The sequence below is a fragment of the Pseudomonas sp. ABa2 genome, from assembly GCF_056676075.1.
The window spans coordinates 4,509,199-4,739,884 of sequence record NZ_CM155239.1 but is presented as its reverse complement, the minus strand read 5'-3'; the positions used below and the strand labels follow the sequence as shown (position 1 = coordinate 4,739,884).

Below are 230,686 nucleotides of genomic sequence, written 5' to 3'. Positions count from 1 at the left end.
CGGGCAGCCCGGCATCGCCGGTCAGTGCGCCGAGGATGTCGCCGGGGCGCAGTTTGTCCTTGCGCCCGGCGCCGATGCACAGCGTGTGCATCGGCGGCAGCAGCGGCTCGCCGCCGGCCTTGGCCGCGGGCAGCGGGTACCAGGCCAGCGCCTTGCCCTGCAGCGCCTCGATGGCCTGGGCGCGGCCGGCTTCGGCCGGGGCCACCAGGCTCAGCGCCAGGCCCTTCTCGCCGGCCCGGCCGCTGCGGCCGATGCGGTGGATATGGACCTCGGCATCGCGGCTCAGCTCGACGTTGATCACCAGCTCCAGGCCGGCGATGTCCAGGCCGCGGGCGGCCACGTCGGTGGCCACCAGCACGCTGAGGCTGCGATTGGCGAACAGTGCCAGGATCTGGTCGCGCTCGCGTTGCTCCAGATCACCGTGCAGGGCGGCGGCGGAGATCTTTTCCGCCTCCAGCTGCGCGGCCAGCTCGTCGCACTGCTGGCGGGTGGCGCAGAAGGCCACCGCCGGCTGCTTGCGAAAATGCCGCAGCAGGGTGCTCACCGCTTCCAGGCGCTGGCCCGGGGCGATCTCGTAGAAACGCTGCTCGATCTGCCCGTCGTCGTGCTGGGCCTCGACTTCGACCCGCTCCGGGCTGCGCAGAAAGCGCGCGGCGAGCTGCTCGATGCCGGCCGGGTAGGTGGCGGAGAACAGCAGGGTCTGCCGCCGCGCCGGGGTCTGCTCGATGATCTCGGCGATGCTGTCGATAAAGCCCATGTCGAGCATGCGGTCGGCCTCGTCGAGCACCAGGGTATTGAGGCCGTCGACCTTCAGCGTGCCCTTGCGCAGGTGCTCCTGCACCCGCCCCGGGGTGCCGACTATGACGTGGGCGCCGTGCTCCAGCGAGCCGATCTGCGGGCCGAAGGGCACGCCGCCACAGAGGGTCAGCACCTTGACGTTGTCGGCGGCGCGGGCCAGGCGGCGGATTTCCTTGGCCACCTGGTCGGCCAGCTCGCGCGTGGGGCACAGCACCAGCGCCTGGCAGCCGAAGTAGCGCGGGTTGAGCGGGTGCAGCAGGCCGAGGGCGAAGGCCGCGGTCTTGCCGCTGCCGGTCTTGGCCTGGGCGATCAGGTCGCGGCCCTTGAGGATGCTTGGCAGGCTGGCGGCCTGGATCGGCGTCATCTGCGCGTAGCCGATGGCGGCGAGGTTGGCCTGCATGGCGGCGGACAGGGGCAGGCTGGCGAAATCGGTGGCGGTCACGGCAAGGGGCTCGGGGCTGGCGAAACAGGCCGGCAGTGTAGCAGGCCGGCCTAGTCTTCCGCTGACACCTCGAGGCGCCGCGCGCGGCGGCCGTCGGCCGGGTCGAGCTGGAGGAAGATCGCCGCGCCCAGCATCGACAGCAGGCCGACGCACAGGTAGGTGGCCTGGAACGCCTGCAGCAACTGGCCCTCGCCGCCGAATTCGCGGCTGAAGCCGCCCAGCAGCGCCGCTGCCGCCGCCACCCCCAGGCCCATGGCCAGCTGCACCACCACCGACAGCAGGCTGTTGCCGCTGCTGGCGTCGCGGTTGTCCAGGTCGATCAGGGTGACGGTGTTCATCGCGGTGAACTGCAGCGAGTTGACCGCGCCGATCAGGCCCAGCTGGACGATCAGCTGCAGCAGCGCGGTGTCCGCATCGACCAGGGCCAGGCTGGCGATTAGCACGCCGAGCAGCAGGGTGTTGCCGGTGAGGATGCGGCGGTAGCCGAGGCGCTCGATCAGCGGCTTGGCCAGGGGCTTGACCGCCATCGCCGCCAGCGCCAGGGGGATCAGGCTCATGCCGGCCTGCGCCGGCGAGTAGCCCATCGCCAGTTGCAGCAGCAGCGGGGTGAGAAAGGGCAGGGCGCCGCTGCCGAGGCGGGCGAACAGGTTGCCGATGATGCCCACGGCGAAGCCGCGGGTACGGAACAGGCTGGGGGCGAACAGCGGCTGCTCGATGCGCCCGGCGCGCAGCCAGTAGGCGGCCAGGCAGGCCAGGCCGCCGAGCAGCAGGAGCATCACCCGCATGGTCGGCAGGTGCAGCTCGCCCAGGCCTTCCAGGGCCACGGTGATCAGCAGCATGGCGGCGCCGAACAGCACAAAGCCCGGGGTGTCGAAGCGGCTGCGGCTCGGCCCGCGCAGGTCCGGCATATGCCGCAGCGCCGCCCAGCAGCCGAGCAGGCCGACCGGCAGGTTGATCAGGAAGATCCAGTGCCAGCTGGCCACCTCCACCAGCCAGCCGCCCAGGCTCGGGCCGAGCAGCGGGCCGAGCAGGCCGGGCAGGGTGACGAAGCTCATGATCCGCACCAGTTCCGAGCGCGGGTAGGCGCGCAGCACCACCAGGCGCCCGACCGGCATCATCAGCGCGCCGCCGAGGCCCTGCACGATGCGCGCGGCGACCAGCATGGGCAGGGAGGTGGACAGGGCGCACAGCAGCGAACCGAGGCTGAACAGGGCGATGGCGCCGAAGAAGATGCGCCGCGTGCCGAAGCGGTCGGCGATCCAGCCCGAGGCGGGGATCAGCAGGGCCACGGTGAGCATGTAGGCGATCACCACCGACTGCATGCGCAGCGGGTCTTCGGCCAGGTCGGCGGCCATGGCCGGCAGCGCGGTATTGAGGATGGTGCCGTCCAGCGTCTGCATGAAGAAGGCGATGGCGACTATCCAGGGCAGCAGGCGGGCGGTGCGTGGGTCGAGCGGGGCGGGGTCGGTCATGGGCTCCTCGCAGGTGGCAGCCGGCACTGTAGAGCCTGGCGGCGCATTCGGCCAGGGCGCTGCTAGGCTTGTCGCTAAACAAGGCTTCCCGACTCGGGGTAAGGACGGCGGCATGCGCTGGGTTTCGTTATGGCTCGCTTTGGTCGCTCCCGCCCTGCTGGCGGCGCCCTGGTTTCCCTATCCGGTACAGGTCGACGGTCAGGCGCGCGAGTACCGGGCGCTGGCGAAAGCCGAGCGGCCGTGGCGCATCTGCGCCCTGTTGCCGCACGGCAAGGATCGCTACTGGTGGGGCGTGGCCTGGGGCCTGGACCAGGAGGCGCGGCGTCTCGGCGTGCAGCTGGGCATCTACGAGGCCGGCGGCTACGAGTACGGGCCGGTGCAGCTGGAGCAGTTCGAGCATTGCGTGGCGCTGGGCGCCGAGGCCTTCCTGCTGGCCAGCATCAATACCCTCGACCTGTGCCCAGCGGTGGCCGAGCAGCGCGCCGCCGGGCGGCCGGTGATCGACCTGGTCAATCGCCTCGACTGCACCGACCTCAGCGCGCGCTCGCGGGTGGATTTCGCCGACATGGCCGCGGCCACCCTGGCCTACGCGGTGCAGCACGGCGGCGGCCGGCCGCTGCGCATCGGCTGGCTACCGGGCCCGGCCGACGCCGGCTGGGTGCAGGATGCCGAACGCGGCCTGCAGGCCGCCCTGGTCGGCAGCGCGGCGACCCTAGTGCACGGCGGTTACGGCCCGGTGGACCGCAGCAGCCAGGCGCAGCTGGTGCGGGCGCTGCTCAAGGCCAACCCCGACCTCGACTACCTGATCGGCAACGCCGAGGCGGCGGCGTTCGCCGCGCAGCTGGTGCACAACCTCGGCGTGCGCGCCGAGGTGTTGGCCTTCTACGCCACCGAGCGGGTGCTGGAGCAGATCGGCGAGGGGCAGATGCTGGCGGCGCCGACCGATTCGCCGGTGATCCAGGCGCGCATCGCCCTCGACCTGGCGGTGCGCGGCCTGCAGGGCGAGGCGCTGCCGGCGCGGGTCGGCCCGCGCATCGAAATGCTCGACCGCGCGAGCCTGGCGCGTTTCGACATCGGCCGGCTGATGCCGCCCGAGGGCCACTGGATGATTCGCCAGGAGCTGCCGCAGTAGCAGCCGCTGGCGCGCCGTCAGGCCGCCGACACCGGCCGCTGCGGCTGGCCGCGTACCGGCGTGTCGCCGGCGACGAAGTACCTGGCGGTGCTGCGCGGCAGCGGCGCGCGGCCGCGAATCCGGTCGGCGATCTTCTCGGCGAGCATGATGGTGGTGGCGTTGAGGTTGCCGGTGATGATCTCCGGCATGATCGACGCGTCCACCACCCGCAGGCCCTGCACGCCGTGCACCCGGCCCTGGCCGTCGACCACCGCCATGGCGTCCTCGCCCATCTTGCACGAGCACGAGGGATGGAAGGCGGTCTCGGCATGTTCGCGGACGAAGGCGTCCAGTTCGGCGTCGCTCTGGCAGTCCGGGCCGGGGTTGATCTCGCGCCCGCGGAAGGCGTCCAGTGCCGGCTGGGCCATGATCTCGCGGGTGATGCGGATGGCGTCGCGGAACTCCTGCCAGTCCTGTTCGTGGCTCATGTAGTTGAACAGGATGCTCGGGTGCTGGCGCGGGTCCCTGGATTTGAGTTGCACGCGGCCGCGGCTGGGCGAGCGCATGGAGCCGACGTGGGCCTGGAAGCCGTGCTCCTTCACCGCGTTGCTGCCGTTGTAGTTGATCGCCACCGGCAGGAAGTGGAACTGGATGTTGGGCCAGGCGAATTCCGGACGGGTGCGGATGAAACCGCCGGCCTCGAACTGGTTGCTGGCGCCCAGGCCCTTGCCGCGCAGCAGCCAGTGGGCGCCGATGGCCGGCTGGTTCCACCACTTCAGCGCCGGGTAGATCGACACCGGCTCCTTGCAGGCGTATTGCAGGTACATCTCCAGGTGATCCTGCAGGTTCTGGCCGACGCCGGGCAGCTCGTGCACCAGGGGAATGTCCAGTTCGCGCAGCAGGGCGGCGGGGCCGACCCCGGAGCGCTGCAGGATCTGCGGCGAGGCGATGGCGCCGGAGCTCAGCAGCACTTCGCGGCGGGCGCGGACGATCACCGGGGTGTCGCCGTCGCCGTGCAGGTAGGCGACGCCGCTGGCGCGCTTGCCGTCGAACAGGATGCGGTCGGTCAGGGCGTGGGTGACGATGCGCAGGTTGGGCCGGCCGCGGGCCTGGTCGAGGTAGCCGCGGGCGGTGCTGGAACGGCGGCCCTGCGCGGTGACGGTGCGGTCCATGGGGCCGAAGCCTTCCTGCTGGTAGCCGTTGAGGTCGTCGGTGCGCGGGTAGCCGGCCTGCACGCCGGCCTCGACCATGGCGTGGAACAGCGGGTTGTTGCCGGCCTTCGGCGTGGTCACCGACACCGGGCCGTCGCCGCCGTGGTAGTCGTTGGCGCCGATGTCGCGGGTTTCCGCCTTGCGGAAATAGGGCAGGCAGTCCAGGTAGGTCCAGTCTTGCAGGCCCGGCAGCTTGGCCCAGTTGTCGAAGTCCAGGGCGTTGCCGCGGATGTAGCACATGCCGTTGATCAGCGAGGAGCCGCCCAGGCCCTTGCCGCGCCCGCACTCCATGCGCCGGTTGTTCATGAAGGGCTCCGGCTCGGTCTCGTAGGCCCAGTTGTAGCGCCGGCCCTGCAGCGGGAAGGCCAGGGCGGCGGGCATCTGGGTGCGAAAGTCGAGGCGGTAGTCGGGGCCGCCGGCTTCCAGCAGCAGCACGCTGACGTCTGCGTCCTCGCTCAGGCGGGTGGCCAGCACGTTACCGGCCGAGCCGGCGCCGATGATGATGTAGTCGAATTCTTGCGACATGGGCGTCACCTGTATGACGGGTCTGCGTAGCCCCTAGGGTGGGTTAGGCGCAAGACCGGGCTTGGTCTGCATCCGATTTCGGTGCGCCGTAACCCACCGGGTGGATCGGATTGGCGAACTGGTGGGTTACGCGGCGTTTGCGGCCTCTGGGCCTCAGGCTTCGAGGTGCGCGCCGCTAACCCACCCTAGGGGCGGCTATTCAAAACACCGAGGCGTAGCCGCCCAGTTCCACCTGCACCGACTTGATCCGGGTGTAGTGGCCGAGGGTGGTCAGGCCGTTCTCGCGGCCGACGCCGGACTGCTTGTAGCCGCCCACCGGCATCTCCGCCGGCGACTCGCCCCAGGTGTTGATCCAGCAGATGCCGGCTTCCAGCTGGTGGATGACCCGGTGCGCGCGATTGAGGTCGCGGGTCACCACGCCGGCGGCCAGGCCGTAGTCGGTGTCGTTGGCGCGGCGGATCGCTTCCTCTTCGCTGTCGTAGATGAGGATGCTCATCACCGGGCCGAAGATTTCCTCGCGCACTATGGTCATGGCATCCGTGCAGTCGGTGAACACGGTCGGCGCCACGTAAGCGCCCTTGGCGTAGTCGCCGTCGGTGACGCGCGCGCCGCCGATCAGCAGGCGCGCGCCCTCGGCGCGGCCCTTCTCGATGTAGCCGAGCACGCTGTCCATATGCGCCGCGCTGACCAGCGGGCCGAAGTTGGTGGCCTCATCCAGCGGGCTGCCCAGGCGGATGCGCTTGACCCGCTCGAGCACCTTGGCCTCGAAGCGCGCCTGCAGCATGCGAGGCACGAACACCCGGGTGCCGTTGGTGCAGACCTGGCCGGAGCTGTAGAAGTTGGCCATCACCGCGATGTCGGCGGCGCGGTCCAGATCGGCGTCCTCGAACACGATCAGCGGCGACTTGCCGCCCAGCTCCATGGTCACTTCCTTGAGGGTGGAGCTGGAGGCGCTGGCCATCACCTTCTTGCCGGTGCTGGTGCCGCCGGTGAAGGAAATCTTCTCGATGCCGGGGTGCTCGGTCAGCCACTGGCCGAGCTCGCGGCCGCTGCCGGTGAGCACGTTGAACACGCCGTCGGGCAGGCCGGCCTCGGTGTAGATCTCGGCCAGCTTCAGCGCGGTCAGCGAGGTGACTTCGCTGGGCTTGAAGATCATAGCGTTGCCGGCGGCCAGGGCCGGCGCGGATTTCCACAGGGCGATCTGGATCGGGTAGTTCCAGGCGCCGATGCCGGCGACCACGCCCAGCGGCTCGCGGCGGGTGTAGACGAAGGAGGATTCGCGCAGCGGGATCTGTTCGCCCTCGATGGCCGGGATCAGCCCGGCGTAGTACTCCAGCACGTCGGCGCCGGTGACGATGTCGACGTTGCGGGTTTCGGAAAGCGGCTTGCCGGTGTCCAGGGTCTCCAGCTCGGCCAGCTCGTCGTTGCGCGCGCGCAGGATGTCCACCGCCTTGCGCAGGATGCGCGAGCGCTGCATGGCAGTCATCGCCGCCCAGACCTTCTGCCCCTGCTTGGCGCTGGCCACCGCACGCTCGACATCGGCCTGGCTGGCGCGCTGCAGGGTGGCGAGCACCTCGCCGGTGGCCGGGTTGATGCTGTCGAAGGTCTGGCCACTGCTGGCGGCGACGTAACGGCCACCGATATAGAGCTGCTGCTGGTCGAAGCGGGGCATGGGCTGTCCTCTGGGCGCGAATGAATTGGCTAGAAAACAGCCTATTTTATTTAGATTGAACGATCAATCAATAAAAACGACAGTGCGCAGCTAATCGCGACATGCAGGCAGTCGGGTGCGCCATGCGCACCGCGCGATCTCGGGGGGATTCGATAAACCCTGCAGCCGCCTGGCTTCGCGGCATTGCAGCGGCGCTGATTCGAGTCGGCGACCGGCTTTGCAGACGGTGCGCGCAGCCTGGGCGGCCCCGCGACCGCTTAGCAGGCCTTGCCCAGTTGCAGATCGAGGTAGTCGTAGGCGATACGGCGCGCCTGCTCGGTGTCGAAGGCTTTGCCGGACAGCGCGCCGCGCAGCCACAGGCCGTCGATCAGGGCGGCGAGCCCGCGCGCGGCGGCGCGCGCCTCGTCGGCCGGCAGCACGCGGCGGAACTGGCCGCACAGGTTGGAATACAGGCGGTGGTCGTTGACCCGCTGCAGGCGGCGCAGCGCCGGCTGGTGCATGCTGCTGGCCCAGAACGCCAGCCAGGTCTTCATCGCCGGGCCGCTGACCTGGCTGTCGTCGAAGTTGCCGTCGATCATCGCCTTCAGGTGAGCGCGCGGACCGTCCTCGCGCAGCGCCCGGCGGCGTTCGCCCACCGCCTCGCTGAGCGCCTGCATCAGGTGACGCATGGTCGCTTCGAGCAGGCCGTTCTTGTCGTTGAAGTAGTGACTGATGATGCCGTTGGATACCCCGGCCAGGCGGGCGATATAGGCGATGCTGGCATCGGCCATGCCGACCTGGTCGACGGCCTCCAGGGTGGCGGCGATCAGTTGCGAACGACGGATGGGCTGCATGCCGACCTTGGGCATGGGTCTCTCCAGCGGGGGGAAGTAGGGCCGGAGTCTAGGCGGATTTTGATCGTTCGATCAATCAATGCGGGGTCCGGGCATGGCGCCGCTGTCCCTGCTGGCCAGGTTATTGGAACAGGATATTTGCCAGGAAGAGGGCCGTGCTCAGCGCGGTGCCGAGCAAGAGGTGGCGGGTGAACAAGGCCGTCACGCTGCGGCCATCCTGGCCGTGACTCAGCGCGGCCAGCACGCGCTCGTTGCAATGAATGGACACCAGCACGGCCGCCACGCAGACGCCGATGATGAGGAGCGTGCCGCCAAGGTTGCCCCACAGGTTCCAGGTCGCCGGTGCGAGCCAGGCGGGAAGGTAAGGTAACAGCAGCAGCTTGCAGCCCTCGGGGCTGCCGGCAATGACCTGTACCCGGCGTTCGAAGGTGTTGCGCGGCAGCCGTGGTGGTAATGGGCGCTGGTGCTTCATCGTGAAGACCGGGTGCAGTCCTGGGGCGCGCGATGATAACGCCGACGCCTGGCCGGTGTCGTGGCGCGCGCGGCGCCCCCCGAGGCCGCATCGCCAGCAACGACGAAGCGGGCCTGAGCCCGCTTCGTGTTCACGCCAGTCTGAGCCTTACTGCAACCAGCCCGCGACGCGCTCGGGGTTGGCGGCGATCCAGTCCTTGGCGGCCTGTTCCGGCTTGGCGCCGTCGCGGATGGCCAGCATCACCGCGCCGACTTCCTCGCCGCTCCAGGAGAACTTCTTGAGGAAGGCGGTGGCGTCGGCGGCCTTGGCCTCCAGGCCCGGGTTGACCACGGTGTCGACGTGCTCGTCGTCGCCGTAGACCTTCTTCGGGTCTTCGAGGAAGCGCAGTTTCCACTTGGCGAACATCCAGTGCGGAATCCAGCCGGTCACCACTATGGGCTTGCCCGCCTTCTCGGCACGGGTCAGGGCGGTGGCCATGGCCGGGCCGGAGCTGGGCATCAGCTTGATGCTGGTCAGTTCGTACTGCTTGATGGCGTCTTCGGTGCGGCGCATCACGCCTGCGCCGGCGTCGATGCCGGTGATCTTGCCGTCGAAGTCCTTGGCGTACTTCTCCAGGTCGGCGATGGTCTTGGCCTCGACGTAGTCGGGCACGATCAGGCCGATCTTGGCGCCCTGGTAGTTGGCGCCGAGCACCACCACCTTGTCCTTGAGCTTGGCGTAGTACTCGCCGTGGGTGGCCGGCAGCCAGGCCGAGAGGGTGGCGTCGAGGTCGCCGCGAGCCACGCCCTGCCACATGATGGCGGGTTCGACCGGCTTGAGTTCCACCGGGTAGCCGAGCTTGCTCTGCAGGATCTCGCCGGCGACATGGGTGGCGGCGACGCTGTCGTCCCAGCCGTTGACGTAGCCGATCTTCAGGGTGGGTTTGTCGGCGGCGAGGGCGCTGCCCAGGCCGAGCGCCAGGGCGGCGGCGCCGAGGCAGAGTTGCTTGAGTACGCGCATATCTTGGTGCTCCGTCAGTTGAGTGGCAGTTGCAAAGGTGTTGACTGGCTCGTTCTGATTGCGGGCCTGGCGCGCCGGCCGTCGCTGCTGGCCGCCGGTTCGCGGGCAAAGCCCTCCCCATCGCGGTCTGGCCGCGACCGCGCGTGCATCGATGAGGAGGTTTCCAGGCCCGGAGGATGCGCGTCCGGGCCCGAATACGGGGTGGCGTCAGAGGCCGACGTGTTTCTTCACCGCGGCCGCGCCGTCCTGGCCGTCGAAGGTGGTCACGCCGCTCAGCCACTGGTCGAGGATCGCCGGGTTGGCCTTGATCCAGGCCTTGGCGACGTCCTGCGGGTTTTCCTTCTCCAGCACCTTTTCCATCAGCTGGCTTTCGATCTCGACGCTGAACTGCAGGTTGTTCAGCAGTTTGCCGACGTTGGCGCAGCGCGCCTCGTAGTCCGGCGGCACCACGGTGTAGACCTTGGCCGCGCCGTAGTCGGGGCCGAACACCTCGTCGCCGCCGGCCAGGTAGGTGATGTCGAACTGGGTGTTCATCGGGTGCGGTGCCCAGCCGAGGAATACCACCGGCTCCTGCTTCTTGATCGCCCGCGACACCTGCACCAGCATGCCGGCCTCGCTGGACTCGACCATGCGGAAGCCGCCGAGGCCGAACTGGTCGCCCTTGATCATGCCGTCGATCAGCAGGTTGCCGTCGTTACCCGGCTCGATGCCGTAGATCTTGCCGCCGAGCTGGTCCTTGAACTTGGCGATGTCCTGGAAGCTTTTCAGCCCCGCCTCGGCGGCGTAGGTCGGCACCGCCAGGGTGTACTTGGCGCCTTCGAGGTTGGGTTTTTCCAGCACCTTGACTCCGCCGTCCTTGCGGAAGGGCTCGATCACCGCGTCCATCGACGGCGCCCAGTAGCCGAGGAACACGTCGACCTGGCCGTTCTTCACCCCGGTGAAGGCGATCGGCACCGAGGCCATGATCTTGCGCGGCTGGTAGCCCAGGCCTTCGACCAGGGTCATGGCCACGCCGGTGGTGGCGGCGATGTCGGCCCAGCCGATTTCGGCGAAACGCACCTGCTTGCAGCTTTCCGGCTCGGCGGCCCAGGCGCCCTGCGCCAGGGCGCAGGTCAGCAGGGCGAGGGCGGCGGTGGTCTTGATCGTGTTCATCTGCGGTTCCCTGTGAGGTGAAAAGACGTTTACTGGCGCTGCAGCTTGCCGCTGAACCAGGCAAAGATGCCGCCGCGGGCGGTCTGCTTGGTGCCGAAGCTCTCGGTGATGCGGTCGAGGATGATCGCCAGCAGCACCACGGCCATGCCGCTCTCGAAGCCTAGACCGATGTCGAGACGCTGGATGCTCGCCAGCACGTCGTTGCCCAGGCCACCGGCGCCGACCATGGAGGCGATGATCACCATCGACAGCGCCATCATGATGGTCTGGTTGACCCCGGCCATGATCGACGGCATGGCGTTGGGCAGTTGCACCTTGAACAGCAGCTGGCGGCCGTTGCAGCCGAACGACTGGCCGGCCTCGATGATTTCCTTGTTGACCTGGCGAATCCCCAGGCTGGTCAGGCGCACCGCCGGCGGCATGGCGAAGATCACCGTGGCGATGATCCCCGGCACGCGGCCGAGGCCGAACAGCATGGCCGCCGGGATCAGGTAGACGAACGCCGGCATGGTCTGCATGAAGTCGAGGATCGGCCGGATCACCAGCGCCACCCGCTCGCTCCTGGCCGCCCAGATGCCCAGCGGGATGCCCAGCAGCAGGCTGATCAGGGTGGCGGAGAAGGTCAGGCCGAGGGTCACCACGGTCTGTTCCCAGAAGCCGGTCATGACGATGAGGATGAACGACACCGCGGTGAAGGCGGCGAAGCGCGCGCCGATGCGCCACAGGCCGAGGCCGACGAAGATGGCGATGAGCAGCCAGGCCGGCGGCAGCATCAGCAGCTGCTCGATGCCTTCGGAGAAGCCGCTGACCAGGCTGCCGACGCTGTCGAAGGCGCCGCTGTAGTTGTCCAGCAGGTGCTGGACGACGTCGTTGACCCAGCTGCCCAGGTCGAGTTTCTTCTCACTCATGGGATTCCCCCTGCAGGCGGGTCAACAGCCGGCCCTTGCTGATGGCGCCGCAGTAATGGCCCTCGGCGTCGACCACCGGGATCGGCCCTTCGTTGTCCACCAGGCGGTCGATGACCTTGTCCAGCGGCATGTTTTCCGGCACCGGCACCACCTGCTTGAGGGCCGTGGTCTCCAGCGGCCGCGGCGTGTCGCCGTCGACCATCAGGGCGATCTTCTCCAGGCTGATGGAACCGCAGAAATTGCGTTGCTCGTCGACGATAAAGGCGTAGTGCTTGTCCAGCGCCTGCAGTTCCTTGCAGATCTTCGCCGCATCCGGCGCCTTGCCGTTGTAGACGTAGGTCGGCACGCTGTCGGCCTTGAGCTGGCCGGCGGTGAGGTAGCGGCTGGTGTCGACGGTGTCGAAGAAGTTGCGCACGTAATCGTTGGCCGGCTTGTCGATCAGCTCCTGCGGGGTGCCGACCTGGATCAGCTTGCCGCCCTCCATGATGCCGATGCGGCTACCGATGCGCATGGCTTCCTCGATGTCGTGGGAGACGAAGATGATGGTGCGTCGGTGGGTCTTCTGCAGCTCCAGCAGCACGTCCTGCATCTCGCGGCGCTTGAGCGGGTCGAGGGCGGAGAAGGCCTCGTCCATGATAATCATCGAGGGGTTCACCGCCAGCGCGCGGGCCAGGCCGACGCGCTGCTGCATGCCGCCGGACAGCTCGTGCGGGTACTTGTGGGCGAAGGTGTCGAGGCCGACCTGCTTGAGCACGTTCATGGCGCGCTGCTCGCGTTCCTTGCGGCTAACGCCGGCCACTTCCAGGCCGAACGCGGCGTTGTCCAGCACGCTGCGCGAGGGCATCAGGGCGAAGGACTGGAAGACCATGCTCATGTCGCGCCGACGCAGGTCGATCAGCTGCGACTGCGGCAGCTTGGCGACGTTCTGTCCGTCGATGTAGACGTCGCCGCCGCTGGGTTCGACCAGGCGGTTGATCAGGCGGATCAGGGTGGACTTGCCGGAGCCGGACAGGCCCATGAGGACGAAGATCTCGCCCTCCTCGACGCTGAACGAGACATCGCTGACGCCGATCACCGCGCCTTTCTCGGCGAGGATCTTCTCCTTGCTCCAACCTTCCTTGAGCAGCTCGATGGCTTCTTGTGGGTTGGGGCCGAAGACCTTGTACAGGTGCTCGACCACGATCTTTCCAGACTGCATGGGACGTTTCCCCTTCAATCGGCATCCTGTTCAGACTGGCACAAGCTGGCGCGCGCCGTCGGGGCGTTCGTCAGGTGCGTCAGACTTCCGATGCCTGTGTGGGTGTGTGCTGAATGTCGGGGGGTTGGCGAGCGAGTTGCGCCGGGATGCGGCAGGGGCGCTCGGGCACGCCGCAGCGCACGCAGGATGGACGCGGTGCGCCCTGTGCGTTGCCCGATCGTGCAGATGAGTGTCCCATGCCTTGCCGTGTTGCAAACCGCTTTCCAAACCCTCTGGCAGTGTTTCGAAACCCAGTCCCTTGGGGGTTCATACGCCGTCCTGGCGCATGCGTGCATCCGAAATTTCTTGTTGGTCCGGCGCCCGTCGGGAGGGCGCCGGCGCTGTCTGTTCTTCGGTCCAGAGGTGTGGGCTCTGGTCTGCCGCCCTGCTGGGCAGTGGCGGCAGCGACGTTATCGGCTGACTCAACGATATAGCCTTGGAGGCCCGGCAATTGTCGATTTGCGACTCTGACGTGTTGCGCCACGACATGCCGTCGTCCGCCGCCTGTTGTCGTGCATTCGCCGCCGGTTCGCTGCGCCTGTGGCCGTTGACTGCAAGCTGCAGCCTTGAAAAACCTTAACAGACTTTTTTAGCCCTTGGCCAAGGCTGCAGGCCGCGCCGGGCCTGATTCGCGGCCCGGCGAGAAGGCGTCAGGCGGCGTATCGCGGGGGCTGCGGCGCCATCGAAAAAAAAACGCCGCGAGGGCAATGGGCGAGGCGATCGGAGCGTTGCCTGGGCCAAGCGGCCTTGCCGCACGAGCGGCCAACGGCTGCTGCGCCGCGCTCGGCGCTCCGGACGCTTCAGTGCCCCGGCGACAGGCCGAAGAGGCCGCCGCTGGGCGTGCCGCGCTGGTGGGTCACGCCCGCGAGCCAGGCGGCGATGGTCTGCGGGTTGTTCTCGATCCAGGCCTTGGCTACCCGGCGGCGGTTGGTGTTGCCTTCCAGCACCGCGCTCATCAGCTGGTTCTCCGCGGCGATGGTGAAGGTCATGTTGCGCAGCAGTCGTGTCAGGTTCGGGCATTCGGCGCTGAAGCCGCCGCGCGCCACGGTATTGACCTGCGCCGCACCGAAGTCGGGGCCGAAATACTCGTCGCCGCCGGCCAGGTAGTGCATGCGCAGGCGCTCGTTCATCGGGTGCGGTTCCCAGCCGAGGAACACCGCCCATTTGCCCAGGCGCTGGGCGCGTTCGACGTGATTGAGCATGCCGCTCTCGCTGGACTCCACCAGGCTGAAGCCGCGCAGGCCGAAGCGGTCGTCGCGGATCATCGCCTTGACCATCTCGTTGCCCTCGTTGCCGGGCTCGATGCCGAAGATCTGCCCGCCGAGCTGCTCCTTGAACTTGTGGATATCGGCGAAATCCTGCAAGCCGGCCTCGTAACCGGGGGCCAGCACCGCCAGGGTGTAGCGCACGGCCGGCAGGTTGGTGTGCAGCAGCTCGATCCGGCCGCTGTCCAGGTGTACCTGGATCAGTTCGGCTTGTGCCGGCATCCAGTTGCCGAGGAACACGTCCATCCGGCCTTCGGCGAGGGCGCGGTAGGTCTCCGGCAGCGACAGGCGCTTGATCTGGGTGCGGTAGCCGAGTTCGCCGAGCACCAGGCGGGCCACCGCGGTGGTCATGGTGATGTCGGTCCAGCCGACGTCGGGCAGGCGCACCAGCTCGCAGCGAGCGGCCTCGGTGGCGTGCAGGCTGCTGGAGCCGAGCAGGGTGAGCGCGAGCAGCCAGTGTGCGAGTCTGTTCATGGATCGTCCTTGCCTGGTTGGGGAGCGGCTTGGCCTGGCGGGCGTGCACGCCAGTACAGCGCAAGCCGCGCCGCCGAGGAGGGCGCAATGCGACCTCGACATGCCGAAAACAGACCTGCCTCGCGCGTGCGTCGGCATCGGGCGCCCTGCTTCGCTCTCCCTCCTGCATCCATGCGGTCGGCGACGACGACGCGTTTGGACAAGCCCGAGTCGGTGTCAGGCGTGGTCGGGGCGCCGAAACCCCGATCATGGGCGCCGACTCAATCCAACGAGGTTGCCGCCGTGGCCATCAGCGTATTCGACCTGTTCAAGATCGGCATCGGGCCGTCCAGCTCGCACACCGTGGGGCCGATGCGCGCCGCCGCGCTGTTCGTCGAGGCGCTGCGCGAGCGCCAGCTGCTGGCGCGGGTGCGACGCATCGAAGTGCGCCTGTACGGCTCGCTGTCGGCCACCGGCGTCGGCCACGGCAGCGACCGTGCGGTGATCATGGGCCTGATGGGCGAGTGGCCGGATCGCATCGACCCGGCGCAAATTGCCCCGCGCATCGCCACGCTGCTCGAGCGCGGCGAGCTGCTGCTCGACGGCCGCCTGCCGATCGCCTTCGACTGGGGGCGCGACATGCGCCTGCTGGAGGAGAACCTGCCCTACCACCCCAACGCCATGACCCTGGTGGCCGAGGGCGAGGGCGGCGAGCTGCATGCCGACACCTACTACTCGGTGGGCGGCGGTTTCGTCGTCGATGCCGCGCAGGCCGCCACCGGCGCGCTGGACCAGGACCACACCGCGCTGCCCTACGATTTCTCCAGCGGCGCCGAGCTGCTGCGCCTGTGCCGCCAGCATGGCCTGCGCGTGTCGCAACTGATGCTAGCCAACGAAAAGGCCTGGCGCAGCGAGGCCGAGATCCGCGCCGGCCTGCTCGGGCTGTGGCAGGCCATGCAGGACTGCGTGGCCAACGGCCTGCGCGAGGAGGGCATCCTCCCCGGTGGGCTGAATGTGCGCCGACGCGCGGCCAAGCTGCACCGCAGCCTGCAGGAGCTGGGCAAGCCCAACGTGATCGGCAGCACCATGAGCGCCATGGAATGGGTCAACCTCTACGCCCTGGCGGTCAACGAGGAGAACGCCGCCGGCGGGCGCATGGTCACCGCGCCGACCAACGGCGCGGCGGGGATCATCCCGGCGGTGCTGCATTACTACATGCGCTTCAATCCGGATGCCAGCGACGCCGGCGTGGTCGACTTCCTGCTGGCCGCCGCCGCGGTGGGCATCCTGTGCAAGAAGAACGCCTCGATCTCCGGCGCCGAAGTCGGCTGCCAGGGCGAGGTGGGCTCGGCCTGCGCCATGGCCGCGGCGGGTTTGGCCGAAGTGCTCGGCGCCAGCCCCGAGCAGCTGGAGAACGCCGCCGAGATCGGCCTGGAGCACAACCTGGGGCTGACCTGCGACCCGGTCGGCGGGCTGGTGCAGGTGCCGTGCATCGAGCGCAACGCGATCGCCGCGGTGAAGGCGATCAACGCGGCGCAGATGGCTCTGCGCGGCGACGGCGAGCACCACATCTCGCTGGACCGGGTGATTCGCACCATGCGTGACACCGGCGCCGACATGCACGACAAGTACAAGGAAACCTCGCGTGGCGGCCTGGCGGTCAGCGCCATCGAATGCTGAACCGTGCTGGTGCGCCGGCCAGGGGTTGGCGAGTCGCGGTGCCGGCTTTTGGTGCGAACGGTAATTGCGGAAATGGCTGAAAAGTGACTTACTGGTCTCTGCTGTTACCGCCTGGCCGTTACACCGGCCAGGGCCTGGCGTAGCGCTCGCCACGCAGAGTGCTACCGAAATGCTCAAGGCCCCGTGCCAAGGGGCCTGCGAGCCTGTTCAGGAGGTTCGTCGACAGCCTGGAAAAGCCCGCCGGATGCGCCCTGCATCGACGGCGATATTTTTATTGAACGCTCAATCAATTTAGGCATGCTCTTTGCCTAAGCATGGATAGCTGACTGGTTCCTACGACCAGCGTCATAACAACAATGGAAGCTCGCTCAGTCGGGCTTCTCACCGTGCTTAGCGTGAGGGTTTCATCGATGTCGCAGTTCGCCCCGGGGGCCCAGCCCCAGAACCGTGTCGCCCAGTCCATCGGCTTCCTGCTGCTGGACAACTTCACCCTGATCTCCCTCGCCTCGGCAGTGGAACCCCTGCGCATGGCCAACCAGCTGTCCGGCAAGGAGCTGTACCGCTGGCACACCCTGACCCACGACGGCCAGCCGGTCAGCGCCAGCGACGGCCTGAAGATCACCCCGGACGCGGCGCTGGACAACGCGCCGGCGCTGGACGCGGTGATCGTCTGCGGCGGCATCGACATCCAGCACAGCGTCCGGCGCGAGCACATCTGCTGGCTGCAGAAGCAGGCGCGCCAGGGCCGCCAGCTCGGCGCGGTGTGCACCGGCAGCTGGGCGCTGGCCAAGGCCGGTCTGCTCGACGGCTACGACTGCAGCGTGCACTGGGAATGCCTGGCCTCGATGCAGGAAGCCTTCCCCCGCGCCGCCATCACCACCCGCCTGTTCTCCATCGACCGCAACCGCAATACCTCGTCCGGCGGCACCGCGCCGATGGACATGATGCTGCACCTGATCGGCCAGCAGCATGGCCGCGAACTGGCGGCCGGCATCTCCGAGATGTTCATCTACGAGCGCATCCGCAACGAGCAGGATCACCAGCGCGTGCCACTCAAGCACATGCTCGGCAGCAACCAGCCCAAGCTGCAGGAAATCGTCGCGCTGATGGAGGCCAACCTGGAGGAGCCCATCGACCTCGACGAGCTGGCCTGCTTCGTCGACATCTCGCGGCGCCAGCTCGAGCGCCTGTTCCAGAAGTACCTGCACTGCTCGCCGTCGCGCTATTACCTCAAGCTGCGCCTGATCCGTGCGCGCCAGTTGCTCAAGCAGACCAGCATGTCGATCATCGAGGTGGCCTCGGTGTGCGGCTTCGTCTCCACCCCGCACTTCTCCAAGTGCTACCGCGAGTACTTCGGCATTCCGCCGCGCGACGAGCGCGCCGGCCAGCAGGGCGCCAACCTGGTGATGCTGCTGCCGATCCCCGAGCAGCAGGGCAATTCCAGCGCCGGGCTGGCGCTCAACCGCGCCCAGGGCGAGTCGACCTTCGCCAGCGTGCGCCTGCTGTAAGGCGCCGCAGCAAGGTCAACGGGGCGCCAGTGGCGCCCCGTTTTATTTGGCGTCGCGGCTAAAGCCGCCTGCCCGGGTGTAGGGTGGGCTTTAGCCCACCACCCTGTGGCCTTCTGGCTTCACCGTCACCCTTGTGGATTTTGGTTGACCCCATCCATATGTGCCTTGGTGGGCTGAAGCCCACCCTACGGCGCACCCTCCGCGCGGAGGGTGCGACGCGGGATCGATCAAGCCGAAGCCGGCTTCGGCACCAGCGCCGGCAGCAGATGGCGGCTGATCGCCTCGCGCACGTTGGGCAGCAGGGTGGCGCTGCCGCCGAGCAGTTCCTCCACCAGGCGGCGCAGGGCCACGGCGCGTTCCGGGCTGAGGCCGCTGACGGCCAGCTCGCAGGCCTGCTCGGCGCTGGCGCCGGCGGGAATGCTCAGGCCCAGGGCCACCAGGCGTTCGCGGAAGTCTTCCTGGTCGATCAGGTCGGCATGCATCATGGTCGTGGCTCCTGGGCTTGGGGCGTCAACGTAGGACGCCTTCCTCGATAAGTAGTTTGAAGATAGCCTCGGCGCCGTCCTGCGGCGAGACATCCTTGAGCACCTGGCCGCCACCGCCGCTGGCCTTGGCGGTGGCCGCCTTCATCCGCTCGGCGCCGCTCTTGGCCTTGATCACCTTGAGCCGCTTCGGGCGCGGCTTGGCCGGCAGCAGGCTGGCTTCGGCCAGCAGCGGGTCGTCCACCACCGCGATTTCATGGGCTTCGATCAGGCCGCGCCGGGCCGGGCCGAAGGCGCTCTGCCGGGCCACCGGGGCGGCGTTGTCGACGCTGGCGACGCAGGGCAGGCGCACCTTGAGCCGGCGCCGCTGGCCGCGCGGCAGAGCCTGCAGCACCTGGGCCACGCCGTTCTCGACCTTTTCCACTTCGGCCAGGCCGACCAGCATCGGCCAGCCCAGGCGCTCGGCCAGGAGGAACGGCAGCATGCCCGAGCCCTCGCCGGTTTCCGCCTGGCTGCCGGTGAGTACCAGCTGCACGCGGCTGCCCTGCAGGTAATCCACCAGCAGCGGCAGGGCGTCGGCGCCGTCGGGCTGCTCGAGCACGTCGAGCTGCTCCAGGCCCATGCCCAGGTAGCCGCGCAGCGCCTCGGCCTGCGGGTCGCCGGCATGCAGCAGCTGCAGCTGCTGCCCGGCCAGGCGCAGGCCCAGTTCCACCGCGCGGGAATCCTGTTCGGCGCGGCGCGGGCGACCGGAGGTCGGGTGGGCGCCGAGCGAGACCAGGGCGACGATATTCAGATCAGTCATGTTGTCCCCGTAGCCCGGATGCAATCCGGGAAAGATGGTGGTGACCCCGGATGTCATCCGGGCTACGCCGCATCACGTTTGCCTTCCTGGCGCCAGGCGGCGACCCGCTCGAGCAGCGCCTTGAGAATCGCCGCCGAATCGCCGATCACCGACAGGTCGGCGCGCTTGATCATGTCGCAGCCGGGGTCCAGGTTCACCGCCACCACCTTGTCGCAGGCGCCGATGCCCTGCAGGTGCTGGATGGCCCCGGAGATGCCCACGGCCATATAGACCCGCGCGGTGACCCAGGTGCCGGTGGCGCCGACCTGGCGGTTGCGCGGCATAAAGCCGTCGTCCACCGCCACCCGCGAGGCACCTTCGGTGGCGCCGAGGGCGACGGCGGCCTGGTGGAACAGCTCCCAGTCCTTCACGCCGTTGCCGCCGGAGAGGATGAACTCGGCCTCGGCCATGGGGATCTGCGCCGGGTCCACGGCCACCGGGCCGAGGTCCTGCAGGCGCGTCAGGCTGTGTGCGACCGGCGCGGCCAGTTCCACCGGGCGCGCCTCGTGACGGGTCTCGCTGACCGGTTCGGCGCACTCGGCGGCGGCCAGGATCAGCCGCGGCAGGGCGCGTTGGATGTCCTGCTGGCCGGCGCCGGCGCGGCCGATGCACTGCTCGTTCGCCACCTGCCAGACGCGGGTGGCCGGGCGCTCGCCGAGCTTGGCGGCCAGGCGCCGGCCCAGTTCGCCGCCGCCCGTGCGGCTGTCCGGCAGCAGCCAGTGGCGCGGGGCGAACTGGCCGTCCACTGCGCTCAGCGCCAGCACCCGGGCTTCCGGGGCGTAACCGTCGAAGGTCTCGCCTGCGATGCGCAGCAGCCGGTCGACGCCGGCGCTGTCGAAGGCGCTTTCCTTGTCCTCGCCGAACAGCACGGCGAGCACCGCACCGCTATCGCCGGCCAGTTGCCGGGCCAGGCCGAGCAGGTCCTTGTCGTGGCTGGACAGGCGGCCGCCGACCATGTCCGGCACCACGGCGATGATATGGCTCGGCTGCTCGACCAGGTGCAGCGGCAGCTGCACCGCGGCGCTGGCCGCGCCGCGCTTCTGCCCGCCGCCCTGCTGGGCGCCGGAGCGGTCGATGCGCTTGATCCCGGCCGGGCCGATAAAGCCGGCGGCGATGGCATGGGGGTTCTTGCGCATCAGGCCGTTGGGGCCCATCCAGCTGGTCTGGTTCTGGCTCTGCATGGCCGCATGCAGCGGGTGCAGGCGGTTGCGCGCGATCCATTCGGCGCGCGGGTCGCGGCGGATGATGTCGCTCATGCCTGGGCCTCCTGGATGCACTGGGATTGTCGTTTCATCACTGCACCTCCGCCAGTTCACGCCTGGCTGCCGGCTTTTTTGCCGCCACCTCGGTGGGCTCGATCAGCACCTCGGCCACCAGTTCGGCGATGTCCTTGATTTCCGGACGCGGGGCGACCACGCCTTCGAGCATCGCGGTGCACTGCGGGCAGCCGACGGCCACCAGTTCGGCGCCGGTCTCCTTGATGTCGACCATGCGCATGTCGGGGATGCGCTGCTTGCCGGGGATGTCGGTGATCGGCGCGCCGCCACCGCCGCCGCAGCAGCGCGAGCGGAAGCCGGAGCGTTCCATTTCCCTGACCTCGATGCCGATGGCCTTGAGCACGGCGCGCGGCGCCTCGTACTCGCCGTTGTAGCGGCCGAGGTAGCAGGGGTCGTGATAGGTCACGCTGCTGGCCTTGCTCTGACCGAGGTTGAGCGAACCCTTGCGCACCAGCTCGTCGATAAAGGTGCTGTGGTGCAGCACCTGGTAATGGCCGCCGAGGGCGCCGTATTCGTTCTTCAGCACATGGAAGCTGTGTGGGTCGCAGCTGACGATGCGCTTGAAGCGGTACTTGCTCAGGGTGGCGATATTGCGTTTGGCCAGGCTCTGGAAGGTCGCCTCGTCGCCGAGGCGGCGGGCCACGTCGCCACTGTCGCGTTCCTCCAGGCCGAGCACGGCGAAGTCGACGTCGGCAGCCTTGAGCACCTTGACGAAGGCGCGCAGGGTGCGCTGATTGCGCATATCGAAGGCGCCGTCGCCGACCCAGAACAGCACGTCGGTCTCTTGCTTGTCGGCGAGCAGCGGCAGGTTGAGGTCGGCCGCCCAGTTCAGCCGGCCGCCGGGGGCGAAACCGCCGGGGTTGTCGGTGGCGATCAGGTTGTCCAGCACCTCGGCGCCCTTGTTCGGGGTTGCCCCCTTCTCGAGCGTGAGATGACGGCGCATATCGACGATGGCATCGACGTGCTCGATCATCATCGGGCATTCCTCGACGCAGGCGCGGCAGGTGGTGCAGGACCACAGGGTCTCGGCATCGACCAGCGCCTTGCCATTGAGGTCGACGATGGGTTGGTGCGGGCCGCCGCTGTGCTCGCCGAGCGGAATGCCGGGGTAGGGGCTGCCGGCGAACTGGGCGTCGTTGCCACCGGCCAGGCCGATGACCATGTCCTGGATGAGTTTCTTCGGGTTCAGCGGCTGGCCGGCGGCGAAGGCCGGGCAGGCCGCCTCGCACTTGCCGCACTGCACGCAGGCATCGAAGCCGAGCAGCTGGTTCCAGGTGAAATCGGTGGGTTTTTCCACCCCCAGCGGCGCCTTGGGGTCGTCCAGATCCAGCGCCTTGAGGCCGGTGGAGCGGCCGCCGCCGAAGCGTTCGGCGCGGCGGTGCCAGGCCAGGTGCAGGGCGCCGGCGAAGGCGTGCTTCATCGGCCCGCCCCAGGTCATGCCGAAGAACAGCTCGGACACGCCCCAGGCCACGCCGACGGCCAGCACGGCGGCCAGAATCCAGCCGCCGAAGTTCTCGGGCAGAATCCCGGCGACCGGCAGGGTGGCGATAAAGAAGCTCGCGGCGAACATCAGCAGGCTCTTCGGCAGGCGCATCCAGGGGCCCTTCGACAGCCGGCTCGGCGGGTTGCGCCGGCGCTTGGCGACGAACAGGGCGCCGACGAACATCAGCACCGTGGCCGCCAGCAGGGCGAAACCGAGGATGCGGTTATGCAGGCCGAAACCGTGCACGAGGATCGCCAGCACGGCGGCCAGGACGAAGCCGCCGGCGGTGGCGACGTGGGTCTTGGACATGTACTTGTCGCGCTCGACCACATGGTGCAGGTCCACCAGGTAGCGGCGCGGCATCTTCAGCAGGCCACCGATCCAGTCGACCTTGGCCGGTCGGCCGCGGCGCCACATGAAGAAGCGCTTGCCGGCACCGAGCACGGCCAGGCCGAGGGCGGCGAACAGCAGGATGGGCAGTAGGGTGTTCAACATCTCGTGGTCTCCTTCGCGGGACCGGAAAACAATGCGACCTGTAGGTTGGCGCTGAGCTGGCGAAGCCCAACGGGGAGCGCGTAGCGCTCCCCGTGTTCGGTCAATGCCGCAGGCCGGTTCTGCGAACCGGATGTTGGGCTTAGTTCCTCAGCGCCAACCTACGTCCGTCCAACCACCGAAGGCGGTGGCTTAAAAGTCCTTGCACAGCCGCAGCGCGTCGTAGATCGCCGCGTGGGTGTTGCGCTGGGCCACGCAGTCGCCGATGCGGAACAGCAGGTAGCCGTCGCCCGACTCGGCCAGGCAGGGCTGCGGCTTGATCGCGAACAGCGCCTCGACGTCGATCTGGCCCTTGTTGCGCGAGCCTTCCTTCAGCGCGTAGTACAGCGACTCGTCCGGACGCACGCCGTTCTCCACCACCACCTGGTCGACCACGCGCTCTTCCTTGGCGCCGGTGTATTCGTTCTCCAGCACCGCCACCAGCTTGTCGCCCTCGCGGTAGACCTTTTCCAGCATCATGTCGCCGGTCATGATCACTTCCTTGGGGTAGATGCTGCGGTAGTAGGTCGGGAAGCTGGTGCCGCCCATGGCCACGCCCGGCTTGATGTCGTCGGTGACGATCTCGACCTGCGAGCCCTTGTCGGCCATGAAGTCGGCCACCGACATGCCGGTGAATTCGCAGATGGTGTCGTAGACCAGCACGTTCTTGCCCGGGGCGACCTTGCCGTCGAGCACGTCCCAGCTGCTCACCACCAGGCCTTCGGCCGCGCCCCAGTGCTCGTTCTGCTCCAGGTACGGATGGCCGCCGTTGGCCAGCACGATGATGTCGGCGCGCATGTCCTGAATGGTCGCCACGTCGGCGGCGGTGCCCAGGCGCAGGTCGACGTTCAGGCGCGCCAGCTCCAGCTGGTACCAGCGGGTGATGCCGGCGATCTGGTCGCGCTGCGGCGCCTTGGAGGCCGTGGTGATCTGCCCGCCGAGGGCATCCTTCTTCTCGAACAGGGTGACGTCGTGGCCGCGCTCGGCGGCGACGCGCGCCGCTTCCATCCCGGCCGGGCCGCCACCGACCACCACCACCTTGCGCTTGGGTCCGGTGGATTTCTCGATGATGTGCGGCACGCCCATATATTCACGGGAAGTCGCGGCGTTCTGGATGCACAGCACGTCCAGACCCTGGTACTGGCGGTCGATGCAGTAGTTGGCGCCGACGCACTGCTTGATCTGGTCGACCTGGCCCATCTTGATCTTGGCGATCAGGTGCGGGTCGGCGATGTGCGCGCGGGTCATGCCGACCATGTCCACGTAGCCGCCTTCGAGGATACGGGTGGCCTGGTTCGGGTCCTTGATGTTCTGCGCGTGCAGCACCGGCACCTTGACCACTTCCTTGATCCCGGCCGCCAGGTGCAGGAAGGGCTCCGGCGGGTAGCTCATATTGGGGATGACGTTGGCCAGGGTGTTGTGGGTGTCGCAACCCGAACCCACCACGCCGATAAAGTCGATCATGCCGGTGGCGTCGTAGTAGGCGGCGATCTGCTTCATGTCCTCGTGGGACAGGCCGTCCGGGTGGAATTCGTCGCCGCAGATGCGCATGCCCACGCAGAAGTCCGGGCCCACCTCGGCGCGCACCGCCTTGAGCACCTCCAGGCCGAACTTCATGCGGCCCTCGAAGGTGCCGCCCCATTCGTCGGTGCGCTTGTTGACCCGCGGGCTCCAGAACTGGTCGATCATGTGCTGGTGCACGGCGGACAGCTCGACGCCGTCCAGGCCGCCTTCCTTGGCCCGGCGTGCGGCCTGGGCGTAGTTGCCGATCACCCGCCAGATCTCTTCCGGCTCGATGGTCTTGCAGGTGGCGCGGTGCACCGGCTCGCGGATGCCCGACGGCGACATCAGGGTCGGCCAGTTGAAGCCGTCCCAGCGCGAGCGGCGCCCCATGTGGGTAATCTGGATCATGATCTTGGCGCCGTGCTTGTGCATGGCGTCGGCCAGATTCTGGAAGTGCGGGATGATGCGGTCGGTGGACAGGTTGACCGAGCTCCACCACTCCTGCGGGCTGTCGATGGCCACCACCGAGGAACCGCCGCAGATGGCCAGGCCGATGCCGCCCTTGGCCTTCTCTTCGTAGTACTTGACGTAGCGCTCGGTGGTCATGCCGCCGTCGGTGGCGTAGACCTCGGCGTGCGCGGTGGACAGCACGCGGTTGCGGATGGTCAGCTTGCCGATCTGGATCGGCTGGAACATTGCTTCGAAGGCCATTACGGCATCCTCACGGTAAGCGCTCTAGCGGTGTGGGAGGCGCTCTAGCGACTCTCCCACGCATTTCTTATGGGTGACTCAGAGTGGCCGGGTGACGAACAGGCCGTCGTCGTGGCCTTCCTCGGCACCGCTGTATTCCTGCACGGTGACGGTGCGGATCGGGCTGCCCTTGGCGGCGAGGATCTGGTCGATGGCGCCGGAGAACCAGCCGGTGAACATGTAGTCGACCTTGCGCCCCACCTTGCCGTACACGTAGACGAAGGCCGAGTGCTTGAGCTTGACCTCGGCGTAGCCGGTTTCCAGGTCGAGCTTCTGCGTTTCGAACAGGCCCCAGCCGCGCTGCGACAGGCGCTTCATGTAGTGCTCGAACACCGCGGCGCCCTCGATGCCGTGGCACTCGGCTTCCTTCTCGCACCAGTGCCAGGCGGACTTGTAGCCGGCCTTGTAGAGGATCTCGGCGTACTTCTCGGCGCCGAGCACTTCCTCGATGCCCATGTGGTTGTTGACGAAGAAATGCCGCGGCATGTAGAGCATCGGCAGGGCGTCGGTGGTCCAGACGCCGGTTTCGTCGTCGACGGCGATGGGCATTTCGGGGGCGTGGGTGGCCATGTGTTCTAGCTCCAGAATTCGATTTGCAGTTGGCGCCGGCCTGTCTCGTAGGTTGGTGCTGAGCTTGCGAAGCCCAACACCCGGTTCGCAGAACCGCCAGCGGCGTTGTCGGTGAACTCGTGGCGCGCTGCGCACGCCTCGTTGGGCCTCGTTCCTCGGCGCCAACCTACGTGGCGCCGAGTAGCGGGATCATTCGCCCCAGACGTCCTTCAGCACGCGCACCCAGTTCTCGCCCATCACCTTGCGCACCACGCGCTCGGGCATGCCGCGCTTGAGCAGGGTCTCGGTGAGGTTGGGGAATTCGCCGACGGTGCGGATGCCCAGCGGGTTGACGATCTTGCCGAAGTTGGTCAGGCGGCGGGCGTAGCCCTTGTCGTGGGTCAGGTACTCGAAGAAGTCCTGGCCGTGGCCCTGGGTGAAGTCGGTGCCGATGCCGATGGCGTCTTCGCCGACCAGGTTCATCACGTACTCGATGGCCTCGGCGTAGTCGTCGATGGTCGAGTCGATGCCCTTGGCCAGGAAGGGGGCGAACATGGTCACGCCGACGAAGCCGCCGTGGTCGGCGATGAACTTCAGCTCTTCGTCGGACTTGTTGCGCGGGTGCTCTTTCAGGCCCGATGGCAGGCAGTGGGAGTAGCACACCGGCTTCTTCGACTCGAGGATGACTTCCTCGGAAGTCTTGGAGCCGACGTGGGACAGGTCGCACATGATGCCGACGCGGTTCATCTCGGCGACGATCTCGCGACCGAAGCCGGACAGGCCGCCGTCGCGCTCGTAGCAGCCGGTGCCGATCAGGTTCTGGGTGTTGTAGCACATCTGCACGATGCCCACGCCGAGCTGCTTGAACACCTCGACGTAGCCGATCTGGTCCTCGAACGCATGGGCGTTCTGGAAGCCGTAGAGGATGCCGGTCTTGCCCTGCTCCTTGGCCTTGCGGATATCGGCGGTGGTGCGCACCGGCATGACCAGGTCGCTGTTATCGCGAATCAGGTTGTTGCTGGCGACTATGTTGTTGACCGTGGCCTGGAACCCTTCCCACACGGACACGGTGCAGTTGGCGGCGGTCAGGCCGCCCTTGCGCATGTCCTCGAACAGTTCGCGGTTCCACTTGGCGATGATCAGACCGTCGATGACGATGCTGTCGGCGTGCAATTCGGCTGGGCTCATCAGGCTTGTCCCCTGGGCGTATGACCGATCCGGAGCGTCGGTGCTTTGGACAGAGCTTATCCCTGGGGGGCGGGGCGACCCGGTGCAAAAACGACTGGGGGTTTGCCGAAAGCGTCAAGCCGAGGTCGCGAACGGATAAGCCGTCGCTCCGCCCGTTACCGCTTGGCCGGATGCAATCCGGGGAATCCGCGGCGCCTGGCCCCGGATTGCATCCGGTCTACGTCGGGTCTAGCCGACCGGCCGCTCATGGCGATCCTGGCTGGGGCTGGCGGCGAAGTGCTGGCGGTAGCAGCGCGAGAAATACGACGCCGAGTCGAAGCCGCAGGCCAGGCCCACCTCCAGCACGCTGAGATCGCTCTGGCGCAGCAGCTGGCGCGCCTTGTCCAGGCGCAAACCGAGGTAGAAGGCCGAAGGCGTGGTGTGCAGGTGGTGGCGGAACAGCCGCTCCAGCTGGCGCACGCTGACCCCGACCTGCTCGGCCAGCTCCTCGCAGGGCAGCGGCTGCTCGCAGTGGCGCTCCATCTCGCCGATCACCCGCACCAGTTTCTTGTTGTGCAGGTCGTAGCGGCTGGCGATCTGCATGCGCTGGTGATCCTGGCGGGTGCGGATGCGCCCGAGCACGAACTGCTCGGAGACCTGCACCGCCAGCGGTTCGCCGTGATCGCGGCCGATCAGCCCGAGCATCAGGTCGAGGCTGCTGGTGCCGCCGGCGCTGGTGATGCGCCGGCCATCGATCTCGAACAGCTCCTGGGTCACCTGCAGCTGCGGGTAGCGCTCGCAGAAGGCGTCGATCGCCTCCCAGTGCAGGGTCAGGCGCTGCTGCTCGAACAGCCCGGCCTCGGCCAGCACGAAGCTGCCGGTGTCGATGGCGCCGAGCACCTTGACCTCGCGTTCGCGGCGTTGCAGCCAATGGGCCAGGCGTTTGTCGTAATACGCCAGGGGCTCGAAACCGGCGACCACGAACAGCGCCTGGACCTCTTCCGGCAGCTCCAGGCCGGCCTCGACGTTGAGCGACATGCCGTTGCTCGCCGCCACCGCCTCGCCGTCCAGGCTGAGCAGGCGCCAGCGGTACAGCTCGCCGCGAAAGCGGTTGGCCACGCGCAGCGGCTCGATGGCCGACATCAGGCCTATCATCGAGAAACCGGGTAGCAGCAGGAAGGCGAAGGTCTGGGTCATGGGCAATCCGCCAGTAGGGTGCCCTCCATTAAGAAGCCAGGCGCCAGCGCCGCGCAAGATAAGGTCGCCATAGGTCAAGCAATGGTCGGCTAAGTGGGAATTTTCCCGCGCAGCGGCGCGTAAGGTGGCTCCATCGGGACCAATCGATCCCGCAACACGGTGGGGGCCGACCGGCCTCTAGAAGAACGAAAGCAAACCGCTGTGACACGATGAGGAGCACCCAGATGAAAGGTCTTACCGCGCTGGCCGCATGCTGCACCCTGAGCTTGTTCAGTTCCTCCCTGCTGGCCGCCGAAGATGCCAGTTGTCAGAAGGCACGTATCGGTCTGGTCGGCTGGACCGACGTGGTCGCCACCACGGCCGTGGCCGCAACTCTGCTCGAAGGCCTGGGCTATCAAACCACCCAGACCCAGGCCTCGCAGCAGATCATCTTTTCCGGCATCGGCAAGAAACAGGTCGACTTCTTCCTTGGCTACTGGAAGCCGCTGATGGACGACAACATCAAGCCGTTCCAGGACAAGGGCGAGGTCAAGGTGCTCGCCGAGCCGGGCCTGAGCGACGGCATCTCCAGCCTGGCGGTGCCCACCTACCTGGCCGAGGCGGGCCTGAGAACCTATGCCGACATCGCCAAGTTCCGTGACCAGCTGGACGGCAAGATCTATGGCATCGACCCGGGCACCGGGGCCAACACCACCATCCAGAAGATGATCGACACCAACCAGTTCGGCCTCGGCGGCTTCAAGCTGGTGGAATCCAGCGAGGCGGCCATGCTCGCGGCGGTCAGTCGCGCGGTCAAGGCCAAGAAGCCGGTGGTGTTCTTCGGCTGGAAGCCGCACCCGATGAACATCAAGATGGACCTGACCTACCTCACCGGCAGCGAGGACGTGTTCGGCGCCGATGAAGGCCTGGCCACGGTATGGACCGTGGTCGCCCCGGACTATGCCCAGCGCTGCCCCAACGTCGACCGCCTGCTCCATAACCTGACCTTCAGCGCCGCCCAGGAAAGCGAGCTGATGGAGCCGATCATGGCCCGCGAGGATGCCAAGGCCGTGGCCCGTCGCTGGCTCAAGGACAATCCGCAGGACCTCGACCGCCTGCTGGCCGGGGTGACCACCTTCGACGGCCAGGACGGCGTGACGGCAGTACGGGCCGCCCTCGACTGAGACGCGCCGCGGCGCCGCCTCCCACTTCAACCATCACCTGCCGTGCGTGCGCCTCTGGCGGCGTACGGCACCCTTTCGCCTCGAATAAGGATGGAGATTCCATGAACTACGAAGTCATCGTCACCTGCGCGGTGACCGGCGCCGGCGACACCGTCGGCAAGCACCCGGCCATCCCGGTCACGCCCAAGGAAATCGCCGCCGCGGCCATCGAGGCAGCCAAGGCCGGCGCCACCGTTGCCCACTGCCATGTGCGCGACCCGCACACCGGCAAGCCGAGCCGCGACGTGGCGCTGTACCGCGAGGTGGTCGAGCGCATCCGCGAGAGCGACACCGACGTGATCATCAACCTCACCGCCGGCATGGGCGGCGACCTGGAAATCGGTCGCGGCGAGCAGCCGCTGGAGTTCGGCGCCGGCACCGACCTGGTCGGTCCGCTGGAGCGCCTGGCGCATGTCGAGGAACTGCTGCCGGAAATCTGCACCCTGGACTGCGGCACCCTGAATTTCGGCGACGGCGACTTCATCTATGTCTCCACCCCGGCGCAGCTGCGTGCCGGCGCCAAACGCATCACCGAGCTGGGCGTGAAGGCCGAGCTGGAAATCTTCGACACCGGCCACCTGTGGTTCGCCAAGCAGCTGCTCAAGGAGGGCCTGCTGGAAGACCCGCTGATCCAGCTGTGCCTGGGCATCCCCTGGGGCGCGCCGGCCGACACCACGACCATGAAGGCCATGGCCGACAACCTGCCGTCGGGCATCACCTGGGCCGGCTTCGGCATCGGCCGCATGCAGATGCCCATGGTCGCTCAGGCCATGCTGCTCGGCGGCAACGTGCGGGTCGGCCTGGAGGACAACATCTGGCTGGATCGCGGCGTGCACGCCAGCAACGGCCAGCTGGTCGAGCGTGCCATCGAGATCATCGAACGCCTCGGCGGCCGCGCCCTGACCCCGGCCGAAGGCCGCGAGAAGATGAAGCTCAAGCGCCGTTGACGATTTTCTCCCCTCTCCCATTGGGAGAGGGGCCGGGGGAGAGGGCCTGTGTGCATCCCCCGAAGCCCGGAGGCAATCCGGGAAAATTTCACCTGCCATGCCCCGGATTGCATCCGGGCTACCGGAGTTCACCATGACCTTCGTTACCGACATCAAGACTTTCGCCGCCCTCGGCACCGGCGTGATCGGCGCCGGCTGGATCGCCCGCGCCCTGGCTCACGGCCTCGACGTGATCGCCTGGGACCCGGCGCCCGGCGCCGAGGCCGCGCTGCGCACGCGCCTGGCCAATGCCTGGCCGGCGCTGCAGAAGCAGGGCCTGGCCCCCGGTGCCTCGCTGGAGCGCCTGCGCTTCGTGGACACCATCGAAGACTGCGTACGCGATGCCGATTTCATCCAGGAGAGCGCGCCCGAGCGCCTCGAGCTCAAGTGCGAGCTGCACGCCAAGATCAGCGCCGCGGCGCGCCCGGATGTGTTAATCGGCTCCAGCACCTCGGGCCTGCTGCCCAGCGAATTCTATGCAGACGCCAAGCATCCCGAGCGCTGCCTGGTCGGCCACCCGTTCAACCCGGTGTATCTGCTGCCGCTGGTGGAGGTGGTGGGCGGCGCGAAGACCGCCCCGGACGCGGTACAGGCTGCCATCGAGGTCTACCAATCGCTGGGCATGCGCCCGCTGCATGTGCGCAAGGAGGTGCCGGGCTTTATCGCCGACCGCCTGCTCGAGGCGCTGTGGCGCGAGGCGCTGCACCTGGTCAACGACGGCGTGGCGAGCACCGGCGAGATCGACGATGCGATCCGTTTCGGCGCCGGCCTGCGCTGGTCGTTCATGGGCAGCTTCCTGACCTATACCCTGGCCGGCGGCCCGGCCGGCATGCGCCACTTCATGGCCCAGTTCGGCCCGGCGCTGAAGCTGCCCTGGACCTATCTGCAGGCGCCGGAGCTGACCGAGGGGCTGATCGATGCGGTGGTCGAGGGCACTGCCGAGCAGCAGGGCGAACGCAGCCTGGATGCCCTGGAGCGCTACCGCGACGATTGCTTGCTGGCGGTGCTGGAGGCGATCCGCCAGACCAAGGCCAGGCATGGTTTCGAGTTCGCCGAGTAACCGCGTCTTTCCGGTGCGTGCGGCGCACCCTACGCGCGCTTAAGCCTGTGCGGGCGCGCCTTGTTTTGTTGGAGCGAGTCCATCCATGTCTGCCCAAGCGCTGAGTACCTACCGTAGCGCCATTCCCCCCGAGTGGGTGGATTACAACGGCCATCTGCGCGATGCCTTCTATCTGCTGATCTTCAGCTACGCCACCGACGCGCTCATGGACCACCTGGGCCTGGACGAGGCGGGGCGTGCCCGCAGCGGCCACACCCTGTACACCCTGGAGTGCCACCTCAACTACCTGGCCGAGGTCAAGCTCGGCGCCGAGGTAGAGGTGCGCACCCAGTTGCTGGCGCATGACGGCAAGCGCCTGCACATCCACCACGGCCTCTACTACCCGGAGGGCGAGGAACTGCTCGCCGCCAGCGAGCAGATGCTGATGAACATCGACACTGCCGGCGGCCGTTCGGCCGCGTTCGACGAGCAGGTGCGGCAACGGCTGCTGGCGTTGGCGCAGGCCCATCGGAGCCTGCCCATACCGCTGCATGTCGGCCGGGTCATAGCCTTGCCCCCGGCCAGGGCCTAGTGCCCGGCCGGCAGGCCAGGATGGCCTGGTGTGCGTCCCCCCATCCCTGACAACAATTTCGCGGGCCAGCATCCCGCAAGGAGACCGCCATGAATGCCGTAGACCCCTCGCTCCAGGCCGCACCCATCGCCGATTGGCGCACCTACCCGATCAGTGCCGATCTGGTCGGCCTCGACGCCACCCGCGACAGCCTGCAGGTCGCCTGGAGCGATGGCCGGGTCAGTCCCTTCCACTACCAGTGGCTGCGCGACAACTGCCCCTGCAGCCAGTGCGTCTACGGCGTGACCCGGGAACAGCTGCTGGAGATCGCCGACGTGGCGGAGGAGCTGGCTCCGCAGCGGACCCGCATCGACGAGCAGGGCCATCTGCTGATCGACTGGCTGGGCGGTCACCACAGCCGCTTCCACCCCGGCTGGCTGCGGGCTCACGCCTATGATTCGGCATCGCGCGAAGAGCGCCAGGCGCAGCGTCCGCAACCGCAGCTGTGGGGCGCCGAACTGGCCGAGCAGTTGCCGCGCTTCGACTACCAGGCGGTGCTCGAGGATGACGCCACCCTGTTGCGCTGGTTGCTGGCGGTGCGCGATCTGGGCCTGACCCAGCTGGTGGCGGTGCCGGCCAGCGAGGGCGTCCTGCTCCGGCTCGCCAAGCGCATTTCCTTCATTCGCGAGAGCAACTTCGGCGTGCTGTTCGACGTGCAGTCCAAGGCCGATGCCGACAGCAACGCCTACACCGCCTTCAACCTGCCGCTGCACACCGACCTGCCGACCCGCGAGCTGCAGCCGGGCCTGCAGTTCCTGCATTGCCTGGTCAACGACGCGACGGGCGGCGAGAGCGTGTTCGTCGACGGGTTCGCCATCGCCGAGGCGCTGCACCAGGAGGCGACCGAGCTGTTCGACATCCTGTGCACGACGCCGGTGGAGTTCCGCAACAAGAGCCGCACCAGCGATTACCGCTGCCTGGCACCGATCATCGCCCTGGATGCCGAGGGGCGGATCGGCGAGGTGCGCATGGCCAACTTCCTGCGCGGCCCGTTCGACGCGCCGGTCGAGCGCATGCCGGCGCTGTATCGTGCCTACCGGCGCTTCATCGCCCTGACCCGCGAGCCACGCTTTCGCCTGCAGCGCCGGCTCGAGGCCGGGCAGCTGTGGTGCTTCGACAATCGGCGGGTGATGCACGCGCGCAGCGAATTCGACCCGGCCAGCGGCGCGCGGCATTTTCAGGGCTGCTATGTCGACCGTGACGAGCTGCTGTCGCGGATCCGCGTGCTGCAGCGCTGATATACCCGAGATGCGCGGCGCTGCAGCGCGCCGCGCATGCCCGGCCTACTTCGGTTTGTAAGCGCAATACCCCGGCCGCGGGCCGACCTTGGGATGATGGCGGCAGGTGTCCGGGCGCTTGTCGTAGACGGTGCACAGGCGCGTCTTGCGATCGAGGAACAGGCAGTCGTTGTTGGACATGCGGGTCAGGGTGAAGATGCCCGACTTCTGGTTGAAGCGCTCGACCACCCCGTCCTTCTGCAGGCGCTTGGCGATGTTCTTCGGCGGCTCGCTGCGCTCGAACTCGTCCACCAGCTCCAGGCGGATCAGGTCGTTCAGGCGTACTTCCACGGGCAGGGTGCAGCAGCTGGACATGCAGCTGTGGCACATGTCGCTGCTGTATTTGGCCCAGGTTTCCAGGCGGTCGAGTTCGGCGGCGGCGATCAGGCGGGGCTTCATCATGGTCGGGTCATGGGCGGTCTGCGCCGCGCGGGTTGGGGGCGGCGATGATAGCGGGCGCGCCGCGTTTGTGAAGCACCGGCTGGCAGTTGGCTACTTTGCGTTGTGCCTGTGACCGCTGTGGCAGTCGTCTCCCTGGGTGTTGGCGAGCGTGCCTCCTATACTGGGCGCACCTCGGCCTGCCAGGGATGCGAGGCGACTTCCTTATCGGAGCGGGACACACTGCATGCAATGGATCTTCATGCTGGTCGGCTTGGTACTCGGCGCTGGGGTCAGCGAATCCGTCACCGGCGCCATTCTCGGCGGCCTGCTCGGCCTGAGTCTGGGCCAGGCGCTGCGCCTGCACGGGCTGGAGCAGCGCAACGGGCAACTGGCCGCCCAGCTCAAGGACTTCGCCGAACGCTTCGAGCGCGGCACCAGCGCCATCCACGAGCGCCTGCTCAGGGTGGAGCAGGGCGAGCGGGGCGAACCGCAGATGCCGCCACCGGCCGAGCAGGCCTCACCCGTCGCGGCCGAGCTCAAGCCCGAACCGCCGCTCGAGCCGGTTGTGGCCGAGGCCGCCACCACCGAGCAGGCGCCAGAGGCGGAGCTGGACTGGACGCTGGAGCCGGAAATCGAAGCGCCGCCGCCACAACCCGCCGAAGCGCCAGCGCCCGTAGCCGCGCAGGTCGCCCAGGAGCCGCCATCGGCGCCCCAGGCTGGCCCCTGGAAACCCCGCGAGCCGCGTGAGCCCAACCTGCTCGAACGTGGCTTCGCCGCCGCCAAGGCCTGGCTGCTGGGTGGCAACACCGTATTGCGGGTCGGTGTGGTGCTGCTGTTCCTCGGCCTGGCCTTCCTCCTGCGCTACGCCACCGAAGGCGTCGAGGTACCGGTCGAGCTGCGCTACATGGGCGTGGCGGCCAGCGCGCTGGCCCTGCTCGGCCTGGGCTGGTGGCTGCGCCTGCGCAATCCCGGCTACGCCCTGGTGCTGCAGGGCACCGGCATCGCCGTGCTGTACCTGACGGTATTCGCCGCCATGCGCCTGCATCCGCTGCTCGACTCCGGCATGGCGCTGGGGCTGCTGGTGGCGGTGACGTTGTGCTCGGCGATTCTCGCCGTGCGGCAGAATGCCCTCGGCCTGGCCGCCGCGGCGGCGCTGGGCGGTTTCGCCGCGCCTATCCTGACCTCCACCGGCAGCGGCAACCATGTCGCGCTGTTCTCCTATTTCGCTCTGCTCAATGCCGGCATCTTCGTCATCGCCTGGTTCAAGGCCTGGCGCCTGCTCAACCTGATCGGCTTCGTCGGCACCTTCGGCATCGGTTTCGCCTGGGGGCTGCGCTCCTACACGCCGGAGCTGTTGTGGAGCACCCAGCCGTTCCTGGTCCTGTTCTTTTTGATGTACTTGGCCATCGGCCTGCTGTTCGCCCGGCGCAAGCTGCGCGAGGCGAGCGACGCCCCCGAGGAGCGCGACGCGCTGCTGCACTGGTCGGCGCGACGCGGCGACTATGTCGACGCCACCGCGCTGTTCGGCCCGCCGCTGATCGGCTTCGGCCTGCAGTTGGCGCTGGTGCGCCATATCGAGTTCGCCGCCGCGTTCAGCGCCCTCGGCCTCGGTCTGTTCTACCTGCTGCTGGCGCACCTGCTCAAGGCGCGTGCCGGGCATCGCGCGCTGCTACTGGTGGAGACCTGCCTGGCACTCGGTGTGGTGTTCGCCAGCCTGGCCATTCCCCTGGGCCTGGACGCGCGCTGGACCTCCGCGGCCTGGGCGGTGGAGGGCGCCGGCATCTTCTGGCTGGGGCTGCGCCAGGGGCGGCCGCTGGCCCGCGCCTTCGCCCTGCTGCTGCAACTCGGCGCGGCGCTGGCCTTCCTCCATGGCCTGGATGCCGGTTACGGCCGCCTGCTGGACGGCTCGCCGCTGGGCGCTTTGATGCTGGCTGCGGCGTTGCTGTTCAGCTACTGGCAGCTGCGCCGGGCACCGCAGGCCGCCAGCCCTTGGGAAAACCGCCTGCTGCCCTGGCTGGGCGTTGTCGGGCTGGCCTCCGTCTACCTGATCGCGCCGCTGCTGCTGGCCGCGCCGGGTACGGCCATCGCCTGGGCGCTGGCGGGGCTGGCCACCCTGCTGGTGGGGCTGCGTATCGGTGCGCGCAGCTTCGTGTTCAGCGCCTTCGCCATTCAACTGCTGGGCGGTCTGCTGTTTGTCGGCCAGATGGCGCTGGATGCGGCCTTCGGTCGCGGCGGTTTCGCCGCCGGCTGGCTGGGTCTGCTGGCCGCCTCGCTGCTCGGCTTCGGCCTGATCGCCGGCATGCTGCTGGCGGCGCGCGATCCGCAGATACGCGCCAGCCGCCGGCTGCTGACCGGGCTGTCGCTGGTGCTGCTGGCGGGGCTGGCATTCGTCAACCTGGCGGTGCTGTTCGTCTTGCCCTGGGTCGCCGCCGCGGCGGTGTGGGGCGGTACGGGCCTGCTGATCCTCTGGCTGGCGCTGTACCTGCAGCAGCGCGTGGCCTTCTACTTCAGCCTGGCGTTGCAGCTGTTCGCCGGCCTGGCCTTTCTCGCCGCCGGGCCGCTGCTGCTGGCGGGGCTGAGCGGCGCGGGGCTGACGCCGCTGGCGCATACCGGCTTCTGGACGCCGGCGGTGCTCGGCCTGGCCGCGCAGGTCGGCGCCTGGCGCCTGCAGGCCCTGGCGCGGCGCGAGGGTGCCGGCGGCATGAACGGCGTCAGCCTGCTGCGCCTGGGCCAGCTGCTGCTGGTCTGGGGCGCGGCCTGGTGGGCCCTGGCGCTGGCCAGCGAGGTGCTGCGCTTCGCCGCCCCGGCGTTGCAGACGGCCCTGTTGCTCGGTGCCGCAACCCTCAGCGTGGCCCTCTGGGGGCTGGTCGCCGCGCGCAGCCAGTGGCGCGAGCTGGCGCTGCTGTGCAGCCTGCTGGCGCCGCTGGGCGGGTTGATCCTGCTGCACGCCTGGCACGGCTGGTATCACCCGGCGGCGAACTTCGCCTGGCTGGCCTGGTTGGCTCTGTTCGCCGTGCATTTCCTCGTCCTGCGCCGGCTCGGCGCCCTGTTGCCAAGCCGGGCGGCGAGCGCGGCGCACGTGCTCGGCTGCTGGCTGCTGCTCGGGGTGCTGGCGCTGGAGCTGCGCTACCTGCTGCTGAGCCTGTCCGAGCACTACAACGCCTGGCGCTGGCTGGGCTGGGCGCTGCTGCCCACCGCCTACCTGTGGGCGATGGCGCTGCCGCGCAGCTGGCCCTGGCCGCTGTCGGCGCATGCCCGCGACTACCGCCTGCTGGCCGCCGCACCGCTGGCGCTGCTGATGCTGGCCTGGTTCTGGCTGGCCAACGCGCTCAGCGCCGGCGACGCCGAGCCGCTGGCCTACCTGCCGCTGCTCAATCCGCTGGAGCTGGGGCTGCTGCTGGGCCTGGGCGCCCTGTTCGCCTGGGGCCGCTTCGCCCTGCCGCGTCTCGGCCTGGAGCCTGCGCGGGCGCTGCAGCTGACCCAGGGCGTGGCGGGGCTGTCGCTGTTCGCCCTGCTGACGGTGATGGTGATGCGTAGCGCCCACCACTGGGGCGGCGTGCCCTGGCACAGCGCGGCGCTGCTGGATTCGATGCTGGTGCAGGCCGGGCTGTCCATCGTCTGGACCCTGATCGCCCTGGCGCTGATGCTCTTCGGTCACCTGCGGGTACGCCGCGAACTGTGGCTGGTCGGCGCGGCGCTGATCGCCGTGGTGGTGGCCAAGCTGCTGTTCGTCGAGCTGGGCAACCGCGGCGGCCTGGAGCGCATCGTGTCCTTTATCGGCGTCGGCGTGCTGCTGCTGGTGGTGGGCTATTTCGCCCCCTTGCCGCCGCGCCAGGCCGAACCACCTTCCAGCAACGAGCAACCACCCTCGGCCCACAAGGAGCCCGCCGCCTGATGCGCATCCGTCCGTTTCTACTGCTGGCCCTGCTGCTGGGCGGCGCCGTACAGGCCGCCGAGCGCCCGCAGGACTTCCGCCAGACGCTGCCGCTGCAGCTGTCCGGCGAGGGCCCCTGGTATCGCCTCGAGCTGCCCATCGCCGCGCACCTGGCCGCGCGCCACGGCGACCTGCGCGACCTGCGGGTGTTCGACGCCGGCGGCCAGGCGCAGGCCTATGCGCTGATTCCCGGGCGCAGCGAGACCCTGGAGCACGAGCAGGAACACGGCGTGCGCTGGTTCCCCCTGCACGGCCGGGCCGATGCCGCGCAGGCGCCGGCGCTGCGGGTCGAGCGCAGCACCACGGGCACCCTGATCGAGCTGCGCGGCGAGTCCGCTGCCGAACCGGACCAGCAACTGCGCGGCTGGCTGCTCGACGCCAGCGCCATCGACGCCCCATTGGTGCGCCTGACCCTTGACTGGAGCGGCGGCGAGGAGGGCTTTCAGCGCTTCGCCATCGAGGCCAGCGACGACCTGCAGCACTGGCGCGACTGGGGCGAGGGGCAGCTGGCGCGGCTGAGTTTCGCCGCCGAGCGCATCGACCAGCGCCAGGTCGAGCTGCCGGGCCAGCGCGCTCGCTACCTGCGCCTGCTCTGGCGCAGCCCGCAGCAGGCGCCGCAGCTGGAGGCGGTGACCCTGCGCAGCCGCCGGCAGGACCATCAGCCGGCGCCGCTGGTGTGGTCCGAGCCGCTGCCGGCGCAGCGCGCTGGCGACGGTCAGTACCAGTGGCAGCTGCCGCTGGCCCTGCCGCTGGAGCGTCTGCGCCTGCCGCTGGAGCAGGCCAATACCCTGGCGCCGCTGCGCTTCGAGGCGCGCGCGAGCGAGCAGGGGCCCTGGCGCCCGCTGGTCAGCGGCCTGCTCTACCGCCTGCCGGAGAACGGCCGCGAGGTGCGTCACGAGGAGCTGGCGCTGCCGGGCTGGCCGGTGCAGCAGTTACGCCTGCACCTGGATGCCCGCGGCGGCGGCCTGGGCGAAGCGGCGCCACGTTTGCAGCTGGCGCTGCGCGCGACCCAGCTGGTGTTCCTCGCCCGCGGCGAGCCGCCGTACCGGCTGGCGCTGGGCCACGCCGGCGCGCAGTCGGCGGCGCTGCCGCTGGCCAGCCTGATCCCCGGCTACAAGCCCGAGCGTCTGGCCGGATTGGGACGTGCCGAGCTGGGCGAGCTGGCCAGCCAGGTGCAGCCGGCGAGCGGCGAGCCGCCACGCGACTGGCAGCGCTTCGGACTTTGGGCTGTACTGCTGCTGGGAGTTGGGTTGCTGGCAGCGATGGCCGCCAGCCTGCTGCGTCGTCCGCCAAACGCCTGAGAGTGCGTGCGGAGCGAACAAACCCCTGTTGCAGCAGGGGTTTTGCAGTATCTTAGGCGCCCTGCGCCGAACCAGGAGTTGAGGTCAGGAAGGCCCTTGCGTATTTCGATTCGCGTCATCGCCCCGTTGTCGTATGCCGTCGCCCCAACGCGCGGCGAGGCGTTCGTTTCCCCGCTGCAGCCGCTGTGGAGAAGGTGCTGATGCAGGCCTGCCTGGCCTCTGCCTGGAGCCTGTCGCCGCCGGTGCTGATGACCCTGCTGGTGTGCTTCGGGGTGATCCTGCTGGCGCACTGGGTGACCCGCCAGCGCGACTTTCCCGGACGCGACAGCTTTATCCTGCTGCACCTGGCCAGCCTCTGGTGGATGGCCGCCGCGGCGCTGGAAATGAGCTTTTTCGCCGCCGAATGCAAGATGTTCTGGGCCAGCATGGCCTGGCCGGGCATCGTCTCCACGCCGACCTTCTGGGCGGTGTTCCTCTGGCAGTACGTCAACAGCATGCGCACGCCGCTGGCGCGCAGCAGCATCCTCGGCCTCAGCCTGGTGCCGCTGCTGGTCTGGGCCCTGGCCCTGAGCAATCCCTGGCACGGCCTGTTCTACGGCGCCGGCAGCGCGCCGATCGACGCCAGTCCGGGGGCGCCGGTGCGCTATCAGCACGGGCCGCTGTTCTACGCCACGGCGGTCTACGTCTACCTGTTCATGGCCTTCTGCATGGGCGTGGTGACCCGCGCCGCGGCGCTCAGCCAGGGGCTGCACCGCCGTCACTACCTGGCGTTCGTGCTGGTCACCGCGGTGCCCTGGGTGGCCAACGTCGGCTACGTGGTGTTCGGCTGGACCCTGTTCGGCTTCGATCCCACGCCCTTCAGCTTCGCCTTCACCCTGGGGGCTTTCTCTTGGCTGATCGTCGGCGTGCGCCTGTTCGACCTGCTGCCGGTGGCCCGTCACCTGCTGCTCGAGGCGCTGCTCGACCCGGTGCTGGTGGTCGACCCGCGTGGGCGGGTGATCGAGGCCAATCCGGCGGCGCTCAAGCTGGCCGGCCTGCAGCAGGGCTGGCAGGGCCGTGAGCTGGGCGACTGGCCGGTGTTCGGCGCCGACCTGCAGCAGCTGCTCGATGAACAGGCCGGCGCCGACCCGAGCTTGCCGCTGACCCTGACCAGTGCGGCGCGCTACTACGAGGTGCGCGTGCGCGCCATCGAGCGCGCCACCCGCCACGGCCCGGTGCTGCTCGGCCATATGCTCTACGTGCGCGACGTCACCCAGCGCCAGCTCAGCGAACTCAAGCTGGCCGAGGCCCTGGCCCTTAGCGAGGAGCGCCTGCGCACCATCAGCAGCCTGCACGAGCAGTTGCGCGAGCAGGCCCTGTGCGATCCGCTCACCGGGCTGTACAACCGTCGCTACCTGGACGAGTTCTTCGCCCGCGAACTGTCCCGCGCCCAGCGCGAGCAGGTGCCGCTGGCCGTGGCGCTGATCGACCTCGACCACTTCAAGCGGCTCAACGACGAATGCGGCCACCTGGTCGGCGACGACGTGCTCAAGTCGGTGGCCCAGCACCTGCTGGACAACCTGCGCAGCACCGACGCGGTGTTCCGCATCGGCGGCGAGGAGTTTCTGCTGATTCTGCCGGGGCTGGATGCGGCGGCCGCGACCAGCCGGATGGAGTCGCTGCGCGCGCAACTGGCGCAGATCGGTCAACCGACGCGCATCGGCGCGCTGCCGGTGACCCTGTCCGCCGGCATCGCCCTGTGGCCGAACCATGGCGAAGGGCTCGATGGCCTGCTGCAGGCCGCCGACGTGGCGCTCTACACGGCCAAGCGCAACGGCCGCAACCGGGTACAGCTGGCCGCCACCGGCTGAGTGCAATCGCCGCCGGATAGGTGTTTTTCGCCGCAACAGTCGCTACATTTGCTGGGCAGTTCATACCAACAACAATAAGGACTCGCCATGAAACGCCTTCTAACCCCGCTGGCGGCCGCCTGCCTGCTGGCCAGTGCCACCCCGCTTTGTGCCGCACCCTACAGCGCTTTCCATGTGTTCGGCGACAGCCTCAGCGACGCCGGCTGGTTCGCCGACCCCGATGGCCCCGCGGGCGCCACCACCCGTTTCACCAACCGCGTCGGGCCGACTTATCAGGATGGCAGCGGCGAAATCTTCGGCCCAGTGGCGCCCATGCTGCTGGGCGATGCGCTCGGTCTCGGCGGCCTCGGCCCGGCCAACTCGGCCGAGGGCGGCAACAACTGGGCGGTCGGCGGTTACCGCACCGACGAGATTCTCGGCACCATCAGCGGCCCCGGCGGTTATCTGGCCTCCACCGGCGGGCGTGCCGACCCCAACGCGCTGTACTACCTGACCGGCGGCGGCAACGACTTCCTCCAGTTCCGCGTGGTCGACACCGCCAGCGCCCAGGCTGCCGCGGGGCGTCTGGTCGACAGCGTGGAAACGCTGCAGCAGGCCGGGGCGCGCTACATCATGGTCTGGTTGCTGCCGGACATCGGCCTGACGCCGAACTTCTTCGGCGGCGGCCTGCAGGATCTGGTGACCTCGCTCGGCGCCGACTTCAACGACGAGCTGGTGCTGCAGCTGGCCACGGTAGATGCCAACGTGATTCCGCTGAACATCCCGCTCAATCTCGCCGAGATCCTCAGCGATCCGGGGCGTTACGGCCTGGTCGCCGATCGCGACACGGTGATCGGCACCTGCTTCGACGGTTGCAGCAATCCCAACCCGATCTATGGCCTCAACGGCAGCAATCCCGATCCGACCAAGCTGCTGTTCAACGACAGCGTGCACCCGACCATCGCTGGCCAGCGGCTGATCGCCGACTACGCCTATTCGCTGCTCGCCGCGCCCTGGGAGCTGACCCTGCTGCCGGAGATGGCCCTGGGCACCCTGCGCGGTCATCAGGATCAGCTGCGCGCCCAGTGGTTGGCCGACTGGGAGGCCTGGCAAGGCGTCGGCCAGTGGCGCACCTTCGTCAACGGCGGCGGCCAGCGCTTGGATTACGACCTGCACGGCGGCGATGCCGATGGCAACGGCTACAGCCTCAACTTCGGCGCCAGCTACCGCCTCGACGAGGCCTGGCGCCTGGGGCTGGCGGCCGGGCTCTACCAGCAGAGCCTGGAGGCCGGCGCGGCGGATTCCGACTACGACCTGCGCAGCTACATCGGCACCGCGTTCGCCCAGTACCAGCACAACCGCTGGTGGGGCGATCTGGCCGCCAGCGCCGGTCACCTGGATTACCATGACCTCAAGCGCCAGTTCGCCATCGGGCCGTCTACCAACTCGGAGAAGGGCGATACCGACGGCCAACTCTGGGCCTTCAGCGGTCGTTTCGGCTACGACATCGCCCAGCCGGGCAGCCAGTGGCACCTGAGCCCCTTCGTCAGCGCCGACTACGTGCATATCGACGTGGACGGCTATGCCGAGGACGGCCAGCGCTCCACGGCACTGAGTTATGACGACCAGGAGCGCAAGTCCCGGCGCCTCGGCTTCGGCTTCCAGGGGCTGTACGACCTGACGCCGCAGACCCGCCTGTTCGGCGAGTTGGCCATGGAGCGCGAATACGAGGACGACGCCAGCGAGGTGCGCATGAGCCTCAACAGTCTGCCGGGGATCGACTTCGAGCTGCCCGGTTATCAGCCGGACGATCGCAGCCTGCGCGGTCACCTGGGCGTCAGCCACAGCCTGGGCAATGGCCTGTCGTTGCGCGGCAGCTACAGCTACCGGCATGCCGACGACGAAGTCCAGCACGGCCTGAACCTGGCGCTGTCGCTGGACCTCTAGTCGCTCCCGCCGCTGCCCGCGCGCGCCGGCGGCGCGCGCGGGCAGATGGCCAGCTGCACGTTCCGTCAGTTTCTCGGCTTTCGCCGCGGCCGCGGGGAGGCGGCCGCGCCGCGAACGGGTTAAACTGCGCGCGATTTTTTTCCTTTCCGGAGCCGTCCATGTCCCGCGTCACCCTGAGCCGCTACCTGATCGAGCAGACTCGCAGCCACAACACCCCGGCCGATCTGCGTTTCCTCATCGAAGTCGTGGCGCGTGCCTGCAAGGCGATCAGCCATCAGGTGTCCAAGGGCGCCCTCGGCGGCGTGTTGGGTAGCCTCGACAGCGAGAACGTGCAGGGCGAGGTGCAGAAGAAGCTCGACGTGCTGTCCAACGAGATCCTCCTGGAAGCCAACGAGTGGGGCGGCCACCTGGCCGGCATGGCCTCCGAGGAAATGGACAACGCCTACCAGATTCCCGGCAAGTACCCCAAGGGCGCCTACCTGCTGGTGTTCGACCCGCTGGACGGCTCCAGCAACATCGATGTCAACGTCTCGGTCGGCACCATCTTCTCGGTGCTGCGCTGCCCGGATCGCAACGGCGACACCGGCGACCTCGGCGAGGATGCCTTCCTCCAGCCTGGCACCCAGCAGGTGGCCGCCGGCTACGCCATCTACGGCCCGCAGACCATGCTGATGCTGACCCTGGGCGACGGCGTCAAGGGCTTCACCCTGGACCGCGAGCTGGGCTCCTTCGTGCTCACCCACGACAACATCCGGGTGCCGGAGGCGACCAAGGAGTTCGCCATCAACATGTCCAACCAGCGCCACTGGGAAGCCCCGGTGCAGCGTTACGTGTCCGAGCTGCTGGCCGGCGAGACCGGGCCGCTGGGCAAGAACTACAACATGCGCTGGATCGCCTCGATGGTGGCCGACGTGCACCGCATCCTCACCCGCGGCGGCGTGTTCATGTACCCGCGCGACGCCCGCGAGCCGGAAAAGCCCGGCAAGCTGCGCCTGATGTACGAGGCCAACCCGATGTCGATGATCATCGAGCAGGCCGGCGGCGCTGCCACCAACGGCACCCAGCGCATCCTCGACATCCAGCCGGAATCCCTGCACCAGCGCGTGGCGGTGTTCCTCGGCTCGAAGGAAGAAGTGCTGCGCGTCACCGCCTACCACCGCGGCTGATCCCGTGCAGCCCTGGCAGCCATTGCTCGACTGGTGGTTCGGCGCCGCCCCCGGCAGCGCCGGCGAGGTCGCGGCGGTGCGCCAGGGGCTGTGGTTCGGCAAGCGTGACAGCCAGGACGAAGAGGCCCGCGAGCGCTTCGCCGCGCTGGTCGAACAGGCCCTGGCCGGCGAGCTGCAGGGCTGGCAGGCCACGGCGCCGGGCTGGCTGGCCAGGCTGATCCTGCTCGACCAGCTGCCGCGGATGATCTTCCGCGACACCCCGCGCGCCTTCGCCGGTGACCCGCTGGCCCGGGCGCTGCTGCAGCAAGGGCTTGAACAGGGCCTGGATCGCCAGTTGACGCTTATCGAGCGGGTCTTCGCCTATATCGTCTTCGAACATGCCGAGGACCTGGCCCTGCAGGATCGCGCCGTCGAGCTGTTTCGCGGCTTGCACGAGCAGGCGGCTGCGGACGAGCGCAGCCTGTTCGCCGACTTTCTCGACTTCGCCGAGCGCCATCGGCGGGTAATCGCCCGCTTCGGCCGCTTCCCCCATCGCAACCTCATCCTCGGCCGCGTTTCGAGCGACGAAGAGCAGGCTTTCCTGCGGGAACCCGGCTCACGTTTCTGAACTCCAAGCGGGCACGTTGCGGCCTGCTATGCCAAGCTTGTCGCGTCCATTTCCTTCAGGAGTTTCATCCATGTCGATGCGTGTCGTCGCGCTGCTCGCCTGCTGCCTGCTGGCCGCCTGCAGCAAGGTCAACCAGGAAAACTACGCCAAGCTCAAGGCCGGCATGAGCAAGGACGAGGTGGAAAGCCTGCTCGGCGCTCCGGGCGAGTGCGCCGGTGCCCTGGGCATGTCCAGCTGCACCTGGGGCGACGACAAGAGCTTCATCAGCGTGCAGTACGCCGGCGACAAGGTGCTGATGTTCTCCGGCAAGGGCCTCAAGTAAAGGGAGTCAGCATGCGTTCGATCATGCTTGCCAGCGCGCTGCTCGCGCTCGTCGGTTGTGCCAACTCGGGCACCGGCCACATTCCTCCGGAGCCGCCGCAAACCATGCAGGTCGACCTGCAGCGCTACCAGGGCACCTGGTACGAGCTGGCGCGGCTGCCGATGTTCTTCCAGCGCAATTGCGTGCAGTCCGAGGCGCATTACCGCCTGCGTGACGACGGCCGTATCGAGGTGACCAACCGCTGCCGTGACGACGACGGCGAGTGGCAGGAGGTTCGGGGCGTTGCCGAAGCGCAGGTCGAGGGCCGTACCGACAAGCTCTGGGTGCGCTTCGACAACTGGGCCAGCAAGCTGCTGCCGATCCAGGGCGACTACTGGGTGCTGTACCGCGATGACGACTACCGCGTCGCGCTGGTCGGTCATCCCGAGCGCGACTACCTCTGGCTGCTGTCGCGCACCCCGCAAGTGGACGCCGCCACCCGCGACAAGCTGCTCGCCGTAGCGCGCGAGCAGGGTTACGACACCGCCGAGCTGATCTGGCGCCAGGCCGACTAGGGGCCTGCCGGGCTACTCCCAGTCCAGCCGCGCCAGCCTCCATTGGTCATCTTCGAGCCACCATTCCAGCTGCACCGCATAGTGCCGCGCGCTGTCGGGGATCAAACCCTCGGCGCCGCTCAGGCCGAGCTGGGCCTGGGTATGACCCTTGCTGACGATCGCGGCATCGATCCAGCTGTTCTTGCCCAGGGCGATCACCTGGATGTTCTTGTGGCGCAGGAACAGCAGGGTCATGGTGCGCTTGGCCCACTCGCGGTCCAGTTCCTGGCGGGCGAGGAAGTCGGGGTGCAGCTGCGCCATCACCGCGCCGGTGTCCTTGGCTTCGATATTGTCCTGCAACTGCTGCACGGCCGCTTCCAGCGCCGCCTGCGGGTCGTCCTTGCCGCCACAACCGCCCAGCAGCAGGGCGAAAAACAGCGCCAGGGGCCAGGTCGGAACGCGTATCGGCATGCTGAAACTCCTTTTTCATGGTTATGATGCCCGGCAGAGCGGAACACGGCAGTTGTAGCCCATCGAGCCAGGAGCCCCACCATGCAGACTTTGTATCCGGAGATCAAACCCTACGCCCGCCACGAGCTGGCGGTCGAGCCGCCTCATGTCCTCTACGTGGACGAGAGCGGGTCGGCGGACGGGTTGCCGGTGCTGTTCATCCATGGCGGGCCCGGCGCCGGTTGCGATGCTGCCAGCCGCCGCTACTTCGATCCCAACCACTACCGCATCGTCACCTTCGACCAGCGCGGCTGCGGCCGCTCGACGCCGCACGCGAGCCTGGAGGGCAACAGCACCCAGGCGCTGATCGGCGATATCGAACGTATCCGCGAGCACCTGGGGATAGACAAGTTCGTGCTGTTCGGCGGCTCCTGGGGCTCGACCCTGGCGCTGGCCTACGCCCAGGCGCATCCGCAGCGGGTGCACGGGCTGATCCTGCGCGGCATCTTCCTGTGCCGGCCGCAGGAGTTCCACTGGTTCTATCAGGAGGGCGCCAGCCGCCTGTTCCCCGACTACTGGGAGGACTACCTCGCGCCGATCCCGGCGGAGGAGCGCGGCGACCTGATGCAGGCCTTCTACAAGCGCCTCACCGGCGCCGACCAGATCGCCCAGATGCACGCGGCCAAGGCCTGGTCTACCTGGGAGGGGCGCACCGCTACCCTGCGCCCCAACCCGCAGGTGGTCGAGCGCTTCAGCGAGGCCCACCGCGCGCTGTCGATCGCCCGCATCGAGTGCCATTACTTCGTCAACCAGGCCTTCCTCGAGCCCGATCAGCTGCTGCGCGACATGCCGAAGATCGCCCACCTGCCGGGCATCATCGTGCACGGTCGCTACGACGCCATCTGCCCGCTGGACAACGCCTGGGCGCTGCACCAGGCCTGGCCCAACAGCGAGCTGCAGATCATCCGCGACGCCGGCCACTCGGCGGCCGAGCCGGGCATCACCGACGCCCTGGTGCGCGCCGCCGAGCAGATGGCCCGGCGCCTGCTCGACCTCGCCCCGGACGAAGCATGAAGGCGCTGATCCAGCGCGTCAGCGCCGCGCGGGTGGAAGTGGCGGGCGAGGTGGTCGGCGCCATCGACCGGGGCCTGCTGGCGCTGGTCGGCGTCGAGCCGCAGGACGATGCCGGCAGCGTCGCCAAGCTGTTGCACAAACTGCTCAACTACCGGGTGTTCGGCGACGAGGCCGGCAAGATGAACCTGTCGCTGACGGACGTGCAGGGCGGCCTGCTGCTGGTGTCGCAGTTCACCCTGGCCGCCGACACCAAGAGCGGCCTGCGCCCGAGTTTCTCCAGCGCCGCAGCGCCGGCTCAGGGCCAGGCCCTATTCGAGCTGCTGCTCGAACAGGCGCGGGCGCAGCATGCGCAGGTCGCCAGCGGCCGCTTCGGCGCCGCGATGCAGGTGCACCTGGTCAACGATGGGCCGGTGACCTTTCTCCTCGAGAGCTGAGCGGCTGCGGCCAGTGCAGCCACTCGGCGGCATACAGCGTCCAGAGGATGATCAGCGGCTGGAACGGCAGGCGCAGCCAGTAGTACCACTGCACGCTGGGCAGGCCGTCGACCTGCAGGCCATGCAGGGCGTTGTGCAGGTTGGCCGGAAACACGCAGACGAAGTACAGCGCCAGCAATCCCCCCGCCAGCCTGCGTGTGCGCGGCCAGAGCAGGCCGAGTGCGCCAGCGATCTCGCAGGCGCCGGTCAGCAGTACCAGCTCCAGGTGCCAGGGCAGGTAGGGCGGCATCATCGCCAGGTAGCGTGCCGGAGTCAGCCAGTGATCCACGCCGATCAGCAGCAGGGCCAATGCCAGGGCCAGGCGCATTCGCGTCGGCCAGCTTGTCGGTCCGGGGAGACCCAGGCGCACGGGCACCGCGGCGAGCAGGCTGAAAACCAGCAACAGGGCAACGAATAGCATGACGGTTCCTCCGGCGGAGCTGGTGCCCGTTGCCCGCTGCGGGCATGATGTGGGCGTTGTCAACATATTAGAGGAGATGTTGCTGGTGTCAACATGTGAGGAAGAGGGCGTTCGCGCCTATCACCATGGCGATTTGCGCTGCGCTCTGCTGGCGGCGGCCGGCGAGCTGCTGGACGAGGGTGGCGCGGCTGCGATCAGCTTGCGCGAGGTGGCGCGCCGGGCCGGGGTTTCGCATAACGCGCCCTATCGGCATTTTGCCGATCGCGATGCCTTGCTGGCGGCGCTGGCCGCCGAGGGGTTCGCCGAACTGAGTCGGCGCATGGCGCTGCTGCCGGCGTCGCGCCTGCAGGCATTGGGGCAGTGTTACGTGGCCTTCGCCCTGGAGCAGCCGGGGCGTTTCGCCCTCATGTTCGGCGGCGTGGCAGACAAACGGCGCTACCCGCAGTTGCAGCAGGCGGCGCAAGCCCTCTACCGCCAGCTCGGGGCCAGCGTGCAGGCCGTGGCGCCAGGCCAGGACCTGGCGACCGCCAGCCTGGCGGCCTGGAGCCTGGTGCACGGGCTGGCGCAACTGCTGCTGGACGACCAGCTCCCTGGACAGGACGCAGAGGCCGCCGCCCAGGCGGTGACCGGGTTGTTCGTCGCCGGATTGGGGGGCGCCTAGCCCGTCGCGGTCATTCGGGACGGGCGCGGGTTCAGAACAGCCGCGCCAGCAGCGCCGGTACCGCCGTCTCCACCCGCAGGATGCGCTCGCCGAGTTGCACCGGTTGCAGGCCCGCGGCCTGGCCCAGCAGCGCCACCTCGTAGGGGATCCAGCCGCCTTCCGGGCCTATGGCCAGGGTCACCGGGCCTGAAACCGCGCGCGGGCAGGGCGGATGGTCGCCGGGATGGCCGACTAGGCCGAGCGTGCCGGCGGCAAGCAGAGGCAGACGATCCTCGACGAAGGGCTTGAAGCGCTTTTCGATCAGCACCTCGGGCAGCAGGGTATCGCGCGCCTGCTCCAGGCCGAGGATCAGTTGCTCGCGGATGGCTTCGGGTTCGAGGAAGGGGGTCTGCCAGAAGCTCTTTTCCACCCGGTAGCTGTTGACCAGCACCAGGCGCGGCACGCCCATGGCGGCAATGGTCTGTAGCACGCGCTTGAGCATCTTCGGCCTGGGCAGGGCCAGCACCAGAGTCAGCGGCAGCTTGGCCGGCGGCGCCTGGGTGAGGGCAACCTGCAGTTCGGCGTGCTCATCGTCCAGGGCCAGCAGTCGGCCTTCGCCCATCTGCCCGCCGAGGCGGCCGACGCGCAGGCGGTCGCCAGCGGCGGCGCGGTGTACTTCGTGCAGGTGCTTGAGACGGCGGCCGGTGAGGCGGGCACGGTCGGCGCCGATGAAGTCGGCGTCCTCCAGCAGCAGCAGGTTCACGGCAGCGGTGCGGGCGGCTGGTCTTCGGGCTTGGCCTCGTCCTCGGCGTCGGCCTGGGCTTCGCTGCGCTGCTTGACCAGGCTGCCGGCCAGCACGCCGGCCTCGAACAGCAGCCACATCGGCACCGCTAGCAGAGTCTGCGAGAACACGTCCGGCGGGGTCAGCACCATGCCGACCACGAAGCAGCCGACTATCACATAGGGGCGGCTCTTGCGCAGGGTGGCGACGTCGACGATGCCGACCCAGATCACCAGGAAGGTGGCGATGGGAATCTCGAAGGCCACGCCGAAGGCGAAGAACAGGGTGAGCACGAAGTCCAGGTACTGGCCGATGTCGGTCATCATCGCCACCCCCTCCGGGGTCACGCTGGCGAAGAAGCCGAACATGATCGGGAACACCACGAAGTAGGCGAAGGCCATGCCGGCGTAGAACAGCAGGATGCTGGAAATCAGCAGCGGCACGGCGATGCGCTTCTCGTGGCTGTACAGCCCCGGCGCGATGAAGCCCCAGGCCTGATGCAGGATCACCGGCATGCCGAGAAACAGCGCGCACATCAGGGTCAGCTTGAACGGCGTGAGGAAGGGCGAGGCGACGCCGGTGGCGATCATGGTCGCGCCTTCCGGCAGGTAGGCGCGCAGCGGCGCGGCGACCAGGGCGTAGATGTCCTGGGCGAAGTAGAACAGTCCGGCGAAGATCAGCAGGATGATCACCACGCAGCGCAACAGGCGCGCGCGCAGCTCGGTCAGGTGCGAGACCAGGGGCATTTCCTGGTCGGCGTCCGGGTGTCGGCTCATGGCTGGCGTGGGGTGTCCTGGCTGGTGGGCGCCGGCTCGGCCTTGGCGGGCTCGCTGGCAGGCTTGGCGGCAGGGTCGAGGATCTCCTGCTTCATCGCCTTCATTTCCCGCTCCAGTTCGAGGATCTGCTCGTTATGCAGCTGGCGGCGGATTTCGTCGGCGCCGATCTCGCGTTCCACCTCCGCCTTGATCGCGCTGAAGCTGCGCTTGATCCGGCCGATCCACAGGCCGGCCGTGCGCACCGCGCCGGGCAGGCGCTCGGGGCCGAGCACCACCAGGGCGACCAGGGCCACCAGCAGCAGTTCGCTGAAACCGACGTCGAACATGGCTCAGTCTTTCTTCGCCGGCTCTTCGACCTTGCGCGCCTGGGCGTCGATGGTCTGCCCCTTGGGCTCTTCCACCGCCGGTTTCTCGGCTTCGCCGTTGTCCATCGACTTGCGGAACCCCTTGATCGCGTCGCCCAGGTCCGAGCCCAGGCTCTTCAGGCGCTTGGTGCCGAACAGCATGACCACGATGAGCAGGATGATCAGGAGTTGCCAGATGCTGATGCCACCGAATCCCATGATGCGTTCTCCGTTGTGAGAGGTTGTTCAGTTTTGCGGTCGCGCGGCTTTTTCCGCGTGGCCGGACAGGCCGAAGCGCCGCTCCAGTTCGTCCAGCACGGCCTGCGGGTGCTGGCCGAGGGCGGCGAGCACCACCAGGCTGTGGAACCACAGGTCGGCGGTTTCGTAGATCAGGTCGCTGCAGTCGCCGCTGGCGGCGGCGTCCTTGGCGGCGAGGATGGTTTCCACCGACTCCTCGCCGAGCTTCTCGAGAATCTTGTTCAGGCCCTTGTGATACAGGCTGGCGACGTAGGAGCTGTCGGGGGCGGCGCCCTTGCGCGCCTCCAGCACCTCGGCCAGGCGGCTCAGGGTGTCACTCATGGCGGTGTCCTGCGTGATAGATGGCGTGCGGGTCTTTGCGCACGGCGTCGACGATTTTCCAGCCGCCGTTGTCATAGACGCGGTAGAAGCAGCTCTCGCGCCCGGTGTGGCAGGCGATGCCGCCGAGCTGTTCGACCATCAGCACGATTACGTCGGCGTCGCAGTCCAGGCGCAGCTCGTGCAGCTTCTGCACGTGGCCGGATTCCTCGCCCTTGCGCCACAGCTTGCCGCGCGAACGTGACCAGTAGATGGCGCGCTGCTCACTCACGGTCAGGCTTAGGGATTCGCGGTTCATCCAGGCCATCATCAGGATGCGGCCGCTCTGGTGATCCTGGGCGATGGCCGGGACCAGGCCGTCTTCGTTCCAGTGGATTTCGTCGAGCCAATCGTTCATCGGGATTCCGTGTCTGCTGCGCCGGGCCGTGGCCCGTCAATACGCCAAGTGTGCCAGTGCGGCGGCCGACTGGCTATCGGCGCAGCACCAGATAGAGCCCGCCGCCGAGCATCAACCAGGCCGGCCAGGCCGCCAGCAGCGGCGCCAGGCCCTGCACCGCGCCGGCGCCGATCAGCGCCGCGCCGAGCAGGCGCAGCGGCCACTGCCCGTTGGTCGGTTGTGCTGCCTGCGGCGCCGGCTGTTGCAGGCGCTCCAGGGCGTCGCGGGCGATCTGCGACAGGTGCGGCACCTGCTCGGCCTGCTGCTGCAGGTTGCGCAGCAGATGCAGCGGACTGACCCGCTCGCGCATCCAGCGTTCGAGGAAGGGCTGCGCGGTGCTCCACAGGTCCAGGTCCGGGTACAGCTGGCGACCCAGGCCCTCGATATTCAGCAGGGTTTTCTGCAGCAGCACCAGCTGCGGTTGCACTTCCATGTTGAAGCGCCGCGCGGTCTGGAACAGGCGCAGCAGCAGCTGCCCGAAGGAAATTTCCTTCAGCGGCCTCTCGAAGATCGGCTCGCACACGGTGCGGATCGCCGCCTCGAATTCGTTGACCTTGGTATCGGCCGGCACCCAGCCGGAATCGATGTGCAGCTGCGCCACCTTACGGTAGTCGCGTTTGAAGAAGGCGATCAGGTTGCGCGCCAGGTAGTCCTGGTCCTCGTCGGTGAGGCTGCCGATGATGCCGCAGTCGATGGCGATGTACTGCGGACTCCAGGGCGTGCGGGTGCTGACGAAGATGTTGCCGGGGTGCATGTCGGCGTGGAAGAAGCTGTCGCGAAACACCTGGGTGAAGAAGATTTCCACGCCGCGCTCGGCCAAGAGCTTCATGTCGGTGCGCTGGTCGGCCAGGGTCGCCAGGTCGGTCACCGGGATGCCGTAGATACGCTCCATCACCAGCACCTGCGGGCGGCACAGGTCCCAGTACACCTGTGGCACGTAGAGCAGCGGCGAGCCGTCGAAGTTGCGCTTGAGCTGGCTGGCATTGGCCGCTTCGCGCAGCAGGTCGAGTTCGTCGTAGATGGTCTTCTCGTAGTCGCCGACCACCTCTACCGGGCGCAGGCGGCGGGCGTCGGCCGAGGCCTGCTCGGCGATGCGGGCGAGCAGGAACAGCCAGGCCAGATCCTGGCGGATCACCGGCCTTAAGCCCGGGCGGATCACCTTGACCACCACCTCTTCACCGCTTTTCAGCTGCGCGGCGTGCACCTGGGCCACCGAGGCGGAGGCCAGCGGCTGGCTGTCGAAGCGGGCGAACAGCTCGCCCACCGGCGCGCCGAGCTGGCCTTCGATCAGGGCGATGGCCTGGGCTTCGGGGAAGGGCGGCACCTGATCCTGCAGGCGCGCCAGCTCGTCGGCGATGTCCGGCGGCAGCAGGTCGCGGCGGGTGGAGAGCAGTTGGCCGAACTTGATAAAGATCGGCCCCAAATCTTCCAGAGCCAGGCGCAGGCGCGCGCCGCGCGACAGTTGCAGCGGCTTGCGCGGCAGCCAGCGCCAGGGCAGCAGCCAGCCCAGGGCGCGCAGCCACACCGGCAGCGGCAGTGCCAGCAGCAGCTCGTCCAGCTGGTAGCGGACGATCACGCGCTGGATGCGCAGCAGGCGGCGAACGGCGAGTAGTTTCATGCGTCGGGCTTAGGTCGTGAGGCGAGGCGCTCGATGCGCGCCTCGAGGCGGTCGAGGGCGAGCTTGAGCTGGTCCAGTTCGGCGAAGCGCACCTCGGCCTCGCGCTGGCCGACCAGGCTGCGCGATTCTTCGGCGAGGTAGTCGGCCAGGTCCTGCTTGAGGCTGGCGGCGCCATTCGCCGCGAGGTTCACCCGGCTGCGCAGATGGCCGGCGAGCAGGGGGCTGGCGACTGGGCCGAGCCAGCGCGACAGTTCGTATTCCCAGTCCAGCTCCAGGTCCTGGAGGATGCCGGCCAGCTCCAGCAGCACCGCGCTGTCGCCGTCCAGCGACACTTCCGGGCGGTGCAGCACGGCGGTCTTGTCGCGGCTCAGCGCCAGGCGCGCCAGGCTGGCGGCGGGGGCGGTGAGGCTGCAGTCGGCGGGCGCCTGCCACTGCCCGGCCAGCTGCAGGCCGTCGCCGCTGGGCAGGATGAACAGCTCCAGCGCCGGGCTCTGGCAGTGCACGGCGATCACCTTGCCGGCCAGCTTGTGCAGGCGCGGCAGGGCGGTGCCGTCCAGGCGCAGGACGCGATTGAGGCCCGCCTCGACGCCGGCCAGCAGCCCGCTCAGCAGCATCAGGGCTTGATGCCGCGGTGCAGGGCGACGATGCCGCCGGTCATGTTGTGGTAGGTGACGCGCTCGAAGCCGGCCTCGACCATCATCGCCTTGAGGGTCTCCTGATCCGGGTGCATGCGGATCGACTCGGCGAGGTAGCGGTAGCTGTCGGCGTCGTTGCTGATCAGCTTGCCGGCCAGCGGCATGAAACTGAACGAGTAGGTGTCGTAGGCCTTGGCCAGCAGCGGGTTGCCCGGCTTGGAGAACTCCAGCACCAGCAGGCGCCCGCCGGGCTTGAGCACGCGCAGCATGGAGCGCAGGGCGTCTTCCTTGTGTGTCACGTTGCGCAGGCCGAAGGCGATGCTGACCACGTCGAAGTGGTTGTCGGGAAACGGCAGCTTCTCGGCATCGGCCTGGACGAACACCACGTTGCCGGCCACGCCCTTGTCCAGCAGGCGGTCGCGGCCGACCTTGAGCATGGAGTCGTTGATGTCGGCCAGCACCACCTGGCCGCTCGGGCCGACCAGGCTGGAAAACTTGCGGGTCAGATCGCCGGTGCCGCCGGCGATATCCAGCACGCGGTTGCCCGCGCGCACGCCGGAAAGCTCGATGGTGAAGCGCTTCCACAGGCGATGCAGGCCGCCGGACAGCACGTCGTTCATCAGGTCGTACTTGGCCGCCACCGAGTGGAACACCTCGGCCACTTTTTCCGCCTTCTGGCTTTCCGGCACGTCCTGGAAACCGAAGTGGGTGGTGGGTTCCTGCTCCTGGGCCTTGCGTGGATCGCTCATATCGCTCTACCGGCTAAAGATCGCCGCTCATTCTAAAGGCGCCCGGCGCCTTTGTCTTGCCCGGGTGCCCGGCCGCGCGGCGGGCTGGTAGAGTGATGTGACCCCATGCCGCAGGCCACGGCCGCCGCGGCGCCCGGCAGTCAGTCGAAGGAGTTGCCATGTCCCGTATTCGCGTCGAACGTCCCCACCAGCTCGGCCGCGCCGCCGCGCGCGAGAAGGCCGAGCAACTGGCCGAGCGCCTGGCCCGCGAGTACGACGTGCGCTACCGCTGGAACGGCGACACCCTGGAGTTCAAGCGCAGCGGCGCCGACGGCAGCATCGAGGTGGGCGAGGATCGGGTGTGCGTCGAGCTCAAGCTGGGCCTGCTGCTGTCGGCCATGGGCGGCAGCATCAAGCGCGAGATCGAGCAGGTGCTGGACAAGTCGTTGGCGTAGGTTGGCGCTAAGCGCAGCGAAGCCCAACAGGGAGCGCGCAGTGCTCCGCCCGACGATCTCGGCGCCTGGCGCGCCGCCGCCCGGCTGCAATCCGGGGGCTCCACCATGGTGGAGCGGTGACGCGCGATCCACCCTGCCGCGCGCCTAGTATGCGATTTCTAATTTTTCTCCCTAGGGTGTACCCAAGCCTGCATTCCGTGGGCGTTTCCGCTAACTGTCAAAGCGCGTGAGGTGCACCATGTCGAAAGTTGCCGTGAAGAAGAAAGTCGAAGCCGTGGCCGAGGACAAAGCCGGTCTGCTCGATGACGTCAAGGGCTATGCCCGCAAGATCTATCTGGCGGGCCTGGGTGCCTACGCCAAGGCCGGTGCCGAGGGTGTCGAGTACTTCAAGGAACTGGTCAAGAGCGGCGAGAGCCTCGAGAGCAAGGGCAAGCAGCTGGTCGACGAACAGGTCGAAGCCGCCAACAGCCAGATCGAATCGGTAAAGAAAACCGTCAACTCCAACGTCACCAGCGTCAAGGGCAAGGTCGAAGTGCAGCTCGACAAGATCGAGAAGGCCTTCGACACCCGTGTCGCCGCCGCCCTGAACCGTATCGGCATTCCCTCCAAGCAGGATGTTGAGGCACTCTCTGCTAAGCTGGATGAGCTGAGCGCGTTGCTCGAGCACGTCGCGCGTACCAAATAAGGAGATCAGGATGGCTGTTAAGAAGAAAACCGAGAAACAGACCAGCTCCTGGATCGGCGAGGTCGAGAAATACTCGCGCCAGATCTGGTTGGCAGGCTTGGGCGCTTACTCCAAGGTCAGCAAGGACGGCACCAAGCTGTTCGATACCCTGGTCAAGGACGGCGAGAAGGCCGAGAAACTGGCCAAGAGCGAAGTCGACAAGCAGGTCGATGCGGTGAAAGCCGGCGTCGGCTCCAAGGTCGGTTCCGCCAAGTCCAAGGTCGATGAGGTCAAGGACAAGGCGATCGGCAAGTGGAGCGAGCTGGAAGAGGCTTTCGACAAACGTCTGAACAATGCCATCTCGCGGCTGGGCGTGCCCAGCCGCAACGAGGTCAAGGCATTGAACGACAAGGTCGACAGCCTGACCAAGCAGCTGGAGAAGATCGCTGGCGTGTCGGCCAAGTCGGTGGCCAAGCCGGCGGCGAAAGCGGCTGCCAAGCCGGCACCGAAAGCCGCGGCGAAACCGGCCGCCAAGCCGGTGGCCAAGGCTGCCGCCAAGCCGGCTGCAAAACCTGCGGCCAAACCGGCAGCGGCCAAGCCTGCGGCCGCCGCCAAGCCGGTCGCCAAGCCCGCTGCCAAACCGGCAGCCAAGGCCGCGGCGAAACCTGCTGCCAAGCCGGCGGCGAAACCGGCAGCGGCGAAGAAGCCGGCGGCGAAGAAGCCTGCCGCGCCCAAGGCCGCTGCAGCGAAACCGGCCGCTGCGGCCCCCGTCGCGGCTCCCGCGGCGACGCCTGCAGCTCCGGCACCGGCCCCGGCTGCCGTTGCGGCGACGCCTGCCAACCCGTCCTGAGTTTCTCGGGATCACAAGCGCCCGGCCTAGTGCCGGGCGTTTGCGTTTCTGCGCGGCTCAGGCGTCCAGGTAGCGCTGCGCCAGTTGCTCGGCGGCGAAGCGCGAAGGCGCAGCCAGGTGTGGCGCCACCAGCATCATCACCTGATAGACCACCAGGCGACTCTCGCCGTCGCTGCCGAGGATGCGCTGGTAGTCGAGGGAGAACAGCAGGGTCAGGGTGATCTGCTCCACCAACTGGCCGAGGGCGCGGGTGTCGCTGACCAGTTGTCCCTCGGCCATCAGTCGCGCCAGCAGGGCGGCCAGGGTGCGCTTGAGCGAGTTCAGCCAGTGGCGGATGCCGCGCGCCAGCTTGGGCAGGCGCCCGGCCAGGTTGGACAAATCCTGGAACAGGAAGCGGTACTGCGCCAGGCGCTCGACGATCAGGTGCAGGAACAGCCAGTAATCCTCGACGTCCAGCTGCGCCTCGGCGGGCGGGTCGAGCAGCGGCGCCATCTCGGCCTGGAAGCGCTCGAACAGCTCCAGCACCAGCGGCTCCTTGCCGTGGAAGTGGTAGTAGAGATTGCCCGGGCTGATGTCCAGCTCGTTGGCGATCTCCAGGGTGGAGACGTTGGGTTCGCCCTGCTGGTTGAACAGCTGCAGGGCGGTGTGCAGGATGCGCTCGCGGGTTTTCATCCGGTCTTCTTGTCGGTGGCGCGGAGGCGTTGACGATAACGCGGCCGGCGCGGCGCCGGCCAGCCCTTCAACGGATATGCACGTAGGTGCCGGGCGCGGCCTCCATCGGCGGATGCTTCTGGTCGCCCAGCGCCAGCAGGGTCTCGCGCTGCTCGCCGGAGCGTGCCTGAATCCATTCCAGCCACTGCGGCCACCAGCTGCCCTGTACGTGCTGGGCATCGTGATACCAGGCGCGCGGGTCCGAGGTCAGCTTGCCGTTCTCGTAGTAGTTGGCCTTGGGGTTGCCCGGCGGATTGAGGATGCTCTGGATATGCCCGCTGTTGGACAGGATGAAGCGGCGGTTGCCACCGAGCAGCAGGGCCGAGCGGTACACCGCGTCCCAGGGCGTGATGTGGTCGTTGATGCCGGCCACGCTGAAGCTGTCCACCGTGACCTTGGCCAGGTCCACCGGCGTGCCGCAGACCTCCAGGCCGCCGGCGCGGCTGAGCGGGTTGTGCTTGAAGAAGTCGATCAGGTCGCCGTGCAGCGCCGCCGGCAGGCGGGTGTTGTCGTTGTTCCAGTAGAGGATGTCGAAGGCCGGCGGCTGCTTGCCGAGCAGGTAGTTGTTGACCCAGTAGTTCCAGATCAGGTCGTTGGGGCGCATCCAGGCGAACACCTTGGCCATGTCGCGGCCGTCCAGCACGCCCTGCTGGTAGGAGCGGCGCTTGGCCGATTCCAGGGTCTGCTCGTCGGCGAACAGCATGGCCGGGCTGTCGATCTGGCTGTCCAGCAGGCTGACCATGTAGGTGGCGCTGGCCACCTTGCGCAGCTGCCGCTTGGCCTGCAGGTGGCCCTGCAGGGCGGCGATGGTCAGGCCGCCGGCGCAGGCGCCGAGCAGGTTGACCTCCTTGCTGCCGGTGATCGCGCGGCAGGCGTCGACGGCTTCCTCGACCGCCTGCACGTAGCTCGACAGGCCCCATTCGCGGTGCCGCGCGTCCGGGTTGCGCCAGCTGATCATGAAGGTCTGCAGGCCGTTCTTCAGCGCGTACTGGACGAAGCTCTTGTCGGTGGACAGATCGAAGATGTAGTACTTGTTGATCTGCGGCGGCACGATCAGCAGCGGCTTGGCGTACTGTTTCTCGCTCATCGGCCGATACTGGATCAGCTCCAGCAGCTCGTTGCGAAACACCACCGAGCCGGGGGTGCAGGCCAGGTTGCGGCCGACTTCGAAGGCGTGCTTGCTGACCTGGCTGGGCAGGCCGTCGTTGTGCAGCAGGTCGTCGAGCAGATGGCGCATGCCCTTGAACAGGCTGCTGCCGCCGCTGTTGAACAGCTCCTTGAGCGCCAGCGGGTTGAGCAGGCTGTTGGACGGCGCCAGGGCGTCGCTGAGGATCGCCGCGAGAAAGCGCGCGCGGGCGCGGTCGTCGGCCGACAGCTCGCTGTCGTCGATCCAGGCGCCCAGCTGCTTCTGCCAGGCCAGGTAGGCTTGCAGGCTGCGCCGGTAGAAGGGGTTGAGCTGCCAGGTGGGGTCGGCGAAGCGCGCGTCCTGCGGGTTGGTCTTGTGCAGCGTATCGCCGAGCAGCACGCGGCCGAGCTGGCCGCCGAAGGCGAGCAGGTGGCGGCTGCTGCGCACTGGATGCTTGAGCCCCTGCACGGCGAGCAGGCGCACGGTGGAGAGCAGGTCGCGGCCGCGCACACCAACCACGGCGCTCTGGGCGTTCATGAACGTGGCAGGCGTTGGCAGGGCGCCGCTATTGGGCTTGTCTCGCATGGGGCAACACTCCGTCGTCAATCCTGGTAGAGACTTTCAAGGTACGAGGCTGCGCAGCAAGCCTTGTACCAAGCGCGCCGGAAGGGCATTCCAGACAGCCGCGCGCATCAGGCGGAGGCGCCTCGGCGGCCTCCTTGTCGAGCAATCTGACAGCCTTGCACTACAGTTGTGCGCTCAATGCTGGCGTGCCGGGGCGGGCTGCGGGTGCATCACCGCGCGCTGCCGTTCCTCCTCGAGAAACTTCATGATGATCGGTGCCACCGCCTCGGCGCGGGTCACCAGGAACAGGTGGCCGTCGTCGATCACGTGCAGTTCGGCGTTGGGGATGCGCCAGGCCAGCAGGCGCATGTTGATCAGCGGGATCAGCGGGTCGTCGTCGCCGGCCATCACCAGGGTCGGCTGACGGATCTTGTGCAGCCAGTGGATGCTGGTCCAGCCGAGGCCGGCGAACAGCTGCCAGTAGTAGCCCATCTTGCCGCCGGAGCGCACCTTGCTGGCGTGCGCCATGGCCAGCTTGGGATCGCGGCGGAAGGCGCCGCCGTAGATGTCCGGGGCGATGCGCACGCCGTAGGACGGCTGCACGTAGCGCCGCGGGCTGGCCATGCGCCAGAGCACCTTGGGCTTGCCCGGCACCATCACCGCGCCGGCCGAGGTGGCGGCGAGGATCAGCTTCTTGCAGCGCTCCGGGTAGTCGTGGGCGAACTGCTGCGCCAGGGCGCCGCCCCAGGACACGCCGATGGCGTTGACCTGGCCGTAGTCGAGGTAGTCGAGCATGCGCGCCGCCAGCTTGGCCAGGCCGGGGAAGCGGTAGGGCGTGGCCGGGGTCGACGAGCCGCCGACGCCGGGCACGTCGAAGGCGATCACCTCCAGGTCCGGGTCGAGGGCCTGGACGAAGGGCATCACCAGCTCCAGGTTGGCGCCGATGCCGTTGAAGATCAGCAGCGGCACCAGCTGGCCGTTACCGGGGCGCACCGCGGTGCGGATGGTCTGACCATCGAGGTCGATGGTGCGAAATACGAAAGGTGACGGCATGCGCGCGAGCCCTATCAGTTGAAACGCTGGGGGCGACCGTCCCGGCCACTCCCAGATTCACCAGGGCGAGCCTGGTTCGCCGGCGTCGCGGCGAGCGGCACCTCCCAGTGCCGCAGGCAGTGTGGCGCAAACTGCGCCGAATCAGCGTTCGTGCACATAGGTGCCCGGGGCGGCTTCGCCGGCCGGATGTTTCTTGTTGCCCAGCGCGGTGGGCGCGTTCTTGGTCTTGCCCGAGCGCTCGGCCAGCCAGCTCTGCCAGTGCAACCACCAGGAGTCGGCGTGCTTGGTCGAGCCTTCCTGCCAGGCCTTGGGGTCGGCCGGCATCTCGCTGTTGGTCATGTAGCGCGCCTTGGGGTTGCCCGGCGGGTTGAGGATGCTCTGGATATGGCCGCTGTTGGACAGCACGAACTCGCACTTGCCGCCGAACAGGTGGGCCGACTTGTAGCAGGAGTCCCAGGGGGTGATGTGGTCGGTGGTGCCGGCGACGCAGAAGAAGTCGCAGGTGACCTGCTTGAGGTCGATCGGCGTGCCGCAGACCTCCAGCGCACCCGCACGGGTCAGCGGGTTGGTTTGGAACATGTCGATGAATTCGCCGTGCAGGGCGGCCGGCAGGCGTGTGGTGTCGTTGTTCCAGTAGAGGATGTCGAACACCGGCGGCTCGTTGCCGAGCAGGTAGTTGTTGACCCAGTAGTTCCAGATCAGGTCGTTGGGGCGCATCCAGGCGAACACCTTGGCCATGTCGCTGCCTTCCAGCACGCCGGCCTGGTAGGAGCGGCGCTTGGCCGCCTCCAGGGTCTTCTCGTCGGCGAACAGCGCCACCTGGGTGTCGAGCTGGGTGTCGAGCACGCTGACCAGCAGGGTCAGGGCATGCACCTTTTGCTCGCCGAGGGCGGCGTAGTGGCCGAGCAGGGAGGCGGTGGTCAGGCCGCCGGAGCAGGCGCCGAGCATGTTGACGTCCTTGCTGCCGGTGATGGCGCAGATGACCTCGATGGCTTCCTTGAGCGCCTGGATATAAGTGGACAGGCCCCACTCGCGCTGCGCCTTGGTCGGGTTGCGCCAGCTGACCACGAAGGTCTGCACCTGGCTGCGCAACAGGAAGCGCGCCAGGCTCTTGTCCGGCGACAGGTCGAACACGTAGAACTTGTTGATCTGCGGCGGCACCACCAGCAGCGGGCGCTCGTGCACGCTCTCGGTGATCGGCTTGTACTGGATCAGTTCCAGCACGTCGTTGCGAAACACCACGGCACCCTCGGTGGTGGCCAGGTTCTTGCCGACCTCGAAGGCCGCCATGTTCACCTGGCTGGGCATGCCGCCGTTGTTGACCATGTCCTTGGCCAGGTGCGACATGCCGTCGAGCAGGCTCTTGCCGCCGGTTTCGAAGAAGCGTTTGAGCGCGGCCGGGTTGGCCATGCTGTTGGACGGCGCCATGGCCTCGGTCATCAGGTTGATCACGAAGTGGCCGCGGCTGGCGTCCTGCTCGGACAGCGAGCTGTGCTCGATCCAGTCGTGCAGTTCCTTGCGCCAGGCCAGGTAGGTCTGCAGGTAGCGGCGGTACAGCGGGTTCTGGCTCCAGGCCGGGTCGGCGAAGCGGCGGTCGCCGTCCTCGGGCTTGAGCTCGGACTGGCCGAGCATGACGTTCTTCAGCTCCAGGCCGAAGTGGGCGACGTGCTTGGCGCTGTGGAAGGGTTGCTTGAGCGCTTGGGCCAGCACCATGCGGGCAGAGGTCAGGAGGTCCTTGCCGCGAATGCCGACCACCGGGTTGAGTCCCAGGGTGTTTTCCGAGGCCTGGCGTTTCAGGTCTTCGTTGTTCTTATCACTCATCTACGACGCTCCATTGTCCTGAGACGAATACCGGCGTGTTGGCGCGCGCGGCGACACAGGGCCTGGTACTGCTCGGGTTACCGGGGGCGGATCGAGTCCGCATCTTTCGTTGCACCTGGCGCAGCCAAATGCAGGGAACCTGCCAGTTCCTTGGTTACCCGAGTTTGTGAAGTTAAGCAAGCTGGTCGATGGCGCGGGAGTATGCCGCGATAGATTAGAAAACGCGCCCTAACTCCGCCGAACCTGAGCCGCGGGCGCAGGGCCGCACGCTCTGCGGCGAGGCTTTGCCCGAAGGCTCAGAGCATCAGACGGACGACCGATTCGTCGGGGTCGCGGGATTTGCCGGCGGCGCTGAGCTGGGCCAGGTAGTCGGCCCACAGCTGCTCCTGGCGGGTGGCCAGTTCGAACAGGTAGTCCCAGGTGAACAGGCCGCTGTCGTGGCCGTCGTCGAAGCACAGTTTCAGTGCATAGTTGCCGGCCGGCTCGATGCGCTCGAGCCCGACATTGAGCTTGCCGGTCTGCAGGATGGGTTTGCCATGGCCCTGCACCTCGGCCGAGGGCGAGTGCACGCGGAGGAACTCGGCGCTGAGCGAGTAGCTCTGCTCGCCGTAGCGCAGCTCCAGGGTCCTGGAGGCCTTGTGCAGTTTGATCGCGCTGGGGATGGGCATGCTGGATGTCCGTTGTCGGTAGCCCGGATGCCATCCGGGGGCTTTCAGGGGCCCCGGATTTCACCCGGGCTACGGGGCTTACAGAATATAGCGCGACAGGTCTTCGTCCTGCGCCAGCTCGCCGAGGTGGCCGTTGACGTAGGCCGCGTCGATGCGGATCGGCGTAGCGCTGTGCTGCGCGGCCAGGTCGCCGGCGCTGAAGGAGACTTCCTCGAGCAGGCGTTCGAGCAGGGTGTGCAGGCGCCGCGCGCCGATGTTCTCGGTCTTCTCGTTGACCTGCCAGGCGATCTCCGCCAGGCGCTGGATGCCGTCTTCGGCGAACTCGATGTCCAGGCCCTCGGTCTTCAGCAGCGCGGCGTACTGTTCGGTGAGCGAGGCGTGCGGCTCGCAGAGGATGCGCTGGAAGTCCTGCGGGCTGAGCGCCTTGAGCTCGACGCGGATCGGCAGACGACCCTGCAGCTCGGGCACCAGATCGCTGGGCTTGGCCAGGTGGAAGGCGCCCGAGGCGATGAACAGGATATGGTCGGTCTTGACCATGCCCAGCTTGGTGTTGACCGTGCAGCCCTCGATCAGCGGCAGCAGGTCGCGCTGCACGCCCTCGCGGGAGACGTCGGCGCCGCCGGTGTTGCCGCGCTTGGCCACCTTGTCGATCTCGTCGATGAAGACGATGCCATGCTGCTCCACCGCCTCCAGGGCGCGGGCCTTGAGTTCCTCCTCGTTGACCAGGCGCGCGGCTTCCTCGTCGCGCACCAGCTTCAGCGCATCGGCGACCTTGAGCTTGCGGCTCTTCTTCTTGCCCTTGCCGAGGCCGGCGAACAGGTTCTGCAGCTGGTTGGTCATTTCCTCCATGCCCGGCGGGGTCATGATCTCCACGCCCATGGGCGACTCGGCCACCTCGATGTCGATTTCCTTGTCGTCCAGCTGGCCTTCGCGTAGGCGCTTGCGGAACAGCTGGCGGGTGTTGGAATCCTCGCTGCGCACCGGTTCGTCGCCGAAACCCTGGCGCGCCGGCGGCAGCAGGGCGTCGAGGATGCGTTCCTCGGCGGCGTCCTCGGCGCGGTGGCGGACCTTGGTGATCTCCTGCTCGCGCAGCATTTTCACCGCGGCGTCGGCCAGGTCGCGGATGATCGACTCGACGTCGCGGCCGACGTAGCCGACCTCGGTGAACTTGGTCGCTTCCACCTTGAGGAAGGGCGCATTGGCCAGCTTGGCCAGGCGCCGGGCGATCTCGGTCTTGCCGACGCCGGTGGGGCCGATCATCAGGATGTTCTTCGGCGTCACTTCCTGGCGCAGCTCGGCCGGCAGCTGCATGCGCCGCCAGCGGTTGCGCAGGGCGATGGCCACGGCGCGCTTGGCGTCGTCCTGGCCGATGATGTGGCGGTTGAGTTCGTGGACGATCTCGCGGGGCGTCATGGACATGGAATCGGGCTCGCTATCGAATCGGGATGAACAACCGGACGCTATTCGGCGGCGTCCAGTTCCTCGAGGGTCTGGTGGTGGTTGGTGAACACGCAGATGTCGCCGGCGATGCCCAGCGCGGTCTCGGCCACCTCGCGGGCGCTCAGCTCGGTCTTCATCAGCAGGGCGCGTGCCGCGGCCTGGGCGAAGGCGCCGCCGGAACCCATGGCGATCAGGCCTTCCTCGGGTTCGACCACGTCGCCGTTGCCGGTGATGATCAAGGAGGCGTCCTTGTTGGCCACCGCCAGCATGGCCTCCAGGCGGCTCAGGCTGCGGTCGGTACGCCAGTCCTTGGCCAGTTCGACGGCGGCGCGCACCAGGTGGCCCTGGTGTTTTTCCAGCTGGCCCTCGAAGCGCTCGAACAGGGTGAAGGCGTCGGCGGTGGCGCCGGCGAAACCGGCCAGCACCTGGCCGTGGTAGAGGCGGCGGACCTTCTTGGCATTGCCCTTCATCACGGTGTTGCCGAGGGATACCTGGCCGTCGCCGGCCATCACGACCTTGCCGTGGCGGCGCACTGAAACGATGGTGGTCAAGGGGAGAGTCTCCACGCAGCGGGGCGAATTGCCCGGATGCAGACTCAGATGGGGGGGCCGCCGCGGCTTTTCAACCGACGGCGGACAAAAGGCGGATCAACGGACCTGGCGCTGCTGTAACAGCAGATTGCCGAAGCCGCTGGCGGCCAGGGTCTTCTGCGCGCCGGCCAGCTGTTCGCGGTTGGCGAAGGGGCCGACCAGCACGCGGTGCCAGGTTTCCTCGCGCACCTTGCCGGTTTCCACCCGCACGTTCTGGCCGAGCAGGATGATCTGCGCGCGCAGGCTGTCGGCATCGTCACGGCGGCGGAACGAGCCGGCCTGGAGGAAGAACTGGGTGGTCAGCGGCGCGGCGGCGATCACCGGCGGCGGGGGCGGCGGCACCTGGCCGTTGAGCGCGGCCTCGGCGCGGGCGGCGTCGATCTTCGCCGCTTCCTCCGGGGTCACCGGTTTCTGCGCCGGAGCCGGCGGCGGGGTCTCTTCCAGCGCCTGCGGCAGGATCACCTCGGACTCCGGCAGCAGGGTGTAGAAGTCGTACTTGGGCTTGCTCGGTTCGCTCGGCGCCGGCTTGGGGGCCGGTTTGGCGGTGCGCGGCGGCTCGCCCTTGTCGCGCTGGATCTCGTCGCGACCCGGCTCGAGGCTGAACAGGAACATGAAGAAACCGCCGACCAGCAGGCCGCAGGCCAGCCAGATCCAGCCCGGCACCGGCTTCTTCGCCGGCGCCTGGTAGCGGCTGGCGCCGCGCTTGGGGGCGGGTTTCTTGCGCGCGGCCATTTACATGCGCTCCAGGGTTTCCAGGCCGAGCAGCTCCAGGCCCTGCTTGAGCGTGCGGCCGGTCAGGGCGGTCAGGCGCAGGCGGCTGTGCTGGGTGGCTTGGTCCTCGGCGGTGAGGATCGGGCAGTTCTCGTAGAAGCTGGAGAACAGCCCGGCCAGGTCGTACAGGTAGCTGCACAGCATGTGCGGCGTGCCCTTGTCGGCGACGCTGGCGAGCAGCTCGCCGAACTGCGCCAGCTTGGCACCGAGCGCCTGTTCCTGCTCGGCGACCAGGGTGATCTGCCCGCCGATCTCCTCGATGCCCTTGCCCAGCTTGCGGAACACGCCGGCCACGCGGGTATAGGCATACAGCAGGTAGGGCGCGGTGTTGCCCTCGAAGCTCAGCATCAGCTCGAAGTTGAAGCTGTAGTCGCTGGTGCGGTGCTTGGACAGGTCGGCGTACTTCACCGAGGCGATGCCGACCACGCGGGCGATGCGGCGCAGCTCCTCTTCGGCCAGCTCCGGGTTCTTGCTCTTGACCAGTTCATAGGCGCGCTGCTCGGCCTCGTCGAGCAGCTCCACCAGCTTCACCGTGCCGCCGTCGCGGGTCTTGAACGGGCGGCCGTCCGGACCGTTCATGGTGCCGAAGCCCATGTGCTCCAGCTCCATGCTGGGCGGCACGAAACCGGCCAGGCGCGCGCAGGCGAAGACCATCTGGAAGTGCAGGGCCTGGCGCTGGTCGACGAAGTACAGCACGCGGTCGGCCTTGAGCACGCCGGCGCGGTAGCGGGTGGCGGCCAGGTCGGTGGTGGCGTACAGGTAGCCGCCGCCGGCCTTCTGCACGATCAGCGGGAGCGGGTTGCCCTCGGCGTTCTTGAACTCGTCCATGAACACGCACTGGGCGCCGTTGTCCTCGGTCAGCAGGCCCTTGGCCGCCAGATCGGCGACCACCTGCGGCAGGTCGTCGTTGTAGGCGCTCTCGCCCTTGACGTCGGCCATGCTCAGCTTGACGCCGAGGCGGTCGTAGATGGCCTGGCAGTGGCTCAGGGAGATGTCGTTGAAGCGGTGCCACAGGCGCAGGCACTCGGCGTCGCCGGCCTGCAGCTGGACCACCAGCTGGCGGGCGCGGTCGGCGAACTCGGGGGATTCGTCGAAGCGCTTCTTCGCCGCGCGGTAGAAGCCTTCCAGGTCGGCCAGCTCGCTTTCGGCGGCGGCCGGGTTTTCCTGCATGTAGGCCAGCAGCATGCCGAACTGGGTGCCCCAGTCGCCGACGTGATTCTGCCGGATCACGGTGTCGCCGAGAAACTCCAGCACCCGCGCCACGCCGTCGCCGATGATGGTCGAGCGCAGGTGGCCGACGTGCATCTCCTTGGCCAGGTTGGGCGCCGACAGGTCGACCACCACGCGCTGCGCCGGGCCGTTCTTGCGCACGCCGAGACGCTCATCGGTCAGTGCCGCCTCCAGGCGCTGGGCCAGGGCGTCGCTGTTCTGGAAGAAGTTGAGAAAACCCGGGCCGGCGATTTCCACCTTGGCGACGCCGGCGTCGGCCGGCAGGGCTGCGATCAGCTTCTCGGCCAGCTCGCGCGGCTTCATCCCGGCCGGCTTCGCCAGCATCATGGCGATATTGCTGGCGAAGTCGCCGTGGCTCTTGTCCTTGGTGTTCTCCACCTGGATGGCCGGGCTCAGGCCTTCGGGCAGCACGCCGTCGGCAGTGAGGCGGTCGAGGGCTTGCTGGATCAGGTGGCGAATGCTGTCTTTCATGGTCGGCTCGGGTCGCCCGGGGGCATTGGTCGAAAACTGCGCATTATAAAAGCAGCCGCAAGCGGCAGGCCATAACTTGTAGGCACCAAGGGTTGTCTGGTCGCGAATCGAGAAGCTGGAGCGCACGGTGCCCCCACGGCTGGGCGAATCGCTGGTGCGTTCAAAACAGATCGATCGGGTCGACGTCCAGCGACCAGCGCACCGCGCGGCCGCTGGGCATCTGCTCCAGCGCCTGCAGCCAGGGCGTGAGCAGGCGGTGCAAGGGGGCGCGGGCGTTGCCCTGCAGCAGCAGCTGGGCGCGGTAGCGGCCGGCGCGGCGTTCCATCGGTGCCGGCACCGGGCCGAGCAGTTCGATGCCGGAAAGGCCCAGTTCGTTCAGCAGCAGCTCGGCTTCGCTGCAGGCTTCGTCGAGAAAACCCTCGGCCTGCCCCGGTTTGTGCGCCTCGGCGCGCAGCAGCGCCAGGTGGCAGAAGGGCGGCAGGCCGGCGCCGCGGCGCTCGGCCAGGGCCTGTTCGGCGAAGGCGAAGTAGCCCTGCTCGGTCAGCTGCACCAGTAGCGGGTGGTCGGCCAGGTGGCTCTGGATGATCACCTTGCCCGGCTCCTCGGCACGTCCGGCGCGGCCGGCGACCTGGACGATCATCTGCGCCATGCGCTCGCTGGCGCGGAAATCGGCGGAGAACAGGCCGCCGTCGGCATCGAGGATCGACACCAGGGTCACCCGCGGGAAATGGTGACCCTTGGCGAGCATCTGGGTGCCGATCAGGATGCACGGCTCGCCCTTGTTGATGGTGGCCAGCAGCTTGGCCATGGCGTCCTTGCGCGCGGTGCTGTCGCGGTCGATGCGCAGCACCGGGTAGTCGGGAAACAGCAGCGCCAGGCGTTCCTCGGCACGCTCGGTGCCGGCGCCCACCGGGCGCAGGTCGACGTGCTGGCACTTGGGGCAGTTGCTCGGCCGGCGCTCGACGTGGCCGCAGTGGTGGCAGCGCAGCTCGCCGTGGCGCTGGTGCACGGTCATCCGCGCGTCACAGCGCGGGCATTCCGACAGCCAGCCGCAGTCGTGGCAGAGCAGGGTCGGGGCGAAGCCGCGGCGGTTGAGGAACACCAGCACCTGCTGGCCGGCGGCCAGGGTCTGGCCGATGGCCTGCTGCATCGGTCCGCTGATGCCGGAATCCAGCGGCCGGCTCTTCACGTCCAGGCGCAAAAAGCGCGGGGCGATGGCGCCGCCGGCGCGCTGGGTCAGCCTGAGCAGGGCGTAGCGGCCGCTGTGGGCGTTATGCAGGCTCTCCAGCGACGGGGTGGCCGAGCCCAGCACTATGGGGACGTTTTCCTGGCGCGCGCGCACCAGGGCCAGGTCGCGGGCGTGGTAGCGCAGGCCTTCCTGCTGTTTATAGGAGGCGTCGTGCTCCTCGTCGACGATGATCAGCCCCGGATTCTGCAGCGGGGTGAACAGCGCCGAGCGGGTGCCGATGACGATATCGGCCTCGCCGTCGCGCGCCGCCAGCCAGGCGTCGAGGCGCTCGCGGTCGCTCACCGCCGAGTGCAGCAGGGCGATGCGCGCGTTGAAGCGGCGGGCGAAGCGGTCCAGGGTCTGCGGCCCCAGGTTGATCTCGGGAATCAGCACCAGCGCCTGCTTGCCGGCCTCCAGGCACTGGCGGATCAGCTGCAGGTAGACCTCGGTCTTGCCGCTGCCGGTGATGCCGGCCAGCAGGTAGGCATTGAACTGGCCCCAGCCGGAGGCCACGGCATTTACCGCCGCGCGCTGCTCGGCATTCAGCGGCAGCTCCGGCTGCGCCAGCCAGTGCGCCGGCTTGGCGTGCGGCTGGGTGCGGCGCACCTCGACCCGCACCAGGCCTTTTTCATGCAGCAGCTGCAGGCTGTCGCGGTTGAGCTGCAGCTGGCTGAGCAGGCCGTGGGCGACGCCGTGCGGATGCTGCGCCAGCGCCTTGAGCGCCTCGCGCTGGCGCGGCGCGCGGGCCAGGCGCGGATCCTCGAGGCTGGCGCCGCTGTTGGCCAGCCAGTAGCGCTCCTGGCGCGTCTCCGCCGGCTCGCCCTGGCGCAGCAGCACCGGCAGCGCCCAGCTCAGGGTATCGCCGAGGCTGTGCTGGTAGTACTGCGCGGTCCACAGGCACAGCTTGAACAGCGCCGCCGGTAACGGCGGGCGGGCGTCGAGCAGTTGCAGGGCGGGCTTGAGCTTGTCCGCCGGCACTTCGCTCTGGCTGTCGACCTCCACCAGAATGCCGATCATCTCGCGCCGGCCGAACGGCACGCGCAGGCGCACGCCGGGCTGCAGCGCGCTGCGCGGCACGCCGGCGGGGGCGCGGTAGTCGAACAGGCGGCGCAGCGGCGAGGGCAGGGCGAGGCGCAGGATCAGGTCGGGCACACGAGCCTCCATGGACAGGCCGGCGATCTTAGCACGCGACGGTCGGCACCCCGCGCGGCTTGCATCGACTGGCAGCTCTGGTATGATCCGCGGCCTATTTCTGTGCGGTGCCTGACGTTGGGTCGGGTGGCGGCACAAACACCCCGAGGAAACCCCCATGAAAGCCGATATCCACCCGAATTACGTCGAGATCGACGCCACCTGCTCCTGCGGCAACGTGATCAAGACCCGCTCCACCCTGGGCAAGAACCTGAGCCTCGACGTTTGCTCCGAGTGCCACCCGTTCTACACCGGTAAGCAGAAAGTGCTGGACACCGGCGGCCGTATCGATCGCTTCAAGCAGCGCTTCGGCGTGTTCGGCGCTACCAAGTAAGCGACCGCGCGATTGCGTAACGGCCCATGGTCTTGTCCGTGAAGCTGAAAAAGGCGTCCCTGGTGGGCGCCTTTTTCGTTTCTGTCGCCTGGGCAGGGCTCGCCCAGGCCTTCTGCCCGTTGCAGGCGGATCTGCCGCAGCTGGCGGTCAAGCAGGTGGTGGACGGCGATACCCTGCGCCTGGTCGATGGTCGCAGCGTGCGCCTGATCGGCCTCAACGCGCCGGAACTGGGGCGCCAGGGGCGTAGCGACGAACCCTTCGCGGTGCAGGCTCAGCGCCGTCTGCAAGCGCTGGTGGCGGCCAACGACGGCCGTGTCGGCCTGCGTCCGGGGCGCGAGGGCAAGGATCGCTACGGCCGCACCCTGGCCCATCTCTATGACCGCCAAGGGCGCAATCTGGAGGCGCAGCTGCTGGCCGAGGGGCTCGGTTTCATGGTCGCGGTGACGCCCAACGTCGCCTTGGCGAGCTGCCAGCAGGCGGCCGAGCGTCAGGCGCGCCAGCAGCGCCTGGGGCTGTGGCGCAAGGAGCAGGTGCAGGCAGCCGGTCAGTTGCGCAGCGGCGGCTTCGCCCTGCTCGGCGGGCGCGTGAGCCAGGTGCAACGCAATCGCGGCGGCCTGTGGCTGGAGCTGGACGGCGGGCGGGTATTGCGGGTGGCGCCGGCGCTGCTTGAGCAGTTCGATGTGCGCGCGTTGCGGCGCCTCGAGGGCGCGCGGGTGGAGGCGCGCGGCTGGGTGATCGACCGCCAGTCCCGCGGCGGCTTGAAATCCGCCCAGGCGCGGTGGATGCTGCCACTGACCCACCCGGCGATGCTGGAGGTGTTGCCATGATGCGAACCGTGCTTGTCTGTCTGGCCTGTGCCTGGCTGGCCGGTTGCGCGGTCAACCCGGCCACCGGGCGCAACGACTTCGTGATGATGAGCGAGCGCCAGGAACTGGATCTCGGCGCGCGCTACAACCAGGAAATCCTCAAGCAGTACCCGCGTTACGACGACGCCAGGCTGCAGGCCTATATCCAGCGGGTCGGCGAGCGGGTGGCGCGCAACAGTCATCGCAGCCAGCTCAACTATGTCTTCACCCTGGTCGACAGCCCCGACATCAACGCCTTTGCCCTGCCCGGCGGCTATATCTACATCCACCGCGGCTTGCTCGCCTACCTCAATTCCGAGGCCGAGCTGGCCGCGGTGCTCGGTCACGAGGTCGGTCACGTCACCGCGCGGCACAGCGTGCGCCAGCAGAGCCAGTCCACCGCCTGGGGTCTGCTCGGCCAGGCCGCGGCCATCGGCACCGGCATCGGCGCGGTGGGCGACCTGACCGGCGTGATGGGCAACGCCTTCGTGCGTGGCTACGGCCGTGACATGGAGCTGGAGGCCGACGGCCTCGGCGCCCAGTACCTGGCGCGCAGCGGTTACGACCCGCAGGCGATGATCGAGGTGGTCAAGGTGCTGAAGAACCAGGAGGACTTCGCCCGTGCCCAGGCGGCCAAGCGCGGCGAAGCGGTAGCCGCCGGCGGTTATCACGGCCTGTTCGACACCCACCCGGACAACGAGCGACGCCTGCAGCAGGTGGTCGGCCCGGCCCGCGCCCTGGTCGGCGAGTCTCAGGAAGTGGGGCGCGATACCTTCCTGCAGATGCTCGACGGCCTGGTGTTCGGCGACTCGGCCGCCAGCGGCATTCGTCGCGGGCGGCACTTCTATCACGGCGAACTGGATTTCACCCTGAGCTATCCGGCCGGCTGGCAGCTGGTCAATCGCCCGGACGTGCTGATCGGCCACAGCGCCGATCAGCAGGCCTTCGTCGCCATGACCCTGGAGGTGGCGGACACGCGCCTGACGCCCGCGGAATTTCTTCGCCAGCGGGTCGGCAATCAGCGCCTGGCCGCCGGCGAAGAGCTGCGCCTGGGCGCGCTGCAGGGCTACACCGCGGTGCTGCCGGGGCAGCCGGCGCGGCGCGTGGCGGCGATCTACCGCGGCGAGCGGGCCTATCTGTTCATCGGTGTGGTGAAGGGGCGCGCCTCCCTGGAAAGCCAGGACCAGCATTTCCTCGAGGTGATCCGCAGCTACCGCCCGCTCAAGGCCGAGGAACGCAAGCTGGCCGAGCCGGTGCGCCTGCGCCTGGCCCGCGCCAAGGCCGGGCAGAGCCTGGCGGCGCTGGCCAAGGACAGCCCGCTGCCGGGTGACGGCGAAGCCCAGCTGCGCCTGCTCAACGGGCTCTATCCCGGCGGTGAGCCGCGTCCCGGCGACTGGCTGAAAACCCTGCGCTAGCCGGTCGATTCAATAGCGACCGAACGGTCTTGTGCAGCTGTATACAACTTGCGTATCCTCGGCCGCCTGCCCGTTCAACAGCCAACAAAAGCGGAAATGCCACTATGTCAGATCTCAAAACTGCCGCTCTCGAATATCACGCTCAACCCCGCCCGGGTAAGCTGAGCGTCGAGTTGACCAAAGCCACCGCCACCGCCCGCGACCTGTCGCTGGCCTACAGCCCGGGTGTCGCCGAGCCGGTCCGCGAAATCGCCCGCGACGCCGAGCTGGCCTACCGCTACACCGGTAAAGGCAACCTGGTGGCAGTGATTTCCGACGGCACCGCGATCCTCGGTCTGGGTAACCTCGGCCCGCTGGCCTCCAAGCCGGTGATGGAAGGCAAAGGCGTGCTGTTCAAGCGTTTCGCCGGCATCGACGTGTTCGACATCGAAGTCGACTCCGAGAGCCCGCAGGCCTTCATCGACACCGTGAAACGCATCTCCATCACCTTCGGTGGCATCAACTTGGAAGATATCAAGGCCCCCGAGTGCTTCGAGATCGAGCGCGCGCTGATCGAACAGTGCGACATTCCGGTGTTCCACGACGACCAGCACGGCACCGCCATCGTCACCGCCGCCGGCATGCTCAACGCCCTGGAAATCGCCGGCAAGACCCTGGAGCAGGCGAAGATCGTCTGCCTCGGCGCCGGCGCCGCCGCCATCTCCTGCATGAAGCTGCTGGTGAGCATGGGCGCCAAGGTCGAGAACATCTATATGCTCGACCGCAAGGGCGTGATCCACGCCGGTCGCGACGACCTCAACCAGTACAAGGCGGTGTTCGCCACCGAGACCGACAAGCGCACCCTGGCCGATGCCCTCGATGGCGCCGACGTGTTCGTCGGCCTGTCCGGCGCCAACCTGCTGAGTCCGGAAGACCTCAAGCGCATGGCGGCCAACCCGATCGTCTTCGCCTGCTCCAACCCGGATCCGGAAATCAAGCCGGAGCTGGCGCACGAGACCCGCAACGACGTGATCATGGCCACCGGTCGTTCCGACTACCCGAACCAGGTCAACAACGTGCTGGGCTTCCCCTTCATCTTCCGCGGTGCCCTGGACGTACGCGCCACCCGCATCAACGAGGAAATGAAGATCGCTGCCGCCCTGGCCCTGCGCGACCTGGCCAAGCTGCCGGTGCCGCAGGACGTGTGCGACGCCTATGGCGGTATCAAGCTGGAGTTCGGCCGCGAGTACATCATTCCCAAGCCGATGGACCGCCGCCTGATTACCGTGGTCTGCGATGCCGTGGCCAAGGCCGCCATCGAGTCCGGCGTGGCCACGCTGCCCTATCCGAAGCACTATCCGCTGAACTCGGTGGACGAAGTGTTCAACGGCTAAGGCCAGGCAATAAAAAACCCGCTTCGGCGGGTTTTTTATTGCCTGCAGAAAGGCCTCGCCTTGGCCGAAGGCGTGATCCGGGAGTGCCCGTCGGATCAGGCTTCGACGGTCTAGCCTGGGGCTGTTCTAGAACAGATCGATCGGCGCCATTTCGTCGGCCGGCAGCGGGCTGCCGGGAACGCCCATGCCGGGCTCGAACTCGCTCATCGGCGGCGGCGAATCCTCGCTCTTGAACAGCTCGAAGTAGGCATCCGGCGTACCGGGCGCCGCGGCGCGGCCGCTGAGCGGGTCGACGCGCAGGGTGAGCAGCCCCTTGGGCTCCTTGGGCCGGTGGCTGGGGCGATCCTTGAGCACGGCGCCCATGTAGCTCATCCAGATCGGCAGCGCCACGGTGCCGCCGTATTCGTGGCGGCCGAGGCTTTCCGGCTGGTCGAAACCGGCCCAGACGGTGGTCACGTAGTCGGCGTTGTAGCCGGAGAACCAGCTGTCCTTGGATTCGTTGGTGGTGCCGGTCTTGCCCGCCAGGTCGTCGCGTCCCAGGGCCAGGGCGCGGCGGCCGGTGCCGCGCTTGATCACGTCCTGCAGCATGCTGGTCATGATGTAGGCGGTGCGTTCATCGATGATCTGCTCGGCGACCTTGGGTTCCTCCAGCGGCAGCTCGGCCGTAGCGTTCACCGTCAGCGTGGCGCTGTCCGTGGCCGGCGCGCTGCTCGGCACTCGCGCCGGATTGGCGTGGAACAGCGGTTTGCCGTTGCGGTCGTCGATGCGCTCGATCAGGTAGGGCTCGACCTTGTAGCCGCCGTTGGCGAAGGTGGCCCAGCCCTCGGCGATTTCCAGCGGGGTCAGGCTGGCGGTGCCGAGCGCCAGCGACAGGTTGCGCGGCAGGTCCTGCGGCTCGAAGCCGAAGCGCTCGATGTAGCGCAGGCTGCGGTCGATGCCCATGTCCTGCAGCAGACGGATGGAAACCAGGTTGCGTGACTTGTACAGCGCCTCGCGCAGGCGGATCGGGCCGAGGAAGGTGTTGTTGTCGTTCTTCGGCCGCCATTTCTGCGACAGGTAGTCGTCGGAGAGGATGATCGGCGCGTCGTTGACCAGGGTGGCGGCGGTGTAGCCGCTGTCCAGCGCCGCGCTGTAGATGAAGGGCTTGAAGCTGGAGCCGGGCTGGCGCTTGGCCTGCACGGCGCGGTTGTAGTTGCTCTGGTCGAAGGAGAAGCCGCCGACCAGGGCCTGGATGGCGCCGCTGTAGGGGTCGAGCGACACCAGCGCGCTCTGCGCCGCCGGAATCTGCAGGAAGCGCAGGCTGCCGTCAGCCTGGCGCTGCACGCGCACGATGTCACCGACCTGGGCGACGTCCGCCGGCTGCTGCGGGCGCGGGCCGAGGCTGTTGGTGCTGAGGAAGGGGCGCGCCCATTTCATGCTGTCCCAGGACACCGCCTGCTCCTCGCCGCCTCGGGTCAGCACCAGAATGCCGCTCTTCTCCACCTGGGTCACCACGGCCGGCTCCAGGCCGCCGATGCTGCGGAACTTGCCCAGCTCGGCGAGCCAGGTCTCGCGGGTCATGCCCGGCAGGCGGCTTTCCGGGCCGCGATAGCCGTGGCGCTGGTCGTAGTCGATCAGGCCTTCGCGCAGCGCGCTGTTGGCCACTTCCTGCAGCTGGCTGGGCACCGTGGTGGTGACGTTGAAACCCTCGGTGTAGGCCTCGCTGCCGTAGCGACCAACCATCTCCGCGCGGGCCATCTCGGCGATGTAGGGGGCGCTGAGTTCGGGGGCGGGGACGTGGTAACGGGCATCGACCTCTTCGGCCAGGGCGGTCTCGTAAGTGGCCTGGTCGATACGACCGAGGCGGTAGAGGCGACCGAGAATCCAGTCGCGACGCTCCTTGGCGCGGGTCGGATTGACCAGTGGGTTGTAGCGCGACGGCGCCTTGGGCAGGCCGGCGATCATGGCCATCTGCGCCAGGTTCAGCTCGCGCATCGACTTGCCGTAGTAGACGTGCGCCGCCGCCTCGATGCCGTAGGCGCGATTGCCCAGGTAGATCTTGTTGACGTAGAGCTCGAGGATCTCGTCCTTGCTCAGCTCGCGCTCGATCTGCAGGGCCAGGAGGATCTCGGTGATCTTGCGCGAGAAGCTGCGCTCGCTGGTGAGGAAGAAGTTCTTCGCCACCTGCATGGTGATGGTGCTGCCGCCAGTCTGGATCTGCCCGCTTTTCAATAATTGCGTGGCAGCGCGCATCAGGCTGGTCACGTCGACGCCATAATGATTGGCGAAATTATCGTCCTCGGCGGCCAGCAGCGCGCTGATGAATTCCTTGGGGATTTCGTCGAAACGAATCGGCGACCGGCGCATCTCGCCAAACTCGGCGATCAGCTTGGCATCGCTGCTGTAGACGCGCAGGGGGATCTGCAGCTGCACCTGGCGCAGCGACTCGACGGAGGGAAGGGTCGGGCTAAGATAAAGAAATGCGCCGCTGAAACTGAGCAACAGCCCACAAAAAACGGCAACGCAAGACCACCAGAAGAACTTCAGCAGGCGTATCAAAATGTTCGGAATTCCAAGTAAAAGAATGAGTTAAGCAGGAGCTGAGGCTAAAAGGGAAAAGCTGATCACATTATAAGCGTTTTTTTTCCCGGGTAGCCATTTGCGCTTCTGTCAAGACTGATATTTAATGTGGAAAAACATAAATAGTCCGTAAGTCGCGGATGCCAATAGGAAAACGGTCGTGCTAGGGCTCTTCAATAAGAAAGCGAATACGCTGCTGGGGATCGATATCAGCTCGACCTCGGTCAAGCTCCTCGAATTGAGTCGCTCGGGAAGCCGCTACAAGGTAGAGGCTTACGCAGTCGAGCCGCTCCCGCCAAACGCTGTGGTGGAGAAGAACATCGCCGAGCTGGAGGGGGTCGGTCAGGCCTTGTCGCGGGTGTTGGCCAAGGCCAAGACCGGGGTCAAGACGGCCGCCGTGGCGGTTGCCGGTTCGGCGGTCATCACCAAGACCATCGAGATGGAGGCCGGGCTTTCCGAAGATGATCTGGAAAACCAGCTGAAGATCGAGGCCGACCAGTACATTCCCTATCCGCTCGAAGAAGTCGCCATTGATTTCGAAGTGCAGGGCCCTGCCGCGCGCAACCCGGAACGGGTCGAGGTGCTACTGGCGGCCTGTCGCAAGGAAAACGTCGAAGTGCGCGAAGCCGCTCTGGCGCTTGCCGGTTTGACCGCCAAGGTGGTGGATGTCGAGGCCTACGCGCTTGAGCGCGCCTACGGCCTGCTCGAAGCCCAGCTGGGCGGCGGCCATGACGAGCTGACCGTGGCCGTGGTCGATATCGGCGCCACCATGACCACCCTCAGCGTGCTGCACAATGGCCGCACCATCTATACCCGCGAGCAACTGTTCGGCGGCAAGCAGCTGACCGAGGAAGTGCAGCGCCGCTACGGCCTGTCGGTCGAAGAGGCCGGTCTGGCCAAGAAGCAGGGCGGTTTGCCCGACGACTACGAAAGCGAAGTGCTGCAGCCCTTCAAGGAGGCTGTGGTCCAACAGGTATCGCGCTCCCTGCAGTTCTTTTTTGCCGCCGGCCAGTTCAACGATGTCGACTATATCCTCCTGGCAGGCGGTACCGCCTCCATCCCCGACCTCGACCGCCTGATCCAGCAGAAGATCGGCACGCAAACTCTCGTGGCCAATCCCTTCGCCGACATGGCGCTGAGTAGCAAGGTCAACGCTGGTGCACTGGCTAGTGACGCGCCGGCACTGATGATTGCCTGTGGTCTGGCGATGAGGAGTTTCGACTGATGGCACGGATCAACTTACTTCCCTGGCGCGAACAGCTGCGCGAAGAGCGCAAGCAACGTTTCCTGGTGACCCTGGTGGGCGTGCTCGTCGTGGCCGCCGGCGTGGTTTTCCTTGGCGATCAACTGCTCAACGCCGCCATCGAACAGCAGAATGAGCGCAATAACTTCATCAAGAAGGAAATCGCCGTTCTGGATGCGCGGATCAAGGAGATCAGCGAGCTGAAGACGCGTCGGCAGCAATTGCTGGAACGGATGAAGATCATTCAGGACCTGCAGGGCAACCGCCCGATTATCGGCCGTGTATTCGATCAACTGGTGAGGACCCTGCCTGATGGCGTGTATTTCACAAGCGTCAAGATGACTGGCAAGAACATCGACATTCTCGGCGCGGCGGAATCAAATAACCGTGTTTCCAACCTGATGCGTAATCTGGACGGCTCCGAGTGGCTGGAGGCGCCCAACCTGACACAGGTGAAAGCCACTACGGCCGGGGCATTGGATCAAGCGAACGTCTTTCAGTTGAGCGTGCAGCAGACGCAACCTGCGGCAGAAGTAGTCGAGGGTGAAAAGAAATGAGCCTGGCTGAATCTATTGAAAGTCTGCGTAAGTTCGATCTGAATGATCTGGATGTCAATAATGTTGGTTCTTGGCCGGCTGCCGTTAAAGGGGTGGTTTTTGTCCTGTTCTTCGTGGCGGTTTTGGGGGCTGGCTATTACTTCCATTTAAGTGATCTTCGCGCTGATCTGGATCGCGTTAAGTCGGAAGAGGAGAGTCTGAAGCAGCAGTTTTCTAACAAGGCGTTTCAGGCTGCAAATCTAGAGGCTTACAAGGAACAAATGCAAGAAATGGAGGTTTCCTTTGGGGCCTTGCTGAGGCAGTTGCCTAGCGATACTGAGGTGCCAGGCCTGCTGGAGGATATCACTCGGACGGGGCTTGGCAGTGGCCTAGAGTTCGAGGAGATCAAGCTGCTTCCGGAAGTCGCACAGCAGTTTTACATTGAGTTGCCAATACAGATAGTGGTCATGGGGAGCTATCATGACTTGGCTACTTTTGTAAGTGGTGTTGCCAGTCTTCCTCGAATTGTGACTTTGCACGACTTTGAAATTAAGCCCGTTGAAAAGGACGGGGTGTCTTCGGCGTTGCGTATGAATGTCCTGGCGAAGACTTATCGTTATAACGATAAGGGGCTGGAAAAATGAAGAATCTCAAGCTGGCATTGCTAGTCGGTATCTCATTTTCTTTGGTTGGTTGCAGTGGTGGGGATTTTTCCGATCTTCAAGCCTTTATGGATGAGGTGCGGGCCAGGCCGAAGGGGGCAATTGAGCCGCTGCCAAAGTTTCTTCCTTATGAAGCCTTTACTTATGGCGCCGCCTCGCTGCGCAGCCCATTTCAGCCGCCTGTTAAGGTTGATACCGTCAGTCGCGCTAAAGGTGCTCCAGAGGTTCGGCCTGACGAGACCAGGGTCAAGCAATTTCTCGAAGGTTTTAATATCGAGGTTTTTGAGATGGTTGGCACCTTGTCCAATGGTAGTGGCTTCTTCGCTCTTGTAAGTGGTGCCGGAGGGGTGCACCGGATTAAGGTCGGTGATTACCTTGGTCGCAACCATGGTCGTGTCGTTGCCGTGGATGAGGCCAAAATCGACGTGGTTGAGATAGTTCCGGATGGCGATGAAGGATGGCTCGAAAGGCCGCGCAGCCTAACGCTCAAAGAGCGCTCTTGATAGGCGGGACACGTATGAAAAATAACTATCAGTCTGCACAACGGAAGCATGTAATGAATATCTCGTTCTCGCGATTTGGTCTATCTGTTGCGGCCCTGTTATTGTCTCCGACCCTGCTCGCGGCAAACTTGAGTAACCTGGATGTTGCGGCATTGCCGGGCGACAGGGTTGAGCTCAAGCTGTCTTTCGATGAGCCGATCGTGGCGCCGCGTGGTTACACCATTGAGCAGCCTGCGCGTATTGCGCTCGATCTGCCAGGCGTTTCCAGCCAATTGGGCAGTAAAAATCGCGAAATAGGAATGGGTAATGCGCGAAGTGTGACGGTTGTAGAGGCCAAGGATCGTACCCGTCTGATCATTAATCTAACGGCTCTAGCTCCGTACACGACTCGGGTTGAGGGTAACAATCTGTTCGTTATTGTGGGGGATAGTGCTGCTGCGGTCAGCCCTGTAGCCAGCTCTGCACCTGTGGTTTCTTCGCCAGCGCCGCGTGCCGTAGCCGCTGGTCGCTCGGTTAGCGATATTGATTTTCAGCGTGGTGAGCAAGGCGAAGGCAATATCATCATTTCTCTTTCGGACGCGACAATCAGTCCTGATGTGCAGGAGCAGGGCGGGAAAATTCGTATCGATTTTCCCAAGACCCAACTGCCAGAGTCTCTGCGTGTTCGTCTGGATGTAAAAGATTTCGCGACTCCGGTTCAATTCGTTAACGCCAGTTCTTCTTCGGATCGCGCCAGTATCGTGGTAGAGCCTACGGGGCTCTATGATTATCTGGTTTATCAGGCAGACAACAAGCTGACGGTAAGCGTCAAACCTCTTACCGAAGAAGATGCGGTGCGTCGTAAGGCTGATCGCTTTGCATACAGCGGCGAGAAGCTTTCTCTCAATTTCCAAGATATTGATGTGCGCTCGGTACTGCAGCTGATTGCCGACTTCACTGACCTGAACCTTGTGGCCAGTGATACTGTTAGGGGCAATATCACACTGCGCCTGCAGAACGTGCCGTGGGATCAGGCGCTGGACTTGGTGCTGAAAACCAAGGGCTTGGATCAGCGTAAGGTGGGTAACGTCCTAATGGTTGCTCCGGCCGATGAGATTGCTGCCCGAGAGCAGCAGGAGCTTGCCGTACAGAAACAGGTGGCTGAGCTCGCCCCCTTGCGTAAAGACATCATTCAGTTGAACTACGCCAAAGCCTCCGATATTGCCAAGCTTTATGAGGAAGGGGCTTCGGGGACTTTGAAGGACGACATGCGTGGCTCGGTCATCTTTGACGACAGAACCAATAGTTTAATTGTAACGCTGACCCAGGAACGCATCGATGAGCTGCGTCGTATCGTGACCCAGCTTGATATTCCGGTTCGTCAAGTGATGATCGAGGCTCGGATCGTCGAGGCCAATGTCGACTACGACAAGTCCCTGGGGGTGCGCTGGGGTGGAAATGTGGGTTCCGGCAACTGGAATGCGTGGGGTAAGAACGGCAACCTCGAGTTGGGTGAGGAAACGGACGGTGTTCAAGAGATCGATATTCCCTTTAACACCCCGTTTGTAGATATGGGGGTAAACGGTAGTACTTCGGGTATCGGGATCGGCTTCATCACGAACAATACGGTGCTTGACCTCCAGCTAAGTGCAATGGAGAAGTCTGGTTCTGGCGAGGTCGTTTCCCAGCCGAAGGTCGTAACCTCCGATAAGGAAACGGCCAAGATTCTGAAGGGCACCGAGGTTCCTTATCAGGAAGCGAGTTCCAGTGGTGCAACCAGTACTTCCTTCAAGGAGGCCGCGCTTTCACTCGAAGTGACCCCGCAGATTACTCCGGATAACCGGGTGCTGATGGAGGTGAAGGTGACCAAGGATGCACCGGATTTCTCGGTTGCGGCCTCGACTGGCGGTATTCCAGCCATTAGCAAGAACGAAGTGAACGCTAAGGTTCTGGTTGCTGATGGTGAGACGATCGTGATCGGTGGCGTGTACTCGAATACGCAAACGAAATCTGTGGACAAGGTTCCTTTTCTGGGCGACCTGCCCTTTATCGGTCGCGTGTTCAAGCGTGATTTGGTGACTGACCGGAAAGCAGAATTGCTTGTCTTCCTCACTCCGCGCATCATGAACAACCAAGCCATTGCCGTGAACCGATGACCTAAGTGCGGAATGTAATCCTCGTTGGCCCGATGGGAGCTGGAAAGAGCACCATCGGGCGTTTGCTTGCTAAAGAACTGCGTTTGCCCTTCAAGGACTCCGACAAGGAGATCGAGCAGCGCACCGGTGCCGATATTCCCTGGATCTTCGATGTCGAGGGGGAGCAGGGTTTTCGTGAGCGGGAGCAGGCGGTGATCGCCGAGCTGTCGCTGCAGGATGGCCTGGTGCTCGCCACCGGCGGCGGCGCGGTGATGCGTCCGGAGAATCGCCAGGCGCTGCATGCCGGGGGGCGGGTGGTGTACCTGCATACCTCGGTGGAGCAGCAGATCGACCGCACTTCGCGCGATCGCAATCGTCCCCTGTTGCGTACGGCCAACCCAGCCCAGGTGCTGCGGGATTTGATGGCGGTGCGCGATCCGTTGTACCGGGAGGTCGCCGATATCGTCATCGAAACGGACGAGCGCCCACCGCGCATGGTGGTGCAGGAAATCCTGGCGCGCCTGGAAGCCTTGTCGCCCCGTTAAAGCGCGGGGCGAACTGCGCTATCCTAGAGCCCTTTTGATTCTGGGGGCCTCATGCAGACTCTTCACGTTGAACTCGGCGAGCGCAGCTATCCCATCTATATCGGCAGTGATCTGCTGTCCCAGCCCGAGCTGCTGGCACGGCATATCGGCGGGCGGCAGGTGGCGGTGGTGACCAACGAAACCGTCGCGCCGCTCTATCTGCAGGGCCTGCTGCAGTCCTTGGCGGGGTTCAATGTGGCCTCGGTGGTGTTGCCGGATGGCGAGGCGTTCAAGAACTGGGAGACCCTGCAGCTGATCTTCGACGGCCTGCTGACGGCGCGCCACGACCGGCGTACCACTGTGGTTGCTCTGGGTGGCGGGGTGATCGGCGACATGGCCGGTTTTGCCGCGGCCTGTTACCAGCGCGGTGTGGATTTCATTCAGGTGCCGACCACCCTGCTGTCGCAGGTCGATTCCTCGGTCGGCGGCAAGACCGGGATCAACCACCCGCTGGGCAAGAACATGGTCGGCGCCTTCTACCAGCCCAAGGCGGTGCTGATCGACACGGCAAGCCTGAACACCTTGCCCGCACGTGAGCTCTCCGCCGGACTGGCGGAGGTGATCAAGTACGGACTGATCTGCGACGAGCCCTTCCTCGGCTGGCTCGAGGCCAATATGCCGGCGCTGCGCAGTCTGGATCAGGTGGCGCTGACCTATGCCATTGAGCGCTCCTGTGCGGCCAAGGCACGGGTGGTCGGTGCCGACGAGCGCGAGTCCGGCGTGCGGGCGACGCTGAACCTCGGCCATACCTTCGGTCATGCCATCGAGACCGAGCAGGGTTATGGCGTGTGGCTGCACGGCGAGGCGGTGTCCGCGGGCACCGTGATGGCGCTGGAGATGTCCCATCGCCTGGGCTGGTTGTCGGCGTCCGAGCGCGATCGCGGCGTCCGTCTGCTGCAGGCGGCGGGTTTGCCGGTGGTGCCGCCGCGGGACATGACCCCGGCGCAGTTTCTCGAACATATGGCGGTGGACAAGAAGGTGCTCGATGGCCAGTTGCGCCTGGTGCTGCTCAAGCGCCTGGGCGAGGCCGTGGTCACCGCCGACTACCCGCGTGAAATTCTCGACGCCACGCTGCGCAGCGACTACGCCGCGTTGGCTCAGTCGTTCAACTCTTGAAGAGTGATCCATGACCAGTCTGCATGCTGACGAAGCTTTCCTGGCGCATTACCAGTTCAGTCACGACCCCTTCGCGCCGCGGGTGCCCGGCTTCAAGTTTTTTCCGGCGCAGCGCAAGCCGGTGCTGGGCCAGTTGCACCATCTGGCGCGCTATAGCCAGCTGTTGCTGGCGGTAGTCGGCCCGCAAGGCAGCGGCAAGACCTTGCTGCGCCAGGCGCTGGTCGCCAGCACCAACAAGCAGGCGGTGCAGAGCATCGTGCTGGCCCAGGGCGTGGGCGGCAGCGACGCTCTGCTGCGCCAGGTCGCCCAGGGGCTGTCCGTGGCCCAGGCCGACCTGCGCTCGATCCTGGCGCAGGTCGCGCAGTTGGCGCTGACCGGCCAGGAGGTCTATCTGCTGATCGACGATGCCGATCAGCTCGACGATGCCGTGCTGAAGACCGTGCTGGCGTTGGCGGCGGGCAATGGCGAGGGGCGTCCGCATGTGTTCCTGTTCGCCGAGCCTGAGCTGCTGGGGCGGCTGGAGGCCCTGGCCGGCGGCGAGGAGTGCTACCACGCTATCGAGCTGCAGCCCTACAACGAGGAGGAGACGCGCGATTATCTGGCGCAGCGCCTTGAGGGTGCCGGGCAGGGTATCGAGGTGCTGAACAAGGAGCAGATCGAGGAGGTCCATCTGCGTTCCCAGGGCTGGCCGGGGGCGATCAACCAGGAGGCGCGCGAGCTGCTGGTGGAGCAGATGCTGGCGCAGCGCGCCGCCGGGCGGGGGGCGGGTGCCGGCTTCGCCTTGCCGAAGAAGCATCTGCTGGCGCTGGCCGTGGTGCTGGTCGGCGTCGCTGCGGCCTGGTTGATGCAAGGGCGCGAGGCGCCGGCACCGGCAACGGCGGAGATCACGGCGCCGCTGTCGCTGCAGCCTGCCGCTCCGGTGCCGGTAGTCGAGGCGCCTGCCGAGGCGCCGGTGGGCGAGAGCAAGGCGCCGGCCATCGAGTTCGCCGGCGCCAGTCAGCCGCTGCCTCTGCCGTTGGTGGGGGAATCGCAGGCAGTGATTCGTCAGCCTCTGGCGGAAGCGGCAGGCGAGGAGCTGGATGGCTTCGAGCCGCCGGCCGCGCCCGTCGTGCCGGCGCCCTCGACAGTCGTGGCGCCGGCCGCTCCAATCGTTGCTGCACCTGCACCTGCACCTGCACCTGCACCTGCACCTGCACCTGCATCTGCGGTGCCCAAGCCGGCGGAGGTGGCGGTCGCCAAGCCTGCTCCGGTCAAGCCCGCCCAGGGCGCTACGGCAACGGGCGACTGGTATGCCCAGCAGCCGGCTTCGCGTTACGCCCTGCAGATTCTCGGCTCGCGCTCGGAGGCCAATATCCAGGCGCTGGTGCGCGAAGGTGGCGGCGAATACCGCTACTTCAAGAAAGTGCACCAGGGGCAGCCGCTGTTCGTGCTGACCTATGGTAGTTTCGCCAGCCGCGATGCCGCCCAGGCGGCGGTCAAGACGCTGCCGGCCAAGCTGCAGGCGGGCAAGCCCTGGCCGCGCACCCTGGGCAGCATTCAGCAGGAAATGCGCCGCTAGCCCGCTGCTTCGGAGTGACCGCTGGGTCGTTAGCACGACCTGGCGGTCTTATCCTTCGTTTTCGCGACATAAGTTTTCATTGCCTCGTCACGAAGATTTGTGACGGCCTAGGCGGATATGTACAATGACCTCCCTTTTGCCTGCGCAAAGCTGGTGCATGCCCGTGCGTGCAGGGTAAGTGGTTGAATTAGAAAGCAATTTGCCTGAAGTCTAGGCAGCCTGGTGAGAGTTTCCCCTATGAAAGCAGGTTTGTACCGTCCTGATGAGTTCAAGGATAACTGCGGCTTCGGCTTGATCGCCCATATGCAAGGTGAGGCGAGCCATCACCTGCTGCAGACCGCCATTGAGGCCCTTACCTGCATGACCCACCGCGGCGGCATCAACGCCGACGGCAAGACCGGTGACGGCTGTGGTCTGCTGATCCAGAAACCGGATCTGTTCCTGCGCGCCGTGGCCCAGGAGTCTTTCGGCGTCGCACTGCCGACGCAGTATGCCGTGGGCATGGTGTTCTTCAACCAGGACCCGGCCAAGGCCGAGGCCGCTCGCGAGAACATGAACCGTGAGATCCTCGCGGCCGGCCTGCAGCTGATCGGCTGGCGCAAGGTGCCGATCGATACCAGCGTGCTCGGCCAGCTGGCACTGGAGCGTCTGCCGATCATCGAGCAGGTGTTCGTCGGCGGCGAAGGGCTGTCCGATCAGCAGTTCGCCATCAAGCTGTTCAGCGCCCGTCGCCGTTCCTCGGTGGCCAACGCCGCCGACGCCGATCACTACATCTGCAGCTTCTCGCACAAGACCATCATCTACAAAGGCCTGATGATGCCGGCGGACCTGCAGCAGTTCTACCCGGATCTGGGCGACGAGCGCCTGCAGACCGCGATCTGCGTGTTCCACCAGCGCTTCTCCACCAACACCCTGCCGAAATGGCCGCTGGCGCAGCCGTTCCGCTTCCTCGCCCACAACGGCGAGATCAACACCATCACCGGCAACCGCAACTGGGCTCAGGCCCGTCGCCTGAAGTTCGCCAACGAGCTGATCCCCGATCTGGAAGAGCTCGGCCCGCTGGTCAACCGCGTCGGCTCCGACTCCTCGAGCATGGACAACATGCTCGAGCTGATGGTCACCGGCGGCATCGACCTGTTCCGCGGCGTGCGCATGATCATTCCGCCGGCCTGGCAGAACGTCGAGACCATGGACGCCGACCTGCGCGCGTTCTACGAATACAACTCCATGCACATGGAGCCCTGGGACGGTCCGGCCGGCGTGGTGCTGACCGACGGTCGCCATGCCGTGTGCCTGCTCGACCGCAACGGCCTGCGTCCGGCGCGCTGGGTCACCACCAGCAACGGCTACATCACCCTGGCGTCGGAAATCGGCGTGTGGGACTACAAGCCGGAAGACGTCATCGCCAAGGGCCGCGTCGGCCCGGGGCAGATCCTCGCCGTCGACACCGAGACCGGCCAGGTGCTGTCCACCGACGACATCGACAACCGCCTGAAATCGCGCCACCCCTACAAGCAGTGGCTGCGCAAGCACGCCCAGCGCATCCAGGCCACCCTGGAAGACCGCGACCACGGCTCGCCCTTCTACGACCCGGACCAGCTCAAGCAATATATGAAGATGTTCCAGGTCACCTTCGAGGAGCGTGACCAGGTGCTGCGCCCGCTCGGCGAGCAGGGCCAGGAGGCGGTCGGCTCGATGGGCGACGACACCCCCATGGCGGTGCTCAGCCAGCGCGTGCGCTCGCCCTACGACTATTTCCGTCAGCAGTTCGCCCAGGTCACCAACCCGCCGATCGACCCGCTGCGCGAAGCCATCGTCATGTCCCTGGAGATTTGCCTCGGCGCCGAGCGCAACATCTTCCAGGAGTCGCCCGAGCATGCCGCCCGCGTCATCCTCAGCAGTCCGGTGATCTCCCCGGCCAAGTGGCGCGCGCTGATGAACCTGGATCGCCCGGGCTTCGAGCGCCAGCTGATCGACATGAACTACGACGAGTCGATCGGTCTGGAAGCCGCCGTACGCAACATGGCCGACCAGGCCGAGGAGGCGGTGCGCAGTGGCAAGGTGCTGCTGGTGCTGTCCGACCGCCACATCGCCCCGGGCAAGCTGCCCGCGCATGCCGCGCTGGTCACCGGCGCCGTGCATCACCGCCTGACCGAGAAGGGCCTGCGCTGCGACTGCAACATCCTGGTCGAGACCGCCACCGCGCGCGATCCGCACCACTATGCCGTGCTGCTGGGCTTCGGCGCCTCGGCGGTGTATCCGTTCCTGGCCTATGAAGTGCTGGGCGACCTGATCCGCACCGGCGAAGTGCTGGGCGATCTGTACGAGGTGTTCAAGCATTACCGCAAGGGCATCTCCAAGGGCCTGCTGAAGATCCTGTCGAAGATGGGCATCTCCACCGTCGCCTCCTACCGCGGTGCCCAGCTGTTCGAGGCCGTCGGCCTGGCCGACGAGGTCACCGAGCTGTGCTTCCGTGGCGTCGCCAGCCGCATCCAGGGCGCGCGCTTCGTCGACATCGAGAGCGAGCAGAAGCTGCTGTCGGCCGAGGCCTGGAACAACCGCAAGGCCATCCAGCAGGGCGGTCTGCTCAAGTTCGTCTACGGCGGCGAGTACCACGCCTACAACCCGGACGTGGTCAGCACCCTGCAGGCCGCCGTGCAGCAGGGCAGCTACGCCAAGTACAAGGAATACTCGGCGCTGGTGGACAACCGCCCGGTGTCGATGATCCGCGACCTGCTCAAGGTCAAGACCGCCGAGCAGCCGCTGGCGCTGGACCAGGTCGAGCCGCTGGAGGCCATCCTCAAGCGCTTCGACTCCGCCGGCATCTCCCTCGGCGCGCTGTCGCCGGAGGCCCACGAGGCCATCGCCGAGGCGATGAACCGCCTGGGTGCACGCTCTAACTCCGGCGAGGGCGGCGAAGACCCGGCCCGCTACGGCACCGTGCGCAGCTCGAAGATCAAGCAGGTGGCCACCGGTCGCTTCGGCGTCACCCCGGAATACCTGGTCAACGCCGAAGTGCTGCAGATCAAGGTGGCCCAGGGCGCCAAGCCCGGCGAGGGCGGCCAGCTGCCGGGCGGCAAGGTCAACGGCCTGATCGCCCGTCTGCGCTACGCGGTGCCGGGCGTGACCCTGATTTCGCCGCCGCCGCACCACGACATCTACTCGATCGAGGACCTGGCGCAGCTGATCTATGACCTCAAGCAGGTCAACCCGGCCGCGCTGGTGTCGGTCAAGCTGGTGGCCGAAGCCGGCGTCGGCACCATCGCCGCCGGCGTGGCCAAGGCCTATGCCGACCTGATCACCATCTCCGGCTACGACGGCGGCACCGGCGCCTCGCCGCTGACCTCCATCCGCTACGCCGGCGCGCCCTGGGAACTGGGCCTGGCCGAGACCCACCAGACCCTGCGCGGCAACGACCTGCGTGGCAAGGTGCGGGTGCAGACCGACGGTGGCCTGAAGACCGGCCTCGACGTGATCAAGGCGGCCATCCTCGGCGCCGAGAGCTTCGGCTTCGGCACCGCGCCGATGATCGCCCTGGGCTGCAAGTACCTGCGTATCTGCCACCTGAACAACTGCGCCACCGGCGTGGCCACGCAGAACGACAAGCTGCGCAAGGACCACTTCATCGGTACCGTCGAGATGGTGATGAACTTCTTCACCTACGTCGCCGAGGAAACCCGCGAGTGGCTGGCCAAGCTCGGCGTGTCGAGCCTGGAGCAGTTGATCGGGCGCACCGATCTGCTCGAGATGCTGCCGGGCGAGACCGCCAAGCAGGGCAACCTGGACTTGTCGCCGCTGCTCGCCAGCGCGCATATCCCGGCCGACAAGCCGCAGTTCTGCCAGGTGGAGAAGAACCCGCCGTTCGACAAGGGCGAGCTGGCCGAGAAGATGGTCGAGCTGGCCAGGTCGGCGATCGACGGCCGCAGCGGCGGCGAGTTCGCGCTGGACATCTGCAACTGCGACCGCTCCATCGGCGCACGCGTGTCCGGCGAGATCGCCAAGCTGCACGGCAACCAGGGCATGAACGACGCGCCGATCACCTTCCGCTTCAAGGGCACTGCGGGGCAGAGCTTCGGCGTATGGAACGCCGGCGGCCTCAACCTGCACCTGGAAGGCGACGCCAACGACTACGTCGGCAAGGGCATGACCGCCGGCAAGCTGGTGATAGTGCCGCCCAAGGGCAGCCCGTTCGCCACCCAGGACTCGGCCATCATCGGCAACACCTGCCTGTACGGCGCCACCGGCGGCAAGCTGTTCGCCGCCGGCACCGCCGGCGAGCGTTTCGCCGTGCGCAACTCCGGCGCCCATGCGGTGGTGGAAGGTGTGGGCGACCACTGCTGCGAGTACATGACCGGCGGCTTCGTCTGCGTGCTGGGCAAAACCGGCTACAACTTCGGTTCCGGCATGACCGGCGGCTTCGCCTACGTGCTCGACCTGGACAACGGCTTCTACGACCGCGTCAACCACGAGCTGGTGGAAATCCAGCGCATCAACAGCGAAGCCATGGAGGCCTACCGTAGCCACCTGCAGCGCGTCCTCGCCGAATACGTCGAGGAAACCGCCAGCGAATGGGGTCGCAACCTGCTGGAAAACCTGGACGACTATCTGCGCAAGTTCTGGCTGGTCAAGCCGAAAGCCGCGAGCCTGAAGTCGCTGCTGTCCAGCACCCGTGCCAACCCGCAATAAGAATGCGCCTGAAGTGGTTTGATGAGGTAATGCAATGACTGAACGTCTGAATAACGACTTCCAGTTCATCGAAGTCGGGCGCAAAGACCCGAAGAAGAAACTGCTGCGTCAGCGCAAGAAGGAATTCGTCGAGATCTACGACAACTTCAAGCCGGCGCAAGCTGCAGACCAGGCGCATCGCTGCCTGGGCTGCGGCAACCCCTACTGCGAATGGAAGTGCCCGGTGCACAACTTCATTCCCAACTGGCTCAAGCTGGTGTCCGAGGGCAACATCCTCGCCGCCGCCGAGCTCTCGCACCAGACCAACACCCTGCCGGAAGTCTGCGGCCGCGTGTGCCCGCAGGATCGCCTGTGCGAGGGTGCCTGCACCCTCAACGACGGCTTCGGTGCGGTGACCATCGGTTCGGTGGAGAAGTACATCACCGACACGGCGTTTGCCATGGGCTGGCGCCCGGACATGTCCAAGGTCAAGCCGACCGGCAAGCGTGTCGCGGTGATCGGTGCCGGCCCGGCCGGCCTGGGCTGCGCCGACGTGCTGGTGCGCAACGGCGTGACCCCGGTGGTGTTCGACAAGAACCCGGAAATCGGCGGCCTGCTGACCTTCGGCATCCCCGAGTTCAAGCTGGAAAAGACCGTGATGAGCCGTCGTCGCGAAGTCTTCAGCGGCATGGGCATCGAGTTCCGCCTGAACACCGAGATCGGCAAGGACATCGGCATGGATGAATTGCTCGCCGAATTCGATGCCGTATTTATGGGTATGGGCACCTACACCTACATGAAGGGCGGCTTCCCCGGCGAAGACCTGCCGGGCGTGCACGATGCGCTGGACTTCCTGATCGCCAACGTCAACCGCAACCTGGGCTTCGAGAAGTCGCCGGAAGACTTCGTCGACATGAAGGGCAAGCGCGTGGTGGTGCTCGGCGGCGGCGACACCGCGATGGACTGCAACCGTACCTCCATCCGTCAGGGCGCCAAGGCGGTGACCTGTGCCTACCGCCGCGACGAAGAGAACATGCCGGGCTCGCGCAAGGAAGTGAAGAACGCCAAGGAAGAGGGCGTGAAGTTCCTGTTCAACCGCCAGCCTATTGCGATTGTGGGTGAGGATAAGGTGGAAGGCGTCAAGGTGGTCGAGACCCGTCTCGGCGAACCGGATGCCCGCGGCCGCCGCAGCCCCGAGCCGATCCCGGGCTCCGAGGAGATCATCCCGGCCGAGGCCGTGCTGATCGCCTTCGGTTTCCGTCCGAGCCCGGCGCCCTGGTTCGAGCAGTTCGAGATCCAGACCGACAGCCAGGGCCGCGTGGTGGCGCCGGAGCAGAACCAGTTCAAGCACCAGACCAGCAATCCGAAGATCTTCGCCGGCGGCGACATGGTGCGCGGCTCGGACCTGGTGGTGACGGCGATCTTCGAGGGGCGCAACGCCGCCGAAGGCATCCTCGACTACCTGGGCGTCTGATCGATTGCGTCAGGGCCTGCCCGCGACAAATTGACCCGATGGACAAAAGGCACGGCACTCGCCGTGCCTTTTGTTTGGCGCTCTGCGAAAATGCCCGCACTTTTTTCTAGGACTCTGCCATGACCGCCCTGAAGAACGATCGCTTCCTTCGCGCCCTGCTCAAGCAACCCGTGGACGTCACCCCGGTGTGGATGATGCGCCAGGCCGGTCGTTACCTGCCGGAATACCGCGCCACCCGCGCCAAGGCGGGTAACTTCGTCAACCTGATGAAGAACCCGGAACTGGCCTGCGAAGTCACCATCCAGCCGCTGGACCGCTACCCGCAGCTGGATGCGGCGATCCTCTTCTCCGACATCCTCACCATTCCCGATGCCATGGGCCAGGGCCTGTATTTCGAGACCGGCGAAGGCCCGCGGTTCAAGAAGGTGATCAGCAGCCTGGCCGATATCGAGGCGCTGCCGATCCCGGATGCCGAGCAGGACCTGGGCTACGTGATGGACGCGGTGCGCGGCATCCGCCGCGAGCTGAACGGCCGCGTGCCGCTGATCGGCTTCTCCGGCAGCCCCTGGACCCTGGCCACCTATATGGTCGAAGGCGGCTCCAGCAAGGATTTTCGCAAGTCCAAGGCCATGCTCTACGACAACCCCCAGGCCATGCACGCGCTGCTCGACAAGCTGGCCCAGGCGGTCACCGCCTACCTCAACGGGCAGATCAAGGCCGGCGCCCAGGCGGTGCAGATCTTCGATTCCTGGGGCGGTTCGCTGTCGGCGGCGGCCTATCAGGAATTCTCCCTGGCCTATATGCGGAAGATAGTCGACGGCCTGATCCGCGAACACGACGGCCGCCGGGTGCCGGTGATCCTGTTCACCAAGGGCGGCGGCCTGTGGCTGGAATCCATGGCCGATAGCGGCGCCGAGGCCCTGGGCCTGGACTGGACCTGCGATATCGGCAGCGCCCGCGCTCGCGTCGGCGCCAAGGTGGCGCTGCAGGGCAATATGGACCCGAGCGTGCTGTACGCCAACCCGGCGGCGATCCGTGCCGAGGTGGCGCGCATCCTCGTCGCCTATGGGCAGGGCAGCGGCCATGTGTTCAACCTCGGCCACGGCATCACCCCGGAGGTCGACCCGGCCCATGCCGGCGCCTTCTTCGAGGCGGTGCACGAGCTGTCGGCGCAGTACCACCAGTAAGCAGAACAGGGGCCGCGCAAGCGGCCTCTTTGCTATCGGCCGGGCAAGCTCCTCGCGCTTGTCACGGGCTTTGCATAGAATCCAAGGCCATCTGAGGCTCAGGGAGGTGTGAGATGCGGCGTGTGGTGTTCAACCAGAAAGGCGGCGTGGGCAAGTCCAGCATCGCCTGCAACCTGGCGGCAGTGAGCGCGTCTCAGGGCTATCGCACCCTGCTGATCGACCTCGACAGCCAGGCCAACTCGACCCATTACCTCACCGGCCTGACCGGCGAGGACATTCCCATGGGCATCGCCGACTTCTTCAAGCAGACCCTGGCCAGCGGTCCCTTCGCTAAGAAGGGCAAGGTGGACATCTACGAGACGCCGTTCGACAACCTGCACGTGGTCACCGCCACCGCCGAGTTGGCCGAGCTGCAGCCCAAGCTGGAGCAGAAGCACAAGATCAACAAGCTGCGCAAACTGCTCGACGAGCTGGCCGAGGACTACGACCAGATCTACCTGGATACCCCGCCGGCGCTTAATTTCTACACGGTTTCCGCGCTGATCGCGGCCGATCGCGTGCTGATCCCCTTCGATTGCGACAGCTTCTCGCGTAATGCCCTGTACGGCCTGCTGGCTGAGATCGAGGAGCTCAAGGACGATCACAACGACGGCCTGGAGGTGGAGGGCATAGTGGTCAACCAGTTCCAGCCGCGTGCGACCCTGCCGCAGCAGCTGCTCGACGAGCTGATTGCCGAGGGCCTGCCGGTGCTGCCGGTGAACCTGATGAGCTCGGTGAAGATGCGCGAATCGCACCAGGTGTGCACACCGCTGATCCATCTGGATGCGCGGCACAAGCTGACCCAGCAGTTCGTCGAACTACACGACCTGCTCAACGCCGGTTGAGAATGAAAAAGGCGCCTGGAGGCGCCTTTTTCGTTTGTCGCTGGCCTTAACGCACCACAAATACGTCGCACGGCGCCTTGTGCAGAAAATGCTGCGCCAGGCTGCCGAGCAGGGCCTGGGACAGCGCGCTGCGGCCGTGGCTGCCGAGCACCAGCAGCTCGCTGCGGCGGGTTTTGATCTGCTCCTGCAGGCAGCGCAGGATGCCGCCCTGGATCACCTCGTGAGTCAGCGTCGGGCCGCCGGGCGGCAGGTTCTGCGCCTCGTCCTGCAGCAGTTGGTCGATCAGCCCCTGCTGGGTCTGCAGTTGCAGCTGCACCTCCTTGGGCGTGCCCTTGTCCGGCTCGAACACATGCAGGGCGTGCAGCTCGGCGTCGCCCGGCAGCAGGCGATAGGCCTGGCCGAGGGCGCTGCAGGCGCACAGGGAGAAGTCGATGGCGGCCAGGGCGTGCCGGTAGGGGGCGAAGTCGTTGCGCGCCACCAGCAGCAGCGGCGCCGTACAACGGCGGGCGATGCGATCCAGGCTGGTGCCGGAGAAGAAATCGTGGCGCTGGTGGTGGCCGCCGAGCACCAGCAGGTCGCAGCTGCTGTCCTGCACCTCCTGCAGCACCACCTCCGAGGGCTTGCCGCTGAGCATGCGCAGCTCGCTGCCGGGTGGGGCGTACTGGGTCAGGCTGCGGTCCAGCGCCTGGCGCGCCTTCTCATGCTGCTCGCTGCTCTGGCTGGGGTCGAGCACGTGCAGCAGGGTCAGGCGGGCACCGTGCTGGCGGGCGAGTTGGGTGGCGCGGCACAGGGCCATGTCGGCGGTGTCGCGCAGGTCGTGGGCGATAAGAATGTGATGGAACATGGCGACGGCTCTCCTGCCGATACCAGTCGGCAATTTTATTGTGCCTGTTCAATTAGCCGTTCTTTTGACTTATGGCAAGGTCGAGGCTCAGCGTAACCGCAATTGGTAATGCCCGCGACTCTCGGCGACCACCTCGCCGGCGCCGTCGGTCAGCTGCAGGTCGAGCTGGTACTCGGCCTTGCCCAGGCGTCCGGCCTCGTCCTCCAGGCGGGCGATCTCGGCCGCACTCAGGCGCGCCTCGACCCGAATGTCGCCGCTGGCCGGGCGCCGGAATCTCAGGTTCATCTCCTTGACCAGCGGGTAGAAGCGTTCCACATCGAAGCTGGTGAGAAACAGCGCGCCGCCGGGAATCTCCGCCAGGGTGAACAGCGCACCGGCGTACATGCTGCCGATATGGTTCTGGTTGCCGGCCAGCGGCATGCGCAGGCGCACGAAGCCGGGTTCGAGCACCTCGGCCTTGAGGCCGCTGCGCTGGACGAAGGCGATCTGCTGTTCGGTGAGCTGGCGGGCGAGTTCCACGGACAGGGGCATGGCGCGACTCCTTGGCGAGGGTCTGTCCAGACTAAGGCTTGGTGCGGCCCGTGCAATTGACCGCAGCGCCCCGGCGGACTGACCGAACCGCTCAGGCCCTGTCAGTGATCGCTCAGGGATGGCATCCGGGCTACGCGCTAACCTGGGGGGGCCGTAGCCCGGGGGAAACCCGGGGGGCTCGCTCAGATGCCCTGCTGGCGCAGCCAGCTCAGCAGCTGCGGCAGCGGCAGGGCGCCGCTCTGCCGCGCCACCTCCACGCCGCCCTTGAACAGGAGCAGGCTGGGAATCGAGCGGATGCCCAGTTGCCTGGCCAGCTGCGGGTTGCCCTCGCTGTCCAGCTTACCCAGGCGGCAGCGGCCCTGCAGCTGGCTGGCGGCCTGGGCGAAGGTCGGCGCGAAGGCCTGGCAGGGCCCGCACCAGGCGGCCCAGACGTCCACCAACAGCGGCAGCTCGCCCTTGAGCTGGCCGGCGAAGTTGCTTTGCGTCAGTTCGATGGGCGCGGCCGGCAGCAGCTCGGCCTTGCAGCGCCCGCAGCGCGGGGCGTCGCCCAGGCGCGCGGCGGGGATGCGGTTGAGGCCGTTGCAGTGCGGGCAGGGAATCAGCAGGGGATCGGACATGACGGCGGGCTCCGTGGGACATATCCGCTAGATGGAGCCGCCGCCGCTCGATATCAAGTCACACCGGCGTCAGCGGCCAGAACAGCGGGATAACGAAGCTGGCCACCACCCAGAGAGTCAGGTTGAGCGGGATGCCGATGCGCATGAAGTCGGTGAAGCGGTAGCCGCCGGCGTTGTAGACGAAGGTGTTGGTCTGGTAGCCGATGGGCGTGGCGAAGCTGGCGCTGGCGGCGAACATCACCGCCACCACGAAGGCACGCGGGTCGACGCCCAGATGCTGGGCCATGCCGATGGCGATGGGGGTGACCAGCACCGCCACGGCGTTGTTCGACAGCAGCTCGGTGAGGATCGAGGTGAACAGGTAGATGAAGCTCAGCATCAGCAGCGGCCCGGCCCAGGGCAGCCAGCCCATGACGTTCTGCACCAGCAGGCTGACCAGGCCGACCTTGTCCATGGCGATGCTGATGGCCAGCATGCCGAAGATCAGGCTGAGAATCTTCCAGTCCACCGCCTTGTAGGCGTCTTCCACATCCAGGCAGCGGGTCGCCAGCACGGTCACCGCGCCGATGATCGCCAGGCCCTCGATGGGCATCAGGCCGAAGGCGGCCAGCAGCATCACCGCCAGGGTGGCGCCGATGGCGATCGGCGCCTTGTCGCGGCGGAAGGCGCGTTCCTGCACGGCGTTGAGGCTGATCAGCTCGCCGTTGTCGGCGAAGCGCTTGATCTGCGCCGGGGTGCCCTCGACCAGCATCACGTCGCCGAACTGCAGCTCGAACTCGTCGAGGTTGCCCTGCACGTTCTCGTCCTGGCGGTGCACGGCGAGCACGGCGATGCCGTAACGCACGGTGAGGTCGAGATCGCGCATCGGCCGGTGACTGTAGCGCGAGTTACGCCCGACTATGGCCTCGGCGAGGATCACGTCGTGGCTGCTGATGGTCTCGAAGGCGTCGCCGCGGTTGAACGACAGGTGGCCGCTCTCGCGCAGCTCGACCACGTCCTTGACCTGGCCGTGCAGCACCAGGCGGTCGCCGCTGGCCAGCAGGGTGCCCCCGCCCGGCTCGGTGAGTTCCTGCTCCTCGCGAAACAGCTTGAGCACCTGCAGGCCGCTGCCGCCGTTGAGGTTGGCCTCGTGCAGGGTCTTGCCGATCATCGGCGAGTCGTGCGGCACCAGCAGCTCGGTCATGAAGGTGCGGTCCAGGTCCGGGCGCAGTTGCTTGGACAGGGTTTCGCGATCGGGCAGCAGGCGGTGGCCGACGGTCAGCAGGTAGAGCATGCCGACCGCGGCCAGGATCAGCCCGGCGCCGGTGATCTCGAAGATGCCGAAGGGCTCCAGGCCGGCCTTGCGCGCCACGCCGTCGACCAGGATGTTGGTCGAGGTGCCGATCATGGTCAGGGTGCCGCCGAGGATGGTGGCGTAGGACAGCGGAATCAGCAGCTTCGACGGCAGGGTGCCGGCGCGGCGCGCCAGGGCGATGGCCACCGGGGTGAGGATGGCCACCACCGGGGTGTTGTTGAGGCAGGCGGAGATCACCAGGGCGGTGACGGTCAGGCCGGTCAGCACGCGGATCGGGCTGGTGCCCACCAGCTCGCCCAGCCAGTTGCCCAGGGCGTCGATGCAGCCGGTGCGCTCCAGCGCGGCGGACAGCACGAACATGCAGGCGATGGTCACCGGCGCCGAGTTCGACAGCACGCTGAGCACCTCGCCCGGGGTCAGCAGCTGGCTGACCAGCAGCGCCGCCACGGCGATGGCGGCGACTATGTCCGGGCTCCATTTCTCGCGCACGAAGGCATACAGCACCCAGATCAGCAGGGCGCCGACGAACAGCAGGGGCAGGGAGTCCCAGGGCATGAAAATCCTTAGCGTCGAATCTCGTGTGAGGTATCGGGCCCGCGCTGGGCGGCCGCACAAGGTCGCCACGATAGTGGGCTTCGCTTAGATAGTCTAAGAATGTTTGAGAAGGTTTATATGCCTTTTCGATTTATTGGATAAGGACACGGAGGAGCACGTCGCCGCCCCCAACATAAACGTGACGAAGCCTACGCATAGCCGGGGGCGCTCCCTGTCGAGTGCCGGCTCAAGCCAACCTAGGACGAGCAGCTGATCTGCAGATGCTTGCCCCAGTCCGGCGGGCGCTGGGCGTAGCGCTCCATCCCCGGCTGCTCGTCGAAGGGCCGCGCCAGCACCGCGTGCAGCTCGCGCACCGGGCCATAGTCGCCGGCCTCGGCCGCCTCGATGGCCTGCTGCGCCAGGTAGTTGCGCAGGATGTAGCGCGGATTGACCGCGTGCATGCGCGCCTGACGTTCGGCCTGTTCGCCCCCCTCGCGGGCGCAGCGGGCCAGGTAGTCGCGGCCCCAGGCGTCGAAGCCGGCCAGGTCGACGAAGTCCTCGCGCACCACCTGCAGCGCGTCGACGGGCGCCTGTTCGCCGAGCCGGCGGAAGAACAGCGTGTAGTCGCTCGCCTTGCCCTGCTGCATCAGCTGCAGCAGGCGCTGCACCAGCTCCTCGTCGCCGTCCTCGGCGCCCTGCAGGCCCAGGCGGCGACGCATCAGGTCAAGGTAGTGGGCCTGGTACAGCGGCAGGAACAGCTCCAGGGTTGCGCGCAGCTTGTCCACTTCGATCATGGGCGTCAGTGCCTGCGCCAGCGCCGCCAGGTTCCAGTGGGCGATGGGCACCTGGTTGCTGAAGCTGTAGCGGCCGGTGTCGTCGGAATGGTTGCAGATGTGCCCGGCGTCGAAGTCGTCGAGGAAGGCGTAGGGCCCGTAGTCGAAGGTGATGCCGAGGATCGACATGTTGTCGGTGTTCATCACCCCGTGGCAGAAACCGTAGGCCTGCCAGCGGGCGATCATGCCGGCGGTGCGCTCCAGCACCTCGCGGAACATCGCCAGCCAGGGTTCGTCCTGCGTCAGGCAGGCGGGGAAATGACAGGCCAGCACATGCTCGCCGAGGATCTTCAGCTGCTCGTGCTGGCGGGTGTAATAGAAGTACTCGAAGTGGCCGAAGCGCACGTGGCTGGGCGCCAGGCGCAGCAGCATGGCGGCGCGCTCCTGACGCTCGCGCCACACCGGGGTTTCCGAGGCGGTGACGCACAGCGCCCGCGAGCTGGGGATGCCGAGGGCGTGCAGGTGTTCGCTGGCGAGGAACTCGCGGATCGACGAGCGCAGCACCGCGCGGCCGTCGCCCATGCGCGAGTAGGGGGTCTGCCCGGCGCCCTTGAGGTGCAGGTCCCAGTGCTCGCCGGCGGCGTTGACCACCTCGCCCAGCAGCACGCCGCGGCCGTCGCCCAGGCGCGGGGTGTAGCCGCCGAACTGGTGCCCGGCGTAGACCATGGCGCGCGGCTCGGCCTCGCTCCACAGCTTGTGTCCGGCGAACAGTTCGGCGAACTCCGCGCGCTGCGCCTCCTCCGGCGCCAGGTCGAGCAGGGCCATGGCCGCGGCGCTGGCCACCACCAGGCGCGGCTGCTCGATGGGCTCGGGCAGCACCTCGGTGGAGAAGGCGTCGCCGAGACGGGCGAAGCGGTTGTCGAAGCTCAGTTGGTCGAGGCGTTTCACCGCGTGCTCCGCCATGGCTCAGGTCGCCGCCGGCGGGGGCGGCGTCTGCACGTTGGCCGCACCGGCTGCGGCGGCCTTGATCAGGTCCTTCTGTTCGAGCTGGTGTTCGCCGCGTTCGAGGTTCTTCACATACACCTCGACCTGGCGGAAGGCGATGTTGATGCCGTGCTTGGGGAATTCGCGGTCGATGAAGCGGTTGATCTCGTCGGTGGCCGGGTTGCGGTCGCCGAGGTCGCGCACGTGGATGCGCAGCTCGTGATCCAGGGTGCTTTCGCCGAAATTGAGGAAGTACACCAGCGGCGCCGGCTCCTTGAGCACCCGCGCGTTCTCCTGGGCGGCCTGCAGCAGCAGCTTGCGCACCAGGTCGAGGTCCGAACCGTAGCCGACGCCGACCTTGAGGGTGACGCGGGTGACCGTGTCGCTCAGCGACCAGTTGATCAACTGGCCGGTGATGAAGGTCTTGTTCGGCACGATGATTTCCTTGTGGTCGAAATCGGTGATGGTGGTGGCGCGGATGCGGATCTTGCTCACCGTGCCGGACAGGTTGCCGATGGTCACCACGTCACCGATGCGCACCGGGCGCTCGAACAGGATGATCAGGCCGGAGATGAAGTTGGCGAAGATCTCCTGCAGGCCGAAACCGAGGCCCACCGACAGCGCCGCCACCAGCCACTGCAGCTTGTCCCAGCTGACGCCGAGGGTGGACAGGGTGGTGACGATGCCGATGCCGACCAGCGCATAGGACAGCAGGGTGGTGGTGGCGTAGGCGCTGCCCTGGGCCAGTTTCAGGCGCGACAGCACCAGCACCTCGAGCAGGCCGGGCAGGTTGCGCGCCAGGGCCACGGTGATGGCGACTATGATCAGCGCGCCGAGCACGTCCATCAGGCTGATCGGCACCAGAGTGGCGGCCTCGCCGCTGCCGCTGCTGTATTCGTAGAGAGTCACGGTGTCGAGGTAGGTGAACACCCCGATCAGCTCGGCCCAGACCCAGTACAGGCAGACCAGGAAGCCGCCGAGCAGGGCCAGGCGGATCAGCCGCAACGACTGCTGGTTGACCTGCTCGATGTCCAGGGTCGGCTCCTCGACCACCGTCTCGCCTTCGCTGCCGTCCTTGCTCTGCGCCTGGCGCTTGCTCAGGGCGCGCTGGTAGGCCAGGCGCCGGGCGGCGACGCCGAGGCCGCGGATGAAGGCGGCTTCCAGCACCAGCCAGAGGATCAGCAGGTAGAGGGTGTCGATCAGGCGGTCGGTGAGTTTCAGCGCGGTGTAGTAGTAGCCGAACGCCACGGCGGCGATCAGCGCCAGCGGCAGCAGGCTGAACAGCAGGCCGACGCTCGAACGTAGCGCCGAGGTGTGCTCCCGCAGCGGTGCGCCGAGCAGCAGGCGGAACAGCAGCCAGGCCATCAGCGCGTAGCAGGTCAGCACCACGCCGATGCCGATCACGTCGCCGGCCAGGCTGGCCGGCTGGTGTTCGGCGACGCTGGTCACCGCGACCAGCGCCATCACCACCAGGCCCAGGCTGCGGATATGGTGGCGGAAGAAGGCTACGTTGGCCGGCGGCCAGTGGAAGTGCAGCACGGCCACGCCGTTCGGCGAGAGGATACGGTAGAGGGTGTAGAACACCAGCCAGGCCTGGGCCATCTCGTACAGCGCGGCGCCGAGGTAGAGGTTCTGCCCGCGCGCATCCATCAACAGGGCGTAACCGCACAGGGCGAGGAACAGCGCGCCGGGCAGCGCCAGGGCCAGGTTCAGGGCCAGCGCCAGCGGCGTGTGCAGCTGGCTGTCGCGCTTGTAGTGGCCGATGTCGTCGTGCAGGCCGCCGAGCTTGGCGAACAGGTACTGGCGGCGCCAGAGAATAAAGGCGCAGAGCAGCAGCAGCGGCAGGAACACCAGCGGCCGCTCCAGCAGGGCGGCGCCCAGCTCCTTCAGCGCCACGCCCCAGGGCAGGCTTTCCAGCTGCTGCTGCAGGCGCCGCGGCGCGCCCTTCAGCCACTCGAGGTCGAGCGGCTTGTTGCTGGGAATCCAGAACATCTGCTCGTCGATGGTGGCGCGCAGGCTGCTGGCGGTGCTGTGCAGCTCCTTCTGGTTGAGCTGCAGGGTGATCGATTCGTTGAGCAGGGCGTTGAGCTCGCGGTTGAGCCGGTCGAGCAGCTCGCGGCGGGTGCTCAGCAACTCGCGCAGGGTGGCGCGCAGCTCGGCGGTGACCTCCTCGGCGGGCTGGCCGGCGAGCAACTGGTCGATATAGGCCTCGGGATTGCCGATCTCCTCGCGCTGCTTGCCCAGCTCGAACTGGTACAGGCGGATATCGGCGATCTCATCGGCCAGTTTGCTGTCTTCCAACGTCAGGCTGGGCAGCGCCTGCTTCTGCTGGTAGAGGATCTTCGACAGCAGCAGGCTGCCCTGCAGCACGCCGATCTGCTCGTCGAGGGCCTGGTCGGCCTGCACCAGGTTGTCCAGCTGCTGCTTGGTCTGCAGGTTTTCCTCGGTCAACTGGTTGAGGCGCTCGGTGGCGCGCAGCAGGTAGTCGGAAAGCTTGAGGTTGCGCGTGCTCTCGCGTGCCAGCAGCTTGTCCGAGCCGGCGCGCTCGGCCTCGCGCGACTGCTCGGCGACGGTCTGCTCGGATTCGGCGCGGCGCCTTTCGTTGATCAGGCTCTGCAGCTCCAGGCGCTCCTGCTCGGCGCGCTTGATGCGCTCCTCGAGCAGCTCGCGCTGGGCGTTGCCCAGGTCCTGCAGCAGGCTGTTGCCGGCCAGCTCCTGGCGGCGCAGCTGGGTCTGCGCGGTGAGCAGGGCCAGTTCCGCGGCGAGCTGGTCGCGGCGCTCGGCGCTCAGCGGTTTGCCGTTGTCGCGGTCGCTCTTCAGGCTGTTGTTGATCTGCTGGCTGCGCGCCTGGTTCTGGCTGATCTCGGCCTGGGCGCGCTCGGGGCGGGTCTGCGCGGTGATCACCAGGCTGTTGGCCTCGATGATCGCCTTGTTCCACTCGCTGAGCTGGCTGGAGCGTTCGCCGAGCAGCTGCTCCAGCTGCGCCAGGGCGGTGCGCGCGTGGCGCTCGGCCAGCGGCGCCGGCTGGCTGGCCTTGAGCTGGGCGAGTTCGCGCTGGGCTTCGGCGATCAGCCGCGGGGCGTTTTCCAGCTGGGTGCGCAGGTCGGCCAGACGCTGCTCGCTGGCCTCGCGGTCCTTGAGCAGGCGCAGGGTCTGCTCCAGGGTCTGCTTGAGCGCCAGCTGCTCGGCTTCCGGCAGCTTGCGATCAGCCAGGCCGTCGAGGCTCTGCTGCACGCTCTCGACCTTGGGCGGCTCCTGGGCGAGAACCGGGGGAATGCTCAGGCACAGGGCGAGCAGGGCGGCGACGAACGGGAGACGCAACAGGGACATGGTCGTGGGATCTGCTGAATGGGACGATGACAGTGTGGGACGGCCGCCGCAGGCGCCGCCGCGCCGGCCCTCGCGGGAGGGGCGTGCGCAGCTGCGATGCTAGCAGAGTCCGGCGCGCTCGCGGCTGCGACGCTGGTGCGACGAGCCTGTTACAGGAACAGCCCGGGGCCCGGGCGGCTGCCTTCGGGGAATTTGACGCCGACCTTGCGCACCTTGTTCCCGTCCATCGCCGCCACCGTCCAGGTCAGGCCCTGCCATTCCACCTGGTCGCCGACGATCGGTTCGCCGCCCACCTTGTGCGCGATAAAGCGGCCCAGGTGCAACTGGCCTTCGGCGCCTTCCAGCTTGAGGCCGTAGAGCGCGGCCACCGCGCCCAGTTCGGCGTCGCCTTCGAGGACGAAATCGCCGAAGAAGCGCAGGTCCTGACCGCGCTTGGGCGCCTGGCTGAACAGCTTGCCGAGCGCCGGCAGATCGGCCTCGTGGCCGATCACGCAGAGCAGGTCGCCGGCCTCCAGGCGCGTGCTGCCGGACGGGTGGAGCAGCTCGCGACCGCGAAACAGCGCGGCGATGCGCGTGCCCTCGGGCATGTTCAGCTCGCGCAGGGCGGCGCCGATGCACCACTTCTCCGCGCCCAGGCGGTAGACGAACAGCTCCCACTGGCTGGTGGGGTGCACCTCCAGGCCGGCGCGCGACACCGGCGCCGGCTCCGGCGGCACGGTGACGCGCATCAGCCGGGCGGCCAGCGGCAGGCTGGTGCCCTGCAGCAGCAGCGAGACCAGGACGATGAAGAAGGCCACGTTGAAGAACAGCTGGGCATTGGGCAGCCCGGCCATCAGCGGGAACACCGCGAGGATGATCGGCACCGCGCCGCGCAGGCCGACCCAGGCGATGAAGACTTTCTCGCGGTCGTGGAAAGCCGGAAACGGCAGCAGGCCGAGCAGCACCGACAGCGGTCGGGCGAAGAGGATCATCCACAGTGCCAGACCCAGCGCCGGCAAGGCGATGGGCAGCAGCTCGTGGGGAGTGACCAGCATGCCGAGGACCAGGAACATGCCGATCTGCGCCAGCCAGGTGAGGCCGTCGAGCATGTGCAGGATGCCGTGGCGCGAACGGATCGGCCGGTTACCCAGCAGCAGGCCGCACAGGTAGATGGCGAGGATGCCGCTGCCGCCCACCGCGGTGGTGATGGCGAAGATGATCAGGCCGCCGCTGACCACCAGCAGCGGGTACAGGCCGCTGGCCAGCTCCATGCGGTTGATCAGCTTGAGCAGCAGCCAGCCGCCGCCGAGGCCGAGCACGGCGCCGAGGCCGAACTGCTGCAGCAGCTGGATCGGCAGGTCCCAGCTGAAGCCGGTCTGGCCGCTGGCGAGCATGGCGATCAGGGTGACGGTGAGGAAGACCGCCATCGGGTCGTTGCTGCCGGATTCGATTTCCAGGGTCGAGCTGACCCGTTCGTTGAGGCCGCGGCCGCCGAGCAGGGAGAACACCGCCGCGGCGTCGGTGGAGCCGACGATGGCGCCGATCAGCAGGCCCTCCAGCAGGCTCAGGTCGAACAGCCAGGCGGCGGCCAGGCCGGTCAGCCCAGCGGTGATCACCACCCCCAGGGTGGCCAGCGACAGCGACGGCCACAGCGCCACGCGGAAGCTGGAGACGCGGGTACGCATGCCGCCGTCGAGGAGGATCACGGCCAGCGCCAGGTTGCCCACCAGGTAGGCCAGCGGGTAGTTGTCGAAGACGATGCCGCCGGGGCCGTCGACGCCGGCGAGCATGCCGACGGCGAGGAAGATCACCAGGATGGGGATGCCGAAACGGGTGCCGAAGGCACTGACCAGGATGCTGGCCGCCACCAGCAGGGCGCCGATCAAGAACAGATTGTTGATGGCGCTGGCGTCCAACGGCGTACTCCTGGCCTGGTGGTGAATGCGCCGTTATGCATGGCGCGTGCCAGGGATTCTAACCGCTGCCTTCGCCCCGCTGTCAAAAAGGTTATTACATTTTTCCAGCCGGCCGCGGCCCGCCGGGGCGGGCCGCCGACGGCATCTAGAACCAGGCGTCGCGCATGCCCAGGCAGGTGTCGTCGCGCGCCTCGAGGATGGCCAGCTCGTGGTGGCAGCCCGGCACTTCCCAGGTCAGGAAGTAGCGCGCAGCCTGCAGCTTGCCCCGGTAGAAGTCGGCGTCGCCGCCCTCGCCCCTGGCCAGGCCCTGCTCGGCGCGGATCGCCTGCTCCAGCCAGCGCCAGCCGATCACCGCGTGGCCGAACACCTTGAGGTACAGCGCCGAGTTGGCCAGGCCCTGGTTGACCTGGCCGGCCATCAGGTCGCCGAGCAGGGCCAGGGTCACCGCCTGCAGGCGTGCCAGCAGTTGTTCCAGCGGCTGGCGCAGGGCGGTGAGCGACTCGTGCTCGGCGGCGCGCTGGCAGGTGCCGTGGATCAGCCTGAGCAGCTGCTTGAGCGCGGCGCCGCCGTTCATCGCCACCTTGCGCCCGAGCAGGTCGAGCGACTGGATGCCGTGGGTGCCTTCGTGGATGGGGTTGAGACGGTTGTCGCGGTAGTACTGTTCCACCGGGTATTCGCGGGTGTAGCCGTGGCCGCCGAGGATCTGGATCGCCAGTTCGTTGGCCTTGAGGCAGAACTCCGAAGGCCAGGACTTGACGATGGGGGTGAGCAGATCGAGCAGCTGCAGCGCCTCGGCGCGCTCCTCGGCGGTTGCCAGGGTGTGGGTGTCGTCGAACAGGCGCGCGGTATACAGGCCGAGGTCGAAGGCGCCTTCGACGTAGGCCTTCTGCGCCAGCAACATGCGCCGCACGTCGGTGTGCTCGACTATGGCTACCTGCGGGCTGCTCGGGTCCTTGCCGTCCGGCTGGCGGCCCTGCGGGCGGTTGCGCGCGTAGTCCAGCGAATAGAGGTAGCCGGCGTAGCCGAGCATGATCGCGCCCATGCCGACGCCGATGCGCGCCTCGTTCATCATCTGGAACATGTAGGAAAGGCCCTGGTGCGGCTTGCCCACCAGGTAGCCGACGCACTCGCCGCTGTCGCCGAAGTTCAGCGCGGTGGAGGTGGTGCCGCGCCAGCCCATCTTGTGGAACAGCCCGGCCAGGGTCACGTCGTTGCGCTTGCCCAGGCTGCCGTCGGCGCCCACGTGGAACTTGGGCACGATAAACAGGCTGATGCCCTTCACCCCGGGCGGCGCGTCCGGCAGCTTGGCCAGCACCATGTGCACGATGTTCTCGGAGATCGGCTGGTCGCCGCCGGAGATGAAGATCTTGTTGCCCTTGATCCGGTAGCTGCCGTCCGCGGCGGGTTCGGCCTTGGTGCGGATGTCCGACAGCGACGAGCCGGCATGCGGTTCGGTCAGGCACATGGTGCCGAAGAAGCGGCCGTCGATGATCGGCTGCAGAAAGCGGGCCTTCTGCTCGTCGCTGCCGAAGGCCTCGATCAGGTTGGCCACGCCCATGGTCAGCATCGAATAGGACGCGGTGGCCGCGTTGGCCGCCTGGAAGTGGGCGAAGCAGGCCTGCGACAGCAGGTTGGGCAGTTGCATGCCGCCATGCTCGAAGTCGCGGGTGGCGTTGAGGAAACCCGCCTCGTGGAAGGCGCGCAGGGCCGGTTCGACCTCGGGGATCAGCACCGCCGCGCCGTCGACGTACTGCGGCTCGTGCTCGTCGCTCTTGCGGTTGTGCGGGGCGAACAGCTCCTCGGCGATGCTGCGTGCGGTGGCGATCGCGGCGTCGAAGGTCTCGCGGTTGTGCTCGGCGAAGCGTTCGCGCTGGGTCAGGGCTTCGGCGTCGAGCACCTCGTAGAGTTCGAACGCCAGGTTGCGGGAGCTGAGCAGGGTCTCGGACATGGAACGGGCCTCCAGATGATCGATCGAGTCTAGGCAGCCAGTTGCCTGGCTGCCCAGCATCATCATCGGCCGTGATAATCGCTCGTTGGCGCACGCGGGTAGGGCGGGTGCAACCCGCTACTGCCGAAGTGGCGGGTTGAACCCGACCTGCGGAGCCAGTTAACCGTCGTTCCCGCGCAGGCGGGAACCCAGGAAATTGGCGGCGCCTGGACGCCCGCCTGCGCGGGAGTGACGGCTCGTCAGATCGAACGAGCGAAGCCTTGCGCCAGCTCGCGGGTCAGCTCGGCGGCCGGCAGGGGCCGGCAACTGGCGACGTTCTGCCCGGCCCACAGCGGCGAGAAGTCGCCGCTGCCCTGGGCTTCGGCCGCCGCGCGCAAGGGGGCGATGGCCGCGGTGGCCAGGGGGAAGGCCGGCGCCCGTTCGCTCAGCGGCCCCAGCTCGCGCATCAGGCGGTTGACGATGCCGCGCGCCGGGCGCCCGCTGAACAGGTTGGTCAGCGCCGTATGGCGCGCCGCCGGGCTCTGCAGCGCGGCGCGGTGGATGGCGCCGGTGCTGGCCTCCGGGCACAGCAGGTAGGCGCTGCCGACCTGCACGCCGGCCGCACCCAGGGCCATGGCCGCGGCTACGCCGCGGGCGTCGGCGATGCCGCCGGCGGCGATCACCGGCACCGACAGCGCATCGACCAGCTGCGGCAGCAGGGCGAAGAGGCCGAGTTGGCGGCTCAGGTCGAAGTCGAGAAAGTGGCCGCGATGGCCGCCGGCCTCCAGGCCCTGGGCGATCACCGCATCGACGCCGCGTTGCTGCAGCCACAGCGCCTCGTTCAGGGTGGTGGCGCTGGAGAGGATCTTCGCCCCGCTGCGCCGTACCCGCTGCAGCAAGGCTTCCTCCGGCAGACCGAAGTGGAAGCTGACCACCGCGGGGCGGAACTCCTCCACCAGCGCCGCCGCCTCTTCGTTGAACGGCAGGCGCCCCGGGCCGCCGGCGATGGCGGCCGGATCCAGGCCCAGCTCGTCATAGTAGGGCGCCAGCGCCTCGCGCCAGGTCGCCTCGCGGGCCGCATCCGGCGCGGGCGGCACATGGCTGAAGAAGTTCAGGTTGAACGGGCCCTCGGTCAGGGCGCGCAGCGCCTGCAGCTCCTGGCGCAGGGCGGCGGGCGTGAGCATGGCGCAGGGAATCGAGCCGAGGCCGCCGGCCTGGCACACAGCGGCGGCCAGGCGATGGTTCTGCGAGCCGGCCATCGGCGCCTGGATCAGTGGCAGGTCAGTGTCGAGCAGGGCGGTGAGAGACATGGGATGGCTCCATTTCAGCGAGGGATCGTGGTTCGGACACCTGCCAGGCCCACAACAGGGCCCAGAGCAATGCCGCCGTGCTGATAAGGAAGCTGCTCGTGAGGCTATGGCCGGCGGCAGTCCAGTGCTGCACCAGCCAGGGGCCGAGCAACTGGCTGCCGCTGTACAGACTGATCAGCAGGGCGGCCAGGCGCAAGCCCTGGTCCGGGTTGAGGGTGCGGGCCAAGCGCTGGGTCAGCAATACGGTGCCGAGGAAGGTGCCGCCCACCAGCAGGGCGCAGGCCAGCACGCCGACGGGGCCGGGCAGCAGGATCGGCATGGCCACGCCGAGCAGCTGCAGCAGGTAGTTGGCCAGCAGGGCGCGGCGGTCGCCCAGCCAGGCACCGGCCTGGTTCCACAGGCTCGCCGAGATCAGGCAGGCGAGCGCCGTCCACCACCAGTTGCCGACCAGCAGCGGATGACCGGCGGGCAGCTGTTCACGAGCCAGGGCCGGCAGAAAGGTCAGCGGCAGGATGTAACCCAGGCCTGCCCCCAGATAGGCCATCAGCAACGCCAGATTGTGGCTGCCGAACAGTGCGCCACGGGCGGTCGCAGGGGGCTTGTCGGGCAGGTCCCGTGCCAGGCGCCTTAGCATCGGAGCACAAAGCAGCGCCAGGGGCAGGGCGCACAGGGCGATCGGCAGCCAGCGCAGCGGCCCGTGCCAGGGCGTGATGGCCACCAGCAGGCCGCACAGCAACATGCCGCTACCCAAGCCCAGATAGACCAGACCGCTGAGCGCCGTGGCCTGGCGCAGGGCCAGCCATTCCAGCACCAGCGCCGGGGCGAGGACGAACACCACGCCGTTGCTGATGCCATTGGTCAGGCGCAGTGCAGCCAGCAGGGCGATGTCCTGCGTGAAGACCTGGGCCAGGGTCAGGCCGGCATTGATCAGTAGGGCCGCCGGCAGGCCGAGGCGCAAGCCGCGCGGGTTGGCCATGGGCAGCGCGAGCAGGGCGCCGAGCAGGTAGCCGAGGTAGTTCCAGGTCGCCAGTTGGGCGCCTTGGCTCAGGTCGAACAGGCCATCGTCGAGCAGCAGGGGCAGCAGCGGGGTATAGGCGAAGCGGCCGAGCGCGTGCACGACCACCAGCGCCAGGGCGGCGGCGAGCAACGCAGTGAGGTGGGCGCGGTCACATCTGGGCATAGGGCCTCCGGTCGTGCTGCGCACCTTAGTCGTTGTCGTTGACCGATCGTTAGTGAAAAATACTGCTTTCATTTTTCACTTTTGGTGATGTTCATGGGCGCCTGGCAGCGACTCAATCCGCAGTTGTTCCGCTATTTCCTCGCCGTGGCGCGCGAGGGCTCGCTGAGCGCCGCCGGCCTGCGCCTGAGCTGCGTACCGTCGAACGTCTCGGCGCGCCTGCGCCAGCTGGAGCAGCAACTCGACACCCGGTTGTTCCTGCGTCAGGGCCAGCGCCTGCGTCTGACCCCGGCCGGCGAGCGCCTGCTGCCCCACGCCGAGCATCTGGAACAGCTCTGCCAGACGGCCTGGCGCAGCGTGCAGGAGGATATCTGGAGTGGCGACCTGCGCCTGGGCTCGATGGAAACCACCGCGGCCGTGCGTCTGCCGGAGCTGCTCGCGGCTTTCCACCAGCGGGCGCCGCGGGTCAACCTGCAGCTCAGCACCGGGCCGAGCCGACGCCTGGTCGAGGGCGTGCTGGCCGGGGAGCTGGACGCCGGATTGATCGGCGGGCCGTTCGAGCATCCGCAGCTCGAGTGCCTGCCGATCTGGCAGGAGGAACTGATGCTGGTGCTGCCGCCGACGCAGGATGCCGACAGTCTGGAGGCGCGGCCGCAGACCCTGCTGGGCTTCCCCGAGGGCTGTCACTATCGCGAGCGCCTGGAGCGCTGGGTGGTCGGCCGCGGATTGCAGGTGGCGGCGCGGCAGAGCTACGGCTCGATCGACGCGATCTTCGCCGGCATCGCCGCCGGCATGGGCATCGGCCTGCTGCCGCGCAGCCTGCTCGAGCGCCACCCGCGTGTGCACCTGGTGCAGTACCAGGCCATCGCCGCGGAGTTCGGCGCGACCACCACGCTGCTGGCGCGCCGCCGCGATGCCGGCGAGCACCCGCCGCTGGCGCTGCTGCTGGAGCTGATGCGCGCGCAAAGCCCGCTCAGCGGGTAAACTTGGCGACCGCTTCGGAGACATTCATGAACTACCGCCACGCCTTCCACGCCGGCAACCACGCCGACGTGCTCAAGCACTTGGTGCTGACCCGCCTGATTGCCCTGTTGTCGCGCAAGGAGGCGCCCTTTGCCTACCTCGACAGCCATGCCGGCATCGGCCTGTACGACCTGCGCGGCGATCAGGCCAGCCGCACCGGCGAATGGCTGGAGGGCGTCGGCCGCCTGTGGCAGGCCGCGCAGCTGCCGGATGCGGTGGAGGCCTACCTGGAGGTGGTGCGGGCGATGAACCCGGACGGCGAGCTGCGCTACTACCCCGGCTCGCCGGAGCTGGCGCGCCTGCTCAGCCGCGAGCAGGATCGCCTGCAGCTCAACGAGAAGCACCCGGAAGACGGCCGCCTGCTCAAGGACAACATGCGCGGCGACCGCCGCGTAGCGGTGCACCTGGGCGAGGGCTGGCACGTGCCGCGGGCGCTGCTGCCGACCCGCGAGAAGCGCGTGCTGCTGCTGATCGACCCGCCGTTCGAGCAGGCCGACGAGCTGCAGCGCTGCGTCGAGGCGCTGAACGAGGCGCACGGTCGCATGCGCCAGGCCATCGTCGCGATCTGGTATCCGATCAAGGACGAGCGTCAACTGGCGCGTTTCTACCGGGATCTGCAAAAGAGCGCCGCGCCCAAGCTGCTGCGCGCCGAGCTGTACGTGCACGCCCCGGACGATGCCAGCCGGCTGACCGGCTCGGGCCTGGTGATCAGCAACCCGCCCTGGGGCCTGGAGGACGAGCTCAGGCAGCTGTTGCCCTGGCTGGCCGATGCGCTCGGCCAGAGCCTGGGCGGCTGGCGCCTGGATTGGCTGATCGAGGAAAAACCGGCCGCTTGAGCGAGCCTGGGGACGCTGCGCATGGCGCATCCGGCGGGGCCGCTTCGGCGCCGCGTCTCAGGCCATCACGTCGATGCTGTTGCCCAGATGCGGCGGGTTGCTCGGCGCACTGACCGGGGCGGCCGCCTGCACCAGGCTGGCGACGCCGGACGCCTGCAGCTCCAGGGTCTTGCGCAGCAGCAGGAGCGACATCTGCGCCGAGAATTGCGCCGACGCCTGGCTGGAAACCTGGCTGGCGAGGCTGCTCAGTTCCATGGCGATCGCCCCTCCTTCAGGCCTTGGGTTCAGGCGGTAGGCATACGCCCGTTCCGCCCAGGCCGCAATAACCGTTCGGGTTCTTCGCCAGGTACTGCTGGTGATAGGCCTCGGCGTAGTAGAACGGCGGCGCCTCGCGGATCTCGGTGGTGATCGCGCCGAGCCCGGCCTTGTCCAGCTCGGCCTGGAAGCGCGCCTGACTGGCGCGGGCGGCAGCCAGTTGCGCCGCGTCCTGGCAATAGATGGCCGAGCGATACTGGCTGCCGCGGTCGTTGCCCTGGCGCATGCCCTGGGTGGGATCGTGCGCCTCCCAGAACACCTTGAGCAGGGCCTCGAAGCTGGTCTGCCGCGGGTCGAACACCACCAGCACCGCCTCGGTATGCCCGGTCAGCCCGGAGCAGGTTTCCTCGTAGGTCGGGTTCGGCGTATGGCCGCCGGCGTAACCCACCGCCGTGCTGTACACCCCGGGTTGTTGCCAGAAGCGCCGCTCGGCGCCCCAGAAGCAGCCGAGGCCGAATACCGCCTGCTGCAGGCCGGCGGGGAAGGGCGGCTGCAGCGGGTGGCCGTTGACATGGTGCGCCGCCGGCACCGGCAGGGCTTCGCTGCGGCCGGGCAGGGCCTGCTCGGCGCTGGGCAGCTCGAGTTTGTGGGCGAGTATCTGGGAACGCAGAACCATGGCGATCTCCTGAGAAGTGGGCAAGCAGTGGACCAGGCGCGGCGTGGCGCGTTACGTCCGTTGGTCGGATGTGGGCGCCGGGCGGCAGGGGTAGCGGCGCAGGCTGTCGATCAGCTCGCGGCCGGGAATCGGCTTGTCGAACAGGTAGCCCTGGCCGACGTCGCACTGCTGGCGGCGGAGGAAGCCGAGCTGGGCGGCGGTCTCGATGCCTTCGGCGACCACCTTGAGCTTGAGGTTATGGGCCATGGCGATCACCGCCGAGGTGATCTCCATGTCGTCCTGGTTGTCGGGAATGTCCTTGATAAAGCTGCGATCGATCTTGATCACGTCGATGGGGAATTTCTTCAGGTAACTGAGCGAGGAGTAGCCGGTGCCGAAGTCGTCCATCGCCAGGGTCAGGCCCAGGCTCTTGAGGCGGCCGAGCTGGTGGCGGGTGTCGTCGGTGGCCTCCAGCAGCAGGCTTTCGGTCAGTTCCAGCTCCAGCCGCCGGGGTTCGAGCTGTTCCTCGTGGAGGATGGCGGCGATGGAGCCGACCAGGTCCGGGTCGGAGAACTGCTTGGGCGACAGATTGATCGCCACCTGCAGCTCGCCGAGGCCGATGGCGCTGAGCTGCTTGCTCATGCGGCAGGCCTGGCGCACCACCCACTTGCCGATGGGGATGATCAGCCCGGTTTCCTCGGCCACGCTGATGAACTGGTCGGGGCGGATCATGCCCTTTTCCGGATGGTGCCAGCGCAGCAGCGCTTCCATGCCCAGCAGCTGGCCGCTCTTGAGGCACAGCTTGGGCTGGTAGAACACCTCCAGCTCGCTCTGGGTCAGGGCGCGGCGCAGGTTGTTCTCGACGAACAGCTTGTAGTTGGCCTCGGCGTTGAGTGCCTCGGTGAACAGCTGCACCTGGTGCTTGCCGTTGGCCTTGGCCTTGTGCAGGGCGAGGCCGGCGTGCTTCATCAGGGTCTGCGGGTCTTCGCCGTGCTGCGGCGCGAGGGCCAGGCCGACCGAGCCGGTGATGCTGATCAGCTGGTTGTCGACGAACAGTGGTTTGTCCAGGGTCTGCAGCACCTGCTGGGCGACGCGCTGGGCGGCCTCCTGGTCGCCGCCGTCGAGGAGGATGGCGAACTCGTTGCTGGCGAAGCGCGCCAGGCTGCCCTTGGCACCGAGGCTGTTGCGCAGGCGCCGGGCCAGGGCCGAGAGCAGCTTGTCGCCGGTCTGGTGGCCGAGGCTGTCGTTGATCCGCTTGAAGTTGTCGATGTCCACCAGCAACAGCCCCAGCGGCGGCTGCGGGCTGCGCGCGAAGCGCTCCTCGAGACTGCGGATGAAGGCCAGGCGGTTGCCCAGGTTGGTCAGGTTGTCGGTGTAGGCCAGGCGCTCGATGCGCTGCTGGGCCAGCTTGGTCTCGGTGATGTCTTCGTAGATGCCGATGTAGTGGGTCAGCTCGCCATCGTCGCCGTACACCTTGGAGATCGACAGCTGGCCCCAGTAGGGCTCCTGGTTCTTGCGCCGGCTGCGGAACTCGCCCTGCCAGCTGTTGTGCTCGGCCAGGCTGGAGTGGGCGTCGAACAGCAGGTCGCTGAGGTTGGCCAGCGCCGGCAGCTCGGACAGGCGCCGGCCGCAGACCTCGTCGCCGCTGTACAGGGTGATGGCGGTGAAGCTGGGGTTGACGTATTCCACCCGGCCGTCGCGGTCGACCAGCAGGAAGGCGCTGGCGCTCTGCTCCACCGCACGCTGGAACAGGTGCAGGGCGTGGGTGGCGCTGCGCTTCTGCTGGCCGATCAGCACCTGCGCGTACTGGTCGGCCAGCTCGCCGGCGAAGGCGATCTCGTCGGCCTGCCAGGTGCGCGGACCGCCGCTGTGTTCCAGGCACAGCACGCCGACCACCTCGCCGTCGACGCGCACGCCGGCGTCGAGCATGGCGCCGATGCCCAGCGGCTGCAGGTAGCTGGCGCTCAGCTCGGCGGTGCGCGGGTCGTGCAGGGCGTCGTGGGCGTCGATGGCGCGGCCGCTGTGCAGTGCCTCCAGATAGTGCGGGAAGGCGCGCGCGTCGATATCGGCCAGGCGTTCGTGGCGATCCAGGTCGCGGCGGTACAGGGTCACCGACTCCAGGCTGTGGCTGCCGAGCTTCCACAGGCCGGCGCGGGCCACGCCGTAGACCTCGCAGGCGGCCTGGGTGATCAGCTCGGCAGCCTCCAGCAGCGGGTCGCTGGAGACGTAGCGCTGGCGCGCCAGGCGCACGATCAGGCTCTGCTGGGTGCGCGAACGCACCAGGTGTTGCAGGTGGTCGTCCTGGGCGCGCTGGTACTGCTGCAGCGAGCTGCGCAGCTGCTGGTTCTGTGCCTGCAGTGCCTGCTCGGGCGGGCTGTACTGGCTCAGGCTCTCGTCCGCCACCAGCAGGTAGCCGCGCAGCAGTTGGCGGTTGCGCTGCTTGAAGGGTTCGCCCACCTCCAGCAGGTTGAGCGCGCCCTGCGGCGTGTGCAGGCGGTAGCGCACCAGATAATGCGGGCCCTGCAGCAGCTGCTGCTGGATGGCGTCGTGCAGGCGGTAGCGCGCCTCGGGCTCCATCAGGCTGGCGTAGGGCGCATCGACCAGGGCGCACAGGTCGCTGGCACTGATGCCGAGCTGGCGTTCGCAGGCGGGATCGAGAAACAGCAGGGCCCAGCTCGGCTCGTTCAAGCGCTCGAAACGCAACATGCCGAGCCGCGAGGGCACTGGCAACTGCGTCACAACCTCGGCTGCCGAGCGGGTGCCGGCATCGGGATGGCTTTTCATTGGGCGGCGGGCTTCCAGTATGCTGACCAGGCGAGGCATCCGTTCTCGGTACGGGGCCGCCGCTGCCCGGGGCAGTGGCGGTACGGACGGAGGCTCGGGCTCAGGCCTACTTCACTATAGCGTTCGGCAAGGGTGCATCATGCAATCGATACTGACAAGAAAACTGATGGCCCTGGCCCTGTTGGGCGCGCTGTTCGCTGCCGCGCCGGCGACTGCCGCCGACGCCGAAGCGGCCGCCGGGTTGCAGGGCGACGAGCAGACCGCCTACCTGGACGGGCTCAAGCGCCTGTACCTGACCGCCGACGAGCGCCAGGCGCTGCTCGCCCACAGCAACGCGCTGCTCGACACCTATGCGCTGCGCGCCGCTTACCAGGTCGGCCAGGCGCAGCGTCAGGATCTGCTCTACCGCATCGGCATCGGCGCGCCCGGCGAGCTGATCCTGCGCGAGGAAAGTCGCGGCGCCCAGGGCACCGATATCGCCGTGCGCAACCAGCGCGTGTCGGTGTTCGGCGTCGATCCCTTCATTCGCTACGAATGCCCGGCCGGCGGCATCCGCTGCGTGCTGATCAACCCCGGCGACGGCAGCCCGCTGCTGAGCATCCTGCGCGATCACCAGGGCGCGGCCGAGCTGGCCAAGGCGCTGAGCTTTCTGATTCGCAACGTGCAGAAGGGCTGAACGGCGGCGTTGCCGGGCGCGCGCAGGCCGCGTCGCGCGCAGCGGGAAGCCGCCTGTGTTGCGGCTCTTGTGGCTGGAACATAGTCAAAAAAAACCCCGCCTGAACGGGCGGGGTTGAGGATACGAGCGTGGCGTGCTCGAAAGGTGGTGCGCGGCCTTACAGCAGCATGGTGCGGATATCCGCCAGCAGCTGCGACAGGCGCTGGGTGAAGCGAGCGGCGGCGGCGCCGTTGATCACCCGGTGGTCGTAGGACAGCGACAGCGGCAGCATCAGGCGCGGCTGGAAGGCCTTGCCGTCCCACACCGGCTGCATGCTCGCCTTGCTCACGCCGAGGATCGCCACCTCGGGTGCGTTGACGATCGGGGTGAAGCCGGTGCCGCCGATATGGCCGAGGCTGGAGATGGTGAAGCAGGCGCCCTGCATGTCGTCGGCCGACAGCTTCTTGTTGCGCGCCTTCTCCGCCAGCGCGGCGGCTTCGCCAGCCAGCTGCAGCAGGCTCTTCTGGTCGACGTTCTTGATCACCGGTACCAGCAGGCCGTCCGGGGTATCGACGGCGAAGCCGATATGCACGTACTTCTTGCGGATGATCGCCTTGCCGCTGGGGGCCAGCGAACTGTTGAAGTCCGGCAGCTCCTTGAGCAGGTGGGCGCAGGCCTTGAGCAGCAGCGGCAGTACGGTCAGCTTGACCCCGGCCTTCTCGGCCACCGCCTTCTGCGCGACGCGGAAGGCTTCCAGCTCGGTGATGTCGGCCGATTCGAACTGGGTCACGTGCGGCACGTTGAGCCAGCTGCGGTGCAGGTTGGCGGCGCCGACCTGCATCAGACGGGTCATCGCCACTTCTTCGATTTCGCCGAACTTGCTGAAGTCCACCGCCGGGATCGGCGGAATGCCGGCGCCGCCGGTGGCGGCACCCGCCTCGGGAGCGGCCTTGGCCTTGTTCATCATGGCCTTGACGTAGGCCTGCACGTCTTCCTTGAGGATGCGGCCCTTGGGCCCGGTGCCGGCGATGTCGGCCAGATCGACGCCGAAGTCGCGCGCGGTCATGCGCACGGCGGGGCCGGCGTGCACCTTGGCAGCGTCGCGCTTGGGCGCGGCGGCGGCTTCGGCGGCGGCGGCCGACAGCGCGGCGATGGCGCGCACTTCGGCGGCCACCTCGGGCGCGGCGCCTTCCGGCACGCGGTGCACTTCCTGGCTGGCCGGTGCGGCGGCGGGCGCCGCGACCGGAGCGGCCGGCGCGCTACCGGCCACCTTGAGCCTGATGATCAGGTCGCCGGTGCCGACTTCGGCGTCCAGCTTGACCAGCACTTCTTCCACCACGCCGGCGGCCGGCGAGGGGATTTCCATGCTGGCCTTGTCGGACTCCAGGGTGATCAGCGACTGGTCGGCCTCGATGCTGTCGCCGGCCTTGACCATGACCTCGATGACCTTGACCTTGCCGTCGGTGCCGATGTCCGGCACGTGCACGTCCTGCACGCTGCTGGCGGCAGCGGCGGCCGGCGCCGCAGCAGCGGCCGGAGCAGGGGCGGCGGCAGCCTTGGGGGCCTCGGCAGGGGCGGCTTCGGCCTGGGCCGCAGGCGCTGCCTCGGCGGCACCTTCGACTTCCAGTACCAGCAGCTCGTCGCCCTCTTTCAGGCGGTCGCCGAGCTTGACCTTCAGCTCCTTGACCACGCCGGCCTTGGGCGCCGGGATTTCCATGCTGGCCTTGTCCGACTCGAGGGTCAGCAGGCTCTGGTCGGCTTCGATACGGTCGCCGACCTTGACGAACAACTCGATAATTTCACCCTCACCGCTGCCGATGTCGGGTACGCGAATCAATTCACTCATCGCTACGCTCCTTAGCAGTCCAGGGGGTTGGCTTTATCGGGATCGATGCCGAACTTGGCGATGGCGTCGGCCAGCACCTTGGCTTCGATCTCGCCGCGGTCCACCAGGGCTTCCAGGGCGGCCAGGACGACCCAGTGGCGGTCTACCTCGAAGAAGTGACGCAGCTTCTTGCGGCTGTCGCTGCGGCCGAAGCCGTCGGTGCCCAGCACCTTGTACTCCTTGCTCGGCACCCACTGGCGCACCTGCTCGGCGAACAGCTTCATATAGTCGGTGCTGGCCACCACCGGGCCCTTGCGCCCGGACAGGCACTGCTCGATGTAGGTCTGCTTGGGCTTCTGCCCCGGGTGCAGACGGTTGATGCGCTCCACGGCCAGGCCGTCGCGGCGCAGCTCGTTGAAGCTGGTGACGCTCCACACGTCGGCGCCGATGTTGAACTCCTCGCGCAGGATCTTCGCCGCCTCGCGCACTTCGCGCAGGATGGTGCCGCTGCCCAGCAGCTGCACGTGATGGGCGGCTTCCTTCTTGTCTTCCTCGAGCAGGTACATGCCCTTGATGATGCCGTCCTCGACGCCCTCCGGCATGGCCGGCTGTTGGTAGGACTCGTTCATCACGGTGATGTAGTAGAAGACGTCCTGCTGCTCCTCGATCATCTGCCGGGTGCCTTCGCGGATGATCACCGCCAGCTCGTAGCCGTAGGTCGGGTCGTAGGTGCGGCAGTTGGGGATGGTCGCGGCCATCAGGTGGCTGTGGCCGTCCTCGTGCTGCAGGCCCTCGCCGTTGAGCGTGGTACGCCCGGCGGTGCCGCCGATGAGGAAGCCGCGGGTACGGCTGTCGCCGGCCGCCCAGGCCAGGTCGCCGATGCGCTGGAAGCCGAACATCGAGTAGAAGATGTAGAACGGCAGCATCGGCTGGTTGTGGTTGGAGTAGGAGGTACCGGCGGCGATGAACGAACTCATGGCGCCGGCCTCGTTGATGCCTTCCTCGAGGATCTGGCCCTTCTTGTCCTCGCGGTAGAACATCACCTGGTCTTTATCCACCGGCTCGTACAGCTGGCCGACCGAGGAGTAGATGCCGAGCTGGCGGAACATGCCTTCCATGCCGAAGGTACGCGCCTCGTCCGGGATGATCGGCACGATGCGCTGACCCAGCTCCTTGTCCTTGACCAGCTGCGCGAGGATGCGCACGAAGGCCATGGTGGTGGAGATTTCGCGGTCGCCGGAGCCGTCGAGGATGGCCTTGAGGGTATCCAGCGGCGGGGTCGGGATGCTGAAGCTGTTGGGCCGGCGCTGCGGCACGTAGCCACCGAGGGCGGCGCGGCGCTCGTGCAGGTACTTGTACTCGGGGCTGCCCGGCTCCGGCTTGACGAAGGGCAGGTTCTCCAGCTCCTCGTCCTTGACCGGGATGTCGAAGCGGTCGCGGAACTGGCGCAGGCTGTCGACGTCGACCTTCTTGGTGTTGTGCGCGGTGTTCTTCGCTTCACCGGCGCCGGTACCGTAGCCCTTGATGGTCTTGGCCAGGATCACGGTGGGCTGGCCGCTGTGGTTGACCGCCTGGTGGTAGGCCGCATAGACCTTGTACGGGTCGTGGCCGCCACGGTTGAGCTTCCAGATCTCGTCGTCGGACAGGTCTTTGACCATCTCCTTGAGTTCCGGGGTATTGAAGAAGTTCTCGCGCACGTAGGCGCCGTCTTTGGCCTTGTAGTTCTGGTACTCGCCGTCGACCACCTCGTCCATGCGACGCTGCAGGGCGCCGTCCTTGTCCTTGGCGAACAGCGGATCCCAGAAGCGGCCCCAGACCACCTTGTTGACGTTCCAGCCGCCACCGCGGAACACGCCTTCGAGTTCCTGGATGATCTTGCCGTTGCCGCGTACCGGGCCGTCGAGGCGCTGCAGGTTGCAGTTGATGACGAAGATCAGGTTGTCCAGCTTCTCGCGGCCGGCCAGGGAGATGGCGCCGAGGGATTCCGGCTCGTCGCACTCGCCGTCACCCATGAAGCACCAGACCTTCTGCTTGCCGGCGGGGATGAAGCCGCGCGCTTCCAGGTACTTCATGAAACGCGCCTGGTAGATCGCCTGGATCGGGCCTAAGCCCATCGACACGGTGGGGAACTGCCAGAAGTCCGGCATCAGCCAGGGGTGCGGGTAGGAGGACAGGCCCTTGCCGTCCACCTCGCGGCGGAAGTTCTGCATCTGCTCTTCGCTGATGCGCCCTTCCATGAAGGCGCGGGCGTAGACGCCGGGCGAAGCGTGGCCCTGATAGAACACCAGGTCGCCGCCGTGTTCGTCGGTCGGGGCCTGGAAGAAGTAGTTGAAGCCGATGTCGTACAGGGTCGCCGAGGAGGCGAAGCTGGAAATGTGGCCGCCCAGATCCGGATCGTCCAGGTTGGTGCGCATCACCATGGCCAGCGCGTTCCAGCGCACCAGCGAGCGGATACGGCGCTCCATGAACAGGTCGCCCGGCATACGCGCTTCGTGGGTGACCGGGATGGTGTTGCGGTAGGGCGTGGTGATCGCGTAGGGCAGTTGCGCACCGCTGCGGGTGGCCAGCTCGCCCATACGGGTCATCAGGTAATGGGCACGGTCTTCACCCTCACGGTCGAGGACGGATTCAAGGGCGTCCAGCCATTCCTGGGTTTCGATCGGATCGAGGTCTTGCATGGCTTGCTCCAGGGCGGAAAGGCTTCCAGAATCGGAGGCCAGTTGGGTCTCGCCGGCTTTTTGGGCGGGCGAGTTGAATTCTTGGATTTACCGGGGGTAGGACCGGCCGCTTGTAGTTTTACTACATTTCGACGGCGGATTCAGCCCTCTGGATACAATTCTTTAGTAGTAAAACTACAATCCGCGCCACCGCCGGCCGTGCGCGCCCCGCAGGAGCGGGGTTCCGGGCGAACCCGCCAGGCGTCCGGCAGTCCGCCAAAAGGATAGACCATGAGCCTGCCGTTGCCGGTCGAGTTGCCCCCCTCCCTGATCCCCCTGGCCGAGCGCGCCGAGCAGTCGCTGCAGGCGGCGCTGGCCGAGCATGAGGGCTTGCCCGCGCAGTGGGCCGCCTGGCCGGCGCCGCGTCGCGAGGCCTGGCGACGAGTGGCGGCGCTCAGCGATTTCGTCGCCGAGCAGGCGCTGCGCGATCCGGCGATGTTCCTCGCCCTGGGCGCGTCCGGCGAACTGGAACGCAGCCTGGCGCCGGGCGAGCTGCGCGAGCAGCTGGCGGCGCAACTGGCCGACTGCGCCGACGAGGAGGTGCTGGGGCGTTGCCTGCGGCGTTTCCGCAACCGCCAGCAGCTGCGCATCATCTGGCGCGACATCAGCCGCCAGGCGCCGCTGAGCGAAACCTGCCGCGACCTCTCCGACCTGGCCGACGCCAGCATCGACCTGGCCTACCACTGGCTCTACCCGCGCCACTGCGCGCAGTTCGGCACGCCCATCGGCCGGCGCAGCGGCCAGGCGCAGCACATGGTGATCCTCGGCATGGGCAAGCTCGGCGCCTTCGAGCTCAACCTGTCCTCGGACATCGACCTGATCTTCGGTTACCCGGAAGGCGGCGAGACCGAGGGGGTCAAGCGGCCGCTGGACAACCAGGAGTTCTTTATCCGTCTCGGGCAAAAACTCATCAAGGCGCTGGATGCCATCACCGTCGACGGCTTCGTCTTTCGCACCGACATGCGCCTGCGCCCCTACGGCTCGAGCGGTGCGCTGGTGTTCAGCTTCAACGCGCTGGAACAGTACTACCAGGACCAGGGCCGCGACTGGGAGCGCTACGCCATGATCAAGGCGCGCGTGGTCGGTGGCGACCAGGCCGCCGGCGCCGAGCTGCTGGAAATGCTGCGGCCCTTCGTCTACCGGCGCTACCTGGATTTCTCCGCCATCGAGGCGCTGCGCGCTATGAAGCTGCTGATCCAGCAGGAGGTGCGGCGCAAGGGCATGAGCGAGAACATCAAGCTCGGTGCCGGCGGCATCCGCGAGATCGAGTTCATCGCCCAGGCCTTCCAGCTGATTCACGGCGGGCGCGACCTCAGCCTGCAGCAGCGGCCGCTGCTCAAGGTGCTGGCGACCCTGGAGGGCCAGGGCTACCTGCCGCCGGCGGTGGTGGCGGAGATGCGCGAGGGTTACGAGTTCCTGCGCTACACCGAACATGCCCTGCAGGGCATCGGCGACCGGCAGACGCAGATGCTGCCGGCCGACGCGCGCGACCAGGCGCGGGTGGCGACCATCATGGGCTTCGCCGACTGGGCGAGTTTCCATGAGCGCCTGATGCACTGGCGCGGACGCATCGAATGGCACTTCCAGCAGGTGATCGCCGACCCCGACGAGGACGAGGCGCAGGGCGGCGAGGCCTGCGTCGGCGCCGAATGGCTGCCGCTGTGGGAGGAGGCGCTGGACGAGGAGGGTGCCTGCCGCCAGCTGCAGGAGGCGGGTTTTGCCGAGCCGGCCACCGCGCTCAAGCGCCTCGGCGACCTGCGCAACGGCCCGCAGGTGCGCGCCATGCAGCGCCTCGGTCGCGAGCGCCTGGATGCCTTCGTGCCGCGCCTGCTGGCGCAGACCGTGGAGCACGAGGCGCCGGACCTGGTGCTGGAGCGGGTGCTGCCGCTGGTGGAAAAGGTCGCGCGACGCTCGGCCTACCTGGTGCTGCTCTCCGAGAACCCCGGCGCGCTGCAGCGGCTGATCGCCCTGTGCGCCGCCAGCCCGTGGATCGCCGAGCAGATCGCGCGTTTCCCGCTGCTGCTCGACGAGCTGCTCAACGAAGGCCGGCTGTATCACCCGCCGCTGGCGCCGGAGCTGGCCGCCGAGCTGCGCGAGCGGCTGATCCGCATTCCCGAGGACGACCTGGAGCAGCAGATGGAGGCGCTGCGTCACTTCAAGCTGGCCCACAGCCTGCGCGTGGCGGCCTCGGAGATCGCCGGCACGCTGCCGCTGATGAAGGTCTCGGACTACCTGACCTGGCTGGCCGAGGCCATTCTCGACCAGGTGCTGGCGCTGGCCTGGCAGCACACGGTGCAGCGTCATGGCCGGCCGTTTCGTACCGATGGTACGCCCTGCGACCCCGATTTCATCATCGTCGGCTACGGCAAGGTCGGCGGCCTGGAGTTTGGCCACGGCTCGGATCTCGACTTGGTGTTTATCCACGATGGCGATCCGCAGGCCGAGACCGATGGCGCCAAGCCCATCGATGGCGCGCAGTTCTTCACCCGCCTGGGCCAGCGCATCATCCACCTGCTGACCACCCAGACCACCTCCGGCGCGCTCTACGAGGTGGACATGCGCCTGCGGCCTTCGGGGGCGGCGGGGCTCTTGGTCAGTTCGCTCGGCGCATTCCAGCGCTACCAGGAGAGCGAGGCCTGGACTTGGGAGCACCAGGCGCTGGTGCGCGCGCGGGTGCTGGTGGGCTGCCCGCGCCTGGCCGGCGAGTTCGCCCGGGTGCGTGGCGAGGTGCTCGGCCGCCGGCGCGATATCGCCGCGCTACGCAGCGAGGTCAGCGAGATGCGGGCGAAGATGCGCGACAACCTCGGCACCCGCGCCACCGCCGCCGGCACCGCGGAGAATGCCTTCGAGGCCACGGCCTCCTTCGATCTGAAGCAGGATGCCGGTGGTATCGTCGATATCGAATTTATGGTGCAATACGCGGCCCTGGCCTGGTCGTGGCAACACCCGCAGCTGCTCGAGTTCACCGACAATATCCGCATTCTGGAAGGGCTGGAGCGGGTCGGTCTGATGTCCCCCGAGGATGCCGGTCTGCTGCGCGAGGTCTACAAGGTTTACCGCTCGGCCGCCCACCGCCAGGCGCTGCAGAAGCAGCCCGGGGTGGTGCCGGGCGATCAGTTCCAGGCCGAACGCCGCGCCGTGATGCGCCTGTGGCGGCAGCTGGAACTGAGCTGAATAACGGGGGCGATGGCCCCGAGCATGATTGAACCGCGAAGCGAATTGAGGAGCAGGCAAGATGTCGATGTCCGACCGTGATGGCGTGATCTGGTACGACGGCGAGCTGGTGCCGTGGCGCGAAGCCAACACCCATGTGCTGACCCACACCCTGCACTACGGCATGGGCGTGTTCGAGGGCGTGCGCGCCTACAACACCCCGGACGGCACCGCGATCTTCCGCCTGCAAGCGCACACCGATCGCCTGTTCGACTCGGCGCACATCTTCAACATGCAGATCCCCTTCTCCAAGGAGGAGATCAACCAGGCGCAGCGCGCCGCGGTGCGCGAGAACGGCCTGGAAAGCGCCTACCTGCGCCCGATGGTGTTCTTCGGCAGCGAAGGCATGGGCCTGCGCGCCTCCGGCCTCAAGGTGCACGTGATAGTCGCCGCCTGGCACTGGGGCGCCTACATGGGCGAAGAGGCGCTGCTCAACGGCATCAAGGTGCGCACCAGCTCCTACACCCGCCACCACGTCAACATCTCCATGACCCGCGCCAAGGCCAACGGCAACTACATCAACTCGATGCTGGCCCTGCAGGAGGCCATCTCCGGCGGCGCCGACGAGGCCATGCTACTGGATCCGGAAGGCTACGTGGCCGAGGGTTCGGGCGAGAACATCTTCCTGGTCAAGGACGGCGTGGTGTACACCCCGGAAGTCACGTCCTGCCTCAACGGCATCACCCGCAGCACCATCCTGACCCTAGCCGGCGAGCTGGGCATCAAGGTGGTGGAGAAGCGCATCACCCGCGACGAGGTGTACATCGCCGACGAGGCCTTCTTCACCGGCACCGCCGCCGAAGTCACGCCGATCCGCGAAGTCGACGGCCGGCAGATCGGCATCGGCCGCCGCGGCCCGGTCACCGAGAAGCTGCAGAAGGCCTACTTCGATCTGGTCACCGGCAAGACCAGTGCTCACGCCGAGTGGCGCACTCTGGTGAAGTGACCCGTAGGTTGGGCTGAGCGCGCAGCGAAGCCCAACATGGCGCCGACCCAGGCCATGCCCGTTGGGCTTCGTCGCTTCGCTCCTCAACCCAACCTACCGATATTGCCCGTATGAAAATTCTGATTGTCGGCCCCAGCTGGGTCGGTGACATGGTAATGGCGCAGACCCTGTTCCAGTGTCTGAAACGGCGCCATCCCGACTGCGAGATCGACGTGCTGGCGCCCGACTGGAGCCGGCCGATTCTCGAGCGCATGCCCGAGGTGCGCGCCGCCTTGAGCCTGCCGCTCGGCCATGGCGTGCTCGACCTGGCCACCCGCCGGCGCATCGGCAAGTCGCTGGCCGGCCAGTACGACCAGGCGATCCTGCTGCCCAATTCGCTGAAATCCGCGCTGGTGCCCTGGTTCGCCGGCATCCCCCAGCGCACCGGCTGGAAGGGCGAGCTGCGCTACGGCCTGCTCAACGATATCCGCACGCTGGACAAAGACCGCTATCCGCTGATGATCGAGCGCTTTATGGCGCTGGCCTATGAAGATGGCGCCGAGATTCCTCAGCCCTATCCGCAGCCGCGTCTGCAAATCGATGAGGCCAGTCGTCAGGCGGCGCTGGCCAAGTTTGAGCTGCAGTTGGATCGCCCGGTGCTGGCGCTGTGCCCCGGCGCCGAGTTCGGCGAGGCCAAGCGCTGGCCGGCCGAGCACTACGCCAAGGTGGCCGAGATCAAGATCCGCGCCGGCTGGCAGGTGTGGCTGTTCGGCTCGAAGAACGACCACGCCGGCGGCGAGGACATCCGCATGCGCCTGATTCCCGGGCTGCGCGAGGAGGTGGTCAACCTCTCCGGGCAGACCAGCCTGGCCGAGGCCATCGACCTGATGTCGGCGGCCGGCGCGGTGGTGTCCAACGATTCCGGGCTGATGCACGTGGCGGCGGCGCTCAACCGGCCGCTGGTGGGGGTCTACGGCTCCACCTCGCCGGGCTTCACCCCGCCCCTGGCCGACCAGGTCGAGATCGTCCGCCTGGGCCTGGAGTGCAGCCCCTGCTTCGACCGCACCTGCCGCTTCGGCCACTACAACTGCCTGCGCGAACTCAAGCCGCGGCCGGTGATCGAGGCCCTCGATCGCCTGGTGGGCGACCCGGTCGAGGTCGAGTAGTGCGGGTACTGATCGTCAAGACCTCGTCGCTGGGCGACGTGGTGCATACCCTGCCGGCGCTGACCGATGCGGCGCGGGCGATTCCCGGCATCCGCTTCGACTGGGTGGTGGAGGAGGGCTTCGCCGAGATCCCCGCCTGGCACCCGGCCGTGGCCCAGGTGATCCCGGTGGCCATCCGCCGCTGGCGCCAGCATCCGCTGCGCACCTGGCGCAGCGGTGAGTGGAAACGCTTCAAGCAGCGCCTGGGCGAGACCCGCTACGACCTGGTGATCGACGCCCAGGGCCTGCTGAAAAGCGCCTGGCTGACCCGTTACGTCAAGGCGCCGGTGGCCGGGCTGGATCGCGATTCGGCGCGCGAGCCGCTGGCCAGCCGTTTCTACGACCGCCGTTACGCGGTGGCCAAGGATCAGCACGCGCTGGAGCGGGTGCGCCAGCTGTTCGCCCAGGCGCTGGATTACCCGCTGCCGACCGGCACCGGCGACTACGGGCTGAACCGCGCGGCGATGGCGGACGGCGCCGCGCAGCCCTATCTGCTGTTTCTGCACGGCACCACCTGGGCCAGCAAGCACTGGCCGGAGGCCAACTGGCGCGCCCTGGCCGAGCGCATGGACGCCCTCGGCTGGGCGGTGCGCCTGCCCTGGGGCAACGAGACGGAGAAGGCGCGCGCCGAGCGCATCGCCGCCGGCCTGACCCATGCCGCCGTGCTGCCGAAGTTGAACCTGGCCGGGGTGGCCAAGGTGATCGCCGGCGCCAGCGCCTGCGTGGCGGTGGACACCGGCCTCGGCCACCTGGCCGCGGCGCTGGATGTGCCGAGCATCTCGCTGTACGGCCCGACGCTGCCGGGCAAGGTCGGCGCCTACGGCCGCAGCCAGGTTCACCTGTGCGCCAGCGGCCCTGGCGCCGGCAGCGGCGATCGCCATACACCCTGTTTCGACGGCCTGGACGCCGAGCGCGTGGGCACCGAACTGGAGGCGCTGTTGCTGGCGCCGGAGACCCTCTGATGCCGTCATGCAATCGCAGGTTGCCGAGCGCGGCGACGCCCGAATCGGCCTATCGTTGGACTTCGCACGCTCGGCGCCAACCTACCCTCAGGGAACATCACTGATGCAACTGGCCTTCGTCCTCTACAAGTACTTCCCGTTTGGGGGCTTACAGCGCGACTTCATGCGCATCGCCCTGGAGTGCCAGTCCCGTGGCCACGCCATCCGCGTCTACACGCCGATCTGGGAAGGCGACAACCCGGGCGGCTTCGACGTGCGCGTGGCGCCGGTCAGGGCGCTGTTCAATCACCGCCGCAACGAGAAGTTCAGCGCCTGGCTGCAGGCCGATCTGAAACGCGACCCGGTCGACCGGGTGATCGGCTTCAACAAGATGCCGGGCCTGGACGTCTACTACGCCGCCGACGGCTGCTTCGAGGACAAGGCGCAGACCCTGCGCAATCCGCTCTACCGGCGCTGGGGGCGCTACAGGCACTTCGCCGACTACGAGCGTGCGGTGTTCGCGCCGGAGTCCAGGACCGAGATCCTGATGATCTCCGAGGTGCAGCAGCCGCTGTTCGTCAAGCACTACAAGACCCCGCTGCAGCGCTTCCACCTGCTGCCGCCGGGCATTGCCCAGGATCGTCGTGCGCCGGCCAATGCCGCCGAGATCCGCGCCGAGTTCCGCCGCGAGTTCGAGCTGGCCGACGACGAGCTGCTGCTGGTGCAGATCGGCTCCGGCTTCAAGACCAAGGGCCTGGATCGCAGCCTCAAGGCGCTGGCCTCGCTGCCGCGCGAGCTGAGGCAGCGCACCCGTCTGATCGCCATTGGCCAGGACGACCCCAAGCCCTTCCTGCTGCAGATCAAGGCGCTGGGCCTGTCCGATCGGGTGCAGATCCTCAAGGGCCGCAGCGATATCCCGCGCTTTCTGCTCGGCGCCGACCTGCTGATCCACCCGGCGTACAACGAGAACACCGGCACCGTGCTGCTGGAGGCGCTGGTGTCCGGCCTGCCGGTGCTGGTCAGCGACGTCTGCGGCTACGCCCACTACATCGCCGACGCCGACTGCGGCCGCGTGCTACCCAGCCCGTTCCGCCAGGAGCAGCTCAACCAGACCCTTGCCGACATGCTCGCCGACCCCGAGCGCCGCGCGTTCTGGGGGCGCAACGGCCTGGCCTACGCCGACAGCGCCGACCTGTACTCCATGCCGCAGAAGGCCGCCGACGTGATCCTGGCGGAGCGCCGCGCGTGAAGCTGATCCTCGCCGAGCCGTTCAAGCGCCTGTGGGCCGGGCAGGACGCCTTCGCCGCGGTCGAGGCGCTGCAGGGGCAGGTCTACCGCGAGCTGGAAGGGCGCCGCACGCTGCGCACCGAGGTCGAGGGACGCGGCTATTTCGTCAAGATCCACCGCGGCGTCGGCTGGGGCGAGATCGCCAAGAACCTGCTCAGCGCCAAGGCCCCGGTGCTCGGCGCCGGCCAGGAGTGGCGGGCGATCCAGCGTCTGACCGAGGCCGGCGTGGCGACCATGACCGCGGTGGCCTACGGCGAGCGCGGCGCCAACCCGGCCAGGCAGCACTCCTTCATCGTCACCGAGGAGCTGGCGCCGACCGTCGACCTGGAGCAGTTCAGCCTGCACTGGCGCGAGCGGCCGCCGGCGCCGCAGCTGAAATGGGCGCTGATCCGCGAGGTGGCGCAGATGACCGGCACCATGCACCGCGCCGGGGTCAATCACCGCGACTGCTATATCTGCCACTTCCTGCTGCATACCGACCGGCCGCCGACGGCCGACGCCCTGCGCCTGTCGCTGATCGACCTGCACCGTGCCCAGGTGCGCGCCGCCACGCCACGGCGCTGGCGCGACAAGGACCTGGCCGGGCTGTATTTCTCGGCCCTGGACATCGGCCTGACCCGCCGCGACAAGCTGCGTTTCCTGCGCGACTACTTCCAGCGGCCGCTGCGTCAGGTGCTGCAGGAGGAGGCGCGCCTGCTCGCCTGGCTGGAGGGCAAGGCGCAGCGCCTGCGCGGCCGCTATGAGCGCAAGTACGCATCGGGGGCCGGGCAATGAGCGAATGGCGCCTGGCGGACGACCTGCCCGCCGCCCTGGCCGTGGAGTTCGCCAGCCTGCAGGCGGTGTTCGCCCTCGAAGGCGAGCGCCTGACCAGGGATCCGCTGTCCGAGGTGATCCGCCTCGAGCGCGGCGGCGTGCGCTACTACGTCAAGCGCTACTGGGGTGCCGGCAAGGGCCTGCGCCGCTTCGTCGGCCGGCCGCGGGTCAAGGCCGAGTGGCAGAACCTCAAGCACTTCGCCAAGTGGGGCATCCCCACCGCGCCCATCGTCGCCCATGGCCTGGAACGCAAGGCCGGCGCCTTCGTCCGCGGCGCGTTGATCACCCGCGAGCTGGAAGGCACCCTGGACCTGGCGGCGCTGGCCCATGCCCAGGATGCGCGCTTGCGCGACCCGGCCTGGGTCGACGGCATCAGTCGGCAACTGGCCCGCGCCACCCGCCTGATGCATGATCACCACTTCACCCACAACGACCTGAAGTGGCGCAACCTGCTGGTCAACCAGGCCGGCGAGCTGTTCTTCATCGACTGCCCCACCGGCAGTTTCTGGTGGGGGCCGCTGCTGCGCTATCGCATCGTCAAGGACCTGGCCTGCCTGGACAAGGTGGCCAAGTACCAGCTGTCGCGCACCCAGCGACTGCGTTTCTACCTGCAGTATCGTGGCCGCACGCGGCTGACGCCCGGCGACAAGCGGCGTCTGCGGCAGATACTGGCGTTTTTCGAGGGCAGGGAATGAAGGACTTTATCGCCGCGCAGGAACGCGCCTTGTTGGAGCAGCACGGCCTGGCCAGTTTCGAGGCATTGTGGGCGCTGAGGCTGGAGGCGGTGGACGAGCCCAACACCGAGCGCGGCGGCTGGAGCAGCGTCTATCGTCTGGAACTGGGCGACTCGGCGTTCTACCTCAAGCGGCAGAGCAACCACCTGAGGCGCAGCCTGCGCCAGCCGTTCGGCGAGCCCACCTTCGCCCGCGAGTTCCGCAATATCCGCCGCTACGGCGAACTGGGCATCCCCGCGCTGCAGGCGGTGTTCTTCGCCCAGCGCCGTGCGCCCGGCGAGCGGCGCGCGGTGCTGCTGACCCGCGCCCTGGACGGCTGGCAGGACCTGGAGCAGTGGCTGGCGCGCTGGCCCGAGCTGGACGCTGCGCGCCGCGCCGGCATCCTGCAGGCCTGCGGCGAGCTGGCCCGCTGCCTGCACCAGGCCGGCCAAGTGCACGGCTGCTTCTACCCCAAACACATCTTCCTGCGCGAGGGCGCGAAGGGCTTCGCCGCGCAGCTGATCGACCTGGAGAAGACCCGCCCGCTGCTGCTCGGCCGGCGCGACCGGATCAAGGACCTCGAGCCGCTGCTGCGCCGTGCCAGCGCCTGGGGCGAGGCGGAGATGCGCAAGCTGCTGGCCGCCTACCTGGGCGGCGAGGCCGGCCTCGAACGCTGGTTCGCCCGCCTGGGCGCCCGTCGCCTGCACAAGGAATCGCGCTGATGCGGCTCGAGCAACTGGCCGGCAGCGGCCGTGCACCGACCCTGCCGCTGAACCTGGCGCTGGCGGGCGACGAGCTGCGTGTCCAGCGTTGGCTGCGGGTGCTGCCGGGGCAGCGTTACGTCGGCCTGGCGCAGTGGCGAGGGCGGGCGGTGCTGGCCAAGTTGCTGGTTGGCGGCAAGGCCGAGCGGCATTTTCGCCGCGAGCTGGACGGCGCCCGGCTGCTGGCCGAGCAGGCCTTGCTCACCCCCGAGCTGCTGGCCGAGGGTTTTGCCCAGGGTCAGGGCGGCTGGCTGCTGTTCGACTACCTCGATGGCGCGCACAGCCTCTGGGATGCCTGGCGCGAGGTGGCCGGCGAGGCGCCGCTGTCCGACGTGCAGCAGGCGGTGCTGGGCGAGGCCCTGACGGCCATCGCGCAGATGCACGGCAAGGGCCTGTGGCAGGCCGATCTGCACCTGGACAACCTGCTGCGGCACGACGGTCGCCTGTATCTGATCGACGGTGGCGGCGTCCGGGTCGAGACCCCGGGGCAGCCGTTGTCGCGAGCCAGGGTGCTGGAGAACCTCGGCGTGTTCTTCGCCCAGCTGCCGGCCGAGCTTGCGCCCTTCACCGAAGAGCTGCTGATCCACTACCTGCTGGCCAACGGCGAGCACGCGCTGCCACTGGAGGCGCTGCTCAAGGAAGTGGAGAAGGTGCGACGCTGGCGCCTGCGCGACTACCTGCGCAAGGTCGGTCGCGACTGCAGCCTGTTCGCCGCGAAGGTCGGTGCCTTCGGCCTGCGCGTGGTGCGCCGCGAGTGCGCCGCCGAGCTGCAGCCCCTGCTCGACGCCCCGGATGCCGTGCTGGCGGACGGCCAGGCGCTCAAGCGCGGCGGCAGCGCCACCGTCGCGCGCATCGAGCTGGGCGGCCGCGCCCTGGTGGTCAAGCGCTACAACCTCAAGGGGCTGGGGCACTGGCTGCGGCGCTTCTGGCGGCCCAGCCGGGCCTGGCACAGCTGGCGCGAAGGCAATCGCCTGGAGCTGCTCGGCATCGCCACGCCGCGCCCGCTGGCGGTGCTGGAGCGACGCTGGTGCTGGCTGCGCGGGCGCGCCTACCTGATTACCGAATATTGCGGCGGGCAGGATATAATCGCGCGTTTTCAGGCGCATCTGCAGGGATCGCCCCCGGAAACCGAGCTGCGGGCGCTCGATCGCCTGTTCGCCGCCTTGCTGCGCGAACGCATCAGCCATGGCGATTTCAAGGGGCACAACCTGCTTTGGATTGAAGAGCGGGATGATGCCTCGGGGCACTGGTCTCTTATCGATCTGGACGCCATGCAGCAGCATCGCAGTGCGCGCGGCTTCGCCCGGGCCTATGCCCGCGACCGCGCCCGTTTTCTGCGCAACTGGCCGGCGGACTCCGCCCTGCACCGGTTGCTCGACCAACGTTTACCGCAGGTGCCCGGCACCTGCCCGAATTAGAGGCTCAAACCTGTGGCACTGACCATTCTCGGCCTGTCCGGCGCCCTCAGTCACGATCCGTCCGCCGCGCTTTACATCGACGGCAAGCTGATCGCGGCGGTGGAAGAGGAGCGCTTCGTGCGCGACAAGCACGCGAAGAACCGCATGCCCTACGAATCGGCCAAGTTCTGCCTGGAGCAGGCCGGCATCAAGCCGTCCGACGTCGACGTGGTGGCCATTCCCTTCGCCCCCATCAGCCTGTTCGGCAAGGCCCGCTGGCACTACGCCAAGCGCTACTGGTACGCCCCGGATCGTGCCCTCGACGCATTGCTGATGGGCAACCGCCGCTACAAGCGCTATCGCAAGAAGATCGTCTGGTGCCTGGAGCAGCTGGGCTTCGATCCGAAGAAGATCAAGATCGAGCCGGTCGAGCACCACCTGGCCCACGCCGCCAGCGCTTACCACTGCTCGGGTTTCAAGGAGAAGACCGCGATCCTCGGCATCGACGGCAAGGGCGAGTACGCCACCACCTTCTTCGGCTACGGCGAGAACGGCAAGATCCACAAGATCAAGGAGTTCTACGACCCGGATTCCCTCGGCGGCCTGTACGGCGCGATCACCGAATTCCTCGGCTTCGAGATGCTCGACGGCGAGTTCAAGGTCATGGGCATGGCGCCCTACGGCGATGCCGGCAAGTACGATTTCTCCCGTCTGGCCAAGTTCGAGAACGGCGAGCTGGTGATCAACACCGACTACGCCAACGTCATCGGCCTGCGTCGCTACAAGGAAAACGGCAAGGGCTACTACTTCTCCAAGAAGCTGATCGAGTGGCTGGGGCCCAAGCGTCAGGGCGACATCGCCGACGATCCCTATATCCACTACGCCGCCAGCATGCAGGCGCTGTTCGAGAAGCTGGCGCTGCAGATGATGGAGCACTACCTCGGCGACATCCTCAAGGAAACCGGCAAGATCGCCTTCGCCGGCGGCTGCGCGCTGAACGTCAAGCTGAACCAGAAGATCATCGCCCGCGACGACGTCAAGGAACTGTTCGTCCAGCCGGCCTCCGGCGATGCCGGCACCGCGGTCGGCGCCGCCGCCTACGTCTCGCACCAGCGCGGCGTGCCGGTGGAGAAGATGGAGCACGTCTACCTCGGCCCGGCCTACTCCAACGAGGACGTGATCGCCGCCTGCGCGCGGCATCCGAGCAAGCCGGTATTCAAGCAGATCGACAACGTGCCTGAGCGCATCGCCAGGATCATGGTCGACGGCAACCCGGTGGCCTGGTTCCAGGGCCGCATGGAGTTCGGTCCGCGCGCCCTTGGCGGCCGTTCCATCATCGGCTGCCCGAGCGTGCCGGGGGTGGCCGACCGCATCAACGAACAGATCAAGTTCCGCGAGCGCTGGCGCCCCTTCTGCCCGTCGATGCTCGACACCGTCGCGCCGCAGATGCTCAAGGTCGACCATCCGAGCCCGTTCATGACCTTCACCTTCGAGGTCAACGAGGGCTGGAAGGAGCGTGTCGGCGAAGTGGTGCACGAGGACGGCACCTCGCGCGCCCAGGTGCTCAGGCGCGAGTACAACCCGCGCTGGTACGACCTGATGCTGCAGCTGGAGCAGCTCACCGGCAACGGCGTGTCGCTGAACACCTCGCTCAACCGCCGCGGCGAGCCGATGATCTGCTCGCCGACCGACGCGCTGAACATGTTCTACGGCTCGGACCTGCAGTACCTGATCATGGAAGACGTCTTGGTGGTCAAGGATGGCAAGGACTGGTATGACAATGTCGGCTGAGCCGCTGCTTAGCGTCGTCATCCCCAGTTACAACTATGCCGGCGTGCTGTCGCGCGCCGTCGACTCGGTGCTGTCCCAGGCCACCCCCGAGGTCGAACTCTGGGTGGTGGACGATGGCTCCAGCGACGACACGCCGGCGCTGTTCGCCAGCCTGAGCCAGCGCCATGGCGCCGCCTTTCAGGGCGTGCGCCAGGACAACGCCGGCCCCTCCGCGGCCCGCAACAAGGGCGTGCAACTGGCACGGGGGCGCCATGTGCTGCTGCTCGACGCCGACGACGAGCTGGCGCCCGGGGTACTGCCCGGCCTCTGCGAACGCCTGCGCGCCCAGCCCGAGGTGGACCTGTGGCTGGCCGGGCATGTGGCGGTGCAGCCCGATGGCCGCGAGCGCGAGCATCCTGCCAGTGCCGTTCCCGCCGATGTCTCGCCGCGCTTGCGGGGCTACCTGCTGGACAAGCGCATCGCCCTCAGTCACGGCGCCTGCCTGTTCCGCCGCGAGTTGCTGCTGCAGCGGCCGTACCCCGAGCACCTGCGGCACAGCGAGGACATCCCGGTGTTCGCCTACTGCCTGAGCCAGCCTCGGGTGGCGGTGCTCGACCTGATGCTGGCGCGCATCCACAAGCATCCCGACAGCCTGCGGCATAACGCCGAGGCGGCACGCCGCGTCGGCCTGGCCCTGGTGGACGAGGTCTTCCGTCAGTTGCCGGCCGACCTGCAAGCGCTCAAGCCCGCCTACCGCGCCCAGCGTTGCCTGTCGCTGTTTCGCACCTGCCTGTTGGCCGGCGACCGCGACCAGGCGCGCGGCTACTACCGCGAGGCGCTGCGCACGGATTGGCGGGTGGCGTTGAAGTGGTCCTACACCCGCAAGGCCATCCGTCTGTGGTTGAGCCGAACCCCATGAAGGTGCTGGCGCTCAGCAGTGCGGGGCGCGAGCCGGATATGTCCTGCGTCCATGAACGGCTCGGGCAACTGGTCGACCTCGACTTGCGCATCCTCGGCAAGGACGAGCAGCGTGACCTGCGCCGCTATCTGCGCGGCCTCGATCTGGGGCGTTATGACCGCGTGCTGCTGGACCTGCACTTCAAGAACATCCGCCGCCAGACCGCCTTCTTGCGGCAGATCCCCGGGCTGTTGATCTACGAGGAAGACGCCTGCCAGAACTACCTGGCCGCTTCCCGTTGGCGCGGGCGCTTCAGTCGCTGCTACCGCGCCCTGCCCAACGCCCGCATCGTGGTGACCGGCGCCAGTGTCGCCGAACGCCTGCGCGGCGAGGGGTTCAACGTGCATTTCCTCGCCAAGGGCTACGACCCGCGCACCATCTACTGCGAGGGGCGCGCGCGGGATATCGAGCTGGGTTTCGTCGGGCGTACCGCCAGCGCCGCTTACGGCGAGCGCAAGGAGCTGCTGGAGCGGCTGGCGGCGCAAGAGCCGCTGCAGCTGCTGCGCACCGCGCCGGGCCAGCCCTATCGCGAGATGCTCAACCGCATCCGCTACTTCGTCAGCGCCGATGTCGGGCTCGGCGAGTACATGGCCAAGAACTTCGAGGCGATGGCCTGCGGCTGCGTGCTCCTGGCCTGGCGCCAGGGTAGCGAGGAGGCGGCCATCGGCCTGCAGGATGGCGTCCACCTGCTGTTGTATTCCGACCTCGACGAGTTGCGCGGGCACCTCGCCGAGCTGCGTGGCGATCCGGTGCGGGCCGAGGCCATCGCCGAGCAGGGACGCCGCTTCGTCGAGGCGCATATGAGCCATGTGCACCTGGCCGAGCACCTGTTCGACGTGTTGCAGCAAGCCTGGCCCGAGGCGGGCAAAGTTTCCGCCTGGCAGGCCTTGCGTGCGCGCTTCAATTTCTTTTGAGTAGCCACCATGACGTCCACGAGTGATTCCTCGCAGCCGCTGGTCAGCGTGATCATCGCCTCATACAACCATGCCCCCTATATCCAGGCGAGCATCGAGAGCGTGCTGCAGCAGAGCTACCCGAACATCGAGCTGCTGGTGGTGGACGACGGCTCCCGCGACGACAGCGTGGCGCGCATCGAGGCGCTGCAGAAGGTGCGTGGATTCGACTTTCGCGTGCAGGCCAACAAGGGCCTCTCGCGCACCCTGAACGAGACCATCGAGCGGGCCAGGGGCAGCCTGATCGCCCCCTTCGGCTCCGACGACATCATGTTGCCGCAGCGTATCGCCACCCAGGTGGCCTATATGGCTGACAAGCCCGAAGTGGGCATTTGCGCCGGCGCTATCCAGACCATCGACGCCGACGGCAGGCCCGGCGCCAAGCCGCGCGCGCTGCCGCTGCGGCGGCTGGACTTCGAGGATGTGTTCATGGACCGCAAGCCGGGCGCGCCGGCGCCCACCTTGCTGTTCCGTCGTGAGGCGCTGGAGCGGGTCGGCGGCTTCGAGCCCGAGGTGCGTCTCGAGGACCTGATGATCGAGCTGAAGATCACCCATGCCGGCTACTTCATCGATATTCTCGGCGAGCCCCTGGCGCTCTACCGGGTGCATGACAGCAACACCTACAAGAACTACCGCTTCATGGTCGACAACGTGCTGAAGACCTATGCCCGTTTCAGCGACCACCCGGCCTACCCGGAGGTCTGCGCACGTTTTCGCAACTCGATGCTGCTCAAGTGCGCGCGCAGCGACCGCGCCCTTGCCTGGGCCCTGTTGCGCGAGATTCCGCCGCGCTTCTGGCGCTGGAAAACGCTGCGTGGCCTGGCGCGGATGCTGCTACCTACTCACTGACGGGACGGGAGCGGGCATAAGCGAGGAAGCCCTGTATGTCGCTGCTGCACAGTTTTTCGACAGTTTGTCTTATTTCTGCTTCGGGCCAGTTCCACCACGCGCTGTCGAGCAGTTCGTTTCGGGTTTTCTCATCGAAGCGCCAGCGCACGTGCCTGGCTGGATTGCCAGCGACTACAGAGTAGGGCGGAACATCGCGGCTGACGACTGCACCGCTGGCAACCACCGCCCCGTGGCCTACTGTGACGCCTGAGAGAATCGTACAGTTCGCGCAGAGCCAGACATCGCTGCCGATAATCACGTCGCCGCGGGTCCCGCCGTACTCGGTAATATGGGCTGCTTCCGGAAGGTAGGCCGGAAATGGGTAGCAGCTGACCCAGTCGATGCGGTGGTGGCCACCGAGGAATATCTGTACGTTGTCGGCAATTGAGCAAAAATTGCCGATCTTGAGTGTGCTGCCTTCGTCCCAGTCGTGAACCAGTGGTAGGCCGTAGCTGCCGAGGCCTATCTGATATTGGGGGTAGCGCTGGCGAAAACGGATTTGCGGCCGGTAGAAACGGGGTTGCTCTGGGCCTTTCCGCCAGCGTTTCCAGGCTTTCCTGATGCGCTGCTCAAGTTCCTTCCATTTCACGGGCCTGCTCCTTACCTCTGCAGATGAACCAGGTGGCAGTCAGTAGAGCCATGGGGATCCAGATTAGGAACCAATGCTCCTTGGGGCGCGAGAGAAAGGCGCCGCCCTCGGTCATGCTGGCTGCCAAACCAAACACCAATAGACCTGAGCAGATCATCACCGAGGGCACCTTGCGGTTGCGCCAGGCAAATATAAAGGCAACTGCATACAGTGAGAGCCAGAGCGCCAAACCCACGGTCCCACCGTAGTAGAGGACGGCCAGCAGCATGTTGTGCGGATCCGCCATCGCGTAGTTGTGCGCTGTGATCCAGATGCTCAGGGGGGCGTCATAACCCTGGCCTAGCCAGGGGGCCTCGAGGATTTGCAGCCAGGCCTTGCCCCAGATTTCCGGGCGAGACGATAGCCCTCTGCTGGTGAGTTCGTCGGGGTAGAGATTGATGAGCAGGATGCCGATCACTGCGACGGCGGCCAGTGCGATAAGGCTGCGCCTGTTCCAGTGGGCGATTACCAGCCATAGCAGGCAAGCAGTCAGGGCCATGATTGGGGTTCGCGACCCCGTCTCCAGAAGCAGGACCGCTAATATGCTTAGCGAGATCAGTGCCAGTGGGTTGAACACACTCTTGCCGTTGAACCAGTAACCGGCCCATAGCGCAGCGAAGAAGCCATAGACGTGCGAACTGAGCAAGGGATTGTATAGGGCACCATAGCCAGACAGGCGTCCTGCCCCACCGTTATACAGATGGAAGCCTAGGGCTGCTGCGCCGGCCAGGCTGGCGAAAATGGCGCTGGCTTTGAGGCTGAAAAGCAGTCGCTGCGGCGCTTGTTGTGCCAGCAGGGCTGCAGAGAAGAACAGGAACAGCACGTATATGGGTCTTTTGACCAGTGAGCCGAAGGCGTCGTCGGTGCTGGACCAGGCAAGACTAATGGCTGTGTACAGGCCGAATAGAAAGAATGCGGCGATCAGCGGGGACGTGAACAGATCCTTGATATCTCGGGGGCGGCCGAGCAAGGCGAGCAGCGTTGGGGCGGCCAGCAGGAGGTAATACAATTTGTGGTAGAGCGCCCTGTCCCCTATCCAGAACATTCCGGTGAGCAGCGCGAACCAGCCAGTGGGCAGAATGTATTGAACCAGCCAAGTAGAGGTCTTGGTCAGCCGATTGCCAAAAGCGAGGAGTGCAGTCACGGAGTTCTCAGGTCAAAGCGTTTTTAGTTGGTTGGCCAAGGCCAGCGCTGCCGGGTGTGTGCTGGCGGCAATATAGGCATTCCAAAAAGCCTGCCCGGCATCATTCAGTAACCAGCGTCGATCTTCGGTGTAGCGCAGCATGTGGCGAAAATTCCTCAGGCGTTTGTGTCGACCCAAGGGCGTTGTCTGGCCTTTCAGGTCGGAGATGTCAATCAAACCCAGAGTGTGGTCAGGGGTCAGCACGATATTGCCAAGGTGCAGGGAACGAAAGTAAATCCCCCGGTCGTGCAGAGTGGCGATAAAGGCTCCCAGCTGTTCCTTGAGGTGCCGGTCGGCGCTGTCGGAGCGATGCAGGTAGAGCTGACGCAAGGTTTCCCCGGGGAGCGGTTGGTAATGCACGACATCTCGCGCCAGGGTACTCACCCGATAAACTGCAAGCACCTTGGGGCAGGGGATGTCATGTGTTTGCAGTAGCTTGGCGTTATCAGCGAAGCGTTGGGCGTAGGGATAGTACAGGGCCGAGGAAAGCAGGCGCTTACGGCGAAACAGCTTAAGAAAGTTGCCATCGGCGAGGCGCAGTACCTTGTCACCGTACCGGTCGGCCTCCAGGACTTTGGCGTCAGCGCTCAATCTAAGGTAAGCGTCGTGATCCAGGGCTTGCATCAATCAATGGGTCTCGTGTGAAGGCCGCGTATATTAACTCAGTCATCCTGTTGAAAGAGGAAAAAAGGCCCTGTGTTACACTCCCGCCCCCCTTTTAGAGCGCAGAGCCTATGAGCCGCAACGATCAGTCCGAGCCCTCCAGCCTGAAGGTCTACTTCCGTCTGCTGGGTTATGTGAAGCCCTATATCGGCTTCTTCATGCTCAGCATCGTCGGCTTCGTCATCTTCGCCTCAACCCAGCCCATGCTGGGTTACGTCCTCAAGTACTTCGTCGACGGTCTGTCGAATCCCGAGGCCAGCTTCTTCGCCAGCGTCCCCTACCTGTCGGAGATTCCCTTCCTCGCCCACTTGAAGCTGCTGCAGACGGTGCCGCTGCTGATCGTGCTGATCGCGCTGTGGCAGGGCATCGGCTCCTACCTGGGCAACTATTTCCTGGCCAAGGTCTCCCTAGGGCTGGTGCATGACCTGCGCGTGGAGTTGTTCGACAAGTTGCTGGTGCTGCCCAACCGCTACTTCGACAACCACAACTCCGGGCATCTGATCTCGCGCATCACCTTCAACGTGACCATGGTCACCGGCGCGGCCACCGACGCGATCAAGGTGGTGATCCGCGAAGGCATGACGGTGGTGTTCCTGTTCACCACCCTGCTGCTGATGAACTGGAAGCTAACCCTGGTGATGCTGGCGATCCTGCCGGTGATCGGCCTGATGGTCAGCAGCGCCAGCAAGAAATTTCGCAAGCAGAGCAAGAAGATCCAGGTGGCCATGGGCGACGTCACTCACGTCGCCTCCGAGACCATCCAGGGTTATCGCGTGGTGCGCAGCTTCGGTGGCGAGCCCTACGAGTCGCAGCGCTTTCGCTTCGCCTCCAGCGACAACACCCGCAAGCAGTTGCGCATGACCAAGACTGGCGCCATCTACACGCCGATGCTGCAACTGGTGATCTACAGCGCCATGGCGGTGCTGATGTTCCTGGTGCTGTTCATGCGCGGCGATGCCTCGGCCGGCGATCTGGTGGCCTACATCACCCTGGCCGGCCTGCTGCCCAAGCCGATCCGTCAGCTCTCGGAGGTCAGCTCGACCATCCAGAAGGGCCTGGCCGGCGCCGAGAGCATCTTCCAGCAGCTCGACGAGGCGCCCGAGGTGGATCGCGGCAGTGTCGAGCGCGAGCGGGTCGGTGGCCGTCTCGAGGTGCGCAACCTGAGCTTCAGCTACCCCGGCAGCGAAAAGGCCGTGCTCGTCGACGTCAGTTTCACTGCCGAGCCGGGACAGATGATCGCCCTGGTCGGCCGCTCCGGCAGCGGCAAGTCGACCCTGGCCAACCTGATTCCGCGCTTCTACCACCATGAGCAGGGGCAGATCCTCCTCGACGGGGTCGATGTCGAGGACTACAGCCTGCGCAACCTGCGCCGGCATATCGCCCTGGTGACCCAGCACGTCACCCTGTTCAACGACACGGTGCGCAACAACATCGCCTATGGCGACCTGGCCGGCGCGCCGCTGGAGGCGGTCAAGCAGGCCGCCGCCGATGCCTACGCCGCCGAGTTCATCGAGAAGATGCCGCAGGGCTACGACACCCTGGTCGGCGAGAACGGCGTGCTGCTTTCCGGCGGCCAGCGCCAGCGCCTGGCCATCGCCCGCGCCTTGCTCAAGGACGCGCCGCTGCTGGTGCTCGACGAGGCCACCTCGGCACTCGACACCGAGTCCGAGCGGCATATCCAGGCCGCGCTGGATAAGGTGATGCAGGGCCGCACCACCCTGGTGATCGCCCACCGCCTGTCCACCATCGAGAAGGCCGACCTGATCCTGGTGATGGACCAGGGGCAGATCGTCGAGCGCGGCAGCCACGCGGAGCTGCTGGCGCGCAATGGCTACTATGCGCGCCTGCACGCCCGTCAGTTCGAGGAGGGGGGCGAGGTCGTCGCCGCCGAACAGGACGCCTGATGCTCAACCATTTGCGCAGCTGGCGCGAGCGCGGTTGGACGCCCATCGATGCGGCCGGCTATGCCGAGGCCTGGGCCCGTTTCGGCGGCAGCGTCATCACCCAGCCGCAGGTCGTCGCCCGCCTGGCCGGGCTGGCGGGCGTGCCGGTGCGCTACCTCGGGCATTGCGTCGACGGCGAGCTCAGGGCGGCGATCCCCACCTGGGGACGGCACCTGGCGTTGTCGCGGCCAGTGTTGAAGCGCCGGGGGCTGCGCAATCTCTTCGACCTGGGCAATGCCGAGGTGATCCTGCCGGTCGCGCCGAACGCGGGGGTGCCGTTGCGGCATGAGGTCGCCTACCTTTCCGAGTTGAACCGGCATGGCTTCAGTGGCTTGCGGCCGCAGCAGGAGCAGCTGGCCATGGCGCGGGCGCCGGAGGAGTGGTCGAAGAAGTTTCGTTACAACCAGCGGCGCGAATTGCGCCTGTTCGAGGAGGCGGGCGGCGTGGTGCGGGCGGTGGCGGAGTTCACCCCTGCCGAGCTGGCGGCCATCTACGGCGAGCTGTTCGAGCGCCGCTGGGGCTTCGAGGTGCCGGGCAAGCCGAGGCTGGCCGAGGTCTTCGGTCTGATGCGGGAATTCCTCCAGGGATCGCTGTTGATGCTGGACGGTTTTCCGGTGGCCGTTCAGGTGCTGTACAGGGCCGAATCGGCAGACTGGATCAGCTACGAGTACATCAATGGCGGTGTCGACCCTCGGGCTCAGCACCTCAGTCCCGGCAGCGTCCTCAGCTTCATCAACACCCAGGCTGCCTGGGCGGACGCGCGGGCGCGGGGCAAGGTATTGCGTTACTCGTTCGGGCGGGCCGATCGGGACTACAAGGATCGTTGGTGCAACAGGGTTGCCACCTTTAGGGTGTGAGTGAATGGATACACGCAAACAACAACTGCTGCGCCGTCACCGGCGCGGCAAGCGCCTGTTCATGGTCGCGGCGCTGCTGGTGCTGGTGGCGCTGGACTGGTTTGCCGGCTGGAACAGCCTGCCGGTGTTTCTGGTGCTGGCCTGGATCGCCCACGAGGCCTGGTTCGCCGACCACCTCTTCTATTCGCCGCGCGAGGACTATCGCTACGCCTTCCCCGACTCGGCGCCGCAGTTGGCCGGCCGTCTGGAAAAGGGGCGGCTGCAGCTGGACCTCGCCCAGCTGCCGGCCGAGGCCGACACCCTGATCCTCGCGGTGCAGGTACGCAGCACCTGGCTGGGTCGCTGGCTGGATCCCCATGTACTGATTCGCGACGGCCAGCCCTGCGATCGTCAGGACTTCGAGCGCGGCGTGCGCGGCTGTCGCTACCTCAACCTGTCCGGTCTGCTGCCGGCTCTCCGGGAGGGGCGCGTACAGTTGCGCGGACGCTTCTGCCGACTGGGCGCGGAGGTCAGTCTGTATGCCTTCAGCAATCCGGACTATGCCGCGCGTCGCCTGATGATCATCGCCCCCCATGCCGACGATGCTGAACTCGCCGCCTTCGGCCTCTACAGCCGCAGTGCGGAGGTCAGCATCGTCACCCTCACCCAGGGCGAGGTCGAGGCCCAGCATTATCGCCGCATGGGGCTCGACAAGGCGGCTGCCGCTCGCCTCAAGGGCCGACTGCGCAGTTGGAGCAGCCTCAGCGTGCCGCTCTGGGGCGGCGTGCCGGCGAGCCGCTGCGTGCAGCTGGGGTATTACTGCCTGCAACTGACGGCCATGCGCGCCGAGCCGCACCGGGCCTTCCCGTCGCTGGAGTCCGGCGAGTCGGACATCCGCAGCGTGCGCCGGTTCAACCCCCTGGCGCTGCCGGGCGATGTCGACGGCACGCCCAGCTGGCACAACCTGGTGGGTGACCTCGCGGCGTTGCTCAAGCGCTTTCGCCCCGAGGTGGTGGTGCTGCCCCACCCGGAACTGGATCCCCATCCCGACCATATCCAGGCCAGCCGGGCGCTGGACGAGGCCGTCGCGCTCGCTGGTTGGTGCCCCGAGGTGCGCCTGCTCTACGCCAATCACCTCTATGACAACGATCGCTGGCCCATGGGCCCGGTCGGCGCCGGCGTGGCGCTGCCGCCGCGTCAGCAACCCCTGCCGGCGGACGGCCTGTGGAGCCCGCTGCTGGATGCGGGGGCTCGGCTGGACAAGACCCAGGCCCTGGCCATGCAGCACGACCTGCAGACCCCCCTGCCGCTGAAGAAGCGCCTGCGCCGGCTCATCCAGTGGCTGCTGGTCGGGCGGCGCTGGCCGGAGGTGGGGCAGGACGATTTCTTCCGCAAGGCGGTGCGTCGTCACGAGCTGTTCTGGGTGCGTCGCGCCGGCGTGCGGGAGTCGCGGGCCGACTGAGCGGCTATGTTATGATCCGCGGCGTTTTCGACGCTCCGGAGCCACCATGAAGCTGACCCTGCCCCGTTACGATCAAGCCCCCGTCCTGGTGGTGGGCGACGTCATGCTCGACCGCTACTGGCATGGCGGCACCTCGCGCATTTCGCCGGAGGCGCCGGTGCCGGTGGTGCGCGTGGAGCAGATCGAGGATCGCCCGGGCGGCGCGGCCAACGTCGCGCTGAACATCGCCGCGCTCGGCGCGCCGGCGCTGCTGGTCGGCGTCACCGGCGAGGACGAGGCGGCCGACAGCCTGGCCGACAGCCTGGCCGCCGCCGGCGTCGAGGCACACTTCCAGCGCCGCGACGAGCAGCCGACCATCGTCAAGCTGCGCGTCATGAGCCGCCACCAGCAGCTGTTGCGCATGGACTTCGAAGAACCCTTCGCCACCGACACCCAGGCCCTGGCGCGCCAGGTCGAGGCACTGCTCGCCGGGGTCAAGGTGCTGGTGCTGTCCGACTACGGCAAGGGCGCGCTGCAGAACCACCAGGTGCTGATCCAGGCCGCGCGCGCCAGGGGCATCCCGGTGTTGGCCGACCCCAAGGGCAAGGACTTCTCCATCTACCGCGGCGCCAGCCTGATCACCCCCAATCTGCACGAGTTCGAGACCATAGTCGGCGGCTGCAAGGACGAGGCCGAGCTGGTCAGCAAGGGCGCCAAACTGATGCGTGAGCTGGAACTCGGCGCGCTGCTGGTGACCCGCGGCGAGCACGGCATGACCCTGCTGCGCCCGGAGCACGCACCGCTGCACCTGCCGGCGCGGGCGCGCGAGGTGTTCGACGTCACCGGCGCCGGCGACACGGTGATCTCCACCCTGGCCGCCTCCATCGCCGCCGGCGAGGAGCTGCCGCAGGCCGTGGCCCTGGCCAACCTGGCCGCCGGCATCGTGGTCGGCAAGCTCGGCACCGCTGCCATCAGCGCCCCCGAGCTGCGCCGCGCGGTGCAGCGCGAGGAGGGCTCCGAGCGCGGCGTGCTGAGCCTCGACCAGTTGCTGGTGGCGATCGAGGACGCCCGCGCCCACGGCGAGAAGATCGTCTTCACCAACGGCTGCTTCGACATCCTGCATGCCGGCCACGTGACCTACCTGGAGCAGGCGCGCGCCCAGGGCGACCGCCTGATCGTGGCGATCAACGACGACGCCTCGGTCAGCCGCCTCAAGGGCCCGGGCCGGCCGATCAACGCGGTGGACCGGCGCATGGCGGTGCTCGCCGGCCTCGGCGCGGTGGACTGGGTGGTGAGCTTCGCCGAGGACACCCCCGAGCGCCTGCTCAAGCAGGTGCAGCCGGACGTGCTGGTCAAGGGCGGCGACTACGGCATCGACCAGGTGGTCGGCGCCGATATCGTTCAGGCCTACGGCGGCGAGGTGCGCGTGCTCGGCCTGGTGGAGAACAGCTCGACCACCGCCATAGTCGAGAAGATCCGCAACAAATAGGCTGGACAGGCCGAAGGCCTGTCCACCACTCCACCGCTGGCGGTGGGCAAGGCGGGCGCCATGCTCACCCTACGTTCCTCTGTGTGACGGCTTGACCCGATTGCCGATGGCTCGTGGCTTGAGGGTCATAGGCGCTCGCCAGCCGGCGGCGCATCATCGATGGCATCCCCCCTGTGGAGCGAGATGCCATGACCGTCGATGTACAGGGCCAGGCCCTGAGCGTACTGAGCAAGCTGGCCCAGGCCGACTGGCCGGATCGCCTCAAGCTGCGCAAACCCTTCGAAAGACTCGTCTACAGCGGCAGCCGCGCCAGCTTCCGTCTGGCCGCCGGCAAGACGCGCACGCCGCGTCCGGAGGCGGCCGACGAGCTGTTCGACCTGTCGCTGTCCGACGAGCAGCAGATGCTGGTGGAGATGCTCCAGGGCTTCGCCCTGGACGTGCTGCGCCCGCTGGCGCACGAGGCCGACGCCCAGGCGCGGGTGCCGGCGGCGCTGCGCAGCCAGGCCCATGAGCTGGGCCTGGCCCACTATGGCGTCGGCGAGGCGCAGGGCGGCCTGGCCGGGGCGCGCACCGTGCTGAGTAACGCGCTGATCGGCGAAAGCCTGGCCAGGGGCGACTTCTCCCTGGCCGCCGCGCTGCTGCTGCCACTGTCGGCGGCCAACTGCATCCGCCGCTGGGGCTCGCCGGCGCAACAGGCGGCCTGGCTGCCGGCCTTCGTCAGCGAGGCGGGGGCGCAACCCTTCGCCCTCGCAGTGGGCGAGCCGGGCGTGCTGAGCGACCCGCGGGGGCCCGCCATGCGCGCGCGCAAACGCGGCAAAGCCTATCTGCTCGACGGCGAGAAGGCCCTGGTGCTGGGTGGGCTGGAGGCCAGCCGGCTGATCGTCAGCGCCCAGGCCGGCGACGGCCCGGCGCTGTTTATCGTCGATGCCGCGAGCAAGGGCATCGGCCGCCGCGCCGAGCCGGCCATGGGCCTCAAGGCCTGTGGCCTGGCGCGTATTCAACTCAAAGGCGTCAAGGTGCCGAGCGAGTGCCGGCTGGCTGGCGCTGGCTTCGATTTTCAGGCCTTTCTCGATCATTCCGCGCTGGCCTTCTGCGCCCTTGCCGTCGGCACGGCGCAGGCGGCGCTGGACTATGTGACCAGCTACTGCAACGAACGCCAGGCCTTCGGCGAGCCGATCAGCCATCGCCAGGGCGTGGCCTTTATGGTCGCCGACATCGCCATCGAACTGGACGCCATGCGCCTGCTGCTGTGGCGTGCCTGCGCCCGCGCCGAGGCCGGCCTGCCGTTCCGGCGCGAGGCCTACCTGGCGCGGCTGCTCTGTGCGGAGAAGGCGATGAAGATCGGCAGCGACGCGGTGCAACTGCTCGGCGGCCATGGTTTCACCCAGGAGCACCCGGTCGAGCGCTGGTACCGCGATCTGCGCAGCGTGGCCGTGCTGGCCGGCGGCCTTCATCTCTGAACAGGTGACAACGATGAATCTGGAAACCCCGAAGAAATTCCGCGGCCTGCAGCAGCAGGCGCAGCAGGTGGCCAAGCACTATTTCCGGCCGATCTCACGCAAGTACGACCAGGCCGAGCACGCCTATCCCAAGGAGCTGGACCTGCTCGCCGCGCTGCTTGACGGCATGAACGAGGGCTCGCCCGACGCCGTCGGCGCCGGTTCGGCGAGCAAGCGCGGCGCCGTCCGCGAACAGCAGGAGGGCGTCAAGAACGGCGGCAACCTGGCTGCGCTGCTCGGCGTGATGGAGCTGTGCTGGGGCGACGTCGGCCTGCTCCTGGCCATGCCGCGCCAGGGCCTGGGCAACGCGGCCATCGCCGCGGTGGCCAACGACGAGCAGCTGGCGCGCTTCGGTAGGACCTGGGCGGCCATGGCCATCACCGAACCGGGCTGCGGCTCGGACTCGGCGGCGATCCGCACCACGGCGGTGAAGGACGGCGAGCACTACGTGCTCAACGGCGAGAAGATCTTCGTCACCTCCGGCGAGCGCGCCGACGCCGTGGTGGTCTGGGCCAGCCTCGACCGCAGCCTGGGGCGCGCGGCGATCAAGTCCTTCGTGGTCGAGAAGGGCACGCCGGGCATGAGCGTGACGCGCCTGGAGAAGAAGCTCGGGATCAAGGCCTCGGACACCGCCTCGATCAGCTTCAGCGACTGCCGGGTGCCGGCGGCCAACCTCTTGGGCAACGCCGAGATCGACGTGCAGAAGGGCTTCGCCGGGGTCATGGAAACCTTCGACAACACCCGCCCGCTGGTCGCCGGCATGGCGGTCGGGGTGGCTCGGGCGGCGCTGGAACGCACCCGCGAGCTGCTGGTCAAGGCCGGCTGCCGCTTCGACTATGCCAAGCCCTTGCTGGCCGTGAGCCATGCCGAGGCCACCCTGTATCGGCTGGAGGCCGAGTGGGAAGCGGCGCGCCTGCTCACGCTCAAGGCCGCCTGGATGGCCGACAACAAGCTGCCCAACTCCAAGGAGGCCTCCATCGCCAAGGCCAAGGCCGGGCGGGTGGCCAGCGAGGTGACGCTCAAATGCGTCGAGCTGGCCGGCGCCCTGGGTTACGGCGAGGACGAACTGCTGGAGAAATGGGCGCGCGACTCGAAGATTCTCGACATCTTCGAAGGCACCCAGCAGATCCAGCTGCTGATCGTCGCCCGGCGCCTGCTGGGCAAGAGTTCCAGCGAACTCAAATAGGGCATCGCTGGGCAACGCCGTAGGTTGGCGCCGAGCGCGGCAACGCCCAACGGTCCGCGACATGGCCCGTCGGGTTTCGTCGCTACGCGCCTCAACCCAACCTGCTGGCTGGCAGTGCGGCGGCAGGGCACAAAAAAGCCCGCATCTGCGGGCTTTTTGCTTAGAAACGGAAGACTTCGGTATCGATCTTGATGGGTTCGGCCACCGGAATCTTCGGCCCGGGTTCCTGCGGTTTGGCCTTGGCCACCGGGGCCTTCTTGCGCGGTGGCTCGGCGGGGGCCTCCTCGGCCACGGCAATCGGCTGGATGGCCACCGCCAGCTCGGCGGCCAGGCGTTGCAGCAGCAGGCTCTGCGCCTTGACCTGCTCGGCCACGGCGCCGTTGTGGCCCTCCTCCAGGCGCACCAGGCGGCTGTCGCGCAGCTGGCCGCGGCGATCCAGCAGGCGCCACTGCGCTTCCAACACCGCCGGCACCAGCGGGCCGGAGTCGAGGCGGGTGATGGTCAGCATCACCTGGGCGTCGGCGCTGAAGCCGGGGGCGGCCGGCGCCAGGGCCAGGCGCTGGCTGTCCAGGCGCCAGGCCAGTTGGCGCAGCAACTGCTGGTCGATGTCGTTGGCCAGGCCGCTGGCCCAGCGGGCATCGCGGGCGGCCACCAGGCTGCCGTCGGCCTGACGCTGCAGCAGGTGTTCCTGGCGCAGGTAGTCGGCGATGCTGACCGGGCCGACCAGCACCGCCATGCCGCTGTCCTTGGCCGGGGCGACGGCACTGCCGCTGTCGAGTTGGTAGAGTGGCACCGGCTTCTGCTGCAGCAGGCTGCAACCGCTCAGGCTGAGCAGGGTGGTCAGAAGCAGGGCCAGGGGGCGTACTACAGTCATCATTCGTTCCCGGCAGCCGCTGCGGGCGGCTGCGCATCAATCCCATGTCATGCCGGCGGGTCGTCATCCTGACGACCCGGGTCGCGTATCATCCGTCAAACCGCGCCGCGACTCCAGCCTTGCCCGCCTGTCGGTAGGGGCGGCGCTTATTCCACCAGCAACTGGTCGACGCGCTGGAAGCCGCGCGGCAGCTTGTTGCCGCGGCGGCCGCGCTCGCCCTTGTAGTGCTCCAGATCGTCGGCCTTGAGGGTCAGGGTACGCTTGCCGGCCTGCAGCACCAGCGAGCTGCCGGCGGGCAGCACGGCCAGATCGGTGAGGTATTCCTCGCGGCTGGCCACCCGTTCACCGGGGATGCCGATGATCTTGTTGCCCTTGCCTTTGCCCAGTTGCGGCAGGTCGGCGACCTTGAACAGCAGCAGGCGGCCTTCGGTGGTCACCGCCGCCAGCCAGTCGTTCTCGACGCTGGCCACCGGCTTGGGCGCCACCACCCGGGCGCCGTTGGGCAGGCTGAGCAGGGCCTTGCCGGCCTTGTTCTTGGCCTGCAGGTCCTCGCCCTTGACCACGAAGCCGTAGCCGGCGTCCGAGGCGATCACGTACAGGGCGCTGTCCTCCGGCAGCAGCACGCAGTCGAAGGTCGCCCCCGGCGGCGGGGTCAGACGACCGGTCAGCGGCTCGCCCTGACCGCGCGCCGACGGCAGGCTGTGGGCGGCGAGCGAATAGCTGCGTCCGGTGGAATCGATAAACACCGCGTACTGGTTGGATCGGCCCGGCGCGGCGGCCTTGAAGCCGTCGCCGGCCTTGTAGGACAGCCCGGTGGCGTCGATGTCGTGGCCCTTGGCGCAGCGCACCCAGCCTTTCTCCGAGAGCACCACTGTGACCGGTTCGGTCGGCATCAGCTCGGTTTCCGACAGGGCGCGGGCCTCGGCGCGGGCGACGATCGGCGAGCGACGGTCGTCGCCGTACTTCTCGGCGTCCTCGAGAATTTCCTTGCGCACCAGCTTCTTCAGCTTGGCTTCGCTGCCGAGCAGGGCCAGCAGCTTCTCGCGTTCCTTGGCCAGGTCGTCCTGCTCGCCGCGGATCTTCATCTCTTCCAGGCGGGCCAGCTGGCGCAGGCGGGTGTCGAGGATGTAGTCGGCCTGCACCTCGGTCAGGCCGAAGGCCTCCATCAGTACCGGTTTCGGCTGGTCTTCGGTGCGGATGATGCGGATCACTTCGTCGAGGTTGAGGAAGGCGATCAGCAGGCCTTCCAACAGGTGCAGGCGCTTTTCCACCTTGTCCAGGCGGAACTGCAGGCGGCGCCGTACGGTGCCGACGCGGTACACCAGCCACTCGCTCAGCAGGGTGCGCAGGTCCTTGACCTGCGGCTTGCCGTCGAGGCCGATGACGTTGGTGTTGACCCGGTAGCTCGATTCCAGCTCGGTGGTGGCGAACAGGTGGGTCATCAGCTCGTCGGCATCGACGCGGTTGGAGCGCGGGATGATGACGATCCGGGTCGGGTGTTCGTGGTCGGATTCGTCGCGCAGGTCGGCGACCATCGGCAGCTTCTTGGCCTGCATCTGCGCGGCGATCTGCTCCAGCACCTTGGCCCCGGAGACCTGATGCGGCAGGGCGGTGACCACGATGTCGCCGTCCTCGACGCGGTAGACGGCGCGCATGCGCACCGAGCCGCGACCCGTTTCGTAGATCTTCAGCAGATCGGCCTTGGGCGTGATGACCTCGGCCTCGGTGGGAAAATCCGGGCCCTGGATATGCTCGCAGAGCTGCTCGACCGTGGCGCCCGGCTCGTCCAGCAGACGTACGCAGGCGGCGGCGACTTCGCGCAGGTTGTGCGGCGGCACGTCGGTGGCCATGCCGACCGCAATACCCGTCGTGCCGTTAAGCAGCAGGTTGGGCAGGCGTGCCGGCAGGGTCGCCGGCTCGTTCATCGTGCCGTCGAAGTTCGGCACCCAGTCGACGGTGCCCTGGCCCAGCTCGCTCAGCAGCACCTCGGAATAGCGCGACAGGCGCGCCTCGGTGTAGCGCATGGCGGCGAAGGACTTAGGATCGTCCGGCGCGCCCCAGTTGCCCTGGCCGTCGACCAGGGTGTAGCGGTAGCTGAACGGCTGCGCCATCAGCACCATGGCCTCGTAGCAGGCGCTGTCGCCGTGCGGGTGGAACTTGCCGAGCACGTCGCCGACGGTGCGCGCCGACTTCTTGTGCTTGGAGTCCGCGTCCAGGCCCAGCTCGCTCATGGCGTAGACGATGCGCCGCTGCACGGGCTTGAGGCCGTCGCCGATATGCGGCAGGGCGCGGTCCATGATCACGTACATGGAGTAGTTGAGATAAGCCTGCTCGGTGAAGTCGGCCAGCGACCGACGTTCCACGCCTTCCAGGCTCAAATCGAGGGATTCGCTCATGCGGGCCTCATTGCAAGGTTGATTGGCGCAGCACCAGGGTGCCGCCCTTTTGACTGAATTCGAGTTGTTGCAGCGCGCTCATGCCCAGCAGCACCTCGTCGCCGTCCATGCCCGGGGCGATCAGCGCGGCGACGTCGCGCAGTTCGATATCGCCCAGGCGCAGGCTGGCCAGGCGCGTGCGATGCCCGGTGGCACGGCCGTTGGCGGTGCTGATGACGATCGGCGCGCCGCGCGCCAGGCCAAGGCGCTCGGCCACGGCACTGGGCACCGCCACCTGGGTGGCGCCGGTGTCGAGCAGGAAGGTCACGTCCTGGCCGTCGATCTGCCCGTTGACCAGGTAATGGCCCTGGCGGCTGCTGGCCAGGCGCACCTCGACGAACCCCTCGCCCTGCACCGATTGCGGCACCTGGTTGGGGTTGCGCTGCTTGTCTTCCCAGTTGCCGAAGAAATGCGTGGCCAGCAGCAGGCCGGCACCCCAGGCGAGCACCCACATCACCCGTCCGGCGCGGCGGCCAGGCGTCTGCTCGCTCACGGACGACGGCTCCAGCCGCCCTTGGGCGCATTGAAGCGCCAGACCAGGGGGCGTTGCTCGCCGTCGGCGCGGGTCTGGCTGCCGTTGTCGACGCCGATCCAGGCGCCGTCCTGGTCGATCCACAGCGCTTCGGCCATGCCGTATTTCGGCGGGTAGCGACGCGCCTCGGCGAGCGCCTCGCCGGCGAACGACCAGCACAGCTCCGCCTCGCCGTTGCTCAGGGTGCGGCGGCAGATGCGATGAGCCTGGCGTTCGAGGGTGAACAGCTTCTCGCCAAAGTAGGCCAGGCCGGCGAAGTCGCGCGGCGCGGCGCGGCCGCCGAGCGCTGCGGGCGAGGGCTCTGCGCCGCTCTCGCTGATCAGCACGCAGCCGCCGGTGCAGCGCCAGGTGCTGTTCTGCCGGTGCAGCACGGTGAGGCCGCGGCGGCGCTGTTCGGCGGCCAGCCACAGGCGCTCGCCGCTGGGGTCGACGGCGATGCCCTCGAAGCCCTGGTTGAAGTGCAGCAGCATGCCGCTGGCACGCGCCTGGCGCACCAGGCCGCTGGGCAGGTTGAGCCACTGCGCGCTGCCGCTGGGTGCCACCTGCAGCACCGCGGCGCGCGTCTCGCTGACCAGGTAGCGGTTGCCCTGGGCATCGCAGGACAGCCCCTCGAAATCCAGCTTGCCGCCGCGTACCAGGCTGGCGGCCCAATTGCGCATGCGCAGGCCCCAGGGCAGGGCGCTGTCGGGCGGCTCGGGGGCGACGAAGGGTTCGCCCTCGGCGCGCAGCAGGCCGTCTTCCCGGTGCAGCTGGTAGAGGGTCGCGTCGTCGCGGTCGGACACCGCCCACAGCGCCTCGCCGCACTGGGCCAGGCCGGACAGGTTGCCGCCGGTCATCTCGCTCACCGGGTATTCGGCCTGCAGCTGCAGTTCCTCCAGCGCCACGGGCTCGGCGTGGGCGCCGCCGGCCAGCAGGCCGAGTGCCAGCAACAGCCTGCGCATCAGGCCAGTACCTCGGCCAGGTTGCCCTTGGTTTCCAGCCAGCTCTTGCGGTCGCCGGCGCGTTTCTTCGCCAGCAGCATGTCCATCACCTCGCGGGTGCCCTCGAAATCGTCCAGGGTCAGCTGCACCAGGCGGCGGGTGTTGGGGTCCATGGTGGTTTCGCGCAGCTGCGGCGGGTTCATCTCGCCGAGGCCCTTGAAACGGGTCACCTGCGGCTTGCCGCGGCGCTTCTCGGCCACCAGGCGGTCGAGGATGCCGTCGCGCTCGGCGTCGTCGAGGGCGTAGAAGATCTCCTTGCCCAGGTCGATGCGGTACAGCGGCGGCATGGCCACGTAGACGTGGCCGGCGTCGACCAGGGCGCGGAAGTGGCGGACGAACAGGGCGCAGAGCAGGGTGGCGATGTGCAGGCCGTCGGAGTCGGCGTCGGCGAGGATGCAGATCTTGCCGTAGCGCAGCCCGGAGAGGTCGCTGGAGCCGGGGTCGATGCCGATGGCCACGGCGATGTCGTGCACCTCCTGCGAGGCCAGCACCTCGCTGCCGTCGACTTCCCAGGTGTTCAGGATCTTGCCGCGCAGCGGCATGATCGCCTGGAACTCCTTGTCGCGCGCCTGCTTGGCGCTGCCGCCGGCGGAATCGCCCTCGACCAGGAACAGCTCGCAGCGCAGCGGGTTCTGCCCGGCGCAGTCGGCCAGTTTGCCTGGCAGCGCCGGGCCCTGGGTGATCTTCTTGCGCTCGACCTTCTTGCCCGCCTTGAGTCGACGGCCGGCGTTGCTGATGGCCAGCTCGGCCAGGGCCAGGCCGGTTTCCGGGTGGGCGTTGAGCCACAGGCTGAAGGCGTCTTTGACGACTCCAGAGACGAAGGCGGCGGCCTCGCGCGAGGACAGGCGCTCCTTGGTCTGCCCGGAGAACTGGGCGTCCTGCATCTTCATCGAGAGGACGAAGGCGATGCGTTCCCAGACGTCTTCCGGCGCCAGTTTTACCCCGCGCGGCAGCAGGTTGCGGAACTCGCAGAACTCGCGCATGGCGTCCAGCAGGCCCTGGCGCAGGCCGTTGACGTGGGTGCCGCCCTGGGCGGTGGGGATCAGGTTGACATAGCTTTCCTGCACCGCGTCGCCACCCTCGGGCAGCCACAGCAGGGCCCAGTCCACCGCCTCCTTGTTGCCGGCCAGGCTGCCGACGAAGGGTTCGGCGGGCAGGCGCTCGAACTCGCTGACGGCGTCGACCAGGTAGGAGCGCAGGCCGTCTTCATACAGCCACTCGACCTGCTCGCCGCTGGCTTTGTCGGTGAAGCTGACCGAGAGCCCCGGGCACAGCACGGCCTTGGCCTTGAGCACGTGCTTGAGGCGGCTGACCGAGAACTTGAAGGAGTCGAAATACTTGGCGTCGGGCCAGAAGTGCACGCTGGTGCCGGTGTTGCGCTTGCCCACCGTACCGACCACTTCCAGCTCGCTGGCCTTGAAGCCGTCGGCGAAGCTCATCTGGTACTCGTTGCCGTCGCGCTTGACGGTCACCACCACGCGGGTCGACAGGGCGTTGACCACGCTGATGCCGACGCCGTGCAGGCCGCCGGAGAACTGGTAGTTCTTGTTGGAAAACTTGCCGCCGGCATGCAGCTTGGTGAGGATCAGCTCGACGCCCGGCACGCCTTCTTCCGGGTGGATGTCCACCGGCATGCCGCGGCCGTCGTCGAGCACTTCCAGCGAGTTGTCCTCGTGGAGGATCACCTGGATCGACTTGGCATGCCCGGCCAGCGCCTCGTCGACGCTGTTGTCGATGACTTCCTGGGCCAGGTGGTTGGGCCGCGTGGTGTCGGTGTACATGCCCGGGCGCTTGCGCACCGGGTCGAGGCCGGAAAGGACTTCGATGGCGTCGGCGTTATAGGCGTTCTGCTGGGCCATGGGCTCTCTTGTTCGTCAAATGAGTGCGGAAAAGTCGGTATCGCGCCAGAGTGTGGCGTCGATCCCGGCGAAAGCGAAGAGCATCGGCAGGTCGGCGGCGAAGCCCTGGAAACCGTGGTCGCCGCCGGCCTGGATGCGCAGGGCGCAGGCCCGGTAGTAGCGTTCGGCGTCGCGGTAGTCGAGGGTCTCGTCGCCGGTTTGCAGCCATACCCGGTAGCGCACCGGGTCGCTGGGGGGCGCCACCTCAAGCTCGGCCAGGGCCTCGATGTGATCTTCGGTCAGTTCCCAGGTCTCGTCGCTGTAGTAATTCTGCTGCGGGCCGAGGTAACCGTCGAACCGCAGGTGCGGGCGTACCGCGGGATTGATCAGCAGCGCCTTGAGGCCATGGCGCTCGGCCAGATAGGTGGCGTAGTAGCCGCCCAGCGAGCTGCCCACCAGCACGGGTTGGCCGAGTTCCGCCACCAGGGCTTCGAGCTGCGCCATGGCCTGGCGCGGATGATGGTGCAGCGCCGGCACCCGCAGCCGGGCGTCGAGGCCCAGGCTGCGCATGGCGCGGCTCAGCTGGCTGGCCTTGTGCGAGGCCGGCGAGCTGTTGAGGCCGTGGATATAGAGGATGGATGCGGTCATGGGGCGGGAGGCTACTAGTCCGAGGCCGCAAGCTGCAAGCCTCAAGCTGATTGGGGGTGTTTCAGTAGCCCTTGACGCTGTAATCCACCTCGAAATGAATACCGGTGACGCGCGATACGCCGGTGTCCAGGCGGCCGTCGGCATGCAGGCGCAGCCAGCGGTAGCCGGGCGCCTCGCTGCCGACCTGGAATTCCTCGCTGCCGGGGGCGAACTGCACACAGGTGGAGGGCGAGGCGAGCAGGCGCAGGCCGCCGCGCTGCTGGTCGAATTCCTGGTGGATATGGCCCCAGAGCAGGGCCTTGGCCTGCCGGTGGCGGGCCAGCACGGCGAACAGGGCGTCCGGGTTGCGCAGGCCGATGGGTTCCATCCATTTGCAGCCGATGGACACCGGGTGGTGGTGCAGGCAGATCAGGTGGTGACGCTGCGGCGCCTCGCTCAGCGCCCGCTCCAGCAGCTCGAGCTGGCTGTCCGCGAGAAAGCCGGGCACCGCGCCGGGGATCGAGGAATCGAGCATGACGATGCGCCAGGCACCGAGGTCGATCACCGGCTCCAGCAGCGCGCTGCCGTTGCAGGCGGCCTGCATCGGCGGCACTTCGTCGTGGTTGCCGGCCAGCCAGCGCGCCGGCGCGCCGATGGCGGCGGTGAGCTGGCGGAAACGCTGGTAGGAGGCCTGACTGCCGTCCTGCGACAGGTCGCCGGTGGCCAGGATCAGGTCGATCTGCGCCTGCTCCTGCTGCACCCGTTCGATCACCCGCTGCAGGCTGTCGCAGGTGTCCATGCCCAGCAGCTTGCCATCCGCTTCGGCGAACAGGTGGCTGTCGGACAGCTGCACCAGCAGGACCGAGGAATCAGCGGAAGGGGTGGGCAGGCTCGGCAAGACCGTCTCCTAGGGCACAATCGGGTGAATTATGGTGGTTGCCGCGCTAAAGGGAAAACCCGCGAAGCGGACGCAGATCACAGAAAAAACGCCAGGAGCGTTTTTTGACGTCGCCTGCGACGGCCCGCAGGGTGGCCGCCAGGGATGGCAGGCCACAAAAGCCGTTCCGCGCTATCGGCCGGGCGGTGCGAAGCTTGACGGTTCAGATGACCGGCTGGGGTTCGTGGCCACAGGCCAGGCAATGGCTGAGCCATTCGCCGAGAAACAGGTTGAGCTGGCTCTTCTCGTCCGGCTGGTGCATGGCGGCATTGGGATAAGGGTAGCGGCTGTGCAGGCGGCGGGCATTCTCGGCACCGACCACTTCGGCCATGCGCGCGTCGTGATAGACCCGCACCTCCAGCTGCGGCACCGGCAGCCAGGGCAGGCTGTGCTCCTGGCGGGCGCGCAGGGTGGTGGTGTAGGGGCAGGCTTCGACCACTTCCAGGCTGAGCACGCCGAGCAGGCGGTCGCCCTGGCTCAGGGCCACGCGCCGCGCCTGGGGCTCGCTGCGCATGTCCGGCAGCAGGCGCATCAGGCGAGCGTAGTTGGCCTCGCAGGCGGCCTGCAGTTCGACCAGGTCGACCCGGTAGCGCTCGCGCACCAGGTTCACGACCACATCCCCCGCACTTCGTCGCGATTGAGCGCCAGCCATTGCAGGGCGATGATGCTGGCGGCGTTGTCGATGCGGCCGTCCTTCACCGCCTGCAGGGCATCGGCCAGCGGCCAGACGTGCACGCGGATGTCCTCGCCTTCCTCGGCCAGGCCATGCACGCCGCCGGCGCCCTCGCTGCTGCAGCGCCCGACGAACAGGTGCACGCGCTCGTCGGAGCCGCCGGGCGAGGGGTAGTACTGGGTAATCGGCCACAGCGCAGTCAGCTGCAGGTTGGCTTCCTCGACCGCCTCGCGGCGGGCGACCTCCTCGGGTTCTTCGTCCTTGTCGATCAGGCCGGCCACCAGCTCCAGCAGCCAGGGGTTGGCGCTCTTGTCCATGGCGCCGACGCGGAACTGCTCGATCAGCACCACCTCGTCGCGTTGCGCGTCGTAGGGCAGCACGCACACAGCGTCGTGGCGCACGAACAGCTCGCGACTGAGCTGCGGGCCCATGCCGCCGGCGAACTGGCGATGGCGCAGGCGAACCCGGTCGAGCTGGTAGAAGCCGCGGAAGCAGGCCTCGCGCTCGATGATGTCGATGTCGTCTTTGCCCATAGGCATCCCCCAACTGGCAGTAACGGGCCAGTTGGCCCGTTACCGATCACACTAGCGAGCTTAGCGCTGCCAGATCAAGCTTCCATGACCAGAGGGCTACACCTTCTGGTAGAGCTGGCTGCCCTGGGCCTTGAACTCCTCGGCCTTGGCCTGCATGCCCTGTTCGGCGTCCAGGTCGAGGGTGTCGATACGCTGTTCCTTAGCATAGTCGCGCACTTCCTGAGTGATCTTCATCGAGCAGAACTTCGGCCCGCACATGGAGCAGAAATGCGCCACCTTGGCCGAGTCCTTGGGCAGGGTCTCGTCGTGGAAAGCGCGGGCGGTGTCCGGATCCAGGCCGAGGTTGAACTGGTCTTCCCAGCGGAACTCGAAGCGCGCCTTGGACAGGGCGTTGTCGCGAATCTGCGCGCCCGGATGGCCCTTGGCCAGATCCGCCGCATGGGCGGCGATCTTGTAGGTGATGATGCCGGTCTTCACGTCATCCTTGTTCGGCAGGCCCAGGTGCTCCTTGGGCGTGACGTAGCAGAGCATGGCGCAGCCGAACCAGCCGATCATCGCCGCGCCGATGCCGCTGGTGATGTGGTCGTAGCCGGGGGCGATGTCGGTGGTCAGCGGGCCGAGGGTGTAGAACGGCGCCTCGTCGCAGCATTCCAGCTGCTTGTCCATGTTCTCCTTGATCAGCTGCATCGGCACGTGGCCGGGGCCCTCGATCATGCACTGCACGTCGTGTTTCCAGGCGATCTTGGTCAGTTCGCCGAGGGTTTCCAGTTCACCGAACTGCGCTTCGTCGTTGGCGTCGGCAATCGAGCCCGGACGCAGGCCGTCGCCCAGCGAGAAGCTGACGTCGTAGGCCTTCATGATTTCGCAGATGTCGTCGAAGTGGGTGTAGAGGAAGTTTTCCTTGTGGTGCGCCAGGCACCACTTGGCCATGATCGAGCCGCCGCGGGAAACGATACCGGTCACGCGTTTGGCGGTCATTGGCACATAGCGCAGCAACACGCCGGCGTGGATGGTGAAGTAGTCCACGCCCTGCTCGGCCTGTTCGATCAGGGTGTCGCGGAACAGCTCCCAGGTCAGGTCCTCGGCGACGCCGCCGACCTTCTCCAGCGCCTGGTAGATCGGCACGGTGCCGATCGGGACGGGGCTGTTGCGGATGATCCACTCGCGGGTCTCGTGGATGTGCTTGCCGGTGGACAGGTCCATCACGGTGTCCGAACCCCAGCGGATGCCCCAGGTCAGCTTGGCCACTTCTTCCTCGATGGAGGAGCCCAGGGCGCTGTTGCCGATATTGCCGTTGATCTTCACCAGGAAGTTGCGGCCGATGATCATCGGCTCCAGTTCCACGTGGTTGATGTTGGCCGGGATGATGGCGCGACCGCGGGCCACTTCGCTGCGCACGAACTCGGGGGTGATTTCCTTCGGAATCGAGGCGCCGAAGCTATGGCCGGCGTGCTGCTCGTTGAGCAGACCCGCCTCGCGGGCCTCGGCCAGCTTCATGTTTTCGCGGATGGCGACGTATTCCATCTCTGGGGTGATGATGCCCTGCTTGGCGTAGTGCATCTGGCTGACGTTCTTGCCGGCCTTGGCCCGGCGCGGGTTGCGCACGTGGGCGAAGCGCATGGCGGCCAGCTCGGCGTCGCCCAGGCGGCGCTGGCCGAACTCGGAGGACAGTCCCGGCAGCTTTTCGGTATCGCCGCGATCCTCGATCCAGGCGCTGCGCACGTCGGCCAGGCCCTTGCGCACGTCGATGGTGACGTTCGGATCGGTATAGGGGCCGGAGGTGTCGTAGACGGTGACCGGCGCGTTGATCTCGCCACCGAAGTCGGTGGGCGTCACGTCCAGGCTGATCTCGCGCATCGGCACGCGGATGTCCGGGCGCGAACCCTCTACATAGACTTTCTGCGAACGGGGAAAGGGTTGTACGGACTGCTGATCGACCTGAGCCGATTCACTCAGATTCTTTTGTTGTTGTGCACTCATCAAGGCTCTCTCCGGGGATGGTTGTCGGAGCAGAACCTGAGAGAGGAGGGGGCGGAGGCGCACCATGGGGCGGTGCCGAGAAGACTCGCCGGTACGCTGGCGAGGACATCTTGTTCCCTACGCAGGCCTTAACCTGATCAGGTTCAACGGGATCCGGCAGCTGCCAATCTCAGCCCCGCATATGGGGCACCCCGACAAGAACCCGGGCAGTCTAATCAAGCTTGAGCGATAAAACCAACCCGAGGGTCAGAAAAGGTCGACCCGTGCGTCGGAAAACGACCGCTAGTGCCACCTGCCGGGCATTGTTCCCGGCGAGCAACATAGCTTGCCGCCAGCTAGACTGATGCCGTCCAAGGTGCGCTTGACCCTCGCCCGCGGCGCCCCGTAGCCTTGCCCATCATCGCCCATTCAAGGATCGACCTTCATGTTGCGCAGACTTTCCCTGGCCGTCGCCATTGCCGCTGTCGTCGCAGGCCTGGCCCAGGCCGAAGAGGCCACGCTGTCGAGCAAGACCGACCTGGTGACCGTGTACCAGGAAGCGGCGAAGAACAATGCCGATATCGCCGCCGCGCGCGCCGATTACCAGGCGCGCCGGGAAGTGGTGCCGCAGGCCCGCGCCGGGCTGCTGCCCAACCTGTCGGCGGGCGCCACCTACGGCGACACCCGCACCGAGATCGACTCGCCGAGCAACAGCGCCTCGCGCAGTGGCACCACCTACCAGGCCAACCTCAGCCAGCCGCTGTTCCGCGCCGACCGCTGGTTCCAGCTGCAGGCCGCCGAGGCCACCAGCGAGCAGGCCGCGCTGGAGCTGTCGGCCACCGAGCAGAACCTGATCCTGCAGAGCGCCGAGACCTACTTCGCCGTGCTCCGCGCGCAGGACACCCTGGCCTCGACCAAGGCCGAGGAAGCGGCGTTCAAGCGCCAGCTGGACCAGGCCAACGAGCGCTTCGACGTCGGCCTGTCGGACAAGACCGACGTGCTCGAGGCGCAGGCCGGCTTCGACACCGCCCGCGCCAACCGCATCCTCGCCGAGCGCGCGGTGGAGGACGCCTTCGAGGCCCTGGTGACCCTGACCAACCGCGACTACGCGGCGGTCGAAGGCATCGTGCATACCCTGCCGGTGCTGGCGCCGACGCCGAACGACGCCAAGTCCTGGGTCGACACCGCCGCCGCGCAGAACCTCAACCTGCAGGCCAGCTACTATGCGGTGGACGCCGCCGAGGAAACCCTGCGCCAGCGCAAGTCCGGCCATGCACCGACCCTGGACGCGGTGGCCAGCTACCAGAAGGGCGATAACGACAGCCTGGGCTTCAGCAACAGCGGCACCTTCGGCAGCCCGACCTACAGCGGCGACGTCTCCCAGCGCTCCATCGGCCTGCAACTGAACATCCCGCTGTACAGCGGCGGCCTGACCAGCTCGCAGGTGCGCGAGGCCTACCAGCGCCTGGGCCAGACCGAGCAGCTGCGCGAGAGCCTGCGCCGCCAGGTGGTGCAGAACACCCGCAACCTGTTCCGTGCGGTGAATACCGACGTGGAAACCGTGCAGGCGCGCAAGCAGTCGATCATCTCCAACCAGAGCGCGCTGGAGGCCACCGAGATCGGCTACCAGGTCGGTACCCGCAACATCGTCGACGTGCTCGACGCTCAGCGTCAGCTGTACAGCTCGGTGCGCAACTACAACGACGCGCGCTACGACTACATCCTCAACAACCTGCGCCTGAAGCAGGCCGCCGGCACCCTCAGCCCGGCCGACCTGGAAGCGCTGGGCAGCTTCCTCAAGCCGGACTACAACCCGGACCAGGACTTCCTGCCGCCGGATCTGGCCTCGGCCGCCGAGGCGCGCCTGCAGGGCGATCCGGATTTCTGAACCGCCCGCGTCAAGCAAAAGCCCGACTTCGTGTCGGGCTTTTGCTTGACGCGGGTCGGCAGGGGCTAGGGGCGACGCCCTTCCAGCAGCCTTTGCAGCCCCGCCAGCAAGCGTTGCAGCGCGCCCTGGTTGGCCTTGAGCACGTTCAGGCCGGCCTGGCGCATGCGCTCGCTGCGAGCCGGCTCGCGCCAGAGCGCCGCGACCTCGCCGGCCAGGTCGTCAGCGCCTTGCACCTCGCCCAGTGCGCCGGCTTCGCGCAACTGCGCGGCGATCTCGAGGAAGTTGAACAGGTGCGGGCCGCTCAGCACCGGTTTGCCCAGGGCCGCCGGCTCCAGCAGGTTGTGCCCGCCGTTGGCCACCAGGCTGCCGCCGACGAACGCCACGTCGGCCAGGGCGTAGAGAAACAGCAGCTCGCCCATGCTGTCGCCGAGCAGCACCTGGTCGCCGGCCTGCACGGCCTCGCCGGTGGAGCGGCGGCGCGTCGTCAGGCCCTGGTGCAGGCACAGCTGATGGACCGAGTTGAAGCGCTCGGGGTGGCGCGGCACCAGAATCAGCAGGGCATCCGGCCTGGAGACCAGGAGCTGCCGATGGGCGGCAAGGACGATCTCGTCTTCACCGGCATGGGTGCTGGCGGCGATCCACAGCGGGCGCTGCTCGGCCTGCCAGGCGCGGCGCAGTTCGGCGGCGCGTTGCACCAGGCCGGCATCGATCTGCAGGTCGAACTTGATCGAGCCGGTCACCTCGACGCAGTCGCGGTGTGCGCCGAGGGCGAGAAAACGCTCGGCCTCGGCCTGGGTCTGCACGGCGATCAGCGACAGCTCGGCGAGCATCGGCGCGGTGAGTCGCCTGAAGCGCCCGTAGCCGCGTGCCGAGCGTTCCGACAGCCGCGCGTTGGCCAGCGCCACCGGGATGCCGCGCCTGGCGCACTGGTGGATATGGTTGGGCCACAGCTCGGTTTCCATTACCACGGCCAGGCGCGGCTGCACTCGACACAGAAAACGCGCGGCGGCCCAGGGCAGGTCGTAGGGCAGGTAGCAATGCTGCACGCCATCGCCGAACAGCGCCTGGATGCGCTCGGAGCCTGTCGGGGTCATGCAGGTCACGGTGATCGGCAGATCGGGATAACGCGCCTGCAACGCGCGGACCAGCGGTGCGGCGGCGATGCTCTCGCCCACCGACACCGCGTGCACCCAGATGCCGCCCGGTTTCAGCGCTGGCAGGGCGAAGGCAAAACGCTCCTTGATCCGTCGCGCGTAAGCCGGCGCCTTGCGCGCGCGCAGGGCCAGGCGCAGGGCGATCAGGGGCAGGGCCAGGTGCAGCAGCAGGGTATAGAGGTGTCTGTTCATGGGCGCGCAGCTTAGCGGTCGAGGCCCGCTCCTGGAAGTGGACTTAGAGCCCGTTCAAAGTCTCGCGAGCTAGAGTGCCGACGCGCAGCAGAGTTTGGAGGGGCTCTCAGGCCTGCGGGCGCAGTAGCTCGCGCGCCAGGCAGTCGGCCAGCCAGTTGGCCGCCGGGCCGAGCGCGCCGTCGCGGCGGCATACCAGCTCCACCACCAGCGGCAGCGGCGCCCAGTCGCTGCGCAGTTCCTGCAGGTGGCCCTGATAGGTCGGGTACTGCGCCACGTGGCGCGGTAGCCAGGCCCAGCCCAGGCCGCGAATCACCAGCTCGGCCATCACGTAGAAGCTGTCGGCGCGCCACACCAGCGGGCTGATCTGCTCGCCGCCGGGGTAGTGGCTGTCCTGCGGCGTCATCAGCAACTGGCGCTGTTCGGCCAGATCGCGGCGCTCCACGCTGGCGCGTCCGGCCAGCGGATGCTGCGGGCTGCACACCGTGACCATCTCGATGGTGCCCAGGCGCTGGCTTTCCAGCTCCCTGGGCATCTGTTCGTGATGAAACAGCAGGCCCAGATCGGCCTGGCGCTGCAGCAGCTTGCGCGCCACATCGCCCTGGGCGCCGCTGGACAGCTGCACCTCGAGCCGGGGAAAGGCCTCGGCTAGCGCCCCCAGGCTGGCCAGCACCGGCTGATAGGGCATGGCTTCGTCCTGCGCCAGGCGCAGGCGCGCCTCCTCGCCGCGCGCCAGACCGAAGGCGCGGCCGTCCAGGCGCTCGCACTGCTGCAGCACGCTGCGGGCTTCCTCCAGCAGTGCCGCACCGGCTTCGGTCAGCTGTGGCTGGCGCCCGCTGCTGCGCTCGAACAGCTGCACGCCGAGGTCGGCTTCGAGCAGGGCGATGGCCGTGCTCACCGCCGACTGCGCGCGCCCCACCTCCCGCGCCACGGCGGAGAAGGAGCGGCATTCGGCCGTGCGGACGAACAGGTGCAGCTGATCGAGGTTCCAGTTCATGGGGTCAACCTATCTGTAATTCAGATGGGTAATGACTTTATCCCATCGCTGACGAGCTTAGAATCGCGCCATCGCTCAGGAGTCGCCGCCATGCCCGGATACCTCTACCTCGCCATCGCCATCGCCGCCGAAGTGGTCGCCACCACCTCGATGAAGGCCATCGACGGCTTCAACAAGCCGCTGCCGCTGCTGCTGGTGGTGGGCGGCTACGCCATCGCCTTCTGGATGCTGACCCTGGTGGTGCGCACCATTCCGGTGGGTATCGCCTACGCCATCTGGGCCGGCCTGGGTATCGTCCTGGTCAGCGTCGCCGCACTGTTCCTCTACCAGCAGAAGCTCGATCTGCCGGCGGTGCTGGGCATGGGCCTGATCGTCAGCGGGGTGCTGGTGATTCAGCTGTTCTCGCAGTCCACCGGCCACTGACGGCGGCCTCGGGCAGGCCGGCCCGGGCGGGTTATACTTGCGCCCCTGTTTTCCGGCGAGGCCCGTTCATGTCCCAGTCCCTCAGCACCGATGTCCTGATCGTCGGCGGCGGCATCGCCGGCCTCTGGCTCAACGCGCGCCTGCGTCGCCAGGGTTTCGCCACCCTGCTGTTGGAGAGTGGCAGCCTCGGCGGCGGGCAGAGCGTGAAGTCCCAGGGCATCATCCACGGCGGTGCCAAGTACGCCCTGCATGGCGCCCTGAGCGGCGCCTCCGAGGCCATCGCCGACATGCCGCGACGCTGGCGCGAGGCCCTGGCCGGCGGCGGCGAGCTGGATCTCTCCGGCGTGCGCGTGCTGTCCGAGGCCCACTACCTGTGGTCGCCGGGCACCCTGGCCGGCAACCTCACCAGCTTCTTCGCCAGCAAGGCGGTGCGCGGACGGGTCGACCAGGTCAAGGGCGAGCAGTTGCCACCGGCGCTGCAGCACCCGAAATTCAAGGGCAAGGTCTACCGCCTGGCCGAACTGGTGCTCGACGTGCCCAGCCTGATCGCCCGTCTGGCCGAGCTGGCCGGCGACGGCCTGCTGGCGGCCCGGCGGATCGAGCCGCTGCGCGAGGACGGCGAGCTGCGCGGCCTGCGGGTCGACGGTCGCGAGATTCGCGCCCAGCGCGTGGTGCTCAGCGCCGGCGCCGGCAATGCCGAGCTGCTCGCCGCGCTGGGTATCGAACAGCCCAGACAGCAACTGCGCCCGCTGCACATGGTGCTGGCCAAGGGGCCGGCGTTGCAGCCGCTGTACGCCCACTGCCTGGGCGGCGGGCCGAAGCCGCGGGTCACCGTCACCACTCATCCGGCGGCCGACGGCCAGTGGGTCTGGTACCTCGGCGGCGACCTGGCCGAGGCCGACGGTGTGGCCCGCGACGAGGCCGCGCAGATCCGCGCCGCGCAGCAGGAAATGGCCGAGTTGCTGCCCTGGGTCGACCAGGCGCAGACCCGTTGGGCGACCCTGCGCGTCGACCGCGCCGAGCCGGCGCAGAGCGGCCTGGTGCGCCCGGACAACGCCTTCCTCGCCGAACAGCCGCACCTGCTGGTGGGCTGGCCGACCAAGCTGGCGCTGGCCCCGGACTTCGCCGACCGCGTGCTGGCCGCGCTGGATCGCGACGGCGTGCAGCCCGGCCGCCACGCGCCCTTGCCGGCGCTGCCGCGCCCGGACGTGGCGCAGCCGGTATGGGAGGCGCTGTTGCCATGAAGAGCACCCTGCACGATCTGCATCGCCCGCTGGGGTCCACCGGCCTGCTGGTTTCGCCGCTGGGCCTGGGCACGGTCAAGCTCGGCCGCGACCAGGGGGTGAAGTACCCCAACGGCTTCCGCATCCCCGACGATGCCCAGGCCGCCGCGCTGATCCGCCAGGCCCGCGAGCTGGGCATCAACCTGATCGACACCGCGCCGGCCTACGGCCTCAGCGAACAGCGCCTCGGCCCGCTGCTGCGCGGCCAGCGCGACGCCTGGGTGATCGTCAGCAAGACCGGCGAGGAGTTCGAGCACGGCCAGTCGCGCTTCGACTTCTCCCCGGCGCATACCCGCCTGTCGGTGGAGCGCAGCCTCAAGCGCCTGGAGACCGACCGCATCGACCTGCTGCTGGTGCACTCCGACGGCAACGACCTGGCGGTGCTGCGCGATAGCGGCGTGTACGAGACCCTGGCCGCGCTCAAGCGCGAGGGCAAGATCCTCGCCTACGGCCTGTCCGGCAAGACCGTCGAGGGCGGCCTGCTGGCGCTGCAGCAGGGCGACTGTGCGATGGTCACCTACAACCTCAACGAACAGGGCGAAAAGCCGGTCCTGGACTACGCTGCCAGTCACGCCAAGGGCATCCTGATCAAGAAGGCCCTGGCCAGCGGGCATGCCTGCCTGGGCGCCGGCGTCGATCCGCTGCGCGCCAGCTTCGAACTGATCTTCGATCACCCCGGCGTCAGCAGCGCCATCGTCGGCACCATCACCCCCGCGCACCTGGCGGCCAACGTGGCCACGGCGGCGGCGGTGATCCAGGACATCTGCTGAAGCCTGCGCTTACCGGCGGTGGCTTGTCGTTCGGGGTTGGCTTGGGGCAGCCTTGAGCCATTGTTGCGCTTCACCCTGACCACCCTGCGTCCGCCGGGCAGGCTGCCTGCCGCGCCGGCTGCACGCCCATCAGGAACGAGGAGTCGAGATGCCGCGTACGCTGATCCGTAAGGACCCGAGCACCTTCAAGACCCTGCCGCTGTTCGTCGAGGCCGGGCCCGAGGGCCTGAGTTACCAGAGTCTGGGCCAGCCGCTGAACTTCCGTCAGATGCTCGAGCGGCGCCGGCCGCTGCAGGTGGCGGACAGCTGGCGCTTCGCCGCGGAGCTGGCCAACCTTGGTGTCTCGGTGCGCCTGACCCTGCGCCTGCACGGCCGCGACTACTGGTTGCTGGTGCGCCAGCGTCGTCCGGATCGCGGCGACACCGTGCTCAAGCTGATCTCCGGCTATGTGCCGGCCCACGAACTGAACCTGCCGCTGCTCACCGCCATCCAGGAAGTGGCCGAGGAATGCCTGCTGGAGACGGCCGACGGCTGGCTGGCCGGGCGCTTCGGCGATACCTGGCTGCCGACGCCCTACCAGGGCGCCCTGCGCTACCGCGAGGCCAGCCACTTCCGCCTCAGCCCGCTGTCCGGCGCGGCGCGTCCGGTGCAGTGCGGCAACCTGACCCTGCTGGAGCGCCCGCGTGCCTATGTGCACCTGCCCACCGCCTCGCTGCAGCTGGTCTACGACCTGAGCCTGGAGCTGCCGCGCGACGTGCGCCAATTGAGCCTGTTTCACGTCGACGAGTGCCTGGAGGATGGACGTCTGGTCGCGCGCCTGGAGCGGCGTCGGCCTGACCTCTACCTGCTGGCCTTGCAGCAGGGCCTGCCCAGCGGCGAGCTGTTCACCCTGAGCAAGGGCGAACTGCGGCCGGCCAGCACCCGCGGCCTGTGTCTGTCGGAGAGTTTCGCCAAGCAGGACGGCTGGCTGGTGCGCGACGAGCGGATTCGCTGGAAGGATTGGCTGCAGCGCTGTGGCGCGCCAACGCCGTTGCGCCGTGCGCACCAGGCCTGAGCCGTGACCGGGCGTCAGTGCGCCCGGCTTTCGTGCATGCGCGTCAGCTGGCGCTCCAGCAGCGCCGGGTAGGGGTCGAGCAGGCGCTCGACGCAGCTGGCGCCTTCCGGGCTGGCGATCGGGCGGATGCGTGCGCGCTGACGCGCCAGGCCATCCTGCGCCACCCGCTGTTCCACCAGCAGCAGATTGCGGCTGTGCTGCGACAGCGCCAGGGCGTCCAGGGCGCTGTCGCTGAGCAGCAGCTCGGCCTGGCCGAGGCCGTCCAGGTCGCTGCCCAGGGTCAGGCCCAGCTGCAGTTGCAGGGTGATGCCGCTGTCGGCCACCTCGATCTGCAGGGCGTGGCCGAGGGCGCGCATCAGCTCGCCGCAGCAGATGGCGTGGGTCAGGTAGTCCTCGCCGCATTCCTGTTCGTGGAACAGCATCAGGCTGCTGCCATCCTTGAGCGTGTGCAGCTGGCCCTGATAGAGCGCGGCGGCCTGTTCCAGGCAGCCGCGATAGCGTTCCAGCAGGTCCAGCAGGCGCGTGCGCGGCAGGCGCCGCAGCTGCTCCTGGGCGCCGAGCTGGATGGCCAGCACCGCGCTGGCCTGGGCCTGGCGCGGCGCCGGTGCTGCCGCAGCAGGTGCCTCGGGCTCGTCGCTCAGTTCGGCGAAGGGATCGTCCGGCGCTATCGACTCGGGCCAGGGCTTGAGCGGCTGGTCGCGGTCATCGCCAGGCTCGTTCTCGGCGAAGACGCGCTCGTCGACGACCGGCACCTCGTCGTCCAGCTCGGCGAAGGCGCTGTCATCCTGTTCGTCCGGGTAGGCGTCGCTGTCGGCGAAGGCGGGTTCGTCGTCGAACTCCGGCTCGGGCTCCGGTTTTTCCGGCACCAGACGGGACTGCAGCTGGCGCGCCAGGTCGCCGATCTCGTCGTTGCGCCCGGCGCCGGGGGCGGGGTCGTCCGGGTCGCGCAGCCACAGGCGCAGCTGCAGCAGCGGGGTGGAGATATGCCGGCCCAGGCGCATGCTCAGCGACAGGGTCAGGGCCAGCAGGATCAGGCTGAGGATGCCCATGCTCTGCAGGCTGATGGTCATCGGCTGCTGGAACTGGCGCATGTCCAGGCTGATGCGCAACTGCCCGGCGATCACCTCCTGGAAGGTGATGGGCGTGGAGTACAGCCCTTCGCTCTCGCCCAGCACGCTGCGCGTCGGCCGCGCGCCGGCCTCGGCGAGGATGCGGTTGTCCACGCTGTAGATGGCGGCGTGGGCCACCAGCGGGTTCTTCGCCAGGTTGTTCAGCAGCACGTTGAGGCTGAGGATGTCGTTGGACACCAGCAGTTCGGTGGCCGAGGTGGCGGTCTGGGTGATCAGGCTCTGGCCGAGGGCGTCGGCCTGCTGCTGCATGGCCTGCTTGAACTGCATGCCCATGACCCAGGCGTAGATCAGCATGGCCAGCGCCACCAGCAGCAGGCTGTGGCTGGCAATGCGCAGGACCAGGGGCACGCGCCGCTGGCGCAGGGCGTGGAAGATCAGCAGGAAGAAATTATCGGGTTTGACGGGCGCGGGCCGGTTCACAGAGCACGGCTCTTGTCGACTGAAGTTGCCGCGCAGTATAGCGGTCGCCCTGTGGCGGGCAAAGCGGCGAGCGTGCCCGTCCGGCGCGGAACTGGGTAGAATGTGCGCCTTTTCCTCGGCCTGGCGGTCGTTCGCCGCCTCATGCCTCTCAATCGTCTGCCCCGGAGGGTGCGCCTTGCGCGAAATCGTCCTGATCAACATCACCGGCGAAGACCGCCCCGGTCTTACCGCCGCCATCACCGGCGTGCTGGCCCAGGGCGGGGTGAATATCCTCGACATCGGCCAGGCGGTGATCCACGACACCCTGTCGTTCGGCATCCTCATCGAGATACCCGACAACGCCCGCGCCCAGTCGGTGCTCAAGGAAGTGTTGTTCACCGGCTACGAGCTGGATCAGCAGGTGCGCTTTACCCCGGTCTCGGAGGAGGATTACCGGCAGTGGGTGGGCGGCCAGGGCAAGGCCCGGCATATCGTCACCCTGCTGACGCGCAAGGTCACTGCCGAGCAGCTGCAGCGGGTCAGCGCCATCACCGCCAAGTACGGCCTGAATATCGACCATATCGACCGCCTGTCCGGACGCATGCCGCTGGACATGCCGGCCGAGCAGGGCAAGGGCTGCATCGAGTTCTCGGTGCGCGGCGAGCCGGCCGACCCGGCGGCGCTGCGTGCCGAGTTCCTCAGCGTGGCGCAGGAACTCAACGTCGATATCGCCTTCCAGCGCGACTCGGTGTTCCGCCGCAATCGCCGCCTGGCGGTGTTCGACATGGATTCGACGCTGATCGAGGCCGAGGTGATCGACGAGCTGGCCAAGGCCGCCGGCGTCGGCGAGCAGGTGGCCGAGATCACCGAGCGGGCCATGCGCGGCGAGCTGGATTTCGCCGCCAGCTTCAGGGAGCGCCTGGGCCTGCTCAAGGGCCTGTCCGAGGACGTGCTGGAGGAAATCGGCGCCTCGCTGCGCCTGACCGAGGGCGCCGAGACGCTGTTCGCCGAACTCAAGCGCCTGGGCTACAAGACCGCCATCCTCTCCGGCGGCTTCACCTACTTCGCCAAGCAGCTGCAGGCCAAGCTGGGCATCGACTACGTGTTCGCCAACGAGCTGCAGATCGAAGACGGCAAGGTCACTGGCGTGGCGGTGGAGCCCATAGTCGACGCCCAGCGCAAGGCCGACCTGCTGCGTCAGCTGGCCGAGCGCGAAGGCCTGCAGCTGGAGCAGACCATCGCCGTCGGCGACGGCGCCAACGACCTGCCGATGCTCGGCCTGGCCGGTCTCGGCGTGGCCTTTCGCGCCAAGCCGTTGGTCAAGCAGTCGGCCAAGCAGGCGATCTCCACCCTGGGCCTGGACGGGATCCTCTACCTGCTCGGCTTTCGCGACCGCGAAGGCCAGGAGTAATAGCGTCGCCCAGAAAAAAGCCGCCCTTCGAGGCGGCTTTTTCGTTGCGGCGCGGGTTACTCGTCGCCGGCGGAGAAGTCGTAGTCCATCGACTGGCTCGGCCCCTGCAGGTAGTAGCCCTGGATGAAGTTGACCCCGGCCTGCCAGAGGGTCGCCAGCACGCTGGCGCTCTCGACGAAGGGCACTATGGTCAGCTTGGCCTGGGCGTGCAGGCTGCTGAGCAGGGTCTTCAGCGCTTCCTGGTTGTCGGCGTTGCCCAGCTCCTGGGAGAAGGAGCCGTCGATCTTGACGAAGTCCACCTGCAGGTGCTTGAGCGTGTTGAAGGGGTTGAGCGCGCAGCCGAACTGGCTCAGCGCCACCTTGCAGTGCAACTCGGCCAGACCCTGGGTCAGCGCCTTGGCCTGTTTCAGGTAGGCGATGGCATCCGGTTCGCTGAACTGGAACACCAGCGCGTCGGACGGCAGGCGCGCCGCCTTGAGCGCCACACTGAGCCAGGGCAGCAGGGTCTGGTCCTGCAGGCTGGCGCTGGACAGGTGGACGAACAGGCGGGTGTTGTGGCCCTTGGCGCGGTGGTCGGCGAGCAGCTTGATCGAGTTGAGGACCACCCAGCGATCGATCTTCTCGCCCAGGCCGGCATCCTTGGCGGCGGCGAGAAACTCGGTCGGCGGCACTTCCTCGCCCTGCGGGCTGAGCAGGCGCAGCAGCACCTCGTAGTGCTCGTGGGCGTCGCCGCGCAGGCTGATGATCGGCTGGAACAGCAGGCGGAAGCTGTTGTTCTCCAGCGCCTGCTGCACCATCGCCAGCAGGTTGCCGCGGTTGGCCGCGGCGGCCAGTTCGTCGGCCGGGTTGAACAGCTTCAGCGCATTGCCCTCGGCCAGCTCGTCGGCGCAGCGGTGGGCGCGGTCGATGACTGCCTGGGCCTTGGCGGTCTTCTCGCTGAGGCCGGCGACGCCGATCGACAGGCTGGTCTGCACCGTGCGGCCGTTGACGTCGAACATGTGCCCTTCGACCTTCTTCAGCAGCGCGGCGAGGCTGTCTTCGCACTGTTCGGGCGTCTGCCCCGGCAGCAGGGCGGCGAACACGTCGTCGCCGAAGCGCGCCAGCTGGGTGTCGGCGGCGAAGTGCGCGCGCAGCAGGCCGGTCAGGTCGGTGAGCAGCAGGTCGATGCCGGCCAGGCCGATCTCGCCCTGCAGGCCGGCGTAGCGGTCGACGCGGATATAGGCCAGGGCGGACGGCTGCCCGGCGTTGACTGCGCGCTCGGCGGCGGCGTCCATCAGCTCGAGGAAATGGTTGCGGTTGAACAGGCCGGTGACCAGGTCCTGGCTGCTGATCTCGCGCAGCTTTTCCTCCAGCTCGGCGTTGGAGGTCTCGGCGCGGATCACCACCTGGATGCACGGCTCGCCGTCGTAGGTGGCCGGGGAAAAGCTCATCTGTGCGGCGAAGCTGCTGCCGTCGGCGCGCACGCCCTGACAGGCCAGCTCGGCATTGCCCTCGGCGCTCTGGTAGTTCTTCAGGAAGTCCTTGAACGCGCCCTGATCGGCACTGGCGATCAGGTCGATCATCGGCATGCCTTCCAGTTCTTCGCCGTCCTCGTACTTGAACAGCTCCAGGTAGGCACGGTTGGCGTAGATATGCATGCCGTCGTGGACGTAGGTGATGGCGTCCACCGAGCTTTCCAGCAGCAGCTGGCAGCGTTTCTCCGCCTCGCGCAGGGCCACTTCGGCGGCGCGGCGGGCGCGGCGTTCTTCGAGGTTGGCCAGCTCGCGCTTGGCCACCAGCACCAGGCGCTCGTCTTCGCCCTGCGGCAGGGCGTCCTGGGCGCCGAACAGCAGCGCCTCGGTGATGGCTTCGGAATCGTTACCCTCGACCAGCTGCAGCACCGGGATGTCCTTGGCCTGGCGGCGAATGGCGCCGATCGCCTCGCTGGGGTCGAGTTGTTCGCTGCTCGGCGCGCAGATCAGCAGATCCCAGGTCTGTTGCAGGGTCTCGGCCAGGTCGTCGCTGGAGGTGAGGCGGTGCACGCGGGTGGCGTGTCCGGCATTGCGGAACAGACTGACCAGGCGCTCGGCCTCGTTCTGCGAATCCTCGAGAATCAGCAGGCGGATGGTTTTCTTTTCGATGGCCATAGGGTGGGTCAATACCGCGCCGAACGGGCGCGAAAAGGCGACAAATGGTGAGTTGGCCGCAGCCTACAGCGACTTCCAGAGTGAGTCAAAATCTTCCTCCCCGGCCGGCTTCTGGCTTTGCGAGGCTGTGACCGGCTTCCCGGCGGTGCCTTCTTCGGCACCGACGCGGTGATACTCGAACTGGTTGAAGCTGCCGGTGCTGACCTGTTTGCGGGTCAGCACCGCGCGGTGCTCCTCGCCGTGGTCGTTGATCAGCACCTTGCTGCCTTCCTGGAACGGCAGGCGCGGCGTGATCAGGCTGGCCGGGCGCGAGATGGCGCTGATCTCCGGCAGCAGGAGGGCGCGCAGGTACTGGCTGTTCTGCTCGGCCTTGCGCACCAGCTGCAGGCCGCAGGAGCGGGCATGCGGGGCGATCAGCTCGATGCCCATCTGCGTACCGCCGCCGCGCACCTGGCGGATCCAGCGCACGATGGCCACGCTCCAGCCCTGGCTGGGGCTGTCCTGCACGCCGAGCAGTTCGCCGGCCTGCAGCTGGGCGGGCACCTCCTTGGGCCATGACAGGCAGTAGCCGCCGGGGCTGTGGTTGACGATGGCCAACGGATAGGTGGGATAGCTTTCGCCGCTGCTTTGCGGCTCGACGGGCTGCTCGCCGGTGCTGACCTTGCTGTACTGGATTTCCTCGAAGTGGAGCTCGTCGCCGCCGCTGCGCTGCGCGTCGAAGGCGTTGGCCCAGACGTCCGGTGCGCCGGTCGAGGGCTTGAACACCGCGGCGCCTGTCTCGCTGGGGCGCTTGAGCACGTCGCCGAAGGACTGTTCGCCGGCGAGGAAGAAGTGCAGGGCGCTCATGCCGATGCACAGGGTCAGGTTGCCGTGGCCGCTGGTGCGCTGGAAGGTGCGCTCGGCGATATCGCCCCAGGCGGCGCAAACGTGTTGCAGCAGGTCCAGGCTCATGCCTTCGGGCACCGGCAGGCGCGATTTTGACCGATCCTCCTCTGGCAGCAGCAGGTATTCCTTGATCGCGTCCACCAGCGGCTGCGGGTCGATGCCCAGCAGGTTGTGCAGTTCGTTGTCGGGGTACAGCGACTTGTAGCGTGGCGGGCCGTCCACCTGCGGGGCGAGGACGAACAGGCTGCTCGGCAGGTCGCCGGCCTGCAGGCTGACCAGGGTGCTCCAGGGCTCCAGCGCTTCGGCCAGGCGGGCGATGCCATTCTGGCGCATCTGGTTGGTGCGCGCGCAGCCGAGCAGCAGGGCGGTCAGATAGCACTGCTCGGTGCTCAGGCCGGGCGAGCGGCGCGCCAGCGGATCGCGGATCGCCTGGCGCTGCAGGCGCTGCTCGCTGGCGATCTGATACAGCTGGTGCAGTTCCAGCCACAGGCCTTCGGGCACCGGGCAGTACAGCTGGCTCGCGCGGATCAGCGGGCTGCACAGGCTGTGGCTGGCGCGCTGCAGGGCAACAGCGAGCAACTGGTCGCGCTCCTTGCCGCTGCGCGCCATGGCCCGCGAGATGATCAGCTTGTAGCCGACGGCCAGGTGGTTCTGCAGCGCCTGGCACAGGTTGGCGACCTTGCGCGGGCGTTCGTCGAGGACGATGGCCTGGTTGAGGAAGTGGCGTTCCAGGTGCTGGCAGACGAAGTGCACTTCCGGGCGAAGCAGCTCCAGCAGTTGCAGGCGGTTTTCCGAAGGGGTGAGGAATTGGTTGAGTTCCACCAGGCTCTGGTACAGCTGGCGCGCGGTCTCACCGATGTTGGCCTTGGGCAGGGCGGCGAGCCAGCGCTTGAGGTCACGGGGGCTGCCGTCGCAGAAGCTCAGGCTTTGCTTGCTCGGGGTGGGGACACGCAACAGCAGTAGGTGGGGACTCTGTTTATCCATCAAACTCGGATACTCCGGCCACGCAAAAGCTAGCGGCTCTCGTAATAGTCTTTCGAACTCTAGCAGCATCTCGCCGCGGTCGCAGCCCATCCCGGGGACGGGCGGCCGTGCCAGAGTACGCAACTATGACCAGGCGGTCTGCGACCGGGTTCAGTGCCGCGGCGTCGCTCAGGCCTCGGCGTGGCCCAGCAGCTGGCCCATGCGCACGGCGCTGCCGGCGCCCAGTTCGGCGGCCCACTGCACCTGCTGCGGGCCGAACAGCACGATGGCGGTGGAGCCCAGCTTGAAGCGACCGAGTTCGGCGCCCTTGGCCAGTTCGATCGGTGCGCGCGCGGCGGAGTCGTAACGGGTGCTCTTCAGCTCGCGCTTGGGCGGGGTGACCAGGCCGGCCCAGACCGTCTCGACGCTGGCGACTATCATCGCGCCGACCAGCACCACCGCCATCGGCCCGCGCTCGGTGTCGAACAGGCAGACCACCCGCTCGTTGCGGGCGAACAGCTCGGGCACGTTCTCCGCGGTGGTCTGGTTGACCGAGAACAGCCGCCCCGGCACATAGACCATCTCTCGCAGTGTCCCCGCCAGCGGCATATGCACGCGGTGGTAGTCCTTGGGCGACAGGTACACGGTGGCGAACTGGCCGCCCATGAAGGGCGCGGCGCGCTCGGCGTCGCCGCCGAGCAGTTCGACGGCGCTGAAGCTGTGGCCCTTGGCCTGGAACAGGCGGCCGTGCTCGATGGCGCCGAGCTGGCTGATGGCGCCGTCGGCCGGGCAGAGGATGGCGCCGGGGGTCTCGTCCAGCGGGCGGGCGCCGTCCTTCAGGGCGCGGGTGAAGAAGGCGTTGAAGTGCTCGTAGGTGCGCAGGTCCTCGACCTTGGCTTCGCTCATGTTTACCTGGTAGCGCTTGGCGAACCAGGTGATCAGCGGGTTCTTCAGCCAGCCGATGCGGCATTCGGCGACGCAGCCGATCAGCCGCGACAGCAGGTGGTGGGGCAGCAGGTACTGGCTAAGGATAAACAGGCGTTGTTTCATCGTGTGTCCTTGAGGGTTCGGAGCCGGTGCTGAGGCAGCCGGCGCGTGCAGCTGATTGGCGTCCGGGTTCAGCGCTCGATCGGGGTATCGGGCAGGTTGCCCCACTCGGCCCAGGAGCCGGCGTAGGCCTTGACCCGCGGATAGCCCAACGCCTTGGCCACCACGTAGGTGAAGCCGGAGCGGCGGTGGGTCTGGCAGTGGGTGATCACTTCCTTGTCGGGGGTGATGCCCAGATCCTGCAGCACTTCGGCGATGTCGTCGCGGATGCGCAGGCCGCGCTGCGGATCCATGCCGGCGGTCCACTCGAAGTTGACCGCACCGGGGATATGGCCGCCGCGCGCCGAGCTGAGTTTCTCGCCACGGTATTCGTCCGCGCCGCGGGCGTCCCAGATCGCCAGGTCGGCGGCGCCCAGGCGCGCCTGCACATAGTCGCAGCTGGCCGTCGGCTCGTCGTGCAGGGTCAGCGCCACCGGCGTGTGCCGCGCCGGCGGGCTGTCCTGGCTCAGTGCGCGGCCCTCGCCGATCCAGGCCTGCAGGCCGCCATTGAGGAAGTGGTAGCGGCTGTGGCCGATCACGTCGAGCAGCCAGATGAAGCGCCCGGCCCAGGGGCCGCCCTCGTCGTCGTAGACCACGTAGGTGGCGTCCGGACGATGGCCCAGTTCGGTGAACAGCGCTTCGAGCTGCGCCTGTGGCGGGATCAGGCCGGGGGCGGGCGGGCGGCCCAGCTGGGTGCGCTTGCTGTCGACCCAGCGCGCGCCGGGGATATGCCCGGCGGCATAGCGCGCCGCGCCGCTGAGGTCGACCAGGATCAGCTCGGCGGCGTCCAGGCGGCTGGCCAGCTCGGCGGGCTCGATCACCAGGGGCAGGTTGGCGAAGGCGGACATGGAGGCCTCCTCGAATGAAAAGAGGCCGATTGTAGCGGAAAGGGCTAGCGCCCGCGCCTGGCGAAGCTGGCCAGGGCGCGCTCGATGCATTGCACGGTTTTACCGAAGGCCTGCAGGCCGAGCTCGTTGAACAGCTGGCCGCCCTGGTCGGCGACCAGCAGCATGACCACCCGGCCATTGCTGGCCAGCGAGCGCAGCAGCAGGTGTTCGCCGGGGAACAGCGCCTTCAGGCTGCCCGGCAGCAGGGCGGAGAACTGGGCGATATTGGCCGGGCTCAGGCGCAGCTGACCGGGTTCGGCGAGCAGCCGGCGCAGCACCTGGCTGTGCGCCGGGTCCAGGCTCAGGGCGCTGGCGCCCGGCTCCAGCCCCGCCTGCTGCTGGGCCTGCAGGCGGCTGTGCTGACGATCGGCGAGTAGCAGCAGTACCCGGTTCAGGCCGCAGGCTTGCACGGCGTCGCGGGCGCAGGCGGTCAGCTGCAGGACGTTGGCGAAGGCGCTGGGCTCAGCCAGCAGGCGGGCGCAGTGCTGGCGCCAGGCGTCGAGGGCGTCGCTTCTGGGCGCCGGCGCCGGGCTGCGTGACGGGTTGAGGCGACGGGCGTCCCAGGGCCAGAGCAGGGCCTGGGCCGGGTGCCAGAGCTGGGCGTCGTGGTTCAGGCGGGCGCTGCTCACCGCGTGTCGGTGCACTTCCTGCTGCACCTCGGCCAGCGGCAGCTGCAGGTAGAGCCCGGTCAGGCGCTGCCAGCGCAGGCTGTGCGGGGCGTTCCAGGCCTGGTGCGCCGACAGCGCCAGGCCGTTGGCCAGCAGCACGCAGTTGCTCGGCTGGGTCAGCCAGCGGCGCAAGGGGATGTCGGCATCAAGCAACTGCTGCTGGTGCAGCGGGTGCTGGTTGTCGCGGGCGATATGCAGCGCCTTGACCAGCAGGCGGCGGTCGCGCTCCAGCAGGCGGTAGCCCTGCACTATCCACTCCGGCAGGCGCCAGCGTTCGGCCAGTTGCAGGCACAGCTGCAGCAGCGGTACGCCGAGCAGCTCCTGCTCCACCTTGGTCGGCCGCTCGCCCTTGACCAGGACGCGCTGCTCCCAGGCCTCGAACAGCTGCGGATGGGCACATAGCAGCGGCCAGAGCGGGGCGAGAAACAGCAGGCTGCAGCCGTGCAGTTCGTTCCACAGGCGCGCCAGACGTGCGCCGAACAGGCCGCGCGCCTGTTGGCTGGCATGCTGGCTGATCAGCAGGAGTTGGCGCAGGGCCAGCGCGATTTCCCCTGCCGGCAGGGCGGGGGCCTGGTTGAGCAGGGTTTCGCAGCGCTTCAGGCCGAGGCGGGCCAGCGCCGTCTCCAGGCTGTCGGCCGGGTCGCTGAGGGTGCCGCCGGCCTGGTTGGCCTCGCGCAGCACCTGCAGGGCAAAGGTCGGGCTGAGTTCGATCGCCTCGGCGATCTCGCCCCAGGTGCGACGCCCGTCGCCGAGGGTGCGCCGCAGGCGTGCATGCTGCTCCTGCTCGATCGGCAGGGGCAGCTTGGCCAGCTGGTGCAGCCAGGCGTCGAGGGTGCGTGGCAGGGGCTTTGGCGTCGACATGTGAGTTGAGCCGAACTGGCTTTTGACCTTAACTGGCTATAGTCTGGCGTATAAGTTCCGATAATTAGAAGGGTTGTTTTTAATAACCCTCTCTCTTGGCTCTGCAAGCACTCTTCTATGGCAAAAATCATCGGCATCATCGTGGTTCTGGGCTGCGTCTTCGGCGGCTTCGTCCTGTCCGGCGGGCAGTTCATGGCGCTCGTTCATCCCTACGAAGTGCTGATCATCGGTGGTGCGGCGCTGGGCGGCTTCCTCCAGGCCAACCCGGGCAGCATGTTTATGACGGTATTCAAGAAGTCGGTGAGCATGTTCGGCACCCGCTTCACCCACACCTATTACCTGGAAGTGCTCAAGCTGCTCTACGAGATCCTCAACAAGAGCCGCCGCGAAGGCATGATGGCCATCGAGGCGGACATCGAGGACCCCAACGCCAGCCCGATCTTCAGCAAGTACCCAGGGGTGCTCAAGGACGCGCGGATGACCGCCTTCATCTGCGACTACCTGCGCATCATGTCCTCCGGCAACATGGCCCCGCACGAGCTGGAGGGTCTGTTCGACATGGAGCTGGCCAGCCTCAAGGAGGATGTGGAGCACCCCGCCCATGCGGTGGCCAAGGTCGCCGATGGCCTGCCGGCGATGGGTATCGTCGCCGCGGTGCTGGGCATCGTCATCACCATGTCGATCCTCGCCGAGGCGGACAACGCGCAGATTGGCGAGAAGGTCGCTACCGCGCTGGTCGGCACCTTCCTCGGCATCCTCGCCTCCTATGGCTTTTTCGGCCCGCTGTCGGTGGCGCTGGAGCACGACGCCAAGGAGGAGGTCAACCTTTACGAGGCGATCAAGGCGACCCTGGTGGCCTCGGCCTCGGGCATGCCGCCGAGCCTGGCGGTGGAGTTCGGCCGCAAGGTGCTGTTCCCGGCGCACCGGCCGAGCTTCACCGAGCTCGAACAGGCCATGCGCGGCAACTAAGCCATGGAAAACAACCAGCCGATCATCGTCAAACGCGGCAAGAAGCGCGCCGGCGGGCACCACGGCGGCGCCTGGAAGATCGCCTTCGCCGACTTCGCCACGGCCATGATGGCGTTCTTCCTGGTGATGTGGTTGATGTCCTCGGCCACCCCGGAGCAGAAGAAGGCCATTTCCGGTTACTTCCAGGACCCCATCGGCTTCACCGAGAGCGCCAGCCCGCACGCCATCGATCTCGGCGGCACGCCGACGCCGGCGCCGGATCGCACCCTCAATCCGGAAATCCAGGATCAGCCCGACAGCCAGGACGTGGAGATCGACGCCGACCAGGTCGAGACCCTGGCCGACAAGCTGGAGCGTGAGCGCCTGGAACTGCTGCTGCAGGAACTGCAGAACAAGGTAGACGAGAACCCCGAGCTGCAGCGCTTCAAGGACCAGATCCTGTTCGAGATCACCCAGGACGGCCTGCGCATCCAGATCATGGACGCCGAGAACCGGCCGATGTTCGCCCTCGGCAGCGCCGAGCTGCAGCCCTATTTCGAGGACATCCTGCTGGCCATGGCCGACACCATTCGCACGGTGCCGAACAAGATCAGCGTCAGCGGCCACACCGACGCCAAACCCTTCGTCGGTCGCGGCGATTTCGGCAACTGGGAGCTGTCGGCCAATCGCGCCAACGCTGCGCGGCGCACCCTGATCGCCGGCGGCTATGCCGACGAGCAGGTGGCGCGGGTGGTCGGTTACGCCTCTTCGGCCCTGTTCGACCGCGACGACCCCTTCAATCCGGTCAACCGGCGCATCGACATCATCGTGCTGACCAAGAAGGCGCAGCGCGCCATCGAGGGCGAGCAGGGCAGCGACGAAGCGCCGCCGGCACCTGCCGAGGCCGCACCGGAGGCGACCGGCGCGCCCGGCGCTGCCGACGAGCCGCTGCCGGGCGAGCAGGTGCGCGAGCGCTTGAACATCTTCGAGGACGGCGCGCTGCAGTTCGATCGGCCGGTCGACCAGTAGGCCTCGGCCCCCCGCTTACTGGCGCACGTCGGCGCCGCTCAATACTCGTCTTCGGGCAGGCTGGCGAGAATATGCCGGTAGCTGGCCATGCGCTGCGGCTGGATGCGTCCTTCCTCCAGGGCCAGGAGCAGCGCGCAACCCGGCTCGCGGTCGTGCTTGCAGTCGCGGAAGCGGCAGCGCCCGAGCAAGTCGTGAAATTCGATAAAGCCGGCTTCCACGTCATCCCTGCTGACGTGGCCGAGACCGAACTCGCGGATGCCGGGCGAGTCGATCAGCTGGCCGCCGCCAGGGAAGTGGAACAGCCGCGCGGTGGTGGTGGTGTGGGTGCCCTTGCCGGTCAGCTCCGACAGCGCGCCGACGCGGGTATCGACCCCGGGCAGCAGGCTGTTGACCAGCGACGACTTGCCCACCCCGGACTGGCCGACAAACACGCTGACGTGGCCGTCCAGGCGCTTCTTCAGCTGCTCCATGCCGTCGCCCTGATGAGCCGAGACCTCCAGCAGCGGGTAGCCGAGCTGGCGGTAGACGCCGAGCAGGGCGTTGAGCGCCACCTCGTTCTTGGTGTCGATCAGGTCGGCCTTGTTCAACAGCAGCAGCGGGCGGATGCCGGCATGCTCGGCGGCCACCAGGTAGCGGTCGATCAGGTTGGCGTGCGGCTCGGGCAGCGGGGCGAAGACGATGACGATCTGGTCGACGTTGGCCGCCACCGGCTTGAGCGCGCCGCGCATGTCCGGCCGGCACAGCTCGCTGCGCCGCGGCAGCTGGGCGACTATCACGCCGTCGCCCTGGTTGCCGGCGCGCCACACCACCTGATCGCCGGTGACCAGCGCCGGCAGGTTGGCGCGCAGGTGGCAGCGGAAGGTCTGGCCAGCCAGCTCGCCCTGCAGCGCCTCGATCTCCACCTGTACGCCGAAGTGGGCGATCACCAGGCCGGTCTGCTCCGGGCCCAGGTCGCCGCCTTCCAGGGCCTCGACGGCGCGCGATTCGCGCTTGGCGGCGCGGGCCGCGCGTTCGCCCTGGATCTTTTCGATGCGCCAGCTCTGGCGGCGGTTGAGTTGGCGTTTGGCCATGGGGATTCCGAGTGGGTAGAGTTGCCGGGAAACAAGCCGCGCGAGTTTAGCATGGGCACCGCGGCCTCGATTTGACCTTCAGGGGGCGGGATGGACGAACGCGAAGGGGCGCTGCAGCGGCCGTGGCGCCGGGTAATGCTGGCCCAGGGGCTGGCCGTCGTCCTGCTGCTGGCGGCGGTCTACGGGCTGGCGCTGCTGTCGTCGCTGCGCCTGCCGCTGTGGCTGGCGGCGCTGGCGCAGGGGGCGCTGGCGGCGGCCATCGGCTGGCGCCTGGGGTTGTCGCGCTGGTGGCTGGGGATCAACCTGGCCTTCCTGCCGGCGCTGTGGCTGCTGCAGCAGGCGGCGCTGCCGGGCTGGCTCTGTCTGCTGGGCTTTGCCCTGCTGCTGCTGGTCAACTGGAACAGCCTGCACGAGCGCGTGCCGCTCTACCTCAGCGGCACGCGCGCGCGCCAGCAACTGGGCGATTGGCTGGCGGCGCGCGAGGCGCCGCCGCGTTTCGTCGATCTTGGTTGCGGCACCGCCGGCACCCTGCTGCACCTGGCGCGGCGCTTCCCGCGCGGGCGCTTCGTCGGCGTCGAGAGCGCGCCGCTGCTGTTTCTCCTGGCCTGGCTGCGCTGCCTGGGGCAGGGCAACTGCAGCATCCGCTACGGGAGCCTGTGGCGTACCGAGTTGGCACCGTTCGACGTCGTCTACTGCTTCCTCTCGCCGGTGCCGATGGCGCGCCTGTGGGCCAAGGCGCGGGAGGAGATGGCACCCGGCAGCTGGTTGATCAGCAACAGCTTCGCCATCCCCGGGGTGGCCCCAAATGCCGTGCGCGAACTGAACCAGGGGCGGCAGACGCAGTTGCTGCTGTGGCAGATCGGCGGCGCCGTTATCCGCTAGACTTGCCGCCTGAGCCAAGGAGCCGCACACCATGCAGAACCCCAACAACCTGATCTGGATCGACCTGGAGATGACCGGCCTGGAGCCGGAGCGGGACGTGATCATCGAGATGGCCACCATCGTCACCGACAGCGAACTGAACGTGCTGGCCGAGGGCCCGGTGATCGCCATCCACCAGAGCGACGCGGCGCTGGCCGCGATGGACGAGTGGAACACCCGCACCCACGGCCAGAGCGGCCTGACCCAGCGCGTGCGCGAGAGCCGCATCGACACCGCGGCGGCCGAGGCGCAGACCCTCGCCTTCCTCGAACAGTGGGTGCCCAAGGGCAAGTCGCCGATCTGCGGCAACAGCATCGGTCAGGATCGGCGCTTCCTCTACAAGTACATGCCCAATCTGGAAGCCTACTTCCACTACCGCTATCTGGACGTCTCGACCCTGAAGATTCTCGCCGGCATGTGGGCGCCGCAGGTCAGGGACAGCTTCCAGAAGACCGCCACCCACCAGGCGCTGGACGATATCCGCGAGTCCATCGCCGAGCTGCGTCATTACCGCGAGCATTTCCTCAAGGTCTGAGCCGGGTGCAGGGGGGTGTCGCCGGCAGGCTGGTGCTGAGCCCAGTTGCGGGGATGGCGCGTTGGGCTGCGGCGCTGCGCGCCTCAACCCAACCCACGCTCCTGGTGCCGCGCCAGCGCCCACTCGACATGCTCGCGTACCAGTTCCGACGGATGCTCGCGCCTCGCCTGCAATGCCTCCAGCACCGGGATGGTCGAGGGCGCATTGCCCAGGCCGACCGCCAGGTTGCGCAGCCAGCGCTCGTAGCCGGCGCGGCGCAGCGGCGAGCCTTCGGTGCGGGCCAGGAACTCCTCTTCGCTCCACAGGAACAGCTCGGCCAGGCCGGCGTTGTCCAGGCCGTGGCGCGGCTGGAAGTCGCCCTGCACGGTGGGGCGGGCGAAGCGGTTCCACGGACAGACGATCTGGCAGTCGTCGCAGCCAAACACCCGGTTGCCGATGGGCTCACGCAGTTCGACCGGAATCGGCCCCTTCAGCTCGATGGTGAGATAGGAGATGCAGCGCCGCGCATCCAGCACATAGGGGCCGACGAAGGCGGCGGTCGGGCAGATGTCCAGGCAGGCGCTGCAGCGTCCGCAGTGCTCGCTGCCGTGCGGCGCATCGACCGGCAGCGGCAGGTCGACGAACAGTTCGCCGAGGAAGAAATAGCTGCCGGCCTTGCGATTGAGCACCAGGGTGTTCTTGCCGATCCAGCCGAGGCCGGCCTGTTCGGCGATGGCCTTTTCCAGCACCGGCGCGCTGTCGACGAAGGCGCGGTAGCCGAACGGCCCTATCGCCGCCTGGATGCGTTCGGCCAGTTGCTGCAGGCGCTTGCGGATCAGCTTGTGGTAGTCGCGGCCCAGGGCGTAGCGCGACACGTAGGCGCGCTCCGGCTCGGTCAGGCGCTGGGCCATCTGCGTATCGCCGGGCAGGTAGTCCATGCGCAGTGACACGACCCGCAGGGTGCCCGGCACCAATTGCTCCGGGTGCGAGCGTTTGCTGCCGTGCGCGGCCATGTAGTCCATCTCGCCCTGGTAGCCGGCGGCCAGCCAGCGTTCGAGGTGCGCTTCGTGCTCGCCCAGTTCGACACCGGCGATGCCCACCTGCTGGAAGCCCAGCTCGCGGCCCCAGTCCTTGATCGACTGGGCGAGGGCGGGGAGATCGAGGGAGGAAACGGACATTGCAGGGCAACCGCAGGGGAGGTGGGTATAATTCTGCCAGACATCCGCCACGAGCGAGCCATGCGTCCGACACCTGCCCCCTTGCCCTTGACCCTGCACAGTGCCGAACAGGTGCGCGCGCTGGACGCCCGGCTGATCGCCGCCGGCATCCCCGGCTTCGAGCTGATGAAGCGCGCCGCCCATGCCGCCTGGCGTGCGCTGCGTCGGCGCTGGCCGGAGGCCGGCGAGATCACCGTGCTGGCCGGGCGCGGCAACAACGCCGGCGACGGTTACCTGATCGCCGCGCTGGCCCGGCGCGCCGGCTGGCGCGTGCGCGTGCTGGCGCTGGGCGAGCCGGCGGCGCTGGGCGGCGATGCCGCGCTGGCCCATGCCGAGGCGCAGGCCGCCGGCGTGGAGATCCGCCCCTGGAGCGAATGCGCGCCGCTGGCCGGCGTGCTGGTCGATGCCCTGCTCGGCACCGGGCTGTCCGGCGCGGTGCGCGAGCCTTACGCCCAGGCCATCCGCCTGATGGGTGCCAGCGGCCTGCCGGTGCTGGCGGTGGACATTCCCTCCGGGCTGCACGCCGACAGCGGCGCGCCATTGGGCGTGGCGGTGCGCGCCGAGCTGACGGTGACTTTTATCGGCCTCAAGCTGGGCCTGCTGACCGGCGCCGGCCCGGAGCTGTGCGGCGAGCTGCAGTTCGACGACCTGCAGGGCGATGCCGAGCTGCTGGCGCAGGCGCCGAGCGTGGTGCAGCGCCTGGATGTAGCCAACCTGCCGCGCCTGGCGCCGCGCGTGCTGACGGCGCACAAGGGCCAGTTCGGTCACCTGCTGGTGGTCGGCGGCGACCTGGGCATGGGCGGCGCCGCGCTGCTCGGCGCCGACGCTGCGCTGCGCGCCGGCGCCGGGCTGGTGTCGCTGGCCACCCGCGAGGAACATGTGGCCGCCGCGCTGGTGCGCCGCCCGGAGGTGATGTGCGCCGGCGTGCTGTCGGCCAACCAGCTGCTGCCGCTGCTCGAGCGCGCCGATGTCTGCGTGGTCGGCCCGGGGCTGGGCCAGGGCGCCTGGGGGCGTGGCTTACTGTCGGCTGTCGCCGCCGTCGAGCGGCCGCAGGTGTGGGACGCCGATGCGCTCAACCTGCTGGCCGCTGGTCGGGTCGCCGCGCCGCGCCTGGGTGTGCTCACCCCGCATCCGGGCGAGGCGGCGCGCCTGCTGGGGATGAGCACGGCCGAGGTACAGGCGGATCGGCCGGCGGCGGCGCGGGCGCTGGCGCAGCGTTTGGGGCTGGTGGTGGTGCTCAAGGGCGCCGGCAGCCTGATCGCGGCGCCGGACGGGCGTCTGGCGCTGTGCGACCGCGGTCACCCGGCGATGGCCGGCGCCGGTCTCGGCGACGTCCTGGCCGGTCTGCTCGGTGCCCTGCTGGCGCAGGGCCTGGCGCCGTTCGAGGCGGCCTGCCTGGCGGTCTGGCTGCATGCACGGGCGGGCGAACGGCTCGCCGAACAGGGGCGCGGGCTGGCCGCTGGCGATCTGCCCCCTGCCATTCGTCAGTTACTGGAGGAGTTGTGTCCTTGTCTGAATTGAGACTCGAGGCCGCCGACGAGGCGGCGATGCTGGCCCTCGGCGCGCGGCTCGCCGAGGTCAGCGGCGGTGCCGGCATCATCTACCTGCACGGCGATCTGGGCGCCGGCAAGACCACCCTGTCGCGCGGCATGCTGCGCGGCCTGGGCCATGCCGGGGCGGTCAAGAGCCCGACCTTCACCCTGGTCGAACCCTACGAGATCGGCGCCGTGCGCGCCTTCCATTTCGACCTGTATCGCCTGGTCGACCCGGAGGAGCTGGAGTTTCTCGGCATCCGCGATTACTTCGAAGGCGATGCGCTGTGCCTGATCGAATGGCCCGAGCGCGGCGCCGGCGTTTTGCCAAAGCCCGACCTGGACATTACCATTAGCCCGCAAGCGAGCGGCCGTTCGCTGCTGTTGCAGGCACATGGGGCGCGCGGGCAAGCCTGGTGTGCGCTGTTGGCAGGCCAAGCATAAATAGATCGATGGGGTTGGGTATGCGCATAGGCGCGCTGGTTACCGCTGTGGGGGTGTTGTGGGCGGCCCTGGCTGCCGAGGTGCTGGCCGCCTCCGATGTGCGCAGCGTGCGATTGTGGCGCGCGCCGGACAATACCCGGCTGGTCTTCGATTTGTCCGGGCCGGTGCAGCACAGCGTGTTCACCCTGGCCGCGCCCGACCGCATCGTCATCGACGTCAGCGGCGCCAAGCTGGCGACCAACCTCGGCCAGCTGTCGCTGGCCAATACCCCGATCACCGGCGTGCGCTCGGCCCAGCGCAGCGCCGAAGAGCTGCGCGTGGTCATCGACCTGTCGGCGCCGGTGACGCCGAAGAGCTTCGCCCTGGCGCCCAACCAGCAGTACGGCCATCGCCTGGTGGTCGACCTGTTCGACCAGAACGGCAGTGCGCCGGCGCCGACCCAGGCGCCCAGCGTGGCCGCCACGGCGCCGCCAGTGCCGGTCACCCCGACCCAGCCGCCTCCCAAGCTGACGCCAGTACCCAATGGCAAACGCGACATCGTCATCGCCATCGACGCCGGCCACGGCGGCGAGGACCCGGGCGCGCTGGCGCCGGTCAAGGGCCAGTACGAGAAGCACGTGACCCTGGCCATCGCCAAGGAGCTGCAACGGCAGATCAACGCCGAGAAGGGGTTCCGCGGCGAGTTGGTGCGCACCGGCGACTACTTCATTCCGCTGCGCAAGCGCACCGAGATCGCCCGCAAGAAGGGCGCCGACCTGTTCGTCTCCATCCACGCCGACGCCGCGCCCCGCGCCGCCGCCTTCGGCGCCTCGGTGTACGCGCTGTCCGAGCGCGGCGCCACCTCGGAGACCGCGCGCTGGCTGGCCGATGCGGAAAACCAGTCCGACCTGATCGGCGGTGCCGGCAACGTCAGCCTGGACGACAAGGACAAGATGCTCGCCGGCGTGCTGCTCGATCTGTCGATGACCGCCTCGCTGAGCTCCAGCCTCAACGTCGGGCAGAAGGTGCTGTCGAACATGGGCAGCATCACCTCGCTGCACAAGCGTAGGGTCGAGCAGGCCGGCTTCATGGTGCTCAAATCCCCGGACATTCCGTCGATCCTGGTCGAGACTGGCTTCATCTCCAACCCCAACGAGGCGCGCAAGCTGCATACCGCCAGCCACCAGCAGGCGCTGGCGCGCTCGATCCAGACCGGCATCCGCCAGTTCTTCCGCGAGAATCCGCCGCCGGGCACCTACATCGCCTGGCTGCGCGACGAGGGCAAGATCGCCCCGGCCCCGCGCGAACACGTGGTGGCGCGCGGCGAGAGCCTGGCGCTGATCGCCCAGCGCTACCAGATCAGCCTGGCGTTGCTGCGCAGCACCAACAACCTCAATGGCGACGTGATCAAGGTCGGCCAGACCCTGCAGATTCCCGCCACGGCACTGGCGGCCCAGTAGTGAGCGTTATGTCCCGTATACACCTGCTCAGCCCGCGCCTGGCCAACCAGATCGCCGCCGGCGAAGTGGTCGAGCGTCCCGCCTCGGTGGCCAAGGAACTGCTGGAAAACAGCCTGGACTCCGGGGCACGGCGCATCGACGTGGAAGTCGAGCAGGGCGGCGTCAAACTGCTCAAGGTGCGCGACGACGGCGGCGGCATCGCCCCCGACGACCTGCCGCTGGCCCTGGCGCGCCACGCCACCAGCAAGATCCGCGAACTGGAAGACCTCGAAGCCGTGCTCAGCATGGGCTTTCGCGGCGAGGCGCTGGCCTCGATCAGCTCGGTGTCGCGCCTGACCCTGACCTCGCGCACGGCGGACGCCGAGCAGGCCTGGCAGGTGGAGACCGAGGGTCGCGACATGCAGCCGCGGGTGCAGCCGGCGGCGCACCCGGTGGGCACCTCGGTGGAGGTGCGCGACCTGTTCTTCAACACCCCGGCGCGGCGCAAGTTCCTGCGCGCCGAGAAGACCGAGTTCGACCACCTGCAGGAAGTGATCAAGCGCCTGGCGCTGGCCCGTTTCGACGTGGGCTTCCACCTGCGTCACAACGGCAAGAGCGTGCTCAGCCTGCATGAGGCGGGCGACGAGATCAGTCGCGCGCGGCGCGTCGCCGCGGTGTGCGGGCCGGCCTTCCTCGCACAGGCGTTGCCGATCGAGATCGAGCGCGGCGGCCTGCGCCTGTGGGGCTGGGTCGGCCTGCCGACCTTCTCCCGTAGCCAGGCCGACCTGCAGTACTTCTACGTCAACGGCCGCATGGTGCGCGACAAGCTGGTCGCCCATGCGGTGCGCCAGGCCTATCGCGACGTGCTGTTCAACGGCCGTCATCCGACCTTCGTGCTGTTCCTGGAAATCGACCCGAGCACGGTGGACGTCAACGTGCACCCGACCAAGCACGAGGTACGTTTCCGCGACAGCCGCATGGTGCATGACTTCCTCTACGGCACCCTGCACCGCGCCCTGGCCGACGTGCGCCCGGAAGATCAGGTCGCCGCGCCCGCCGCCGTGATGCCCATGGTGCGGCCCAGCGGCCTGGCTGCCGGCGAGTTCGGCCCGCAGGGCGAGATGGGCCTGGCCGCCAGTGTGCTGGAAACCCCGCTTGCCAGTCCGCAGCCGGCCTGGCGCGGCGCCGGCGCGGGGTATCAGCAGCCGGCCGGTAATCCGGGGGTGCCGGCCGCCGAGGCCCAGGCCGCCTATCGCGACTACTTCGCGCCGCTACCCGGCGCCCAGGCGCCGGCGCTGCCGCAGGAGCAGGGCGACGTGCCGCCGCTGGGCTATGCGCTGGCCCAGCTCAAGGGCGTCTATATCCTCGCCGAGAACGCTCAGGGCATGGTGCTGGTGGACATGCACGCGGCGCACGAGCGCATCACCTACGAACGGCTCAAACAGGCCATGGCCAGCGAGGGGCTGCGTGGCCAGCCGCTGCTGGTGCCGGAGTCCATCGCCCTCAGCCAGCGCGAGGCCGACTGCGCCGAGGAGCACGCCGAGTGGTTCCAGCGCCTCGGTTTCGAGCTGCAGCGCCTGGGCGAGGAGAGTCTGGCGATTCGCCAGATTCCGGCGCTGCTCAAGCAGGCCGAGGCCACCCAGCTGGTGCGCGACGTGCTCGCCGACCTGCTGGAGTACGGCACCAGCGACCGCATCCAGGCCCATCTCAACGAGCTGCTGGCGACCATGGCCTGCCACGGCGCGGTGCGCGCCAACCGCCGCCTGACCCTGCCGGAGATGAACGCCCTGCTGCGCGACATGGAGCAGACCGAGCGCAGCGGCCAGTGCAACCACGGCCGGCCGACCTGGACCCAGCTGGGCATGGACGACCTCGACAAGCTGTTCCTGCGGGGGCGCTGAGTGGCCAAGCCGTTACCGCCGGCCATCTTCCTGATGGGGCCGACTGCCGCCGGCAAGACCGACCTGGCCCTGGAGCTGGCCCGCGTGCTGCCGTGCGACCTGATCAGCGTCGACTCGGCGCTGGTCTATCGCGGCATGGACATCGGCACCGCCAAGCCGGACAAGGCCGTTTTGGCGGAATTTCCCCACGCCCTGATCGACATTCGCGACCCGGCCGAGAGCTATTCGGCGGCAGAATTTCGCGTCGATGCCCTGGCGGCCATGGCCGAGAGCGCTGCGCGCGGACGCATCCCGCTGCTGGTGGGCGGCACCATGCTGTATTACAAGGCGTTGCTGGAGGGGTTGGCCGACATGCCCAGCGCCGATCCCGCCGTGCGCGCCGAGCTGGAGGCGCGCGCCGCGGTCGAAGGTTGGGAGGCGCTGCACCGCGAGCTGGCCGCGGTCGATCCTGAATCGGCGGCGCGCATCCATCCCAACGATCCGCAGCGCCTGACCCGGGCGCTGGAGGTCTACCGCGTCAGCGGTCTGAGCATGAGCGAGCACCGCCTGCGCCAGGCGGCGGGAAATCCCGACGCAGGGGCGCCGGGCGCCGGGCAATTGCCCTATACTGTTGCGCAGCTTGCTATCGCTCCAGCGCAGCGTCAGGTCTTGCATGCGCGCATCGCCAGGCGATTTCAGGTGATGCTGGAACAGGGGTTCGTCGAAGAGGTCGAAGCCCTGCGCCGCCGAAGTGACTTGCACGCGGGATTGCCGTCTATACGAGCGGTAGGCTATCGCCAGGTGTGGGAATACCTCGATGGCGGGTTGTCGCGGGCGGAGATGGTCGAGCGCGGCGTGATCGCCACGCGGCAGTTGGCCAAGCGGCAGTTCACCTGGCTGCGCGGCTGGGACGATCTGCACTGGCTGGACAGCCTGGCCTGCGACAATCTGTCTCGCGCCTTGAAATACCTGCAAAGCGTCTCCATATTGAACTGAGACCTTGCCGCTGGCCGTCTATCCTTGGGGGTGGGGCGGCTTGAAGCCATTGTTTACCTACTAAAATTATTGAAATTGATCCTCGAAAGGAGTGCGGCACATGTCAAAAGGGCATTCGCTACAAGACCCTTACCTGAATACCCTGCGTAAGGAACGCGTCCCTGTTTCCATCTATCTGGTCAATGGCATCAAATTGCAGGGCCAGATCGAATCGTTCGACCAGTTCGTCATCCTGCTGAAGAACACCGTCAGCCAGATGGTCTACAAACATGCCATTTCCACCGTCGTGCCCAGCCGTCCGGTACGCCTGCCCAGTGCCGGCGACTCCGAACAGGCCGAAGCCGAGCCGGGTAACGCCTGACTAGGGGGCTGCATTGTTCTTCGAGCGTCATGAGGGCGGTGAGCGGGCCATCCTGGTTCATCTGGACGGCCAAGACTCCGAGGCGAGCGAAGACCCCCAGGAGTTCCAGGAGCTGGCCATGTCGGCAGGCGCCGACATGGTCGCCTTTTTCAGCGTGCCGAGCAGCCGCCTGACCGCCAAGTACCTGATCGGCAGCGGCAAGGTCGAGGAGCTGCGCGACCAGGTCAAGGCTGAAGAGGCCGATCTGGTCATCTTCAACCACACCCTGACCCCCAGCCAGGAGCGCAACCTCGAGCGCGCCTTCGAATGCCGCGTGCTCGATCGCACCGGCCTGATCCTCGATATCTTCGCCCAGCGCGCGCGTACCCACGAAGGTAAGCTGCAGGTCGAGCTGGCGCAGCTCGACCACATGAGCACGCGCCTGGTACGCGGCTGGACCCACCTGGAACGGCAGAAGGGCGGTATCGGTCTGCGTGGGCCGGGGGAAACCCAGCTGGAAACCGACCGCCGCCTGCTGCGGGTGCGCATCCGCCAGATCAAGCAGAAGCTGGAGAAGGTGCGCAGCCAGCGCGAGCAGGCGCGGCGCGGGCGTCGGCGCGCGGATATCCCCTCGGTATCGCTGGTGGGTTACACCAACGCCGGCAAGTCCACCCTGTTCAACGCGCTGACCGCCTCTGCGGTCTATGCCGCCGATCAGCTGTTCGCCACCCTCGACCCGACCCTGCGCCGGCTCGAGCTGGATGACCTCGGGCCGATCGTGCTGGCCGATACCGTGGGCTTCATTCGCCATCTGCCGCACAAGCTGGTCGAGGCCTTCCGCGCTACGCTCGAAGAATCGAGCAACTCCGACCTGCTGCTGCACGTGATCGACGCCCACGAGCCCGAGCGCATGGCGCAGATCGAGCAGGTGCAGGCGGTGCTCAAGGAGATCGGCGCGGACGAGTTGCCGATGCTCGAGGTGTACAACAAGCTGGATTTGTTGGAAGGTGTCGAGCCGCAGATTCAGCGCGATGCCGACGGCAAGCCGCTGCGGGTGTGGTTGTCGGCGCGCGAGGGGCGTGGTCTGGAGTTGTTGCGCCAGGCCGTGGCCGAGTTGCTCGGCGAGGATCTGTTCGTCGGTACCCTGCAGTTGCCGCAGCGCCTGGGGCGTCTGCGCGCGCAGTTCTTCGCCCTCGGAGCGGTGCAGAGCGAGGGGCACGACGAGCAGGGGCAGAGTCTGTTGTCGGTGCGTCTGCCGCGGGTCGAGCTAAATCGCCTGGTCAGTCGCGAAGGGCTGGAGCCGCAGGCCTTCATCGAACAACACACTTTGCAATAAAGCCTGGGGCAGTGGTTTTGCCGCCGCCATCGGGCATTGGGTAGCATTGGCGGGCGCGCCGTGGGCGCGCCTTCGCTTTATCAGTACGGAGAACGCTATGGCTTGGAATGAGCCGGGTGGCAACTCGAACAATCAAGACCCTTGGGGCGGCCGCAAAGGCGGTGGCCGGCAGGGCCCGCCGGATCTCGACGAAGCGTTCCGCAAGCTGCAAGAAAGCCTCAACGGGCTGTTCGGCGGCGGCAAGAAACGGGGTGACGACGATTCCGGCCGCAGCGGTGGCGGCTTCGGCCTGCTGTTCGTCGGTCTCGGCCTGCTGGCCGTGATCTGGCTGTACAGCGCCATCTACGTGGTCGACGAGCAGGAGCAGGCGGTGGTGTTGCGCTTCGGCAAGTACCACGAAACCGTCGGCCCCGGCCTGAACCTCTATTTCCCGCCGATCGACCGCAAGTTCCAGGAGAACGTCACCCGCGAGCGTGCCTACAGCAAGCAGGGGGCGATGCTCACCGAGGACGAGAACATCATCGAAGTGCCGCTAACCGTGCAGTACCGCATCAGCAACCTGCAGGACTTCGTGCTCAACGTCGACCAGCCGGAAGTCAGCCTGCAGCACGCCACCGACAGCGCCGTGCGCCACGTGGTGGGCTCCACCGAGATGGACCAGGTGCTGACCGAGGGTCGTGAGCTGATGGCCAGCGAGGTGCGCGAGCGCCTGCAGCGCTTCCTCGACAACTACCGCACCGGCATCACCATCACCCAGGTGAACATCCAGAGCGCGGCGGCGCCGCGCGAAGTGCAGGAAGCCTTCGACGACGTGATCCGTGCCCGCGAAGACGAGCAGCGCGAGAAGAACCAGGCCGAATCCTACGCCAACGGGGTGATCCCGGAAGCGCGCGGTCAGGCCCAGCGCATGCTCGAAGAAGCCAACGGTTACCGTGACGAAGTGATCGCTCGCGCCCAGGGTGAGGCGGACCGCTTCAGCAAGCTGGTCGCCGAGTACCGCAAGGCGCCCGAGGTCACCCGCGAGCGTCTGTACCTGGATACCATGCAGGAGCTGATGAGCAACACCAGCAAGGTGCTGGTGACCGGCGACAAGGGACAGAACAACCTGCTCTATCTGCCGCTGGACAAGATGATCGACAGCCGCAGTGGCGCTGCGCCAAGCAATATCAGTGGCGCCGGCAGCGTCGGCGGCTCGACCGGCGCGTCGAACATTCAGGTCTCGCCGCGCAATGATCGTTCTAGGGAGAGTCGTTGATGAGCAACAAGTCCCTGATCGGCCTGATTGCGGCCGTGGTTCTGGCCCTGGTGGCGTGGAACAGCTTCTATATCGTGGCGCAGACCGAACGTGCGGTGCTGTTGCAGTTCGGCCGCGTGGTGCAGCCGGACGTGCAGCCCGGCCTGCATGTGAAGATCCCCTATGTGAACCAGGTGCGCATCTTTGATGGTCGTCTGCTGACCCTGGATTCGACTTCCTCGCGCTTCCTGACCCTGGAGAAGAAGGCGCTGATGGTCGATGCCTACGCCAAGTGGCGAGTGAAGGACGCCGAGCGCTTCTATCAGTCCACCTCGGGTATCAAGCAGGTGGCCGACGAGCGTCTGGCGCGTCGTCTGGAAGCTTCGCTGCGTGACCAGTTCGGTAAGCGCACCCTGCACGAATCGGTATCCGGCGAGCGCGATGCGCTGATGGCCGACGTCACCGCGACCCTCAACCGCGCCGCCGAGCGCGAGCTGGGTATCGAGGTGGTGGATGTGCGGGTCAAGGCCATCGACCTGCCGCGCGAGGTCAACCGCAGCGTGTTCGAGCGGATGAGCACCGAGCGTGAGCGCGAAGCGCGCGAACACCGAGCCAAGGGTCGCGAGCTGGCCGAGGGCATCCGTGCCGACGCCGATCGTCAGCGCCGCGTGCTGCTGGCCGAAGCCTACCGCGAGGCCGAAGAGCTGCGCGGTGACGGCGACGCCGAGGCCGCCTCGATCTATGCCCGCGCCTATGGCCAGGATCAGGAGTTCTACTCCTTCTACCGCAGTCTGCGCGCCTACCGCGAGAGCTTCGCCGACAAGCGCGACGTGCTGGTGCTCGACCCGGGCAGCGACTTCTTCCGCTATCTGGAGAAGGCCAAGCCCTAAAAGAGCGGCTTCGAGCTGCAGGTGGACGACTTGCAGCTCGAAGCTTGTGGCTTGAAGCTTTTAGCGTGGTATCATGCGGCAGCCGGGAAAATCCCGGCTTTTTTGCGTCTGTGGGAATCATGTGGCAGGAACTCGGCATTGCTCTGTGTCTGATGCTGGTGCTGGAAGGCATCCTGCCCTTCCTCTATCCGCGCCAGTGGCGCGGAGCGGTACTGCAGGCAGCCCGGCTGCCCGACCGCCGACTGCGCCTTATGGGGCTGGCCAGCATGCTGCTGGGTACGGCCCTTCTATATCTGCTTCACTGAAGGCTTGTGCCGCCCGGATCGAGAGGGGAATGGCGAAATGGCAACGGTAGACCGCTGGCTGCTGCCAGATGGCATCGAAGAAGTACTGCCGCCGGAAGCGGCGCGCATCGAAGCAGCCCGCCGTCAGGTGCTGGATCTGTTTCAACGCTGGGGTTACGAGTTCGTCGTCACCCCCCATATCGAGTACCTGGAATCCCTGCTGACCGGCGCCGGTCAGGACCTCGACCTGCGCACCTTCAAGGTCACCGACCCGCTGTCCGGTCGGCAGATGGGCTTTCGTGCCGACATCACCCCGCAGGTGGCGCGCATCGATGCGCACACCCTGCGCCGTGAAGGGCCGAACCGGCTGTGCTACGCCGGCAGCGTGGTCCATGCCCAGCCGCGTGCGCTGACCACCTCGCGCAGCCCGATCCAGCTCGGCGCCGAACTCTATGGCGACGCCAGCCCGGCCAGCGATATCGAGGTGATCAGCCTGCTGGTCGAGATGCTCGAACTGGCGGCGGTGCCCGATGTGCACATGGACCTCGGTCACGTCGGCATCTACCGCGGCCTGGCGCGTGCCGCCGAATTGTCCGCCGAGGTCGAGCAGCAGCTGTTCGACGCCCTGCAGCGCAAGGCCATGGACGAGATCGCCGAGCTGACCGCCGGGCTGCCGGCGGGCCTCGGCAGCATGCTGCGTGCCCTGGCCGAGCTGTGCGGCGGGCGCGAGGTGCTGGACCTGGCCCAGGCTGCGCTGGTCGAGGCGCCGGAGGCGGTGCACGCGGCGCTGGACGAGCTGATGGCCATCGCCGACGCCCTGGAGCTGCGTTATCCGGAGTTGCCGCTGTACTTCGACCTCGGCGAGCTGCGCGGCTACAACTACCACACCGGTGTCGTGTTCGCCGCCTTCGTTCCGGGGGTCGGCCAGTCCATCGCCCAGGGCGGGCGCTACGACGACATCGGCGCCGATTTCGGCCGGGCGCGCCCGGCCACCGGCTTTTCCACCGACCTCAAGACCCTGGTCAGTCTCGGCGATATGCGCCTGGACGAGCCGGCCGCCGGCGTCTGGGCGCCGGACAGTCACGATCTCTACCTGTGGCAGGCCGTGCGTCGCCTGCGCAGCGAAGGCCAGCGCGTGGTCCAGGCGCTGCCCGGGCAGAGCGAGGCGGATGCGCGCGAGGCGGGCTGCGATCGCCTGCTGGCGCTGCGTGACGGACGTTGGCAGGTGGCGCCCCTGGCGTCCTGAATTCATTTTCGCCGGCCCGCGGCCGGCATCGAAGCTTGCGCGAAGAGGACAAGTTTATGGGTAAGAATGTCGTCGTCCTGGGCACCCAATGGGGTGATGAGGGCAAGGGCAAGATCGTCGATCTGCTCACCGAGCAGGCCGCCGCAGTGGTGCGTTATCAGGGCGGTCACAACGCCGGTCACACCCTGGTGATCGACGGCGAGAAGACCGTGCTGCACCTGATTCCGTCCGGCATCCTGCGCGACGGCGTCGAGTGCCTGATCGGCAACGGCGTGGTGGTGGCGCCCGATGCGCTGCTGCGCGAGATCACCAAGCTGGAAGAGAAGGGCGTACCGGTGCGTCAGCGCCTGCGCATCAGCCCGGCCTGCCCGCTGATCCTGTCCTATCACGTGGCGCTGGATCAGGCGCGCGAGAAGGCCCGCGGCGATGCCAAGATCGGCACCACCGGCCGTGGCATCGGCCCGGCCTACGAAGACAAGGTGGCCCGTCGCGGCCTGCGCGTCGGCGACCTGTTCCACCGCGAGCGCTTCGCCGCCAAGCTGGGCGAGCTGCTGGATTACCACAACTTCCAGCTGGTCAATTTCTACAAAGAGCCGGCCATCGACTTCCAGAAGACCCTGGACGAGTGCATGGAGTACGCCGAGCTGCTCAAGCCGATGATGGCCGACGTCACCGCCGTGCTGCATGACCTGCGCCGCGAAGGCAAGGACATCATGTTCGAAGGCGCTCAGGGCTCGCTGCTGGACATCGACCACGGCACCTATCCCTACGTGACCAGTTCCAACACCACCGCCGGCGGTATCGCCACCGGTTCCGGTTTCGGCCCGCTGTACCTGGATTACATCCTCGGTATCACCAAGGCCTACACCACCCGTGTCGGCTCCGGCCCGTTCCCGACCGAGCTGTTCGACGACATCGGCGCCTTCCTCGCCAAGCGTGGCCACGAGTTCGGCGCCACCACCGGCCGTGCCCGTCGTTGCGGCTGGTTCGACGCGGTGATCCTGCGTCGCGCCATCGAGATCAACAGCATCTCCGGGCTGTGCCTGACCAAGCTGGACGTGCTCGACGGTCTGGAAACCATCCGTATCTGCACCGGCTACAAGGATGCCAGCGGTCAGGTGCTGGTCGATGCGCCGACCGACGCCGACAGCTACCTCGGCCTGCAGCCGGTCTACGAGGAAATGCCGGGCTGGAGCGAATCCACTCTGGGCGCCAAGACCCTGGAAGACCTGCCGGCCGCTGCGCGTGCCTATATCAAACGTGTGGAAGAGCTGGTCGGTGCGCCGATCGACATCATCTCCACCGGCCCTGATCGCAACGAGACCATCGTCCTGCGTCATCCGTTCGCCTGACCGGGCCGCTGTCGAGTTGAAAGAGCCGCCTTCGGGCGGCTTTTTTTGTGCCCTGCCAGCCGGGCGGGTGGAAGGCCCTTTGCGTCTGACGCGCGGGCATGCGCCTTGCTTGCGCTCAATAAATCGCGGAAGTCGCCGCTATAGCGGTAATGGTCGTTGAGGAGTCCCGCCAGTGTTCGCCATTGTTTCGATGTTGCGCAGTCGCCTGCTGCGCCCGGTGTTCGTCGCCCTCGGTCTGGCCATGTTGGTGCAGGTGGGGCTGGCGGTGTGGCTGATGCGTGCCTCGGTCGACGGCATGGTCGAGGATCTGGCGCAGCGCCTGGGTGGCGAGAGCCGGCGCCTGGGCGAGGAGCTGAATGCGGCCGAGCGCGAGATGACCCAGGGTCTCGCCGCGCTGGCGGGCAATACCCGCAGCCGTCTCGGCGAAGGCCTCTCGGCGCAGCTCAAGAGCGAGCAGGCGCAACTGCGCCGGGTGCTCGAAGACAGCCTCAAGCAGTCTGGCACGGCGCTGGCGCAGTTGCTGGCCGGCGTGGCGCCGAAGGCCATCTGGGACGACGACGTGCCGGCCTTGACCGCGCTGACCCGCATCGCCCAGCAGGACCCGGCGGTGCTCTTCGCGGTGTTCTACGACGCCGACGGCAAGCGTCTGACGCGCAATTTCAACCGCAGCAACACGCTGGTGCGCGAGCTGGTCGCCGCCGGCCAGGGCGACACGCCGCTGGACAAGCTGGTCGACGCCGCCTCGCGCGATCCGCGGGTGTACCTGCTCGAGGTGGACATCAACCCCATGGGCGCGCGCATCGGCAAGGTGCAGATGGGCATGTCGCTGGCCTTGGTCGAGGCCGAGCTGGCGGCCCTGGATGGGCGCTTCCAGGCGCTGGTCGGTGGTGCCGGCGAGCTGGTCGACAGCAGCCTGGCGGGCGCCGCCGAGGACAGCACGCGGGCGTTGCAGGCACGCCTGCAGGCTGCCGAAGGCTACACCGCGGAGATGGCGCGCAACGGCGGCGAGTCTGTGCGCCTGGCTGCCGATGGTCTGCGCTGGAATATCGCCCTGGGGCTGCTGGCGGTCGGTGCGCTGACCTTGCTGGCGGTGGCGCTGGTGCTCGGCTGGCGCGTGCTCAGCCGCCTGCGTCTGCTCAGTGCGGCGCTGAACGACCTGGCGGCGGGCGAGGGCGACCTGACTCGGCGGGTGAGCATCGACAGTCGTGACGAGGTAGGTGAGATGGCCGCTGCGGTCAATCGCTTCATCGCCAAGCTGCAGCCCATCGTGCGCGAATCCGGCGAGGTGGCGCTGCGCACCGGTGAGCAGATTCGCAGCCTGACCCAGCGTGGCGTGGCCGCCGAAGCTGCCGCAGGGCGCCAGCGCGACGAGGTCGCCGGCAGCCTGCAGGCGCTGGAGCAGATGGCCGACGAGGCGCAGGCCGAGAGCCAGGCCATGCAGGAGGCGTTGCAGCGAGTGGCCAGTATTCGCCAGGCGGCGCACGACAATGCGGCCATCGCCCAGCGCCTGTCGGTCCTGACCGAAGGCCTGGTGGCGCGGGTGGCCGATGGCTCGGCGGTGATCGAGCGGCTGGCCAAGCAGAGCGAGCAGATCGAGGTGGTGCTGACGGTGATCCAGTCCATCGCCGAGCAGACCAACCTGCTCGCGCTGAATGCCGCCATCGAGGCGGCGCGTGCCGGCGAGAGCGGGCGCGGTTTCGCCGTGGTGGCCGACGAGGTGCGCGCGCTGGCGAGCAAGACCCAGCAGTCCACCGGCGATATCCAGGCGCATATCGCCGCCCTGCAGCGCGGTGCGCAGGAGGCGGTGGCGAGCATCGCCCAGGCCGGCGAGCAGGGGCATCAGGGGCTGCAGGTGCTGCGCGACAGCGCGCGCCTGCAGCAGTCGGTGCAGGACTCGGTGGACGAGGTGCATGGCGCGATCAATGCGGCGACTCAGGCGGCGGCGCATCAGGCCGCAGGGGCGCGCGCGGTGCGCGGGCGGGTCGAGACCATCCATGCCGAGGCACAGCGGGCGGCCGAAGCGGTGGCGGCCATCGCCGGCAACGCGCGGGCGCTGGACGAGCTGGCGGCGCAGCTCAAGACCAGCCTGGGGCAGTTCAGGGTGTAGGGGCGCCGTGCGCACCTCGCTCCCCTGGGCTGGCGCTGCGCACGGCGCAACCTACTTTTTGACGGGCAATAAAAAACCGAGCCATTGGCTCGGTTCTTTGAAATTTGGTGCCCAGGAGAAGACTCGAACTTCCACGGTGTTGCCACCACTGATACCTGAAACCAGCGCGTCTACCAATTCCGCCACCTGGGCACTGCAGCAATGTTCGTCGTTGCCGACACGGAGCGTTGCATCCGTTTATCTGCAAAGTGGGTTATCAAGCCACTTCACGAAATTTGGTGCCCAGGAGAAGACTCGAACTTCCACGGTGTTGCCACCACTGATACCTGAAACCAGCGCGTCTACCAATTCCGCCACCTGGGCACTGAAACCGATGATTCCTCATCTGCTTCGTGTTACAACGTCTGCTCGACGCTGTGGGCGCGAACTATACGGGCGAGCATTTACCTTGTAAACCCCTGACCCCGAAAAAATTATTGTCGCTGGAAAAGCTGACCCCGAAGGCTTTTTCGCGCTTCAATAGGCATATGGCCCACACATATATACATACGCACAGGTAGCCCCTACTCAATGGCCGATTGGCAATCCCTCGACCCCGAGGCCGCCCGCGAGGCGGAAAAATACGAAAACCCCATCCCCAGTCGTGAACTGATTCTTTCGCATCTGGCCGAGCGCGGTTCGCCGGCCAGCCGCGAGCAGTTGGTCGAGGAATTCGGTTTGCATACCGAAGACCAGCTCGAGGCCTTGCGCCGCCGTCTGCGCGCCATGGAGCGCGACGGCCAACTGATCTATACCCGCCGCGGCACCTATGCGCCGGTGGACAAGCTCGACCTGATACGCGGTCGTATCAGCGGTCACCGCGACGGCTTCGGTTTCCTGGTGCCGGACGACGGCAGCGACGACCTGTTCCTCAGCCCGGCGCAGATGCGCCTGGTGTTCGACGGCGACCGCGCCCTGGTGCGGGTGGCCGGCTTCGACCGCCGTGGCCGCCGCGAGGGCGGCATAGTCGAAGTGATCAGTCGCGCCCACGAGAGCATCGTCGGGCGTTACTACGAAGAGAGCGGCATCGGCTTCGTGGTCGCCGACAACCCGAAGATCCAGCAGGAAGTGCTGGTCACCCCGGGGCGCACCGCCGGCGCGCGCATCGGCCAGTTCGTCGAGATCAAGATCACCCATTGGCCGACGCCGCGCTTCCAGCCGCAGGGCGATATCGTCGAGGTGATCGGCAACTACATGGCGCCGGGCATGGAGATCGACGTCGCCCTGCGCAGCTACGATATCCCGCACGTCTGGCCCGAGGCGGTGATCAAGGAAGCGCGCAAGCTCAAGCCCGAGGTGGAGGAGAAGGACAAGGAGAAGCGCATTGACCTGCGCCACCTGCCTTTCGTCACCATCGATGGCGAGGACGCCCGCGACTTCGACGACGCGGTCTTTTGCGAGAAGAACAGCAGCCGCTGGAAACTGTTCTCCGGCGGTTGGAAGCTCTATGTGGCGATCGCCGACGTGTCGCACTACGTCAAGGTCGGCTCGGCACTGGATGTCGAGGCCACCGAGCGCGGCAACTCGGTGTACTTCCCCGAGCGGGTGGTGCCGATGCTGCCGGAGGAGCTGTCCAACGGACTGTGCTCGCTCAACCCGCACGTCGACCGGTTGGCCATGGTCTGCGAGATGAGCATGTCCAAGAGCGGCCAGTTGGTGGACTACCAGTTCTACGAGGCGGTGATTCACTCCCATGCGCGGCTGACCTACAACAAGGTCAGCCTGATGCTGGAAGATCCCAAGAGCAGCGAGGGCAAGGCCCTGCGCGGCGAGTACAAGGAGGTCCTGCCGCACCTCAAGCAGCTCTACGCGCTGTACCAGGTGCTGCTGGCCGCCCGCCACGAGCGCGGCGCCATCGATTTCGAGACCCAGGAAACCCGCATCATCTTCGGCGAAGGGCGCAAGATCGCGGAGATTCGTCCGACCCAGCGCAACGATGCGCACAAGCTGATCGAGGAATGCATGCTGGCGGCCAACGTCGCCACCGCGCAGTTCATGCAGAAGCACGAGATTCCCTCGTTGTACCGGGTGCACGACCGTCCGCCGGAAGAGCGCCTGGAGAAGCTCAAGGCCTTCCTCGGCGAGCTGGGGCTGTCGCTGCAGCGTGGCAAGTCCAAGGAGGGGCCGTCGCCCAAGGACTACCAGAAGCTGCTGGAGAGCATTCGCGAGCGGCCGGACTTCCACCTGATCCAGACCGTGATGCTGCGCTCGCTGAGTCAGGCGGTGTACAGCGCCGACAATCACGGCCACTTCGGTCTGAACTACGAGGCCTACACCCACTTCACCTCGCCGATTCGCCGCTATCCGGACCTGCTGGTGCACCGCGCCATCCGCAGCGTGATCCGCTCGAAGGTGGACACTCCGCACGTCAAGCGTGCCGGCGCGGTACCGATGCCGCGGGCGCGCATCTACCCTTACGATGAGGCGGCGCTGGAGCAGTTGGGCGAGCAGTGCTCGATGACCGAGCGGCGTGCCGACGAGGCCACCCGCGACGTGGTCAACTGGCTCAAGTGCGAGTTCATGAAGGATCGCGTCGGCGAGACCTTCGGCGGGGTTATCACCGCGGTGACCGGTTTCGGCATCTTCGTCGAGCTGCGCGACATCTATGTCGAAGGCCTGGTGCACGTCACCGCGCTGCCGGCCGATTACTACCACTTCGACCCGGTGCACCATCGCCTGTCCGGCGAGCGCAGCGGGCGCAGCTTCCGCCTCGGCGACAGTGTCGAGGTCAAGGTCATGCGCGTCGATCTCGACGAACGCAAGATCGACTTCGAACTGTCCCAGGCCGCCGAACGCGAGGCGGTGGGGCGTGCCGGGCGCACGGTCAAGGCGCCGGGCATGGGCAACACCGATGTGCAGAAGAGCCGCGAGGTGAAGAAGGCGCTGCTGGCCGGGGCCAAGGGTGGCAAGTCGGGCAAGGGTGCTGCCGCCAAGCCCGGCGGCAAGCCGCCTGCCGCGGCGCGCAAGGGCGCGGGGCGCAGCGACAGTGTGCCGAGCTCGGCCGGCAAGCCGCGCAAGCGTAAGGCCAAACCATGAACCAGCTGGAAAAGGTCTACGGCGTGCATGCCGTCGAGGCGCTGCTGCGTCACCATCCCAAGCGGGTCAAGCAGCTGTGGCTCGCCGAGGGCCGCGGCGAGCCGCGCGTGCAGGCGCTGGTGGCCCTGGCCGAGCAGGCGCGGGTGAGCATCGGTCAGTGCGAACGGCGCGAGATGGATGCCTGGGTCGAAGGCGTGCACCAGGGCGTGGTGGCCGATGTCAGCCCCAGCCAGGTATGGGGCGAGGCCATGCTCGAGGAGCTGCTCGACCGTGCTGAGGGCCCGCCGCTGCTGTTGGTGCTCGACGGCGTCACCGATCCGCACAACCTCGGTGCCTGCCTGCGCACCGCCGATGCCGCCGGCGCGCTGGCGGTGATAGTGCCCAAGGACAAGTCGGCCACCCTCAACGCCACGGTGCGCAAGGTGGCCTGCGGCGCCGCCGAGGTGATCCCGCTGGTGGCGGTGACCAACCTTGCGCGCAGCCTGGAGAAGCTCCAGCAGCGCGGCCTGTGGCTGGTCGGCACCGCCGGCGAGGCCGAGCAGGAGCTGTACCAGCACGACCTGACCGGGCCGACCGTGCTGGTCATGGGCGCCGAAGGCAGGGGCATGCGCCGCCTGACCCGCGAGCACTGCGATTACCTGGTCAGGCTGCCCATGGCCGGCAGCGTCAGCAGCCTCAACGTCTCGGTGGCCGCCGGGGTGTGCCTGTTCGAGGCGGTGCGCCAGCGGCGCGGCGGCAAGCGCTAAGCCATAAGCGGCGAGGCGTAGGTTGGGCTGAGCTCCGCGAAGCCCAACGCTGACGCAATGACCGTCGGGCGGAGCGCTATGCGCTCCCTGTTGGCCTTTGGCGCTGCGCGCCTCAGGCTGCGCGCCCCGCCCCAACCTGCCGCTGTTCAAATAATCGCCAGTTCGCCTTGCGCGCGGCAGGGGGCTTCTCTAGAATGGCGCCCCTTGCCGTGACGGCAGGCCTTTTCGCGCCTACCGCCCGGCAAGCTCATCACGAGAAAAACCCACTCCTTGCCTGACCACCTTAGTTGGCAGGCTACAACCCGTAAGGAGCATTTATGCGTCATTACGAAATCATCTTTCTGGTTCACCCGGACCAGAGCGAGCAAGTCGGCGGCATGGTCGAGCGTTACACCAAGCTGATCGAAGAAGACGGCGGCAAGATTCACCGCCTGGAAGACTGGGGCCGTCGTCAGCTGGCTTACGCCATCAACAACGTCCACAAGGCCCACTACGTGATGCTCAACGTAGAGTGCACCGGCAAGGCCCTGGCCGAGCTGGAAGACAACTTCCGCTACAACGACGCCGTGATCCGTAACCTGGTCATCCGCCGCGACGAAGCCGTTACCGGTCAGTCCGAGATGCTCAAGGCCGAAGAAAACCGCAGTGAGCGCCGTGAGCGTCGTGAACGTCCTGAAAACGCCGAGTCCAACGACGGCGATGACAGCGACAGCAACGACAGCGACAACGCTGACGAGTAATCCACGGATCTATTGAGGAGCCAATCACATGGCACGTTTCTTCCGTCGTCGTAAATTCTGCCGCTTCACCGCTGAAGACGTGAAAGAGATCGATTTCAAAGATCTCAACACCCTGAAGGCCTACATCTCGGAAACCGGCAAGATCGTTCCCAGCCGTATCACCGGTACCAAGGCCCGTTATCAGCGTCAGCTGGCCACCGCTATCAAGCGCGCCCGCTTCCTGGCCCTGCTGCCCTACACCGACAGCCACGGCCGCTGAGATCGGATAGTCGACAAAAGTTAAGGAATAGATCGCATGCGCGCCCTGGCTGAATTCATCATGCGCGGCCGTATGCAGGCCACCCTGGTGGTGGTGGGATCGGCAGCGATGCCGCTGTTGTTCTGGTTGAGTGCCGCCGCCGGCAGCCTGGTGCTGCTGCGGCGCGGAGCCAACGATGCCCTGGGCATCCTGGCCTGGGCCATGCTGCCGGCGATTGCCTGGTGGTATTTCGGCGAACCGCGCACCGCTCTGGTGCTGGTCGGTGCGCTGGGGCTGGCGTTGTTATTGCGCGCCGGCTGGTCCTGGAACCGCATACTGCTGTGCAGTGTGGCGCTAGGCCTGGTGTATGGCCTGGTTCTCGGGGCGGTGTTCCGCGAACCCATAGAGGCCATGGCCGGCGAGCTGCACAAGCTCTTGCCGACCATGCTCGATGGGGTTCACCAGCAGATGTCGGTGGACGAACGCGCGCGTCTCGAGGCCTTGATCGCACCGGTGCTGACCGGATTGCTGGCGGCCTTGCTGCAGATCCTCAGCTTGCTGAGCCTGATCCTTGGGCGTTACTGGCAGGCGCTGTTGTACAACCCCGGTGGTTTCGGTCGCGAGTTCCGCGCGCTGAGGCTGCCACTGCCGCAGGCGTTGTTGCTGCTGGCGGGCATGCTGCTCGGTCCCAACCTGGGCCCGCAGCTGGCCATGCTCACGCCGCTGTGCAGCGTGCCGCTGCTGTTCGCCGGGATCGCCCTGGTGCACGGCCTGGTGGAAAAGGGTGGGCTCGGCCGCTTCTGGCTGGTCGGGCTGTACATCACGCTGTTGCTGTTCATGCAGCTGATCTATCCGTTACTGGTGGTCTTGGCCATCGTCGACAGTCTGTTTGATTTTCGCGGTCGCCTGGTGCGCAAGAACGGCCCGGGCTCCGCGAACGGTGAAGGTTAAAAGTTAAGAGGTAAGACCCAAATGGAAGTCATCCTGCTGGAAAAAATCGCCAATCTGGGCAACCTGGGCGACAAAGTGAACGTCAAGGCCGGTTACGGCCGTAACTTCCTGCTGCCGCAGGGCAAAGCCACCGCCGCTACCGCTGCAAACGTGGCTGCGTTCGAAGCCCGCCGCGCCGAGCTGGAAAAAGCCGCTGCCGAGAAGAAGGCTGCTGCCGAAACTCGCGCCGCTCAGCTGGCCGAGCTGGAAGTCACCATCACCGCCACCGCGGGCGATGAAGGCAAGCTGTTCGGTTCCATCGGCACCCACGACATCGCCGACGCCCTGACCGCCTCCGGTGTGGAAGTGGCCAAGGCGGAAGTGCGTCTGCCCAACGGCACCATTCGCCAGGTTGGCGAGTACGACGTTGCGCTGCACCTGCACACCGACGTCGAAGCCACCGTCAAGGTGGTCGTGGTCGCCGCCTAATCGGCAGCTGCCAGGCGGGCTTGCACTCCGGTGCGGGTCTGCTGACAATCGGGCACGGTATCGCCTCGGCGATCCGTGCCCTTTGTTTTTCTATCGCCGTGTTTTTTTCCCGAGCCTATGAACGACATCAGCATCCCCGAACAATACGACCTGCAGACCGCCGCGCTGAAAGTGCCGCCGCACTCGATCGAGGCCGAACAGGCGGTGCTGGGCGGCCTGATGCTGGACAACAACGCCTGGGAGCGGGTGCTCGATGGGGTGTCCGACGGTGACTTCTACCGGCATGACCACCGGCTGATTTTCCGCGCCATCTTCAAGCTGGCCGAGCGCAACCAGCCCTTCGACGTGGTCACCCTGTCCGAGCAGCTGGACAAGGAAGGCCAGCTGTCGCAGGTCGGCGGCCTGGCTTACCTGGGTGAGCTGGCGAAGAACACCCCCTCGGTGGCCAACATCAAGGCCTACGCGCAGATCATTCGCGAGCGCGCCACGCTGCGCAAACTGATCGGCATCAGCAACGAGATCGCCGACAGCGCCTATGCGCCGGAAGGCCGTACCGGCGAGGAAATCCTCGACGAGGCCGAGCGCAAGATCTTCGAGATCGCCGAGGACCGGCCGAAGACCGGCGGCCCGGTGGGCATCAACGACATCCTGGTCAAGGCCATCGACCGTATCGACACGCTGTTCAACAACGGCGATGCGATCACCGGCCTGTCCACCGGTTTCGACGATCTGGACAACCTGACCAGCGGCCTGCAGCCGGCCGACATGATCATCGTCGCCGGTCGTCCGTCGATGGGTAAGACCACCTTCGCCATGAACCTGGTGGAAAACGCGCTGATGCGCAGCGACAAGGCGATTCTGGTCTACTCGCTGGAAATGCCTTCGGAATCCATCGTCATTCGTATGCTCGCCTCGCTGGGGCGCATCGACCAGACCAAGGTGCGTGCCGGTCAGCTCGACGACGACGACTGGCCGCGGCTGACCAGCGCGGTCAACCTGCTCAACGACCGCAAGCTGTTCATCGACGATACCGCCGGTATTTCGCCGAGCGAGATGCGCGCGCGTACGCGCCGCCTGGCCCGTGAGCACGGCGAGATCGGCCTGATCATGGTCGACTACCTGCAGCTGATGCAGATTCCCGGCTCCAGCGGCGACAGCCGGGTCAACGAGATTTCCGAGATCTCGCGCTCGCTCAAGGGCCTGGCCAAGGAATTCAACTGCCCGGTGATCGCCCTGTCGCAGCTCAACCGCGGTCTCGAACAGCGCCCCAACAAGCGCCCGATCAACTCCGACCTGCGCGAATCCGGCGCGATCGAGCAGGACGCCGACATCATCCTGTTCGTCTACCGCGACGAGGTCTACCACCCGGAGACCGAGTACAAGGGCGTGGCCGAGATCATCATCGGCAAGCAGCGTAACGGTCCGCTGGGCACCGCCCGCCTGGCCTTCCTCGGCAAGTACTCGCGCTTCGAGAACCTGGCGCCGGGCAGCTACCAGTTCGACGACGAATAAGCCGGAGCTCTCGGGCCGATTTCCCGGATTGCATCCGGGCTACCTCGCGCGGCCAAGGCCTGGATCAATAAAAACGGGCGCCCAGCGGTTAAGATGGGCGCCCGTTTTCCGTTCAGGCCCTGCCATGCGTCCGCTTGCCGCCATCGTCGATCTCGCCGCCATCGTCCACAACTACCGCCTGGCCAAGCGCTGCGCGCCGGGGCGCCAGGCCTTCGCAGTGGTCAAGGCCAACGCCTACGGACATGGCGTGCGCGAGGTGGTCACCGCGCTGCACGAGGTCGCCGACGGCTTCGCCGTGGCCAGCCTGGAGGAGGCCGCCGAGGTGCGCGCCATGCACGGCGAGGCGCGCATCCTGCTGCTGGAGGGCTGCTTCGAGGCCAGCGAATACCCCATCGCCGCCCAGCTCGGCCTGGATCTGGTGGTGCAGAACGCGGCGCAGGCCGGCGCGCTGCTCGCCAGCGAGCCGTCGCGGCCGCTGAATGTCTGGCTCAAGCTGGACTCCGGCATGCATCGCCTGGGCTTCGCCGCCGCCGAGTTGCGCGGCTGGCATGGGCGTCTGCGCGCGGCGCCGCAGGTGGCCGAGCTCAATCTGCTCAGCCACTTCGCCTGCGCCGACGAGCGCGGCCACCCGCTCACCGAGCTGCAGGTCGAGCGCTTCCTCGAGTTGCTCGATCTGGACTTCGAGCAGCGCTCGCTGGCCAACTCGGCGGCGGTGCTGACCATTCCCGCCGCCCATATGGACTGGCTGCGCCCCGGCATCATGCTCTATGGCGCCAGCCCCTTCGCCGAGCTCGGCGCCGCTGAGCTGGGCCTGCAACCGGCCATGACCCTGGCCGCGCGGGTGATCGCCGTGCGCGAGGTGGCGGTGGGCGAGAGCGTCGGTTACGGCGCGACCTGGGTGGCCGAGCGACCCTCGCGCATCGCCACGGTCAGCTGCGGTTACGCCGACGGCTATCCGCGCCATGCCCCCAACGGCACGCCGCTGCTGGTCGGGGGCCGGCGCGCGGCGCTAGCCGGTCGGGTGTCGATGGACATGCTGACGGTGGATATCACCGACCTGCCCGAGGCCGGTATCGACTCGCCGGTGGAGCTGTGGGGGGCAAACCTGCCGGTGGACGAGGTGGCGGCGGCCTGCGGCACCATCGGTTACGAGCTGCTGACCAAGGTCACCGCACGCGTGCCGCGGCGCTATATCGGCTGAGGTTCAGGCCAGGCCGCTGGGGATCTTGAGCACATCCAGCTGCAGGCAGGCCTGCTCGCTCAGCTCGCCGCCTTCGCCGTGCACCTGCGAGCCGGAGCGGCCCAGTTCCTTGACTCGATACAGCGCCTGGTCGGCGGCCTTGTACAGCCCGGCGAAGTGGCGGGCGTGCAGCGGGTAGAGCGCCACGCCGATGCTGATGGTCACCCGCAGGCGCTCGGCGCCGTAGTGCACCGGCTCGGAGAGGTCGGCCAGCAGGCGCCCGGCGATGTCGCGGGCCTGGTTTTCCGCGTCCTGACCGCAGATCAGCACGGCGAACTCGTCGCCGCCCAGGCGCGCCACGGCATCGCCGGCGCGCACGTGCTCGCGCAGACGCTTGGCGATCACCTGCAGCATCAGGTCGCCGGCGGCGTGGCCGAAGCGGTCGTTGATCGGCTTGAAGTGATCCAGGTCGATCAGCAGCAGCGCCACGCTTTCGCCGTGCCGCTCGGCATGGGCCAGCGCCGATTCGCAGCGCTCGACCAGGTAGCGGCGGTTGGGCAGCTCGGTCAGCGGATCGTGGAAGGCGGCGTGTTCCAGTTCGCGTTCGCGCAGGCACAGGCGCGCGTTGGCCGCGGCCAGTTCGGCGGTGCGCGCGGCTACCGCGGCCTGCAGCTCGTCGGCGCTGGCCTGCACCTGGGCCAGGCGTGCGGTCTTCTCGCGGTCGGCCTGCTGCAGCGCCTCGGCCTTTTCCTGCTTGAGCATCTGGATGCGGTAGGCCAGGGCGAAGGAGAACAGGATGGTCTCGGCCGCCACCGAAATGGGGAACAGGTAGGCGGTGAAGTTGCCCGGCTCGATCAGCCCGGCGGCGCGCATCACCAGCACCAGGGTGCTGGACAGCACGGCGCCGTAGCCGAGCAGGTAGAAACGCGCCGGGAAGAAGCCCTGATAGACGCGCATGGCGGCGCTGAACAGCGCGGCGGGCACGGTGACGATGGGGGTCAGGGCGATGATCAGCGCCCCCTCGGCGCGGTAGCCGAAGGCATTGACGACTATGGCGACGACGTACAGCGCGCAGCCGGCATTCAGCAGCTGGTGCGGCCAGCGCAGGCCGCGCCTGGTGTAGAGCAGCTCCTGGGTGAAGCGCATGACGAAGATGCCCCAGAGCGAGGGCAGGGTGATGCGATCCAGCCAGAACGGCACCGCGTTGCCGGGCCAGAGGTACTGGAAGCCGTGGCCGGTCATGCTGAGGATGAACACCAGCACGCAGGCGGTGGCCAGCACGTACCAGAGGTAGGCCTTGTCGTGCAGGGCGATGAGGATGAACAGGTTGTACAGCAGCAGGGCGAGGATCACCCCGTAGATCAGGCCGAAGCCGAGGTTCTCGCGGCTGGCCTGCTGCTCCAGGTCGGACAGCTGCCAGACCTTGAGCGGAAAGGAGTTGCCGGCGGGGTCGAGGCTGCGAAAGTACAGGGTCAGGGGTTGTTCGCCGAGCTCCGGCAGCTTGAACAGCATGCGCCGGTAGGGATAGTCGCGGCCCTCGGCGTAGGGCACGGCGTCGCCGGTCTGGCGCTGGTGCCAGCCGCCCTGGCCGTCCGGCAGGTACAGCTGCAGGCGGTAGATGGTGATGCCGGCATTTTCCAGCCACCACTGGCGCGGGGCGTCGGCGCTGCGCTGCAGGCTGACCTTGATCCACCAGGGGTTGCGGCTCTGACCGACGGTGGCGCGACCCTCGGCGGGCGCGAAGCGCGCCTGCACGGCGGGATCGGCCATGTCGGCTATGCTCAGCTGGCCGCCGACGTCTTCCAGCAGTTCGATCCGGTCGTTGAGCCACAGGCCGCTGCTGCCGGCGTCCAGGGTAATGGGCGCGGCAGTGGCCCAACCGCAGCAACAGGCCAGGATCAGGATCATCAGTCCCGGAGAGAGAAAACGCCCCACCCGCTTACCCCTTGTGCCGGGCCGTCTGGCGGCCGCCGGATTTGGTCTCTGGCTCCGAGTATAGCCATTGGCCAGGGTCGTGATCACAAAAGATTTGGCGCCGCCGGGGTGGGTGGGTTGATCACTTTTTATGCTATGATCCGCGCCCCTTCGAGAGCCCGATCGATCAAAAAACATGCAAGCCGCCAAGCCGCTGTTCGACTATCCCAAGTACTGGGCCGAGTGTTTCGGGCCCGCACCCTTCCTGCCGATGAGCCGGGAAGAGATGGATCAGCTCGGCTGGGACAGCTGCGACATCATCATCGTCACCGGTGATGCCTACGTCGACCATCCCTCGTTCGGCATGGCCATCATCGGCCGCCTGCTCGAGGCCCAGGGCTTTCGCGTCGGCATCATCGCGCAGCCGGACTGGCGCAGCAAAGACGACTTCATGAAGCTCGGCGAGCCGAACCTGTTCTTCGGCGTGGCGGCGGGCAATATGGACTCGATGATCAACCGCTACACCGCCGACAAGAAGGTCCGCAGCGACGACGCCTACACCCCCGGTGGCCTGGCCGGCAAGCGCCCGGATCGCGCCAGCCTGGTCTACAGCCAGCGCTGCAAGGAGGCCTTCAGCCATGTGCCGGTGGTGCTCGGCGGCATCGAGGCATCCTTGCGCCGCATCGCCCACTACGACTACTGGCAGGACAAGGTGCGTCGTTCGATCCTGATGGACGCCACCGCCGACATCCTGCTCTACGGCAACGCCGAGCGCGCGGTGGTCGAGGTGGCCCAGCGCCTGTCGCGCGGCGAGTCGATCGAGACCATCACCGATATCCGCGGCACTGCCTTCGTCCGTCGCGACACCCCCGCGGGTTGGTTCGAGGTCGACTCCACCCGCATCGACCGCCCGGGGCGCATCGACAAGATCATCAACCCCTACGTCAACACCCAGGACACCGCCGCCTGCGCCATCGAGCAGGAGAAGGGGCCTGTTGAGGACCCCAACGAAGCCAAGGTGGTGCAGATTCTCGAAAGCCCGCGCATGACCCGCGACAAGACGGTGATCCGCCTGCCGTCCTTCGAGAAGGTGCGCAACGACCCGGTGCTCTACGCCCACGCCAACCGCGTGCTGCACCTGGAGACCAACCCGGGCAACGCCCGCGCGCTGGTGCAGAAGCATGGCGAGGTGGACGTCTGGTTCAACCCGCCGCCCATCCCCATGACCACCGAGGAGATGGACTACGTGTTCGGCATGCCCTATGCGCGCGTGCCGCACCCGGCCTATGGCAAGGAGAAGATCCCGGCCTACGAGATGATCCGCTTCTCGGTGAACATCATGCGCGGCTGCTTCGGTGGCTGCACCTTCTGCTCGATCACCGAGCACGAGGGGCGCATCATCCAGAACCGCTCGCACGACTCGATCATCCGCGAGATCGAGGAGATGCGCGACAAGGTGCCGGGCTTTACCGGCGTGGTCTCCGACCTCGGCGGGCCGACCGCCAACATGTACCGCATCGCCTGCAAGGACCCGGAGATCGAGAAGCACTGCCGCAAGCCGTCCTGCGTGTTCCCCGGTATCTGCGAGAACCTCAATACCGACCACAGCTCGTTGATCGAGCTGTACCGCAAGGCCCGCGCCCTGCCCGGGGTGAAGAAGATCCTGATCGCCTCCGGCCTGCGCTACGACCTGGCGGTGGAGTCGCCGGAGTACGTCAAGGAGCTGGTCACTCACCACGTCGGCGGTTACCTGAAGATCGCGCCGGAGCACACCGAGCGTGGTCCGCTGGACAAGATGATGAAGCCGGGGATCGGCAGCTACGACCGCTTCAAGCAGATGTTCGAGAAGTACTCGAAGGAGGCGGGCAAGGAGCAGTACCTGATCCCCTACTTTATCGCCGCGCACCCGGGCACCACCGGCGAGGACATGCTCAACCTCGCCCTGTGGCTCAAGCGCAACGGTTTTCGCGCCGACCAGGTGCAGGCCTTCTATCCCTCGCCGATGGCCACCGCCACCGCCATGTACCACTCGGGCAAGAACCCGCTGCGCAAGGTCACCTACAAGAGCGACGGCGTGACCATCGTCAAGAGCGAGCAGCAGCGCCGCCTGCACAAGGCCTTCCTGCGCTACCACGACCCCAAGGGCTGGCCGCTGCTGCGCGAGGCGCTGACCAGCATGGGGCGCAGCGACCTGATCGGGCCCGGCAAGCACCAGCTGATCCCGGCGCACCAGCCGCAGGTCGACGAGTACCACAGCGCGCGGCGCAAGAACTCGACGCCGGCCGGCAGCAAGAAGGTGGGGGCTGGCGGCAAGATGCTCACCCAGCACAACGGCCTGCCGCCGCGCGCCAGCGACGGCAGCAAGCCCTGGGACAAGCGCGAGCAGGCCAAGGCGGCGGCCTTCGCCAAGCTGCAGGAGCAGAAGAAGGGCGGCAAGGCCGCGGGCGGCGGCAAGAAGAAGCCGCGCCCGGTAGCGCCGCGCTAGCATCGCAACGCCAGCCTCGTGCTGGCGTTGTCCTATCTGCTGCCTGGGGTCTGGATTCGCGGCTAAAGCCGCTCCTGCCCCGCGACCGGCTTGGCTTGTGCTCTACTTGGAACTATAGTTCCAAAATATAAGAACAACGCCGGAGTCCGTCATGCGTAGTGCCGCGCCATCCCTGCTCGCCCTGTCCCTGTTGCTCGCCGCTTGCAGCGAGTCGCCGCCGCCCGCGGCCGATCTGGACTTCCAGAAGCAGCTGCAGACCCGGCTGATCAAGGCCAAGCCGGGCGAGGTGATCGAGATTCCCGCCGGTACCTTTCAGTTCGATCGCGGCTTGAGCCTCAAGGTCAGCGGCGTGACCCTGCGCGGCGCCGGCATGGATCGCACCATCCTCAACTTCAAGGGGCAGAAGTCCGGCGCCGAGGGGCTGCTGGTGAACGCCTCGGACTTCACCATCGAGGACCTGGCCCTGGAGGACAGCAAGGGCGACGCGCTCAAGGTGGTCGGCGGCCGGAACATCATCATCCGCCGCGTACGCACCGAGTGGACCAACGGCCCGGCCACCGAGAACGGCGCCTACGGCATCTACCCGGTGCAGACCGAGAACGTGCTGGTCGACGGCGTGGTGGCCATCGGCGCCTCGGACGCCGGCATCTACGTCGGCCAGTCGCGCAACGTGGTGGTGCGCAACAGCCGCGCCGAGCGCAACGTCGCCGGCATCGAGATCGAGAACACCATCGGCGCCGACGTCCATGACAACCTCGCCACCGGCAATACCGGCGGGATCCTGGTGTTCAACATGCCCAACCTGCCGCAGCCGGGGCATACCACGCGGGTCTACCGCAACAGGGTCGAGGGCAACAACCACAAGAACTTCGGGCACAAGGGCACGCCGGTGGCGAGCATTCCGGCCGGCTCGGGGGTGGTGATCAACTCCAACGACCGGGTGGAGATCTTCGACAACGACATCGGCGAGCACCGAACCGCCAACGTCATCGTCAGCAGCTACTTCAGCACCGGCTACAGCGACCTCTCCACCGAGGAGGATTTCGACCCCTATCCGGAGGCCATTCATATCCACGGCAACCGCTTCGGCCCGGGCGGCGACAGCCCGGACAACCTCGAGCTGAAGGCGCTGAAGCTGGCCAAGTTCGGCCTCAACGGTCGCCTGCCCGACATCCTCTGGGACGGCTACGTCAACCCGGACAAGCTGGTGGACGGAAAGCTGCCGGCCCAGCTGGCGATCTGCATCGACAACGGCGACGCCGGCATCGTCAACGTCGACGGCCCTGGCGGCTACAAGAACATCAGCACTGACATTACGCCGCACCGCTGCGAGCTGCCGCACCTGCCGGCGGTGGAACTGCAGGCGGCGCTGGCCGAGGCGGGCGAGGACGCATGATGCGTGGCTGGCTGGTGATCGCCGCACTGCTGCTCGGCGCCTGCGAGCAGCAGCAGGCTCCGCTGCACCTGCCCAGCGGCGAGGACTATCCCGAGCGACTCAGCGCCTGGGGCGTACTGGAGCAACGCGACGGCCGGCTGCAGCCGGCCGCTGGCGTGCTGCCCTACGACCTCAATACGCCGCTGTTCACCGACTACGCGCACAAGCTGCGCACCCTCTGGATGCCCGCGGGCAGCCAGGCGCAGTACGCCGAGGCGCGCTTCGACTATCCCGTCGGCACCGTGCTGAGCAAGACCTTCTACTACCCGCGCGACACCCAGGGCCGTCTGCTGCGCAGCGAGCAGCAGGGCGCCGAGGCGGTCGAGCTGAAGCGGGTGCGGCTGATCGAGACGCGCATCCTGCTGCGCCAGGAGCAGGGCTGGGTGGCGCTGCCCTATGTGTGGGACGCCGCCCAGCGCGAGGCGACCCTGGACTGGGCCGGCGCCAGCTTCGATCTGCAGCTGCATGACGAGCGCGGCGAGGTGCTGGCGGTCGACTACCAGGTGCCGGACGCCAATCAGTGCGCCGGCTGCCACGAGGAGCAGGCAGGCAAGGGCGTGGCGCCGCTGGGGCCGAAGGCGCGCCAGTTGAACAAGGATTTCGCCTACGCCGAGGGGCTGGCCAACCAGTTGCAGCGCTGGCAGGCCGCGGGCCTGTTGCAGGGGCTGCCGCGCGACCTGGCCGAGGTGCCGCAAAACGCCCTGTGGGGCAAGCCGCGTGCGGGGGAGGGGGTGCAGGCGCAGGCGCGCAGCTACCTGGACGCCAACTGCGCGCACTGCCACAACCGCGAGGGGCCGGGGCGCACCTCCGGGCTCTATCTCGACCCGGATACACCGCTGGGCATCGCCTATGGCCTGTGCAAGCAACCGGTGGCGGCGGGCAAGGGCTCCGGCGACCGCCTGGTGGATATCCACCCCGGTGCGCCGGAGAAATCGGTGCTGAGTTTTCGCCTGCACAGCACCGACCCCAGCATCATGATGCCCGAGCTGGGCCGCTCCAGTGTCCATCGCGAGGGGCTGGAGCTGATCGACCGCTGGATCGCCAGCCTGGACGGCGAATGCTGAACCGTTACAGCTGGCCGGCCTGCCACTGCGCCTCGCGGTTGGCCAGGGCCGCGGCGATATCCTCGATGCGGTCGGAGGCGATGCTCTCCGGCAGCGGGTCGAGGCCGACGCTGGCGAACAGCTGACCATAGCTGTTGCGCAATTCGGCATAGGCCAGGTCGCGGCGCAGGTCGGCCTGCAGGGTGTTGAGCTCGCCCTGGATCAGCTCCAGCTCGCCGATGCCCTGAGCCTGGTAGCGGTTGCGCAACTGCTCGACGATCTGCCCGTCGAGGCCGGCCAACTGCTGGCTGGTCTGGAACTGGCGCTGGGCCTCGCGGAAATTGGCGTTGGCCACATGCAGTTGCGCCAGGATGGCCATCGACATCGCCTGGCGGCGGGCATCGGCCACGTCCTGACCGGCCTTGGCCACGTCGATGGCAGCCGGCGCGGAGAGCACGTTGAACAGGTTCCAGGTGACCTTGACGCCGTAGTCGGCCCAGCTCTGGTTGACCAGGAAGGAGTTGCTGTCGTAGTGGCCGCCGGCGGAGAACTCCAGGCCCGGCAGCAGGCGCAGCATGGCCTTGCGCGTTTCCGCGGCGCTGATGCGTGCCTGGTAGTCCTGTTCGCGCAGCTCGGGGCGGCTGGCCAGGGCCTCCTGCTCGAGCAGGTCGAACTCGACCTTGAGCTCCGGCACCTGATAGCCGGCATCGGGGGCCAGTTCGACCTCGGTGCCCAGGGGCAGGTTGATCAGGGTGGCCAGTTCGGTCTTGGCCAGCGACAGCGCGCGGCGCTGCTCCTCCAGCTGGCGGGTGGCCTCGATCAGCGCGCGCTGGTAGCTCAGTGCCTGGATCGGATCGCCGATACGCTGCTCGCTCAGGCGCTGGCTGTTGTCGCGGGCCTGGGCCACGCGGGTCATGAGGCTGTCGATCTGACTCAGCAGGCGGTCGGCGGCCACGGCGCGCCAGTAGGCGGAGCGCACGTCCTGGATGATGGTGTGCACCACCTTGCGCCGGCGCTCCTGCACGATCAGGCGCTGGTCGCCCTGCTGCTTGGCGCTGACGTAGCTGACGCCGAAGTCCAGCACGTTCCACACCATGGTCAGATCGGCGACGCCGCGGTCGCGATCCTGCGAGGTGGAGGGTTCCAGCGACTGGGTACCGGTCTCGACGCTCTGGCTGCTGGAGGCGCTGACGTTGCTGCGCCCGGCATAACCGGCCGACAGCGCCATGCGCGGCAGCATGTCGAAGCTGGCCAGGTCGACCTGGCGCTGGGCCATGGCTTCTTCCATCAGCTTCAGGCGCGCCTCGAGGTTGTACTTCACCGCGCGGGCCATGGCTTCGTGCAGGGTCAGCGGGCCGCTGAGCGGCTCCTGATCGGCGAACATGGCCTGCAGGTCGCTCTGCGCCCGCTGCTCGCTGGCACTGCGTTCGATGGGCTGGCTGGTCACTGCGCAACCGCTGATGGCCAGGCTCAGCAGGCTGACCGCGAATAGTGTGTGGCTCTTCTTCATCCTTGGGCCGCCCCCTTGTTACGGCACCGACTCACTGGTTTGTCGTTGTTATGCGTTTGGATCAGGCCGGCGGCTGGGCCGCCGCGACCTCTTGCAGGGCATGGGCCAGTTCGCGCAGCTGACGCTGTTCGCCCTCGCGCAGGTCGTGCAGTTGCTGGCCCAGCGTCGGTGCGCCGAAGATGGCACCAGCGCTGCCGCCGCCCCATTTCTTGCCGTCGAAGACTTCCAGCGGCTCGCTCTCCTGCAAGGCGTCGCTGCCGAAGATGCTGGACAGGCTGCTGGAACCGAACACGCCGCCATCACCGCCGCCGAAGCCGAGGAAGCCTCTGCCCGAGCCGTCGCCGCCGGCATCGCTGGAACTGGCGAAGACCTGTGCGATGTAGCTGGGTGCCAGGACGTTCTGGTTGATGAAGATATTGCCCAGGGTCGGAATGCCGCTGCCCAGGGTCGGTACCTCGAACAACGGCGGCGGCAGCAGCGGCGAGGTGCTCAGCGCCGGCGGCAGGCTCGGCAGGACGGGCTGCGGCGACGCGCTCGGGATATCGACGACGTTGCTCGGCGGATTGACGCGGAACTCCGGATCGCCTTCGCTTTGCGCCAGGCTGTAGGCCTGCCCGATCAGGCCGGTGACGAGCAGGTTGCCGGCGGCATCGGTGATGGCGCTGCCGTTGGCGTTCAAGGCCAGCGCCAGGGTGCCGCTGCCGGCCACGTTGGTGACGGTGATCTGGAAGGTACGGCTGTCGATCTGCACCAGGCTGCCCAGGGTACCGCTGGCGTTGCCGCTGGTGACCAGGCTGAAGTCGCCGAGATCCACGCCGCTTACGGCCTCGTTGAAGATAACGGTGTAGCGCAGGCTACCGGCATTGGTCGGCGCAGGGTCGACCGCGATGATGGCGCTGGCGCTGGGCGCGGTGGTGTCGACGATCACGCCGCTGCTGTCGCCGACATTGTTCAGCGCCAGGTTCAAGGCATTGCCGCTGGCGTCGCGCAGGGTCGCACCATTGCTGAGCAGGCCGCTGACGGCGATACCGTCGGCGTCGTTGTCCCCGGGCCGGACGCTGTACTGGAACACCAGGGTTGCGCTGCCTGAGCCGGCCACGTAATCGGCGAACACCGTGCTGCCGCCCATGTCGATGGCCAGGCGCGGGGTGCCGTTGACGATGACGGTTTCGCTGACGCTGACCACGAAGGTCAGGGTGTCGCCGGCGTTGTACTGCACCCCCACCGGCACGCTGACGCTGGCGACAGTGGGGACCACGCCGTCGACGACGATGTCGTGTTGCCCGGCGATGGAGTCGACACTGCCGGTGGCCGGCAGGCTGAGGATCGCGTCGCTGTTGCCGGCGTTGCGAATGCTGCCGCCGTTGAGCGTCAGGGCCGCACTGGACTGATAGTTCAGGTCGGCGCTGAGATCGCCGGCTTGCACGGTGTAGCGGAAGGTCAGGGTGTTGCTGCCGGAGCCGGAGACGAATACCGCGGTGCGGTCGATCAGACCGGTTTCCAGTAGCAGCGTGGGCACGCCCCCGGCAGTGTCGACGATCACCGCCTGGTCAAAGGTGACGGTCAGGTTGATGACATCGCCTAGCTTGTAGCTGCCGTTCGGGTTGAGCACGGCGATATCGGTGATCACCGGATTGATCGGGGTGACGGTGATGGCCAGGGTGTCGGTATCCGTCTGGGCGCCACCTGCTCCACTATTGCCCAGGTCGCTGGTGCTGATCTGGATGCTGGCCGGACCGCTGAAGGCGGCGGTGGGGGTGAAGAGCAGGCCGTTCAGCGCATTGTTGATCGCCGTCAGGGTACCGGTGAACGTCAAGGTGGCATCGGCCGTACCGTCGCCAGCGGTGAAGCTGAGTCCGGCGAGGCTACCCAGGGTGAGCAGGCCATTGCTGGCGGTCAGGGTGACTTGCAGGTTGCCGCTGCCAGCGTCTACATCGGCGATGCTGATGAGGTTGCCGTTGCCAGCGTTGAAGACCAGGCTGCCGCCCTGAGCGAGGCTCTGCGGAGCGGGCAGGTTGTTCACCGGCGCGTCGTTGATCGCGGTGATATTGAGGCTGGCGGTCTGGGTGGCATTGGCGCCGGCGCCATCGTTGAAGCGGATGTCGAGGTCGACGCTACTGGTCGGGGCTTCGCTGGTCGAGCGGTAGGTCAGCTGGCGCAGTACTGCATTCACGTCGGCCCGGGTCGGAGTTTCGCCGTTGGCGTTGGTGAAGGCGATGGTCAACTGGCCGGCCGTGGCGGTATTGAAGCTGGCGATGATCTGGCCATTTTTCACCAGGTTGTTGCCGGAGAGGCTGATGCCGTTGCCAGCGTTGAAGCCGAAGCTGTCGCTGGCCAGGGCGCCGCCATTGCGCACGATCACCAGCGAGGCGCCGTGGTAATCGCCGTTGCCGCCATTGAGCAGGTCGAGGTCGTCATCGCTCATGCTGGCATCGCTATCGATCACGATGGCGCTACCGTTCTCGACAAAGGTGCCGCCGCCATTGACGCCCGTCAGCACCGGTATGGCATTACCTTCTACCGCGCCGATATCCACGGTAGCGCTGACGCGCTGGTCGCCATTGGCATCGACTGGCAGTGCCTCGGTGGTATTGCCGTCGCCGTCCAGGTCGAAGGTATCGGCGGGCAAATTGGCATTGCTACCGGCTTCGAGCAGCGCACTGCCGGTTTGCGGACGGTGGGTTTGTATGGCACTGCCGTTGTAGTTGGCCAGGTTGCCCAGTAACAGGTTGCTGGTGCCCTGGTTGTTCAGGCTGCTGTTATTGGTAGCGATAGCAACGTTGCTACCAAAATAACTGTTGGTGGCAGTTTCGATAGTGCCGCCGACATCGTCTGCCGTGCCGCCAGTCGCCAGGGGGGAACCACTGGCACCTGCTGTCGCACCGGCGCCGGAGGTATTGCCCGCAACCACGGTATTCACAAAGGTATCGTTGCCATTGGCGTGGACACCGCCACCGGCGTCGGTTGATGCGTTTCCTACAATGGTGCTGTTGTAGATGAAGGCTGTGCCGGAGGTGATCCTGAGGCCGCCGCCGAGGGATGTTGCTCCTGTAGCGGCATTGCCGCTGATGGTGCTGTTGATAATGGTCAGGCTGCCAGTAGCGCCATACTGGATACCGCCGCCATGCGCGCTAGCACCGGTGGTGGTATTGCCACTGACAGTGCTATTGATGAGGTTAAGTGTGCCGCCGGAGCCCACAATGCGTATGCCGCCGCCGAAGGTGCTACTGGTGTTGCCGCTCACGGTACTGTTGATCATGGTGAGGGTTGCACTGGCACCATAAACACCGCCACCGCCCAGACCCGCATCGGTACTGTTGGTGAGGTTCGAGTCGCGCACGGTGACGCTGGAGCTGAAACCTATCTGGAGCGCTCCGCCACCGCCTGCGGTTGAACCCTGGGTCAGGGTCAGGCCCGTTATCTCAACACCACTCAGGCTGTTACTAATAGCCATCACCCGACTGGCGTTGTTGGCGGAGATGGTTACATCGGCCACGCCGTCATCATTCAGGTCGCCATCAAGCTTGATATTGGAATAGTTGATCTGGAGTTGGGTGCCATTGAGGGTGATGCTTCCACCCTGGTTACCGGCTGTGCCTGCGTCCAGGTCAAAGGTAATAGTGTCGCCTGCGCGTGCCCAATGCAGTGCCTCGCGTAGGCTCAGGCCGCCGCCGTCTGCCTGGTCGGCGGCAAAGCTGCCGCCTGCGCTTGCGTCGTCGCCGGTATCCAGGTTGGAGGTGACGAGCAAGGTGGCGTTGTTGACGGTGATCGCCAGGTTATCGCTATCCACATTGCCGACAGTGTCGGTGGTCTGGATGCTGAGGGTCTGGACGCCCGCGCCGTTGGGGGTGTAGGTCAGCCCTTGCAGAGCGGCATTCACTTCAGCCGCCGTGCCGGTGATGGTCACGGTGCCTGTGCCGTTGTTAATGATTCCCGCCGTGCCGCCGGAGGTGGCGGTCAAGGTGCCGCTGCCGACGGAGATGACGACCGTCAGGTTGCTGCCATCGCTCACCGTGATCGCATTGCCGTTGCCGCTACTGAATACCAGCGGGGTAACGGTATCGGTGATTTGCCCGACGGGCAGGCTGTTGACGGGGGCCAGGTTATCAATGGCGTAGTTGTTGGAATCGCTGGTGCCGCTGCCGGCGTTGCCTGCCGCATCCACCACGCCGGTTTTATTCAGGGTGATCAGGTTGCTGGCATCTTCCACACTGGCATTGGGGGTGAGGGTTGCAGTCCAGGTGATGCCGCCGTCGGCGCTGGTGAGGTTGCTCAGCACAGCGCTGGCGACGGTGAAATCATTCGCCGCAAGGCCGGTCACCGCTTCGCTGAAGGTGATGGTCACCGTAGCGGTTTCGCCCGCTGCCAGTGCGCTGTCGCTGACGACGATGCTGAGCGCATCGGGGCGCAGGGTATCGATCTGGTAGTTGTTGGAATCGCTGGAGCCGGTTCCGGCGTTGCCTGCCGCATCCTGCACGCCTGTGTTGTCCAGGGTGATCAGGTTGCTGGGGTCTTCCACAGCGGCATCGGGCGTCAGGGTGGCGGTATAGGTGATGTTGTCCGAAGTGAACAGATTGCTGAGGCTGCCGTTGGCGACGATGAAGTCGGCCGTGGTCAGCCCGGTCACCGCTTCGCTGAAGACGATGGTCACCGTGGCGGTTTCACCGATGGAGAGCGCGGTGTCGCTGACCACGATGGTCGCCGTCGGGCGTTGGCTATCGATGGCGTAGTTGTTGGAGTCGGTGGTGCCGCTGCCGGTGTTGCCTGCCAGGTCGATTACCCCGGTGTTGTCCAGGGTGATCAGGTTGCTGGAGTCGGTGACGTTGGCGCTCGGCGTCAGGGTAGCGGTGTAGGTGATGTTGTCCGAGGTGAACAGATTGCTGAGGCTGCCGTTGGCGACGATGAAGTCGGCCGTGGTCAGCCCGGTCACCGCTTCGCTGAAGGTGATGGTCACCGTGGCGGTTTCGCCGACAGCCAGGGCAGTATCGTCGACCAGGATGCTGGCTGTCGGGCGTACGCCGTCTACCACCAGTGCCTTGTTGGCACTCAGGGAGCCAGCGGTGCCCTGGGTCGGCAGGGTCAGAACGGCATTGTCGGCGGTAGCGTTCTGGATGGTCGCGCCGTTGAGTGCCAGGGCTGCCGTGGACTGGTAATCCAGGTCGGCGCTGAGGTCGCCGGCCTGTACCGTGTAGCTGAAGGTCAGGGTGTTGCTGCCGGAGCCGGACACATAGGTCGCGATGCGGTCGGTCAGACCTGTCTCCAGCAGCAATGTGGGCGTGCCGCCAGTGGTATCGACCGTCACCGCTTGGTTGAAGGTGGTGGTGATGGTGATGGTATCGCCCGCTTTGTAGCTGCCATCCGGCGTGGAGGCGCTGACATCGGTTATCCGCGGGTTGAGGCTGTTGACCGTGATAACGAGCGTGTCGCTGTCGCTCTGTGCACCGCCGCTGCCGCTCCAACCCTGGTCGTCAGTGGTGATCTGGAGACTGGCGGCACCGTTGTAGCCTGCGGTGGGGCTGAAGGTCAGGCCGTTCAGGGCGTTGTTGATGTCGCTGATGCTGCCGCTAAAGGTCATGCTGGCGTCAGCAGTACCATCGCCCGTAGTGAATGTCAGGCCCGTGGTGCCGCTGAGTGTCAGCAGACCATTGCTGGCGCTCAGCGTCACTTCGACGGTGTTGGAACCGGCATCCACGTCGCCGATGCTGATCAGGTTGCCGTTGCCGCTGCTGAAGACCAGGCTGGCATCCTGATCGACGTTCTGCGCGCCGGGCAGCGAGTTGACCGGGGCATCGTTCACCGCGCTGACATCCAGGGTCACCGTGGTGCTGTCGGTTTGTGCACCACCGCTGCCGGTGTTGCCGCCATCGTCGATCTCGATGGTCAGCGTGACGTCCGAGGTGGCGTTGCTGGCGGTGGTAAATACAACACCAGCAGCGGAGATAAACGTGTTGATATCGCTAATGCTGCCGGTCAGGGTCATGGCGCTGCTGGTGCCGCCGACGGTGACGCCAGCGGCGCTGGTAGCGCTCAGGCTGCCGCTGGGGACCGACAGGGTGACTGTCACCGGGGAGGTGCCGGCATCGACGTCGCTGAAGCTGATACCGGTCAACGCGGTTGGCATGTCTTCGCTGACGATTATGGAGGCTGGGGCCGTAACGGTCGGTGCATCGTTGACGGCGCTGACCACGATGTCGAAGGTATCGCTAACGCTGCCGCCATTGCCGTCGCTGGCGATCACCTCAATGCTCAGCGTGCCGGCATCGGCGTTGCCTGGCGTGCCGCTGAATGTCCGGGTGAGTGCATCGAAGCTGAGCCAGGCGGGCAGGGCGCCGCCGCCGACCAGTTGTACGCTGTAGCTCAGGGTGTCGCCGGCATCCATGTCGTTGAAGGTGTTGGCGGCAAACTGGAAATTGAAGGCCGTGTCTTCGCTGGCATTCTGGTTGGCAATGGCATTGGCCAGCGTGGGGGCGTCGTTGGTGTTGGCCACCAGGATATTGAAGGTGTCGGTAACGCTGCCGCCATTGCTGTCACTGGCGATGACATCGATGCTCAGCGTGCCGACATCGCCGTTGCCCGGCGTGCCGCTGAAGGTACGGGTGACTGGGTCGAAGCTGAGCCAGGCGGGCAGGGCGCCGCCACCGGCCAGTTGTGCGCTGTAGCTGAGGGTGTCGCCGGCATCCACGTCGTTGAAGGTGTTGGCGGCGAACTGGAAGCTGAAGGCCGCTTCCTCGGTGGCATTCTGATTGGGGATCGCGTTGGCCACGGTGGGTGCATCGTTGGTATTGGCCACGACGATGTCGAAGGTATCGGTAACGCTGCCGCCGTTGCCGTCGTTGGCGATGACATCGATGCTCAGCGTGCCGACATCGGCATTGCCCGGCGTGCCGCTGAAGGTGCGGGTGGCGGCATTGAAACTGAGCCAGGCGGGCAGAGCGCCGCCGCCAGCCAGTTGCGCGGTATAAGTCAGGGCACCGCTGACATCCACGTCGTTGAAGGTGTTGGCGGCGAACTGGAAATTGAAGGCCGCATCCTCGCTGGCATTCTGGTTGGGAATCGCATTGGCCACAGTTGGGAGATCGTTGACCGGGGTGACATTGACCGTGACATCGGCATTGTTGCTGGTACCACCATCGCCGTCGCTGACGGTGATCCGCACGGTACGTGCTGCGCTACTGGGGTTATCGTTATTGCTGTTGGAGTAGGTCAGGTTGCGTACCAGCGCCTGAACGGCTGCGGGGGTGGCATCGCCGTCGAGTGTGATGACCAGGCTGTTGCCGGCAGTGCCACCTGCGTAGGTACCGATCTGCGTACCACCAAAGGTGATGGCCGAGCCGGATACGCCGATCTGGCCGGCGCCGGTACCCTGATTGCGGATGGACAGCACGTCCTCCGCTGCGACGCCGTTGCTGATGATGGAGACGGTGACATTACCCGTATCGAAGTTGGCCGAGTCGCTGTCGGTCACCGTGGCATCTGCGTTCTCGTCCAGCAGGACGGGGCTGCCACCTTCGACAAAGGTGGCGGAGTTGCCATTGAGGTTGTTGATGATTGGTGCGGAGTTTGGCGGATTGGTATCGCCAGTAAAATCGTCAATTGCCAAACCAAAGAAATCTGTAGAGGTAAGCCGTACCTCATCGACCCTGATACCTCCAAAGTTCAGGGTTGTAGTGCCCGTTGTGAATACCTGAGCAGATCCTACAAGTACCCCATTCAGATAGCCGCCTACGGTGACACTCTCGTTACCGCCCGGATTATCAATGTAGATACTGGTAAAGGTGAAATCTGCAAGGTCTGTGCGCGTAATGGTCACGCGCTCGGTAGTGCTGGTATTAAAGGCTGATGATAAAAGCGTCATGGCAGCAGAGCCGCCTGAGCCGAAATTATCAAATGCCAGTCCGCCCCCAGCAGCGCCACCGTCACCATCGGCAGTGAATGTATAGGTGTAAGACACACCGCCAAGCGTGCGGTCAAAGCTATTGCTGGTAGTGCCTGGGTTAGTAGTGAAATTATCACTGAAGGCTGCAAGTAAGCCCGAATATGAACCAATGTTCAGCGAGACAGTTTCCACACTTCCCCGAGTCGCTTCGAGTACCCAATCACCGCCTTTATCGGCGGCGCCAGTTGGGTCGGTCGAGGCGGCTATGTCGGCGCCGGTCGCCGCAGCCAGTGACTGGATGAAATTCACGCCACTGCCATCGGCCCCGACATGGCAGCCATACAACAAAATATCGCCGGAAGAGCTCAGGGCACTGCCAATATCTGCCAGCAGGGCGTTGTTGGCGGCGACGTAGGCATCGTCGATCCAGACGTTACCCAACTGCACTTTGCCGGCATCGCCATGACTGAACACGTGTATGGCATCGATGTCGCGACGTCCGTCCAGGTAGTCGGCGATTTGTCGTAAACCATCCTGGTCGCCATCCAGTACCACGACCTCGGTACCGGGTTTCAAGGCGGACACCAATTGCTGGTAATCCTTGACGCTGCTGTCGACGAATACCACCTCTTGGCGGTTGTCCGTCGTGCCGGTCGGAGTGGCGGCGAGGTTTTCGCTGCCGGAGTGGGCGTCCTGGCCGGAGGCCGGGCCTTGGGCCGCATCGGCGGAGGGCACGGCAGTAGCCGTTTCTGCCACCGTGGCGGCGACTGCGCCGTCGAACAGCATGCGCGGTTCCAGCGCCATGGCCAGTGCGCTTCTGGCCGGCAGTTCGGCTGGTCGAGCGGTCGCAGTCTTTCTCCACCACATAGTGAACCTCCTACAGCATGCAAAATCGGGGAAAGCCGGGCTTTCCCCTTGTTCCTGTTACCGATCCACAGAAGGGATCAGTTGCGCGATGGGAAGATGCCTTCCAGTGCAATGACGAAGTTGGTGCCGAGAAACGGGTTCAGTACCGAGAACGGCATACTCCCACCCGAGGCATTGACCGTGACGGTCGGCGCCGGAACGTTCACGGCGGTGTTGAACGGAGCCAGCGTGGTATCGGCTGCCCCGGTGCAATACAGCGTCCCGGCTCGGCCACCCGCTGCGATCGGTCCCAGCACGGTGGTCGTTCCCGGGGCGGATTGGGTGGTACCGGTGGTGGCGGCAGGGATAGCGACCTGCGCCGTAGCCGAACTCGCCGAGGCCGTTGCGACATGGTTGTGCATCGGCATCTGGTTGAGGGTCAGGGTGACGTTCTCGGTGCCCGCCATCTCCCCCTGGACGACCGCGCTCAGGCCCGGCCCCTGTCCCATGCCTACCGGGCTACGGCCGCGGTAGTCCGGCAGGCCGAAGGTGGTCTGGCCGTCGCCGCCGTAGAGGGTGCCCAGCAGTGCGAACAGTGCGTTGTTCTGCGCAATGCTCAGCAGCTGTCCTTGGCACATCGCCCAGCCCCTCGGCGCGAAGTTGAAACCGACCATACGAATCTCGCCCAGAAATGGATCGCTCATTGCTGTATCTCTCCTTGATGAAGCCGCACTCGCGGCAGTGTTGTCGTGCTAGAGCTGGGTAGCGACGGTGCCATCGCGCTTCACATGAAAAATGGCCTGCAGCAGGTGGCGGTCGCCGTCCTCGTCCGGGCCGATGGGCGTCAGCATGACGTGCCACTCGGCGCCCTCAGGGCTGCAGAGCCGGTAACCGTGCTGGGGCAACTGGACGCCCGCGGGCTGGGCGAAGACGGCGTTGTAGCAGTGGTAGCGAGCGTTCATCGCGGCGCCTTCGGCCACTTCCAGCAAGGTGATGGCGAGCCCCTGCCCCTCGTCCCAGCGCAGCCGCCAGTCCCGCTGGAGATGGCGCTCGAGCTCCGCGAAGCTCGGTACCAGGCTCATGCCGACACCGCCAGGGCAGGCGCGGGCGCGCGCTGCATCTGCAAGTAGATGTGATTGGAACCGGTGACCCCGAATCCGCAACGCTCATACAGGCGTCTGGCTGGATTGGTCGGCTCGACGAAAAGACGGATGGTCTTTCCGGTGGCGTCCGCCTCGTCGGTCAAGGCGCGCAAGAAATGGCTGCCGATACCCTGGCCGCACCGTTCGGGCAGCAGGGAGATGTCAATGAGATTGAGCGTGGTCGGTCCACGGAAGATATACAGCCGACCGATGGCGCATTCGCCCATGCAGATCAGCGAGAGAGCCGCGCCCTGATAATGCGCCTTGTAGTACTGGTGCTGGGCGGTGAACTGCTGGGCGAGGAAGGCGTCTTTGCTGGCCTTGTCCCAGGGTAGCTGCGCCACTTCATCGGCGCGGGTGCTGGCATACAGCGCCTGCAAGAACGCCAGGTCGGCGTCGGCGATGGGGCGGAGGTTCAACTCGAAAGTCGGCATGAGGTGAGCGTCCCTGCGGGTTGCCCCGCGTCGGGGCGGCCATTTGTTATTCATTTATACGGCGCTAGTCCGGCCGAGGTTAGCGAAGCTGCAGGCGGATCGCCAGTATTTACTGCCCCGGGCCGGTACTTTTGCCAAACGCTTGTATGGCCCGCGCGCGTTACAAGTCTATGCATCGCGCAAGCGCAGGCGCTCCAGCCTTGCGTAGGGCTCGCCCGCCCAGCGCTCGATCGCCGCGCGCAATGCCGCATCCGCCGACTCGCGCTTGCCTTGACTGTCGGCGCTGAAGGACAGGCTCGGCTGCTTGGCATCGAAGGCGGCGACTTCCTGCAGGCGCGGCAGATCCGCGGCGTTCACGCCGACCAGCGGCGCCAGGCGTCCCCAGAGGGCATCGGGCAGTTCGCTGTAGTTGACCGGCACGCCGCCCAGTTGCAGGCACAGCTGCAGTCCGCCCTGGAGAATCCGGCCGATCATCCGGCAGGTGTGTTCCTGTGGCGACAACGGCGGGTCGTCCGGCCGCTCCAGTCCCGAGGGTCCGAGCAGGCCGGGAACGCGCTGCAGGCCGGGTTGGCGTAGCTGGGACACGGCGATTTCCAATGGGTCGCGATAGAGGAACAGGCGCGGCACCTGTGGATAGAGTGCCTGCAGGAACTGGGCCTCGAACAGATTCCAGGCATCCAGCTTGATCAGCAGGCGCTGCTCGTCGCCGCGCCGGCGCTGTCCGTAGGCCGACAGCAGGGCCGCGACCCAGCGTGGCTGATGCGCCGCCGCTTCGGGGGCGAGGTAATGGGCGCGCAGCAGGCGATCCAGCGGCGGCGGTTCGGACAGCACGATATTGGGCGCAAGCCCCGCCAGCATCTGCGCCAGCAGGGTGGAGCCGCAGCGCGAGGCATGGAAGATAAAGGCACTGGGCGCCAGCCCCGGGCTGATCGCCTGCCACGCCAGCAAGTCGTCCAGGCCGGTTTCGCGGCGTAGCGCCTGGTTGAAGGGCAGCCGCAGGGCCTGTTCGACATCGTCGCGAAAGAACGGACGGCTCAGCCGTTGCTCGCCGAACCAGCACCAGTCCACGCGCCACTGGCCGGCGCTCAGCCAGGTGCGGATCGGCAGCCAGCCGGCGAAGTCCACGGCGCGATTCATGCTCGCCATTGATCGTTCCATGTCTGTTTGCCCTGGCGCATGGCGCGGCGCACCTCGGCCTCGGAGAACGGCAGACCGAGTTGCTCGCCCAGGCGCAGGGTCGCGTCGATGAAGTCCCGGGTATCGCTCAGGCTGCGCAGGTGTGCGGCCAGCTCCGGCTGCTGCGCCAGCCTCTCGCGCAAATCGGCGAAGGCCTGCTCCCCGCGGCTCGGGCGCAGCGCCGGGGTCTGCCCCAGGCCGCGCCCGATCGTCTCCAGCAGCCAGTCGCAGGGAGCGCAGTCGAGCACCAGGTGGATACGCGGCTGGCGGCTGGGGTTGTCCACCCGATGCGGCCGCGACAGGTCGAGGAACCAGCATTCGCCGGGCTGCATCGGCACCTGCAGGCCGTCGAGGAGAAATTCCACCCCGGGCGGGCTGAGCAGCGGCACGTGCAGGCGCAGGTCGGCGTCGGGCTGGCCCAGGTCGGGGTCGCAGTGTTCGTGGATGCGCGCACCGGGGCCCAGGCGCAACAGGCGCACGCTGCGCAGCGGGGCGCGGAAGGCGGCGAGCAGCTGGTGCCAGGCCGTGTCGTCCTGCCACCAGGCGCTGGCTTGCGCGGCGCCGCGGCCGGGGGCCAGCGGCAGCGGTGCGTCCGCGGCGCCGATCAGCGTCACACCGCTCCAGTCGCCCTGGTAGTAGTCGCGGTTGAAGTGCTGCTGCCAGGCGTCGGGCTGCACCCGCGCGAGGGCGGCGAGCAGCGCTGCCAGTTCGATCTGCAGGGGCAGGCGCGAGCAGGCGGGGAGTGCGTGGTGGGCCATGGTGCTGTTCTCTATCCCTTTGAACAGGTGCTTAAAAACCGCTTTCGCGCACCCCCAGGGCGGCGACCCGGCGCCAGACGGCGGCGAGGATGGATTCGCGGCGGCCGTCGAGTATGGCCACGCCCAGTTGCGGTTGCGCCGGCGCCGCCAGCGCCTGTTGCGCGGTCAGGCGCACGCCGTACTGGGCCTGCAGCGGCTGTGCGCGTTGCTGCTCGTCGCGGCGCACGGCAATCGGCCCGCCGTGGTCAGAGGCCAGCGCGGGCTGGTCGAGGTAGGCGGCACCGGTGGCATCCACCTCGCCGAGCGTCACCGCCAGCGCCGGGCGCAGCGGGTCGGCGCTGGCGATAAAGCGGCCGCTGCTGCCGGGTTCGAGGCGCCACAACGACTCTTCGGCTAGGTAGCCGCGCAGGCGCACCTGCTGTTCGACCACGCGCAGCAACGGCTGCTGCGGCGACAGCCAGAGCCCGGGCGCCAGGTCTGCCGGCAGGTCGCGTATCAGGCCGTCGTGCGGCGCGCGCAGCTGCAGGCGCTGGCGCTGGGCGGCCAGGCCGCGGTATTCGGCGACGGCGGCGGCCAGGTTCCGTTCGAGGATGGCGCTGTCGGCCGCCGTCTCGCTACGCCCGGCCTGGCGTTTGAGCTGCAACTGGAGAATCGCGATTTCGCTGCGGACGATGGCCTGGCGCGAGTCCAGGTCGGGGGACTCCAGCTCCAGCAGCAGCTCGCCGCTGCGCACCGTCTGGCCGTTGCCGGCGTGCAGCTGCTTGAGGCGCGCCGCCAGTGGCGCATGCAGCGCGCTGACCCGGCTGGCTTCGAGCAGCGCCGGTACTTCCACGGCGCTGCGCCAGGGCACCAGCAGCACCGCCAGCAGGCCGAGCAGGACGGCGCCGACGCGCAGCGTCTTGCCCGGCTGCGCCTGCCCGCGGCGTTGCCACCACTCCTGCCACTCGCGCCAGATCGGCAGGCCGATGAACCAGGCCAGTTCCACCAGCATCAGGAAGATGCCCAGCAGCTTGAAGAACATGTGGTACACCGCCAGGGCGATGCCGAGGAACAGCGCCGCGCGCCACAGCCAGGCGCCATAGCCCCAGAACAGCAGCCGGCGCTGCATGGCCGGCGACCAGGGTTCCGGTGCGGGCTCGCCGTAGCCGAACAGCGCCTCGCGCAGACGCCAGCGGCACAGGGCGAAGGCGCGCCCCTGCAGGTTGTCCACGCCCCACAGGTCGCTGAGCAGGAAGTAGCCGTCGAAGCGCATGAAGGGGTTGAGGTTGATGATCAGCGTGGTGATCCAGGTGGCGCTGGCGAGCATGAAGGCGGCAGTGCGCAGCGGCCCGTCCGGCAGCAGCGACCAGGCCAGCAGGGCGAGTGCCGCCAGCAGCAGTTCGGCGAGCACGCCGCCGGCGCCGATCAGCAGGCGCGAGCGCCGCTGGTTGACCCGCCAGGCATCGCTGACATCGGTGTAGAACATCGGCAGCAGCACCATGAACGCCAGGCCCATGCTCTGCACCCGGCAGCCGGCGCGCTTGGCCATGTAGGCGTGGCCGAATTCGTGGCACAGCTTGGCGAAGGTCAGGGCGACGCCGAAGGCCAGCGCCCCGCCCAGGCTGAACAGGTGCGGGAAGGTGGCGATGAAACGATCCCAGTCGCGTGCCACCAGAAACAGGCCGAGGCCCAGCAGCAGCGGCAGGCCGATGCGCAGCAGGTTCGGACCATGGCGCTTCAGCCAGGGCCAGGTGCGGTCGAGGAAGGCGTCCGGGCGCCACAGCGGGATGCGGAAGAACAGGTACTGGTGCAGCAGGCTCTGCCACCAGCCCTGGCGCTGCTGCGCCGCCTTCTGTGCGTAGCTGCCGCGCTGCTGCGCGTCGGCGGCGCTGAGCAGGTCGTGGCCGGCGAGAAAGCGCAGCATCTCCTGCAGCTCGGCCTCGTCGAGCGGTGGGCCGGATTCGGCGTTGGCCGCCGCGAGCACCCGTTCGGGATCGCCCAGCGGCCAGTGACGCAGCAGGCGAATGGCCGCGGCGCCGAGTTTGAAGTAGCGGCCGCGCAGCGGATCGGCCAGGGTCCATTGCGGCGCGCCGTCCGGCGCCGGGGCGGCGCTGGACAGCTGCAGGTCGGGGCGCAGCGCCGGCAGGGCCATCTACAGGCCCAGCGTCTGGCGCAGCGCGGCCAGCGGCCGGCGCAGCAGGTAGAACGCCAGCGGCGCGCGTGCGCCATAGAGCTTGGCGGTGCCGCGCAGGCCGATGCGCGGCGGCGCTGCGTTGAATTCGGCGTCCAGGCGGTAGGCCAGCTGGCCGCCGGGCAGCGGCTGCGCCTCGTAGGCCTGGCGTTGCAGGCGCGCCTGGTGACGGTGCAGCGGGTCGCTGTCGAGGAACAGGGCGATGGCGGCGCCGGGCTGGAAGTCCAGCGCGTCGGCCACCGCCAGGTCGATGCGCAGTTCGGCCTGGGTCGGGTCGGCGATCTGCATCAGCCGCTCGCCGGTCTGCACCGGCTTGCCGGTCCAGCGCTGGGCGTCGGCGAACACCGCGATGCCGTCGCGTTCGGCGCGTACCTCGGTGCGCGCCAGCAGCTCCCGGGCGTAGTCGCGCTCGGCGCGTTTCTGTTCGACGCGAGCGGCAAACAGGTCGATGCGCGCGCTCGATTCGGCGTCGCTGAAGGCGCGCTGGGCGTTGGCCTTGAGCTCGGCCTCGGCCACCTGCAGGCTGCGCTCGGCGACGTCGGCCTGGGCGCGAATGGCAGTGGCGTCGAAGCGCAGCAGCACCTCGCCCGTGCTCACCGCCTGGTTGGGCTTGACCAGAAACTCCGCAATCACGCCGTCCAGCGGCGCGGCCACCACCTGGCCGCCGAGCGGCACCACCTCGGCCGGCGCCAGCACCGACTGGCGCACCGGCAGCAGCAAGAGCAGCAGCACGGCGGCGGCCACGCCGAGCACCTTGCGCCGCGGCCAGCGCAGGCGCCACGGCTGACGCGGTTGCAGGGCCAGCCAGGCGTGGCCGTAGCAGTCGCCGAGCTGGCCGAGCAGGGCCTGTTCGGCCTCGCTCCAGGGCTGCTCGCGGGCGATCCACAGGCCGCCGAAGACCTGGCCCTGGCGATCCAGCAGCGGCAGCCAGAACACCGCGGCTGCCGACAGGCTCTGCCAGTCGGCGCGCAGCGCGGCGCTCAGCGAGTCCGTTGCGACCACCTGGGCCTGGGGCGCGCGCCCCTGCTTGTGCAGCTGCGCGGCGGCGTTCTCGACGAAGGCGACGAAGGGCGCGTTGGCCTCCACCACGCTGATGGCGGTCAGCGCGCGCACCTTGCCGGCGATCAGCAGGGCGGCGTGGCGGTAACCGAACAGCGGCTGGGCATCGTTGACCAGGGCGTAGGCCAGTTGGTCGAGGGTGGCGGCGCCGCGGGCCTGGCGCTCCAGGCTGAGCAACTGGGCGACGATTCGCTCGGCCAGGCCCGGCGCCTGCGCGGTCATGGTGCCTCCGCGAAGCGCGCGCTGCCGCTCATGCCGGCCAGCAGGCCCTGGGCATCCGCCGGCAGGCTGCCGATCAGCAGCAGGGTCTGGCTGCCTTCGTCGATGCGCGCGCCGAGGCGTTTGACGGCCGCCTGCAGCGGCTCGCCGGTCTCGTCCGGGACGAATGCGAAGGGCTGGCCGGGGGCGAGCCGGCCGAGCCAGGCCGAGGGCACCAGCAGGTGCACCTCCAGGGTGCGGTTGTCGACTATCTCCAGCAGCGGCGTGCCGCTGGCCACGCTCTCGTGCGGCTGGGCGCGGCGCTGCACCACGCGGCCGTTGAACGGGGCGACGACGCTGCAGCGCTTGACCTGCACCTGGTACACCTGGGCCTCGGCCAGCGCCTGCGCCTGGCGCGCCTCGGCCAGCGCCACCTCGAAGCGGCCGACCGAGTTGAGCGCGACCAGCTGCTTCTTGTGGCTCAGTTCCTCGCGGGCGGCGCGGGCGGCGGCCTGGGCGGCATTGAGCTGGGCCTGGTAGGCGCTGCAATCGAAGCGCACCAGCACGTCGCCCTTGGTGAAGTCCTGGCCGTCGGCGAACGGCATCTCGACGATGCGCCCGGGCAACTCGCTGGACAGCACGGCCTGATCGCGCGCGCGCAGCACGCCGCGCACCTGGCGTTCGCCGGCGTCCGGCGCAGCCGCGACGAAGGACTCCAGCAGCGGGTCTTCGGCCCAGAGCGGCGGGCTGAGCAGCAGGGCGAGCAGGCCGAGCAGGGGCAGGCGGGGCGAGTGGTGGCGCATTGGACACGTCCTTGCGAAGAAGTGCTGGGAGTCTAAGGCAGAAGTGGTTTGCGGCAAATTGGCCGTGGCGGCGCGCCATTGTGGTGCGCGATGTCGGCGCTGGTGCGCGGGCGGGCCTGTCGTTGGTGCGCGAGCCCTGCGACGCGGCCCGCGCGGGCGCGCGCCCCGTTCCCTGGCATAAGTCTTGCGCGGCTTGGCAGGTCGTCCAGGCTTGCAGGAGGCCGCCGTGTCGATCCATGTCGCGCTGCACCACGTCACCCACTACCGCTACGACCGTGCGGTGAACCTCGGCCCGCAGCTGGTGCGCCTGCGCCCGGCGCCACACAGCCGCACGCGCATCCTCTCCTACGGGCTGAAGGTCGAGCCGGGCGAGCACTTCGTCAACTGGCAGCAGGACCCGCAGGGCAACTACCTGGCGCGCCTGGTGTTCCCCGAGAAGACCCGCGAGCTCAGGGTGGAGGTGGATCTGGTCGCCGAGATGGCGGTGTTCAACCCCTTCGACTTCTTCCTCGAACCCTATGCCGAGCGCATTCCCTTCGCCTACACCGAGGGCGAGCAGCGCGAGCTGGCGCCCTACCTGGTCAAGCTGGCGGCCACGCCGAAGTTCGCCGAGTACCTGGCCAGCATCGACCGCGCGCCTGTGCCCAGCGTGGATTTCCTGGTGGCGCTGAACCAGCGGCTGTCCGGCGATATCCGCTACCTGATCCGTCTGGAGCCGGGCGTGCAGACGCCCGAGCAGAGCCTGGAGAAGGCCTCCGGCTCCTGCCGCGACTCGGCCTGGCTGCTGGTGCAGCTGCTGCGCCACCTGGGCCTGGCGGCGCGCTTCGTCTCCGGCTACCTGATCCAGCTGACCGCCGACGTCAAAGCCCTCGACGGCCCCTCCGGCACCGACCAGGACTTCACCGACCTGCACGCCTGGTGCGAGGTGTACCTGCCCGGCGCCGGCTGGATCGGCCTCGATCCCACCAGCGGGCTGTTCGCCGGCGAGGGCCATATCCCGCTGGCCTGCAGCCCCGAGCCGTCCTCGGCGGCGCCGATTTCCGGCGCGCTGGACGAGTGCGAATGCGAGTTCGAGCACCAGATGCAGGTGGAGCGCATCTGGGAGGCGCCGCGGGTCAGCAAGCCCTACAGCGCGGCGCAGTGGCAGGCGATCGATGCCCTTGGCCGGCAGATCGACGAGGACCTGCAGCGCCACGACGTGCGCCTGACCATGGGCGGCGAGCCGACCTTCGTCGCCCTCGACTACCCCGACGACGAGGAGTGGAACACCGCCGCGCTGGGGCCGAACAAGCGGCGCCTGGCCGCCGAGCTGTTCCACCGCCTGCGCGCGCACTATGCGCCCCGCGCCCTGGTGCACTTCGGCCAGGGCAAGTGGTACCCGGGCGAGCAGCTGCCGCGCTGGTCGCTGAACTGCTTCTGGCGCCAGGACGGCGAGCCGATCTGGCACGAACCCAGGCTGCTGGCCGACGAAACGCGCGGCTACGGCGCCGACGCTGACACCGCCGCGCACTTTCTCGCGGCCCTGGCGGCGCGCCTGGATGTGGACGGCGAGTGCGTCTTCCCGGCCTACGAGGACTGGTTCTATTACCTGTTGCGCGAGCGCAAGCTGCCGGACAACGTCACCCCGGACGATTCGCGGCTGAGCGATGTGCTGGAGCGCGAGCGCCTGCGCAAGGTGTTCGACCAGGGCCTCGATGCCGTGGTCGGCCAGGTGCTGCCGCTGGCGCGGCGGGTGGACGGCGCCGGCTGGCAGAGCGGCCGCTGGTTCCTGCGCGACGAGCACTGCCGCCTGCTGCCGGGCGACTCGCCCTTAGGCTACCGCCTGCCGCTGGACTCGCTGCCCTGGGTCAGCCAGGCCGACTACCCCTATATCAACCCGGCCGATCCGGGCCAGCGCTTCGCCCCGCTGCCCAGCCCGGCGCAGATCCAGCGCCAGCTGCGCGGCGTCTGGCGCGGCGCCGGCGGCAACGGCCAGGCGCCGCGCCCGGCGGTCGGCCAGTCGGCGCCCGGTATCGTGCGCACCGCGCTGTGCGCCGAGCCGCGCGAGGGGCGGCTGTATCTGTTTATGCCGCCGCTCAGCCATCTCGAAGAGTACCTGGAGCTGGTCGCGGCGATCGAGGCGGTGGCCGCCGAACTCAACTGCCCGGTGCTGCTGGAGGGCTACGAGCCGCCGCAGGACCCGCGCCTGCAGTATTTCCGCGTCACCCCCGACCCCGGGGTGATCGAGGTCAATATCCACCCGGCCAGTACCTGGGATGAATTGGTCGAGCGCTGCGAGTTTCTCTACGAGGCGGCGCGGCAGTCACGCCTGAGTAGCGAGAAATTCATGCTCGACGGCCGCCACACCGGCACCGGCGGCGGCAACCACTTCGTCCTCGGCGGCGCCACGCCGGCGGACTCGCCCTTCCTGCGCCGCCCCGATCTGCTGCGCAGCCTGAT

The 230,686-nt window shown here is 67.5% G+C and carries 185 protein-coding genes, 2 tRNA genes, 2 pseudogenes and 1 riboswitch (2 of these 190 running past the window's edge); of the genes and pseudogenes, 96 read left to right on the top strand and 93 right to left on the bottom strand.

Annotated features, from left to right (window positions below):
• Both dbpA and mdtD read right to left on the bottom strand, forming a co-directional pair.
• A protein-coding gene (gene dbpA, locus AC1G9C_RS22885; RefSeq protein ID WP_480408877.1) for an ATP-dependent RNA helicase DbpA crosses the window boundary here: on the bottom strand, window positions 1-1,240 show its 5' portion. Its footprint begins 137 nt before the window's first position; only the first 1,240 of its 1,377 coding nucleotides appear in the window; it begins with the start codon at window positions 1,238-1,240; its stop codon lies off the left edge, out of view.
• A 50-nt stretch (window positions 1,241-1,290) separates the two neighbouring features.
• Window positions 1,291-2,712, bottom strand: coding sequence for a multidrug transporter subunit MdtD (gene mdtD / locus AC1G9C_RS22880; RefSeq protein ID WP_480408876.1), 1,422 nt, complete (start codon window positions 2,710-2,712; stop codon window positions 1,291-1,293).
• A gap of 112 nt (window positions 2,713-2,824) precedes the next feature.
• On the opposite strand from mdtD, the gene torT reads away from it, so the two are divergent.
• Entirely contained in the window at window positions 2,825-3,844 is a 1,020-nt protein-coding gene (torT, locus tag AC1G9C_RS22875; RefSeq protein WP_480408875.1) for a TMAO reductase system periplasmic protein TorT, read from the top strand.
• 17 nt (window positions 3,845-3,861) lie between these two features.
• Here the strand turns inward: torT and betA are convergent, their stop codons facing one another.
• The 9 genes from betA to AC1G9C_RS22830 all read right to left on the bottom strand — a co-directional run bounded on the left by betA (window position 3,862) and on the right by AC1G9C_RS22830 (window position 14,571).
• The gene (betA, locus tag AC1G9C_RS22870) at window positions 3,862-5,559 is read right to left on the bottom strand and encodes a choline dehydrogenase (protein WP_480408874.1); all 1,698 of its coding nucleotides are present in this window, start codon (window positions 5,557-5,559) and stop codon (window positions 3,862-3,864) included.
• A 199-nt stretch (window positions 5,560-5,758) separates the two neighbouring features.
• Window positions 5,759-7,231 (bottom strand): betaine-aldehyde dehydrogenase, encoded by a 1,473-nt coding sequence (gene betB, locus AC1G9C_RS22865; RefSeq protein ID WP_021444416.1) that lies wholly within the window; start codon window positions 7,229-7,231, stop codon window positions 5,759-5,761.
• 257 nt (window positions 7,232-7,488) lie between these two features.
• On the bottom strand, window positions 7,489-8,079 hold the full coding sequence (gene betI / locus AC1G9C_RS22860) for a transcriptional regulator BetI (RefSeq protein WP_122109387.1): 591 nt from the start codon (window positions 8,077-8,079) through the stop codon (window positions 7,489-7,491).
• Window positions 8,080-8,185: 106 nt separating this feature from the next.
• A complete protein-coding gene (locus tag AC1G9C_RS22855; RefSeq protein WP_480408873.1) occupies window positions 8,186-8,536 on the bottom strand; it encodes a hypothetical protein in 351 nt (116 codons plus the stop codon).
• Between the two features lie 147 nt (window positions 8,537-8,683).
• A complete protein-coding gene (locus AC1G9C_RS22850) occupies window positions 8,684-9,535 on the bottom strand; it encodes a glycine betaine ABC transporter substrate-binding protein (protein WP_021443418.1) in 852 nt (283 codons plus the stop codon).
• 207 nt (window positions 9,536-9,742) lie between these two features.
• Window positions 9,743-10,687 (bottom strand): choline ABC transporter substrate-binding protein, encoded by a 945-nt coding sequence (locus AC1G9C_RS22845; protein ID WP_021443419.1) that lies wholly within the window; start codon window positions 10,685-10,687, stop codon window positions 9,743-9,745.
• Window positions 10,688-10,716: 29 nt separating this feature from the next.
• Window positions 10,717-11,595: an ABC transporter permease gene (locus tag AC1G9C_RS22840; RefSeq protein WP_021443420.1), complete on the bottom strand. Its 879-nt coding sequence runs from the start codon at window positions 11,593-11,595 to the stop codon at window positions 10,717-10,719.
• Window positions 11,588-12,793, bottom strand: coding sequence for a quaternary amine ABC transporter ATP-binding protein (locus tag AC1G9C_RS22835; RefSeq protein WP_480408872.1), 1,206 nt, complete (start codon window positions 12,791-12,793; stop codon window positions 11,588-11,590). Before AC1G9C_RS22835 ends, AC1G9C_RS22840 begins: the two co-directional genes overlap by 8 nt.
• Before the next feature lie 839 nt (window positions 12,794-13,632).
• On the bottom strand, window positions 13,633-14,571 hold the full coding sequence (locus AC1G9C_RS22830) for an ABC transporter substrate-binding protein (RefSeq protein WP_480408871.1): 939 nt from the start codon (window positions 14,569-14,571) through the stop codon (window positions 13,633-13,635).
• Window positions 14,572-14,853: 282 nt separating this feature from the next.
• On the opposite strand from AC1G9C_RS22830, the gene AC1G9C_RS22825 reads away from it, so the two are divergent.
• On the top strand, window positions 14,854-16,230 hold the full coding sequence (locus AC1G9C_RS22825) for an L-serine ammonia-lyase (protein WP_480408870.1): 1,377 nt from the start codon (window positions 14,854-14,856) through the stop codon (window positions 16,228-16,230).
• 410 nt (window positions 16,231-16,640) lie between these two features.
• Window positions 16,641-17,738 carry a choline metabolism transcriptional regulator GbdR gene (gene gbdR / locus AC1G9C_RS22820; protein WP_122109257.1) on the top strand — a complete coding sequence of 366 codons (1,098 nt, stop codon included), beginning with the start codon at window positions 16,641-16,643 and terminating at the stop codon, window positions 17,736-17,738.
• Window positions 17,739-17,965: 227 nt separating this feature from the next.
• Here gbdR and AC1G9C_RS22815 read toward each other — a convergent pair whose 3' ends face one another.
• The 8 genes from AC1G9C_RS22815 to AC1G9C_RS22780 form a co-directional block, all read right to left on the bottom strand.
• Window positions 17,966-18,223, bottom strand: a complete 258-nt coding sequence (locus tag AC1G9C_RS22815; RefSeq protein ID WP_021444237.1) for a hypothetical protein — start codon at window positions 18,221-18,223, stop codon at window positions 17,966-17,968.
• A gap of 25 nt (window positions 18,224-18,248) precedes the next feature.
• The gene (gene etfB / locus AC1G9C_RS22810) at window positions 18,249-19,022 is read right to left on the bottom strand and encodes an electron transfer flavoprotein subunit beta (protein ID WP_480408869.1); all 774 of its coding nucleotides are present in this window, start codon (window positions 19,020-19,022) and stop codon (window positions 18,249-18,251) included.
• A 62-nt stretch (window positions 19,023-19,084) separates the two neighbouring features.
• The gene (etfA, locus tag AC1G9C_RS22805; protein ID WP_122109255.1) at window positions 19,085-20,317 is read right to left on the bottom strand and encodes an electron transfer flavoprotein subunit alpha; all 1,233 of its coding nucleotides are present in this window, start codon (window positions 20,315-20,317) and stop codon (window positions 19,085-19,087) included.
• A gap of 37 nt (window positions 20,318-20,354) precedes the next feature.
• Window positions 20,355-22,316 carry a dimethylglycine demethylation protein DgcB gene (gene dgcB / locus AC1G9C_RS22800; RefSeq protein ID WP_480408868.1) on the bottom strand — a complete coding sequence of 654 codons (1,962 nt, stop codon included), beginning with the start codon at window positions 22,314-22,316 and terminating at the stop codon, window positions 20,355-20,357.
• A gap of 189 nt (window positions 22,317-22,505) precedes the next feature.
• Window positions 22,506-24,566 (bottom strand): dimethylglycine demethylation protein DgcA, encoded by a 2,061-nt coding sequence (dgcA, locus tag AC1G9C_RS22795; protein ID WP_480408867.1) that lies wholly within the window; start codon window positions 24,564-24,566, stop codon window positions 22,506-22,508.
• A 78-nt stretch (window positions 24,567-24,644) separates the two neighbouring features.
• On the bottom strand, window positions 24,645-25,175 hold the full coding sequence (locus AC1G9C_RS22790) for a DUF5943 domain-containing protein (protein ID WP_480408866.1): 531 nt from the start codon (window positions 25,173-25,175) through the stop codon (window positions 24,645-24,647).
• A gap of 189 nt (window positions 25,176-25,364) precedes the next feature.
• Window positions 25,365-26,342 (bottom strand): dipeptidase, encoded by a 978-nt coding sequence (locus AC1G9C_RS22785; protein ID WP_021442441.1) that lies wholly within the window; start codon window positions 26,340-26,342, stop codon window positions 25,365-25,367.
• A gap of 228 nt (window positions 26,343-26,570) precedes the next feature.
• A complete protein-coding gene (locus tag AC1G9C_RS22780; protein ID WP_021442440.1) occupies window positions 26,571-27,518 on the bottom strand; it encodes a GlxA family transcriptional regulator in 948 nt (315 codons plus the stop codon).
• A gap of 224 nt (window positions 27,519-27,742) precedes the next feature.
• Between AC1G9C_RS22780 and choX the strand changes: the two genes are divergently transcribed.
• From choX to AC1G9C_RS22755, 5 genes are all read left to right on the top strand, one after another.
• Window positions 27,743-28,681: a choline ABC transporter substrate-binding protein gene (gene choX / locus AC1G9C_RS22775; RefSeq protein WP_480408865.1), complete on the top strand. Its 939-nt coding sequence runs from the start codon at window positions 27,743-27,745 to the stop codon at window positions 28,679-28,681.
• A gap of 101 nt (window positions 28,682-28,782) precedes the next feature.
• Window positions 28,783-29,667, top strand: a complete 885-nt coding sequence (gene cdhC / locus AC1G9C_RS22770; protein ID WP_480408864.1) for a 3-dehydrocarnitine:acetyl-CoA trimethylamine transferase CdhC — start codon at window positions 28,783-28,785, stop codon at window positions 29,665-29,667.
• Between the two features lie 133 nt (window positions 29,668-29,800).
• Window positions 29,801-30,766: an L-carnitine dehydrogenase gene (locus tag AC1G9C_RS22765; protein WP_480408863.1), complete on the top strand. Its 966-nt coding sequence runs from the start codon at window positions 29,801-29,803 to the stop codon at window positions 30,764-30,766.
• An 85-nt stretch (window positions 30,767-30,851) separates the two neighbouring features.
• Entirely contained in the window at window positions 30,852-31,337 is a 486-nt protein-coding gene (locus AC1G9C_RS22760) for a thioesterase family protein (RefSeq protein ID WP_480408862.1), read from the top strand.
• Between the two features lie 89 nt (window positions 31,338-31,426).
• A complete protein-coding gene (locus AC1G9C_RS22755; RefSeq protein WP_480408861.1) occupies window positions 31,427-32,614 on the top strand; it encodes a gamma-butyrobetaine dioxygenase in 1,188 nt (395 codons plus the stop codon).
• 45 nt (window positions 32,615-32,659) lie between these two features.
• On the opposite strand, the gene AC1G9C_RS22750 is transcribed toward AC1G9C_RS22755, so the two are convergent.
• Complete coding sequence (locus tag AC1G9C_RS22750) at window positions 32,660-33,055, bottom strand: YkgJ family cysteine cluster protein (RefSeq protein WP_021444462.1); 396 nt, start codon at window positions 33,053-33,055, stop codon at window positions 32,660-32,662.
• Window positions 33,056-33,278: 223 nt separating this feature from the next.
• On the opposite strand from AC1G9C_RS22750, the gene AC1G9C_RS22745 reads away from it, so the two are divergent.
• The 8 genes from AC1G9C_RS22745 to AC1G9C_RS22710 all read left to right on the top strand — a co-directional run bounded on the left by AC1G9C_RS22745 (window position 33,279) and on the right by AC1G9C_RS22710 (window position 44,694).
• Window positions 33,279-36,929, top strand: a complete 3,651-nt coding sequence (locus tag AC1G9C_RS22745) for a DUF2339 domain-containing protein (RefSeq protein ID WP_480408860.1) — start codon at window positions 33,279-33,281, stop codon at window positions 36,927-36,929.
• Window positions 36,929-38,269 (top strand): DUF3999 domain-containing protein, encoded by a 1,341-nt coding sequence (locus AC1G9C_RS22740; RefSeq protein WP_457788703.1) that lies wholly within the window; start codon window positions 36,929-36,931, stop codon window positions 38,267-38,269. The genes AC1G9C_RS22745 and AC1G9C_RS22740 overlap by 1 nt, the downstream gene beginning before the upstream one ends.
• Before the next feature lie 200 nt (window positions 38,270-38,469).
• Window positions 38,470-40,119 (top strand): histidine kinase N-terminal 7TM domain-containing diguanylate cyclase, encoded by a 1,650-nt coding sequence (locus AC1G9C_RS22735; RefSeq protein ID WP_480408859.1) that lies wholly within the window; start codon window positions 38,470-38,472, stop codon window positions 40,117-40,119.
• An 87-nt stretch (window positions 40,120-40,206) separates the two neighbouring features.
• A complete protein-coding gene (estP, locus tag AC1G9C_RS22730) occupies window positions 40,207-42,045 on the top strand; it encodes an esterase EstP (RefSeq protein ID WP_480408858.1) in 1,839 nt (612 codons plus the stop codon).
• 158 nt (window positions 42,046-42,203) lie between these two features.
• The gene (locus AC1G9C_RS22725) at window positions 42,204-43,211 is read left to right on the top strand and encodes a class 1 fructose-bisphosphatase (RefSeq protein ID WP_122109241.1); all 1,008 of its coding nucleotides are present in this window, start codon (window positions 42,204-42,206) and stop codon (window positions 43,209-43,211) included.
• Between the two features lie 4 nt (window positions 43,212-43,215).
• Window positions 43,216-43,818: a DUF924 family protein gene (locus AC1G9C_RS22720; protein WP_480408857.1), complete on the top strand. Its 603-nt coding sequence runs from the start codon at window positions 43,216-43,218 to the stop codon at window positions 43,816-43,818.
• A gap of 70 nt (window positions 43,819-43,888) precedes the next feature.
• On the top strand, window positions 43,889-44,140 hold the full coding sequence (gene bamE / locus AC1G9C_RS22715) for an outer membrane protein assembly factor BamE domain-containing protein (RefSeq protein WP_021441796.1): 252 nt from the start codon (window positions 43,889-43,891) through the stop codon (window positions 44,138-44,140).
• 11 nt (window positions 44,141-44,151) lie between these two features.
• Window positions 44,152-44,694, top strand: a complete 543-nt coding sequence (locus AC1G9C_RS22710; RefSeq protein ID WP_480408856.1) for a lipocalin family protein — start codon at window positions 44,152-44,154, stop codon at window positions 44,692-44,694.
• Window positions 44,695-44,706: 12 nt separating this feature from the next.
• On the opposite strand, the gene AC1G9C_RS22705 is transcribed toward AC1G9C_RS22710, so the two are convergent.
• Entirely contained in the window at window positions 44,707-45,144 is a 438-nt protein-coding gene (locus tag AC1G9C_RS22705; protein ID WP_480408855.1) for a hypothetical protein, read from the bottom strand.
• 81 nt (window positions 45,145-45,225) lie between these two features.
• Here AC1G9C_RS22705 and pip point away from each other — a divergent pair, with 81 nt between their 5' ends.
• Entirely contained in the window at window positions 45,226-46,197 is a 972-nt protein-coding gene (gene pip, locus AC1G9C_RS22700) for a prolyl aminopeptidase (protein WP_122109238.1), read from the top strand.
• Entirely contained in the window at window positions 46,194-46,631 is a 438-nt protein-coding gene (gene dtd / locus AC1G9C_RS22695; RefSeq protein ID WP_480408854.1) for a D-aminoacyl-tRNA deacylase, read from the top strand. Before pip ends, dtd begins: the two co-directional genes overlap by 4 nt.
• Here dtd and AC1G9C_RS22690 read toward each other — a convergent pair.
• On the bottom strand, window positions 46,594-47,091 hold the full coding sequence (locus AC1G9C_RS22690; protein WP_480408853.1) for a DoxX family protein: 498 nt from the start codon (window positions 47,089-47,091) through the stop codon (window positions 46,594-46,596). The genes dtd and AC1G9C_RS22690 overlap by 38 nt on opposite strands.
• 85 nt (window positions 47,092-47,176) lie before the next feature.
• Here AC1G9C_RS22690 and AC1G9C_RS22685 point away from each other — a divergent pair, with 85 nt between their 5' ends.
• Window positions 47,177-47,752: a TetR/AcrR family transcriptional regulator gene (locus AC1G9C_RS22685; protein ID WP_397495823.1), complete on the top strand. Its 576-nt coding sequence runs from the start codon at window positions 47,177-47,179 to the stop codon at window positions 47,750-47,752.
• 31 nt (window positions 47,753-47,783) lie between these two features.
• Here the strand turns inward: AC1G9C_RS22685 and AC1G9C_RS22680 are convergent, their stop codons facing one another.
• The 9 genes from AC1G9C_RS22680 to ubiE all read right to left on the bottom strand — a co-directional run bounded on the left by AC1G9C_RS22680 (window position 47,784) and on the right by ubiE (window position 53,646).
• Window positions 47,784-48,494 carry a 16S rRNA (uracil(1498)-N(3))-methyltransferase gene (locus tag AC1G9C_RS22680; protein ID WP_021441803.1) on the bottom strand — a complete coding sequence of 237 codons (711 nt, stop codon included), beginning with the start codon at window positions 48,492-48,494 and terminating at the stop codon, window positions 47,784-47,786.
• Window positions 48,491-49,288: a twin-arginine translocase subunit TatC gene (gene tatC, locus AC1G9C_RS22675; protein WP_122109235.1), complete on the bottom strand. Its 798-nt coding sequence runs from the start codon at window positions 49,286-49,288 to the stop codon at window positions 48,491-48,493. Before tatC ends, AC1G9C_RS22680 begins: the two co-directional genes overlap by 4 nt.
• Window positions 49,285-49,614, bottom strand: coding sequence for a Sec-independent protein translocase protein TatB (tatB, locus tag AC1G9C_RS22670; RefSeq protein ID WP_021441805.1), 330 nt, complete (start codon window positions 49,612-49,614; stop codon window positions 49,285-49,287). The genes tatC and tatB overlap by 4 nt, the downstream gene beginning before the upstream one ends.
• Window positions 49,615-49,617: 3 nt before the next feature.
• On the bottom strand, window positions 49,618-49,851 hold the full coding sequence (gene tatA, locus AC1G9C_RS22665) for a twin-arginine translocase TatA/TatE family subunit (RefSeq protein ID WP_011920744.1): 234 nt from the start codon (window positions 49,849-49,851) through the stop codon (window positions 49,618-49,620).
• Between the two features lie 27 nt (window positions 49,852-49,878).
• Window positions 49,879-50,211 (bottom strand): phosphoribosyl-ATP diphosphatase, encoded by a 333-nt coding sequence (locus AC1G9C_RS22660; protein ID WP_021441806.1) that lies wholly within the window; start codon window positions 50,209-50,211, stop codon window positions 49,879-49,881.
• The gene (hisI, locus tag AC1G9C_RS22655) at window positions 50,204-50,605 is read right to left on the bottom strand and encodes a phosphoribosyl-AMP cyclohydrolase (RefSeq protein WP_122109234.1); all 402 of its coding nucleotides are present in this window, start codon (window positions 50,603-50,605) and stop codon (window positions 50,204-50,206) included. The genes AC1G9C_RS22660 and hisI overlap by 8 nt, the downstream gene beginning before the upstream one ends.
• A gap of 73 nt (window positions 50,606-50,678) precedes the next feature.
• On the bottom strand, window positions 50,679-52,262 hold the full coding sequence (ubiB, locus tag AC1G9C_RS22650) for a ubiquinone biosynthesis regulatory protein kinase UbiB (RefSeq protein WP_397495827.1): 1,584 nt from the start codon (window positions 52,260-52,262) through the stop codon (window positions 50,679-50,681).
• Entirely contained in the window at window positions 52,259-52,876 is a 618-nt protein-coding gene (locus AC1G9C_RS22645; RefSeq protein ID WP_021444114.1) for a ubiquinone biosynthesis accessory factor UbiJ, read from the bottom strand. The genes ubiB and AC1G9C_RS22645 overlap by 4 nt, the downstream gene beginning before the upstream one ends.
• Window positions 52,876-53,646: a bifunctional demethylmenaquinone methyltransferase/2-methoxy-6-polyprenyl-1,4-benzoquinol methylase UbiE gene (gene ubiE, locus AC1G9C_RS22640; protein WP_021444113.1), complete on the bottom strand. Its 771-nt coding sequence runs from the start codon at window positions 53,644-53,646 to the stop codon at window positions 52,876-52,878. Before ubiE ends, AC1G9C_RS22645 begins: the two co-directional genes overlap by 1 nt.
• A 158-nt stretch (window positions 53,647-53,804) precedes the next feature.
• Here ubiE and AC1G9C_RS22635 point away from each other — a divergent pair, with 158 nt between their 5' ends.
• From AC1G9C_RS22635 to AC1G9C_RS22625, 3 genes are all read left to right on the top strand, one after another.
• Entirely contained in the window at window positions 53,805-54,080 is a 276-nt protein-coding gene (locus AC1G9C_RS22635; protein ID WP_021444112.1) for a polyhydroxyalkanoic acid system family protein, read from the top strand.
• Between the two features lie 238 nt (window positions 54,081-54,318).
• A complete protein-coding gene (locus AC1G9C_RS22630; RefSeq protein WP_021444111.1) occupies window positions 54,319-54,765 on the top strand; it encodes a phasin family protein in 447 nt (148 codons plus the stop codon).
• A 10-nt stretch (window positions 54,766-54,775) separates the two neighbouring features.
• Window positions 54,776-55,594 (top strand): phasin family protein, encoded by an 819-nt coding sequence (locus AC1G9C_RS22625; protein WP_480408852.1) that lies wholly within the window; start codon window positions 54,776-54,778, stop codon window positions 55,592-55,594.
• 57 nt (window positions 55,595-55,651) lie between these two features.
• On the opposite strand, the gene AC1G9C_RS22620 is transcribed toward AC1G9C_RS22625, so the two are convergent.
• The 10 genes from AC1G9C_RS22620 to AC1G9C_RS22575 form a co-directional block, all read right to left on the bottom strand.
• The gene (locus AC1G9C_RS22620; protein ID WP_480408851.1) at window positions 55,652-56,266 is read right to left on the bottom strand and encodes a TetR/AcrR family transcriptional regulator; all 615 of its coding nucleotides are present in this window, start codon (window positions 56,264-56,266) and stop codon (window positions 55,652-55,654) included.
• Between the two features lie 67 nt (window positions 56,267-56,333).
• Window positions 56,334-58,016 carry a class II poly(R)-hydroxyalkanoic acid synthase gene (phaC, locus tag AC1G9C_RS22615; RefSeq protein ID WP_021442880.1) on the bottom strand — a complete coding sequence of 561 codons (1,683 nt, stop codon included), beginning with the start codon at window positions 58,014-58,016 and terminating at the stop codon, window positions 56,334-56,336.
• Window positions 58,017-58,190: 174 nt separating this feature from the next.
• Window positions 58,191-59,048 (bottom strand): poly(3-hydroxyalkanoate) depolymerase, encoded by an 858-nt coding sequence (gene phaZ / locus AC1G9C_RS22610; RefSeq protein WP_021442881.1) that lies wholly within the window; start codon window positions 59,046-59,048, stop codon window positions 58,191-58,193.
• A 141-nt stretch (window positions 59,049-59,189) separates the two neighbouring features.
• Window positions 59,190-60,869, bottom strand: coding sequence for a class II poly(R)-hydroxyalkanoic acid synthase (gene phaC, locus AC1G9C_RS22605; RefSeq protein WP_021442882.1), 1,680 nt, complete (start codon window positions 60,867-60,869; stop codon window positions 59,190-59,192).
• Between the two features lie 296 nt (window positions 60,870-61,165).
• Complete coding sequence (locus AC1G9C_RS22600) at window positions 61,166-61,537, bottom strand: gamma-butyrobetaine hydroxylase family protein (RefSeq protein WP_021442883.1); 372 nt, start codon at window positions 61,535-61,537, stop codon at window positions 61,166-61,168.
• A gap of 78 nt (window positions 61,538-61,615) precedes the next feature.
• Window positions 61,616-62,956 (bottom strand): HslU--HslV peptidase ATPase subunit, encoded by a 1,341-nt coding sequence (gene hslU, locus AC1G9C_RS22595; protein WP_021442884.1) that lies wholly within the window; start codon window positions 62,954-62,956, stop codon window positions 61,616-61,618.
• Between the two features lie 41 nt (window positions 62,957-62,997).
• Window positions 62,998-63,528 (bottom strand): ATP-dependent protease subunit HslV, encoded by a 531-nt coding sequence (hslV, locus tag AC1G9C_RS22590; RefSeq protein ID WP_021442885.1) that lies wholly within the window; start codon window positions 63,526-63,528, stop codon window positions 62,998-63,000.
• A gap of 96 nt (window positions 63,529-63,624) precedes the next feature.
• Window positions 63,625-64,299 (bottom strand): SPOR domain-containing protein, encoded by a 675-nt coding sequence (locus AC1G9C_RS22585; protein ID WP_122109228.1) that lies wholly within the window; start codon window positions 64,297-64,299, stop codon window positions 63,625-63,627.
• Window positions 64,300-66,039, bottom strand: coding sequence for an arginine--tRNA ligase (argS, locus tag AC1G9C_RS22580; protein WP_480408850.1), 1,740 nt, complete (start codon window positions 66,037-66,039; stop codon window positions 64,300-64,302).
• A 160-nt stretch (window positions 66,040-66,199) separates the two neighbouring features.
• Window positions 66,200-68,419, bottom strand: coding sequence for a primosomal protein N' (locus tag AC1G9C_RS22575; RefSeq protein ID WP_480408849.1), 2,220 nt, complete (start codon window positions 68,417-68,419; stop codon window positions 66,200-66,202).
• A gap of 157 nt (window positions 68,420-68,576) precedes the next feature.
• Between AC1G9C_RS22575 and rpmE the strand changes: the two genes are divergently transcribed.
• The 4 genes from rpmE to AC1G9C_RS22555 all read left to right on the top strand — a co-directional run bounded on the left by rpmE (window position 68,577) and on the right by AC1G9C_RS22555 (window position 72,425).
• Entirely contained in the window at window positions 68,577-68,792 is a 216-nt protein-coding gene (rpmE, locus tag AC1G9C_RS22570) for a 50S ribosomal protein L31 (protein ID WP_021445703.1), read from the top strand.
• A 26-nt stretch (window positions 68,793-68,818) separates the two neighbouring features.
• Window positions 68,819-69,619 carry a thermonuclease family protein gene (locus AC1G9C_RS22565; protein WP_480408848.1) on the top strand — a complete coding sequence of 267 codons (801 nt, stop codon included), beginning with the start codon at window positions 68,819-68,821 and terminating at the stop codon, window positions 69,617-69,619.
• Window positions 69,616-71,052 carry a M48 family metalloprotease gene (locus AC1G9C_RS22560; protein WP_480408847.1) on the top strand — a complete coding sequence of 479 codons (1,437 nt, stop codon included), beginning with the start codon at window positions 69,616-69,618 and terminating at the stop codon, window positions 71,050-71,052. Before AC1G9C_RS22565 ends, AC1G9C_RS22560 begins: the two co-directional genes overlap by 4 nt.
• Window positions 71,053-71,156: 104 nt before the next feature.
• On the top strand, window positions 71,157-72,425 hold the full coding sequence (locus AC1G9C_RS22555; RefSeq protein WP_031302588.1) for a malic enzyme-like NAD(P)-binding protein: 1,269 nt from the start codon (window positions 71,157-71,159) through the stop codon (window positions 72,423-72,425).
• Window positions 72,426-72,551: 126 nt separating this feature from the next.
• Here the strand turns inward: AC1G9C_RS22555 and AC1G9C_RS22550 are convergent, their stop codons facing one another.
• Entirely contained in the window at window positions 72,552-74,960 is a 2,409-nt protein-coding gene (locus AC1G9C_RS22550; RefSeq protein ID WP_480410434.1) for a penicillin-binding protein 1A, read from the bottom strand.
• Between the two features lie 184 nt (window positions 74,961-75,144).
• On the opposite strand from AC1G9C_RS22550, the gene AC1G9C_RS22545 reads away from it, so the two are divergent.
• The 12 genes from AC1G9C_RS22545 (at window position 75,145) to AC1G9C_RS22490 (ending at window position 91,510) form a co-directional block, all read left to right on the top strand.
• Entirely contained in the window at window positions 75,145-76,209 is a 1,065-nt protein-coding gene (locus tag AC1G9C_RS22545) for a pilus assembly protein PilM (protein ID WP_397486681.1), read from the top strand.
• Window positions 76,209-76,784: a PilN domain-containing protein gene (locus AC1G9C_RS22540; protein WP_480408846.1), complete on the top strand. Its 576-nt coding sequence runs from the start codon at window positions 76,209-76,211 to the stop codon at window positions 76,782-76,784. Before AC1G9C_RS22545 ends, AC1G9C_RS22540 begins: the two co-directional genes overlap by 1 nt.
• Window positions 76,781-77,407, top strand: a complete 627-nt coding sequence (gene pilO, locus AC1G9C_RS22535; RefSeq protein WP_480408845.1) for a type 4a pilus biogenesis protein PilO — start codon at window positions 76,781-76,783, stop codon at window positions 77,405-77,407. The genes AC1G9C_RS22540 and pilO overlap by 4 nt, the downstream gene beginning before the upstream one ends.
• Window positions 77,404-77,928, top strand: coding sequence for a type 4a pilus biogenesis lipoprotein PilP (gene pilP, locus AC1G9C_RS22530; RefSeq protein WP_480408844.1), 525 nt, complete (start codon window positions 77,404-77,406; stop codon window positions 77,926-77,928). Before pilO ends, pilP begins: the two co-directional genes overlap by 4 nt.
• A 53-nt stretch (window positions 77,929-77,981) precedes the next feature.
• The gene (locus tag AC1G9C_RS22525) at window positions 77,982-80,063 is read left to right on the top strand and encodes a type IV pilus secretin PilQ (RefSeq protein WP_480408843.1); all 2,082 of its coding nucleotides are present in this window, start codon (window positions 77,982-77,984) and stop codon (window positions 80,061-80,063) included.
• A 5-nt stretch (window positions 80,064-80,068) separates the two neighbouring features.
• Window positions 80,069-80,587: a shikimate kinase AroK gene (gene aroK, locus AC1G9C_RS22520; RefSeq protein WP_122109219.1), complete on the top strand. Its 519-nt coding sequence runs from the start codon at window positions 80,069-80,071 to the stop codon at window positions 80,585-80,587.
• 51 nt (window positions 80,588-80,638) lie between these two features.
• On the top strand, window positions 80,639-81,742 hold the full coding sequence (gene aroB, locus AC1G9C_RS22515) for a 3-dehydroquinate synthase (protein ID WP_480408842.1): 1,104 nt from the start codon (window positions 80,639-80,641) through the stop codon (window positions 81,740-81,742).
• 10 nt (window positions 81,743-81,752) lie between these two features.
• Complete coding sequence (locus AC1G9C_RS22510) at window positions 81,753-83,300, top strand: AAA family ATPase (protein ID WP_480408841.1); 1,548 nt, start codon at window positions 81,753-81,755, stop codon at window positions 83,298-83,300.
• Between the two features lie 237 nt (window positions 83,301-83,537).
• Window positions 83,538-87,986: a glutamate synthase large subunit gene (gltB, locus tag AC1G9C_RS22505; RefSeq protein ID WP_031302681.1), complete on the top strand. Its 4,449-nt coding sequence runs from the start codon at window positions 83,538-83,540 to the stop codon at window positions 87,984-87,986.
• Window positions 87,987-88,020: 34 nt separating this feature from the next.
• A complete protein-coding gene (locus AC1G9C_RS22500) occupies window positions 88,021-89,439 on the top strand; it encodes an FAD-dependent oxidoreductase (protein WP_480408840.1) in 1,419 nt (472 codons plus the stop codon).
• A 119-nt stretch (window positions 89,440-89,558) separates the two neighbouring features.
• On the top strand, window positions 89,559-90,626 hold the full coding sequence (gene hemE, locus AC1G9C_RS22495) for a uroporphyrinogen decarboxylase (RefSeq protein ID WP_480408839.1): 1,068 nt from the start codon (window positions 89,559-89,561) through the stop codon (window positions 90,624-90,626).
• A gap of 113 nt (window positions 90,627-90,739) precedes the next feature.
• A complete protein-coding gene (locus AC1G9C_RS22490) occupies window positions 90,740-91,510 on the top strand; it encodes a ParA family protein (protein WP_021442235.1) in 771 nt (256 codons plus the stop codon).
• Between the two features lie 46 nt (window positions 91,511-91,556).
• Here AC1G9C_RS22490 and AC1G9C_RS22485 read toward each other — a convergent pair whose 3' ends face one another.
• The 10 genes from AC1G9C_RS22485 to AC1G9C_RS22440 all read right to left on the bottom strand — a co-directional run bounded on the left by AC1G9C_RS22485 (window position 91,557) and on the right by AC1G9C_RS22440 (window position 106,729).
• On the bottom strand, window positions 91,557-92,354 hold the full coding sequence (locus tag AC1G9C_RS22485) for a universal stress protein (RefSeq protein ID WP_480408838.1): 798 nt from the start codon (window positions 92,352-92,354) through the stop codon (window positions 91,557-91,559).
• A gap of 87 nt (window positions 92,355-92,441) precedes the next feature.
• Entirely contained in the window at window positions 92,442-92,885 is a 444-nt protein-coding gene (locus AC1G9C_RS22480; RefSeq protein ID WP_480408837.1) for a YiiD C-terminal domain-containing protein, read from the bottom strand.
• 182 nt (window positions 92,886-93,067) lie between these two features.
• On the bottom strand, window positions 93,068-93,502 hold the full coding sequence (gene trxC / locus AC1G9C_RS22475; protein ID WP_480408836.1) for a thioredoxin TrxC: 435 nt from the start codon (window positions 93,500-93,502) through the stop codon (window positions 93,068-93,070).
• Window positions 93,503-93,560: 58 nt separating this feature from the next.
• Window positions 93,561-95,351 (bottom strand): SLC13 family permease, encoded by a 1,791-nt coding sequence (locus AC1G9C_RS22470; protein ID WP_480408835.1) that lies wholly within the window; start codon window positions 95,349-95,351, stop codon window positions 93,561-93,563.
• Between the two features lie 236 nt (window positions 95,352-95,587).
• Window positions 95,588-97,051 (bottom strand): protein adenylyltransferase SelO, encoded by a 1,464-nt coding sequence (gene selO / locus AC1G9C_RS22465; protein ID WP_480408834.1) that lies wholly within the window; start codon window positions 97,049-97,051, stop codon window positions 95,588-95,590.
• Between the two features lie 18 nt (window positions 97,052-97,069).
• Window positions 97,070-100,417 carry a mechanosensitive channel MscK gene (mscK, locus tag AC1G9C_RS22460; RefSeq protein WP_480408833.1) on the bottom strand — a complete coding sequence of 1,116 codons (3,348 nt, stop codon included), beginning with the start codon at window positions 100,415-100,417 and terminating at the stop codon, window positions 97,070-97,072.
• A 149-nt stretch (window positions 100,418-100,566) separates the two neighbouring features.
• Window positions 100,567-102,312: a potassium/proton antiporter gene (locus tag AC1G9C_RS22455; RefSeq protein ID WP_021442196.1), complete on the bottom strand. Its 1,746-nt coding sequence runs from the start codon at window positions 102,310-102,312 to the stop codon at window positions 100,567-100,569.
• Between the two features lie 145 nt (window positions 102,313-102,457).
• Window positions 102,458-104,260, bottom strand: coding sequence for an acyl-CoA dehydrogenase (locus AC1G9C_RS22450; protein ID WP_480408832.1), 1,803 nt, complete (start codon window positions 104,258-104,260; stop codon window positions 102,458-102,460).
• 239 nt (window positions 104,261-104,499) lie between these two features.
• A complete protein-coding gene (locus AC1G9C_RS22445) occupies window positions 104,500-105,549 on the bottom strand; it encodes an NAD(P)H-dependent flavin oxidoreductase (RefSeq protein ID WP_480408831.1) in 1,050 nt (349 codons plus the stop codon).
• The gene (locus AC1G9C_RS22440; protein ID WP_480408830.1) at window positions 105,521-106,729 is read right to left on the bottom strand and encodes a YbfB/YjiJ family MFS transporter; all 1,209 of its coding nucleotides are present in this window, start codon (window positions 106,727-106,729) and stop codon (window positions 105,521-105,523) included. The genes AC1G9C_RS22445 and AC1G9C_RS22440 overlap by 29 nt, the downstream gene beginning before the upstream one ends.
• Before the next feature lie 93 nt (window positions 106,730-106,822).
• Here AC1G9C_RS22440 and AC1G9C_RS22435 point away from each other — a divergent pair, with 93 nt between their 5' ends.
• A complete protein-coding gene (locus tag AC1G9C_RS22435) occupies window positions 106,823-107,710 on the top strand; it encodes a LysR substrate-binding domain-containing protein (protein ID WP_480408829.1) in 888 nt (295 codons plus the stop codon).
• 26 nt (window positions 107,711-107,736) lie between these two features.
• Entirely contained in the window at window positions 107,737-108,585 is an 849-nt protein-coding gene (locus AC1G9C_RS22430; protein ID WP_021442719.1) for a 23S rRNA (adenine(2030)-N(6))-methyltransferase RlmJ, read from the top strand.
• A gap of 57 nt (window positions 108,586-108,642) precedes the next feature.
• Here the strand turns inward: AC1G9C_RS22430 and AC1G9C_RS22425 are convergent, their stop codons facing one another.
• Genes AC1G9C_RS22425 through AC1G9C_RS22415 form a run of 3 tightly spaced genes read right to left on the bottom strand, consistent with a single transcriptional unit; the run spans window position 108,643 to window position 112,279 of the window.
• Entirely contained in the window at window positions 108,643-108,840 is a 198-nt protein-coding gene (locus AC1G9C_RS22425) for a putative motility protein (protein WP_021442718.1), read from the bottom strand.
• A 16-nt stretch (window positions 108,841-108,856) separates the two neighbouring features.
• Window positions 108,857-109,516, bottom strand: a complete 660-nt coding sequence (gene msrA / locus AC1G9C_RS22420) for a peptide-methionine (S)-S-oxide reductase MsrA (protein WP_021442717.1) — start codon at window positions 109,514-109,516, stop codon at window positions 108,857-108,859.
• A 51-nt stretch (window positions 109,517-109,567) separates the two neighbouring features.
• Complete coding sequence (locus AC1G9C_RS22415; RefSeq protein ID WP_480408828.1) at window positions 109,568-112,279, bottom strand: bifunctional diguanylate cyclase/phosphodiesterase; 2,712 nt, start codon at window positions 112,277-112,279, stop codon at window positions 109,568-109,570.
• A 139-nt stretch (window positions 112,280-112,418) separates the two neighbouring features.
• On the opposite strand from AC1G9C_RS22415, the gene AC1G9C_RS22410 reads away from it, so the two are divergent.
• The gene (locus AC1G9C_RS22410) at window positions 112,419-112,955 is read left to right on the top strand and encodes a hypothetical protein (RefSeq protein WP_122109207.1); all 537 of its coding nucleotides are present in this window, start codon (window positions 112,419-112,421) and stop codon (window positions 112,953-112,955) included.
• A gap of 157 nt (window positions 112,956-113,112) precedes the next feature.
• Here AC1G9C_RS22410 and aceF read toward each other — a convergent pair whose 3' ends face one another.
• Window positions 113,113-114,780 (bottom strand): dihydrolipoyllysine-residue acetyltransferase, encoded by a 1,668-nt coding sequence (gene aceF / locus AC1G9C_RS22405; protein ID WP_480408827.1) that lies wholly within the window; start codon window positions 114,778-114,780, stop codon window positions 113,113-113,115.
• 11 nt (window positions 114,781-114,791) lie between these two features.
• A complete protein-coding gene (gene aceE / locus AC1G9C_RS22400) occupies window positions 114,792-117,437 on the bottom strand; it encodes a pyruvate dehydrogenase (acetyl-transferring), homodimeric type (protein WP_122109205.1) in 2,646 nt (881 codons plus the stop codon).
• A 270-nt stretch (window positions 117,438-117,707) separates the two neighbouring features.
• Between aceE and glnE the strand changes: the two genes are divergently transcribed.
• The 13 genes from glnE (at window position 117,708) to AC1G9C_RS22335 (ending at window position 133,261) form a co-directional block, all read left to right on the top strand.
• A complete protein-coding gene (gene glnE, locus AC1G9C_RS22395; RefSeq protein WP_480408826.1) occupies window positions 117,708-120,650 on the top strand; it encodes a bifunctional [glutamate--ammonia ligase]-adenylyl-L-tyrosine phosphorylase/[glutamate--ammonia-ligase] adenylyltransferase in 2,943 nt (980 codons plus the stop codon).
• Between the two features lie 61 nt (window positions 120,651-120,711).
• Entirely contained in the window at window positions 120,712-121,635 is a 924-nt protein-coding gene (locus AC1G9C_RS22390) for a branched-chain amino acid transaminase (protein WP_480408825.1), read from the top strand.
• A gap of 110 nt (window positions 121,636-121,745) precedes the next feature.
• Window positions 121,746-122,780 (top strand): lipopolysaccharide heptosyltransferase II, encoded by a 1,035-nt coding sequence (waaF, locus tag AC1G9C_RS22385; RefSeq protein WP_480408824.1) that lies wholly within the window; start codon window positions 121,746-121,748, stop codon window positions 122,778-122,780.
• Window positions 122,780-123,781, top strand: coding sequence for a lipopolysaccharide heptosyltransferase I (waaC, locus tag AC1G9C_RS22380; RefSeq protein WP_480408823.1), 1,002 nt, complete (start codon window positions 122,780-122,782; stop codon window positions 123,779-123,781). Before waaF ends, waaC begins: the two co-directional genes overlap by 1 nt.
• Window positions 123,782-123,884: 103 nt before the next feature.
• Window positions 123,885-125,009, top strand: a complete 1,125-nt coding sequence (locus tag AC1G9C_RS22375) for a glycosyltransferase family 4 protein (RefSeq protein ID WP_122109201.1) — start codon at window positions 123,885-123,887, stop codon at window positions 125,007-125,009.
• Window positions 125,006-125,821, top strand: coding sequence for a lipopolysaccharide core heptose(I) kinase RfaP (rfaP, locus tag AC1G9C_RS22370; RefSeq protein WP_480408822.1), 816 nt, complete (start codon window positions 125,006-125,008; stop codon window positions 125,819-125,821). Before AC1G9C_RS22375 ends, rfaP begins: the two co-directional genes overlap by 4 nt.
• Window positions 125,818-126,555, top strand: a complete 738-nt coding sequence (locus AC1G9C_RS22365) for a lipopolysaccharide kinase InaA family protein (protein WP_122109199.1) — start codon at window positions 125,818-125,820, stop codon at window positions 126,553-126,555. Before rfaP ends, AC1G9C_RS22365 begins: the two co-directional genes overlap by 4 nt.
• A complete protein-coding gene (locus AC1G9C_RS22360; protein ID WP_480408821.1) occupies window positions 126,552-127,295 on the top strand; it encodes a lipopolysaccharide kinase InaA family protein in 744 nt (247 codons plus the stop codon). The genes AC1G9C_RS22365 and AC1G9C_RS22360 overlap by 4 nt, the downstream gene beginning before the upstream one ends.
• Window positions 127,295-128,752 carry a lipopolysaccharide kinase InaA family protein gene (locus AC1G9C_RS22355; protein ID WP_480408820.1) on the top strand — a complete coding sequence of 486 codons (1,458 nt, stop codon included), beginning with the start codon at window positions 127,295-127,297 and terminating at the stop codon, window positions 128,750-128,752. Before AC1G9C_RS22360 ends, AC1G9C_RS22355 begins: the two co-directional genes overlap by 1 nt.
• A gap of 12 nt (window positions 128,753-128,764) precedes the next feature.
• Entirely contained in the window at window positions 128,765-130,522 is a 1,758-nt protein-coding gene (locus AC1G9C_RS22350) for a carbamoyltransferase family protein (RefSeq protein WP_480408819.1), read from the top strand.
• Complete coding sequence (locus AC1G9C_RS22345; RefSeq protein WP_480408818.1) at window positions 130,506-131,420, top strand: glycosyltransferase family 2 protein; 915 nt, start codon at window positions 130,506-130,508, stop codon at window positions 131,418-131,420. The genes AC1G9C_RS22350 and AC1G9C_RS22345 overlap by 17 nt, the downstream gene beginning before the upstream one ends.
• A 38-nt stretch (window positions 131,421-131,458) precedes the next feature.
• Complete coding sequence (locus AC1G9C_RS22340; RefSeq protein WP_480408817.1) at window positions 131,459-132,373, top strand: glycosyltransferase family protein; 915 nt, start codon at window positions 131,459-131,461, stop codon at window positions 132,371-132,373.
• A gap of 9 nt (window positions 132,374-132,382) precedes the next feature.
• Window positions 132,383-133,261 carry a glycosyltransferase family 2 protein gene (locus AC1G9C_RS22335; RefSeq protein WP_480408816.1) on the top strand — a complete coding sequence of 293 codons (879 nt, stop codon included), beginning with the start codon at window positions 132,383-132,385 and terminating at the stop codon, window positions 133,259-133,261.
• On the opposite strand, the gene AC1G9C_RS22330 is transcribed toward AC1G9C_RS22335, so the two are convergent.
• From AC1G9C_RS22330 to AC1G9C_RS22320, 3 genes are read right to left on the bottom strand one after another with little or no spacing between them, the layout of a single operon-like run.
• Window positions 133,251-133,889: a CatB-related O-acetyltransferase gene (locus AC1G9C_RS22330; protein WP_345940837.1), complete on the bottom strand. Its 639-nt coding sequence runs from the start codon at window positions 133,887-133,889 to the stop codon at window positions 133,251-133,253. The two genes, AC1G9C_RS22335 and AC1G9C_RS22330, sit on opposite strands and share 11 nt — an antisense overlap.
• Window positions 133,870-135,072: an O-antigen ligase family protein gene (locus AC1G9C_RS22325; protein WP_397495869.1), complete on the bottom strand. Its 1,203-nt coding sequence runs from the start codon at window positions 135,070-135,072 to the stop codon at window positions 133,870-133,872. The genes AC1G9C_RS22330 and AC1G9C_RS22325 overlap by 20 nt, the downstream gene beginning before the upstream one ends.
• A 12-nt stretch (window positions 135,073-135,084) precedes the next feature.
• A complete protein-coding gene (locus AC1G9C_RS22320) occupies window positions 135,085-135,735 on the bottom strand; it encodes a lipopolysaccharide kinase InaA family protein (protein ID WP_108234403.1) in 651 nt (216 codons plus the stop codon).
• 110 nt (window positions 135,736-135,845) lie between these two features.
• Here AC1G9C_RS22320 and msbA point away from each other — a divergent pair, with 110 nt between their 5' ends.
• From msbA to AC1G9C_RS22290, 6 genes are all read left to right on the top strand, one after another.
• The gene (msbA, locus tag AC1G9C_RS22315) at window positions 135,846-137,678 is read left to right on the top strand and encodes a lipid A export permease/ATP-binding protein MsbA (RefSeq protein ID WP_397495871.1); all 1,833 of its coding nucleotides are present in this window, start codon (window positions 135,846-135,848) and stop codon (window positions 137,676-137,678) included.
• Complete coding sequence (locus AC1G9C_RS22310) at window positions 137,678-138,574, top strand: GNAT family N-acetyltransferase (protein WP_480408815.1); 897 nt, start codon at window positions 137,678-137,680, stop codon at window positions 138,572-138,574. The genes msbA and AC1G9C_RS22310 overlap by 1 nt, the downstream gene beginning before the upstream one ends.
• A gap of 4 nt (window positions 138,575-138,578) precedes the next feature.
• A complete protein-coding gene (locus tag AC1G9C_RS22305) occupies window positions 138,579-140,015 on the top strand; it encodes a PIG-L deacetylase family protein (protein WP_480408814.1) in 1,437 nt (478 codons plus the stop codon).
• Window positions 140,016-140,061: 46 nt separating this feature from the next.
• Window positions 140,062-141,483 carry a bifunctional D-glycero-beta-D-manno-heptose-7-phosphate kinase/D-glycero-beta-D-manno-heptose 1-phosphate adenylyltransferase HldE gene (gene hldE, locus AC1G9C_RS22300; RefSeq protein ID WP_480408813.1) on the top strand — a complete coding sequence of 474 codons (1,422 nt, stop codon included), beginning with the start codon at window positions 140,062-140,064 and terminating at the stop codon, window positions 141,481-141,483.
• 188 nt (window positions 141,484-141,671) lie between these two features.
• A complete protein-coding gene (locus tag AC1G9C_RS22295) occupies window positions 141,672-142,943 on the top strand; it encodes an acyl-CoA dehydrogenase family protein (protein ID WP_480408812.1) in 1,272 nt (423 codons plus the stop codon).
• 13 nt (window positions 142,944-142,956) lie between these two features.
• The gene (locus AC1G9C_RS22290) at window positions 142,957-144,168 is read left to right on the top strand and encodes an acyl-CoA dehydrogenase family protein (protein WP_480408811.1); all 1,212 of its coding nucleotides are present in this window, start codon (window positions 142,957-142,959) and stop codon (window positions 144,166-144,168) included.
• A 160-nt stretch (window positions 144,169-144,328) separates the two neighbouring features.
• On the opposite strand, the gene AC1G9C_RS22285 is transcribed toward AC1G9C_RS22290, so the two are convergent.
• The 10 genes from AC1G9C_RS22285 to thiC form a co-directional block, all read right to left on the bottom strand.
• Entirely contained in the window at window positions 144,329-145,045 is a 717-nt protein-coding gene (locus AC1G9C_RS22285; RefSeq protein WP_122109187.1) for a PqiC family protein, read from the bottom strand.
• A gap of 143 nt (window positions 145,046-145,188) precedes the next feature.
• Complete coding sequence (parC, locus tag AC1G9C_RS22280; protein WP_480408810.1) at window positions 145,189-147,438, bottom strand: DNA topoisomerase IV subunit A; 2,250 nt, start codon at window positions 147,436-147,438, stop codon at window positions 145,189-145,191.
• A gap of 7 nt (window positions 147,439-147,445) precedes the next feature.
• The gene (locus AC1G9C_RS22275) at window positions 147,446-147,931 is read right to left on the bottom strand and encodes a retropepsin-like aspartic protease family protein (RefSeq protein ID WP_371921475.1); all 486 of its coding nucleotides are present in this window, start codon (window positions 147,929-147,931) and stop codon (window positions 147,446-147,448) included.
• A gap of 35 nt (window positions 147,932-147,966) precedes the next feature.
• Window positions 147,967-148,950 (bottom strand): esterase-like activity of phytase family protein, encoded by a 984-nt coding sequence (locus tag AC1G9C_RS22270; RefSeq protein WP_480408809.1) that lies wholly within the window; start codon window positions 148,948-148,950, stop codon window positions 147,967-147,969.
• Window positions 148,950-150,848 carry a DNA topoisomerase IV subunit B gene (gene parE / locus AC1G9C_RS22265; protein ID WP_397495878.1) on the bottom strand — a complete coding sequence of 633 codons (1,899 nt, stop codon included), beginning with the start codon at window positions 150,846-150,848 and terminating at the stop codon, window positions 148,950-148,952. The genes AC1G9C_RS22270 and parE overlap by 1 nt, the downstream gene beginning before the upstream one ends.
• A gap of 15 nt (window positions 150,849-150,863) precedes the next feature.
• Window positions 150,864-151,475 (bottom strand): YqiA/YcfP family alpha/beta fold hydrolase, encoded by a 612-nt coding sequence (locus tag AC1G9C_RS22260; RefSeq protein WP_021441929.1) that lies wholly within the window; start codon window positions 151,473-151,475, stop codon window positions 150,864-150,866.
• A gap of 61 nt (window positions 151,476-151,536) precedes the next feature.
• Window positions 151,537-152,352, bottom strand: a complete 816-nt coding sequence (gene cpdA / locus AC1G9C_RS22255; protein ID WP_122109182.1) for a 3',5'-cyclic-AMP phosphodiesterase — start codon at window positions 152,350-152,352, stop codon at window positions 151,537-151,539.
• A gap of 202 nt (window positions 152,353-152,554) precedes the next feature.
• Window positions 152,555-153,007: a DUF1249 domain-containing protein gene (locus tag AC1G9C_RS22250; RefSeq protein WP_021441927.1), complete on the bottom strand. Its 453-nt coding sequence runs from the start codon at window positions 153,005-153,007 to the stop codon at window positions 152,555-152,557.
• Entirely contained in the window at window positions 152,998-153,597 is a 600-nt protein-coding gene (locus AC1G9C_RS22245) for an NUDIX domain-containing protein (protein WP_021441926.1), read from the bottom strand. The genes AC1G9C_RS22250 and AC1G9C_RS22245 overlap by 10 nt, the downstream gene beginning before the upstream one ends.
• Before the next feature lie 96 nt (window positions 153,598-153,693).
• Complete coding sequence (gene thiC, locus AC1G9C_RS22240) at window positions 153,694-155,577, bottom strand: phosphomethylpyrimidine synthase ThiC (protein WP_480408808.1); 1,884 nt, start codon at window positions 155,575-155,577, stop codon at window positions 153,694-153,696.
• 97 nt (window positions 155,578-155,674) lie between these two features.
• Window positions 155,675-155,781, bottom strand: a riboswitch (TPP riboswitch).
• Between the two features lie 220 nt (window positions 155,782-156,001).
• Between thiC and AC1G9C_RS22235 the strand changes: the two genes are divergently transcribed.
• A complete protein-coding gene (locus tag AC1G9C_RS22235; protein WP_480408807.1) occupies window positions 156,002-157,444 on the top strand; it encodes a TolC family outer membrane protein in 1,443 nt (480 codons plus the stop codon).
• A gap of 65 nt (window positions 157,445-157,509) precedes the next feature.
• On the opposite strand, the gene waaA is transcribed toward AC1G9C_RS22235, so the two are convergent.
• Both waaA and AC1G9C_RS22225 read right to left on the bottom strand, forming a co-directional pair.
• A complete protein-coding gene (waaA, locus tag AC1G9C_RS22230) occupies window positions 157,510-158,790 on the bottom strand; it encodes a lipid IV(A) 3-deoxy-D-manno-octulosonic acid transferase (RefSeq protein ID WP_480408806.1) in 1,281 nt (426 codons plus the stop codon).
• A 106-nt stretch (window positions 158,791-158,896) separates the two neighbouring features.
• A complete protein-coding gene (locus AC1G9C_RS22225) occupies window positions 158,897-159,784 on the bottom strand; it encodes a LysR family transcriptional regulator (RefSeq protein ID WP_480408805.1) in 888 nt (295 codons plus the stop codon).
• 90 nt (window positions 159,785-159,874) lie between these two features.
• Here AC1G9C_RS22225 and AC1G9C_RS22220 point away from each other — a divergent pair, with 90 nt between their 5' ends.
• The 4 genes and pseudogenes from AC1G9C_RS22220 to AC1G9C_RS22205 form a co-directional block, all read left to right on the top strand.
• Window positions 159,875-160,207 carry a DMT family transporter gene (locus tag AC1G9C_RS22220; RefSeq protein WP_021441921.1) on the top strand — a complete coding sequence of 111 codons (333 nt, stop codon included), beginning with the start codon at window positions 159,875-159,877 and terminating at the stop codon, window positions 160,205-160,207.
• A 68-nt stretch (window positions 160,208-160,275) separates the two neighbouring features.
• On the top strand, window positions 160,276-161,451 hold the full coding sequence (locus AC1G9C_RS22215; RefSeq protein ID WP_480408804.1) for an NAD(P)/FAD-dependent oxidoreductase: 1,176 nt from the start codon (window positions 160,276-160,278) through the stop codon (window positions 161,449-161,451).
• Complete coding sequence (locus AC1G9C_RS22210) at window positions 161,448-162,260, top strand: aldo/keto reductase (protein WP_480408803.1); 813 nt, start codon at window positions 161,448-161,450, stop codon at window positions 162,258-162,260. Before AC1G9C_RS22215 ends, AC1G9C_RS22210 begins: the two co-directional genes overlap by 4 nt.
• A 148-nt stretch (window positions 162,261-162,408) precedes the next feature.
• Window positions 162,409-163,331, top strand: a pseudogene (locus tag AC1G9C_RS22205) (metal ABC transporter ATPase); the annotation flags it as partial.
• Here the strand turns inward: AC1G9C_RS22205 and AC1G9C_RS22200 are convergent.
• Window positions 163,329-164,864, bottom strand: coding sequence for an AhpA/YtjB family protein (locus tag AC1G9C_RS22200; RefSeq protein ID WP_480408802.1), 1,536 nt, complete (start codon window positions 164,862-164,864; stop codon window positions 163,329-163,331). The pseudogene AC1G9C_RS22205 and the gene AC1G9C_RS22200 sit on opposite strands and share 3 nt — an antisense overlap.
• Window positions 164,865-165,039: 175 nt before the next feature.
• Here AC1G9C_RS22200 and serB point away from each other — a divergent pair, with 175 nt between their 5' ends.
• Complete coding sequence (serB, locus tag AC1G9C_RS22195; RefSeq protein WP_397486616.1) at window positions 165,040-166,254, top strand: phosphoserine phosphatase SerB; 1,215 nt, start codon at window positions 165,040-165,042, stop codon at window positions 166,252-166,254.
• Between the two features lie 56 nt (window positions 166,255-166,310).
• On the opposite strand, the gene AC1G9C_RS22190 is transcribed toward serB, so the two are convergent.
• The 5 genes from AC1G9C_RS22190 to AC1G9C_RS22170 form a co-directional block, all read right to left on the bottom strand.
• Window positions 166,311-168,380, bottom strand: coding sequence for an EAL domain-containing response regulator (locus tag AC1G9C_RS22190; protein ID WP_480408801.1), 2,070 nt, complete (start codon window positions 168,378-168,380; stop codon window positions 166,311-166,313).
• 63 nt (window positions 168,381-168,443) lie between these two features.
• Window positions 168,444-170,249 carry a molecular chaperone gene (locus tag AC1G9C_RS22185; RefSeq protein ID WP_480408800.1) on the bottom strand — a complete coding sequence of 602 codons (1,806 nt, stop codon included), beginning with the start codon at window positions 170,247-170,249 and terminating at the stop codon, window positions 168,444-168,446.
• 168 nt (window positions 170,250-170,417) lie between these two features.
• The gene (gene asd, locus AC1G9C_RS22180) at window positions 170,418-171,278 is read right to left on the bottom strand and encodes an archaetidylserine decarboxylase (RefSeq protein WP_480408799.1); all 861 of its coding nucleotides are present in this window, start codon (window positions 171,276-171,278) and stop codon (window positions 170,418-170,420) included.
• 68 nt (window positions 171,279-171,346) lie between these two features.
• On the bottom strand, window positions 171,347-172,162 hold the full coding sequence (locus AC1G9C_RS22175) for a rhodanese-like domain-containing protein (protein ID WP_480408798.1): 816 nt from the start codon (window positions 172,160-172,162) through the stop codon (window positions 171,347-171,349).
• Window positions 172,163-172,206: 44 nt separating this feature from the next.
• Window positions 172,207-173,730 carry an HDOD domain-containing protein gene (locus AC1G9C_RS22170; protein ID WP_480408797.1) on the bottom strand — a complete coding sequence of 508 codons (1,524 nt, stop codon included), beginning with the start codon at window positions 173,728-173,730 and terminating at the stop codon, window positions 172,207-172,209.
• Window positions 173,731-173,847: 117 nt separating this feature from the next.
• On the opposite strand from AC1G9C_RS22170, the gene motA reads away from it, so the two are divergent.
• Together motA and motB are read left to right on the top strand one after the other, a co-directional pair.
• Window positions 173,848-174,699 (top strand): flagellar motor stator protein MotA, encoded by an 852-nt coding sequence (motA, locus tag AC1G9C_RS22165; protein ID WP_122109169.1) that lies wholly within the window; start codon window positions 173,848-173,850, stop codon window positions 174,697-174,699.
• Between the two features lie 3 nt (window positions 174,700-174,702).
• Window positions 174,703-175,707, top strand: a complete 1,005-nt coding sequence (gene motB / locus AC1G9C_RS22160; RefSeq protein ID WP_480408796.1) for a flagellar motor protein MotB — start codon at window positions 174,703-174,705, stop codon at window positions 175,705-175,707.
• Window positions 175,708-175,745: 38 nt separating this feature from the next.
• On the opposite strand, the gene rsgA is transcribed toward motB, so the two are convergent.
• Window positions 175,746-176,777 (bottom strand): small ribosomal subunit biogenesis GTPase RsgA, encoded by a 1,032-nt coding sequence (gene rsgA / locus AC1G9C_RS22155; protein WP_021445441.1) that lies wholly within the window; start codon window positions 176,775-176,777, stop codon window positions 175,746-175,748.
• A 90-nt stretch (window positions 176,778-176,867) separates the two neighbouring features.
• On the opposite strand from rsgA, the gene AC1G9C_RS22150 reads away from it, so the two are divergent.
• Window positions 176,868-177,659, top strand: coding sequence for a class I SAM-dependent methyltransferase (locus AC1G9C_RS22150; protein WP_480408795.1), 792 nt, complete (start codon window positions 176,868-176,870; stop codon window positions 177,657-177,659).
• A gap of 31 nt (window positions 177,660-177,690) precedes the next feature.
• Entirely contained in the window at window positions 177,691-178,233 is a 543-nt protein-coding gene (gene orn / locus AC1G9C_RS22145) for an oligoribonuclease (protein WP_021444983.1), read from the top strand.
• A gap of 83 nt (window positions 178,234-178,316) precedes the next feature.
• Here orn and queG read toward each other — a convergent pair whose 3' ends face one another.
• Window positions 178,317-179,390: a tRNA epoxyqueuosine(34) reductase QueG gene (gene queG / locus AC1G9C_RS22140; protein WP_480408794.1), complete on the bottom strand. Its 1,074-nt coding sequence runs from the start codon at window positions 179,388-179,390 to the stop codon at window positions 178,317-178,319.
• A 60-nt stretch (window positions 179,391-179,450) separates the two neighbouring features.
• Here queG and AC1G9C_RS22135 point away from each other — a divergent pair, with 60 nt between their 5' ends.
• From AC1G9C_RS22135 to AC1G9C_RS22070, 14 genes and pseudogenes are all read left to right on the top strand, one after another.
• Entirely contained in the window at window positions 179,451-180,950 is a 1,500-nt protein-coding gene (locus AC1G9C_RS22135) for an NAD(P)H-hydrate dehydratase (RefSeq protein ID WP_480408793.1), read from the top strand.
• The gene (gene tsaE / locus AC1G9C_RS22130) at window positions 180,938-181,405 is read left to right on the top strand and encodes a tRNA (adenosine(37)-N6)-threonylcarbamoyltransferase complex ATPase subunit type 1 TsaE (protein ID WP_031303737.1); all 468 of its coding nucleotides are present in this window, start codon (window positions 180,938-180,940) and stop codon (window positions 181,403-181,405) included. Before AC1G9C_RS22135 ends, tsaE begins: the two co-directional genes overlap by 13 nt.
• Window positions 181,406-181,413: 8 nt before the next feature.
• Window positions 181,414-182,844: an N-acetylmuramoyl-L-alanine amidase gene (locus AC1G9C_RS22125; RefSeq protein ID WP_480408792.1), complete on the top strand. Its 1,431-nt coding sequence runs from the start codon at window positions 181,414-181,416 to the stop codon at window positions 182,842-182,844.
• Entirely contained in the window at window positions 182,844-184,724 is a 1,881-nt protein-coding gene (mutL, locus tag AC1G9C_RS22120) for a DNA mismatch repair endonuclease MutL (RefSeq protein WP_480408791.1), read from the top strand. The genes AC1G9C_RS22125 and mutL overlap by 1 nt, the downstream gene beginning before the upstream one ends.
• Window positions 184,725-184,757: 33 nt before the next feature.
• Window positions 184,758-185,699, top strand: a complete 942-nt coding sequence (gene miaA, locus AC1G9C_RS22115; RefSeq protein WP_480410433.1) for a tRNA (adenosine(37)-N6)-dimethylallyltransferase MiaA — start codon at window positions 184,758-184,760, stop codon at window positions 185,697-185,699.
• Window positions 185,700-185,799: 100 nt separating this feature from the next.
• On the top strand, window positions 185,800-186,060 hold the full coding sequence (gene hfq / locus AC1G9C_RS22110; RefSeq protein WP_021442389.1) for an RNA chaperone Hfq: 261 nt from the start codon (window positions 185,800-185,802) through the stop codon (window positions 186,058-186,060).
• A 13-nt stretch (window positions 186,061-186,073) separates the two neighbouring features.
• Window positions 186,074-187,375, top strand: a complete 1,302-nt coding sequence (gene hflX, locus AC1G9C_RS22105) for a ribosome rescue GTPase HflX (RefSeq protein WP_021442388.1) — start codon at window positions 186,074-186,076, stop codon at window positions 187,373-187,375.
• A gap of 97 nt (window positions 187,376-187,472) precedes the next feature.
• Window positions 187,473-188,630, top strand: coding sequence for an FtsH protease activity modulator HflK (hflK, locus tag AC1G9C_RS22100; protein ID WP_021442387.1), 1,158 nt, complete (start codon window positions 187,473-187,475; stop codon window positions 188,628-188,630).
• Window positions 188,630-189,499: a protease modulator HflC gene (gene hflC, locus AC1G9C_RS22095; protein ID WP_021442386.1), complete on the top strand. Its 870-nt coding sequence runs from the start codon at window positions 188,630-188,632 to the stop codon at window positions 189,497-189,499. Before hflK ends, hflC begins: the two co-directional genes overlap by 1 nt.
• Before the next feature lie 119 nt (window positions 189,500-189,618).
• Window positions 189,619-189,804, top strand: a complete 186-nt coding sequence (locus tag AC1G9C_RS22090) for a DUF2065 domain-containing protein (protein WP_021442385.1) — start codon at window positions 189,619-189,621, stop codon at window positions 189,802-189,804.
• A gap of 37 nt (window positions 189,805-189,841) precedes the next feature.
• Entirely contained in the window at window positions 189,842-191,029 is a 1,188-nt protein-coding gene (locus AC1G9C_RS22085) for an ATP phosphoribosyltransferase regulatory subunit (protein WP_021442384.1), read from the top strand.
• Window positions 191,030-191,085: 56 nt separating this feature from the next.
• Window positions 191,086-192,381: an adenylosuccinate synthase gene (locus AC1G9C_RS22080; RefSeq protein WP_480408790.1), complete on the top strand. Its 1,296-nt coding sequence runs from the start codon at window positions 191,086-191,088 to the stop codon at window positions 192,379-192,381.
• Window positions 192,382-192,571: 190 nt separating this feature from the next.
• A pseudogene (locus tag AC1G9C_RS22075) lies at window positions 192,572-193,582 on the top strand (methyl-accepting chemotaxis protein); the annotation flags it as partial.
• Between the two features lie 21 nt (window positions 193,583-193,603).
• The gene (locus AC1G9C_RS22070) at window positions 193,604-194,488 is read left to right on the top strand and encodes a methyl-accepting chemotaxis protein (RefSeq protein ID WP_480410432.1); all 885 of its coding nucleotides are present in this window, start codon (window positions 193,604-193,606) and stop codon (window positions 194,486-194,488) included.
• Window positions 194,489-194,593: 105 nt separating this feature from the next.
• On the opposite strand, the gene AC1G9C_RS22065 is transcribed toward AC1G9C_RS22070, so the two are convergent.
• Together AC1G9C_RS22065 and AC1G9C_RS22060 are read right to left on the bottom strand one after the other, a co-directional pair.
• Window positions 194,594-194,680, bottom strand: a tRNA-Leu gene (locus tag AC1G9C_RS22065).
• Window positions 194,681-194,764: 84 nt separating this feature from the next.
• A tRNA-Leu gene (locus AC1G9C_RS22060) sits at window positions 194,765-194,851 on the bottom strand.
• Between the two features lie 207 nt (window positions 194,852-195,058).
• Here AC1G9C_RS22060 and rnr point away from each other — a divergent pair.
• The 8 genes from rnr to alr all read left to right on the top strand — a co-directional run bounded on the left by rnr (window position 195,059) and on the right by alr (window position 203,419).
• Window positions 195,059-197,563: a ribonuclease R gene (gene rnr / locus AC1G9C_RS22055; protein WP_480408789.1), complete on the top strand. Its 2,505-nt coding sequence runs from the start codon at window positions 195,059-195,061 to the stop codon at window positions 197,561-197,563.
• Complete coding sequence (gene rlmB / locus AC1G9C_RS22050; RefSeq protein ID WP_122109156.1) at window positions 197,560-198,309, top strand: 23S rRNA (guanosine(2251)-2'-O)-methyltransferase RlmB; 750 nt, start codon at window positions 197,560-197,562, stop codon at window positions 198,307-198,309. The genes rnr and rlmB overlap by 4 nt, the downstream gene beginning before the upstream one ends.
• 317 nt (window positions 198,310-198,626) lie before the next feature.
• Window positions 198,627-199,049 (top strand): 30S ribosomal protein S6, encoded by a 423-nt coding sequence (gene rpsF, locus AC1G9C_RS22045; protein ID WP_003246846.1) that lies wholly within the window; start codon window positions 198,627-198,629, stop codon window positions 199,047-199,049.
• A 28-nt stretch (window positions 199,050-199,077) separates the two neighbouring features.
• On the top strand, window positions 199,078-199,308 hold the full coding sequence (rpsR, locus tag AC1G9C_RS22040; RefSeq protein WP_003246847.1) for a 30S ribosomal protein S18: 231 nt from the start codon (window positions 199,078-199,080) through the stop codon (window positions 199,306-199,308).
• 36 nt (window positions 199,309-199,344) lie between these two features.
• Window positions 199,345-200,238, top strand: a complete 894-nt coding sequence (locus AC1G9C_RS22035) for a hypothetical protein (protein WP_480408788.1) — start codon at window positions 199,345-199,347, stop codon at window positions 200,236-200,238.
• A 21-nt stretch (window positions 200,239-200,259) separates the two neighbouring features.
• Window positions 200,260-200,706 (top strand): 50S ribosomal protein L9, encoded by a 447-nt coding sequence (rplI, locus tag AC1G9C_RS22030; protein ID WP_480408787.1) that lies wholly within the window; start codon window positions 200,260-200,262, stop codon window positions 200,704-200,706.
• A 117-nt stretch (window positions 200,707-200,823) separates the two neighbouring features.
• Window positions 200,824-202,218, top strand: a complete 1,395-nt coding sequence (gene dnaB, locus AC1G9C_RS22025) for a replicative DNA helicase (protein WP_021442794.1) — start codon at window positions 200,824-200,826, stop codon at window positions 202,216-202,218.
• 124 nt (window positions 202,219-202,342) lie between these two features.
• Window positions 202,343-203,419 (top strand): alanine racemase, encoded by a 1,077-nt coding sequence (gene alr / locus AC1G9C_RS22020; RefSeq protein WP_480408786.1) that lies wholly within the window; start codon window positions 202,343-202,345, stop codon window positions 203,417-203,419.
• 3 nt (window positions 203,420-203,422) lie between these two features.
• On the opposite strand, the gene AC1G9C_RS22015 is transcribed toward alr, so the two are convergent.
• A complete protein-coding gene (locus AC1G9C_RS22015; RefSeq protein WP_480408785.1) occupies window positions 203,423-205,306 on the bottom strand; it encodes a diguanylate cyclase domain-containing protein in 1,884 nt (627 codons plus the stop codon).
• Window positions 205,307-205,508: 202 nt separating this feature from the next.
• On the opposite strand from AC1G9C_RS22015, the gene AC1G9C_RS22010 reads away from it, so the two are divergent.
• The 3 genes from AC1G9C_RS22010 (at window position 205,509) to AC1G9C_RS22000 (ending at window position 210,296) form a co-directional block, all read left to right on the top strand.
• Complete coding sequence (locus AC1G9C_RS22010; RefSeq protein ID WP_480408784.1) at window positions 205,509-207,797, top strand: YgiQ family radical SAM protein; 2,289 nt, start codon at window positions 205,509-205,511, stop codon at window positions 207,795-207,797.
• 151 nt (window positions 207,798-207,948) lie between these two features.
• Entirely contained in the window at window positions 207,949-209,193 is a 1,245-nt protein-coding gene (locus AC1G9C_RS22005) for a parallel beta-helix domain-containing protein (protein WP_480408783.1), read from the top strand.
• Window positions 209,190-210,296, top strand: coding sequence for an SO2930 family diheme c-type cytochrome (locus tag AC1G9C_RS22000; protein ID WP_480408782.1), 1,107 nt, complete (start codon window positions 209,190-209,192; stop codon window positions 210,294-210,296). Before AC1G9C_RS22005 ends, AC1G9C_RS22000 begins: the two co-directional genes overlap by 4 nt.
• Before the next feature lie 4 nt (window positions 210,297-210,300).
• On the opposite strand, the gene AC1G9C_RS21995 is transcribed toward AC1G9C_RS22000, so the two are convergent.
• The 10 genes from AC1G9C_RS21995 to AC1G9C_RS21950 all read right to left on the bottom strand — a co-directional run bounded on the left by AC1G9C_RS21995 (window position 210,301) and on the right by AC1G9C_RS21950 (window position 228,247).
• Window positions 210,301-211,785, bottom strand: coding sequence for a TolC family protein (locus tag AC1G9C_RS21995; RefSeq protein WP_122109149.1), 1,485 nt, complete (start codon window positions 211,783-211,785; stop codon window positions 210,301-210,303).
• A gap of 61 nt (window positions 211,786-211,846) precedes the next feature.
• Window positions 211,847-220,465 carry an Ig-like domain-containing protein gene (locus AC1G9C_RS21990; RefSeq protein ID WP_480408781.1) on the bottom strand — a complete coding sequence of 2,873 codons (8,619 nt, stop codon included), beginning with the start codon at window positions 220,463-220,465 and terminating at the stop codon, window positions 211,847-211,849.
• A gap of 140 nt (window positions 220,466-220,605) precedes the next feature.
• Window positions 220,606-221,211 carry a phage tail protein gene (locus AC1G9C_RS21985; RefSeq protein ID WP_480408780.1) on the bottom strand — a complete coding sequence of 202 codons (606 nt, stop codon included), beginning with the start codon at window positions 221,209-221,211 and terminating at the stop codon, window positions 220,606-220,608.
• A gap of 48 nt (window positions 221,212-221,259) precedes the next feature.
• Window positions 221,260-221,589 (bottom strand): DUF6916 family protein, encoded by a 330-nt coding sequence (locus AC1G9C_RS21980; protein ID WP_480408779.1) that lies wholly within the window; start codon window positions 221,587-221,589, stop codon window positions 221,260-221,262.
• Window positions 221,586-222,083, bottom strand: coding sequence for an N-acetyltransferase family protein (locus AC1G9C_RS21975; RefSeq protein WP_480408778.1), 498 nt, complete (start codon window positions 222,081-222,083; stop codon window positions 221,586-221,588). The genes AC1G9C_RS21980 and AC1G9C_RS21975 overlap by 4 nt, the downstream gene beginning before the upstream one ends.
• A gap of 168 nt (window positions 222,084-222,251) precedes the next feature.
• Window positions 222,252-223,229, bottom strand: coding sequence for a sulfotransferase family protein (locus AC1G9C_RS21970; RefSeq protein ID WP_480408777.1), 978 nt, complete (start codon window positions 223,227-223,229; stop codon window positions 222,252-222,254).
• Entirely contained in the window at window positions 223,217-224,017 is an 801-nt protein-coding gene (locus AC1G9C_RS21965) for an aspartyl/asparaginyl beta-hydroxylase domain-containing protein (RefSeq protein WP_480408776.1), read from the bottom strand. Before AC1G9C_RS21965 ends, AC1G9C_RS21970 begins: the two co-directional genes overlap by 13 nt.
• 31 nt (window positions 224,018-224,048) lie before the next feature.
• On the bottom strand, window positions 224,049-226,148 hold the full coding sequence (locus AC1G9C_RS21960; RefSeq protein ID WP_480408775.1) for an efflux RND transporter periplasmic adaptor subunit: 2,100 nt from the start codon (window positions 226,146-226,148) through the stop codon (window positions 224,049-224,051).
• Window positions 226,149-227,468, bottom strand: coding sequence for an efflux RND transporter periplasmic adaptor subunit (locus tag AC1G9C_RS21955; protein WP_480408774.1), 1,320 nt, complete (start codon window positions 227,466-227,468; stop codon window positions 226,149-226,151).
• A complete protein-coding gene (locus AC1G9C_RS21950; protein WP_480408773.1) occupies window positions 227,465-228,247 on the bottom strand; it encodes an efflux RND transporter periplasmic adaptor subunit in 783 nt (260 codons plus the stop codon). The genes AC1G9C_RS21955 and AC1G9C_RS21950 overlap by 4 nt, the downstream gene beginning before the upstream one ends.
• 226 nt (window positions 228,248-228,473) lie before the next feature.
• Between AC1G9C_RS21950 and AC1G9C_RS21945 the strand changes: the two genes are divergently transcribed.
• A protein-coding gene (locus tag AC1G9C_RS21945; RefSeq protein ID WP_480408772.1) for a transglutaminase family protein crosses the window boundary here: on the top strand, window positions 228,474-230,686 show its 5' portion. The gene runs 1,081 nt beyond the window's last position; only the first 2,213 of its 3,294 coding nucleotides appear in the window; the start codon lies at window positions 228,474-228,476; its stop codon lies off the right edge, out of view.

Coding starts and splice junctions, on each gene's coding strand:
- AC1G9C_RS21965 (WP_480408776.1), bottom strand. CDS start 224,017: ATGGCCCACCACGCACTCCCCGCCTGCTCGCGCCTGCCCCTGCAGATC.
- AC1G9C_RS22625 (WP_480408852.1), top strand. CDS start 54,776: ATGGCTGTTAAGAAGAAAACCGAGAAACAGACCAGCTCCTGGATCGGC.
- rpmE (WP_021445703.1), top strand. CDS start 68,577: ATGAAAGCCGATATCCACCCGAATTACGTCGAGATCGACGCCACCTGC.
- AC1G9C_RS22365 (WP_122109199.1), top strand. CDS start 125,818: ATGAGCGAATGGCGCCTGGCGGACGACCTGCCCGCCGCCCTGGCCGTG.
- gltB (WP_031302681.1), top strand. CDS start 83,538: ATGAAAGCAGGTTTGTACCGTCCTGATGAGTTCAAGGATAACTGCGGC.
- AC1G9C_RS22785 (WP_021442441.1), bottom strand. CDS start 26,342: ATGAGCCCAGCCGAATTGCACGCCGACAGCATCGTCATCGACGGTCTG.
- AC1G9C_RS22080 (WP_480408790.1), top strand. CDS start 191,086: ATGGGTAAGAATGTCGTCGTCCTGGGCACCCAATGGGGTGATGAGGGC.
- waaF (WP_480408824.1), top strand. CDS start 121,746: ATGAAAATTCTGATTGTCGGCCCCAGCTGGGTCGGTGACATGGTAATG.
- thiC (WP_480408808.1), bottom strand. CDS start 155,577: ATGAGTGCACAACAACAAAAGAATCTGAGTGAATCGGCTCAGGTCGAT.
- phaC (WP_021442882.1), bottom strand. CDS start 60,869: ATGAGTGATAAGAACAACGAAGACCTGAAACGCCAGGCCTCGGAAAAC.
- hslU (WP_021442884.1), bottom strand. CDS start 62,956: ATGTCCATGACGCCCCGCGAGATCGTCCACGAACTCAACCGCCACATC.
- dtd (WP_480408854.1), top strand. CDS start 46,194: ATGAAGGCGCTGATCCAGCGCGTCAGCGCCGCGCGGGTGGAAGTGGCG.
- cdhC (WP_480408864.1), top strand. CDS start 28,783: ATGAACTACGAAGTCATCGTCACCTGCGCGGTGACCGGCGCCGGCGAC.
- AC1G9C_RS22215 (WP_480408804.1), top strand. CDS start 160,276: ATGTCCCAGTCCCTCAGCACCGATGTCCTGATCGTCGGCGGCGGCATC.
- hfq (WP_021442389.1), top strand. CDS start 185,800: ATGTCAAAAGGGCATTCGCTACAAGACCCTTACCTGAATACCCTGCGT.
- AC1G9C_RS22815 (WP_021444237.1), bottom strand. CDS start 18,223: ATGATGCATGCCGACCTGATCGACCAGGAAGACTTCCGCGAACGCCTG.
- AC1G9C_RS22015 (WP_480408785.1), bottom strand. CDS start 205,306: ATGATCCTGATCCTGGCCTGTTGCTGCGGTTGGGCCACTGCCGCGCCC.
- AC1G9C_RS22470 (WP_480408835.1), bottom strand. CDS start 95,351: ATGCCCTGGGACTCCCTGCCCCTGCTGTTCGTCGGCGCCCTGCTGATC.
- glnE (WP_480408826.1), top strand. CDS start 117,708: ATGAGCCTGCCGTTGCCGGTCGAGTTGCCCCCCTCCCTGATCCCCCTG.
- AC1G9C_RS22295 (WP_480408812.1), top strand. CDS start 141,672: ATGACCGTCGATGTACAGGGCCAGGCCCTGAGCGTACTGAGCAAGCTG.
- hldE (WP_480408813.1), top strand. CDS start 140,062: ATGAAGCTGACCCTGCCCCGTTACGATCAAGCCCCCGTCCTGGTGGTG.
- hflK (WP_021442387.1), top strand. CDS start 187,473: ATGGCTTGGAATGAGCCGGGTGGCAACTCGAACAATCAAGACCCTTGG.
- AC1G9C_RS22555 (WP_031302588.1), top strand. CDS start 71,157: ATGTCAGATCTCAAAACTGCCGCTCTCGAATATCACGCTCAACCCCGC.
- AC1G9C_RS21950 (WP_480408773.1), bottom strand. CDS start 228,247: ATGCGCCACCACTCGCCCCGCCTGCCCCTGCTCGGCCTGCTCGCCCTG.
- rplI (WP_480408787.1), top strand. CDS start 200,260: ATGGAAGTCATCCTGCTGGAAAAAATCGCCAATCTGGGCAACCTGGGC.
- AC1G9C_RS22740 (WP_457788703.1), top strand. CDS start 36,929: ATGCGCATCCGTCCGTTTCTACTGCTGGCCCTGCTGCTGGGCGGCGCC.
- AC1G9C_RS22845 (WP_021443419.1), bottom strand. CDS start 10,687: ATGAACACGATCAAGACCACCGCCGCCCTCGCCCTGCTGACCTGCGCC.
- mdtD (WP_480408876.1), bottom strand. CDS start 2,712: ATGACCGACCCCGCCCCGCTCGACCCACGCACCGCCCGCCTGCTGCCC.
- pilO (WP_480408845.1), top strand. CDS start 76,781: ATGAGCCTGGCTGAATCTATTGAAAGTCTGCGTAAGTTCGATCTGAAT.
- bamE (WP_021441796.1), top strand. CDS start 43,889: ATGTCGATGCGTGTCGTCGCGCTGCTCGCCTGCTGCCTGCTGGCCGCC.
- AC1G9C_RS22745 (WP_480408860.1), top strand. CDS start 33,279: ATGCAATGGATCTTCATGCTGGTCGGCTTGGTACTCGGCGCTGGGGTC.
- AC1G9C_RS22390 (WP_480408825.1), top strand. CDS start 120,712: ATGTCGATGTCCGACCGTGATGGCGTGATCTGGTACGACGGCGAGCTG.
- estP (WP_480408858.1), top strand. CDS start 40,207: ATGAAACGCCTTCTAACCCCGCTGGCGGCCGCCTGCCTGCTGGCCAGT.
- AC1G9C_RS22235 (WP_480408807.1), top strand. CDS start 156,002: ATGTTGCGCAGACTTTCCCTGGCCGTCGCCATTGCCGCTGTCGTCGCA.
- AC1G9C_RS22010 (WP_480408784.1), top strand. CDS start 205,509: ATGCAAGCCGCCAAGCCGCTGTTCGACTATCCCAAGTACTGGGCCGAG.
- AC1G9C_RS21960 (WP_480408775.1), bottom strand. CDS start 226,148: ATGGCCCTGCCGGCGCTGCGCCCCGACCTGCAGCTGTCCAGCGCCGCC.
- pip (WP_122109238.1), top strand. CDS start 45,226: ATGCAGACTTTGTATCCGGAGATCAAACCCTACGCCCGCCACGAGCTG.
- AC1G9C_RS22760 (WP_480408862.1), top strand. CDS start 30,852: ATGTCTGCCCAAGCGCTGAGTACCTACCGTAGCGCCATTCCCCCCGAG.
- AC1G9C_RS21970 (WP_480408777.1), bottom strand. CDS start 223,229: ATGGCGAGCATGAATCGCGCCGTGGACTTCGCCGGCTGGCTGCCGATC.
- AC1G9C_RS22780 (WP_021442440.1), bottom strand. CDS start 27,518: ATGACCCAGACCTTCGCCTTCCTGCTGCTACCCGGTTTCTCGATGATA.
- AC1G9C_RS22755 (WP_480408861.1), top strand. CDS start 31,427: ATGAATGCCGTAGACCCCTCGCTCCAGGCCGCACCCATCGCCGATTGG.
- AC1G9C_RS22525 (WP_480408843.1), top strand. CDS start 77,982: ATGAATATCTCGTTCTCGCGATTTGGTCTATCTGTTGCGGCCCTGTTA.
- asd (WP_480408799.1), bottom strand. CDS start 171,278: ATGAAACAACGCCTGTTTATCCTTAGCCAGTACCTGCTGCCCCACCAC.
- AC1G9C_RS22135 (WP_480408793.1), top strand. CDS start 179,451: ATGCGTCCGACACCTGCCCCCTTGCCCTTGACCCTGCACAGTGCCGAA.
- motB (WP_480408796.1), top strand. CDS start 174,703: ATGGAAAACAACCAGCCGATCATCGTCAAACGCGGCAAGAAGCGCGCC.
- rnr (WP_480408789.1), top strand. CDS start 195,059: ATGGCCGATTGGCAATCCCTCGACCCCGAGGCCGCCCGCGAGGCGGAA.
- aroB (WP_480408842.1), top strand. CDS start 80,639: ATGCAGACTCTTCACGTTGAACTCGGCGAGCGCAGCTATCCCATCTAT.
- AC1G9C_RS22000 (WP_480408782.1), top strand. CDS start 209,190: ATGATGCGTGGCTGGCTGGTGATCGCCGCACTGCTGCTCGGCGCCTGC.
- AC1G9C_RS22490 (WP_021442235.1), top strand. CDS start 90,740: ATGCGGCGTGTGGTGTTCAACCAGAAAGGCGGCGTGGGCAAGTCCAGC.
- rlmB (WP_122109156.1), top strand. CDS start 197,560: ATGAACCAGCTGGAAAAGGTCTACGGCGTGCATGCCGTCGAGGCGCTG.
- AC1G9C_RS22085 (WP_021442384.1), top strand. CDS start 189,842: ATGGCAACGGTAGACCGCTGGCTGCTGCCAGATGGCATCGAAGAAGTA.
- AC1G9C_RS22125 (WP_480408792.1), top strand. CDS start 181,414: ATGGGGTTGGGTATGCGCATAGGCGCGCTGGTTACCGCTGTGGGGGTG.
- torT (WP_480408875.1), top strand. CDS start 2,825: ATGCGCTGGGTTTCGTTATGGCTCGCTTTGGTCGCTCCCGCCCTGCTG.
- AC1G9C_RS22710 (WP_480408856.1), top strand. CDS start 44,152: ATGCGTTCGATCATGCTTGCCAGCGCGCTGCTCGCGCTCGTCGGTTGT.
- AC1G9C_RS22565 (WP_480408848.1), top strand. CDS start 68,819: ATGGTCTTGTCCGTGAAGCTGAAAAAGGCGTCCCTGGTGGGCGCCTTT.
- queG (WP_480408794.1), bottom strand. CDS start 179,390: ATGTCCGTTTCCTCCCTCGATCTCCCCGCCCTCGCCCAGTCGATCAAG.
- AC1G9C_RS22445 (WP_480408831.1), bottom strand. CDS start 105,549: ATGTCTCTCACCGCCCTGCTCGACACTGACCTGCCACTGATCCAGGCG.
- AC1G9C_RS22185 (WP_480408800.1), bottom strand. CDS start 170,249: ATGGATAAACAGAGTCCCCACCTACTGCTGTTGCGTGTCCCCACCCCG.
- AC1G9C_RS22375 (WP_122109201.1), top strand. CDS start 123,885: ATGCAACTGGCCTTCGTCCTCTACAAGTACTTCCCGTTTGGGGGCTTA.
- AC1G9C_RS22480 (WP_480408837.1), bottom strand. CDS start 92,885: ATGCCCCTGTCCGTGGAACTCGCCCGCCAGCTCACCGAACAGCAGATC.
- AC1G9C_RS22345 (WP_480408818.1), top strand. CDS start 130,506: ATGACAATGTCGGCTGAGCCGCTGCTTAGCGTCGTCATCCCCAGTTAC.
- AC1G9C_RS22430 (WP_021442719.1), top strand. CDS start 107,737: ATGAACTACCGCCACGCCTTCCACGCCGGCAACCACGCCGACGTGCTC.
- AC1G9C_RS22765 (WP_480408863.1), top strand. CDS start 29,801: ATGACCTTCGTTACCGACATCAAGACTTTCGCCGCCCTCGGCACCGGC.
- AC1G9C_RS22410 (WP_122109207.1), top strand. CDS start 112,419: ATGCAATCGATACTGACAAGAAAACTGATGGCCCTGGCCCTGTTGGGC.
- AC1G9C_RS22275 (WP_371921475.1), bottom strand. CDS start 147,931: ATGTGGGTGCTCGCCTGGGGTGCCGGCCTGCTGCTGGCCACGCATTTC.
- AC1G9C_RS22425 (WP_021442718.1), bottom strand. CDS start 108,840: ATGGAACTGAGCAGCCTCGCCAGCCAGGTTTCCAGCCAGGCGTCGGCG.
- AC1G9C_RS22335 (WP_480408816.1), top strand. CDS start 132,383: ATGACGTCCACGAGTGATTCCTCGCAGCCGCTGGTCAGCGTGATCATC.
- AC1G9C_RS21990 (WP_480408781.1), bottom strand. CDS start 220,465: ATGGCGCTGGAACCGCGCATGCTGTTCGACGGCGCAGTCGCCGCCACG.
- AC1G9C_RS22270 (WP_480408809.1), bottom strand. CDS start 148,950: ATGCGCAGGCTGTTGCTGGCACTCGGCCTGCTGGCCGGCGGCGCCCAC.
- AC1G9C_RS22435 (WP_480408829.1), top strand. CDS start 106,823: ATGGGCGCCTGGCAGCGACTCAATCCGCAGTTGTTCCGCTATTTCCTC.
- AC1G9C_RS22510 (WP_480408841.1), top strand. CDS start 81,753: ATGACCAGTCTGCATGCTGACGAAGCTTTCCTGGCGCATTACCAGTTC.
- AC1G9C_RS22620 (WP_480408851.1), bottom strand. CDS start 56,266: ATGAAAACCCGCGAGCGCATCCTGCACACCGCCCTGCAGCTGTTCAAC.
- AC1G9C_RS22690 (WP_480408853.1), bottom strand. CDS start 47,091: ATGCTATTCGTTGCCCTGTTGCTGGTTTTCAGCCTGCTCGCCGCGGTG.
- AC1G9C_RS22090 (WP_021442385.1), top strand. CDS start 189,619: ATGTGGCAGGAACTCGGCATTGCTCTGTGTCTGATGCTGGTGCTGGAA.
- tatC (WP_122109235.1), bottom strand. CDS start 49,288: ATGAGCCGACACCCGGACGCCGACCAGGAAATGCCCCTGGTCTCGCAC.
- alr (WP_480408786.1), top strand. CDS start 202,343: ATGCGTCCGCTTGCCGCCATCGTCGATCTCGCCGCCATCGTCCACAAC.
- rpsF (WP_003246846.1), top strand. CDS start 198,627: ATGCGTCATTACGAAATCATCTTTCTGGTTCACCCGGACCAGAGCGAG.
- AC1G9C_RS22070 (WP_480410432.1), top strand. CDS start 193,604: ATGGCCGCTGCGGTCAATCGCTTCATCGCCAAGCTGCAGCCCATCGTG.
- AC1G9C_RS22440 (WP_480408830.1), bottom strand. CDS start 106,729: ATGCCCAGATGTGACCGCGCCCACCTCACTGCGTTGCTCGCCGCCGCC.
- rsgA (WP_021445441.1), bottom strand. CDS start 176,777: ATGGCCAAACGCCAACTCAACCGCCGCCAGAGCTGGCGCATCGAAAAG.
- AC1G9C_RS22170 (WP_480408797.1), bottom strand. CDS start 173,730: ATGTCGACGCCAAAGCCCCTGCCACGCACCCTCGACGCCTGGCTGCAC.
- AC1G9C_RS22660 (WP_021441806.1), bottom strand. CDS start 50,211: ATGAGTGACACCCTGAGCCGCCTGGCCGAGGTGCTGGAGGCGCGCAAG.
- pilP (WP_480408844.1), top strand. CDS start 77,404: ATGAAGAATCTCAAGCTGGCATTGCTAGTCGGTATCTCATTTTCTTTG.
- ubiE (WP_021444113.1), bottom strand. CDS start 53,646: ATGAGCGATCCACGCAAGGCCCAGGAGCAGGAACCCACCACCCACTTC.
- etfB (WP_480408869.1), bottom strand. CDS start 19,022: ATGACTGATCTGAATATCGTCGCCCTGGTCTCGCTCGGCGCCCACCCG.
- mscK (WP_480408833.1), bottom strand. CDS start 100,417: ATGTCCCTGTTGCGTCTCCCGTTCGTCGCCGCCCTGCTCGCCCTGTGC.
- AC1G9C_RS22005 (WP_480408783.1), top strand. CDS start 207,949: ATGCGTAGTGCCGCGCCATCCCTGCTCGCCCTGTCCCTGTTGCTCGCC.
- AC1G9C_RS22790 (WP_480408866.1), bottom strand. CDS start 25,175: ATGGCCACCCACGCCCCCGAAATGCCCATCGCCGTCGACGACGAAACC.
- betI (WP_122109387.1), bottom strand. CDS start 8,079: ATGCCCAAGGTCGGCATGCAGCCCATCCGTCGTTCGCAACTGATCGCC.
- AC1G9C_RS22035 (WP_480408788.1), top strand. CDS start 199,345: ATGCGCGCCCTGGCTGAATTCATCATGCGCGGCCGTATGCAGGCCACC.
- AC1G9C_RS22285 (WP_122109187.1), bottom strand. CDS start 145,045: ATGATGACTGTAGTACGCCCCCTGGCCCTGCTTCTGACCACCCTGCTC.
- dgcA (WP_480408867.1), bottom strand. CDS start 24,566: ATGGCCTTCGAAGCAATGTTCCAGCCGATCCAGATCGGCAAGCTGACC.
- AC1G9C_RS22630 (WP_021444111.1), top strand. CDS start 54,319: ATGTCGAAAGTTGCCGTGAAGAAGAAAGTCGAAGCCGTGGCCGAGGAC.
- motA (WP_122109169.1), top strand. CDS start 173,848: ATGGCAAAAATCATCGGCATCATCGTGGTTCTGGGCTGCGTCTTCGGC.
- AC1G9C_RS21955 (WP_480408774.1), bottom strand. CDS start 227,468: ATGACCGCGCAGGCGCCGGGCCTGGCCGAGCGAATCGTCGCCCAGTTG.
- AC1G9C_RS22735 (WP_480408859.1), top strand. CDS start 38,470: ATGCAGGCCTGCCTGGCCTCTGCCTGGAGCCTGTCGCCGCCGGTGCTG.
- orn (WP_021444983.1), top strand. CDS start 177,691: ATGCAGAACCCCAACAACCTGATCTGGATCGACCTGGAGATGACCGGC.
- AC1G9C_RS22850 (WP_021443418.1), bottom strand. CDS start 9,535: ATGCGCGTACTCAAGCAACTCTGCCTCGGCGCCGCCGCCCTGGCGCTC.
- AC1G9C_RS22320 (WP_108234403.1), bottom strand. CDS start 135,735: ATGCAAGCCCTGGATCACGACGCTTACCTTAGATTGAGCGCTGACGCC.
- parC (WP_480408810.1), bottom strand. CDS start 147,438: ATGAGCGAATCCCTCGATTTGAGCCTGGAAGGCGTGGAACGTCGGTCG.
- AC1G9C_RS22485 (WP_480408838.1), bottom strand. CDS start 92,354: ATGTTCCATCACATTCTTATCGCCCACGACCTGCGCGACACCGCCGAC.
- AC1G9C_RS22585 (WP_122109228.1), bottom strand. CDS start 64,299: ATGGCCGCGCGCAAGAAACCCGCCCCCAAGCGCGGCGCCAGCCGCTAC.
- AC1G9C_RS21985 (WP_480408780.1), bottom strand. CDS start 221,211: ATGAGCGATCCATTTCTGGGCGAGATTCGTATGGTCGGTTTCAACTTC.
- AC1G9C_RS22260 (WP_021441929.1), bottom strand. CDS start 151,475: ATGACCGCATCCATCCTCTATATCCACGGCCTCAACAGCTCGCCGGCC.
- AC1G9C_RS22305 (WP_480408814.1), top strand. CDS start 138,579: ATGGATACACGCAAACAACAACTGCTGCGCCGTCACCGGCGCGGCAAG.
- phaZ (WP_021442881.1), bottom strand. CDS start 59,048: ATGCCGTCACCTTTCGTATTTCGCACCATCGACCTCGATGGTCAGACC.
- parE (WP_397495878.1), bottom strand. CDS start 150,848: ATGGCCCAGCAGAACGCCTATAACGCCGACGCCATCGAAGTCCTTTCC.
- tatA (WP_011920744.1), bottom strand. CDS start 49,851: ATGGGATTCGGTGGCATCAGCATCTGGCAACTCCTGATCATCCTGCTC.
- msbA (WP_397495871.1), top strand. CDS start 135,846: ATGAGCCGCAACGATCAGTCCGAGCCCTCCAGCCTGAAGGTCTACTTC.
- AC1G9C_RS22210 (WP_480408803.1), top strand. CDS start 161,448: ATGAAGAGCACCCTGCACGATCTGCATCGCCCGCTGGGGTCCACCGGC.
- AC1G9C_RS22225 (WP_480408805.1), bottom strand. CDS start 159,784: ATGAACTGGAACCTCGATCAGCTGCACCTGTTCGTCCGCACGGCCGAA.
- AC1G9C_RS22450 (WP_480408832.1), bottom strand. CDS start 104,260: ATGTCCGAGACCCTGCTCAGCTCCCGCAACCTGGCGTTCGAACTCTAC.
- AC1G9C_RS22855 (WP_480408873.1), bottom strand. CDS start 8,536: ATGAAGCACCAGCGCCCATTACCACCACGGCTGCCGCGCAACACCTTC.
- AC1G9C_RS22355 (WP_480408820.1), top strand. CDS start 127,295: ATGCGGCTCGAGCAACTGGCCGGCAGCGGCCGTGCACCGACCCTGCCG.
- AC1G9C_RS22540 (WP_480408846.1), top strand. CDS start 76,209: ATGGCACGGATCAACTTACTTCCCTGGCGCGAACAGCTGCGCGAAGAG.
- miaA (WP_480410433.1), top strand. CDS start 184,758: ATGGGGCCGACTGCCGCCGGCAAGACCGACCTGGCCCTGGAGCTGGCC.
- AC1G9C_RS22175 (WP_480408798.1), bottom strand. CDS start 172,162: ATGTCCGCCTTCGCCAACCTGCCCCTGGTGATCGAGCCCGCCGAGCTG.
- AC1G9C_RS22635 (WP_021444112.1), top strand. CDS start 53,805: ATGTCCCGTATTCGCGTCGAACGTCCCCACCAGCTCGGCCGCGCCGCC.
- dnaB (WP_021442794.1), top strand. CDS start 200,824: ATGAACGACATCAGCATCCCCGAACAATACGACCTGCAGACCGCCGCG.
- AC1G9C_RS22340 (WP_480408817.1), top strand. CDS start 131,459: ATGTCCTGCGTCCATGAACGGCTCGGGCAACTGGTCGACCTCGACTTG.
- hemE (WP_480408839.1), top strand. CDS start 89,559: ATGACCGCCCTGAAGAACGATCGCTTCCTTCGCGCCCTGCTCAAGCAA.
- AC1G9C_RS22840 (WP_021443420.1), bottom strand. CDS start 11,595: ATGAGTGAGAAGAAACTCGACCTGGGCAGCTGGGTCAACGACGTCGTC.
- AC1G9C_RS22750 (WP_021444462.1), bottom strand. CDS start 33,055: ATGATGAAGCCCCGCCTGATCGCCGCCGCCGAACTCGACCGCCTGGAA.
- AC1G9C_RS21980 (WP_480408779.1), bottom strand. CDS start 221,589: ATGAGCCTGGTACCGAGCTTCGCGGAGCTCGAGCGCCATCTCCAGCGG.
- betB (WP_021444416.1), bottom strand. CDS start 7,231: ATGCCCCGCTTCGACCAGCAGCAGCTCTATATCGGTGGCCGTTACGTC.
- gbdR (WP_122109257.1), top strand. CDS start 16,641: ATGTCGCAGTTCGCCCCGGGGGCCCAGCCCCAGAACCGTGTCGCCCAG.
- hflC (WP_021442386.1), top strand. CDS start 188,630: ATGAGCAACAAGTCCCTGATCGGCCTGATTGCGGCCGTGGTTCTGGCC.
- AC1G9C_RS22415 (WP_480408828.1), bottom strand. CDS start 112,279: ATGAAAAGCCATCCCGATGCCGGCACCCGCTCGGCAGCCGAGGTTGTG.
- AC1G9C_RS22600 (WP_021442883.1), bottom strand. CDS start 61,537: ATGCCCATCCCCAGCGCGATCAAACTGCACAAGGCCTCCAGGACCCTG.
- ubiB (WP_397495827.1), bottom strand. CDS start 52,262: ATGAAACTACTCGCCGTTCGCCGCCTGCTGCGCATCCAGCGCGTGATC.
- AC1G9C_RS21975 (WP_480408778.1), bottom strand. CDS start 222,083: ATGCCGACTTTCGAGTTGAACCTCCGCCCCATCGCCGACGCCGACCTG.
- AC1G9C_RS22500 (WP_480408840.1), top strand. CDS start 88,021: ATGACTGAACGTCTGAATAACGACTTCCAGTTCATCGAAGTCGGGCGC.
- msrA (WP_021442717.1), bottom strand. CDS start 109,516: ATGGTTCTGCGTTCCCAGATACTCGCCCACAAACTCGAGCTGCCCAGC.
- tatB (WP_021441805.1), bottom strand. CDS start 49,614: ATGTTCGACGTCGGTTTCAGCGAACTGCTGCTGGTGGCCCTGGTCGCC.
- AC1G9C_RS21995 (WP_122109149.1), bottom strand. CDS start 211,785: ATGAAGAAGAGCCACACACTATTCGCGGTCAGCCTGCTGAGCCTGGCC.
- hisI (WP_122109234.1), bottom strand. CDS start 50,605: ATGAACGATTGGCTCGACGAAATCCACTGGAACGAAGACGGCCTGGTC.
- betA (WP_480408874.1), bottom strand. CDS start 5,559: ATGTCGCAAGAATTCGACTACATCATCATCGGCGCCGGCTCGGCCGGT.
- aceE (WP_122109205.1), bottom strand. CDS start 117,437: ATGCAAGACCTCGATCCGATCGAAACCCAGGAATGGCTGGACGCCCTT.
- AC1G9C_RS22245 (WP_021441926.1), bottom strand. CDS start 153,597: ATGGGCAAAGACGACATCGACATCATCGAGCGCGAGGCCTGCTTCCGC.
- AC1G9C_RS22725 (WP_122109241.1), top strand. CDS start 42,204: ATGTCCCGCGTCACCCTGAGCCGCTACCTGATCGAGCAGACTCGCAGC.
- etfA (WP_122109255.1), bottom strand. CDS start 20,317: ATGAGCGACATCATCCGCCGCGACCCGCGCGCCGAATGGATCGCGCGC.
- aceF (WP_480408827.1), bottom strand. CDS start 114,780: ATGAGTGAATTGATTCGCGTACCCGACATCGGCAGCGGTGAGGGTGAA.
- AC1G9C_RS22830 (WP_480408871.1), bottom strand. CDS start 14,571: ATGAACAGACTCGCACACTGGCTGCTCGCGCTCACCCTGCTCGGCTCC.
- rpsR (WP_003246847.1), top strand. CDS start 199,078: ATGGCACGTTTCTTCCGTCGTCGTAAATTCTGCCGCTTCACCGCTGAA.
- AC1G9C_RS22835 (WP_480408872.1), bottom strand. CDS start 12,793: ATGCAGTCTGGAAAGATCGTGGTCGAGCACCTGTACAAGGTCTTCGGC.
- AC1G9C_RS22150 (WP_480408795.1), top strand. CDS start 176,868: ATGGACGAACGCGAAGGGGCGCTGCAGCGGCCGTGGCGCCGGGTAATG.
- AC1G9C_RS22220 (WP_021441921.1), top strand. CDS start 159,875: ATGCCCGGATACCTCTACCTCGCCATCGCCATCGCCGCCGAAGTGGTC.
- AC1G9C_RS22290 (WP_480408811.1), top strand. CDS start 142,957: ATGAATCTGGAAACCCCGAAGAAATTCCGCGGCCTGCAGCAGCAGGCG.
- AC1G9C_RS22310 (WP_480408815.1), top strand. CDS start 137,678: ATGCTCAACCATTTGCGCAGCTGGCGCGAGCGCGGTTGGACGCCCATC.
- AC1G9C_RS22705 (WP_480408855.1), bottom strand. CDS start 45,144: ATGCCGATACGCGTTCCGACCTGGCCCCTGGCGCTGTTTTTCGCCCTG.
- dgcB (WP_480408868.1), bottom strand. CDS start 22,316: ATGTTGAACACCCTACTGCCCATCCTGCTGTTCGCCGCCCTCGGCCTG.
- argS (WP_480408850.1), bottom strand. CDS start 66,039: ATGAAAGACAGCATTCGCCACCTGATCCAGCAAGCCCTCGACCGCCTC.
- trxC (WP_480408836.1), bottom strand. CDS start 93,502: ATGTCCGATCCCCTGCTGATTCCCTGCCCGCACTGCAACGGCCTCAAC.
- AC1G9C_RS22645 (WP_021444114.1), bottom strand. CDS start 52,876: ATGCTGCTGAGCGGGCTGCTGGCCGGCGTCGAGGCGGGCCTCAATCGC.
- AC1G9C_RS22190 (WP_480408801.1), bottom strand. CDS start 168,380: ATGGCCATCGAAAAGAAAACCATCCGCCTGCTGATTCTCGAGGATTCG.
- AC1G9C_RS22360 (WP_480408821.1), top strand. CDS start 126,552: ATGAAGGACTTTATCGCCGCGCAGGAACGCGCCTTGTTGGAGCAGCAC.
- choX (WP_480408865.1), top strand. CDS start 27,743: ATGAAAGGTCTTACCGCGCTGGCCGCATGCTGCACCCTGAGCTTGTTC.
- AC1G9C_RS22560 (WP_480408847.1), top strand. CDS start 69,616: ATGATGCGAACCGTGCTTGTCTGTCTGGCCTGTGCCTGGCTGGCCGGT.
- phaC (WP_021442880.1), bottom strand. CDS start 58,016: ATGCGAGACAAGCCCAATAGCGGCGCCCTGCCAACGCCTGCCACGTTC.
- waaA (WP_480408806.1), bottom strand. CDS start 158,790: ATGAACAGACACCTCTATACCCTGCTGCTGCACCTGGCCCTGCCCCTG.